The sequence below is a fragment of the Leptolyngbya sp. FACHB-541 genome, assembly GCF_014695875.1.
In the GTDB taxonomy this organism is placed as follows: Bacteria; Cyanobacteriota; Cyanobacteriia; order Elainellales; family Elainellaceae; genus JAAUTN01.
Genome location: NZ_JACJPC010000135.1, coordinates 1 through 230686, shown reverse-complemented (window position 1 = coordinate 230686; position 230686 = coordinate 1). Strand labels below are relative to the sequence as shown.

Below are 230686 nucleotides of genomic sequence, written 5' to 3'. Positions count from 1 at the left end.
ATCTAACGCCCCAACGGGTTTCGACAAAGCAGGTTTAGCAGGCGTGAGTTTCTCACCCGGTGAAGTTAACAATGCGGTTTCTGCCAACAATCCCTGACGATCTAGCTCCAGCGCCACCACCAAGTCTTCGTAGGGAGAAACGGTTTCGGCAGTGCGTTCCCCGTCTAGCCACTGCGACAGTTGGGGCAAGTTGACAAACGCTAGACCAATTTGACTATCGGGCAACCGTTGTAATGCCTGCTGGTAAGACTTGCTGTTGCTCAGACTCAATCCAGGAGCCTGAACATTATTAATTGCAGCTCGCAGCACTTTGGGATGGTTGGCGAAAAGGACGAAGCGATCGCCTACTACAGCCGTGGCAAGGGAGGGTTGGGGGTCAGGGGTTGGGGATTGAGGGTTAGGGGTTGGGGAAGGTTGGCTATAGATTAACTTGACTCCGGCGTATTGCTCGAAGACTAAATCCATTCCAGCGATCGCCCGTTTTTGCCAGAAAAGCTGAAGGAATTCTCGCGATCGCTCTGGGTCTTGAGTGGCGATTGCCACGAGATATCCAACTTGCGCTCCGTTTTCGTCGTCCCGGTCAAAGTCGGGCGTGGTGACAGCAAAAGTCACTTCGTCGCCGAGCCAAGGCTGAACGTCTTGCTCGTAGTCTAAGCCTGTGCTGGTAAGCAAGCTGTTTTTAAGCTGATTGATTTCTGTCCGCGCCCGTCTGCGCTCTGGCTGGGGGGCGATCGCCAGCCGAAAAGATTCCAGGCGATCGGGTTTGACCAGCAGCGACACCATTAGGGGCGACTGCTTGGGCACAAACATTGCCGCCGCCGGACTTGCTTGCCCTCCGCCCTGCAACAGCGACAGCGGACTGTGTGCCGCGATCCAAAAGAATCCGCCAACGGCGACCAGCAGCAGCACCAGCACACTACCAACCAGAGCATAGAAAAAAGTACGAAGCTTCATGAGGGCATTTAATGGACAGGGCGATTTGAGGCATTCTCCAGGTAAAACAACCTGTGTCAAACACCGAGATGCCAAGACTTAGTTTAGTACGGCAACCTGCCCCAAATCTAAAATGGCTGGCTCTAAGAAAACCTTTGTCTTACAACTGTCATGTGTCGCAAAATCAATCTCAACGGGCAAGGCAAAATTAAACCGCTAACTCCTACTTCTACTGCCGCCGCGAACCAGTGATTTCGCCATCAAAATATCGGGTTTCCCCAATCCGTTCGCGTCTGGCACCACTCCCATGATGACGAAACCGCACTTTTGGTAAAACTCATAGGGATGCCCCTTCAAATTTTGAATGCGGGCGATGTGATCTAACACGTTTGGGTAAAGGTTAACGCCTGCCAAAGTGGTCATGTCATCCTCATCGTCCGTGCCTACCCACAACGTTAACCCGCCTCGTTCTTTGGCGCGTTCTGCTAAGTCGGTGACGAGCGATCGTCCAATTCCTTGCCCTTGGTGCGCTGCATCAACCACTAAGGGATGCAGTTCCCACACCTTGCCGTCATACTGCTCAATTCCACCAATCCAGCCCAGCACCTTGCCTGACTGATCCACTGCAATTCGGTTAATTCGATCCTCCCCAAACGATTCCCTTACTTCTGTTAGAGCGCTATCTAGATCTGTCCAGGCAGTTTTCCAGTGCTGTCTAAATCCTTCAATCAGGAGCGTGGCGGTTTGGGCGATCGCCTCTTCCATGTCAGGCTGTAAATCAATAGTCTGCATAGTATTAAGTGCACCCAAAGACAAGGCATCTCATCTTTGTCTACTAGCCTTTTGAAATCGCATTCTTGAATGTTCGCATCGCTTCTAGCCAATCTGTTTCGCCAATTAAAACACAGCGAGAAAATAGCTCAATGTCCAAATTCGCCAGTTCAGGAATTTGGCTTCTGTCAATTTGCGTGTATCCGTTCTCCCCCAAACGATGCAGGGTCAGAAGTCCATCCTCCCAGAGCCAAACTTCAGGGACGCTTAACGCTCGATAACGCTCTAACTTCGTAGCAGAACCGCTTGTAAAAACGACCTCAATGGAAAGGTCTGGAATAGGTTTCGCCTCCGCAAAACAGTAGGATTCATCCGCCTGAACAGAAGCTACTCCTTTCTGCTCCTGAGTGACAGAGCCAGTTGGAATGATCCTGATGTTCCACTCAAAAAAGAAAGCTTCGAGGAGAGCCGCAATCACTTTTTTGAAAATTTCGTGCGGTTGACCTGGCATGAATACTTCAACGACTCCTTCATAAAAGCTTAGGCGCACACCTGGATGTCCTTCTAAGCCCTTTTGAATCCATTTGAACTGTTCCCAAGTGCGATCGTAGTAGACGGCTACCTTGTCTTCTGATGATCTTGGTTTTTCTAATGCTGGTGTCATGGTATTCCCTTCACTCCACGCGGTGCTTGCTCCAAATGCTCTCTGTGGAACTATCTGCCAGATCGCCAATGATTTCAAAGCCACTCTCCATACTCCAAGGGTAACAACGAGAGGGGGGGAGCAATTTTAAGCTACTTCTCAAACTGCTGGGCATAGAAACGGGCGTAGCGATCGCCCCTCTCCAACAACTCTCCATGCGTTCCCGACTCCACGACTCGCCCTTGTTCCATTACTAGAATGCGGTCAGCGCGACGGACGGTAGCGAGGCGGTGAGCAATGATGAAGACGGTGCGATCGCGCATCAGTCGTTCTAGAGCTTCTTGCACCAGTGCTTCTGATTCAGAATCTAGGGCAGAGGTAGCTTCGTCCAGGATCAGAATTTGGGGATCGAGTAAGACGGCACGGGCGATCGCTACTCGCTGCCGTTGCCCACCTGATAGGTTTACACCCCGTTCCCCAACCCAAGTTTGGTAGCCATCAGGAAATTGAGTAATGAACTGGTGGGCATTAGCAACTTTGGCGGCTTCCTGGACGGCTTTGAGGTCAAACTGGGGCTGACCAAAAGCAATGTTTTGGGCGATCGTGCCAGAAAAGAGAATGGTTTCTTGCGGCACAATGCCAATTTGACGACGCAGACTACGAAGCGTCACATCTCGAATATCGGTACCGTCGATCAGGATTTGTCCGACCTGGGGTTCGTAGAAGCGAGGTAGCAAATTCACCAACGTAGTTTTGCCTGCACCAGAAGTGCCAACTAGGGCGATCGCTTCTCCTGGAAATGCCAGTAGGCTCAATTGCTGCAACACGGGCTGATCAGGTTTGTAGCTGAAGCTGACGTTGCGGTATTCCACCTTGCCCGTGACGGGGGGAAGAGCGATCGCGCCGGGTTTCTCAACCACCGCAGGACGAAGGGCTAGCAGTTCAAAGATGCGATCGGAGGAAGCTTCCCCTTGCTTAAATTCGTTGTAGTTGTCGGTTAAGTGGGCGATCGGATCGATCAGCATGGCGACTGCAAATACGTAACTGCCAAATTCTTCGCCTGTGAGGTTGTTCTGGGAAATTTGCCAGCCGCCCAACAACAGCAGCAGCAGCACGCTAAGGGCATATAGGAAACCTACAACTGGGTACTGTACCGCTTTCAACCAGGCAGCAGCGTATTTTGCCCGACGATTTTTTTCAGCTTCCTGAGCAAAGCGCTCAATTTCATATTCCTCGGCGGCAAAAGCGCGAATTAACCGAATGCCGCTGAATACTTCAGTCAATTGGGAGGATAGATCTGAGATCAGGGTTTGGCTGCGGCGAGAGAAAACGAGCATCCGTTCGCCAAACCAACTGATCAAGACACCCATGAGCGGCACGACAACCAAACTGGCGAGGGTAAGCTGCCAGTTGAGGTAAATCATGTAGCCGAAGACGGCAATCAGTTGCAGGACGCAAGGTGTGAAGTCATGAAAAATTTTGTTGACGACTTCTCCAACGCGATCGATGTCTTCGGTGAGGCGGTAGGACAAATCTCCCGTTTGAGAAGTCTCAAAGTAGCTGAGGCTAAGGGTCTGCAGGTGGGCATAGACTCGCTTTCGCAGGTCAAGGGCGATCGCCAATGCCGCTTTTGCCATTTGAGAATCCTGCCCGTATTGAGCAATTTTCTGTACTAGAAAGATGCTTGCCAGGACTCCAGAAAGGCGCGCAAGGGAAGGGACATTTCCCTGCACTAGAAAGCCCAATGCCTCGCCTGCTAGCCATGCCAGAACAGGCCAGCAAGCAGTAAACACCAGAGTGCAAAGTAAGGCTTGAGCAATCGCCCGCCAGTGGGGACGCAGGTAAGGCAACAGTTGCCAATAGCTAGAGCGAGTCTTCAACCGAGTAACCCAAACAGAATTGCGAAAACAGGAATGGGTTTAGGCTATCAGCTTTTGGTTGAACCAACTGCACATTTTAATTTGAGCAAGTGACCCACTTCTGCGTCGGTTACTTGCGGGAAGCTTTCATACCAGAGTCCAACGCTGTAGAAAGGCTCTGGTGTCATTGCACAGACAAGCTGGTCAACTTCAGCTTCCATGTCGTGGCAGGTTTCAGCCGCAGCAACGGGTACGGCAACTACCAGACGAGCCGGCTCTTGCTGTCGAATAGCCATAATTGCTGCTCTCATGGTGGCTCCAGTTGCCAGTCCGTCGTCTACCACGATGACGGTAGCTCCATGCAAATTCAGAGGAGGGCGATCGCCCCGATACAGCTTTTCTCGCCGCTCTAATTCTCGCTGCTCACGTACGGTCGTCTTGTGGATTGCTGCCTCAAACAAACGGTGGTTTCGCACCACGTCAGGATTGAGGACTCGTACACCACCTGAGGCGATCGCGCCCATCGCCAACTCCTCTTGCCCAGGTACGCCCAACTTTCGGACTAGACACACATCCAGAGGAGCGTTTAGCGCTTTTGCAATCTCAAAGGCAACTGGCACTCCACCCCGTGGCAAGGCTAAAACCAGCACATCTGAGCGATCTACATACTCTTTAAGCTGCTCTGCTAACAGTTGTCCTGCCGCAGTGCGATCTTTGAATAGCATTGTCTTTATCCCAACACTGATTTCATCTTAGAAACCTGAAAGCATCCTCTCCTCTGGCTAACGACTGAACACAGAGACAGGAATATCAAGTAAGACAAACCGTTTTAGAGATTCCGCAACCTTAGGGGATCAAACGGGAATGTTAAATGGGATACTAGTCCTTTAGTCAGTTGCTTTAGGAGATCGCCTCACTCTGAACCTTCTGTAAATCAGAAATAGACTGCTTGTAATGAGCGAAAATAGCAGAATCCTACTTCATGCTCATCAAAGAATCTTATCTGCAAGAAATCTAATGAAGTCGTGTAAAGTTGGCTTTAGAGGTTGAAACATTTCTTTACAAGCCTTACAAATAGAGAGTGTGGTAATCCTGCCCAATCATTTTTAGTCAAAATGTGTAGCCTGGAGGCATGGGATCAAATACGGTGACTGGAGTTTCTGTACAAGCGCGGGCTATCTCAGCGCTCCCCTGATGAGGTGGAGTTTGTGAAGGCAGCAGCGTTATTTTCCCGAACAGCCAAAGGAGAGTGGGCTATCTGTGATCCAACGCTTCAAACAAGACCTGAAAAATGACCTGATTGCGGGTTTGCTGGTGGTAATTCCGCTGGCAACTACAATTTGGCTAACCATCACCGTTGCAACTTGGGTGATCAATTTTTTGACACAGATCCCCAAGCAGGTCAATCCCTTTAATGACCTCAACCCAATTTTAGGAAATCTGCTGAATCTGGTAGTTGGACTGGCTGTGCCGCTGCTTTGCATTCTGCTGATTGGCTTGATGGCGCGCAATATCGCTGGACGCTGGCTGCTCGATTTTGGGGAGCGGTTGTTGCAGGCGATTCCGCTGGCAGGTTCGGTTTACAAGACGCTAAAGCAACTGCTGGAAACGCTGCTCAAGGATACAAACGGCAAGTTTCGGCGGGTGATTTTGGTGGAATATCCTCGGCGTGGAATATGGGCGATTGCCTTCGTCACAGGCACTCTCAGTCCGCAAATTCAGCCTCAGTTTTCGGAGACAATGCTGAGCGTCTTTATTCCCACGACTCCAAACCCAACGACGGGTTGGTATGCGATCGTTCCAGAGCGAGACGCGGTTAATCTCTCGATGTCGATTGAAGATGCCTTCAAAGTCGTCATCTCAGGCGGAATTGTTGGACCTGGCTCATCTAGCACCGCGCTTCCCCCTGCAAACTTTGAAGAGCGAAAGCTGGAACCTGTGCTGGAGCCGTTACCTGAGATGAAGCAAGAGGCGAAACGGCAAACCTATTCCGTGCTTCCCTCTGAGGAAGACTAGGGATGAGTAGGTTGGGTGGAGCTTGGCGAAACCCAACACTACCAGGAATTTTGCCTTGTTGGGTTCCGCTGTGCTACACCCAACCTACGGTTTTTCTCGACGTGCTAGTGAGTTGGGTTTTATGCCTCAACCCAACCTACAATTTTTCTGATTAGACTTTTATTGAACCTTGCCAATTAATTTGCTATGCAAGCTCGCCGAATTGCCCGTGAACTGGCTCTCTTGAGCATTAGCCAACTTTCTGCCAAGCAGGAGCGCCTGCAAGCCCAGCAGTTGCAAAGTATTGTCTTAGCGGCGGTACGCACGCTGACCACAGAACTCCATGATTTGCTAGAAACCGCGTCAGCAGAGCTAAAGCGGAGTAGCGATCGCCTCCTCTCTAGTGAAACGCGGACGAGTGACTTGCAAAGTGCAAAGGCAATGGTGAATGAGTCCATTGATTTGACGCAGACTGCAATCAATCGTCTGGGTGCAGCAGTTGAGCTACCCGAATTTATTCAGCTTGCCAACCAGCAAGAAGTTAGAGCTTATGCGATGGAGCTGCTGAGCAACGTGCAAGCGCATCGTGAGGAGATTGACCAGCGGTTAGGAGAAGCGATGGTTTCGTGGCAGGTCAACCGTCTGCCTCGAATTGACCGGGATATTTTGCGAATCGCACTGACCGAAATGCTGTTTTTGGGCGTGCCCGATCGCGTTGCGATTAATGAGGCGGTTGAGTTGGCAAAGCGTTACAGCGGTGAAGAGGGTTATCGGTTTGTCAACGGCGTGTTGCGGCGAGTGAGTGAGCAGGCTAAGGATGAGCCGCTGGTTGAGACAGAGTAGCTCTTATAGGCTCAATATTCACCTCGATATTCATCTTGATATTCACAAGGCGCAGAGGCAAAAGGTATTGCGTCCCTGGGCTTTTGCTTGATACAGCGCTCCGTCGGAAACAGCAACCAGGGCATCCGGCAAGACCTGCTGTACAGGAACGGTGGTAGCAATTCCAATGCTGACGGTGAGGTAGGGGAAAACGGGCGATCGCCTATGTTCAAGCTGGAGTTGCTGAACTCTGGATTGAATGAATTCGGCGACCTGGATAGCTCCCTCAGCGGTGGTATTTGGCAAAATCACAGCAAATTCTTCACCTCCATAGCGAGATACTAGATCTCCAGGGCGTTTTAGGATTTCGGCGATCGCTTGGGCAATTTGGCGAAGGCACTGATCCCCGGCGATGTGTCCATAGGTGTCGTTGTAGAGCTTGAAGTAATCGATATCGCACAGTAAGAGTGACAGTGAAGCTTCTTCACGGGTCAGCCGATTCCACTCACGCTGGAGATGTTCGTCAAAGCCGCGACGATTGGCGATTTGGGTCAGTCCATCCAAGTTGGCAAGATGGTGTAGCTCTCGATTTGCCTCTTCTAGCGCCAGGATAATTTGTTTGCGATCGCTGATATCTTGTCCAATCCCGATGTTGCTGCCATCAGACAGCTTTACATTGGCCCAGGTTGTCTCAATCACTCTGCCCGATCGCGTGCGAATTCTAAAGTCTCTCCAGCTTCGGTCTGCTAGCTGAATAGAATCCATCACCTGCTGACGATATTCTGGGTCAGGATAAAATTCTGCCATTGGGTTATGACGTTCTCTTAATTCTTCAACGCTCCAGCCTAAGACCGTTTCAAACTCATGATTTGCCCAAATTAGCTGACCCTCAGCCGAGAAAAACGTCAGCATGACGGGTACATTATCGAAAATGGTGCGGAGCATTTCTTGCTGTTTCAGCAAAGTCTCTTCTATAGCTTTTTGCTCAGTTACATCTTCTGAGATGCCAACGTGCCGGAGGAGTTGACCCTGCTGATCAAAGATTGGAAAAGTCCGGGCAAAAATCCAATGAACAGAGCCATCCGGTTTGACGATTCGGTATTCCTTTGAGGTTCGCTGTCCTAGCTGCTGCTCAGAAAGGGTTGCCAAGACAAGCTCACGGTCATTTGGGTGAACCAAGTTTATCCAGCCTTGAGATTCGTCGTAGAGGCGCTCGCGACTACTACCATAAATCTCCTCAAAGGCAGAGCTAGTATAAAGGGTTTGAGTTGCATCAGCGGTTTCAACAAAGAAAACATCGTGGATATTCTCTGTGATTTCGCGAAACTGTTTTTCGCTTTCTTGAAGTGCCAGATCAAGCTGCTTGCGTTTAGTGATGTCGGTTGCAACGGTCGTCACAACCCAAGAATTTGTTGCCTCATCCCAACGAGAAGACAGATTGGATGAGATCCAGCGGAGTCTTCCATCTGGGTGGAGAAATCGATATTCTGCTGTAGCTACCCGTTCAGCAGTAATTTCTTCAAACAAAGGAACCAGGATATTTTCTTGATCCTCAGGGTCTACGTTTGCCGCCCACAGGTCAGGGTTTGCCATTAACTCCTGATTGCTGTAGCCAAAAATCGCTTCGCAGCCTAAAGAGATGTAATCGTATTTCCAGGTTTTGTCAGGAAATACGCGAAAACTGGTGATTGAGGCGATCGCACTATTAATCAGGTCGCTAAGTTTGGTTTGGGTTGCTTGTAGGGCAAGTTCAAGCTGCTTGCGATTGGTAATGTCGATCTCAATAGAAGTGACAATCCAGGAATCAGTCGTTTCATCGCGCTGTGAGGTAAAGCTCACCGCAATCCAGCGGAGGTTCCCGGCTTTGTCTCGAAAGCGATATTCTGCTTGAGAGGAACGTTCAGCAAAAATGTCTTCAAACAATGGTGCCAGTACAGTTTCCCAATCTTCTGGCACAACTTCTGAGTAGAAGAGGTCAGGGTTTGCCATAATTTCCTGCTGGGTGTAGCCATAGACTGCCTCACAGCTTGGGGAAATGTAATCGCATTGCCAGGTACGGTCGGCAAAGATGCGAAACTGCATGATTGAGGCGATCGCACACTTGAGAATATTGTTTACATTGGTTTCAGAAGCTTGCAGGGCGAGTTCAAGCTGTTTGCGCTCTGTGATATCGGTATCTACTGCCGTTACCCTCCAGTAATCTGCTTCATGGCGGGCAATAGCTGTGCTGCAAATCCAGCGCAATGAGCCATCTTTATGCTGAAAGCGATATTCTTTGTGAGCGATCTGTTTGGTAAATAAAGCGTCAAAAGCCGGAATGATTACCGTTTGCTGATCTTCTATCGGAACGCGGGAGATCCAGAGGGTGTGATCTGCCATCAGTTCTGCTGGAGTGTAGCCAAAGATCGTTTCACAGCCTGCGGAAAAGTAATCATACTGCCAGGTTCGGTCAGGAAATAGGCGAAAGCTGAGGATCGAGGCGATCGCACTATTGAGAATGCTATCTAGTTTTGCTTCAGAGGCTTGCAGCGCTAACTCAAGCTGTTTGCGTTCTGTAATATCTTCAATGACACAAATTGCATAAAGCGGGATTCCGGCTTCATCATGCACGAGGGATACGGATACGTTTGCCCAACAGGTGTGTTTGTCCTTGCAGACGTACCGCTTTTCAATTGAAGCAATTGAGACTTGACCCGTTAATAGTTGCTGGAAGTGTTCTAGCGTTTTGTCCAGGTCATCGGGATAGGTGATTTCGTGAAAAGTTCGCTCTAAAAGTTCTGCTTTGGAGTAGCCTAAAATCTCGCAGTATCGCGGGTTAGCGTTGAGATACCTTCCCGTTAACGAGATTTCACCAATTCCAACGGCTGCTTGCTCAAAGATCGCGCGAAAGCGAATTTCATTTTCTCGAATGATGGCTTCGGTCTGTTTGCGATCGGTAATATCTAAAACCGTACCAAACAGCTTAACCACATTTCCCCGGTCATTGAGGGTGACTTCTCCTCTGGCTTCAACATGGCGAATTGAGCCGTCGGGTCGAATGATTCGGTGATCGATTTGGTAGGGCGCTCCTTCGGCAAGGGTGCGATTGTCGGCTTGTTGAACTTTTTCTAAATCGTCTGGGTGAATAAACTGCTGGAGCATTTCAGCCCGTGTTGGTCTGGGTTGGTTGGGGTCAAGCCCAAAGATGCGAAACAGTTCTTCTGACCAACTGCCGCTGAAGTTTTCGATATCAACTTCCCAACTGCCGACGTGAACCACTCGCTGAGCCGCAAGTAGGGCCGTTTCACTCTGGCGCAGTTTTGTTTCTGCCAGTTTGCGATCGCTCACGTCCGCAATAAATCCAATTACCCTGACCAATTCTCCAGAGCTATCGGTAAAAAATCGGCTTTTGTCTTCAATCCAGATGTATGTTCCGTCTTGACGGCGAATTCGGTATTCTGCCAGGTAAGAATCGTCCTGGGCGATCGCATTCTCAATTTCAGACCGCAAAATTTCGGGATGTTCTGGGTCGAGCAGCTCCATCCAACCGTCCAGGGTTTGTGGCATCTCGGCAATAGTGTAGCCCAAAATTTCTTTTGTGTTGGGCCCCCAGGTAATGCGTTCAGCATTAATATCCCATTCATACAAGATTTGCTCGCTGGCTTGACCTGCCGCTTCGTAGCGGGTTCTCCATTCGGTTAACTCGGTGAGGTATTGCTGCTGAAGGGCAAATCGTTCTTGTAAGAGTCTTTCAACCAGCTTGCGATCGCTAATGTTGCGCCGAATTGCTAAAACGCAGGCTTGACCATCCAGGTCCATCACTTCGGCGGAAAGCAGGATAGTTTTCGTTTCTCCAGACGCAGTTTTGATGCTGAATTCGAGGTTGTCAACGGTGCCTGCTCGCTCAAGCTGTTCTTTGAAAAGCGATCGCTCTTCTGGAGATTGCCAAAAGTTGAGTTCTGTTGTGGTGCGTCCAACCGTTTCCTCATGGCTGAAGCCGTAAAAATCCAGGAAGCTATCGTTTACTTCTACAATCCGCCCTTCTGCCAGAGTCGTAATCGTCATCGGGTCAGGGCTATATTGAAAAACTTTGGTAAATTTGGTTTCTGACTCCTGAAGGGCAGCTTTAACCTCCTCAAAAGAGTTTTGCAACCGCTGCGCCATCTGGTTGAAAGCCTGAGCCATCGTCTCGAGTTCGCGGATTTGAAGACGGGTGGGAATCTGCTGGTCTTCGCCATCAGCGATCGCTTTTGACGCTTTGCTAAGCTGCACAATGGGTTTAACCACCAGGCAGGCAAAGACCAGACTGAGGGCGATCGCTCCTACTAAAGTAATCAAACCAAGCAGTAGAGCAGTAAAGAGGTCAATTTGCTGATTACTGCTCCAGGAGAGAAAATAAATTGTCCCCGTTGCCGTCATGATCCCCAGCACGAAGGGTGCTACTAAAACAAGCTGAAGGGGCACTTGGTAGTGACGTAGTTTAGATTGCCAACTCTGAGAACTGGCACGGAGACTAACGATTGGCATTGATGATTCCCCGGAATCAGGCAAGGTTACTATTTTGAGGTAGATAGCAATTGCACCTATTGCGATTCATTCATTTTCAGCTGACCGCGTTCCTCACCTGTATCTATCGCAATCCTAAACGGGTTGTAGAAGCACACTCTGGGTAATTGCTCTGGCTACTGAAAGAATTGCACCACGGAATTAGTCAATCGGTCGCTCAAGGTTGCTATGGTTATTATGCTTTGCCAACCCCTTCGACCAATGTTTGAATTATCTAGAATTTGTACACAGCTCAATTCATACTCACCCCATCATGCCATTGGGTCTTAAGTGTTAAGAAACTTCAGTTATATTTGGTAACACATCGTTTATGACTTGCAATAAAAATTAAGAGCAGATGTATAACCCAACACAAACTTTTTATTGATAGCCGTTCTACTCGATCGCAGATTTTATGAGTTAAAAGCTTCGTTTGGGTTATGCAAAAGTTGATCTGACTAAACCGTTACTAACAGTTTGCTCAACAAATAATGCTTCAGTATATACGAGGATGTTTGAGAAGTAGGTAATGCCTTGCGTGAGTCGAAGCATTCGTCCAGCAATATTTGGAATAACGAAAAATCGTTGCTCAAAGGATTTTCCCCTACGAATCTCTCGGACAGATTAAGGCTTTTCAAATACTCTCTAAAGCTCCGACAGGTGCAATCTGCTTACTTGCCGATCGCTTCCGCTTCGCTCCCAAGACTCTGAATAAAAGGGGCGATCGCTTCAACAAATTCTGTAGTTGATTCGTAAGGCAACACGTTACGACCTGCTAGCTGAATGCCTTGAGCATGAGGTAGCCGTTTCAGGTAGTCTGCCATGCGCTGCTCTGGTGTTTCTGCTTGTCCAGAGCGGCTGATGCTGGAGGCGGTGTTGCCAATGACGACCAGGGTGGGTTGAGTGAGGTGAGCGATCGCCTGCTCGTAATTTTTACGCCAAAAACCTGCCAAAAATGAAAAAACAGCGTGGCGGCTCTCCGGATCTTTTGCCCCAGCAATTAGCTCATCCAGCCATTCTGCATCGACTGCATCGGCAGTGGCAAAAAGTTGTTTGGTGGAAAAAGAACGCAAAAACTCGCGCCGTCGAGCATAGCGATAAAAAGCATTACCTAGCGGTGAGTCAAATAGATTCCAGCTTAATTTTTGCTGCCAGGGTGAGGTTGCCTGAGTCATCACTTTCCAGGCAGGTGGGCCAGCCAAAATCAGCCCCCGAACCAGGTTAGACGAATTGGACTGAGGTGAAGCCTGTAATTGGGTGAGGGCGATCGCCACTGGCAGCAGCGCCCCCTGGACTACCACTACCACGGGTTGCTGTACCACCGTTTGCAAAAAGTGCTGAAGCTGAGCCGCCCAATCTTCAGGTGTGTAGGTGACGTGGGGCAAAGCGCTTTCCCCGCAGCCCAGCAGGTCAGGCAAGTACAGCGAATTGGGCTGACCCTCAAACCAGCTTTGGCAGAACCGATCCCAAAAGCGTCGGGACAGACCCACCCCAATCGGATGAATTAGCAATAACGGAATTTGTCCAGCATCAACTCCCGCCCTACGAGTCTGAACTTCATAGGCACAGCGGAAGCCTTGCCAGTCATAATACTGAGTTGATGCTGGGGTAATTACCTTCATCCAAAAACCGGGTATAGCACCAGACACAACATTGCCAGGATGCCACCAATCGTGTAGAACCAGGCAACAATCTGTGTCTCTGACCAGCCCGTCAGTTCTAAATGGTGATGGAGTGGAGCCATTTTGAGCAGACGTTTGCCGATGCCGTTTGCATCTTTGGTGGCTTTGTAGTAGCTGACCTGAGCAATGACTGAAAGGGTTTCGACAAAGAAAATGCCGCTAAGAATGAGCAACCCTAGCAAATTGTTGCTGAGCAGAGCAACCGCTGCGAGTGCGCCCCCCAATGCCAGAGAGCCTGTGTCGCCCATAAACACACTGGCAGGATTGCGGTTGTAGGACAGAAAGCCGAGACAGCTGCCGCTCATGCAGGCACAAAACACCATCAGTGCGGGAGAAGTTGGAGCCGCTAATACGCCTAGCCCCAATAGAGCGATCGCCGCCGTGCCAGCCGCCAGTCCATCTAACCCATCGGTGAGGTTGGTGGCATTACTTTCGGCAACGAGCGCAAACCAGCCCAAGGGAAACAGCAAAAAGCCCAACGGCAAAGAAAATCCGAAGGGCAGCGCTAGGTTTGTGATGCTAAAGGGTTGGCTCCACAGCAGCCAGAGGCAAAACAGACCGCCAAAGCCGATTTGCAAAGCGAGCTTGAGCTTGGGAGAAATGCCTTTGTTGGAGCGGCGACGTAAAATTTGCCAATCGTCGAGCCAACCAATTGCCGCATAGGAGAGAGTGAGTGCAGAGACAGCGACGACTTCCGAGGCAAAGCCTGACCAGAGCAGGGCTATCGCCACCCCAACGGGGACAAAGAAGATGCCGCCCATCGTTGGCGTTCCCGCCTTTTTCAAGTGAGCTTGAGGTCCATCTTCACGAATGACCTGCCCTGCCTTTAGTTGTCGTAAGAGCGGAATCGCCCAGTATCCGAGGGCTGCGGTTGCTAGGGTACAGACCCAAAGTGGGGCTGTTAAAGAAGCTCCTAAACCGAGCGATCGCCCCGCCGACCAATCTAGCCAAAGAGATGCACCGCTGAGAGCAATGCTTAAACTCAAAAACAAACCCACGCCGGAAAACCCTACGGGCTTGTCAGAAAATAGCTTAGCGTCCACAACTGTCTCACTTCACTCCACACCAGGTATATCCAAAGACTTACAAATTGCCTCTGGTTCATCAGGATCAAACTTTGTGAGTTGATCCAGCTTAATCGTTCTTTACCACTGCCGGGATTATCCCTCAATCTGTGTTAATCGTCTAGCTCTACTACATCATCATCGTCATCATCATCAAAGCTGCTATCATCGCCTGCCATCAGTTCATTGATTTCTTCTTCTTCTTCGCGATAGTCCGGCTCTTGCACTTCACGGGCTAGGAGCCGACCTGTTCCCTCGAGCCAATCTAAAATTGAGGCATCCTGCTGAGGTGGAATTACAGGAGCGGGTTGACTACGAGGATATTGACGAAGCGCGGGATTGTACATACTACTTAGCAAATGTTGGTAATAGATTAAATCACTACACAATCGAACTCTTGGGCAACTCCCTCATTGGAATGAGGAAATTCAGATGGCAACTGCTAGATCTTAGAGTCAAGCTTCTAAGATGTGGGTGAAACCTCAGCATAGGTAAAACCTTAATGTAGGTAAAACCTTATATAGATGAAGTTTTAGTAAACGGTTGATCAACCGCCCTACCCCTGCTTAGTACGCCTGATAGTGCTAGCTCAAATTTCATCTTAGGTCAAGAAAGTTGTCAAGACATCTTTAGGTTGAAATTGGCGGGTTGTGTCTTACTCAAAGCGAAATGGTTTAAACAATCCATCGTTAAACAGTTAAGAACTCAACAAGCGGTATTGAAATAACTGGAATTTCTAGCGTTCAAATTTCTCACGGTTACATCTTATGTGGAGGTTAATTAAATGATTGCGAAAGCTAAGCTGCTGGAGGCGATCGCGGGTAAAAATCGGGGGTTGCTGACGACTGAATCAGACAAGCAAGCCATTTTATCTGTTATTGCTCAGGTAGAAGACCAGAACCCTAACTCGCGCCCCCTTCAAGTGCCCAACAAGCTTGACGGCAATTGGCGATTGCTTTACACCACCAGCCAGGATCTATTGAGAATCGATCAATTACCTTTGTTTAAGCTGGGACAAATTTATCAATATGTTCGGGCGAGAGAAGCGAAGATCTACAACATTGCTGAAGTCTACGGGGTGCCTTATCTGGAAGGTTTGGTGAGTGTTGCGGCTCGGTTTGAGGCGGTGAGCGATCGCCGCGTCCAGGTGAAATTCGAGCGATCGATTCTAGGGTTGCAACGCCTAATTGACTATCAGTCTCCCGTTCACTTTATTGAGGCGATCGAGGCAGGTCAGAAATTTGCGGCGATTGACTTCAATATCACCAACCGAGATCAGCAAGGCTGGCTAGACATTACCTACCTGGATGACGATCTGCGGATTGGGCGAGGGAATGAGGGCAGTGTATTTGTGCTGACCAAAAATTAATCCGTCTGAAATATTTGCTGGGAACGTTTGCCAGGAACATTTGCCGAACGCTATGCTCATCCGCCTGTCTCAAGCTCAGCTTAATTTGCTAGAAACTTGTCCTCGCAAGTTTCAGCAGGTTTACCTTGATCAGCTTGGCACTCCAATTGCCTCAGAACAGCAAGATCAGATGAACTGGGGCAGTCGATTTCACCTGCTGATGCAGCAGCGTGAATTGGGGCTACCCATGCTGACGGACACGACCGATCCATTGCTGCAAAATTCGGTAGATGCATTCATTCAGGCTGCACCAGAGCTGTTTCAACAGCAAGCGGTTTTTCGTCAGAGCGAACATCGCCGCACCTTGGAGTTCCAGGGCTATCTGCTAACGGTGGTGTATGACTTGCTGATTCTCAACCCGCAGCAGGCGCAGATTTTAGACTGGAAAACTTACCCTTTGCCTCAAAACCAGCGCTGGCTGGCAGAAAGTTGGCAAGCTCGGCTATACCCCTTTGTGCTGGCAGAGACCAGTGACTATTCACCCGAAGATATTTCGATTACCTACTGGTTTGTGCGGGCAACCCAATCTGCCTCAGGGATATCAGAAGAGACAAGTGAGATAAAACTTCAGCCACAAAGTCTGAGATTTAACTACAGCACCAGCAAACATCAGGCAATTCGCTCAAAGTTGGGGAGTTTACTGGATCAACTAACCGCATGGCTGAAGGACTACCAGGCAGGAACGCCATTTCCACAAGTAGAGGCGGCTGAAAGTCAGTGTGGGTTTTGCGCTTTCGATGTCCGCTGCCAACGCCATCAGCCTGAAACCTCCGTTTCTGAGGAATTGCCTACCCTTGCCGAGATCCAAGAAGTGGCGCTGTGAAATCTCAATACATAAAACCGCTTCTGAGTAAAGATTTGACCTATAAAAATTTGCAAACCTTAAGATTAGTTGTTACATTGCAAGCAACCCACCACCTCGCGGTAGCTCCTCATGAAATTCTTCGGTATTCTCCCAACTCCTCCGTCGCTCAAGTCTCGATCGCGTGTGCATGACCTCAAGGCTCGGTTGGATTGGGGAGAGCCTGCGCTGACGATTGTTGATGTGCGCGATCGCACTCAGTTCAACTCGCACCACATTATGGGGGCAGTTTGTATGCCCATCCATGAGTTGACTCATCGTGCCCTGACGAGTCTAGAGCTTGACCGCGATATCTACATTTATGGCGAAACAGATGATGAAACGGTTGAGGCTGCGGCACAGCTGCGGCAAGCGGGCTATAGAAACATTTCTGAACTGAGAGGCGGGGTCGCAGCCTGGAAGGCGGTTGGTTATCCAATCGAGTCTGCTGCACTGCTCTTGTCCGCTTAAACCTAATGTCTGCCTAAATCTAAATAGATTAATTGGGTTGAGGGGGCATACCCCTCACCCATTTAGAATTGGTATCGTAATCCCTGTTTCGGGGAGTGTAAGATGAGATGAAGTTTTAGCTAACTCGGTTGATGAGCCAGACTGTTTGGATCGCAAGGCACGGGAACCGTCAGGACTTTGTTGACTCTAGCTGGCATCGCACCGCCGAACGACCCTTTGATCCGGGGCTTGCTGCTGATGGAATTTTGCAGGCAAAAGAGCTAGGAAAGCGCCTTCAAGGAGAAAAGATTGCCCACATTTTTGCCTCCCCTTTCCTACGCACGGTAGAAACTGCTCACTATGTCGCAGAAGCGTTAGACCTCTCAATTAAGGTCGAGTCTGGGCTGAGTGAGTTTCTTAACCCTAACTGGTTTTTTTCAACACCTGAATGTTTAACGCTTGACTCTCTATTCCAACTGTTTCCGAGAGTCGATCGCAGCTATACTTCCCGCGTCATTGCTGAGTTTCCTGAAACAGAGCAGACGGCTTTGCGGCGGGCGGGAAAAGTTGCTCGACGCTTGGCGACCGAGTTTCCGCAAAACCTGCTGCTGGTAGGACACGGAGCTTCTGTCTTGGGGGCAACTAGAGGGTTGTTAGAAGACCCCGTGCATGTCAGTTGTCCACTTTGCGGACTGTTCAAGTTGGTCAAGCAGGGGGATGAATGGCTGATGGAGTTGAGTGGTGATATCTCTCACCTCAGCCGAACTGAGCAAAATATTCGCTATATCTAATTCAACGGCTGCAAGTTCCCTGCAAATTTGCTGAAGAACTGCCTCAGGAACGAGACTGGGAGGGACAGCGGAAATTAAACTGTTATTGACAACGGGTAAGTTCTGAAAACATGACACAACTACTGGCAGGGGATATCGGCGGCACTAAAACTATCCTGCGGTTGGTGGAGGCGCACTCCGATGCGACAGTGGCAACCGCAAAACTGCATACTCTTTATGAAGCCCGCTATTCCAGCCCAGAATTTCCTGATTTAGCACCGATGGTACGCAAGTTCTTGGGTACGGCGCAGCAGGAGTTGGGAGCGGAGCCTAACCCCGAAAAGGCTTGTTTTGCGATCGCCGGTCCCGTAGTTAACGATACGTCTGCCCTGACTAACCTGACTTGGTCACTCGATGCTAGACGGCTAGAGAAAGAGTTGGCGATCGCCAATATCACCTTAATTAATGACTTTGTTGCAGTTGGCTACGGCATTTTGGGCTTAGAGGAATCAGATTTGCATACGCTTCAGGAAGTTGAGCCTGTAGCAGATGCACCGATCGCCGTTTTAGGGGCGGGAACGGGTTTGGGAGAAGGCTTTTTGCTGAAGCAGCCAGATGGCTATCACGTCTACCCTTCCGAAGGCGGTCATGCAGATTTTGCTCCTCGCTCTGAACTGGAGTTTCAACTGTTGAAGTATCTGCTGGATAAGCACGATATCCGACGAATTTCGGTTGAGCGAGTGGTGTCTGGTCAGGGAATTGTTTCGATCTACCAGTTTTTGCGCGATCGCCACTACGCTGAAGAATCTCCAGAGGTTGGCGATGTGATTCGCAAATGGGAGGGCGAAAAAGGTCTGAGTGAAAAGACGGTCGATCCGGCAGCGGCGATTTCGATGGCAGCTCTGAAAGGAAGCGATCGCCTCTCCGTTCAAACGATGGAAATTTTTGTTGCTGCTTATGGGGCAGAGGCGGGCAATATGGCCCTAAAACTGTTGCCTAATGGTGGGCTCTATTTAGCAGGCGGAATTGCTGCTAAAAACCTGAGCTTGATGCAAGATGGCACCTTCCTTAAAGCCTTTTTGGATAAGGGGCGGGTCAGCCCATTGCTCAAAAAAGTGCCGATTCACATCATTCTCGATCCCCATGTGGGGTTGGTGGGTGCGGCTGTGCGAGCGGCTCAGCTTTAAGTGAGTGATCGGGGATTGAACCTCCTCCATTCAGGTGATGCAAGTGGAGGAGGTGCGATCGCCATTACAAAATGTAATTTATTTAACAGATCGCCGTTATTCAAATCCTTGGGATGTCATGTCAGAAGACACTAGGGATTGGCTTAACGGTGGGTGGTAGTGCATGGAAGGGGTGAATCAAAGAATGGCTATGGGTCGCAATGCACTCACCGTCTATTCAAAATCAAGGATTTTATCTGAACTTTGGGCCTGTTTGCTCCTGTCAGTGCCTCTCGCCGCAGCGCAGCTGTCTCAGGCGGGGACTGCCTTTATCGATACGGTGATGATGGGTTTGCTGGGCAGCCAAACTTTGGCCGCAGGCGGTTTGGGAGCAGTTGTTTTTTCTACTTTGCTGCTGATCTGTACTGGGGTTGTCTCGGCAGTAGGTCCACTGGTTGCAGAAGCTTACGGGGCGGGTAATACCAAGGCGATCGGACGAATTGCCCAACAAGGAATATGGCTATCGCTGGTGCTGTCGCTTCCCTGTATTCTGCTGATCTGGAATGGAGATTCGCTCTTGCTGATTCTAGGACAGGAGCCAGACAACGCAATTTTGGCGGGGTCTTACTTAAGAGCAGTAATGTGGGGATTCTTTCCGGCGATCGCCTTTGCTAGCCTCAAAAACTTTGTTGCTGCGCTTTCACGTCCCCGTTCTGTGATGGTGATCATGCTCTGTGGGCTAGTCTTCAACGGTATCGGCAACTATGTGCTGATGTTTGGCAAACTCGGCTTTCCAGCGTTAGGTTTAGCAGGAATTGGTTGGGCTAGCAGCATTTCTCTTTGGGGTATGTTCATCGCGCTGGTTAGCTTTATTTTGAGCCAGCGGTTTTTTGCGGTCTATCAAGTTTTCCACCGTGTCCGGTTTGAAGGCGCTGTTTTTTGGGAATTGGTGCAGACAGGTTGGCCAATTGGTGTGCTGTTTGGGGTTGAAACCGGGCTGTTTGCTATTACTGCTTTTTTGATGGGGCATCTGGGTACAACGACTCTGGCAGCACACCAAATTGCTCTGCAAACCGCCGCTTTAACGTTTATGATTCCGCTGGGAGTTTCCTATGCTACGACCGTACGAGTTGGACAACTGGTTGGGCAGGGTGACCCGCAAGGAGCAAGGCTGGCTGCTTACGTAGGTCTAGGATTGGGCGGTACGTTTATGAGTATGATGGCGATCGCCTTTTGGATTTTCCCGGAAGCGATTACCTCGGTTTACATTGACGTTCGCGACCCGGCAAACGCTGCTGTGGTGCAAGTAGCAAAAGCGCTGCTGGGCGTTGCGGCAATGTTTCAGCTTATAGACGGAATTCAGATCATTGCCGCAGGTGCGCTGCGCGGCTTAAAAGATACTCGCACGCCAATGCTAATTGGCATTTTCTCCTACTGGGTTGTAGGGTTAATCAGCGGCTACGTGCTAGGCTTTCAGCTCAATTTAGATGGTGTTGGATTGTGGTGGGGGTTAGCTCTGGGATTGCTTAGTGCCTCTGTGATTTTTACCTGGCGATTTAATGTTCTAATTGCTCAATTGATTCAGCGATTGCCCACTCCAAGTCCAGTTGCTCACTGTAGGTGATAACGCAAAACAAACGTAATAGCGCAGCAGGTCTAAGGCGTTGGTTCCGCTCTGCTCCACTCAACCTACGGTATCATCTGTCATTTGCGTAGGTTGGGTGAAGTGCAACGAAACCCAACACCTTGCTTGAAGTACCAGTAGGACGATCTAAAGAGTATTAACTTGTGCTCATTTGATGAGTAATAAGATAGGCAAAGCTTGCTCGTCTTAAGTCAGACCTTGCCTAACTTCAGGTGTATCACGCTTGCCTGCAAACATCCCTGTCCCTTTTAGCACATCCAGGAAGGTGAGTACAGCAGGCGAAAAAAGCACATTCGAGAGAACGGCTGCACCAATGATTCTGACTAGGGGAACGGGCAGCGACCTGACCTGAACGCCTTCTGGAATCGGCAAAGCTGCTAAACGAGGCAAAATTGCTGCGCCTAATCCCTGAGCTACCATGCTGACAATGGTGGAATCTTCCTTAATTTCGTAAGCAACTTTGAGCGACTGTCCCCACTCTAGCCAGTGATCGCGGACGGCTGAGGTGCATTCGGCATAGTTGTACAGGATGAAGGAGTGCGTTGATAACTCCTCCCAAGTTAGTGTTTTGGGCAGCGGTTCTGGGGATTGGGGTAACAGCACAACGTATTCGTCTCTGGCGATTTCCCAGGTATCAAACTCTTCGGAACGAGGAAGAGGGACGAGTCCGATATCGACCTGCCCTTCTCGCAATGCTTGCTCAACTCCGGTTGGATCGTCCTCTGTGAGTGTTACTTCCACCGATGGAAAGCGATGACTAAAGCGGGCAATTTTTGGCGGCAATAGGTGAGTGGCAGCGCTGCGAAAGGAGGCGATGCGAACTCGTCCGCCATGTAGCCCTTTTTCTAGATTAATTTCATGCTCGATGTCTTCTCGCGCCTGCACGATTTGACGGGCGTAGTGCAGGACGCGATCGCCAATCAGCGTCGGACGTGCGCCAAAGCGACCGCGTGAGAGCAGGGAAACGCCCAGTTCTTCTTCGAGGGAGGCGATCGCCCGACTCACTGCTGACTGCGAAATGTCCAGGTTCAAAGCTGCTGTAGAGAAATTACCGTATTCCACAACCGCCAGAAAAATTTGCAAATGGGCAATGTTCATCGAATTCATCTATGAATCCATCTATTCAGATTCTGCATAGACACGAACCGCTATCGGTTTTGATCCACAGCATGACTCAAAGTTAAGGTACGAAAAGCTGATGAATAGCTCATCCAACACGCTGGTTTTTCAAGACTGAACCTATGTTTGAATTGCTGCCTTACCAAAAGTTTCGAGATACTCCAAGCGTTCGTTTCTTTAACATTACGATCGCTAATTCTAATGCACGAGATCTAGTTTTTCATGAAGGGCCTGCCATTAGCCCAAACAACAGTGCCACTGGACACTGGCAGTTTTATCTCCATCCCCATCAGGAAGATAATTTGCTGGCGTTGACAGGCGGACGAACCTTTTACCTGGTCAACTTTGAGTGGAAACATCCCTTTCACATTGTCCGGTTAGAAGCAAATCGGGAGATTTTGCGAATTCCCCCCGGCACCTTCCATCGCTCTGAGTCTGACCCCAAGGGTTCACTTGTGTTGAATCAAGCTGTTCGCACCCAGAATGCAACCGTCGAGCGGGAATTCCGGGTTTACAACAGCAGTGAAATTCCGCGTTTGCGCTGGGTTACGTCTCAGTCTGCTCCGCCACCAATCCTGCATGGTTTTGAGGAATTTCATCAGAGAGTTGCCTGACGGTTATTGCCGATACGGTAATACAAATTCTCTAAAATAAGGCAACAGATCGGGTAGGGGCGTTTCGCAAAACGCCCCTACAGTTGTTTGCAGAATTTACTCTATGCGACTCAAATCAAATTGGGATAACAGTTTCAACTTAGCAGCAGTAGATAACCTTAAATTCACCACTGGCGGCTCTTATTTGCCTGCTGTGTGGAGGTTAGAGATGCGAAAGCTATAGGCTTTGTAGCAGGGTTGGTGTATCAATTACTGTTGCATATTCTTGATGCATGTTAGCTAAGGAAAGGGCATGAACCTGCTCGGCTAGGTGCAACTTCTGCTCTAGATCCATCTTGTCAAACGTCGCTGTGGCATCTGAAACAACGTATGTATCAAAGCCAAGATTGCCTGCTACTCAACTGTTGTCTCAACAGAGTTGTTTGTGATCACACCTGTCACAACTAAGGTTTGATAGCCACTGTTTCTTAACCAATGCTCTAAATCAGTGCCAATAAAAGCGCAATTCACCTGTTTGCTAACAATTTTTTCACCTGCATTGGGAAGCACAGCGTCTTTGAAGTCACATCCTTCCTGTTCTGGACAATAAGTTGAGTCTGGTTCGGTTGAAAGGTGACGAACATGAACCACTGGGCGCTGAGTTTCACGCCAAGCCATTAGCAACTGTGCAATATTTGCCTCAGCTTGCTCGTTGTTACGTCTTCCCCAGCTAGGATGATCGATCGCCTTTTGCACATCAATGATGATGAGGACTGCATTGGGTGGAATGTGCGTCAATTTAGCTTTCACCTACATGAGTATACTCATAGTTAATTCTGCAACAGCCAGACGCTCTCTTTCACATCATATTTTCCTTTCAATCCACCAACAACATCAGTACTTGAGATAAGAGACAAACTGTAGTTGTCACTGTAGTGTTTGTTTACTTCTTCTTGGCTGATTGAAAAGGGAGGTCCTTCCATTAGGCTTTGGTCGTACTCGCAAGTCACTAATAACTGTGGCGCTTTATCCGTAATCTCCATTAAGTGTGCGGTATATCGCTTGCGCACTTCTTCCGGTAAAGCAATCAAAGCTGCTCTGTCATAGATTGCATCTACTGGGCCTAAGGTTTTGCCAGATACATCAAAGATATCGCCCACAAAGATGTCGATGTCTTTAGCGCTATACAGACTTACTTCTCCGACTCTTGATATTTTTGGACTCACTTTGAGTTCTTCAAACAGTTGCTCGATGGCTAGTTCGACCAATTCAGCGCCAGCTACGCGATCGCCTTTGGAGAGCAACCAAGCAATGTCTAGAGTTTTGCCGCATAAAGGCACAAATACACGGCTACTGTTTGGTAAGGAAAGCTCTCCAAAGTGTTTTACCAGTGCTGGGTTAGCTTCACTTTTGTGGAAACCAATGTTGTTGTCTTGCCATTTCTGAAGCCAAAAATTTGAATCCATATTTATAACCTTTAAGACAGCTAGAGTAAATAAGGTTGCCCATCACCTGCCATCATAGATAATCTTTGAATTTCAACAGATAACTTCTTGGCGACCCTGTAAACATCTCTCCGATGTTTGCATTGTAATAAGAGAACAATTAACTCTTTATCGTCAATTTCATAACGAACGCGATAATCACCAATACGAATACGGTACTGATCGTTAGCACCTTTCATTTTGACCACTCCATCAGGACGTGGGTTTTCAGCAAGTTGTTGGAATCTTAATAGCAATGCGCTCGTAAATGTCGTTAGGCAAAGCATCTAGCTGTTTTTGCACAGCCTTAGGCGCGACTATGGTGTAAGTCATGCCGATTGATTTGCTCGCTGTGCTACGTATTGGTCAAATGTAGTGTAGTCACCAGATTTGTAGTCAGCTCGAGCAGCTTGAATTTCAGCGATATCTTCTGAAGAATCCTCATCATCAGGGAATAACTCAGCTTCTAAAAGTTCCCAGAGCTGATGCTTTTCAGCAATTTCAAGTGATGAAATTGCTTGCAGCAGTGATTCAAATGAAATATCTACTTTCACAGTATTCTTAGCCATTAGAATCCACCTACTTTTCCCTTCTTTAATTTTATCAGTGTCTACTAACTTCTCGGCGATCGCCCATGCACGAGTGTTCCTGAACCATGATTTGCTGCAAAAATTCATAAACAAGGTGCGTTCTTGGGAATTTATTGGTGGAGTAGTCGTCGTATTTGAGAACGCACCCTACAGTAATGCGATCGCACTAAAGCTTGGTGAGGCGAGAGGGGCGATCGCCCCTCTCATTATCCCTTTTTCTTACTCTCCTAGTCGGCGATCGCGGGTCAAGATACTCATTACCTCACCAGAGCCGGGAGCAGGTAACAATGGACTCCACAGTCCCACTTCGGCAAAGCCGCGTCGATGTAGGTCATAGATGGTTTCGGTTACGCCATCACGAGAGCCGATAACTAGAATTCGTAATCGTTCGCGCTCAGGGTTTTGAGGTGCAAAAGTTTCTCTCTCAACGGTGGGAGCGTTGGGATCTAGAAAACAGTGAGACATGAGTTGTGACTCCTTAGGGTTTTTTGAGGAAACCCAAAAACCTAGCCACCCCGCACCAGTTCACACGTTGCAGTGAGTGAGAGAACAAAAAGTGAGTTGAGGGTCACTTTCATGTTCTAAAGGATAGGCAACGCTTTCTTTGACATGACAAGTCGGGGTGGCTAAGGGAGTGTTAAAATTCACCATTAGCCGCCAGACTGCCTAGTACAGTTTGGGGGTCAGTCGCTCATTGCTGGTCGCAACAGCTTTGAGCGGCGCTAGGTCTTTGAGTGTAATGCGGTTGCCGTGAGTAAAAATAACAACCTTAGCGTGACAGCATACTGGAGTAAGCGGTATCTCGTCAAGGTAGGAGGCTGCGGATTGTTTGAAGGATGAAGAGGGGCGATCGCACTTATTAGTTCTATGCGATCGCTTACAGTACCTCAACAATTTACGCTCAAATTAAATCTTCTTCTGATAGCTGAGCTATTTTCATCAAAGCTCTCAAGGTTCCAATTTTCAAATCTTGATTGCGGTGAACGGGGATTGACAAAATTTGCTCTATTTCAGGGTTTTCGTAAATGTGATGACTGCCAGTAATTTTCCGCAAAACCCAGCCTTTTTGCTCCACAATCTTGCACAACCACTTGCCAGAAATGGACTTCATACAGCAATTTCAACAACCTGATCGGTTGACTCGATTGCATTACGACTGTTGGCAACATCGAGCCAGCCTTCAATAGCATCTTTCAAATTTGCTATCACCTCGTCCATTGTGTCACCTTCAGTCACACAACCGGGAAGTGCGGGAACTTCTGCCCAATAACCGCCTTCTTCTGCTGGATGAATAATCGCTTTGATTTTCATACACCTGTTGAGCTAGTTGCTAAGAATATGCTAACAACCACACCTGCTTATGCTCAACTGTGGTTGGTTGAATCAGTGCGATCGCACTAGCACTACAACCGTTGGAGCAACTCATCATACTCTGCATGTGCACCAATCCAAAACCAGTAAATGTGATCATCTTCCAATAAGCCAAGAACTCGATAATCTAAGCTGACACGAGCGGAGTAGATTGGCTGGCGCTGACTAACTCGTTTAAACTGAAGACTATTATGGTGAGGATCTGAACACCAGAGTTCATAAGCTTTAGCAGCTTGCTCCTGAACTGATGCAGGAAGTCCATTAAGTTTCTTGCGAAACGCCTTTGTTACACTTGACTTCATGACTCAGGCTGAGAGGAAAAAACTTCAGCCAGAGGTGTAATATCACCAGAAGCAATTTCCTGTTGTACCATCTCAGCCATTCGATCCCACTGACCATCTGTCGTAGATTCAAACTGAGCCTTCCATCTCTGCTCATCCTCCATCTCAGCAAGGAAGCGAGCGGCGATCGCATCCTGTTCGTCATCCGGTAAAGCTTTGAGTTGGGCAATCACTTGCTCAAGCAATTTAGTCATTGTTAAGCTGCTCCTGAAAAACTACCAAATTATTTTTTACTAATTGCCGGGTCTACTCTGCTGTGCCTTAACAATAAGGATTTTAGATTAATCCTGAATTGTAGTGCGATCGCCAACCTCGCAGGATGCGTTAGCGCAGCGTAACGCATGACTCAACCCCTTCACCTTACCGCTCCCAAACTTCACAATGACGGTATCCGTTCTTCCATTCTCCAATCGATTGGATTAACGTATCCCAAAAGGTTGGCGATCGCACTGCTTTGGCTACGCTGATTCTAAATGAGAAACCGGAATTTGTTCGGTTCTCTCAGGTGCTTTTGCGCCAGTTACAACGGCATGAACTGCATGAAGAATCGCGGCTGAATAATATCGATTGCCACAAGTATCACAAACACCAATCGTCACATCCTCAAGAATGACAAATCCGTCTCTATGTTTTAAATGCCTCGCGTTTGACAGTTCGGGGTTGAACCAAAATGAAGTCGTTAGATGAGGAGGGGTATTGATTTAACTAAGTGAGGCGCTACGCTGATACATCTTATAGGATTGGCGGTTCGTTGTTTTATGAGCAGGGTATGGGCATCTCAGAAGTTAATTAATAATTTCTCCTTTGTTATTGGCCAACTTTTCACGCCATTTTTGGAGTTCCTCAGGTGTTTGTCTTACCCAATCAGTTGCTTCGCCAACGATTTTTAATGGTGCTTGCGAGCGGTATGAGCGTGTCGGATTGCCCGGAAATTTTTTGTCTGTAACATTCGGATCATTTTCAAAACCCCCTGTCGGTTCAACGATATAAACACGTTCACTTCCATCGCCTTTTGCTAATGCAGCAGCTAGTCCTGCCCCATTAACAAGGGCTGTGAAATAAATGTGATTCATTTTGAGTTCAGGTTTGTAATTGGAACTGCCCCCTGCTGTCAGCAAATCGCCAACCTGCAAATCTGCTTTCGTCCCATGATAAAAAGGTCCTTTGTCAGAGGGTTTATCCTTAAACGAAGTTGCTAATTGATAATTCTTTTTTGCCTTGTCAGGTTTGCTTAAGTCCTCATAGCATTTAGCAATGTTTGAATATAGAGAAGGAAAAGCACTCTTAACAGTGTCGTTATTTACTTTTAATGCAAACTTCAAAGCCGTTTCGAGCCATTTTAATTTATCGGAAACATTTTTTTGATGTCGGGCTACATAATGAGCTGAAATAAATCTTTCAAGGTCGTTTGTCGCTTCGTTCCAGGCTTGAAGAAATAGCTTACTTGCTTCTTCAGGTTTGCCTTTTTCTTCCATGCCCATACCTTGAAGACAGAGTTTGATAACATTGTTGCTTGGATTGAATTCCATAATTATTTTGTCTCTTAACTATTGTGATATCAATTTAGCTGTTTTTCCTTAACAAAATTAGGGTGCGTTGCTGCTAAGTAAACGCACCAATTCATAATGTTTGAATGTTTAATGATTGATCTAGTTGTGGCTATACATAATTAAAGGTGCGTCATGACGCACCCTACAAGATGGCGATCGCACTACAGCTTGCCGATCAACTTGTTATACTCTGCGTGAGTTCCAATCCAGAACCAGGAGATTCTATTTTCGACTTCAACCCCCAAAGCTCGATAACTTAACCCTGCACGAACTGACCAATACTTCTTGTCCAACTTCTTGAAATGTAAGGAAGGACGGCTGGATCAACTTTGAGCAACTCATAGCACTCATCTGCTGTTCGTTGAACATTTTCAGGTAGGGCAGCGCAGCATTGCCAGAACCGTCGGGTTGTGTAGTGCATTAAATCTCACGATAGTGCCCAGCTTCAAACTCAGCGATCGCCTCCTGAGCAAACGCCTTTAATTTACCGTTTTCAATGTCTTGCTCTATCTATTCATCCCAACATTCGTAGTCTAAGTCAAGGAACCACAGCCTTAACTTCTCAAACTCATTTGATGACAATGAAAGAATTGCTGCTTCAATTTGCTCAAGGTTTGACATGATTCAGTTGTTCTTTGCCCTCGAAGAAATTATAGCTTCACTGCAAAGGGGAGTTTGATCGCCCCTCTTACATGAGTGTTAGCGCAGCGTAACGCATCCCTCAAAACCTTCGCCTATTTTCACGGACTTTAAGAAATGCCAAGTTTCAATCTTGCTTCTGCGGTGACTGGTGATTGAATCATGCGATTAGGGTTTGTTGATCAGTTTGCCTAACTTGCATGGATGACCCGTAGCCCAATATAAAGCCGTCAGATGGGTAAGGGTATTGATTTAACTAGGTGATGCGTTACGCTAACCGTTTTGTAAGATCGGCGATCAAACTAAGGGTAGATCTTTTCAGTCCACCTTGAACCATCGCTAAGATGTGAGTCTTCACGAATAAGACCTAACTGTTTAAGACGTTCTAGCATTGCCTCAGCATCGGGCTTTGAAAGTGACTCTATTGTTACGGCAAAGAAGTCATTTTTACTTTTATAAACAGTTACCTCATAACCTTTTTCTATTAGCTCATCAGCATCGGACTTGGCTTCCGCAAAAAACTGGGTGGATGTAACTACCAAAAATATGGGTTCGGTGTTTTGTCTAGATGAAGGCTCCAGTTGAGTAGTTGCAGTTTGAGTATCTATAGTATTGTCTTGAGAGATGGGCTTCAGGATACCAGAGTTATCCAGAAGTGCAAGTACGACAAAAAACACTCCAAGAACACCTGAAGCTACTCTTGTTCGAGGGTGGTCAGTACCAAATCGGATATCTTTAACGTCAAGCTTACCGACAAGTCCCAAAAGTACTAGCAAAGCACCAAAGAGCAAGAGAGTAACATTAAATGGGGGCATAGTGCTACTAGGGTAGATGTACAAACATTTCTACATCCAAAGCTAAATGAATTCCTAATTTGACTAATTACTTTTCGACTGATGTCTTAACGATAATCTTCAAATTGTTTCCTTCAGATAAGCTTGTGGTCTAATGTTGCCCATTGTCCGCTACAGATAATCTTTGAATTCCAACAGATAACTTCTTGCCAATCGCTGTGCATGGGCATGTTGTTAGACCATGGTTTGTTGCCAGAATTGATAAGTATGGTGCGTTCCTGAAATTTATCGGTGAAGTAGTTGCATTTGGGAACGTATCCTACAGCTAACTAGGTGATGCGTTACAGTGCTGCCAACGTATCCTACAAGATCGACAATTGAACCTGGTAAAGAGATGGTTTTGTTAGTTGTGTTAAGACACAGCACGCAACTCAACATTGATGAGATTTTGTCTATCTCATCAAAAGTGGATGAGTGGGGCCTTACCATTTTTGTGTAGCTACAAATAACTTTTGAATGTTCGTTGCCATGTAGTGTTAGGCGGCAGCATCAAACAGCTGAGAATTCGCTGTATTACGTAATATTCCAAAGTTCACAATATGCCTTCAAGGACATGGACTTTGTTCGCTCCTTGATTTCCTTTTCAGTCCATTGGCTTTTAAGCAAATCAGCATCAATGGGATATTTTTTACTTTGCAATATGCTAATTTTTTGCAAGAAATCAAAATCCCTTAGATCTACATTATTAGTTTCCTTGTCTACTAAAATCAAATTCCCTATGCTACCTACAATCTCCTCATCGCCTCTAGACTGCGGAAGCAGATGCTCAATACTTACAAATTTATAGTCAATAGGTAAACCATTGATATTTTTGCCCATAAAGCGGCTCAAAATGTATTGAATTATTTTCTTATGCCGAGTTTTATTTTTGGTGAAAATCAGGCTAGAGAAGCCCACTTCAAACTCGTCGAAACTGGGCAACTTTGACTTAAGCTTTCTGGTTAATGATGTGTTGATAGACTGGATCTTATCAGCGTTGTCAGCATTAGACAATTCTTGAGCATGTTTAGAATACAAAGAAGCAATAGAACCAGATGAACGTTGAGATGTTATTGCATTAAATATGAAGTGAAAAGATTCAATTTTTGATAGAATCTGACGCAACACTCTCAAAGAGAGCTTCTTATCCCTATAAGCCCTAACAAGCGATAGAAGCATCGGAGTTTGCTGTTTGACATTGAAAAGCTGGAATGCTTGCAAACATTCTTTTATTTCGCTCTCTTCTTTAGTCCATGGATAATTTTCTGGGCTTACAATGGACGTATAGTAATCCGAATTCTCCTGAAGGTCATATAGTAGAGAATGCGCTTTACTTGCAGAACTAACATAACCTTTCACTTCGCCAAACAGTTTCTGCTGAGTAACATCTCCATACTTTGAAAGCCAATAGTGATAAAGAAAAACCTCCATAATATCTTCTACACCATAATTATCAAATCTTTCCAGAATTGTATTCCATATAACTTTTGAGTGATCCAAGGATGCGTTGTTTGACTTTAACTTTTTCAGCAAGAGATTTTTAACTAGGTCAGAAGTAGTTAACTCCTTGCCACGAGTGTTTAAGGTTTCAAAAATCAAATATGCATCATCTTCATTATCCAATTGAATAAAGACAAGTTTTAGTGAAAGGATTTTATTTCTAATCTCTTTTAACTTTTCTATGATCCCAAGCTTCCGTTCACTTAGTAAATCAGCTTGAATAGATTCTCTATCATTTCTTGGAATAATAGAATAAAGATTTTTATTGATGATCTCAAATGCGATCTTTAAATTCAACTCTTCGTTTCCTACAATACAATTAATTTTTTCACTTTTAAAGCTTTGAATGTAGTTTTGAAAATATGGGAATGAGCTTTCTGCATTCAGAACAAACTCGTTGATATTATCTATGTTTGCTTTTTCAATGTAATTGTGAATTCCAAGCGCCAAATTTCTTTCGTCATATTCAACAAAAGCATTTCGTATGGCAGCAAGTATTAGTGTAATAGTTGTCAGTCTTTGCTGCCCATCTACAATTCCATAGTATGGTTTCTCCGTTTGATAAACAACCATTGAGCCAATGAAGTAATGTTCATATTCTCCAATTACAACGTCTTCCCAGAAGTTTTTGATTTCCTCTTCTGTCCAGGAATATGGTCTTTGAAATCTTGGTATTTTAAAGTAGCCCAACGAAAAAATATCTCGAACTTCTTTATCATTTGCTTCGATTTTCATGTTCTCTTGCTCGTGGTTTTTTGTAATTATGATCTGACAAAGGTGGGAATAATCGTTTTAGATTAAATTGATCTTAATAATCGTTTTTATGTTTTTCCAAAAAACTCGAGCGATTCTCCTGAACAATCTTTGAAGTATGCGCGTAATTATCTAGCCTAACAATATTATTAGAGTGATTTTTTCCAGCCTAATACACCCGTAATGCCAATTAGCAATATTGTCTCTGTTTAGTTAGAAAATATCGTAATTAGGTTAAAAACTTCAATCTAATTGGCAGATTTGAGAATTAGATTAATTGAAATTTTTCGCATGTTAGCCTCTGCTCAAAGGAACTGTCTAGGTTTTTCGGGATTTTTACTGATTGTTACGAGCTTTTTTGTACCAGTGTACTGAAGGCGATCGCTCCCCACCTCCCCACAGCAAACAAACACGAGCAAAACGAGGCAGAGCATTCTCAGCACTGCTCACCAGAGTCCAGCATCTTTTGTTGTCACTGCAAAAGTTTCTGTTGTCACCACGGAAGTTTGTGTCGTCACTGCAGAAGTTTCTGTCGTGGCTACAGAAGTTTGTGTTGTCACTACAGAAACTTCCGACATGACTTCAGAACTTTCTGACATCACTACAAAAGTTTTTGACTTGGTCTCAGAAGTTTCTGACATCAACACAGAAACTTCTGACATGGTTACAGAAACTTTTGACATCATGTCGCTATAGTTTTGGTTGACTTTTAGTGGGCTAGCTGAAGTTTGGGTGGGAGGGCGATCACTCTAGCTAAAGCGATCGCCTCTCCTATCTGGATCAGATGAGCGAGAAGCATTTATGCTCAAGCTAGAGACCTTCTTATTTCATAGCTACCCATGACTGACTCACTTGCCCCCTATGGCTCCTGGAAATCGCCTATCACCTCAGACCTGATTGTGCAAGGAACCATCCGACTAGGTGAAATCAGGCTAGATGGTGACGACATTTACTGGAGCGAAGGTCGCCCATTAGAGGGGGGGCGATCGGTTGTTGTGCGTCGCACTCCTGATGGCACCACAACAGACATTACCCCAACCGGGTTTAATGTTCGGACTCGCGTGCATGAATATGGTGGTGGGTCATACACTGTGGCAGACAAAACAGTGTATTTCTCCAACTTTGCCGACCAGCGGCTCTATCGCCAGTCCGTAGGCAGTGAACCGCAACCGCTTACCCCAGAAGCCAACTTGCGCTATGCCGATGCAGTCATCGATCGCCAGCGAAACCGCCTGATCTGCCTTCGAGAAGACCACACTGCCTCAGAGCGAGAAGCGGTTAATACTGTTGTGGCAGTGAGTTTATCCGCTGACTCACCAACAGCAGGAGAAGTGCTGGTTTCGGGCAACGACTTCTATTCGTCACCCCGCCTTAGCCCAGACGGAACACAACTTTCCTGGTTGACCTGGAACCATCCCAACATGCCCTGGGATGGCACCGAGCTATGGGTGGCTGAGGTGAAAGAGAATGGAGAATTGGGCGATCGCCACCTGATTGCAGGCGGACTCACCGAATCCGTTTTTCAACCCGAATGGTCACCCGATGGAGTGCTTTATTTTGTCAGCGATCGCACCAACTGGTGGAACCTGTATCGCTGGCAAAACGGACAAGTCGAGCCGCTGTGCCAAAAAGCCGCCGAATTTGGCTTACCCCAGTGGGTCTTTGGAATGTTCACCTACGGCTTTAACAGCGACAGCCTGATTTGCACCTACACCGAAGACGGCATTCAGCACCTCGCCCGCCTCAACCCCCAATCCTTAGAACTAAGCGAAATCGAAACCCCCTTCGCCAGCATCGGCGGCATTCGAGTTGCCCCCGGACATGCCGTCTTTGGCGCAGGCTCCCCAACCACCCCCGGCGTAATTGCCCGCCTTGACCTAAAAACAGGTCAAACCGAAGTACTGCGTCGCTCCAGCGAAACAAAAATTGATCCAGGCTACCTCTCCACTCCCGAAACCGTCGAGTTTCCCACCGAAAACGGACTGACGGCCCACGCCTTTTACTACGCACCCAAAAATCGAGACTACCAGGCTCCCACCGATGAACGTCCGCCCCTGCTCGTCAAAATTCACGGCGGTCCTACCGCTGCCACCTCCGCCACCTTCAACCTTGGCATTCAGTACTGGACAAGCCGCGGCATTGCCATTCTCGATGTCAACTATGGTGGCAGCACAGGCTACGGACGCGACTACCGAGAACGGCTCAAAGGTAACTGGGGCATCGTCGATGTCGATGATTGCGTCAACGGCGCAAAATATCTAGTCGAACGAGGAGAAGTTGATGGCGATCGCCTCACCATCGACGGCGGCAGCGCCGGAGGCTACACCACCCTTGCCGTCCTTGCCTTTCGCGATACCTTTAAAGCCGGAGCCAGCTACTACGGTGTCAGCGATGCCGCAGCTCTAGCAGAAGACACCCACAAATTTGAATCCCGCTACCTCGACGGATTGATCGGACCTTACCCCGAACGCCAAGACCTATATCGAGAGCGATCGCCCATCCACCACACCGACCAACTGTCCTGCCCCGTCATCTTCTTCCAGGGCGACGAAGACAAAATCGTGCCTCCTAATCAAGCAGAAATGATGGTCGAAGCCCTCAAAGCCAAAGGCATCCCCGTCGCCTACGTCCTCTTCGAGGGTGAACAACATGGTTTCAGAAAAGCCGAAAATATCAAGCGATCGCTCGACACCGAACTCTACTTCTACTCCAGAGTCTTCGGCTTCGAGCTAGCCGACCCCGTAGAACCCGTAGAAATCGCCAACCTACCTCATTAAACAAAGATGGGCGTTGTTGGTTTGGTGCATAAATCTCGTAAGGGCGTTTCGCAAAACGCCCCTACAGTGGGGTGAATGACCATAGATCGTAGCCACACCCAGCAACAATCCAAAAGTGTGAGCGGGGAACCCTCGCCACCTACCGATGCGAAGCGCTCCATGCCACTCACCCACAATTCCTTGCGGAGGGGGTCTGGGGGACGCGCTTCGTCCCCCAGTGGGGGTTCGGGGGCAAAGCCCCTGAAAGAGATCTCAATTGAGACACAGAATCCAAAAACACATTCAAGATAAGATTCAAACGATATCAATCAAGCTGATGTAAGTTTGAAATAGCCCGAAATTAGCATTGCTTTACATTCAACCCCTATGATCGCTGCGGTTTGTCTTCAGAGCGTTCACAAAGTTTACAACAACACCTCCGTTGTCAACGACCTCACCCTAACCATCCCATCAGGCGAAATATTTGGACTACTCGGCCCCAACGGAGCAGGCAAATCCACAACGATTCGAATGCTCACCACCCTCACCCAACCCACCCAGGGAGAGATCGTCGTTGCCGGATGTGACGTAGTACGACATCCCTTCGGCGTAAAAAAACAGATTGGCGTAGTCCTTCAGCAAACCAGCGTTGATGGTGACCTAACCGTTTGGGAAAACATGGAATTCCATGCCCGAATGCACCACATTCCCAACGCTCGACGGCAACACGAAATCAACCGCTGGCTAGAATACGTCGAGTTAATCGATCGCAGCAACGACCTGGTCAAAACCCTATCCGGCGGCATGAAACGACGACTTCAGATCGCCAGAGCCTTACTACACCAACCGCAAATCCTATTCCTAGACGAACCCACCGTCGGACTCGACCCCCAAACCCGCCGTCGCCTCTGGGAGATCATCAAAGGACTCAACCAACAGGGCATGACCATCCTGCTAACCACCCATTACATGGAAGAAGTTGAGTATTTGTGCGATCGCATCGGCATCATGGACAGCGGCAAACTGATTGAAGTCGGCACCTTACCAGAACTGCGCCAAAAACACGGTGAAGGACTACTGATGAAGCAGATTGGTGATCGCTGGGAATACAAATTTTTTCCTGACATGGATCAAGCCAACACCTACCTCGAACAGCAGCCCGACAAAACCGGCATGATGATCCGCCCCTCTAACTTAGAAGACATCTTCGTTGAACTAACCGGACGGAATCTAGATTAAACCTGTTAACGAAGCTGCACGAGCGTGTAGGGTAGTAAGAATTCAAAATTCAAAACTTTTCCCTCATGCCTCGTCTCGCCAGCAAAATCGAAGCGATTCTCTATCTCAAAGCTCAGCCCCTGCCGATCGCCAAACTTGTTGAATATGCAGGGTGCGATCGCAAAGAGATCGAAGAAGCCCTGATCGAGCTAATCACCGACTATGCTCATCGAGACAGCGCCCTGGAAGTCGTAGAAACCTCAGAAGGCTACTGTCTACAGCTACGTGATTCATTTCACGATCTAGTGCAAAGCCTGATTCCGCTGGACTTAGGAGTAGGAGCTTTGCGGACACTGGCGGCGATCGCCCTAAAAGGACCGATCAGCCAAACCGAACTGGTCGAACTGCGCGGCTCTGGAGTTTATCAGCACGTTCCAGAACTGGTGGGACTAGGCTTCGTTCGCAAACGAAGACAGGCTGACGGGCGATCCTACTGGCTACAGGTGACCGAAAAGTTTTACCAATACTTCCAGGTTGATAAATTACCCCAGCCCTTTGACTCACCTGCTTCACCGAGTTAACGTCGTGGAGCTACGTTGCTGAAAATCAAATTATGCTGTCGCGCTTCAATAAGAATCGACTGATTGCTTGGGTAAGTCTGTCGCTGAGCCTGGGGTTACTTCCTGCTTGTGCAAGCAAGGTTAAAAGCTTCTATATTCCGTCAGAGTCAATGGCTCCGACACTTGCTGTGGGCGATCGCATCTTCGCCGATCTATCCATTTACGAAACAGAGCAACCTCAACGGGGAGACGTCATCCTGTTTCGTCCTACCGATACTATGATTGCCGAAGGTGCCGCTGATCCAGATGTCCCCTTCATTGCACGAGCCGTTGGTTTACCTGGAGAAACCATCGAAGTGAGAGAGGGCAGCGTTTACATCAATAGCCAGCCAATTCAGGAAGACTATATTGCCGAGCCACCTGCTTACATCTGGGGTCCAGTTACAATTCCTGCCAATTCCTATGCCGTCCTGGGAGACAACCGCAACAACTCCTACGACAGTCAATTTTGGGGATTTGTCCCTCAAGACCATCTACTCGGAAAAATTACCAGTCGATATTGGCCGCCTGGAAAAATGGGGAATATCGAGTAAATAATACCGAACCCTCTATGGAGTAGCGCTATACCCCTCTTTCATCACTTTTGGAGAAGAAAATTCTCTCAATCCGTCTCGTTCCTGGCTTCTAGCTAGGAATGCAGTTTCTGGAGGCTCTGCCTCCGCTTCATTGTAAATGGAGGCAGAGCCTCCGAAGTGGCACTTCCGGGCAAAGCTTGGAAACGAGACGCTTATAGAATTTTTGTACTGGGAAAGTGATGGAAGAGGGATACACAAAGATAGTGTCTCTTTACCAAGCAGATTCCCTATGAAAACCCAGAGCAGTAGTTTTGGTGCAAAGACGGAAAAGAGGAGACAAACAAAGCTTGCCTCCTCTACCAATAACAAATTGAAAGCTGTACTAGCGATCGACCGATCCCATAATCACGTCGATGCTACCTAGAATTGCCACAATGTCAGCCACCTTCACGCCACGCAGCAGGTAGGGAAGAACTTGCAGATTGTTGAAATCTGCCGCCCGAATCTTCCAGCGCCAGGGAAACACACTATCGTCTCCGATGATGTAGATTCCTAGCTCGCCCTTGCCGCTTTCCACACGAACATAGTGTTCGCCTTTAGGAATCTTGAAGGTAGGAGCAATCTTCTTACCAATGAACTGGTAGTCAGGATTCTTAGCCCATTCAGACTTAGGTCCTTCCGCTACACGCTTCGCTTCCAGGTTCTCAAATGGGCCACCCGGTAACCCTTTGAGTGCCTGACGAACAATCTTGACCGACTCACGCATTTCGCGAATACGGACGAGATAGCGGGCAAAGCAGTCGCCTGCCGTTTCCCACTGTACTTCCCAGTCAAAATCGTCGTAGCACTCGTAGTGGTCAACCTTACGTAAATCCCACTTCACTCCAGACGCTCTTAGCATCGGGCCAGAAAGCCCCCAATTGATCGCATCTTCACGACCAATCGTGCCTACGCCTTCAACCCGCCGCCGGAAAATCGGGTTGTCAGTAATTAGACGCTCATATTCATCAACTTTGGGTAGGAAGTAATCACAAAAGTCTTCACACTTGTCTACCCAACCATAGGGCAAGTCAGCCGCGACCCCACCAATGCGGAAATAGTTGTTGTTGACCATGCGATAACCCGATACAGCTTCCCACAGGTCATAGATCATTTCCCGTTCCCGGAAAATGTAGAAGAAAGGCGTTTGGGCACCCACGTCTGCCATGAACGGGCCAAGCCACAGCAAGTGGTTGGCGATCCGGTTCAGTTCCAGCATGATTACGCGAATGTAGCTAGCGCGTCTGGGAACTGGAATGTCTGCTAGTTTTTCGGGAGCATTAACGGTAATTGCCTCGTTAAACATGCCCTCAGCGTAGTCCCATCGGCTGACGTAAGGGACATACATCGTATTGGTGCGGTTTTCGGCAATCTTTTCCATGCCCCGATGCAGATAGCCAATGACGGGTTCGCAATCGATTACGTCTTCACCGTCCAGGGTGACAATTAGGCGCAACACCCCGTGCATAGAAGGGTGATGCGGACCCATGTTTAGCACCATGGGTTCGGTTTTGGTTTCAATCATTGCCATAGACAAGCAATCTCCCGATTAAAAATCGTTAAGCAGCCACGCATCATGCCGCACCTTACGACGTTGACTTTTGTTGCACTGCCTTTTCATTATATTGGCCCAAGTCCCGTCTACCGGCGCAAACTACACTAAAAATCTAGAGAATTTTCTGATGCGATCGCCCTAATTATCCTTATGGGCAAAACGGACAGAACAGACAAATAGACCTATCTGCAATGTCATTAGACTTTTGTTAAGAAGTTAGACTATACTAAGCGTAGTCGTTATGAGTTTATCTAGATCTATGACAAACCCAGCGGTAGAAAACTTAGTCATTATCGGTTCTGGTCCGGCTGGATACACGGCTGCCATTTATGCTGCGAGAGCAAATCTAAAGCCGTTTGTATTTGAAGGATTCCAGGCAGGTGGGCTACCGGGCGGACAGCTCATGACCACTACTGAAGTTGAGAACTTCCCTGGTTTCCCTAGTGGCATCACCGGGCCCCAACTGATGGATCAAATGAAGGCGCAAGCCGTGCGCTGGGGCGCGGAGTTAGTAACAGAGGACGTTACTTCAGTTGATTTTAGTCAGCGTCCGTTTGTGATTCGCTCTGAAGAGCGAGAAGTTAGAGCACACAGCATTGTGATCGCTACTGGAGCAACCGCAAGGCGGTTAGGCTTGCCTTACGAAAACCAGTTTTGGAGCCGAGGAATTTCCGCCTGTGCGATTTGTGATGGCGCAACGCCGATTTTCCGCAGTGCCGAGTTAGCAGTTGTCGGTGGCGGTGACTCAGCTGCAGAAGAAGCAGTTTACCTGACAAAATACGGTTCTCATGTGCACTTGCTGGTGCGAGGCGAAAAGATGCGAGCTAGCAAAGCCATGCAAGACCGTGTTTTAAGTAATCCCAAAATCACCGTTCACTGGAATACCGAGACGCTCGACGTGTTTGGTGAAGAAGACCACATGAAGGGGGTCAGAATCAGAAATGCCCAAACCGGAGAGGAAGACGAACTTCACGTTAGAGGTTTGTTCTACGCGATCGGTCACACTCCAAATACATCCTTATTTAAAGGACAACTAGAACTGGATGACATAGGTTACGTTGTGACCAAACCTGGCTCAGTAGAAACCAGCATAGAGGGAGTTTACGCGGCTGGTGATGTGCAGGATCATGAATTCCGTCAGGCCATTACAGCAGCAGGTACGGGCTGTATGGCGGCAATGCTAGCTGAGCGCTGGCTCTCTGTAAACGGCTTAGTGCAGGAGTTTCATCAGACCGAAGCATCCGAAAAACCTGCGGCTGAAGCGGCTCACAAAAAAACTGAAGATGAGCAGGCAGCAGAGTTTGACGTTAATAGAACTCGTCATGAAGGGGGGTATGCCCTGCGTAAGCTATACCATGACAGCGATCGCCTAATCGTAGTCAAGTATGCTTCCCCCACTTGCGGACCTTGCCATACACTCAAGCCCATCCTGAGCAAAGTCGTGGATGAATTCGACGGTCAGATTCACTATGTAGAGATCGACATCGAAGCAGACCCAGATATTGCCGAGTCAGCCGGAGTGACTGGTACTCCAACCGTTCAATTCTTTAAGGACAAAGCTCTAGTTGAGCAGCTTAAAGGAATGAAGCAAAAGAGCCAGTACCGGGAAGTGATGCAGAAGTATGTTGCAGCTGCTGTTCCTGTTAGTTAGGCGATCGCTCTTACAAAACTCAGTTTGATTCATTAGTGGAAGTGCGGCTAAGCTGCGCTTCCGCTTTGCATAATCTGGGCTTTATTTGGGCTTTAATAGATCTGCGATCCTAAAAAACGGGTTTGGAATACTCTCATGCTTCAGATTCAGCGCAGTTCTCTTGGCATGATTTTGTTACTTCTGAGTAGTGTCAGCGTTGCACCAGCCCTGGCACTGCCACCTGCGGAAGATGTGCCTGAAGAGGTGTTGCGAACGGAGATTATTACAGAGGCGCGATCGCCCGTTGATGGCACTCCCCTTACGGCAGCTGAGTATGCTGAGCTACAGGCACAGCTTGAGGCAGGCCCCGATACTCGTCCCCAACTTTCGCCCCGAGTTGAGAACACGATTATATTGCTACGCGTCCGCAGAGCCATTCGCAGCGTTTTCCCATTCCTGCTTGAATAAAACACTGATCAAATCAGGTATACCTTCCTATCGGGTATACCTTTCTCAATTCTTAGGACAAGAAGAAGGGCACAGGGCGAAGCCCTGTGCCCTTCTTCTTGTCCTAACCTGTATGGCTATAGCTATAAAGCTGCTTTAGCTAATCGGGATCTCGTTTGTTCCACCGAGGATTTTTGCGGTTTAGAGCACTCGCTTGCTGCTGATACCAGCTTTGCCACACGCCCGAACTACGAATTGCTAACCAGAGCAACAGCAGCGCAATCAGCCCACCTTGTTCGGGTGCGTCAAACGCAAGCAGCACCAGCGCAATACACAAAAAGTCTTGCAAAAAAATTACCCAGGTCGGGAGTCCTCGCAAGCGGTAAAACCAGCCCACCTGCACCAATTGCAGCACAAAAGCAAATAGTCCACCCACCAGACCGAGCAACATTGCCATCGCTTCAGGTACCTCAGCAGAACGGGCAACCGTAATTCCGGCGATCGCCCCTACAAAAGGGCTAAACAGCAACTGCACGATTTGCAAAAAACGCTGTCCCAGACGTTCTTTAGAAATTAGTAGCTCAACCGAAGACCAACTTACCAACACTCCCAGCACAATCCGTGGGGGAATGTGGGACAAGACAGGTACATCTGCCCAGAGATTATCGCTATAAAGTAGCCCAATCATCAAAAGAGGTAGGGCAATTCTCATTCCCACTGCTGCAGATGCTGAGAGCGCGGCAAGGAGCTCAATCATAATGGCGGCTTTCTCTAAGCTTGCAGCCTGTATGGTCCCTCTTTCAGTTTGACATTTTCCCCACTATTCAATCTGAATTGAGAATTACAGGCGCTTTATACCAAACCGGCACAACCAAACTGACCCATCAGGAACGGATTACTCTACACGAATGATGTCCTTCATACCCAGCCAGTTATATCGCTGGATTCCCCAAGGCAGTCCCACAAACAAGATTAGGAACAAACTAGCCATAATTCCTAACATTGTTTTGTTTAGTGTGAAAGCTGCCCCTAAGTGCGTCAAAAAGAAGTTGCAGGGAAATGCCCCTAACAAGCTGGCACTGGCATAGATTGGCAAAGAGAGTTTAGCTAAACCTGCTCCATAACTCATGAAGTCAAATGGAAGCACTGGAAAAAGACGGGCAAAGAACATGATTAGCCCTAGATAAACCTCTCCTCGATGTTTAGAGAAATAGATAATTTTACCTGTTAAGACTTTAACTGCCGATCGCCCTAACGTTCTACCAATAAAGTAAGCAATTAGCCCTCCCACAAAGCTACCAATTGTTGCATAGATAGCAGCAGGAACCGGACCCCAAATTGCCCCAGCTGCAATAGTCAAAGGTGTTCCAGGAATAGGGCTAATAACAATAGCAATAATAATAGAGAGGATATAAATCAGAATTGCTGAAACCCCCATTTCTCGGGCAGCTTGAGCCAACCCTTCTGGGGTGAATATATTGATTTCTAGCGATGTAAAGAGCCACCAGCAACCCAGCAAACACAGCAGGAAAATGGATAAAGCAAGAATATTTTTTTTGCTGATGCGATCGCCAACCCGACTGAGTAAGATACGAAGCTTCCTTGAACGTCTTCTTGGTCTATTCATGAGGCGTTTCAGATCTTTAGCATTCCAATTTAGGACTTACAAGTTCAGTTTTTGAAAACTTACTCTCCTAATAGAAGATAACTTTTCAAAAATCAGACGGATTTCCAACAAGACAAGTCCATTAAACCTCGTTTTTCTCCGTTACGCTTCACCCTGGCGGGTCGAACACCTGTTCGCCACCCTGCTTGAGTCCACACAGGCTGCTGAGCGCAGCAGTCAAGAAACTCAACAACATGCTCCTAATGCTCTTAACACGGGCGTAGATCTTAAAAACGGGAAAACCAGGAACAGACTGTCTTATCCCTTAACTTCAGTGATTAAAACAACTGAGTGTCGGAAAACCAGAAAAACTGTAAAGTAATTGTAAACTTTATGTAAAGTTTCCGAAAACTATCCTGACTCCCCAAGCTCTTGGGAAAACTTCGATTCAAGCAAGTTGTCCTCGAAATACTGATATGAAGTTTGTGTAAAGTTGTAAGGGGTTTTTGCTCAACCCTGATCCCCAACCCAAAAAGTTCGTGTTACTCTGTTGCAGTTCCACAACCATAACGTGAACACGTAACGAGTACGAGTTAGGCGTTCGCAGGACCGCATCTACGTGGCCCCAATCAAGTCCTGGCTCTAGCTTTCAGTGACCTTCACAATGGACGTATGAATCAACAACTTTGGAGCGGTCTAACCGCTGCCTTGATTATTGCGAGTCTCGGTACAGCGTCTTCTAGCTACGCTGACCAGCCCCCGGGAGACCAACTTACGACAACAGACGAAAGCTTGGAAGCAGATGTTTCCGTCAACGAGCCTCAACCTCAGCAAACTGCCTCCGGTTTAGCTCCATCTGAGCCATCCGAACCAGTCAATCCGGTTGAAGCAGCATCGTCAGATTCTTCCCTTGAAGCAGTCAAAGTCGGAGAGCATCAATCTCAAGCAGAGGTTGACACGGTCGAGGAAACAGTCGCCAGCATTCATCCCCATGAGATGGATGGACGGCAAGCGGCTACGCTTTATGTTCGAGGCATTCCTGTTCTCACCTTCTTAGGTTCCGATGCAGCTGAACAACCTGCTCAATCCAGCAGTTCTACTGGTTCAGAGGTCAAGGTTGCAGCTACCCAAAGCAGCGACTCAGCTGAATCTTCGGCTAACCAGGCGACTGAGGCATCAGCAAATGCCGATTCTGATGACTACACCTCTGATCCAGTTTGGCGAGCTACCTCAGTTGCTGCTCGACTCAACCAAATGCATCGGGACAGCGTCAACGCTGAAGACATCACAGTTAGCTGGGATGCTGACCAAGAGCGCTACCTCATCAAGGTCAATGATGAAGAATTGGTCGAAATCAATCCTGAAACGCTTCTCCCTGGTTCCACGAACGATTTAGCGGAAGACGCCCTGCAAGTTACTAACCGCTTGCGCCGACAAATGGGCGATGCGCCTCCACTCCGTGAGGTCGCAGGTCGGCCCCGCCCGGCTCCTCAAGAAGCTTCCGTTGGACCTATCCAGTTCAGTATGCGAGGAATGGCATCCTGGTATGGCCCTGGTTTTCATGGCAATCGTAGTGCTAGCGGTGAAGTCTTCAACCAAAATGCACTCACTGCTGCCCATCGCAATCTGCCCTTCGGTACCCAGGTTCGGGTAACGAATTTAAACAACGGACAATCGGTTGTTGTGCGAATTAACGACCGAGGGCCCTACAGCGGCGGACGTGTTATCGATCTGTCTGCGGCGGCTGCCCGAGCAGTCGGATTAATTCAGGCAGGAGTGGCTCCGGTTAGCGTTGATGTATTGGGCGTTGCCCAAACTGCTGCCAGCCAAAACTAGCGAAAACTGACAACTAACGAAAACCAATAGAGCGTCAAAATGCTGTTTTCATAATTTGGGGTGAAGAGATGGAGGCACAATGCGTCTCCATCTCTTTGTGAGGATTGGGTATCAGGCTTTGAGGGTGAGGAAGCGCCTATTGCAACATTTCCTCACCCTCAAAAATTTGTTTTTATCTGATGGAGCTAAGGTATAAGCAGGTGGTTTGTGGAATTTTGTAAACTACTAGGCGGGAGTAGAGTCAAACCCGGGAGATGGTAGTGCGCCTGTTTACAACGGTTGCTGGATTACGCTGTTATTTGAACTTCAAACGGTCTGAGCAGGGGCTAGCTGAGCAAAAGCTGGCTGCTATGAAGCCCGTAGCAGTGGGGCCCGTAACAGGGGGGGGCGTAACAGTGGGACTAGTGCCAACAATGGGAGCGCTGCACCCAGGGCACCTAAGCCTGATTCATCGGGCCCGGCAAGATAACCATCTGGTTATTGTCAGTATTTTTGTTAACCCGCTGCAATTTGGACCCACTGAAGATTTTCAAAAATATCCTCGGACATTATTGCAAGACCAGCAGCAGTGTGAACAGGAAGGCGTTGATGTAATTTTTGCCCCGACTGCTGCCGAGCTATATGGTACAGTTCCCCCTATAAGTGAAGCTCTGACTCAGGTGCTGCCTCCTGCGACAGCGATCGCCCGTCTGTGTGGACGCTTTCGCCCTGGACATTTTGAGGGGGTAGCAACGGTAGTCGCCAAGCTACTCAATCTGGTACAACCTGATCGAGCTTACTTTGGGCAAAAAGATGCTCAACAGTTAGCAATTTTGCAGCAGATGGTAGCAGATTTGAATATTCCCGTAGAGATTGTGGGTTGTCCGATTGTGCGAGAAGCAAATGGACTGGCGTTGAGTTCACGCAATCAGTATTTGACAGATGCAGAGCGATCGCAGGCAACCGTTCTTTACCGCAGTTTGCAGAAGGCTGAACAACTGTTTCGGTCAGGCAATCTAGAGTCCGCTGCTTTGCTAGCAGCGGTTGAAGCAGAGCTAGCGACTGAGCCCGCCGTCAAACCTCAATATGCGGAGCTAGTTGACCCAGTCACCCTAGCGCCATTAGAACGGGTGGAGGAGTCAGGACTGCTGGCGATCGCTGCTTATCTTGGCTCAACCCGACTGATCGATAATCTTGTGCTGCGAAATCGTCAACCCATTTTGGCGATTGATGGTCCAGCCGGGGTCGGTAAATCTACTGTAGTCCGCCAAGTGGCTCAAAATTTGGGGCTACTTTATCTAGATACGGGAGCGATGTATCGAGCAGTAACCTGGCTCGTGCTGCAATCGGGTATTGCCTTAGGTGATCAGCCCGCAATCGCCGAGTTAGTTAGCCAGTGTCAGATTGAGTTAGAAAACCAAGTCAAAAATTTGCCATCTACACCTAGAGTTTGGGTGAACGGGCAGGATGTGACTCAGGAAATTCGCAGTGCAGAAGTGACCGCCCACGTCTCGACCGTTGCAGCTCAACCCGCTGTGCGCCGATCGCTGGTAAAGCAGCAGCAGCAGTATGGGCGCAAAGGTGGAATTGTGATGGATGGTCGCGACATCGGCACTCATGTGTTTCCCGATGCCGAGCTAAAAATCTTCTTAACTGCTTCAGTGCAGGAGCGGGCACGACGGCGACAGCTTGACCTAAAGAATCAGGGACAACCAGGAGCCAGCCTAGAAGAATTAGAACGCGCTATCTACGAGCGAGATCACAAAGACAGCACTCGTAGCATTGCCCCTTTACGGAAGGCAGAAGATGCGATCGAAATTCAAACTGACGAACTCACCATTGATGAGGTTGTTGCTAAGATCGTCAGCCTTTATCACCAGAAATTGGGGTAGCTTCCGAAGATTCACTGAGTACTAAATCAGGGATATCTCTGATGTGAATGAAAGGTTTTATAAATTACAACAAAATAGCTGCAACTACTGAAGAACTCTTTCGGCAGAGAAGAATCTAGCAAGACCAATCTCACAGTTGAAAGAGCATCGTCAAGCAAAATAGAGTGCATTTAACCTAGAGTAAATTTTGCTGCATAGTGCTGTGGCTATTTGATAGCGGCTTTGGAGAAGGAGCTTTTTTCGATGGCATTGTCCAAAAGATGGAATCTCAAAAATATCTTCGGGAACATTCTCCCTCCAAAGTAAGACTCAACTCATGAGGCGAAAATTACGCCTGGGGTGTTGAAGCCAGCAGCGTTAGATCAGGTCTGAGATCACGGCTGAGTCTAGACCCAACAAGCCAAGCATTTACCGATTCTTCTAAAGCGCTAGCTATTAGCATCGCTGCCAAACCCAGAGGTGATCTTGCCTCATGAGTTTGGAGAAAGTTTGTTGTGCGCTCATAGCCCTGATATCACCGACAAGTTTTGTCAAGACTGACTCACCTGCCTGCTTTTTCAAAGTGTTCAGGGTCATGCCTTTCGTAAATCTTTTGGCATTTAACATCCAACAAACTTGGAGGTATAACCTTGTTTTCTACGGAATCTGATACAGCTCAAACCCCTAATTTAGCTCAGATCCCCAATACGCTGACCCCTAAAAACGAGATTGCTTCCATCCTCAGCGTCAATGGTGCAGGCAACGCCATTACTCGCGCCGATTATGACAACATTGACAATTGGATCAAAGGTGGTTCGGGTAACGACACCCTCACTGGCAACGACAGTAGCAACTCCATTTTTGGAGACAAAGGCAACGATACCCTATCAGGTCGGGGTGGCAATGACCTAATAAAAGGTGGCGAAGGACACGATCGCCTCTATGGAGATGCTGGAAACGATCAGCTTATCGGTGACAGTGGCAATGATGCCTTGGTGGGCAGTGATGGTCGAGATATCTTGGAAGGCGGCAGCGGTCGAGAGCAGCTGGATGGCGGCAAAGACAAAGACGTTCTGACAGGCGGCGGTGACCGAGATAAATTTGTTTTTAGCTCGGCTGATAGTGCCTCAAGGTTAGAAGATGCTGACGTTGTCACCGACTTTGAAAACGGTCGCGACAAGATTAAAGTGACAGGTGGTGTTACGTTTGAGCAACTCAACATTGCTCAAGGAAGCGGTAGTTTTGCTGAAGACACCGTTATTCAAGAGAAGCGCTCCGGCAAATTTGTCGCAGTGCTGAAGGAAGTCAGCAGTAGTGTCATTAATCGAGATGATTTCACGGGTCTAGCTGCTTTCATGCCCAAGCCCACTCCTGCCCCTATTTCTAGCCCAACTCCCAGTCCAACCACAATTCAGCCTCGTAGCAGCGGTGACACGATTCGCATCGAAGCGGAAAGTATGAACTTAAGCACTTACCGCAAAGAGTCAAACTGGGCTGTTTCAAAAGACTCCCTCATTACTCTAAAGGGAGGAAGCAGCAGCGAGTCAGGTAAGGCGACTCGCAGCTTTAGTGGTCCTTCAGGTACTTACAAGGTTGTTGTCGGTTATGTTGACGAAACCGATGGAGTGAGCCAACTGCAAACTCGCGTTGCTGGGAAAACGCTCAATACCTGGAATCTGGATAAAAACTTGGGCAGCGACGCAATTAGCAGCAGAAACTTAGTGCGCCGCACGGTTGCTGAGAGGGTTTCTGTGAAGCAGGGCGACCTGATTGAGATTCTGGGTAAGGAAAATAAAGGCGAACATGCTCGCGTAGACTACATCGAGTTCATTCAGACTGAAAATAGCTCATCTCCCACGCCTACTCCAGCGCCCACACCTGCTCCGGTTCCAGGTCCCACTCCAGCGCCCGCGCCCACGCCTACTCCAGTTCCGACGCCCGCGCCCACTCCTGCCCCTTCGTTGAGCAAGGGAACTTTAGCCTTTAGCTCAACTAACTTCAGTGTGAACGAGGATGCCGGAACAGCAACCATCACCGTCAACCGTACAGGTGGTGACGATGGCGAAGTTCGCATCAACTACGCAACTGTAAGCGGTGGCACTGCTAAAGCGGGAGAAGACTATAGCGGCACTTCTGGCACTTTAGTCTTTGCCGATGGTCAGACTAGTAAGAGCTTCACCATTAGCATGAGGGATGATGATGGCGTTGAGGGCAATGAAACCGTCAAGCTGTCTCTTACCAATGTGATTGGGGCGAAGCTAGGTGATGCGAAGGAGGCGACGCTAACAATCGCAAATGATGACAAGCCTGCGGACAATGGCGGCTCAGGTGGCGGGCCTATCGGCGGCGGCCAATCTTCGGTAAACAACAAGACGGTCAAGTTTAGCGGTTCGGATGGTCAGGCGGCGATCGCCTCTAGCGGTGCAGCCAAAGTCACTATCGGTAGCCAAACTATCTATATTGGCTCTCAGCAAGTCACCAGCATCAACCAAAACCCGATCATCGCTAGCTTTGACAGTCAAAACCCCGGCAACAACTGGGTCAAAACCAACTACGAGACAACGGGCGCTGACGGTCGCGGTTATGGACTCTTCTGGGACGGCAGTTCGCTCTACGGCGTTTTTAGCGTAGACGGCACGCAAGGTTCATCTAGCCAAGATTTCCGCCGTGCTTCTTCTGATGCTACTCAACAGTGGCTGAGAAGCTATGGGCAGGGTGGTGGATCTAAAGTTGCCGTGCTAGCGCGGATCGATCCCAAGACAGGCGACATGGTGGATGCAGCTTATCTTTCGGCTGTGTTGAGCAGCGGCAAGAGTAACTCACTCGCCGTTACTGGCATCTCTACTAACTCGAAGGGCAATCTGGTTGTCAAAGCACAATCCTACTTTGCTCCTCGTCGTCCCGACGGAAAAGCCATGACTCAGACAGGTTCAGTTGGTTCACCGTTTGACTATACGGTTGAAATCACTCGCGACCTGAAGACTGTAGTTAACACTTCGGCTAACGGTTGGCGTTAGGAATTTGCTTTAGTCGCTCAGTGAAGTGAAATTGCCATCAGATTGCTAAAAGCCATCAGGTTGCTAAAAAAGGGCAAGGAGCTTAAGCTCCTTGCCCTTTCGCACTGGGTCTCGTTCACTTGTCCAAATCCTTACGAAGAAATGGTATGTCCAGCGGCAACAATTAACTGTTTAAATGTTTCCTCAGATGCTTGAGAGTTAATGGTAACGGTCTTGGTGTCCACGCTCACTTCAACATCAGCATCAGGTTCTGTGGTCAAAATTGTCTCCTTAAGCTGTTCCGCAGAATCAGGACTATCAATAGATGGAACGTGTAATTTCAGCGCCATAATATCTCTCGTAATTTTACTATGGCTATTTTTTACCGTTTGCCCTCGTCTAGGTAGTAGCTAGAGACAGATTTTTGTAGTGCGATCGCCCCTTCCCTAAGCCGTAGGAACCCCTAAGGCGTGGGAAAGTGAATCATCACATCATAGTTGTCCCAAAAAGATTTTAGATCCCAGCGAAAGTTGTATGCAGTAGGGGCGATCGCTTTCGTATCAGGAAATGCCAGTAGTTGGTCATCTAACCCGATCCTTCGCATTGTTAGGGCAAACAGATTTGTTTGTTTCGCAGAAATAATTAGCGCACTCTTCATTTGCTCTCGCGCCGTCAAAACACCTGCCAGGTGCAAGAAGAAAGGACGTGAATTGCCCAAACCCACGTCGTAGAGCGAACAGTGACTTCCACCAAACAATGCCACATGCCGCGAACCAGGGCGAAACTGTTGACGAATATTTTGGGCAATAAACCCATCGCGGCTGAGTCGCTGACGCTCGGCGTGAACTTCTTCCAGATTTTTCCAGGCGGTTTGCTGCGCTGTTTCGTCTACACCTAGAACCTGTACATTAGGATTTCTGGCTTGCACTGCACGGATCACAGCAGCAATATCGGCACCAAACAGGCTAATAGAGGGAATTCCTGCTTCTACTTGACTTAGGAATTGTTCAACCTGGGGTGGGTCTGCCTCCAGCATCAGCACATCCACATCAAGTTGCGAAAAGATATCCTGTGCCAAAAACTGGCGGAATGCCTGGTTATGGATTTCGCCTAGACAAAGAAATTCAAGATTTGATCGATTGATCGATTCAATCCATTCACTCAAAGCAACTTGGTGAGCATTGAGTTCTGCCTGCAGGTCAAGCGTATCGGCTAGCCAAAACCTGGGGTCGAGATTTTCTGCTGGAGAAACTGCCTCAGAGGAAGGTGAAGCCGGGACAGAATTTAATCCAAATCCTGGTCTAGCAAAAATCACAACCAGCGTCAGAACAAGCAGAAATAAAGCGTTCTGGACCGTCTTAGGCATGTGTCCTCTGGATAAGCCAGGTTTACCTCAAGGGCTTGTTTTCAGGACTGGACTTGGTCAGTCTAAGGTTGAAGCGTTTGAGTATTGCGCTGCTGTAGGTCGAGTTTAGCCCGCAATTCACCTTTGATGCGGCTTAAGATAGAAGCCTCATCCAGGGAAGCCAGAATTTTGGTGACGACTGCTTTAGGTCCGTCCGGTCCCCAAGAGGCTCCATTCGCTAAATAAGCTTTGGTAACTTGCCCAATGCCGTAGGAGGAAACTCCGGCAACTCCAGCTTGGGTCAACGCAACCGAGAGGTAGGGTAGCAGGGAAGCTCCTCCAGTTGCAGGCGCAGAAAGCCCTAATAGTCCCTTAAGCGAACTGAGTCCAAAGGTGGCGACGAGTTCACTGGCAGTGATGCCACCCATGCTGACAGCAATTTTTTGTAGCAAGCTGACTGCGCCCTGCTGAGTCATGACGATGCCATATAGTTTTGACAGGGTCAAAATCATTGCTACATCGATTACAGTGCCGCTGAGTAAGTCGAGTGCTGTAACTGGGTTGAGGGCGATCGCCACTGCCTTTGTCATCACCCCATTCCAGATAATTTGATTGGCACTGCGATCGCGAATTTCCATCTTGCGCTGCACCAGTTGCTCATTCACATCATCGGCGTAGAGCATCGTGTTCAACGCCACGAGTGCTTTACCTTCGCGGTGCAAAATCTCCAAAATTTTCAGTTTCAGTTCATCAACCTGGGGCATACCCTGACTGAGATTTGCTACTACTTTACCGTCAGGACGACGAACTGCCCTGGCAATCAGGGGGGAGGCTGCCGTCATCACAATTTCGTCGGGCGAAAGCAGTTCACGCACCCGCTCATCTCGAATTTTGTGGTAAATCGCCAATCGGTCAGCCTGAGGATACTGGTCGATTTTGTTTAATACCAGGAGAATTGGCTTGCTGGCTTGACGCAGTTCCGAGAGAGCCGTGTACTCAACCTGGGTCATGTCTCCAGCAATCACAAACAGAATAAGATCTGCCTGTTTTGCCACCTGACGTGCCAGCGCCTCCCGACTTTCGCCATGCACCTCATCAATGCCGGGGGTGTCAATTAGCTCAACTTGGGAATTGCCCAAACCCGGTAGTGAAACTCTGAGCAGGGGGCGATCGCTTCCCTCAACTGCTTCCCGGCGTAAGTTCCAACTGGCGCTCTGCATCTGCTGCGTTACGCCATGAGTAGGTCCAGTCGTAAATACAGGTTGACCTAGGAGCGCATTAAGCAGCGAAGACTTTCCCCGTCCTACCATGCCAAACACAGCAATGTGAACAACCTGGCGATCGAGCTTATCTAACATAGATTCCAGGCTGTAGATCTCTGTTTCCAGACCAGCCCGTTCTCTCGCTGTAAGATCCAGAGTAGTCACCAGTTCACGCAAAGCCTCTTGAGCCTGCCTGTAGTGCAACTCTGCCTGGATGTCTTCAAAACTGTGAATTGTTTCTTCTAGCTCAGTATCCAGTCTCGCCTTTTGCTCAGATGATTCTGCTGCATTCACCGCCGACAAACTGGGATCTGGGGTTGAATTAAAGTCAGGATTGGACGAAGAACCAGGCAAAACCGAACCTCCAGAAGCAAAAAGCCCTAACACTCCTCATACCGTCTTCAGCAGAGCGCTGGTTCAATCCTAGCTATTTCTCCAAAACTCTTGGAATAGACAACGGCTGATTTAGGAATAAGTTTAACCACTGAAGTGATAAAAGTGCTTTTAGTCAGATGTGAGAGCCACACTCAAATCAATGCAACTCTCACAACAAACCTGAAACGATAAGCCAGATTCAGACATTTCTAAGAATCAGAAGACAGCGATGCTGCAATCGCTCACTAAGAGACATCTCCTGAAGCACCAATGCCTGACAAAGAGCCTGAACCAATATTTAGCGGAAACGCCGCTTGCGACGGGCCATAACTGCCTTGCGCTTACGCTTCTCTAATGGGGTTTCAAAATGACGATGGCTCTTTACGTCTGCCAAGATTCCTGCTTTGGAAACCTGCCGCTTAAACCGTCTCAGAGCTGACTCGATACCTTCGTTCTCACCTAAGAGCACTTGGGTCATTACTTGCTTCTCCTTAAAGCTAATCTTCACTAATCATTTTACTCAACCAGGGCGATCGCTCGACCCTTCCCTACCTTGGATAAGCTCAGCTATTAGAAACAGAAGCTATACCACCTACACATTCTAAAGCTACAGCCAGTATCAGGTAAATATTAGCTCCAATGGTATCTCAAAATTTCATGTAGCTTGTCACAAGCCTTATACCAATTCTCGTTAAGGCAGCATGTTTGGAACATACCGCGTACACGCGTGCTTCAAAATATGTAGCCTCATGTAGAGCCAGTCTTAGCAAACAAAAGATAAGTCAACTGCACCAAAGTGGGTACTTAAGGCCACATTCAAATTCTCAAGCGCCTTCACCAGCCAAGCTACTGCATCACGAGTATAGGCTTCGTAGTGGCTAAATAAGATCGAAAAGCGCCGCTCTAAGGATGGCTTGACTTTACGGCATAGCAGCACAATCTTAAGCAGCAGCCCAGTCGTAAGAACTGGCCCCAAATTAGTGAGCAAATCCACAAAGACAAAATGCTGAGGACGCTGAGGACTTTCAACCACAAGGAAGTTGAGCAGTTGGCTGCAAGTCCGCACCACCAGAAAATCGTCTAGAGGTTTGGAGTTGCTGTCAGGCAACGTAGACTTGAGATGCTGATAAAGCTGATTGTTAAACTTCCGTCTTCCGTATTCTGGATCGACCGAGGAAGTCATGTATTGATAGAGATCGTCCTTAAACGTTTTGTACGTTACTGCCTGACCGCTATGTGCCAAGAAGCTATAAGCCAAATCGCGATAAGTACTCGATCCTTCAACCTTGCCAATGTAGTGTCGGATTGCTCTACCTAACTCCTGATCATTGAGCAGCGTCGGATTAGCGACGGGTTGAATGATTCGCTGGGCGGTGGGTGAAGATAAGCGAGACGCGATTTGCGATCGCCGCATTTGGTAAGTCACATACTGCGACAGATCAATCTCAAACTGCCGCTGTACTCTGAACTGGATCTGTTTGACAGTATGCTGATGCTCTTGAGTGCTATCTTCACTCAAAAGGCAATGTTCGTAGAGATAGGGGTAGCGTCTAATTAGCGTACCGAGAGGGCGATTTCCTGCATTGGCGTTGTTTTCGGCTTCCTGCACTACCTGAGCTAAGCGACGCAGTGTCAGGTATTGTTCAGTTTCAGTAAAAAGTTTGACGAGTTCTCGCAATCGGCGAACAGAGCGCGATCGCTTGATGCCGGTGACGGGCTCAGCCGGAATTGTTTCAAATAGCCCAACTAACTCAGGAATGGCCATTTGAAACTGCGAGCGTGCCTGCCAGCGGTTGATCAGAATGTGACAGCAGCGGTTTAGGACGTACCGAAATTCCTCAGAAGCCAACCCTGACGCTGTCACAGCATCAAGACTGGCTGCAATGTCAGCATCAGGATACCCTGTGCCATCAATAAATAGACAGCGAAAGCGTTTGATCAGTCGATCGGGAGGCTCCAGTTCGATCCAGTGGAGCAAATGATCGTAGATTTCCTGCTCGTGCCGCGTGATTTGTCTGTTATTGCAGCCTGTCCATGTAGTCACAACAGTTGGCGCTCCTCAGCCCAATCACCAACAGTAAATCCAACCCAATGTCTATCTAATAGAACCATTCTGTCAAGGTAGAAAACCCTAAACCAGAAAACCGACCAACAGAGATATGGATTTAACAGCTTCTTGTATATATGTCTCCAATACTACTTAAGCTGCGTCCTGGAAAATTGTGATTTCAATCACTTTTACTTTAAAACTTTGATGAACTTCCCAAAGAACAAGACTCGGCTGAAATCTAAAAGTAGACTTCTTACTGACGTTTGTACGCATATTTACTTGATCGCCTGTATAAAGATATGCATTCCGAAACTTGGTGAATAGATCCCTTTAAGAAAATATATTAGGTTGAGCGGTTTGAGCAGCGTTTCACTTTACTAAATCTTTAACTTGCCTCCCATTAATTTGACAAATTCTCAGGACAGTGTAAGGCATGGCGCGAGCAACATCATCCGACACCTTTCAGCCGCATTTCGGGTGATTGAATGGTGCTATCGAACCTCCATCAACTTAAATAACCATCTTTCCGGTGCTGCACTGTGGCTAGTCTTGAGAGATTCGAGCTTGCAAGCTTTCTAACTCTGCTTGCTGTGCTTGCGTTGTTGATTCTGTCATTGGCGGACAGGCTGTTGAGGATTCGGTTTAAAACTATAAGAAAATTAATTCAATCTGCTGACGCACTTTCAGACCAGTAGGAGGTCAATCTGCCAAATCAACCTGCTAGATTGCGTAGATTTAGCAGTTTATGAATCACATTTCCGGGCGAAGACAAGCATAAAGTTGTGGCATTCTGGATCATACGCCAACCACTACATATTCCTGGCAGACAACTCACACAGGTAGGGCAGATTGATGGACGATAAGTTGATGTTGATGATTCCTGGACCGACTCCTGTGCCGGAACAGGTTTTGCTGGCGCTGGCCAAGCATCCAATTGGGCATCGCAGCGGTGATTTCAATAAGGTGATGGCGGAGGTGACGCAAGGGTTGAAGTGGCTGCACCAAACCCAAAATGATGTTTTGGTCTTAGCGGCTAGTGGTACGGGGGCGATGGAAGCGGGAATGATCAATTTCCTGAGTCCGGGCGATCGCATTTTAGTAGGCTGCAACGGCAAGTTTGGCGAGCGTTGGGCAGAGGTAGGCAAGGCTTACGGACTGAATGTAGAGACAATTACATCTGAGTGGGGCAAACCGCTGAACCCGGATGAGTTTCGCGTCAAGTTAGAAGCTGATACCGACAAGCAAATCAAGGCTGTCGTTGTCACTCATAGCGAAACTTCAACAGGTGTGTTGAACGATTTAGAGACGATCAATCGCTATGTTAAAGGACACGGCGAAGCGCTGATCATTGTTGATGCCGTAACCAGTATTGGAGCTGTACACTTGCCCATAGATGAATGGGGCTTGGACGTGGTGGCTTCCGGTTCCCAAAAAGGTTTTATGATTCCACCAGGTTTGGGATTTGTTGCCGTTAGTCCAAAAGCCTGGGAGGCTTACGCTCACGCCAAGTTACCGCGTTTTTACCTTGATTTGGGCAAATATCGCAAGGATGCTGCCAAAAATAGCACTCCCTTTACACCGCCTGTAAACCTATTTTTTGCGCTTCAGACTGCGCTGAAAATGATGCAAGCAGAGGGTTTAGAGAATATTTTTGCTCGTCACCAGCGTCATATGCACGCTACTCGTGCTGCGATGAAGGCGCTGAGTCTACCGTTGTTTGCGGCTGATCAGGCAGCGAGTCCAGCGATTACGGCGATCGCTCCCGCCAACATCGATTCTGAACAGATTCGCGGCATACTCAGGAAACAGTTTGATATTGCGGTTGCAGGTGGGCAAGACCATCTCAAGGGCAAGATTTTCCGTATTGGGCATCTTGGCTTTGTCAGCGATCGCGACATTCTCACTGCCGTTGGTGCTTTAGAGTCGGCGCTCCAATCTTTGGGGTACGACAGCTTTACGCCTGGTGCAGGCATCGCAGCGGCAGCAGCAGTCTTTGCTCATTAGGTGACTACCGCTCATTAGGTGACTATGAGCTTCAGGCGTCCTAATCTCCTAATTAGTTCACTAATATAAAGAGCGGGTCGATAGTTGACCCGCTCTTTTGCGTTGAGATATTAAGCTGTAATCGCTCCAGGTTATTCGATTGTCTGTCCAACTGATGCCGCAGTGCCACAGATTTAAAGTCATGCATTCCTTGGAGTTGATTTAAGCTTGAGTCGTCTCCATCCAATCAAAAATGCGATCGAGTTGTTCTAGCGTCACCAGACCGTATTGCCACAAAATCATGGGCAATGGTCCAGGGTCTTGCTCACGATGTCGCAGAGCGATCGCAATAGAAGAAGCAGAGAGCGCTAAATCTTCTTGTAAAAAGTGAATAAATCGAGAGTGGGTTGTGGGTGTCATATTGTGAGTTCACCTCCTTGCTGTGACCTATTGTGAAATTTGTATTTGAATCTGTGAGCAGCCGATAGCCACTCTTTCGTCTGTCCTCTGCCCAATTTGACTGAGTTTCCTAACTAACCTAACTAGATTTAGCAAGTCAACAAACGACTTTTGGCAATTTGTTGTTTACTCTACTCGTTTTGCAGTCAACACCCGGTCAATCTGGATAATTCAGCTGAAAGTTTAACAATTTACCTCTTTAGGCTGGCTATCGCTGAATTAAGACAACTAAACCTTGAGTGCTACCTTATACCTTCCGCAAGAGTACTCTATTTTCCTAATACAGACGTAAAGAACACTCGTAGAAACCAGGAGATTTTGTAAACGTTATATAAGTATCCCTGCCGCTTTAAAGCTTCAGGGAAGAATAAACTATCAAATCCAGATGAGCTTGTACAGATGTATTCACCCTAGATTTAGCAATCAGGGCAATAAGTTTTGTGAAATCGCGGAACTTTAGTGAATGGGCTAATTTGCTTCGCTTTGCAGAAACTCGATCGCAACCTGATCGCCGACCTGTAATCCTAGCTCTGCTGCACGTCCGCCTCGCAACTCGAGCACTTGATTAACAGAACCTTCTGGTCCGTAGGTGGGGCAAGTCTGAGTGGTGCAGGGAGGGACGTTGGAGGCGATCGCCTGCACTTCCCCATTTAGCAAAAAAACCATGTCTAGCGGAATTAGCACATTCCGCATCCAGAAATTAACTGGGCGGGGAGGCTCAAATTCAAACAGCATTCCCCGGTCATCTGCCAGTTCGCTTCTAAACATCAGCCCGGTCGCCTGTTGCTGAGGAGTGCGAGCCACTTCGAGCTGGATCTGCTGATCGCCAACAGTAGCTTGAGCTGAGATAGGCAAAGATTGTCCTGAGTTAGACTGCGAGGTTTCAACGGGGGTGGGCGGCTGAGCTGATTCTGAGGGGCTGCTAGTCTCCGGTGAAGTGGAGGGATAAGTGCAGCTCATAAGCAGCACACTCAACCCAATGGTGAATGTGCTAACTAAACACAAACGATTCATAAAAAATTTGGCGATCGCCATCTAAACTTCTCTTAAAACGTAACCAACCCCGCGTACGGTCTGAATTAGGCGCTTTTCGCCTTCGTCTTCGATTTTTAAGCGCAGATAGCGAATGTAGACCTCAATCACGTTGGACTCGCCCATAAAGTCGTAGCCCCAAACGTTCTCTAAAATCTGTTCGCGGGTCAGCACCTCACGCGGATGCTCCATTAAATATTTTAGTAGCTCAAATTCTTTCATCGTCAGGTCAATTGCCCGTCCATACCGCAGCGCCCGACGAGTTGCCAGATCCAGCACCAGTTCGCCAAATCGCAGTTGCTCAGCACTCACGGTATCTGGCTGCAAGTAGAGCTGCACCAGCTTTAAAAATTCCTCAGTCCGGTAGGGCTTAAGAAAATAGTCATCTGCCCCAGCTTCCAGGCAAGCGACGCGGTCATCCACCGTGTCGCGCGCCATCAGCAACACTACAGGCATTCGCACTCCAGCCGCTCTCAAGTTGTTGCAGAGCCACAGCCCAGACTCGCCCGCTAGCATCCGGTCGATCACAATCAGCGACGGTTGAAACTCGTTCGCTTGATGCAAGCCACTTACTGCGTCGTAGGCGATCGCTGTTTCATAACCAGACTCTCTCAGATCCGCGCTGACGTGCTGAGCCAGAGATTCATCTGTCTCAACGAGCAGCACGCGAGGGCTGTGGTCAGGAGTTGCTGTGTTCATAAGATGCGATAAGCATTAATACCCTGTTTTAGCACGTTCAGGACAGAATGACTTCACCGCTTTGGGTAGTGCTTAAGGTAACTCAACAGAAGTGGGCTTAGCGATGTGTGGCAGCCCCCAGCCTAACTTTTCGCGCAGGACGTGGAAAAACTCGGTCGGCTGAAGGCGAATGAAACGGGCGGAATGGGGCGATCGCTGCACTTGCACCCGATCTTCAGGCGAAACGTAGCAGCCTGCATTCCCATCCACTACCATTACCAGGCGATCGGGATTGGCTGGGTAAATAGTCACAGGCTCGTTGTCCGCAAACACCAGCGCACGCGAGGCTAAAGAGTGCGGACAAATTGGCACAAGCTGTAGGGCTGGAACACCCGGTGCGACAACCGGCCCACCCGCCGACAGTGAATAAGCAGTGGAGCCTGTTGGCGTAGAAATCATCACCCCATCTGCGGCAATGTCAATTGGGGCGTGTTTGCCAATCTCAATCTCAAAATGGCACATGCTGGTCAGGGGTTCCCGGTGGATCACCATTTCGTTCAGACAAAGCGCTTCCCAGGTCAGTCCATCCCGGCCCTGGAACACCTGCACAGCAAGCATGGCTCGCTCTTCGACTTCGTAGTTTCCCTCGACCAAAGCTTCGATCGCCTGAGGCAATTGGCTGATGTAAACCTCAGTCAAAAAGCCCATGTGCCCCGTATTTACGGTTAGTAGGGGAATACGACTGGGAGCAACCTGACGAAAGGCCGACAAAACCGTGCCATCGCCTCCTAAAACGATCGCGAAAGCCATTTCCTGGTCAAACCCAGGCGGAACAAGCTGATCAATCGGGGTGTGGCAGATGGGACGATCAGGGCTAGAGTAGCCCAAGATGCCGCCAGCACCCGTTGTCAGGTAAACATCCCAGCCGCACGTTACCAGCTTGGCTCTTAACTCCTCGGCAACGCGACAGGCAACGGGCTTGATATCGTTGTAAATAATGCCAGCTTTGGGCACACTCAGCGTCCAGATTCAGGGTTCAAAATTGCAAAAGCTGCAACTGATGCAGAAGAGGGCGATCGCCAGGATTGCCCTTTTCATAGCTTAGTGTGTTGAGCAATTCTTGAACAGCAGCGAATGCAGATTGACCTGTGTTGAGCAGGATTTCTGCCGATTTTTTTGTTAGAGCCGACAACTTTTGCCTTATGAACACCCTATTTGCCTTTCCCAACTCCTTCACGTTCTCGATGGGACAAGCCGCAGCAATGCAGTGATCAACAGTAATGCAGTGATAAAGTGGAAGACTAACGTTCCTTCGATCTACCTACTCAAGTCAGAGAGGAAAACTGTCAGCATGGGCAAAACGATTCGAGGTTTGATTTTTGTTGTAGATGACAACATCGATACCGACCAAATCATTCCAGCGGAATATCTGACCCTGGTCCCCTCAAAGCCCGATGAGTATGAAAAGCTGGGCAGCTATGCGCTGATTGGCTTGCCCGATCGCTACGGCAAATTTATTGCCGAGGGCGAGATGAAAACTATATACCCGATCATCATCGCTGGGGAAAACTTTGGCTGTGGCTCTTCTCGTGAACATGCACCGATCGCCTTAGGAGCAGCAGGGGTAGAGGCAGTCGTGGCTCAGTCCTACGCCCGCATCTTTTTCCGCAACTGTACGGCGACGGGTGAACTGTATCCCTGGGAAGTGGGCGATCGCCTCTGCGACCAATTTGAAACAGGGCAAGAAGTCACAATCGACTTTGAGCAGAATCGGCTGATCAACCACACGCTCAACCAGGAATATAGTCTTCAACCGTTAGGAGATGTCGGTCCTGTCATTGATGCAGGTGGAATTTTTGCCTATGCCCGTCAGACTGGAATGATTGCAACTAAAGCCTAGAAATAGCAAAGTTCAAATGCCTTCTGAAGCGGCAAAACGCTTGTCTCATCAAGGATTGAGAGATTACGCCTTGCATGAATAACCTTGTAGCTTTTCGAACATATAGGATTTTCATAAGCAAGGAATAAGTGCAACTAATCGTCATAAAAGTTATACAACGGTTGTCGAGTTCTTTATATTCTGTTACAAAGGATGAGAACTCTCGTGAACGCGCATTCGCATGTTTGGTGGTTTTACTGGTTTGACTAATCGTCCTGGCACAGACATGGGTGAGCGCATGCTCAATACTGTCGCCAGTCAGTCTATCCGCCACTTGTTCACCCAAAGTGAGTCGGTTGAAGTCGATATTCGCTGCTATCCCTCTAGCAAGCTGCTGCAAGGCAGTATTGACAGCTTTAAGATGAGCGGTCGAGGATTGACAATCCGCAGACAGTTTCAGGTCGAGGAAATGTCCTTTGAGACTGATGCTGTTTCAATTGACGTTGGCTCGATCATGGGGGGGAAGATCCGTCTGAAGCAGCCGACGCAAGCCGTTGCACAGGTCACTCTTTCGGAAGAAGCAATAAATCGGGCATTTGAGGCTGATCTGGTAGAAAAGCGTCTCAAAAACGTTGAATCAGAAACTTTAACTAACCTTTCGGGCGGGGAAGCCATTTCTTTTAGAGCAGTAAAGGTGCAACTGTTGCCTGACAACCGGGTACAAATTGCAGCGAAGACCGACCTGCCAAACAGGAGCGACGTGCCCATCAGCATGACCGCGACGCTGACAGTTGAAAAACGCCGCCGAATTTCTTTTGCCAACCCTCAATTTGAGCCAGAAGCAGTACCTGAGGACGTGCGCGGGCTGTCTGAGGTTCTGACTATGGCATTCGCCGAGATTTTGGATAGTATGGTCGATCTAGATCGATTTGACTTGGATGGCGTAATGCTCCGAGTTAATCGTCTAGAAACTCATGGAAAAAAGTTGGTCTTTAGCGGTTACGCTCAGATTGACCACTTTCCAGGAACTTGATCAGACCGAAAAAAGGCATGTCAATTAGCAACTTATTTGTCCTAGGTGGGGTCGTCATGTGGCCCCTACTAGGACTATCAATTTTAGCAACAGCGCTAATTCTAGAGCGTGTTGTCTTCTGGTTCCAGGTGGCTCGCCGCCAAGATCGGGTAATTCGCGAAATTTTAGCGCTTTATCGTCGTAGTGCTCGTACAGCCTTCCAGAAGTTAGAACAAAATGCCGATTTACCCATGGCCCGAATCTTTATAGCGGCTATGGAGCTAGAGCAAGCGACTCCAGAGGAGTTTAGGCTGGCATTGGAAAGTGCTGCACAGGCAGAACTGCCGCTGCTAAAGCGCTTTAACACAATCTTTGAAACGGTAATTAGTGTGTCCCCCCTGCTGGGGTTGCTGGGCACCATTTTAGGTTTAATCAACTCATTCGCGTCTTTGCGCGTGGGAGACCTGAGCAGCGCCCAAACAACCGGAGTCACAGCAGGGATCAGCGAAGCGCTAATTTCAACCGCTTCAGGCTTGGTTGTGGCGATATTTACGCTGCTGTTTGCCAATATGTTTCGCGGACTATATCTAAGGCAAATGGCTTTAATTCAGGAGTATGGTGGTCAGTTAGAGCTACTTTACCGTCGCCGTTACGAGCGAGGAGGTTTGCCTTATGCGCCTACCCAGTGAGCCAGACATACCGCCGCAGATTAACATCGTGCCGATGATCGATGTGATCTTTGCGATCTTGACTTTTTTTATTATGTCTACGCTATTTCTGACCCGCTCTGAAGGACTACCTGTGAATGTACCTGGAGCCGCTACTAGTGAAGCTCAGCCGCAGAATCAGATTGTAGTAACCATTAACCAGGAGGGGGAGCTTTTTCTCGATCGCCAACCTGTTGTGCTGGATGACCTAGCAACGCAAACACAGACGTTAGTAGCATCGGGACAACCCCCTCTCGTGGTGATCAACGCCGATGCAGCGGTCGATCATGGGCAGGTCGTAGCGGTAATGGATCGGCTACGGGCGATTGAGGGAGTGAGGCTGGCGATCGCGACTCAGCGTCCCTGATAGCAGGGGGAATAGGTTAAAAAACTCGTCGCTCTTATATCGGTTCATACATTGCCAGCAGTTCCGAAAGCTTGATAGGAGGTTGTCCAATTCCTTCAAGGTATACCTGCCGGTCAGAGGTTTCTGCACCGGTTAGACGAATTTGCAAATAATCTGACGGTCGCTGTTCTAGACGTTCTGCCCATTCGATCGCGACGATGCCCAATGGGTTTTCTATCCCATCCCAATAGGATTCCAGATAAAGCGCCGCAACTTCTGAGGGTTGCAACCGATAGAGGTCGAGGTGGTAGAGCGGAATTCGCCCTTCTAAATATTCATTCACCAAGGTAAAGGTGGGACTGGCGATCGCCTCTACAATTCCCAGTCCCTCACCGATCCCCTGAACTAGAGTTGTTTTGCCGCTGCCCAAATTTCCTTCTAGCAGAAGCACAGTGCCTGCTGGTAGCGATCGCCCCAGCACATTTCCCAACTTACGGGTCGCATTGGCATCAGGTAGAGAAAGTGCGATCGATGTCATCACATCCCAATAGTCACAATTCGAGCCACAACTCACTAGCAGTTATAAAAAGCAAGGGGATGCAGTAGCCTGCACCCCCATCTAAGTAATCTAAGAAACAGTACGGCTAAAGACTTGATTTCAAGACAGATCTTGAAACTAGGCTCAACCTCAGGTGTCGTATACACGACATTCGTCTGCATCAGGGTTAGCGTCGCAGTACTGCTCCAGGGAGTTTTTCTGAGAACCCTTTTGGCGCTGGTGAGACGCCTCAGCCTGTAGCTCTTCGACTGCATCCCAGGCAGCAGCACATTCTTGAGAATTACCACCACTTATTTCACAAGCAGCACGAGCTTGTTCACGCTCTTTTTCGATCTGGCTTTGAATATCGCTCATAGACTTTCCGGTTTCAATCAGTTTTATCGTTGAACTTTGAGTTTTCCTAACACAGATTAGCTTAACAAACTGTTTTGTTAAACTTTCCAGAGAAACATGACTTAGAACATAACTTCTACCTTCAGTAATGCACGAGGTCAGCAGAACGAAACCAAATTAAGCCCTATTTTTTAAGGTTTGGCTCGTTGCTCCCTTGCATAAGCTATCTTTAGTCAGAATTTCCTGTGTCGCATCTCTTAAGACTGGCATAGCCATCTAATGCAGATGCTTATAGGAAAACATACTCACTCGTCTACCTTCAGTTTAGCAAGATAGTTGAGATTGCCATAGCGCATCCTAGAACAAGGGATATGTGTACTTCTTTCGGAAGGGGCTTCCAAGGCTCTCAATCCCACAAATGATTTAGGATTGCTGTGTAGCATTGATGTATGTTGGGTAACAGTAGCGCTACCAAAAGGGTAGAACTCATGACTGACCAGATGAAATGGGCTAGTGCTTTGTCAACCCGCCCGTCCTTGGAGGCAGCAGTCGGAGAAGTAGTCGAGCAGGCGCAGCGATCGCTGCAAGCTCCGGCAGATTTGGGGTTAGTATTCATCTCCTCAGCGTTTGCCAGTGAATATTCCCGGCTGTTGCCCTTACTGCAAGAACGGCTCTCTTTATCGGTTCTAATTGGCTGTAGCGGCGGCGGCGTGATTGGCATGAATCAGTCAGGTGAAGCTCAAGAAGTTGAACAAGACGCTGGCTTGAGTCTCAGTCTGGCTCATTTACCTGGCGTAAAGGTACAGCCATTTTATATTCCCTCAGATGAATTGCCTGATCTGGACAGCCCTCCGTCTGCCTGGGTCGATCTGACTGGCATTTCGCCTGAGGATGAACCTCAGTTTGTCTTGCTATCTGACCCTTTCTCTTCGGGGATCAACGATTTGCTGCAAGGGTTGGACTATGCCTATCCGGGTTCTGCGAAGGTAGGTGGCTTAGCCAGCGTTAGCTCAATTACCAACAGCAGCACGCTGTTTTTCAATGACCAAGTACTTTACGAGGGAACGGTCGGTGTAGCCTTGAGTGGCGACATTGTGATGGAAACGATTGTGGCTCAGGGCTGCCGTCCAATTGGGCAGACTTACCGTGTCGCTGAGGGTGAGCGAAATATTGTCCTGAGTATTGAGGAACAGGTTGATGCGGATGCTTTAGCTTGCGGCATGGCAAAGACTCCGCTAGAGGTGCTTCAGTCGCTATTTCAAGATTTAAGTGATGAAGATAGGGCGTTGGCGCAACATTCCTTGTTTGTGGGAATTGCTCGCAACGAATTTAAGCAGCGTCTGGAACAGGGAGATTTTTTGATTCGCAATTTGCTGGGCGTTGACCCGAAGGTGGGGGCGATCGCGATTGGCGATCGCGTCCGTCCAGGGCAGCGCATTCAGTTTCACCTGCGTGATGCCCAAGCCTCTGCCGAAGACCTGGAGATGATGCTAGAACGCTATCAGCAAAATACTCAGGCAAACTCTGAAGCAGCAGGTGCGCTGCTCTTCTCGTGCGTTGGACGAGGACAAGGACTCTATGGACAGCCCAACTTTGACTCTCACTTGTTTGGTCGCTATATCCGTAATATTCCGGTCAGTGGCTTCTTTTGCGGTGGCGAAATTGGTCCGGTTGGGGACGCGACTTTCCTACACGGGTATACTTCTGTCTTTGGTATTTGCCGTCAGCCCTAGTCCTTCCCTCCCAACACCAATGTCGTGCAGTTATCGATCAAAGCTGGACTGCCTAAGGGATCTCTGGCGCTAAACCGCTCAAAATATTGACGAGCCACACTTGGGAACTGAGGAAGGTTAAATAGCGCATCCCCGTCGGCAATGTCAGCCCAGAAGTAGCGCAAACCTGGAACTAAGGCTTCTGCTTCGGCAAGGGAAAGGCTGAGCGGTGGCTGAGTGAGGAGTTTGAGCATGAAAGAACGAGAGCGATCGCCCATCCACTCCCGTGATGAGCTCTGCAAATCTTCCCATCCAGATACAGCAGCAACGCGATCGGACTCAATCTGAAGTTGCTGTTTACCCTGTTCATCTTGTCGGAAATGCAGCACTCGGTAAGGGTGAGGATAACTAACTAAAGAGCCAGTGGTGATGTCATAGATTCCTTCATGGCAAGCAATATCCTGCACATGGAGGTGCCCTGTGAAAATTAACTGCACGCCAGCAGACCGGAGTAATTTCAGTAGCCTGGGCGCATTCTTCAACATGTAGCGGCGACCCAGCGCATCGCTAGACTGTCCTGGTAAATGTTCTACGACGTTGTGGTGAATCATCACGATGACTAATTCACCTTTGGTTCCTATCAAAGTTTGCTGAAGCCAGTCAAACTGTTCATCGTCCAGGTAGCCCGTACCAATTTGCTTTCCTTCAGAGTCAAAAAAGTTGGAGTTTAGCCCAATCAACCGAACTCCTGGCAGAATTTCATGGCTGTAGTAAACCCGCGTCGGGTCATCGTAGCCAAATTTTGGGTAATACAAAGGAAAGTCAGCTAGCCCAATTGATTGCTCCGTGGCGAACCGTTCTGGCACATCATGATTTCCTGGAATCACATAGACTGGGTAGGGCAGTTTCGCCAACCGCTCAGCTAGCCAGCTATGATTTTCTGGTTCTCCATGTTGAGTCAGATCTCCCGGCAATAGCAAAAAGTCTAGCTTTAGCTGCTCCAACCGCTCCAGCACTACCTCCAGGGCAGGAATGCTCACCTCAACCAGATGAAAGCGAGTGGGATGATCCCAAATCGTGTGGGGAAGGGCGATGTGAAGGTCGCTGGCGATCGCAAACCGAAAATCTAAACTCATAAGCTGCCTCAATCTGATTGAAGGATGAGGGATGAAGGATGAAGACAGCCCCATCCCGCAAAACTGCTAGGAAAAAAGTTTTAAGCTGGTTTCTCAACTAAACGCTCCTGCCCTGCTGAATATAGCGTTTACAGGGTCAGGTATGAATCAGGCATAAACATGCTTGCTTGGGATAAGGATCTTTGCCTCAGGGCTATGATCTATAACGATCAGAATTTGTCTGATGCTCAAATAAAGCTAAACCTATTGGAATCAGTCAGACTTTTACAGCATAGGAGTATTTGCCTTGCCCCTCGTTCGTGTGCGACAACATGTTAACCCGCTAAGCGATAAGTATCAGCAACCCGTTACCCCGCCTAACTGGGAGAAAATTTATGCTGACCTGACGCAGCCTTTGCATCTAGATATTGGCTGTGGCAAGGGTTATTTTGTGCAAGACATGGCGCAGCAGCAGCCCGACTGGAATTTTTTGGGGCTAGAAATTCGGCAACCGCTGGTCGAATATGCCAATTCGCGGCGAGAGGAACTAGGTCTTACGAACCTGCACTATTTGTTCTGCAACGTGAATACTTCCTTGCATCTGCTACTCAGTTCGCTGCCGCCGAACACGTTGAAGGGGGTAACGATTCAGTTTCCCGATCCCTGGTTTAAGAAGCGGCACCAGAAGCGTCGCATGGTGCAGCCAGAGGTAGTAGAAGAATTGGCAAAAAATTTGGTCAGCGGTGGCTTAGTGCTGCTCCAGTCAGACATTGAGGCAGTTGCAATCGAAATGCGCGATCGCTTCTTAGAACATCCTGCCTTTACTCCACAGAATGACGAGTGGCTTCCTACCAACCCGCTCCCCGTCATGACTGAGCGTGAGCAGTCTACCCTATCGCGAGGAGAGCCAGTCTACCGCGTCCTGTTTCAACGCCAATAGTCTTCAATCCCTTAAATCCAAGAATCAAGCCAGCGACGTAATTCCAATCCTTCCATCGAAAGCGGTAACCCCAGATAAAGTGGTAACCAGAACACAAACGCCAGCGCAATTAAGAAAATTGCTGTAATGCCTGCGGCTCTAAAAACTGCTTGGGGATGCCAGAGCCAGCGATCGCTGAGATAGGCGATCGCCAGCAGCCCAAACACCGACGCTCCCATGTAGTGGTAGATAAACACACAGCGAGTCACCTTCGCCCAAGGGAGCCAATTCGCACTATAGTTGAGCAGCAAATAAAGGGCAATGAGGTAAGGCGCAGGGGAGGGGTGAGAGCGAAGGAAGGATGGGAGGGGTGGAGGAGTAGAAGGATTGCTGGGGTGAAGCTTTAAATTAAGAGCAGTGAGCCATTTCCAGGCTTGATAAACTAGTACGCCGATCAGAAAAACTAGTGCGGCTGTCGAAAGCCACCAGAGAATCGGATTTCCAAGGGCGTGGACATCGTAAATCACGGTTCCCGTCCCGTCCGGGAGGGGCGGACCTACAACCAGAACGGGTTCACTGGCAGTTTGAGCAGCTTTGTAAAAATAGGCGACCGGACGTAGCATGAGCGGCCAGGTATACCAGGGCGAACAGTACGGATGGGCATCCATGCCGCCAACCCGCCCGTGATATTCCAGAATGGTAGACTGCCACTGCCAGAAGTTGGTGCTGGGATCAAGCCGGATAAAGGGAATCCAACTGACGTAATAAATCAGGAAGGGAATCAGCGTTAGGTTCGGCAAAATGTGCCAAAGTTTTAGCTGTGTTAAATGTTCTAAAGCAGTCTGGTAGGTAGCTTTAGGCGAAAAGGCTTTTGGAAACAACTGGTTGATCCACTGAAGCACCCAGGCTGCACTCCAGGTCAGGTAAGCACCAAGCAAAAAGCCCAACCCATTCCACTTAACGGCAACCGAGGCTCCAAAAAATGCGCCTGCGATCGCCAACCTCAGCCAGCGTCGGTAAGACTGGACCTTCAGCGCCATGAGCAAAAATAGCTGCCCCAGTAGCCCAAAAATTACCAGGTAAACGTTGATCAGGGCGTAGCGGGACTCGACTAGAAACAAACCGTCTAGCGCTGCAAACAGACCCGCGACCAGAGCAAAACTGCGGCGATCGCTTAGTTGATAGGCGATCGCTGCCACCACCAGCGGGATTAGCGACCCTATCAGCGCATTGAACCAACGGTAGCTCACAGGCGATAGCACTAGCCCCGTTAGCCCATTTCTCAGATTGCCATCCCCGATTGGCGTGTGACTCGCAATCCAGATGCCCAGCGCAATCAAGTAGGTACTCAGGGGTGGATGTCCTTCAAATAGCGGAATTCCCCTCAAGTAACCGCTGGCAAACTTAGCAAAATAAACCTCATCAAACACTAGCGTGTTGAACCGACCCAAGCCCCAAAAGCGCAGCAAGACTGAAAGTAAAAACACCCCAGCCAAACTAAACCAAAACCAGGGGAAACGGTCGATGGGTTTACGGTGCAGAATCATACGCCATTCGAACCTGCAACAGGCACACAAATTGCTATAGCTTAAACGCCCAAGCCAGAAAAATGTAGCCGCAAAAGGATTTTGGGTTTCTCCCGTTACTTTCTCTCGTTACAGGGCTCTGCCTTGTAATGCCAGATCAGAGGCTCTGCCCCCTGTACCGTCCACGAGGCTAAAGAAGAGTACCCTGCAACGAGAAAAGCTTTAAACCGTCTACCCTATGGGACCTAAACCGACTGCACCTGCATACAGCGCTTGTTCTCCCAATTCATCCTCAATTCGCAACAAGCGGTTGTATTTGGCAACTCGTTCGCTACGACAGAGGGAACCCGTTTTGATCTGTCCGGCACGAGTCGCAACTGCAAGATCGGCGATCGTGGTGTCTTCCGTTTCGCCAGAACGGTGGCTGATCACAGAAGTGAATGCATTGCGTGTTGCCAAATCAATGGTTTCCAGCGTTTCTGTTAAAGAGCCAATCTGATTCAGCTTGATCAGAATGGAGTTAGCTGAAATTTGCTCAATCCCCTTCTTCAAGCGTTCGGGATTCGTGACAAACAAGTCATCCCCGACCAGTTGAACGGTATTTCCCAATCTCTCAGTCAGCAGTTGCCAATGTTCCCAGTCGTCTTCGTGTAGCCCGTCTTCAATGGAGACAATAGGATATTGGCTAACCAAGTTTTCCAGGTAATCAATCATTTCGGTCGGAGAATGGACAGAACCGTCGTAAGTATACTGTCCATCCTTGTAAAGCTCAGTTGCAGCAACATCCAGCGCCAAAGCAACCTCTTCTCCTGGCTTGTAACCTGCCTGTTCGATCGCCGCAATCAGCAAATCAAGGGCAGCCTGGTTAGACTCCAGGTTAGGCGCAAATCCACCTTCGTCTCCTACGCCCGTCAATAGTTTTTTGCCCTTCAAGACTTTGCTCAAGCAGGCAAACACTTCTGCCCCCCAGCGCAGTGCCTCCCGAAACGATGAGGCTCCCACTGGCACAATCATGAATTCCTGGATATCCACGTTGTTGTCAGCGTGGGCACCGCCATTGATCACGTTCATTAAAGGGACGGGCAACAGGTTAGATAGTGGTCCGCCCAGATATCGATATAGCGGAAGTTCTAGCGCATTCGCGGCTGCTTTTGCTGTCGCCAGAGAAACTGCGAGGATTGCGTTTGCGCCTAAGTTGGACTTATTAGCAGAGCCATCCAGAGCAATCATGGTGCGATCAATTAGGGACTGATTAAGGGCATCTAATCCCAATAGCTCAGAGGAGATCTTTTCTTCGACGTTTTCTACTGCTTTGAGTACGCCTTTGCCGTCGTAGCGATCGCCATCTCCATCTCGCAGTTCATGTGCCTCAAAGCTGCCCGTAGAAGCACCACTCGGCACTTGAGCCAGGCCCATTGCGCCACTCGCTAAATAGACTTCAGCCTCAACCGTTGGACGACCTCTCGAATCCAGAATTTCCCTTGCCCGAATTTCTTCAATCGTCGTATCCGAGATGTCAATCATCCCTTTCTCCCCTACTTGGAATTACTCACAGGCTTAATCCTATAGCAGTTCCTTGTTCCCTGAAGCGCAGTTCGGGGATTTTTCTGATGGGTTGCTGGTCATTGGTTGTGAACTGCTGACGAAGGGCAAATGGCGAATGACGGATTACAAAAGTCTGCTTCAAAATAAAGGGGACAATGAGAAACAAATGGGAGAACACAATGCGATTACTCCACACGATGTTGCGGGTTGGCAATCTGGAAGAGTCCCTCAAGTTCTACTGCGATGTTCTGGGAATGAAGCTACTGCGGCAGAAGGACTATCCGGGCGGCAAATTTACGCTGGCATTTGTAGGCTACGGTGAGGAATCAGATCACACGGTTTTGGAACTGACCTATAACTGGGACACTGACCGCTACGATTTAGGGGATGCTTACGGGCATATTGCGATCGGCGTGGATGATATCTATGCCACCTGTGACCATATTAAGCAGTTGGGCGGTAAGGTGGTACGCGAACCCGGACCGATGAAGCACGGCTCTACTGTAATCGCCTTTGTGGAAGACCCGAATGGCTACAAGGTTGAGCTAATTCAACTGGGAACGCAAGGAACACCTGCCCCTCAGCAGGAATCAACGCCTCAAGTGGCTTCTCGTTGACGTTAGCAGGGGCGCGATCGCTCCTAAAAATAGCCGCAAACAAAGACTGAGATTCAACTTTGGCAATTCATTTGCCAGAAACAAAATCAATTAAGTCAAAGCCTCCAGCAAGTTCAAATTGCTGGAGGCTTTAATTCTCGCTGTGGCTAACCATGCCTCAGACGCAGACATGACGATTTTGCGGGTTCGTTGAACTGACCGTCTAATTCATCTGTCGAGGATAACGAGGACGGCAGGGTGTCCCCAAGCAAACCTGCTGAGTCGGAATGTTGCTAAAGACGCTGCTGCGGGCACCAATCACAGCATTTGCACCAATTTTCACACCAGGAGCAACAAAGCAGTCAGACGCAACCCAGGCTCCGTTTCCGATCGCAATCGGTGCAGTTTTTAGCTTAAAGGACGGGTCGCTGATGTCATGACTACCTGTGCAAAGGTAAGTTTTTTGGGAAATTACACAGTGTTGACCAATCTCAATCTGGTCTAGGCTATACAGCACCACATCGTCTCCGATCCAGCTATAGTCGCCGATGCTGACCTTCCAGGGGTAGGTAAAGCGGGCGGTAGGGCGAATCAAAACGCCTTTGCCAATTTGAGCGCCAAATCGTCGCAGTAGCCAAACCCGGATACCGCTAAAAGGGTGAGGGCTAAGCGGGAAGGCGATCGCCTGCACCAGCCACCACAGCAAAATAAACCAGCCTGATCGCCCCCGGTCAAACCACGATTGGTCATACAAGCGCAGGTCTGCTAGAGGCGCAGCATCGAGAATTGGATTTTCGGCGTTGGAGGTTGATGCGGACGTTGCAGGAAGGCGATCGCCCGCATCAGTGTTGAGTTGTGGAGCAGTCATAGCCTGGGAAGAATCCTGGGAAGAGTTTAAGAATCGCCAGGGTTGAAGGAAATCAGGAATGGGTAAGAATTCAGGCATCAGGTTGAGGAACAGGTTCAGGGGCACTGGTTGGTGCAGGGGTGGTGTTTAACCGTCCCCCAAACTGCCGTAGTTCAAACAGTTTGACCCCGATTTGATACTCATACTGGCTCAGCAGACGGCCGTAGATATATCCTGCTTTGCCATCTAAGAAGCCCAAGCGGATGAAATAGAACAACACAAAGCGCAGCAAAGGCTTGAATGGCAGGCGTACCCACACTTTCTTGAGGAATCGCTTGCGCTGCACCGAGTCCCCAAACAGGTTTGCGCCAATTGTGCCGCTTTCACCCATGCCAGTCAGTAGGTTGTAGTAAACTCTAGCTTCCCAGTTGGAGTAGCGGTTGTGGCGCTCTAGCCAGTGGAACAGGTCACGGAAGTCGATGTGCAGCATATCTTCCTTGAGATAGCCGACCTTGCCTTCTAACACGACATGTTCGTGGACTTCGTTGTCGCCCGTATTGCGAATTTCCTCAGTGCCCAGGTTTTCGTAGCGACCTTTTTGATGGCGGAACAGGCGCAGGTTCCAGTCAGGATATTTGCCGCCATGCCGAATCCATTTGCCCAGGAAGAAGACGCGACGGTTGAGGTAGTAGCCGTTAAAGTCTGGATTTTCGATGGCTTCCGCAATCTCGTCCCACAGTTCAGGCGTAATCCGTTCATCGCAATCGACGATCAGTACCCACTCGTTGCGGAAGGGCAAATTTTCTAGTGACCAGTTTTTCTTTTTAGGCCAGCGACCGTTGAAGTGAAACTGAACGACGTTAGCCCCCAAGTTTTCGGAAATCTCGACGGAGCGATCGCTACTTTGGGAATCGACTACAAACACCTCATCCGCACGGGCAACGCTAGCAAGGCAAGCGGGCAAATTTTCTTGCTCATTCTTAGCGGGAATGAGAACCGACACGGGAAGTTTAGAGGTCATAGTCATCTCGAGTCAAAGCGGGTTAACAACTGAAACAGAGGGAAAAAGGAAAGTTAAACGGGCCAAACGAATAACCAGACGGAATTTTTATCTGAAAGTTACAAAAGCTTGAATGACAATCGAGCTAGGAACTTGTACAGGCTGTCATCAGCGGGTCAGGAGGATTGCTGCGATCGCTTAGACCATTCAGGGGCAGACACCATTCCTTGAATCGCAGATTTGAGATAGCCAATTTGCCCATAAGCATAAACGAAGTTGTCAAACCGCTGCGCCGGATCGCCAATGTATTTTACAGAGCGAACAAGTCCGCGCAGGAAACGTTCACCACCGCGATTTAGCTGCCCCAATCCAGCTCGTCCGGCTAGCTGTTCTCGGTAGCATTCGCTGATCCCCTGCCACCAACCCCGATTTAGGAACCAGGAGCGCTGTAGCCTCTCTGGAGCGACATTGTGAGCCACCAGTGCATCGGGTAGGTAAGCAACCTGCCAGCCTGTTGACAGGGCCAGTTCCGTCACGTGCAGTTCTTCGTTAGATAGCAGGTTCTTGCCGACTCGCCCCAAATTCACATCAAATCCGCCAATCTGGTCTAAGAACGAGCGGCGAATGGAATAGTTTAAGCCCCGGGGAGTCAGTCCGGGTTTGTCGATGTAAACAACCTCATCTCCCAAGTCATAGGCTCCTAAATTACCTGCCAAACCGGGAGAAAGCCAGCGGGGAGGTTCCACTCCGGGTGGCCACAGCAGCGTCACTTTGCCGCCTGAAATGGCTAGTTTTTCGTTGGCTTCGTAAGCGTTGTACAGCACTTGCAGCCAACCTTTGCTGGCAACAGCATCGTCATCTAGATAGGTGAGAATGGCGCCGCGAGCAGCTTTGGCTCCCGTGTTGCGGGCAACCGACAAGCCCGTAACAGATTCGTAAATGTAGTGCAGGCGAGGGTGAGGCAGACGGGCTTCGACGACTTCACGGGTGCGATCGCTCGATGCATTATCGACCACGATCACCTCAAAGTCGCCTGCAAACTCTTGCTCCAGCAAACTATCGATCGCGGCACCGAGGTAAGCATCGCGGTTGTGGGTGCAGATAATAGCAGAAATCTGCGGCTCAGACATAGGTTTGAGTTCTGATAAATCAGCGGCTCAGGCTGCTGTGGACTAGCTCAACCAAGCTACTCTTTATTTAGCCCATAAACCTATAGAGCCTCATCAATTTTCTATGAAGAAGCCGAGAATGAAAATAAATTTCTCGGTATTCTTACGTCCGTAACCTAGTAGCTTTGCTGGAGTTATACCAATTCCAAAAATTAGGGCTACAGAAATTAGGGCACCCCGCGGAGCGGGGTGCCCTAATTTCTGAGATTGGGATTTAAGTATGTTTTGGAGCGCAACTCTTTGATTTCATATTCCAAAACTTGTCTAACTTCACTCTTTGAGAGCAGGGTCGTGTAGGTGTCCGTGCAGCGCAATTAGCGTTTTGGCAAGTTGACTCAGACGTGCTTCTAGGTATTGTTTGCGTGCCAGTAATTGCCGCAGTTTTTGGTAACGGGCGATCGCCAAGCTAACCTGGGCAATTTGATCGGGTGGGCAAGGACGTGACCAAGACTGCCCATCTTCCCCCAGCCCACACAGCCGATAGCCTGTGCGTGGAGATTCACAGGTGACAGTCTGTTCGGTTCCAGGCTGCACGTTACAAATTTCCTGCACATAATCCATCAAGCGGTCAACTTCGGCATGACGAATAACGGCTGAAGTGTCTGTAGCTAAGGGATTCGATTGAGGCTCATGGGGATGGGATTCTAGCCATCCATCTACAATCGGACCTTCCAGGTAAAGTGCCTGAATTTGCAGCAAAATTTGCTGGAGCTCTGTTTGCCAGCCTTCTACGGTGCCCTCTAGTTCTTTGAGCAATCCCATTGCCAGCGCAGGATTGGCGACATGACGGTGGCTGCTAAAGCTCGGCAACTTGAACTTTGGCAGATTAGGGATTTCAGCACTGCTTTTCTGAGCGGGGAAGGGGCGCACCTGCTTAGCCGTCATCCCTGAACGGCTGGATGGCGTTGCAGCGGAAAGCTTGAAGGAGAATGCGCGATCGCCAGCCTGGTCAGTGGTAGCAACACGCTGGGTTTGAAGTTGTTCCAGGGTTGACTCGATCCGTTGCAGACCTGGTTTTCTCATCGGCTACTTCCCTCTAGGAGATTAAAAAACTATAAGCAATCAGACTACAAGCGATCAAATGTAGAGATACAAAATTAGTGCAACCTGAAATTTTTACTGGCTTTCTAACCGAGGTATTTCTAAGTAGTACTCGTGAAACTACCACCAGTGATAATACCCCGATAGATACCCTGTTTCAACAGGTTAAAATACTTTCGTAAAGTGCAATCTTATCAGTTGCAAACTGTGTCATCTAACCTAAGGCAGTTGATTTTGGTGACTGGACCTGCTCGTTCAGGCAAAAGTGAATGGGCTGAGCATTTAGCGGAGAAATCGGACAAATCAGTTGTGTATGTTGCTACAGCCCAAGAGCTTGCAGATGATGCAGAGTGGCGAGCCCGAATCGAGCGACATCAGCAACGCCGTCCTGCCTCCTGGCAGACCCGACTCGTTCCCATAGAGTTAAGCAAAGCAATTTGCGCTGCTGCCCCAACAGAATGTTTGCTAATTGATTCTTTAGGTACCTGGTTAGCAAATTTGTTAGAGCAAGATGAAATTCTCTGGGAGCAAACTTTAAAGGAACTGTTGACGAGTTTAATCAACACAACAAGTGACGTAATTCTTGTCTCTGAAGAAACAGGCTGGGGAGTTGTACCTGCCTATCCAATCGGGCGAACTTTTCGCGATCGCCTGGGCAAATTGACCCGCGAAATTGGGGCGATCGCCACCTCAACCTACCTGGTAACAGCAGGACACGTGCTAAACCTGAGCCAGTTAGGTTCGCCCTTGCCTAGATTCCACCCTGTTGGAGATGAAACTGACTCCGCAAAACCTTAACAATAGATGCAGATTCTAAATTGATAGTGCTCCTTGCTGCCCTGTAGCATTGATTGTAGAGGGGTGGGTTAATTGCGTTAGGTAACGGGTTCGACTAAAAGCTATGGCATCCCAAGATCAAGTCAGACAATATCTCGCCTATTGGTTTCAGTTGGGCAAAAAGGTGTTAATTAAGAATGGGCAAACAGCACTTTTGCCTCAGCCAGTGATTCGGGGCGATCGCTACAGCGCCGAATTTGAGGAGTGCTGGCAGCAAATTGTGTCGCCCGACTCAAAGGACTGCTATTTGGAAGGAACGCATCAAACCATTGCTGAACTGCTCAGCCCATCTTGGGAGATCGACCCCTGTGCCCGTTGTGCCATGCCTGTCCCGGTGCCGAACATGGGAATGCCTGCGCTAACTTGCCCTTGCGTCGATCTGCCAACTTGGCCGGATACTGCAATGCCTCAGCCGCGAGCGCCCATCAGCACTCAGAGCCAACTCATTCAAATACGCGATCGCCTGATGCAGGCTGGTAAGCGAGCCAATACCAAAGCCGAGGAATAACCGAAGAATTAATGGCGGGGATGATACAGCCTACCGTTGCGAATTTGCACAACCGGATGGTTAGATAGCCGCACAAGATGCTCGTCGTGAGTCGTCACAACCACCGTAATCCCGATTCCATTCAGCTTTCTGAGAATCTTGATTACCTGCCAGGAATTGTCAGGATCAAGGTTTCCAGTTGGCTCATCAGCTAGCAAAATTGGCGGAGTGCTGACAATTGCTCTAGCAATGCTGACGCGCTGCTGTTCGCCGCCCGAAAGCTCGTCTGGGAAACAGTTTGCCTTATCCTGCAAGCCAACCATCTTCAGCGTGGGCAGCAGGCGACGATGAATTTCCTTGCGGGTAAAGCCCTGCGCCCAAAGGACAAAGGCAACATTCTCAGAAACAGTGCGACGTGGGATCAGCTTGTAGTCTTGAAAAACAACTCCGATGCGTCTTCTGAGCATCGACAGATCGTTTCCTTTGAGCTGCGACAGGTTACAGTCATTGACCATAACCTCGCCCTGGTTCACCTTTTCCTCGCCATACAAAAGCTTGAGCAGCGTTGATTTACCAGAACCAGACGGACCCGTAATGAATAAAAAATCTCCCTGCCGGATTTGCAAACTCACGTCTACCAGCGCTCGGCTGCCATTTCGATAGACCTTGTTGACTCGTTGTAGGCTAACGATGACTTTAGCAGTGTTATTTGAGTGAGACGGAGATGCAGCCGTGACGGGATCACTAGGAGAGTCAGAGGAGCCAAAGCCCGAATTCAAAGGTGGTTCGGTAGTGACGTGAGCCATAGAGCAGGTCTATAGAAATGAGTAGATTATTGGGATAGAGCGGGAAGCTGAACCAAAATGCTCTGATGGTTGACTGGAAGCCAGGACTGCTCCACGAGGGCTAATTGTAATAGCTGTTGCGACTAGAGTCACTACTTTGCCAGACATTCGTCAGAAATACAAGTCAGTAGCGCTCCAAGCACCTGTCTGACTCAACTGGGCGAGAAGGTGGCAATGCTAGTGGGGGGAGGAGTAATTTTGGAGAGATCGGCGGAGGGGCAAAGGTCAGCCAGTGAGCAGCGATCGCAAGCCGGGTTTCGTGCCATGCACACCGCTCGCCCGTGATAAATTAACCGAATTGACCAATTTTCCCAATCGGGCTGGGGCAGCAGCTTCATTAGATCCCGCTCAATTTTGACGGGATCAGTTTCGGTCGTTAAGCCTAGCCGTCCACTCAGCCGCTTGACGTGAGTATCTACTGTAACGCCAGCGTTGATGCCATAGGCATGAGCCAGCACAACGTTAGCCGTTTTGCGGGCCACTCCCGGCAGTTTCAGCAACTCTGCCATCATCTTTGGCACCTGTCCCTCAAAGTCCGAAACAATCATGCGGCAAGCTGCCTGAATATTTTTTGCTTTGTTGCGGTAAAAGCCGGTTGAGCGAATCAGGGTTTCGATATCATCGAGTTCGGCTGAGGCTAGAGCAACTGCATCGGGAAAGCGGCGAAATAGCTCTGGCGTAACCTTATTCACCCGCTCGTCGGTGCATTGCGCTGAAAGAATCGTAGCAACTAGGAGCTGTACAGGAGTTGCGTAGTCAAGCGAACAGGTTGCGTCAGGATAGAGACGTTTCAGACGCACCAAAATTTCTAAAGTCAGCTTTCGTTTAGCTGCAATTTTGCGAGGTGTACTCACAGAAGCAAGTGAGAAGGGGTAGAGGGAATTGAATTGTAAGAGGTTTGTTTTTTCCTGCCTGGACGGGCAAGATGCCCATCCCACAGGAATCCATAGCCTATGTACGCTACTGAAACAGCTTTTGAAACACCTCTAGCTGGGTTGTATCCCGGACAATCAGAAAAATGCCTAAGCCTAGCAGCAGTACTAATCCGGTCTGCATCACGTTTTCCTGGAGACGGTTGGGTAGGGGTTTGCCCCGCAGCCCTTCGATCAGTAGGAAGGTCAACTGTCCACCGTCCAGTGCAGGCAGCGGCAGGATGTTGATGATGGCCAGGTTGATGCTGATGATGGCGGTGAAGGGGAAGAGGCTAGCACTATCGGAAGCGGCAAGTCCTGCACCCTGCTCAACGATTTTGACGGGACCGGCAACCTGTCCTGCAACTTCAGAGAAGTTGGTGATGAGCATAACGAATCCTTCAACAATTCTGACGAAGGTTCTCTGAAACTCTTGAGCAGCAAGACTAAAGACCTCAAGTATTCCTCTTGGACGGCGGTATTCGGGAGTGCCGTTTGGATAAAGCTGTACGCCAATTTTGGCTTTGCCGTCGGCTCCTGGCTCTGGAACAACGGTGAGGTCAAGCTGGCGATCGCCCCGCTGCACGGTCAAATCTATTGCTTCATCAGGGCTATCTTGAATGGTTCGCATCAGTGTGGTGAGCGCTGCTTCAGAAGAGCCGAGCGGTTCACCATCTACAGCTAAAACAATATCGCCTGAGCGAATTCCAGCTTGGGCAGCGGGTGAACTTTGAGAAATTACCTGGGGCACCAGTACACCAGGCTGAAAATTGATGCCGTCTGGAATCCCTACTGTCGTAAACTGAGTCAGAAACACCAGGTAGGCAAACACCAAGTTGGCAATCACCCCAGCACTGATCACAATGGCACGGTCAAGAATGGGGCGATTGTGCAGCAGGTTGGGGTCATCTTCGGGAATGTCACTTTCGGGGTCGTCATCCGGGAAACCTACAAAACCGCCCAGGGGAATTGCCCGAATCGCGTACTCGGTCTGGCTGCCCTGATATTTCCAAAGAATGGGGCCAAAGCCAATCGAGAAGCGATTAGCGTAAATTCCTTGAAGACGGGCTGCCATGAAGTGCCCCGTTTCGTGTACCACAATCAAAATCGCCAAAACTGCGATCGCCGCCAAAACTGACATAGGTAAATTCTGCTGAAGTTTAGCTAGGTATCTTCTCTATTCTAGGCGTTTGTATCCGTCGTAGAAACGCAATCACTGGTGTCTTATCGCGCCCACAGGACTTTACGCTTCTGTAGGGGAGTGTCCTAGCAGATCGGCGATGGTCTGAAGCAGTCTTTCGGGCTCAATGGGTTTAGAGAAATGGCTTTGAAAGCCTTCAGCAAGGATGCGATCGCTGCTCTCTTGTCTGGCGTAACTGGTCAGGGCGATCGCCGGAATCTGCCCCCCTTGAGCCGCCGGTAAATCTCGTACATAGCGAATCAATGCATAGTCTGCTTCGCCCGGCATCATCATATTACTGATCAACACTTCTGGATCAAACTGTCCGAACAGCTCGATCGCTTCAGACAGGGAGGTCGTCGTTCTAATTTCTAATTCACACTGCCCCAAGACCAGGGCCAGCAATTCGCAGGTATCTGGCTCGTCATCCACGACTAGGACACGCGCTCCGCTGAGCGTGCGAGAGCCTGGTAGATCAGGACAGATGCCGGTATCGAGGTTCTGAGCGATCGGACTGCTGACTGTATCCTCCCGCACTCGGGGCAGGCTAACTGTAAAAGTGCTGCCCTGTCCAGTTCCGGCGCTTTCTACCTGCACTGTGCCGCCATGTAGCTCGACCAGGTGACGCACAATCGCTAGCCCCAATCCTAGTCCGCTCTGCCGTCGAGTGATAGAACTGTCGGCTTGTCGAAAGCGGTCAAACACATAAGGAATGAAGTCGGGACTAATGCCCTGCCCGGTGTCACGCACAACCACATTCATCATGGTTTCGGTTCGCGTCAAATTCACTTCGACTCGCCCTCCTTCGGGCGTAAATTTGACCGCATTAGAAAGCAAGTTCCACATGATTTGCTGAAGCCGCATTGAATCGCCAACAACGGGTTCAGCTTGGGGATCAAGCCACAACTGTAGGGCGATCGCCTTTGCCGCTGCCGCTGGACGAATGCTGTTCATCGCGGCTCTAATTACGGTAGCCAAATCGGTTGGCTGCATGAGCAGTTGCAGCTTACCTGTGATGATGCGCGAAACATCTAGTAAGTCTTCGATGAGCCGTGTCAGGGCTTGAGTGTTGCGCTCAATCGTCTTCACCGCACGCGCATGATTAACTTCATCAATGTTGCCCATTCGCAAAAGCTGCACCCAGCCCAACATTGCATTTAGCGGCGTTCTTAACTCATGGGACAGGGTTGCTAGAAACTCATCTTTGAGACGATTGGCAGTTTCAGCCTCAGTACGGGCAGTCCGTTCTTGCTCTAGAAGCTGCGATCGCTCTGCCTCAAGCCGAATTTTGGCACGACGAGATTCAGCCCGTTCTAGAGCAATGTTCACTGCAACAGGGACTCGCATATAGCGGTTTGGTGCTTTCACAATGTAGTCATCTAACCCCGACTTCATCGCCTCTACCGCGATTTCTTCATTGCCGGTGTTGGTAAACATCACCACTGGGCAATCTGGAAATCGGCTTTTAACAGCGTGCAGTAACTCAATTCCGGTACTCCAACCCAACTGGTAGTCGGTAATCACCAGGTCAAATTCCCACTGATTCAATGCTTCTTCAAAACCTTTGGCATCTAGAATTTCTCTGACTTCAAGGTCAGAAAACTTGCGCCTCAGCTCACGCAGGGTTAAAAAGCGATCGTCTTGATTATCGTCAATTAAGAGAATATGTAGTGGTTGACTCACAAGCTATTTCTGAAATGAGGTTTAAAAGGATTCGGGGTTAGAGATTGAGGATTGGAGAAGGGTTAGAGGTTGAAAGTTTTGAAATTTGTGCGACGCAGTTCCATCGGCGCTCGTCTCTTCAACGAACCTTGGGGGACAACCACCCTTTATCGTTGCTCTACAGCCGCTTCAGCCGTTCTCAACATTTGGCTTTTCATTCAGCGTTAGCCAATAGAGGTCAAGCATTTTCACCATTTCGAGCAGTGCATCTGGGGCAACAGGTTTAACCAGATAGGAGTTAGCGTTCAAGTCGTAAGCGCGGTTAATGTCGATGTTTTCTCTGGAAGAAGTCAGAACGACAACCGGTAAGCGACGCAGTTCGGGTTGCTGTTTGAGCCATTCCAGTACTTCTAAGCCTGAGCGCCGAGGTAGTTTGAGGTCGAGCAAGATTAGTGCAGGCAGGGGATGGCGATCGCGATCGCCATATTGGTCCACACCCGCAAGGTAATCTATTGCGCTGTCTCCGTCGTTCACGATGTGCAGTGGGTTGAGCAGCTTTGCCCGACTAAATGCGCGCCGAATCAACAGAACGTCATTCGGATCATCCTCGACTAACAAAACGTCGGATTGCGCCAGGTTGATCATCAAGTTCCTCTCCGTAATTCAATCCAAAATTGGCTGCCTTCCCCGATTTGGGACTCTAGTCCCACCTGTCCGTCCATTCGTTCTACACCTTTGCACACAATAGCTAAGCCGATGCCCGTACCAGGATAGACTTCTACTCCATGCAGCCGTTCGAAGATTTGAAAGATGCGGTTTTGGTGCTGGGGTGCGATGCCAATGCCGTTATCTGCAACCCAAAGGCGCACCTGATCCTCTCGCAATTCTGTCCAGATTCTGATTTGAGGAGTTCTTTCAGGTGGAACGAACTTGGCTGCATTGCTGATGAGGTTGCTGACAATTTGCACCAGGGTGGAACGATGACCCAGGACGGACAGCAAAGGCTTTTCGACGATGACCTGAGCCTGCTGCTCTTGCAAGCTAGCTCCTAGCTGCGTCAGGACATCTTCTACAACAGCAGTTAAGTTGATCGGTTGAAGCTGTAAGTCGGTGCGACTAACGCGACTGTAGTTCAACAAGTCTTGGATCAGGGTGTCGAGTCGGGCTGCAGCTGTAACGATACGTTGGGCATATTCCTGTCCCAAATTGTCCAGGCGATCGCCATAGTCTTCTAAAAAAGCCTGAGCAAAGCCTTGAATGGCCCGCAGAGGTGCCCGCAAATCGTGGGAAATGGAATAGGCAAAAGATTCCAACTCCTGGTTAGCTGCTTGCAATTTAAGCGTGCGCTCAATCACACGCTGTTCCAGTTCATCAGCTTTTTGCTGAATCTGATTCCTGAGTTGAGACTGACGGAGGGCGATCGCCAGTTGGTTTGCCACTTCAGCCACGATGTCCTGATATTCGTCGCTCCACTCTGTAGTCGCAGTCACAAACAGCGTTAGCTCACCCATCAGAATTCCGTCAGACACTAAGGGAACTCGAATACAGCTTCCTTGCGCTGACAGCGATCGGATGAGGGAAACTGGACAGGTTTGAGCAGCCGTTATGTATTCAACTTTTTGCTGTAGGTCTTGTTGGAAAACCCGCTCGGGCAGGAAGAAGTCCAGGGGTACAACTTCAGAGTTAGCGCCTTCACTCCTAGCTTCCTGGAGAATCTGAGCGGTGTTTGTCTCAAAGTCGAATAGGGTAGCGATCGCCCGCTCACAAGGCACTAGTTGACTCACCCGGTCCAGGGCAGTACCAATCGGTTCTCCACCAAACTCAGTAGCTAAAATAGCACGGTCAATTTCATGCAGTGCCTCCAGACGGTGAGCAGAACGAATCAAAGACTCTTCTGCCTGTTTGCGCTCAGTGATGTCACGCGTGATCCTGGAGAATCCACGCAGATTTCTGGTTTCATCTCGCAAACCCGTTGTCACAATGCTCGCCCAAAACAAAGAACCATCTTTGCGCTGCTGCCAGTCTTCACTGACGAAACGCCCTTCGGTGGTGGCAATTTGCAGTTCTTGCTGAGGCTTTAAGTGATCAGCCGCTTCTGAAGCCTGAGCGGACAAGGGATAGAGAATTATCAGGTGCCGCCCTAAAATTTCACCCGCTCCATAACCTGTGATTCGCTGAGCTCCGTCATTCCAGGTGACAATGCGTCCATCTAAATCAAGCATGAAGATGGCATAATCTTGCACACCTTCAATAATTAAACGAGACTGCTCTTCACTCCGCTTAAGCGACAGAGCAGTTGCCTCAGATCGCTGCTTACTGCGCCTCAAAGACTCATTCAAGGCGCTAATCGAGATCCCTTCGACCAAAAATATGCTGCATCGAATCGCGTCTGCTAAGTCGGTAGGGACAAAGCTGAATATGGGTGGAATAAAAAAGTAGCTCCCTACCAGGGCACTCAAAATAGTTGCCAATATTCCAGGCTTAAAACCTCCGTACCAGGCACTCACCATGACTGGCAAGATAAAAAGCAACAGCGGTGCTTCACCCTGTAGGATTGGCTCTAGCAGTAGGCGAAACAGTAGTGCCAGTAAGCTGGCTAGTACAGCTACGCCATAGTGAATTAGCGGTAAACGGTTTACCCTCAGCATGTTTAGTTTTGCCAAGAAGGTGATTGCTAGCTTTGATTAGAAAGGTAGCGATCGCCCATCAACAACCTCAGTAAACTGCGACATCACTGCTACAGGCTAGGTTAGGCCTGTCGAAAAGACGACCAACAGCCCCTCTGTTGGCTTACTCCTAATTGATTAACTATGTCGAGTTTAAGCTTTGCTCTACTTGCCTCTTATATATAGGTGGACATAGTCAGAAGGGTAGATATCTGTTTCGCGTCAAGGGTCAGGTTGAGGCTTCGCAGCTCAAAAAATGGAAATTGTCCCTATTGTCTAGAGCAATTCCCTAACTAAGAGTAGAGGTGAAATGTACCAATCACCTCTCTACTTCTGTTTAATTCAAACTATGAGAATTGCAGCTTTAGAGCAGTCAAGTTCCTACAGGTTGGGCTTCGCGCTCGGTAGACTCGGCAAATTGAATCACATCTTGCCGGGGGTCCGCATAAGTTACTTTCACGTCCAGGCGATCGCCCGGTTCAATCGGACGGTTAAACCGCATCGCTAGCTCTAAGCCCAATTCTTCAAGCAAGACTAGCCCAAGGTTTTCATGTTCCCGTAGCCAGCGCAGCATCAACGCCTGCCAGATTTCGTTGGGATGGCGGCGTAAATACTCTAGTCCCCAATAGCGATTGGTCTGACGTTCAACCAGCGTTGCCTCATAAGCAGCCGTACTCACGGATAGCATCAGCTCTTTCATCGTCTCTGCTGAGAAGGGCAGCGCATCTCCACGCAAATGCGCTTTGATTTGAAAGTGCGCCAGCAGATCGGTGTAGCGCCGAATGGGAGAGGTTACTTGAGTATAGGTATCTAAACCCAGACTGGCGTGACGCAGCGGCGTAATGCTCATTTCGCTGCGCGGCATACAGCGTCGTATCGCACAATATCGAACGGGTCCCGCTGGCAACAGCAGGAGCTCTTCTTCAGAAGGCAATTCTGGCTGAGCTTGTCCCCGGTAGGGCAGAGGTAGCCCGTGTTCGCGTCCATAACGACCTGCAACCTCACCCGCCAAAATCATCATCTCTGCGACAAGCTGACGGGAGATCGAGTTGTCCAGGACATCGATGGTGATCTCATCGTCCTGCACTTTAATCGACGATTCGGGCATGAGAATTGTGATTGCCCCCTGGGACTGCCGCCAAATTTGACGACGTTTTGCAGATCGGGCAAGTGCCTCTAGTTCTGGCTCTGCTTGCACGCCCAGTTCTAAAATTTCATCTACATCTTCGTAGGTGAGGCGATAGGTCGGCTTCACCTGACTGGCATGAATGCTGTAGTCCTCGATCGCCCCCTCTGAGTCAAGCACCACTCCAAAACTCAGTGCCGTACAAATTCGTCCCTGGGTGAGGCTCATTGGCCCAGTTGCTAGCTCCTGCGGAAACATTGGAATCATTCCAGTCGGCAGGTAGAGCGTTGTGCAACGCCGACGAGCTTCTAAGTCAAGCTCATCTTCTGGGGTAATCCAGCGAGTTGGGTCAGCAATATGGATCCACAAGCGCTGCTTGCCAAGCTCCAAAAACTCAACGCTCAGCCCATCGTCAATTTCACGAGTACTCTCATCGTCAATGGTGTAGACCTTGAGATGGGTCAAGTCCAGACGCTCGGGATCAAGGTCAAGTGGAGGATCGGCTAAGCGGCATTGAGCCATTTCTAGTACCCTGCTGGAGAACTGTGTAGGAATTTGACTCCGCCGCAGAAATAGGTTTTCGTGAGGACTCCAGAGTCCAAGGTCTACCAATAGCTGAAAGGCGGCTTGGGTCGTCTCAGCTCGTCCAAAAGCGGTTAAAACTTCCAGGGCAGGAGTCCGATTTTTGGCTTCTTCCCCAAAGGCAGCAAACCTTTCCAAGGCTTCAAGACGAGGGCGATCGCTATTCTGCCATTCTACCTGTTCTCCCTGGAGAGCCTGGTTGACTCGCTGCAAGAAGCCTTGCCATTCTTGAATTCGCTGACCCTCTACAGTTAGCTGGTGTTTCAGCTCTGCAACCTGAGCTTTTGAGCGAGGTTCATAAGAATCAGACTTCTGTTTGAAATAAATCTTATCTTCCGAGAGCAAGCAGTGCGCTGCGTAACACAGCGCTGGGCTTTGGTCAGAAAATAGCAGTAACGCCATGCCAGAGGGGTCAGCTAATTCGCTGTCCTCCACAAGCAGTTCCCAGGCAACTTCCAGACTAGAAGGATCAAGATACGGCTGAATTTCTGCTCGAAAGCTAGAGATGTCTCCTGACTTAAAGGCTTGCCCCGTGACGACGTAGGTAACCTGGCGAGGATGTAGCGTGTAAGGCTGCCCCCGCTCATCAACCACAACCCAGTGTTTTTTTCCCTCTGGGCGGTCTACTACTGCCAGACGGCGATCGCCATTCAGCCGAAATTCAACAAGTGTTCCCTTCTCCATTGAGGCCTGGGGGTAATGTTATGGGTCAGAGGTTGAGAGGTGCGGCTACAGGTGAAACTAAGTTTCCATGCACTGCCCCAGCACCCCAGCCTCTTAACCTTCTTGGTTGACAAAAGGAAGCAAAGCCAAAATTCGTGCCCGCTTAATGGCTTGCGTCAAATCGCGCTGCTGCTTTGCGGTTAAGCCGGTAATGCGACGGGGCAAAATCTTACCACGCTCGGTAATAAACTTGCGCAGCAGGTCAACGTCTTTGTAGTCAATGGGGTCTTCCGGTTTGATCGGTGAAACACGACGACGATAGTAGGTCATAGTTCGAGAGTTAAATCTTTGAAACTTTGCAAGTCAGATTGGAAATCAAGTCAGGCTGAACCTACTTGATTTCTTTGTGGGAAGTATGTTTGTTGCAATGGGTACAGAACTTGTTGAGCTCTATCCTTGCGGTCGTGTTGCGACGGTTTTTGGTGGTCGTATAGCGAGAAACCCCTGGCGATCGCTTGTCAGGGTTGGTACGACATTCCGTACACTCTAGCGTGATGATAATCCGAACGCCCTTAGCCATAATTCTACAAAATCAAATTTGCGGTAAAGAGTTAAGCACAAACCCTAATTATTTCACACGACGCTTCGCTTCAGCAACCAACCGTTTAATTTTTAGGTCTAAAGAATAGCCCCGTCGCGTCTGCACGACTAAAGTTCGGCTAATTTGGTCGTGAAAGGCTTGACGCTTTACCCGATCTGAAAAAGCGAGGCTACAGTCGGCTGGCAGCGGAAGAAACAGTATCAGTGCCCAAGCTGCCCCAGAACCCAACGTGAGCAAACTGACTAACCCTACATAAAACAGCATTGCACCCGCTCCAACCAGGGCTTCTCGCTTCACAAGTTCCTGCAAACCAGGGGTGCCGCCCACTCGCGCATCCACCACTTTCATATCCAGCGCCCATCTGCCCAGGCTTTGCCCATGATTTTTAGACACCCAAATGACGCGCATTCCCAGCCAAGCCACGATAAATACAAAAGCCACTGCGGTGATGCTGCCTCCAATCAAGGAGCTAACAATGCCGACAGCAAACAAGTCAATTAATAGAGCGGCTCCTCTTCGTTCGATTGGAACTTTAGGATAAGGAGGTGGAGAAGGATCTGGGCGCATGGGAGGATTGAGATTGGGGTTTGGGAGCTAGGGGCTAGGGTTTGGGGACTAGGGGCTAGGGGCAAATCCTATTTCAATACTAGGGTTTTAGGTTTAATCAGACTTTTGCAACGCGATGGATCATGCGTTGCCAAAGATGTTGCCAGGGAAAAGCGCATCTTTGCGGGATATTGCAGAATGCAGGCTGGTAATCTTACACGGTGGTAGTCCTACAATTTGAATCAGCCTTTCAGTCACTTGTTTCAGGACTACTCATTAAATCAGGACCATCCATTAAACATTATGCTGCCCGCGCAACAAGCAGAAGACCTTATTTTGAGCTTGGTGAAACCGCTAGATGCCCAGCAGGATAGCGAAATGGTGAATTTGCTGGCAGCTTCGGGACGAATTTTGGCAGAGGCAGTTACAAGTCAGCTTGATTTTCCGCACTGGGACAATTCCGCGATGGATGGCTATGCGGTGCGGTTTGCTGATGTGAAAACCTGTAGCGCTGAGTCGCCTGCTGAGTTGCAGGTGATTGAAGAAATTCCGGCAGGCTATATGCCTCAGAAAACGGTGCAGGCAGGGCAGGCAGCCCGGATCTTGACGGGATCGATGATGCCAACGGGAGCGGATACAGTGGTGATTCAGGAGGTGACGAAACGGGAAGGCGATCGCCTCTCCATCTTTTCTGCACCTCAACCCCAGGAATTTGTTCGGCATCGAGCAGCTTTCTACAAGGCGGGAACTCCGCTGATGCCTACTGGCTTAACATTATCTGCTCCAGAAATTGCGGTTTTGGCAGCGGCTCAATGTACGCAGGTGAAAGTTTATCGCCGTCCACGGGTGGCAATCTTATCAACTGGAAGTGAGCTGGTTGAACCCGATCAGCCCTTGCAGCCCGGACAAATCGTGGACTCCAATCAGTATGCGCTAGCGGCACTGGTTGCTCAGTCTGGTGCAGAGCCGATTTTGCTGGGAATTGTGCCCGACCAGCCGGAGGAGTTGAAAGGGGCGATCGCCCATGCCATCTCTACCGCAGATCTAGTGTTGTCTTCGGGCGGTGTTTCTGTAGGTGACTATGACTATGTCGATCGCATTCTTGCTGACTTGGGGGCACAGATTCATATTCGTGCGGTTGCGGTCAGACCTGGTAAACCTTTGACGGTGGCAACTTTCCAGAGAAACGAAAACTCTGCACCCGACGTATTCCCAATTCTCTACTTTGGTTTACCTGGAAATCCGGTTTCAGCTCTGGTTAGCTTTTGGCGTTTTGTGCAGCCTGCATTGCGAAAGCTATCTGGACACCCCAATGGATGGCAACCTCTATTTGTAGAGGGGCGATCGCTCCACCCACTCAAATCTGACGGCAAGCGTGAAAGTTACATTTGGGGGCAACTGCATCTGGTGAATGGCACTTACGAATTTCACCTGGCAGGTGGCAGTCATAGCTCTGGCAACCTCATCAATCTGGCTCAAACCAATGCTCTTGCTGTTGTGCCTGTAGGTCAAAAACTGATTTCAGTCGGAGAACCCATTCAAATCATGCAGGTTGCTCCCCTACGCTAATTCTTCACGCAAATTTTTCTGAGGAAAGAATTAGGGAACTAATTCTAACCAGCGGTGGTCTTTTTATCCTGATTAAGCTTCGGAATTTAAGTAGGCTTTGCTCATGGAATTGCTAGTAAGTTCATGCAATTCCAAAGACCTCAATAAAGAGCAAGGATGCAATGGTAAGATACCCGAAGGTTAAGCCCATCACATTTTTTGTAACATTTCAAAGTCGCTTCATGGTATTCCCTGGAACTGCCCGCTCTTCATCCTTTGTTTGTCTGCTGGCGCTGTCCACTATGGCGGCTTTGACATTGCTGCCTGTTTCAGCACAGGCACAATCCACCTCTTCGCCAGACGAAGTTGAGCAACCCATTGATGCAATTGAGGAGGGAGTAACTCCTGAATCAGACCCCAGTTCACCTGATGATCTGGAAGAATTGCGTCCTCTTTCTCAAGACGGTAGCTTGCTCAGCATTGCTGGAGGGCAGCGCTTGATGACCGAGGCAAATGATGCGATCGCCTCTCAAGACTATGCTCTCGCTACTCGCAAGCTTCAAGAAGCCCGTCAGGTTTTCAATCAGCTTTCTAATTTTTATCAAGAGTTAGCCGCTAGCTTTTCCGGCATCGACAATCGCATTGCTGATAGCCAGCGTACTCAGGCATTAGAAACTGCTCAAATGCGCGACCAGGCGACCTATCAGCTTGCCCTGGTTCATCGCGCTCAAAATCAGCCTGAGCTAGCAGTTCCGCTGCTCGTACAAATCATCCGCAGCCAGCAGCCAACACGTGAGCTAGGTCAAAGAGCTTACCGACAACTGTTTGAACTTGGGTTCGTGGATTCTCCCTATCCCAGAAACTCAGACGAGCCAACTTCCGCTACTCCTACTCCCAACGTCAACAACTAAACGCTAGATTGAACTTAGGGATTCTCCATTTTCCTGTTTAAGACTGGTTTTTAACGCGTTGGTAAGGAGGGTGAATGATTAGCCCAAGTCAAGTTGAAGCAATGATCAAAGCTGGGCTGCCCGATGCTCAGGTACAGGTTCAAGACCTCACGGGTGGCGGCGATCACTATCAGGTTACGGTAATTTCATCCCAATTTGAGGGAAAAGGGCTGGTTCAACAGCATCAGCTTGTGTATGGCGCTGTGCGGCAAGCGATGTCTTCTGAGGCGATTCATGCGTTGTCCCTGAAAACCTACACTCCTCAAACTTGGGAGTCTTCGCGGCAAGTAGTGTAAATTCGCGGCAGATAAGAATTAAGTTCCCGCTAGTATAGAACCAAGTAGTTATCCCTCCAAAGCAATATGACTCCAGAACTGCAAGAGCGCATTGACAATCTGGTAAACCAGAACAAGATCATGGTTTTCATGAAAGGCAGCAAACTGATGCCTCAGTGCGGCTTTTCTAACAACGTGGTACAAATCCTAAATATGCTGGCTGTTCCCTATGAAACGGTCGATGTATTGGCAGACCACGACATTCGCAATGGCATCAAGGAATATTCAAGCTGGCCCACCATTCCCCAGGTTTACGTTAATGGTCAGTTCGTTGGTGGCTCGGACATCTTGATTGAGCTATATCAAAAAGGCGAACTTCAGCAAATGGTTGAGGTAGCGTTAGCTTCCTAGCCTGTGAGCAGTTGCTTCAGGAAAAGACGTTAATCGTAGAGCTAGAGCTAGTCGTTTTAAGTCCCAGCAATCCACCTTGCGAAAGTGTTTGAGATAGACACGAGCCTCAACAATGGGAGGGGCGATCGCAAGGAATTTAAAAATGGGACGAAAACTTCTGCTCTGGCTAATATGGCTTAGCTTCATCGTTTATGTTTTGGTGTTTGCCCCACCGCTACAGTCGGACACTTTTCAACCCATTCAGACCCTACTTGCAGGGCAAATCCCTACCATCAATCCGGTCATCGTGTCGCTGTTCAGCCTGATTGGTATTTGGCTGTTGATTTACAGTTGTCTGGTTTTTGCAGATGGTAGGGTGCAAAATCTGCTAGCCTGGGTTTTCATGCTGGCATCCGTGGGAACGGGAGTCATTGCCTTGATTCCCTATCTTGCTCTGCGCGAACCCAATCAAAGCTTTTCAGGTGAAAAGGATGCCTGGTTGAAGCTTTTGGATGCTAAATCAACCGGAATCATTCTGTTGTTTAGCACTCTTGTTCTGCTCATTTATGCTCTGGTATTCGGGGATTGGTCTGCCTTCGTGCAGGAGTTTCTCACTAATCGGTTTATTCACGGCATGTCTTTGGCGTTTTGTTTGCTGTGCTTACTGTTTCCATATCCGACCTTGCTGAGTGATGATATGGCACGACATGGTTTGACTAGCGACTCTCAACTGTTTTGGTTCGTTGCATTGGTACCGCTGTTTGGTCCACTCGCGTACCTTTGCTTGCGTCCCCCGCTATTGTCATTTAGAAGTACTAACTCGTAGACCTTCTGCGTGAATGGTAGCGCGACTCAGCCGCGCTACCATTCACGCTTTAAGCTACCATTCACGCTTTAAAAAGTGATCCATTTCCCCGAACAAGAGGTATTGGGTTAGTTTGGATATTGGAAATTACTTAAGGAACACCTCCTATGCCAACCTACACCGGGATCTCCAGTGAAGCCTTTCGCCACCCGTTGGACTATCAGGCAGAGCAGGCATTGCGAAGCGTTCCCGGATTTGACATTGTTGCCCGTAAGTTTGTGGAATTCATCTACGAACGTCCTCGTTACGTTTACTTGATGGGCAACAGCATTGAAGTAGGGCCGCGCCAATATTCTACTGTTTACGGCATTTTTCGAGAATGCGTGCGCGATCTTGACGTGCATCCAGAGCCAGTGCTGTTTGTTTCGCAGGCTCCGATGATTAATGCTTATGCACTGGGGCAGGAACGTCCGTGCATCGTGTTGAACACTGCTCTGCTGGATTTGTTGAATGAGGCAGAACTGAGATCGGTGATTGCCCACGAGTTAGGACATATTAAATGTGGGCATACAATTCTGACTCAGATGGCACTTTGGGCAATCAATTTAGTATTTGGTTTGGCAGGAGCAACCTTTGGGTTGAGTAGTTTGGTCACAACGGGTTTGCTACTTGCGTTTTATGAATGGCTCCGCAAAGCAGAACTGTCTGCCGATCGCGCTGCTCTATTGGTCATGGATAATCTGACTCCGGTGATGCAAAACATGATGCAGCTTGCAGGCGGCAGCACTCGGTACTCCAATGAGTTGAGCCTAGACGAATTTATCCGTCAGTCGGAGCGCTATCAGGAACTTGATCAGGACAGTCTCAACCAGGTCTATAAATTCCTGCTCTATAACAACCTGTCTCAGGGAATTTTTCTAACTCATCCCTTCACTGTTGAGCGGGTTCACTATTTGCGGGAGTGGTCTACTTCTGAGGAATATCGCCAGATTCGGGGTGGAAACTATCGCCGCACAGGGCAGGGAGCTGTTAATGTCCCGGCAGACGCTCCACCTAGCGAAGTGGAAAGACTACGTCGAGAAATTGAAGATTTGCAGCAGGAGATCGATCGCATTCGGCGATCGCAATCTGACGATTAATACTGAATCAAGCTGGTTTCCAGGTGCCGTGGAAACTAAGCGGAATAACGCTTGGTAGCGCCAAACGGCAGACAGGCTCGTCATCAAGGCGATCGCCATCAAACACCCATACTTCGCTGCAACCCTGATTGCCATCAAATACGACGGTCAGTACCCAGCCTTTTGTGGGGTCTTCTGCATCGGGTGCGTAAATGGGTTCAGAGGGATAACAGTTTTCCTTCAAATGAGTTGTGGTGAAAGTGCCTGTTTGGTGGTCAAAGCGGGCGATCGCCCCAAAAAATTCCTGACTGATATCAACTCCTGGGTGATGCACGTTCAAGTAGGTGAAGCGTGACGGTTGCCCCACCTGCTGCGGATGAACGACCGGAAACTCACAGCCTCGATCCAGCAGTTCAACTGTTTCTAGCAATTGCCCAGATTGAGGATTGAGCCGTAGCCGCCACAGGGTTCCTTTTGCTGCGGTGTGCGTCTTTCCGGTGGTGACTTCTTGAAGGTATCGATTAGTCTGAAAATCGCGATAACGCACCAGATCTACTACTACAGCGCCGTCAGCATCGACGTAGCCATTGCCAAAATGCCACTGATACCAGGATTCAACCTCGCTGCGGCTGACAACCTCCAGGCTTTCCCGGTCAAGCACCAAAACCTGAGTGCCTTTTTCGGGTTGCCAGGTGAGTGATTCGCTATAGGTTTTGAATCTGAGCAACACCGGAAACGGATTAAGGTGAACCGGAGGTGCAAAAAAGACTAGATAGCGACCTGCCAGGACAAAATCGTGAATCATCGGCAGACCTTCAAGGGCGATCGCATTTTGCTTCACAATCTGCCCTGAAGCATTGCTGCGATAGACGTTCAGCACACCTGTCTTGCCGTAGGAGATGCCAAAGTTATAAATTTCCCCTGTATGCGGATCGCGTTTAGGGTGAGCGGAGTAGCGCAGATCTCGGTGCAGTTCGCCCAGGTCATCTTCTCCAAAGGTATCCAGGGTTTGCAAATCTAGCGCGTGAGGTTTGCCGCCTTCCCATAGCGCCAGCAGTTTGTCGGGGAGAGCCAACACAGACGTGTTTCCAGCATTTTTTGCGTCACGGAGAAACCGTTGCCAAAAGCCACCCGATGGCATACTGCCGTAGCCTCCAAACAGCCACTTGCCAGCCTTTTCTTCTGCCTTGTAAGCTTCGGTCTGGACAAAGCGATAAGTTCCGGTTGCGCCTGCGGGGGTAAAGTGAATACCCAGAATTGCACCATCTCCGTCAAACCAGTGTCCTGCCTGGTATTCCCCTCTTGCTAGGCGACCTGGGCCGTTGCGGTAAAGGGAACCGTGTAACCCTGGAGGAAGTTTGCCTGATAACACTTCCAAAGGAGTGAGTGGAAATTCTGAAATGGGAGAGGCGATCGCATTTTCAGCCGTTTGAGGAATTGCCTTAGCCCAGGCGCGAGTCTGTGTTCGGGGAGCAGTGCTAACCATGCCAGTTCCAATCATTACGATGTAACCAAAGCTTTTTTAACCAAAGCTTTCTACAGTGGCAGTCTGACCCTAAAGGTCGTGCCTACATTTAGTGTACTCTCTACTTCAATTTGACCGTTGTGTAGAGCAACGCAGCGCTTGGCGATCGCCAAACCCAGCCCTGTACCTTGAATGTTGATTACATTTTTGGCGCGATGAAACGACTCAAATAGACGCGGCTGGTCTTCTGGTGGAATGCCAATGCCCCAATCTTGCACTTCCAGCACAACTTGCGTCTCCTGATAAGTTAGCCTGACTTGAACTGTGCTGTCTGACGAGGAGTACTTGAGCGCATTGGATAGCAGGTTGCTTAAGACTGAGCGAAACAGCTTTTTGTCTAACCCGATAGAGGCAGACAAACCTTGGCAGGTAAACTCAATAGCTCGCCCAGCACCAATGCTGCCCTGAACTTCTTCGATCAGGTCGCGACAAAACTCCTCTAAATGAATCAGCTCTAAACTTAGCTTGGCTTTTCCACCCTCGACTTGTCCTAATAGGGACACATCATCTAATAGGTAAACAATGTGAGCGATCGCCGTTTTGAGGCGACGAAAGTGCTTTTGCTTCTTTTCTTCAGTTAAGAATTGGCTGTAATTTTCTAACATCTCAGCAGACAGCAAAATCGTACTCATTGGAGTGCGAAACTCATGAGATGTCATGGAAATGAAGCGAGATTTGAGTTCGTTGAGTTCCCGTTCTCTGGTTAGCGCCTTGCGAATTTCTTGCTCTACCTGCTTGCGGGCAGTGATATCTCGGCTAATTCCCCGATAGCCCTGTAACTTTCCCTGCGCGTTAAAGATCGGCGAACCGCTGGTTTCTAACACAACGGATTGTCCAGCTCTGTGTAAGAGCCTCTCCTCCAGGTTGGTAAACGGCTCCTGCCTGGTAACGTAAAAGTTGATCAGAGTGGCAAATCGTTTCGCTTCATCTGGTTGCATCAGATCAAAGGCTGTTTTGCCGAGCAGTTCTTCTGGCTCGTAGCCCAACACCTGGTTGACTTTAGGGTTGATATAAACAAAGCACTGGTTGAGGTCAACTTCCCATACCCAATCGCTGGTTTGCTCGACCAGATTCCGAAACTTTTCCTCGCTTTGTTGCAGAGCGGCGATCGCCTGTCTGCGTTCGGCGATCGCTGCCGGATATTGAACTAAATCGTGTTGCTGTTGCTGAATTTGTTGGGTGTAGATTGAGAAAAAATCACCTAAACCTGGAGCTTCTGTTAACAAAACATCGAGATGGTCCTGCGCTCGCTTATCCATTTCGTAACTAACTTCAGGATGTGCCTCCATCCAGAGGTGACATGTTTTTACATACGCAATGAATGTAATTAAGTTTTGGTAGTCCCCTGCTCTCAAAAGGTGACGCAATGTGCTGTAACAAAGGGCTGCTTGGTCCCGTTTTAAGAAAATTGTGACCGAACACCAGAGCACACCCTTCTCCAAAGCAGAATTAGATTCTGGAAAGTTTGACAGTTTCGGCTGGGCTAACAAGAACTCTAAATGCTGGTTGATTTCAGCCTCAGTTGGAATTGGAGAGGCTAGCAGTTCTAGAATCTGCTGCGCTTGCCAGCCCAAGAGTCGCAAGGCGCAACTGTGACAGACCATGCAGTAGGGCACGATGCAGTAGCGCGACAGGTAAGCAAACAATTTTTCCTTGAACAAAACAGGCAGGGGATTGTCCAGGTAGAACACTAAGGTTTGCTGCCAAAGAGTTGACAAAACCTGGGAATCGTTTTGAGCAGGGAAAAAAAAAGGCGGGACAAATCCTAGCTTTTCGGCAATCTCAATCTGGATTGCTTCAATAGTGGAACTGTGATCAACTGATTCGGATGAATCTAGACACAACCTTTCAGACAATCGGGCTGGCGGCTCCTCAGAGACTCGAAAAATGCACAACCTTTCTGCATCTGTGGTAGAGCTAATGTGAATCTCAACGGTGTTGTTGTCCTGTTGTCTAACGGTTAAAACGACTTCAGAAGTTGCTTGCACAGCTTGCTCAAACTGCTGGCAGTCTTCTAAAGACCAGTTTCCCTGAACCGCTAGCTCAGAGAGAAGCTGTTGACACTGGGGCTGAGTTTGCAACCAGCTATCGGAAATTTTCCAAAGCTGGGTCAGCTTTGAGTTAAATAGCGTTAGCGTGCTAGATGAATCAAATAAAGCGATCGCATTGTCTACCTGCTCTAAAATCAGGTTGAAACTGGGGGAAAGGGGCGATCGCATAACGTTACCTGAAGTTCAAATTTTAATGGCAAGTGAAGCTGCCCGCTTTATGAATCACTTTCAAGACACGAGGTCCTGAAAATGGCTTTTTATAGGAAGATAGCCTGTAGAAGAGGGAATAATAGACCGCCAAAATACTCAAGTTTTACCAGCGATATGTGTAGACTCAGTTAAGAGTCAGTGCTTCTGCGGAGGGAAATCCAAGCGGTTCTAGCCAATAGCAGATCGCCTCAACTTCTAAGGGTAACGGGCAAATCTCTAGTTGGCTTTGCTGTGACTGTCATAGGACAATGAGCAAAACAATCGTGGCAGGCTTTCATCCATTGACGATTGGAGATTGGCTGAAGCGAATAATTGCACTCGATCGCCCTATTGCTGGACTACTGTTACCCGTTCGCTTTCACCGCTAGTGGAGCAATTCCTGCCAGATCTAGAATTTGTGGAATCAAATCTTCGCGTTTGACGGACATCATGTGAACGCCTTGACAAAGCTGACGAGCAAGCTTTACTTGCTCTGCGGCGATCGCCACACCTTCTTGCAGCGGATCAGCCGCTTGCTCCAACCGATCAATAACTGCGTCGGGAATCTGTACGCCCGGTACGTTGCGGTTGATAAATCGAGCATTCTTGGCTGATTTCAGCAGGAAAATACCCGCCAAAACTGGCTTGTTGCAGCTCACTGCAACCTGATCCATAAACTTTTCCAGGCGATCGAAATCTGAAATCAACTGGCTCTGGAAAAACTGCGCTCCTGACTCTAGCTTGCGCTCAAACCGCCGCTGTAGCCCTGACCAACTGCCACACTGAGGGTCGATCGCCGCTCCTGCAAATAGCTCCGTCGCGCCATCAGGTAGCGGTTTCTCATTAAAATCCAATCCCTGGTTGAGCTTATCAATCAGCTTCAACAAACGCACCGATTCCAGGTCAAACACGCCCTTTGCAGTGGGATGATCGCCCGCTTTGATCGGGTCGCCCGTTAGCGCTAAAACGTTGCGAATACCGAGGGCCTGTGCGCCCATCAGGTCTGCTTGCAGGGCAATGCAGTTGCGATCGCGGCAGGCCATCTGACAAACTGGCTCAATCCCCTGCTGGAGTAAAACCACCGACGAAGCCAGCGACGACATTCGCAAAACTGCCCGACTACCATCGGTGATATTGACAGCATGAACGCGATCGCGTAGTAACTTTGCCATCTCAATCATGTGCGCCGGATTTCCACCCTTGGGCGGCATCACCTCAGCCGTAATCAGAAATTCTTTGGCTTGAGCAGCAGCGCGAAGTCGGGAGCTAGGGGTTGGGGATTGAGGGTTAGGGTATGGGCGATCGGACATTGCAGCAGTCAGAGGGGTAGGGAGCAGGGGAGAGAGGCGAAGAGTTGTAGTTTTACGCTAAAGTCGGTCGCCTACAAGGGGGTAGAGTAGCCCAGAGCAGACTTGACTTTTGCCAGGGTGACATTGGCGATCGCCTCTGCCTGTTCTCGCCCCTGACGCAATACCGACTCCAGATACCCCTTATCTGCCATGATTGCATGATATTTGTCCTGAATTGGCTTTAGGGCGGCGATCGCTGTCTCGGTCAACAGCGGTTTGAACTGTCCCCAACCCATTTCCCGGCACTCTTCTGCGACGGCTTCCTTGGTTTGGTTGGAAAGAATCGTGTAAAGCGTCAGTAGATTGTTGCACTCGGGACGCTCTGGATCATCGAAGGTCAGCCCGCGAATGGGGTCAGTTTTGCAGCGCTTAATTTTGTGCTGAATTTCCTCTGGCGAATCTAGCAGGTTAATCCGGCTTAGCTCCGACGGGTCAGACTTTGACATCTTCCGGGTGCCGTCTGTCAGACTCATTACCCGTGCCCCTTCCTTACGAATCATCGGGTCAGGCAATTTTAGAATCGGCTGGTTTTCCTTGCCAAACTGATAGTTGAGTCGCGCCGCAATGTCTCGCGTTAGTTCTAGGTGTTGCTTTTGGTCTTCACCGACGGGCACCTTGTCTGGCTCGTAGAGCAAAATGTCTGCCGCTTGCAGTACCGGGTAGCACAGCAGCCCTGCCCCGACATTTTCGCCTTGTTTAATCGCTTTCTCACGATACTGCACCATGTCATAGAGCCAGTTTAGCGGCGTGATGCAGGTCAGCAGCCACGACAAGTCGGTGTGAGCAGGGACGTGTGACTGCACAAAAATCGTGGCGCAGTCCAAGTCAATCCCACAGGCTAAGTAGGTTGCTGCCACTTTGTAGGTGCTTTCAGCTAAAGCTGCCGGATCGTGAGGGACGGTCATGGCGTGCAGATCAGCCATGAACAAAAAACTGTCGTAGTCGCGCTGGATTTCTACCCAGTTGCGAATTGCGCCAAGGTAATTCCCCAAATGGAGATCGCCAGTGGGTTGAATTCCAGAAAGAACGCGCTGTTTGCCCATAGGTATAAAGTGAATCCGGCTGAGGAGCCTGCTAATTGATCAAGCCCTTACTTTTCTATCACTACCCACGCTGCAAACTCAACTGGATATGTAGCAATTCTAAATGGGTTGTGAGAGACACACCCCTCTGAGATGCGCCTCTCACAATCTGCTCGTCTGACAACTAATTTCTGATACCAATTCTCTTTAAGTTCTCTTTAAGGCTGCATATTTTGGAGCATGCCCCGCTCCAAAATATGCAGCTTCATGTAGAAACGGTATGACAACTAAATTGTAGGACTGATATCTAATTGATATCTACTGATATCTATGGTGTTCTAAAAATACCAATTTAATAATAGGTTGCTTCACCAGCATTGACAGCAGGTTGACTGCGAGTTGTCACAAAAAATTCAATCTTCAGGCTACCAATTTGAATTAGGTCACCGTCTTGAAGCGATCGCCGCTCCATCACCGGAATGCGCCGTCGATTGACCAAGGTGCCGTTGCTGCTGCCAATGTCAGTAATGCTAAATCCTTCATTGCGGTGGTGGCTAATCACGGCATGACAGCGAGACGCAGAAGGGTCTTGAACTGTAATCGCGCAGGTTAAACTTCTGCCGATTAGCCAGCTAGAAGCGATCGCCGTGTTGTGGCTAATTTCAGACTGCATCAAGTTGGTGATCAGAAAAGACGTTCGCCCGATGGCAACTGCCTGAATGTAGCAAGATGATAGCTGACAGCGTTGTTGAGCCTGTAAAACGGGTCTAATCAGCGTCGCAACTTGGTCAATATTGAAGTCGCAGTCTGCACAAAGAGAGTCGGACAGCGACGGATTTTGCTCTAAAAAAAGGAGAGGACAAGGATTAGACACGACAGAAGATTGCAAAGGTGACATGTTTGCTAGCCAATTCTGCTCAATTTGAGTTGAAGAGAATCATCGAATTTCACGACTTATCTGTAAATCTCTTACAAACTAAATTGCCCCCTATCTAGTGTGATCAACTATGCAAGAAATTCTCCCCTGAAATAAAAGATGCAGTTTGATTGGTTAAAAGTATTTATTTGATATTTTAAGTATGAATTAGTTGATAGGTAGACCTTAAAACACACCTTTTATCAAGTAATTGCTCAGGATAATCAGATAGTTGCATAGTCCAGAACAAAGCTTTAGCTCCTAAGCTTCAGGACAATTTGCGATCGCCATAATATGAGCAATTTCTACTTCATGCCTGAACCGTTAATTGAGTAATTTAGTCTTCTCTGTAGTTGTACTGATGCACAGGCTATGGAGCATTAAATGCCAGAATCACGGGATTTGGCAATCCTAACTTGTAGCAAGTTCATCGAAACTTTACAGATATTCTGTATCTTTGGATTTTCTTAAAGCTGCTTTGAATAAAATCTCTTGAGGATAAAACGAGAGAATACGTATTAGTAAATAGCTCAATCTTGTATAACAATTCTAAAAAGTTTTGAGAAAGGATCTCAACTTCAACTGTAATTCTTCCATTGCTCTTTAATAGCTCTACGGATCAAATTTTCAATGCCTTCTAAGCTTTGAGGATTTCTTGATATTTAAGCAGCCACTATGCTCTCTAAAGTAGTTTCTGTAAAAGCTTTTTTAGGTTTTAAGAGAATTTTATCTCTGTCGATCGCCAACAATTCCTGCCCTGCTTCCCACCGATGAGCTTCTCGTCAAGCTTGAGGGATAATCACTTGACCTGCATGGGTTAGCTTAGGTGTTTCTATTTTTTATGCGATCAAGATTGACTAAATACCCGGAGATAAGATTTAATTCTGCAATGCGACTTTGACAGAGTGAGTTCTTGTCAGTTGCAGACCCAAAAATTTAGTCGCGCTACCGAAAGTTGCGTCAACAACTCTCGATAGCTAACCCTTTCGACTGTTCACGGCAGTCTGGGGGCTGAAGGTATTTTATCCCTATTTTCAGCCGCCCCAGCTTGCAATGGAAACGCATCGGGGCGGCTTAATTTTTGGGTTTTCCTGCCGTTGTTTAGTTCAAGGAAAACCCCATGCATTCCAACTTAATCACCCAGCCAGTAGCGTTCACTGGGACGCTACAGCCCATTCCCTTATCTGTTGCGCCACGACTGCAACCTACTGCAAATGGGCAGCCCTGCCGCGAACCAATTCGACATTTGCTAATTGGCTCACCTACGCTGGTGCAACACACGATTCACCAGCTCCACAATTTGCACTACGCCGAAGCAGGGCTATGGAGTCCGGCGATCGCCCTCCCCAATGCCGAAACCACGATCACGCTTAACCCCGGTGAGGTGTTGAGGATTTTGCTGCGCTATGTGGCGATCGGGGATGTGGTGGAATAGAGCTTAACCCTCTTTGGTGAAGCAGGGGATGCTTGAGCAATAGCCAATGTCCTCTGTAGGGGCGTGGCATTCGGGCAAAAGCCCTCGGTTGTTTTCAGGGTTTACCTGCCGAATGCTATGCCCTTACGCAGTCCTGCGGAGAGGCAACGAATTGCGTTTTCACATTGCCCAATACTTTCCACAGCTTATTGTGGAAGGAGCGATCGCCCTGCCCATCGCACCAATCTGACTGCTATCAAACATTCACAAGTGATGGTTCGTATACAAGCACCATTAAGCTGTCTGAAGGAACTGTTTCCATCGCATATGTTTTGCCTTCAGCGTCGGAAAAATCAATTAAATAAGCCTGATCTTTGAAGCTTGTAAGCACAGTGCCAACTTGTCCACGTTTAAGTAGAATTGATTGCTTTGTTTCTTTGTGAATGGCTTGAATTTCGTCCGTTAAGGCAACTACGTCGTATCCTTTAATCATTATTACTTGTATTGCTGTAATGCTTTCCTGAGGTCTGGCTTGAGAATATCCCGATCCAGTTGGTCTAGCAGCTTGCCGCCTCTAGATTTAATCACGTCGGTGATGATGCCTGTTAAGCCTGCGGTCGCTGCTATTACAAAGGGTTCAAATCCAGTCATGGAAGGATGGGGATGGGGAGAAATTGTTTACTCGAATCGTAGTCACAAAAGCAGCAATCTGCCTACCCGCTCGTTAAATTCCTATACTCATACATCGAATTCACGAACCTGTTTATTGAATTTGCGAACCCATTTCTTGAATTCGTGTACCCGCTTGTTGAATTTCTATACCCACTCGTTGAATTTGCGAACCCGTTTATTGAATTCACTAACCCATTTCTTGAATTTGCAAACCCATTTATTGAATTTGAATAGGCTACGTCCTTGATCAAGAGAAGTGACGACCGCAGTTTTACGGTTATTTTCTACGAGAGACAAAATTAGCAGAAGTTTTCGGGTAAATCACCAGTGACAAAGGGCGATCGCCTCTCTTACCTTGGCAATGTCAACCAACTATTCGGGGTGTTAATTGTGCCACGCTTAAAGCGCAGTTCCATTGTTTTAAATAAAGCCGAGCGCCGAGCCGCCGCACTGAAATCAATTAGTTTCTCTCTCGATTTGGGTAACGGGTTAACGCTTGAAACCTTCAGCGAGTTGATTCAGGATATGCAAGACAAGCTAGAAGCTTACAATATGGCTCTTTCTGCGGTCGACGCAGCCCACAGCAAAGTGGAAGAAGTAGAGCGATCGCTACGAGATTTGTGTGAGCTATGCTATTGGGCGTTGCGGTTAAATATGGTAAAAACAGCGTTGAGTATGAGATGGCAGGCGGCACCCGCAGGGGCGAGCGCAAGCGCCCTGTGCGGAAAGCAAAAGTAGTGGCGATCGGTTCTGACGCCGTTTAGGAAGTCGCGGTCTTTCAAAATCAAACGCAAATAACCCGTAATCGTTTTTGAGAGAAGCGCGGAAACCATCTTTCTCTCGAAAACGATTTTGTTTTTCAAAATACAGAATGATCTGTTTGAGTACTCGTAATATTGCTGCTACTCAAGGATATATGTTCAAAAGCTCATATTTTTCTTGATAGCAAATCTTGCATGGATTGGGTTTGTAAAAGGGTTAACAATCCGATAGCTTGAATCTTCAAAAAGCTGGGCTTTAGCTCATCAATTGATGTTCAAGCTATCTATCTTTGAACCGTATTTCATCCTCATCCAAAAACCATTTATTTAAGGGAATGTTTGGAAAGATTGATTCGTAGCCTAAAGGCTTGTAGGGGCGTGGCATTCGGGCAAAAAAATTGGGTTTCTACCGAAGTTTATCTACGAATGCTACGCTCTCACAGGGAATCCGCTATACCCCTACAAAGAATATTTACTGCTTTCCAAACTTTCCTCAAAAGAATCTAATCCAAACAGCATTGCTGTCTGCTTTAGGGTGCTAACCCTGGCATTTCGTCAGGCTTTGTGTGTTTATTTTCCTGTGTATCCCTGTAAAGGACTTTGCGATGAAAGTGCACCGAAAAGGAACTCGCCAGAAATGGTGGAATCGTTCTAAACAAATAGGATTTGCTTGCCTGAGTGCGTTGTTGATTGTAGGAATCTGGGGACTCAAATCCCTGGCTCAAGGTCCAGTTCCCACCAATGGCAGCGGCGAATCGTCTTATGTGTTGTTGGCAACGCCAGAAACGACCCATTTAGGATTTTTTAGCGTCGATTTGCCGCCTGTGCTGCGGGTGAAATCGGGCGACACGGTGACTTTCTCCACCTTTCCCAACGTCGGAGAAGAAGCACGACCGGGGCGATCGATTGAGGAATTGGTGGCATCAGCCGATGCATTGGCAAACGAACGCAAGCTGATCGGACCCCACTCCCTCACTGGTCCGGTTTACGTCGAAGGGGCTGAACCGGGTGATGCGCTGGAGATCAAAGTTAAAGAGGTCGTGCCTTCAATTTATGCGGGGCAGATCGTGTTTCCGGGCGATCGCAGCCTGGGGCTTTTGCCCGAAGAATTTCCGCAGGGCACCATCAGTCACCTGTATGTAGATTTGGCGAACGAGACAACCAGTTTTGCTGAGAATGTAACCCTTCCCGTTAAACCTTTCATGGGAATCATGGGCATTGCGCCGCCTCCAGATTTTTCTGCCAGCAATCCAGAAGCAGGCGATGCCTGGGAAATTCGCCCCGAACGGATTGACACATTAGATGGATTGCGCCGCGTCTCCAGCGTTCCGCCTGACCTGTGGGGCGGCAACATGGACAATAAAGAGTTGACGGCTGGCACTTCTCTGTTTGTCCCGGTGTTTAATTCGGGGGCGCTGTTCTCAACCGGAGATGGTCACGTCAATCAAGGCAATGGTGAAGTCGGCTTGACTGCATCCGAAACGGCAATGCGAAGTGTGACGGTGCAGTTTGTCGTCCACAAAAACCTGGATTTAATTCGCCCGATCGCTGAAACGCCAACTCACTTCATGACAATGGGCTTTGACCCAGATGTAGATAAGGCGATGAAGATTGCGACTCGTGACATGGTGGATTTGTTGGTCAAGAGTACGGGTTTGACTCGCTTGCAGTCCTATTCTTTGTCCAGCCTGGCAATGGATTTGAACATCACGCAGGTAGTGGACATCAACCGGGGCGTTCACGCGCTGGTGCCCAAGTCGATTTTTACCAACTACACCCCGATTGCTGAGCTACAGGGAATGGTTCAAACGGAGCAGCCATAGAGCAACTTTGAACTGTGAAATAAAGGAATACGTAGGATGGGTGGAGCAAAGCGAAACCCATGCGGGCATTGGGCTTTGCGCTAATTCATTTAACCTATGAGCTAGGCAGAATCAGGCTCAAGATGGGGTGGCGTAATGGAATCGATGTGGGTGTTGGGTTCCGCTTTGCTTCACCCAACCTACTTTTAAGTCGGTGTTAGTTGATGTGTAGGAGAGATCTTCATGAAAATGGCTTTTTCGTCGTTTACCGTTCCCGCTCTGGAGTCCCCGATCGCCGGAATTAAATCGGCATTATTCAAAGCAGGGACAGTAGCAACTGCGGTGATGGTTGTGGTCACGCTGATTTGTGTTGGAATCTGGGTTACGCCTCTGCAAATTCCGTCACTGGCGCAGCTCCATCTGCCTGTTGGAAATGGATTGCCAGCAACCTATCATCAGGCAATGCAATTGCGGCAGCAGGGGGACTTAATCGGAGCATTGAATTACCTGGAGCAGGCAGCGATCGCCTCTCCCCAATCGGTTCCTGTCCTCTATGAATTGGGACGAGCTGAGTTTCAACTGAGTCAGGTAGAAGATGCGATCGCCCACTATCGCGAAGCGCTTGCCCAAGATCCAGACCATGCCGCTTCTGCTTATCGGCTAGGCAGCATCTTAGTCACGCTAGGCAGCGTTGATGAGGGAATTGAATATCTCCAGCATTCTGTTGCCATTGCACCAACTGCGCTGACCTACTACGACTTAGGAATTTCGCTAGGGCGACGGGGCGATCGCCAGGGAGAGATTGAGAATTTGAAACAGGCGATCGCCCTTCAGCCTGACTACGCAGATGCTCATTTGAACTTGGGCATCACCTACGCTCGTTTGAATGACGTTCCCCATGCCAAGCAATCTCTTCAAATAGCACGAGATCTCTATCAGGCAGAGATCGAGAAACTTGAACACGCCCATTTAGGACAAAACAGCCTGGATGCGCGTATTATCGATCAGATGATTGCGGCGCTTGATTCAGGCTGCGATGTTCAATGCTGGCAACAAGGCGTTCATGGTGCATAATTTTGGAGAGATGGGGTGAATCACGTCTTTCCAGAGGAAGACGCACAATCCTGCAAAGACGCGATCAATCAAGTCTTTCAAGGAAATATGAACAAAGACGCAATTCATCGCGTCTGGACGATCGGGATCAGGATCATTAATGGTTTGGTGCTATGCAGTGGTGTGAATGTACAACGTGTGATCCGCTTCAGGGGAAGTTGCCTGACCCTACTCCCCAACCGCCATCTAGCAAGCTGCGGCTGTTGGGGCTTGGGCTGTTGCTAACAGGTGGCTTTGCCCTGGCAGAATACGGCATGAGCTGGTTGAGCCACAGTTTGGCGTTGGTGGTTGACTCGGGGCATATGTTCTCAGACTGTTTGGCGATGGCGCTGTCTCTGGGTGCAACCTGGTTAGCCCGGTTTGCTGCCAGTCGGCAAATGACGCTTGGCTCCCAACGAGCAGAACTACTGGCTGCATTGGCAAACGGAATTGGGCTGGTGGTGTTGGCAGTCTGGGTTGCCTGGGAAGCGATCATTCGGTTTCAGAGTGAGCATCCCGCAATTATTAGTGAAATGATGCTGCTGACGGCGATCGTCGGGTTGGGCTTCAATCTGGTCACGGCTTCGCTGTTGCACAACCACAGCCACGCTGATTTAAATATCCGAGGTGCGTTTCTGCACGTATTGGCAGATACCGTTAGCTCGGTAGGCGTGATTTTAGCAGCGCTGTTAATCTGGCTGCTGCACTGGGATTGGGCAGATGAAGTGATCAGTCTGATTACGGCTGGGCTGATTGCACTTGGAGCATTGCCGCTGATTCGGGAAAGCCTGCGATCGCTGCGCCAGCCTTCTCTTTAAGGGGATCCAAAGGCGAAGTTGAATGTGAATGCATAACCTCTAACCTCGCCCCTAGGTAGAACCTGGGAATGTCTTTAGTAAGGTTCTGCCTTTGCAAGCTAAAAGGCAGAGCCTCGCAACGAGGAGAAGTTACACCGAATCCGTCTGTAGAGTAGCGGTATTGGTAGGGGCGAAGCATTCGGTTACAATCCCTGCCGCTGGAGCACAATTCCTTTGCCGAATGCTTCGCCCGTACACCAAACAGCGCTTCTTTACGAATAGTGCTTCTTTACGAAACGAATTCCGTATTAGTTCTTAGTTTGAAACTAACTCCGAAATCGTAGCCCACGATCCTCGCGTGTCGAGGTAGCTGGATGCATAGTTTTGGCAGAGCAGTTCTTCACTTAAAAACGGATCGTATTTCTCGCTGATCTTGTTTCTCACCGTTGCAGCTAGCGCAACAGGATTAACGGGAGGTTTAGCGGCGATCGCCCTCAATTCCTTCAACACCTTCGCAGGCGTTGTCTCTTCAATAGTGAGGGCGATCGCATCCCTTCCCACCCGCAACCCCTTTGACTGGAGCTGCACCAGGATTGTATTCATCACCAGGTCGCCTTTCCAGCAAAACAATAGTGTTTGCTGCCCGTTGGATAACAAAGGTGTATTCGCAAGGTGAAAGCGATGGAAGTTAGTTCTAGCTTCGCTGAGCAGATCGTGGGCGATTGCATCTAAAAAGATAGGCGCTTCTTTGGAAACATAGAGCCTGTACATCTCCTCTCGAATGCGATTGTGAATCCAGCCGCGATTGCCACTAAAACTGGGAACCCGCCCAGCGGCAGCGCGTTCTACATCGACAATGCGACGTTCCTGATCGACTGCCAAAACGCGCCAGCGATGTCCAGCAAAAATGAGGTAGAGTCCCTCAGTTAAAGGATATTCAACGGGCAAGGTGCCTAATGTTTTGCCGTGAGTCACGATGCGGTATTCTTCGGGCGTTTGAAAGGCAGTGAAAAAACTGTAGTGATTCACTAGTTTTTCCCCTTTCAAACCCAAAAGAAGTAACCCTTCCTGAGTTTGCTGAATCAGATCTTGCGCCCCCAAACAGCGCAACAGTTGAATAAATAAAGCCTGATCAACAGCGGTAAAAGCTCCCTTCTGGCAAAGTGTTTCCCATGCCTGTTTTGCTCTCACACCTCCTCTTTCGGCAATGAGTGATAAAACTTGTTGAATGAGGGTTGAGAGATGCAATTTACTCACAACAGGCGGTTCACACCAGCGCTCTAGCAGCAGATTGACAATGGCGATCGCCTGCATCAGTTCGGGGTGCAGTGAGTCTTGAGGAGAAGTGTAAGGAGTCACTTCGGGCTCTGAAATGTAGAAACGCATGATTGCCGCATCACCTTCTCGCCGTCCCGATCGCCCTAACCGCTGACGAGTACTGGTGACAGAAAAAGGCGCACCCACTTGAGCAATCGAGGTCATGGAACCGATGTCAATTCCCATCTCTAATGTGGTGGTGCAAACAACAGTAGTAGGGCGATCGCCCTTCAACGCTTGCTCTGCTTCTTCCCGCAAATCTTTAGAGAGACTGCCGTGATGAGGTAAAAACTCATTGGGGAGTTTTTGCTGTTCACATAATCGACGCAGGCGATCGGCGTATGCTTCCACATCAGCCCGACGATTAATAAAAATGAGATTGTTTGTACCGCGCAACACCTTAAACAAATGGGCTGCAATATCTGACTTATCTTTGGATTCAGCAGTTTGAGTTGCTTCTGTATCGACTTCAGTTTCTTCCTCATCCTCCAAGTCGAAGAGATCGGGTGCAAGTTCGCGATAGCCGCGCACCTGAATCTTGAGTTCCTGCCCCTCATCGTCCTTCGGTTGAATCAGCAAGACCTTCTCACCTTCACCGGAACGGATAAACTCTGCTGCCAGTCCCATATCGCCTAGCGTCGCACTCAAGCCAATGCGGGGAACGGCATGTCCTGCAACTTGTTCCACTCGATGCATCAGGCTTTGCAGTTGTTTGCCTCGCTCTACACCAATAAAGGAGTGCAATTCATCAATTACGAGATAGCGCAATGCCTGAAAGATTCCTGCCAATTCGTATCCCCGTCTCACAAACAGTGCTTCTAAAGACTCTGGGGTAATTAGCACCACGCCAGACGGATGCTTGAGCGCCCGCAGCTTTCGCCCTGCATCAATATCTCCGTGCCAGGGGTGAATCGGAATCTCTAACAGTTCTCCCATTGCAGAAAGGCGACGATATTGGTCGTTGATCAGGGCTTTTAGCGGACTAATGTAGAGAAGCTGAATTCCGCTGCCAGTCTTATCCATTAACTTGGAAAAGATGGGCAGAAATGCCGCTTCTGTTTTGCCGCCTGCGGTTGCAGCCGAGATAATTACATCGCGTTGGGCGGAAAGAATGGGGGCGATCGCCTGTTCCTGAATATCGCGCAACTCCATCCACTGTTGCTGCCAAATCCAGCGCTGCACCCGTTCATGCAGTTGGTCAAATCCAGAGGAAATGGGGTGATCGGAGGAAGACATTTGCAGCTATCTCATTAGTGATGCATCGAGCAGTACGATAGAGCATGTTAACTAGCCAGCACTTTAGTCAAAGTTTAATTTTGACTGGTTTTCGTCAATATGATTTCTTCATGGTGGATGAAATATTGGTCGATTATGACCCTCATGATATGAGCGGCAAGCCAAATAATATTCGTTTATTCTGTGCAAAAGAAAACCAAGCAAATTACTTCAATCAAGTGAAGAATGCTTTTTGGATTAATTTATGGATCTTCTAAAATACCAAATCCAGTTAGTTCTGTCCTGGTTTCCCTAACTGAACTGTTTCTGAATTGTAGTAGCGCTGCAAGGTTAAAGCGTTGGGTTTCGCTCTGCTCCACCCAACCTACAGTTAACTGAATGTCTCTAAGTTGTAGGTTGGGGCAGAGGTATGAAACCCAACACCCGAAGAGATCCTTTTCAAAGGCGTAGTATTTCTTAGAAATGTCTCACCAGCTATTAGTCAATCTTGCGTTTTTGCTGTCTCGTCCTACAGGTACGAGTACTTATGCGTTAAACCTTTTGTCTCACTTAAAGTTACTCAATCCTTTACTCCTTACGGCTCAAACGGTCGAAGGGCAAGAGTGCTATCCAATTCCAGCAGGGCAAACTGCAGAGCAAGGGTTTCGAGGGCATCTCAAGCGACTAATTTGGACTCAGCAGCAGTTGCCCAAGATTTATCAGGAGTGGCGATCGCCCCTGATCTTCTCCCCTATTCCAGAAGCTCCTTTATTTACAAACTGCCGCTTCGTCGTCACAGTTCACGATTTGATTCCGATTCGATTTCCTAAACGATTTTCTCCCCTGATCCCCTATTACCGTTATTACGTGCCCCAGGTTTTGCAGCAGGCACAGCATTTGATCTGTGATTCTGTTGCGACGGCTGAGGATTTGACTCACTTTTTTCAAATTCCAGCCAAAAAAATTACGCCCATCCTCCTTGCCCACAATGCTGAACACTTTCGGTTTTTAGATTTACCTACCCGCAATTATTTTCTTTACTTGGGTCGGAGCGATTCTTATAAAAACCTTCAGCGCTTAATTGCTGCATTTGCTGCCTTGCCAACTTGTAAGGACTACGAACTGTGGCTAGCAGGACCAACCGATAAGCGCTACACACCTCAACTCATTGCTCAAATCGACCAATTAAATCTCTCTGCTCAGGTCAAGTTTTTGAACTACGTTGACTATGCAGAATTACCCAAGGTGATTAATCAGGCGATCGCCCTCGTCTTTCCCAGCCTGTGGGAAGGATTTGGGCTACCCGTCTTAGAGGCAATGGCTTGCGGAACACCTGTGATTACTTCCAATGTGTCTTCTTTACCAGAGGTGGCAGGCGATGCAGCTATTCTGGTGAATCCTTATGAAGTGGCTGAAATCACAGAAGCAATGCAAACGGTTGCTTCGGATGCGGGAGTGCGATCGCAACTTCGTTCGGCGGGTTTAGCTAGAGCTAGTCAATTTAGCTGGGAAAAAACTGGGCAACGGACTGCTGAGGTGCTTCAGCAATTTTGTTGATTTTGGCGCAACTTATACCAATTTGATTTGAAAAGGATGCAGATGCCCGCAGGGGCGAATGGTCATTCGCCCTTACAAGGAGTTGATATGTCGTGAAATCTATTTAAATCGGTATTAGACCTGCTGCGCTTCAAAAAGTGGTTTATGCAGAAACCCTTTTGATTTGAGAAGATGATTGTTGATTTGTTGCTTAAGGAAGAAGAATGCTAGCCAAGCGAATTTTGCCCTGTTTGGATGTCAAAGCCGGACGGGTAGTTAAAGGCGTTAATTTTGTCGATTTGCGCGATGCAGGCGATCCAGTGGAGCTAGCTCAGGCGTACAACCAGGCAGGGGCAGATGAACTAGTGTTTCTCGACATCACTGCAACCCACGAGGATCGCGACATCATCTATGACGTGGTTTACCGGACTGCGGAACAGGTTTTTATTCCGCTGACGGTGGGAGGTGGCATTCAATCCTTAGAAACAATTAAAAAATTGTTAAGAGCCGGAGCCGATAAAGTCAGCATTAATTCGGCGGCAGTGCGTGACCCAGAGCTCATCGACCGAGCCAGCGATCGCTTTGGCGACCAGTGCATTGTGGTGGCGATCGATGCCCGTCGTCGCACTGATCCTGCTAATCCGGGTTGGGATGTGTTTGTCCGGGGTGGGCGAGAAAATACAGGATTGGATGCGATCGCTTGGGCTGCTGAGGTCGCGCGCCGGGGTGCTGGAGAACTGCTGGTAACCAGCATGGACGCAGACGGAACGCAGGCTGGCTATGATTTGGAGTTGACCAAGGCGATCGCCAACCAGGTTCAAATTCCCGTAATCGCGTCAGGGGGAGCGGGCAACTGCGAACACATTCACGCCGCCCTCACCGAAGGAAAAGCTGAAGCCGCTTTGCTAGCCTCACTGTTGCACTATGGACAGCTTACCGTCGCTGAGATCAAGCATCATCTGCAAGCTAATCAAGTTCCTGTCCGCCTAACATAGGTTCTGCATTTTCAGAACCGGCTTCTTAACAAGTCTTCCGTCAAAAGGAGGACACTTCCATGAGAAGCTGTTACAATACGTAAAGTATTACATTTCGTTACACTTTACGTTCTTTAGATGTTCTTTATTCTGATTGTTGTCATTGGTCTAGTCGCCTGGGCCTTGCATCTAATGCAAGAGGCAGTCGAAAGCCGCGAGTTTTCTTTGATGCTTGCTGGCTTTCTGGTCTCTGCTGCTGCTGCTGCGATGATGGCTGTCTATTTCTTGATGGGTCACTACGTGGGTTATATGTCCCAGATGGCTCAGCATGCCTACTTGCACGATCAGTTTCTAGAATCTCAGGCACAATTTGATGATTCAATTTGGACGGTCGATTTGAGTGCTGTTCTCAATGATGGCTATCCTGAGCTCCGTCCCCGTTCCTGATGTACTAGAGGGATGGAGTACGGACAACCGAGTTTTTTAGATTCAACCAAGCTTTTACGTCAATGTGGAGCAGACAAGAGGTCTGCTCCACATGAATGTTTAGAGGTGTTTTTCTTTCCTGAAGGTTGAGCTTTCAAACCAGCGTTTCAACCTTCGGACTTGAGAGTTGTAGATTAGAGAGTTTCTATTCTCCCTTCGGGCCCGTCACCATTTGCAGAATGAATGGGTGTCCACCAGCCTGGTGATAGCGGTCTGCCCAGGCTCGAATCACTTCATCTAATTCTTCGAGTGCCTGGTCGATGCGCTCAGGCGGAATGTCTAATTCCTCTAAAATTCGCACGACTTTGGGCTGTCGATCTGCCCAGTCCTTCATCAGGCGGAAATAACGGGCTGTGTCTTCCACCATGATGTAGGTGCGTTCTTCTTCATCTGCTGGAGAGTAAGAGGAACGGGTCAGCGCGTAGAAGGGCATTCCCCAGGGTGAGTCAATCCGAGTGACGGTACCAGAGTAAATTAGCCGTCGCTTGATGTGCTCTGCCAACGCTTCACTCAAGGGCATCGCGCGGTCTGCTGGCACATCTTCTTGCGATCGCGTGTGCAGAAACTCAATGATGTCCATGAACTGGAAAGAGTTAATCAACTGTGCGTCAGGCAGATTGTCTGGCAGCTTCTCTTCAATCTGACGTTTTTCGTCCGAGGTGAGGCTAGTTCCTGGGATTCTGGCCCGTCCGGGCTGCCAGGGGTATTGCTCCAGCCAAACGTAAGGCAGTTGAATCAAGTAGCGTGGCTCTTGGGAGCCAAGCATTTTTAGTAATTTGCCCTCGGTCAATGCCTGCCGCACTTCTTCAACAATCACCTTGACCCGTTTTGGCTCAATGTGATGAAGATGACCGGTCATCCGCAGGTTTTGCCCCTGCTCGAGATAGGTCATGTAGATAGCGCACTTAGCGGCAGTTGCGGCTGCGTCCAGGAAGGCACCATGTCGATGTCCACTGGTTCGCATGGCACTAAATGCCAGGTAAAGCATGATCTGATCCATGGCGCTAGGGCTGAGGCGTTTGATCAGATCTATGTCGTTGCTCATCTTAAAGGCGATCGCGCAGTGTGTGGACAATGAATTGATTGACTTAAGCTAACTTCTGCCTCTGTAGCTAGGCAGATTAACCGTCAAAGCATCCTTAGCTTAAATCATCCCGATAACGTTAGGCACTGATCTTACTCACTTAAATTGGCTTTTTTTGCTCAGAAATGGGCAGAAAACCAATTCGCATTTAAGGCAAGATGGATCTACAGCAGATCAGTTGCTCTGGCACCCCTAGCATAAATGAAAGGCAGTTTAAGGTCGCTCTCTAACAGGATAGAATTTTTGACCCTGACCTGGCAGACATTGATGTATCCCTTTTCACGGTATTTCAACTGAGTTGTTTTGGCAGAGACAAATATCTCACAGAGAGAAATTAATTGCGTCAATAAATTCCGCATCTCTGACAAAACTTATTCCTAGATTAAGGGAGAACGACGAACTATTTAGGAAGTTTTTGGACAAATGCTAGGCTGACTGACAATTGGTTAGCATGTGTTAAGCGCATTGAGCTGTGTCTCTGCGTCCGCTGCCCCGATGAAAGAGTTGGACTTGAGGACGCTCAGATGTAACAGATTGATTCTCTAGAGCAGCCAAAGATGGCATAATGTGGGAGGAGTCGCAGTTATCTTCTTTAGAACTGGCAGCCACTACAGCTAGCAGAAGACTTGCTGAAATAACAGAGGCGAGGATGGACATGGGAAGTTTCCGTCTCAGAGTTTCTAGTTCTTGATACGGAAGTTTCTAGAGTGAATCAGGAAAAGTCGCTGAGGTTACCTCTAGGGGCTACCTTTAGTGATCGCCTCACTTTCTTCTACTAAAATCCAATTGCCTGCTGGATTCACTTTTCCTCTAATCCGAACAAATTGTCCAGTCGTATAAGCAGCTAGTTGTTGATTGACTTGCGGCTCCAGTGTGACCAGTGAGAAGGTTTGATTCGCGAGAGAAAGAGGGGCGATCGCAACAAACGCATAGTTTTGCTCATCCTTCCGCTCAAACTGTCCAGACAAATTCTGGGAAGAGTTACTTAGTCCAGACAGACTCGCTGCATGGGTTGAAGCCTCTGCCAGAGGACAGTCACCATCAGCCGGATAAGTATCTGGATGCTCAAGGTAATGCTGCTGCCAGGTGCGCCATTCAGGATGGCTGGGCGGCAGATTAAACAGTGGGATCACTGCAGCAGGAGCAGTTGGGTCATCTAGCAACGCCTCCTGCAAAGCCTTGACAGACAAATCTCTGGGCTGACAGTTTTGCTCAACGCAAAGCGCAGCTGCCATGCCTGCGGCTTGCCCGATCCCCAAGACAACGGGTTGCAGTCGGGTTGCTCCATTGGCGATGTGAGACACAGAAATATTTTTTTCGCAGACTAGCAGTCCATCCGCCGTTGCCGGAATTAGACAGCGATAAGGAATGGTAAAAGGCGTACCTGTCCAGCGTCCACCCCAGCGGATTGATTTGGGTTTCAGCGGAAATTCAACACCGGGATAATGGTGGTCGTTGGCGTAGTTGCCGAGGGCGATCGCCTCCACTTCCCCCTGCTCATTAATTGGCAGAGGTGCAACCTGTCCCTTTGGCAGCGGCAAAATGTCTTGCTCTATAACGGTTGCTAAGCCCTGTAGCCGACGGCTCTCCCGATAGTAAGGATGCAGCGCAAAGGCACCACCTGCTAGATCTTTGTCATCTTTTGGAAAAATATCGTCTGCCAGTCCATAGCGCCTACCCAATTTTGTTTGAATGAATCGAGCAAAGCGTTGAGTGTGCCAGCGAGCTTCCCACAAAAAGGCTTGTTTGCTCAGGGCAGATTGCACCAATCGTCCAACGCCTTCTGCATAATCATTGCCGTTTTGCGGCCAGTTGATCATGAAGCGGTTTCCCGGTAAGCGCCCGTAATTCAAAAATTTGTCTGCGCCGTAATTTGTCCAGGCATCTTCAAATTGTTCAGCCCGACGGATAGGCGGAGCCGAAATCAGCGGTACGTCTGCGCCTTCACCAAAGTCCTGCATAACCACAATCCAGGTAGGAGCCTGGACTGGATACCGCTGGGTTAAGTCATTAGGCTCGATGGGCGCACTGGGCTCTCCCCACTCTGACTGATATTCCCATCCCCAGCGATGGGGCACTTCTGCCAGGGGCAACAGGTCGCCTAGCTCCGTTCCATCTAAGGTTATTTGTGCCTGAACCGTCAGATCGCTAAATCGAACGCCTGTGACGCTCTCGCCTTGCTTGAGGACTTCTAGGGGCGATCGTCCCGTAATCCATTGCAGGTTGGGCAACTCCTGCACCCAGTCTGCAAAGATCTCGGCACCCACACGCGGATCGTAGGTGAAAAAGCTGACCCAGGCATGGTCTAATCCTTCCGGTTGCCGCCGCTGCAATTCCTGCAGAAAAGCACCCCAAATTCCGGTTTGAAATGCCGCCAGCTCATTTCCATCTGGAGCCGACACGCCTGCTGAAGTTAGCATCCCACCTAGCCAGGGAAACTCACTCACGAGAATCGTTCGCGCCCCTCGCCTTGCCGCCTGAATTGCTGCTGCTGTTCCACCCGTGCCGCCGCCGACTACGAGAATATCTGTGGTGAGGGTTTGCATAAGGGGGGAGGGACTGTCAACAATGCTAAAGTCTATCCCAGAACCAGAGGGCACTAACGATGAAGGCGCAAGTTTTTAGAGGGGTTAATCAACTGAGTTATGAAGAGGTGCCTACGCCAGAAATTGCCTCGGATGAGGTGTTGGTGCAGGTGCGAGTGGTGGGGCTTTGTCAGTCCGATATTAAGAAGATTCGCTATCCGCTGTATGAGCCGCCTCGAATTTTTGGGCATGAAACGGCAGGGATCATTGCTGCGGTTGGCTCGGAGGTAAAAGAGTGGCAGGTTGGGCAGCGGGTTGTGGTGATGCACCATATTCCCTGTATGCACTGTGGCTATTGCCTCAATGACAATTTTTCGATGTGTGACGTTTATAAGAATGTGACGACGACTGCGGGGTTCACGCCCAGTGGAGGTGGCTTTGCAGAATACGTTAAAGTGCCGGGGCACATTGTGCAGCATGGTGGACTGATCCCCATTCCCGATGACATCAGTTTTGAGCAGGCTAGCTTTGTGGAACCGACGAACTGCTGTCTGAAAGCGGTGAAAAAGGCACAGATTGCACCTGGACAAACGGTTTTGGTGACGGGAGCCGGACCGATTGGGCTGATGTTTATCATGCTGGTGAAATATTTTGGGGCAAAGGCGATTGCTACCGATCTGATCCCCAGTCGCATTGAGAAAGCCTTGAGCGTAGGCGCTGAAGCTGCCTTTGATGCGCGTGATCCCGACCTTGCCGCCAAAATCAAATCGCAAACTCAGGGAATGGGCGTTGACACCGCCCTGCTAGCAGTTCCTAGTGAAAAAGCTTTCTTTCAGGCATTAGACTGCACTCGCAAAGGCGGCAAGATTCTATTTTTTGCCGAGTTTCCTGATGAGCTGGAGATTCCGCTGAATCCCAACACGCTTTATCGGCGGGAGATTGACCTGATGGGCAGCTACAGTTCCTCGTATCGGGTGCAGGCGTTAGCGGCTGATATTGTGTTTAACCGTCGGATTGATGTGGATGCGCTAGTAAGCGATCGCTATCCACTCAAAGATCTGGCTGCTGCTGTAGAACGGGCTGTTGCCCCAACCCCAGAGACGCTGAAGATTTTGTTGTATCCCTAATAGTAAGGAGTGACATCTTCGCCACAGTCATCTGCCAGGTAGGACAATGCCCGAAAGCGGAGTCCGACAAGCTGTTCGTAGAGCGGGTTGAGCTTGCACAGTGGTGGAATATGAACGACTTTGTGCCCAAATACATTCACGTCTCGCTCAAACGGGCACTGAGATGGGATCATCTTGCACAGGAAGCGGGCCACTCTGGGGTCAGCAATTTCGAGCTGATCGAGCCATTCCCGTACTGGGCGCAAGGGAGTGATTGCCTGCTCACTGCCTCCTGGTGCAGTTGTGGCTTTGGCAGCGTTAGCCTGTGCTTCTATCTGACGTTCGGGCAGCGTCAGGCAGAGGGTTTCTAAAACGGCGGTGGGTTGCCCTAAAGCTTGGCAGAACTGCCTCAAGGTTTGGTCTTCAGGGCTGGAATAGGTGCCATCGGCGATCGCGACCATCACTGCTGTTCGGAGGAAATTTTCTGCTGTTTTAGCGTCATTCCCTAAAATGGCAGCCAGTTCATTAGCGGCGATCGGTTCTAACGCTCCTAGATCCGTTTTGGGATCTAGTTCATCCTGAGTCAGGCTAGCAATCAGGTCTTTTTCTTCCTGGTCAAAGTGTCCGTCTGCCCAGGCGATCGTCAATAGCCCTCGTAACCAAACTGAAATCTGTTCGCTTGTGTAAAGATGAGCAGCACTAGCCATAAAACCCTTGAGTAGTAAGCTTCTTGAGCGTGGTCAGATTCTAACGTTCATCGCCCACACTGCTTCATACACTAGCTGTAAACTTAAAGGCTAAAAGCAAGCCCGTTGTAAATTTAAGGATTTTTTCGAGTGCTCCGCAAGAGTTCATCCTACTTGTTGTCGCCTTAAGCTATGTCTTCTCAGTGCTGATTGGAGTGCTTTTCTTCAAAGAGGTATTGCCGCTCAGCCGCATGGTTGGAGTTGGGTTGATTATGAGCGGTGTCGTTTTAGTAGTTTGGAAGCATTAGGGAAAGGGCTAGACACTGATACACTGATTCATGGTTTTACCCGTTGGAGTGGCGATGGAAATAGGTCAGAAAGTGCGTGTGTTTCGGTTGCGCGATCGCGCCCCGCAAGTGGTGATCGCTCGGCTCGGTCAAACTGGGGCGATCGAAGGCTACAAAATGGTGGATGGTAGCGGCGTTGGCTTAATAGTCCGATTTGATGACAAGTTTGCTACCTGGTTTTTTGAGGACGAGATTAAACCTGTTCAATAATGCCAGGATTCAAACAGCCTGGGCGATTTTTAGCGTGGCTCTGTTCACCTGAAGTCGCCCAGATATGCGATATGCCTAGACTAATCTCAACTTAAACTGATCTCAACTTAATTAGATATGCATCCTACCTGACCCGGTCGGTACGATAGAACACAGGTAACAACTATTAGGTATCTGGGATAGGAATTTGGGATGGCTTTGATTTTGACGTTTCTCGGTAAAGGCGGAACGGGTCGCACGACGATGGCGATCGCCGCTGCTAAACGATTTGCCCAGCAAGGCAAGCGAGTTTTGTTAGCAGGGCAAGATTCTAGCCCTGCATTTAGTCTTTTGGTAGGTAAACCGCTAACCGCTGATCCCCAAGAAGTGTCCAGCAATTTGCAGGCGGTTCAGTTTCGTGCTACGGCTATGCTAGAGCGCAGTTGGGAGGAGCTAAAGCAGCAGGAAGCGCAGTATTTGAGAACGCCCTTCTTCAAGGCTGTGTTTGGGCAAGAGTTAGGCGTGTTGCCGGGAATGGACAGTGCTCTCGCCCTTAACGCCATTCGCGAATATGACGCAAGCGGTAAGTACGATGTGATTGTCTATGACGGCACGGGCGATCAGGCAACTCTGAGAATGCTAGGAATGCCAGAAATCGCAAGCTGGTATATTCGTCGCTTTCGTCAAGTCTTTGCCGATTCAGATTTGGGCAAAACTGTATCGCCTTTCTTGCAACCGCTCGCCAGTGCCGTTCTAAATGTGAATTGGTCAGCCGGAGGAGATGCCTTTGCTCAACCCGCTGGGCAGGTCAACAACTTGCTCGATCAGGGTAAAGAAGCGGTGGCAAATCCAAACCGCGTAGCGGCGTATCTAGTGACCTCTGGAGATGAGGGGGCGATCGCCACTGCCCGCTATCTTTGGGGCAGCGCCCAGCAGGTGGGGTTGACGGTTGGAGGCGTTCTGCTTAACCAATCCACTCCATCTGAGCGGATTCGCCAAGAATTTACGCCACTGCCTGTATCTACCATTCCGACTCGGACAGGCGACAACTGGCAACCGCTAATGGATGCTCTGCCCAATTTTGCTGACGCGACCCAAGCACCTAAACCGATTGCTGTTAACGTCGCTGATCGCAAAGTTGCCCTCTTCTTACCTGGATTTGACAAAAAGCAGGTGAAATTGACCCAATACGGCCCAGAAGTCACCATAGAAGCCGGAGATCAACGCCGTAACGTTTCTCTGCCTCCAGAATTGCGCGGTAAGCAGGTGACGGGAGCCAAATTTCAGGATGGCTATCTGATTATTTCCTTTTGAATTTGAGTCCGGTAAACAGGAATTGGAGGGCGATCGCTTTTAAGTGGGGGCGATCGCCTTTTAGTTTAGCCGTTCTGCTGGCGCTGTGCTTTGATTTGGGTAATTGCATCCTGGAGGCTGAGTTCTGATAATTGCTGTTGGCGATCGCGGGTGTAATCTCGTCTGCCCGTATCAAACTGTTGAAGAAAACGTACCATTCCAACTGGGCCAAGTGCTAGTGCTAGTGCTTCTAACCCACGATGTCTGATTTCAGTTGAGCTAGCGTTACGAATATCCATCACAGTAACCAAATAACTGAATTTTTGATTTGCATTTGGAAATTACATAATTAATTGTTAGATAGCACATTTAGCTTAGGGAAGTTATTCAAAACATTTAAAGTTCATGGAGTTTCAAGTTGGGGATATTTTGTCGGTTGAGCTATTTGCTCATACTCGTCATTTCTTCGTTTACGTTGGCAAGGGGGAGATTATTGAGTGGGGACCTTGGGACGGAATATCTTGGATAGGTGGAAAAGGCCATGTTGCTAGAAAAGAACTCTTCAACGTTGGCTCAGAGTATAAATGGATAGGGGGTAATGGAGAACTGCAAGAGATAACTCTAGAACAGCGCACTGAAGCAAGTGAAAAATTAATAGTTGAGCGGATTAATCAGATAACTAAAGGAATTGATTACCATTTGAGTCATCGCAATTGCGAACATTTTGCACACTATGTTACTGGACGCACACCACACTCTAAGCAGAGTATTTGGCATCTGTTTACAGATCATGATCCATTTACTAGTCAGCCTATGATTTACGATTTAAGCCAACTACGTGATGCATTGCTTAGGTGCAAATTCTGTGGTTCAGCTAGTTTATCAAGAGAAGATTTTGATAGAGCTGTCTTTGTTTGCGAGTTAAAAGATAGTTACTATGCATATCATTTGAACCACCCCTTAGGGGGACAGCACTTGTACGTAACCTCTGTTTCAAAGGCGGAAGATCTTGAGTCTAGCTACAACTCAGTTGTTTTGGCATACTTCGGTGCATTCTTTGGAAGAGGCGAAATTTTGAGCATTGTTCGTCAGTTGCGGGGGTGTTAATTTTCTAATCTACTTATCTCAATTTATTGAGTCAGATGATGTAGATGAAAGCGATTGCCCCTTACTCTTCCAACACTTCAACTAACTCTTCGACTGTTACATCAAAAGCGCGGGCTATTTTTAGGACTGTGGTTAAGTCAACAGTATTTAATGCGTCACGCTGGACGTAGCTTTTAAGCGTGTTGTAGTTCACTCCAGAACGGTCAGCAACATTCTTCAGCGTCCAACCTTTTGCTTGAGCCAGTTCTCGAATTCGTAGCCTAAAGTAGCCCATTGTTTGGGTTGACACAGGTGCATACGCACCCGATAATATCTGTGTACATCAAAAGCGATCGCCCTTCTAGCCTGGAAAACTTGGGAGCGATCGCCATCCAACGTATCCCACAGACGTGGGAAAGGATTTGCATATGATACCAATGTCAGAGCCTGGGTTAAAGGGTTCGGGGCGAAGATTGGCGATCGATCCGTGGTGTGTGGTGCGGATGTTGCCCAATTCCCAGCGATTTGTGGCGGCTCGGTTTCATCGGCGCAGTGATGCGGATGGCTATTTGCAGGTGTTGCGGCGACTGTTGCCGACGGCTCAGTATGAGATTGTGTTTGAAGCGATCGCACCTGAAGAGGTTGAATTGGAGTTATCTCGGCTAGAGCAAATAGTTTGAGTGGGGGCGATCGCTTCTAAGACTAAGCTAGAGATATTGAGCCCAAAAGCATGTAGGGGCTTAGCATTCGGCAGACAGACCTTGTAACAGACAAGAGTTCTTGCCCGAATGCTAAGCCCTTCCGGGAATCTGCCGTTACACAAAGATCCTCTAAAGAATTTGCCTTCCAAATTTGGGATAGAATACTGAATCGCTGACGACAGCACCTAAATTACTTCACCTTCAGAGCGATTCATGGCACACTACCGCGTTACGTTGCTTCCTGGCGATGGCATTGGTCCCGAAATTATGGCAGTCGCGGTAGACGTGCTAAAGCGAGTGGGGCAGCAGCTTGAGATTCAGTTTGAGTTTCATGAAGCGCTAATGGGCGGAGCGTCGATCGACGCAACGGGTAACCCTCTGCCTGCCGAGACGCTAGAAACTTGTCGCGACAGTGATGCCGTTCTGCTAGCGGCGATCGGCGGCACCAAATGGGATTCCTTACCCAACGATCAGCGACCCGAACGTGGACTGTTGGGTTTACGGGCGGGACTAGGACTGTTTGCAAATTTGCGTCCGGCCCAAATTTTGCCGCAGTTGGTTGATGCCTCGACTCTAAAGCGCGAAGTGGTCGAAGGCGTGGACATCATGGTTGTGCGAGAGCTAACGGGTGGAATTTACTTTGGGCAACCGAGGGGAATTTTTGCCACCGAAACGGGCGAAAAGCGCGGCGTGAATACGATGGTCTATTCTGAATCGGAGATTGACCGAATTGGACGGGTGGCATTTGAAACGGCCCGCAAGCGCAGCAAAAGGCTTTGCTCTGTCGACAAGTCAAATGTGCTGGAAGTGTCTCAACTGTGGCGCGATCGCATTACTCAACTTTCCCAGGAATACCCCGACGTAGAGCTATCTCATTTATATGTAGACAATGCCGCCATGCAGCTTTTGCGCTACCCCAAACAGTTCGACACGATTGTCACAGGCAATCTGTTTGGCGATATTCTCTCAGATGCGGCGGCAATGCTAACTGGAAGTATCGGGATGCTACCGTCAGCCAGTTTGGGAGCGTCTGGTCCCGGAGTATTTGAGCCTGTTCACGGTTCCGCGCCGGATATTGCTGGACAGGATAAGGCCAACCCGATCGCCCAGGTGCTCAGTGCTGCAATGATGTTGCGCTATGGCTTGAATGAGCCAGAAGCCGCGAATCGAATCGAGCAGGCAGTGTTGAAAGTATTAGATCAGGGCGATCGCACGGGCGATATCATGTCAGCGGGAATGAACCTGCTTGGCTGTCGAGCAATGGGAGAAGCGATCGTCAAGGCATTGGATTAAATCCTAATCGAATACCTTTACAGGGCAGAGTTTACAGAACTCTTGCTGTAAAGGTGCAAATCAACTAGAGTCTAGCTAACGAAAGTGAGGGTAGGTGGGTGGTGTACACATCACAGCAAAGTTTTGTCACGCAAAGTGTGGTTAAGCAAGGTGCAGGCACTCAAGCACCAAATCAAATTGAACCGATGGATTTTTCAGCGCTGCTTGATCCGTCGCTGTTGCAAGCAGCCCGACAGATTTATTGCACCTTTTACGAAGTTCACCCAGAGCAAGAGCGTCCGCTGGGAGTGGCGATCGACCGTTTTACCCATCGCGGCAAGCTGATTTTTACCGGAAAGCCCGTTTTACTGCCACAGGAATGCTTTGTGCCGCTCAATCAAATTGAGTCAGAGATGCGCTGATCGCAGAGTCATAAGCTGAATAGAGTTTTAAGCTGCTAAAGCGCGTTGTTTCAGAGCTTGAAATGGTAATGCGTTTCTCTAAAGTCGATTTTCTTCTGGTTACAACTCTCCTGGCTGTTAGCTTTCCCCAAGTAATTTTCCCAACGCTAGATGCTCCGGCTTTGGCTCAGGCAATTGATCCGCTTGAGGCAGAAGATGAGCGTGCGACAGAAGCCGATGGGCTGTTGCAGCTAGGTCGAGGACAGGCTGAATCACAGCCCGAAGCGGCAATTCAACTTCTGCAACAGGCGATCGCCCTCTATCAACAAATTGGCGATCGCTCCCGCCAAGCAGAGGCTCTGAGTTCGCTGAGTCAGGCTTATTACTATTCAAGCCAGGATGAGCAGGCGATCGCCGCTGCCCAAGAAGCCATATCGGTTGCCCAAGCATTGGGCGATCCTGCTCTGGAGCGATATCACTTAAGCTTCTTGAGTCAGCTTTACAACGTTTTGGAACAGCCTGAGCAGGCGATCGCAGTGGAGCAACAAACCCTGACCCTTGCGCGAGAAGAAGGCAATCGCCATCAAGAAGCAGGGACGTTGAATGCATTAGCATCGCTTTACTCACAGCTAGAACGCGATGAGGAAGCTATTGAGTTTTATCGTCAGAGCCTAACTCTCTCTCAATCAATTCATGACCGATATGAGGAGACAAAGGCGCTACAGGGGTTAATCAATGTGTACAACAGGTTGGAACAGCCTCAGCAGGTAAGGCAATTGACTCAGCAGTATGCTGGGCTTGTCCAGGGTAATGCTCTGCTGGAAAGCATCTCGGATTTTCCTCCTCAAGCTGCTCTGCTGCTCGCTCAAGAAGCGGTCAGTCTTTATCAAGAACTGGGCAATCGTTACGGAGAAGCTGAAAGCCTGAGCCGCTTGGGGTATATCCACGCAGGTTCAGGAGAATATGCTCAAGCCATTGAGATAGTCCAGCAGGCTTTAGCGTTAGCTGAAGAAATTGGCGATCGCCTCACTGAAGCAAATGCTCTAGCTACCTTAGGAGAGTCTTATACGGCACTGGGGCGATATGAAGAGGCGATCGCTGCCTATCAAAAGCGGGGAGTTTTGCTTCAGGAGAGGGGCGACCAGGCTGGATACGGATTTGTTCTGGACGACTTGATCCGAATCTATACCACTTTAGGGCAGACCGAACAAGCCCAAGCATTAGCCCAAGAACGCGGTACTCTTCCCTTTTTTCCTACATTACCTCTACCTACACCAGTGCCACCCTTCCTTTACCCGCGAATTTCTCCTGATTCACTGGCAATCCCTCCTGATTCACTGGCAATTCCTCAACCTATTCGCCTCCCTTATCCCTAACCTCAACCCCCTTCATGGAATGGCTATTCTCAGGGTTAACCAGCCTCGTTGTATTCATTTTGGGAGCCTGCATCGGTAGCTTCCTGAATGTTGTAATCTACCGAATTCCGGCTGGGCTATCGCTACTGTTTCCACCGTCTCGCTGCCCAAGCTGTCTACGTCGATTGAAAAACTACGATAATGTCCCAGTTTTGGGCTGGCTATGGCTACAGGGACGCTGCCGCTATTGCAAAACGCGCATTTCGGTTCGCTATCCGCTCGTCGAAGCGGCAACTGGACTGCTTTTTGTCTGGGTATTCTGGACATTTAATCTGCCCCTGCCTGCTCTTGGTTATTGGGCATTTTTAAGCTGGCTGCTGGCGCTATCTCTGATTGACCTGGACACAATGACGCTGCCCAACTCACTGACGCAATCTGGCTTAATTGTCGGGCTAATGTTTCAGGTGGGAGCCGGTTGGATGAATGATCCCACGCTGTCGGGCATCTCTCGCCAACTGATGACCGGAATTTTGGGAGCAGTGATTGGGTTATGGCTATTTGACCTGATCACAATTGTGGGCTCAATGGTGTTTGGTCAGACGGCGATGGGCGGCGGCGATGCCAAACTAGCTGCCATGATGGGAGCCTGGTTAGGCTGGAAACTTCTTTTACTGGCAAGCTTTTTAGCTTGTGCGGTGGGGGCATTCGTAGGGGGAGGGGCGATCGCCCTGGGCTTGCTCAGCCGCCGTCAACCCATGCCCTTCGGTCCATTCCTGGCACTCGGTGCCCTGATTGCCATCTTTTTGGGAGAAACCATTCTATCCACCTACCGCCAAATCTTCTTCCCTGTCGTCTAAATCCCCAACCCCCAATTCCCGACGACTCTGATAAAATCATCCAATGTCTTGGATTACCCTAAAAACGACAGCAACCCGCTGGGAAGCCGATCTGATGCAGCAAATGTTAGAAGCGCATCAGATCCCGGCTCGTGTGCTAAACCAGGGAGTCGCTCCTCACTTTGGCTGTGGTACTCCGGCCGTCCTTCAAGTCCTCGCCCAAGACCGGTGGACAGCCCTGCTTTTGCTCAGCCCCGTCGAAGAAAATGCGGCTACGTCAAGCGAAGTTTTAGAATAAAGTTCGCCTTATTACGCTTCAATTGCTATTAGCAGCTAAATTAAATTGGTTTTAAGAAATGTCTTTGTTCGACTGGTTCGCAAATCGTCGTAAATCAAGCCCGATCAGCAAAGAACGGCAAGAACGGGAAATTGCTGATGGACTTTGGAGTAAGTGCCCTGCCTGTGGCGTGCTCACCTACACCAAAGACCTGCGGGCAAATCAGATGGTCTGCCCCGAATGCGATCACCATATCCGCATTTTCAGTGACCAGCGGGTGCAGCAGTTAATCGATGCCAACACCTGGAAACCGCTGGATGAGAATGTAGCTCCGGTCGATCCGCTGAAGTTTCGCGATCGCAAGCCTTATGGCGATCGCCTTCGTGAAACCCAGGAAAAAACTGGATTAACCGATGCCGTCCAGACTGGATTAGGGCAGCTTGAAGGCTTACCCGTCGGGCTAGGCGTAATGGATTTTCGCTTTATGGGCGGCAGTATGGGATCGGTTGTAGGCGAGAAACTCACCCGCTTGATCGAACGAGCCACTTGGGAGCGTATTCCAGTTGTAATTGTTTGCGCTTCGGGCGGAGCGCGAATGCAAGAAGGGCTTTTGAGCCTGATGCAAATGGCTAAGATTTCAGCCGCTCTAGAACGTCACCGGGAAGCTAGTCTGCTTTATGTTCCGGTGTTGTCTCATCCGACAACGGGTGGGGTGACAGCCAGTTTTGCGATGCTGGGCGACATTATCTTGGCAGAACCTCAAGCAACGATTGGCTTTGCAGGCAGGCGAGTGATCGAGCAAACGCTACGCGAGAAGCTGCCCGATGACTTCCAAACGGCCGAATACCTGCTTGCTCACGGCTTTGTCGATGCGATCGTGCCTCGGACTCAGCTTAAGAGAACCTTGGCGCAGCTCATTCAACTGCACCAACCTGTAGATGCGACCCCTCCGCTGAGCCATATTCCTAACTCAATTCCCGACTCGCTGCCCGTCAGAACGCACATTCCTGAGTAATGGGCCTGAGTAGTGGATGGAGCGGGCGATCGCTAGCGCTAACTCATCCTACTCGTAGCATTGTACGAGGGGCGAAGCATTCGGGCAACATCTTTTGTTATTCCAGACGATTGTTTGCCGAATGCTTCGCCCCTACGTGAAACATGGGTTAGTTCTCAGGCATCCTCTCAGCAATCCTGGTTGAAGACTTTTCCATCAGGCAGGGTCGTGTGACAAAATCTGGCGCTACCAAATCTCACTCCCTTAATGTTTGCCTGACGCAGATTAGCGTTGAACAAATTCACCCCAAACACGGTGGAATTGCTCAAGTTAGCCTTGCTTAGATTTGCCTGCTGCAAATTCGCCGCCATCAGGTTTGCGCCACTTAAATTTGCGCCGCTCAGGTCGGCTCCCTTGAGGTTGACTGCCCTCAAATCTGCGTCTTGTAAATCGGCATTTTTCAGGTCACAGCCCAGACAACTCCGACTTTCTAGCAGATGACTCAGCGCATCAGAATTTGCTGCTTGCGCCGGTAGAGCAAAACAAAAAAGAGTCAAAAGAAAAGCGGCTACTCCAATGCCGAGTCTCATTATTTTCCTCCGTTGACAACTTCTGTTTGATTGTGGTGGGTGACTTTTCAGTTTTGGTGTTCGCAGTTTGACTTTTGTCTCAACTGTCTCAACCCATTGACAGTTTTAGAAAAACAGCATTTCTGGATAAAATGATATTGCAATTTTGTTAGGTTGCCAAAGCTACAAGACCCGTGCGAAAAAAATTTGAACCAAAGGCTAACCCCAATTTAGAGACCTACTCCGACCCTGGATTAGAGCAGGTTGTGAATCGGCTTTCTCAGCGGCTAGAGCGAGATACTTTGATTCAGCAAACAACCAATCAATTGCGGAATTTGCTTCAGGTCGATCGCGTAGTTTTGTATTACTTCTATCGCCAATGGAAAGGGCAAGTAACCTTTGAGTCGCTTAGCTCCAGCAAGTTTTCGATTTTTGGCTCGACGGGTCCAGATGAGTGCTTTAACGATGAATATGCTGCGATGTATGAGGCAGGCAGGGTAAGGGCGATCGCCGACATTGAGGTAGAGCCGATTCACCCCTGCCACCGAGAATTTCTGCGCAGCATGAGAGTTCGCGCCAATCTCGTCGTTCCAATTCTTAATTCTTCTGGGCTGTGGGGGCTACTGGTTGCTCATCACTGTCAGACGGCCCGTTCCTGGCTACCGTCAGAGATTGAGGCGATGCAGGGGAGTGCCGAGAAGCTTGCTACAGCTCCATCAATTCAGAGTGGTACACTCTAGCTTCCCAATCTCTTCAACTTCCAATTTTGTAGAAACTGTCCTGATTCACTAAAATAGTACGCATATAATCTTTTCCAGTTCTTACTTTTGCAGCGCTCTTGTAGCCATGCTGCTTGGAACTGCGATCTAGCCCCATTTTTAGTCAATCAACCAATGACCCACTTGGGTGAAGTTTTTTAAAAGCTTTTTATTGGATAGTTCTTCACAGGTTGAGTCGCAGATTGGAGCAGAAGTATGGTACCCCCCGAACCGCATGACCCTTCAGATTTAGGGCAACCTGCGACCGCCGACCGCCAAGTAGATGATTTTTCTGTCTCGCGTGAGCCTTCCCCTTCCCCTCGCAAGGGTCGCCCCTGGTTGACAGTGCTCAGTGTCCTGATTGTGTTGCTAGGGCTCGGCTTTGGCTGGCGCTGGTGGCAGTCTCGCAATGCGGCTGCTCCTGCTGGCCCCGGTGCGGCTCAGGCTCAAGCTGCCCCAGTGCAGCTACAAACTGTAGAAACCTCAACCGTTTCAGAATCCTCTGAGTTTGTCGGAACTCTGACCTCCCGCCGTTCAGTCGATTTGCGTCCCGAAATTGATGGACGGGTGACTGAGATTTTGGTGCAACCGGGTGACACCGTAGAAGTGGGTCAACCGCTGGTGCTGCTAAGTCCCGATCAGAGAGCTGCAGAATACGCTAGCGTGCTGGCTGCTGTCAACTCAGCCCGTGCCACTCGCGCCAGCAGTGCTTCAGAACTTCAGGCACTTCAAGCAGAACGGATTGCAGCGGTAGCTGAAGTTGACCTGCAAAATGAAAACTTCCGTCGCACCTCTCAGTTGGTGCAGGAGGGAGCTTTAGCCCAAGATCAGCTAGATCAGGTTGAACGCGATCGCCGCAGTGCGATCGCCACCCTCAATGCCACCGACCAGCGGATTCAGGCTTCCCGCGCCGACCTGGCTGAGTCCGAATCCGCTCTGCAGCAAGCGCAAGCCAACGCTGCCGCCTCTAACGCCCAGCTTCAAGACACCGTCATCGAAGCGCCCTTCGCGGGCACAATTGGTGACATTCCTGCCAAGGTTGGCGATTTTGTGAATGCCGGAGATATTGTTACCAGTGTTACCCAAGACCAAGCCCTGGAGTTAGAGATCTCCATTCCCTTGGAACGGGGACCCGACTTGCGAACCGGACAGCGAGTTGAACTGATCGATGCTCAGGGAAACCCTCTCACCGTTGGTCGAATTAACTTTACTGCACCCCAGGTTAATACAGCCGCCCAAAGCATTCTCGTCAAAGCCAACTTTGACAACCCGGATGGACGTTTGCGAGCAGGGCAGTTTGTTCGCGCCCGTGTAATTTGGGATGAAAGCCCTGGAGTTTTAATTCCAACCGCAGCCATCTCTCGTCTGGGTGGAGAAACCTTTGTCTTTGTCGCTGAAACACCTTCTGCTGAAGAAGGACAGCCCGAAGCAGGACAAGCCCCACCCCAACAAGGACAAGCACCTGCAGAAGCACCCTCACTCATTGCCCGACAGAAACCGGTGGAGCTAGGCAACATTCAAGGCAACAACTATCACGTCATTGAAGGCTTAGAGCCTGGAGAACAAGTCGTCGTTTCCGGAGTACTGAACCTTGCTGATGGCATCCCTATTGCACCTCAACCCCAGCAGGGTGCAGGCGGACAAGAGCAAGGTTGAAAACTAGCCCAGATCAAAGCTACCCTACGCCACCTTCACCTGATCTGCCTCCTACCCCTCATCCCCTACTCCCATGTTTGTCGATTTTTTCATCAAGCGGCCTGTCTTTGCTACGGTCTGCGCTATCATCATTCTGCTAGCGGGAGCGATCAGCATTCCGACCTTACCAATCGCTCAATATCCAGAAATCGCGCCTCCCCAGGTGACTGTTACCTCAATCTACACAGGTGCTGACGCTGAAACAGTAGAAAGTAGTGTCACCAGCATCCTAGAACGTGAAATTAACGGGGTGCAGGGCTTGAGATACATGTCCTCAAGCAGCAGCAACACTGGCACCAGCACAATTACTGTCACCTTTGACAGTTCGCGAGACATCGACATTGCTGCGGTTGACGTGCAGAACCGGGTATCTGTTGCCCAGCCCCAGTTACCCGAATCGGTTCAGCGTACAGGCGTTGTAGTGAACAAAGAGTCTAGTAACTTTTTGCTAGCGATTGGAGTCTTTACCGAAGATGACCGATACGACCCACTTTTTCTAAGTAACTACACTGACCTTTATCTGGTTGATGCAATTAAGCGCATCCGAGGCGTTGGCAACGTTCAAATCTTTGGTGAACGCCAATACGCCATGCGTCTGTGGCTTGATCCCACTCGATTAGCCAGCCGCAACCTGACTCCCCAGGATGTAGTTGATGCAATCAATTCTCAAAACTTGCAGGTCGGTATTGGACGCATTGGACAGCAGCCTGCTCCCGATGAGCAGCTTTATCAACTTGACCTGCGAACCCAGAGCCGTCTCACTGACCCTGCTCAATTCGAGGAATTGGTGCTGAGAACAGAGGACGATGGGACGTTAATCAAGTTTAGAGATGTGGGGCGAGTTGAGCTAGGTGCCGAAGACTATAACTCATTTCTCAGGTATCGGGGCAGAGAGGCAATTGGTTTAGGGGTTACTCAGCTTCCAGGCAGTAATGCGATCGAGGTTGCCACCGCTGTTAAAGCAGAAATGGCAAGACTAGCAGAAACTTTTCCACCAGGGTTAGAATACCGGGTTGCCTTCGACACGACCTCGTTTGTGGAAGCTTCTCTAGAGGAAGTACTGGTTACACTCTTTATTGCAGTTGGGCTAGTTATCCTGATCATTTTTATCTTCCTGCAAGATTGGCGCACTACCCTGATTCCAAGTATTACGATTCCAGTTGCGTTGATCGGTACTTTTATCTTTGTTAAAGCCTTTGGCTTCTCAATCAATACGCTAACGTTGTTTGGGCTGACGTTAGCATCGGGGATGGTGGTAGACGACGCGATTGTCGTAGTTGAGGACATTAGCCGCCTGATTCAGCAGGAGGGCATGAGTCCCCGGCAAGCAGCTTCGGCTTCTATGCATGAGCTAACGGGGGCAGTCATTGCAACCTCGTTGGTGTTGATGGCGGTGTTTGTACCAGTAGCATTTTTTCCCGGTACAACGGGAGCGCTTTATCGCCAGTTTGCGTTGACGATCGCTTTTTCCATCCTAGTTTCTACCTTCCTGGCACTCACGCTCACTCCTTCTCTTTCAGCACTGTTGTTGCGACGGGGGCAGAGCCCATCAGGTTGGTTGGGCTGGGGGTTTGAACGGTTCAATCGATTCCTCGATTGGACTCGACGAGGCTATGAGCGATCGCTTAACAAGCTCGTGCAGTTGAAGGCGATCATCGTGATCGTATTTGTTGCTCTCATTGGACTGACTGCCTTTGTATACACTCTCGTCCCCACCGGATTTCTGCCTGAGGAAGACCAGGGCTACTTTATTACCGTAGTTCAGGCTCCAGAAGGGGTGTCATTAAGCTACACCGATGAAGTCATGCAGGGGATTGAAGAGGAGCTGATTGCGCTCCCTGAAGGCCTAGGTGTGTTTTCAGTTGGCGGATTCAGTCTTGGCAGTGGCAACACTGCCAATAGCGGAGTTATCTTCACCACACTTCAGCCTTGGGAAGATCGGCGAGAATTGAGTCAAACTGTACAGGGCATCATTGGCGGTCTGTTTGGCAAGTTCTCGCAAATTGCAGAAGCCAGAGCTTTTCCAATCAACCCACCTCCGATTCAGGGTTTGGGTACTTATGGCGGCTTTACCTTTCAGCTTCAAGATCGTGGCAGTAACAATGACTTGAACGCTTTGCTGCAAAGCTTTGGGCAACTCCTGGGTGCTGCTAACCAAGACCCAGGCTTGCAAAATGTCTTTAGCACCTATGCTGCCGCTACCCCCCAACTTCTAGTTGAGGTCAACCGGGACGCTACAGAAGCTTTGGGGATTTCGGTGGAAGATGTTTATAACACCATGCAAACGGCGATCGGCTCTCAGTACGTGAATGACTTTGTGCTGGGACGCAGAAATTATCGTGTCTATGTGCAGGCAGACGAGCAGTTTCGCTCTAAACCAGAGGATATTGGTCAACTCTATGTTCGCTCGGCACGAGATGAGATGATTCCGCTAAGCAATTTGGTGACTCTCACTCCACAAACAGGCGCACAGACAATTAATCACTACAACCTGTACCGCTCGATTGAAATTACAGGGAGTCCGGCTCCTGGCTACAGTTCTGGAGATGCGATCGAGCACATGGAGCAGGTTGCGGCTCAAGTTCTTCCTCCTAACCTGTCTTATGAATGGTCAGGCACGTCGCTGGAGGAGATTCAGTCAGGCGGACAGGCCCCGCTGATTTTTGGATTAGGTTTGCTGCTTGTGTTTCTGGTGCTGTCTGCCCAGTACGAAAACTACATTGATCCGCTGATTATCATGCTGGCAGTGCCTCTAGCGATTTTGGGTGCGCTCTCGGCCCAACTCCTTCGGGGTTTAGAGAACGACGTTTATTGTCAGGTTGGTCTGGTGATGCTAATTGGTCTAGCAAGTAAAAACTCAATTCTGATTGTGGAGTTTGCCAACCAATTGCGTGAAACTGGGCTTTCAGTCACTAAAGCTGCCGTTGAAGCATCGCAGCAGCGACTCCGCCCCATTCTCATGACCGCTATTTCAACACTGGTCGGCATCTTTCCACTTGCGATCGCCACTGGTGCGGGTGCAGGTAGCCGTCAATCTCTTGGAACAGCGGTGTTTGGTGGAATGCTGGTTGCCACTTTCCTGAGCCTGTTTATCGTTCCAATCCTGTATATTGTCGTGACTTCTCTGCGTATGCGAGTTCAAAAGCGCATTCGCAGCAGCGTTACCAGTGATTAACGTTACGTTGTCACTTAGGTTAAAGACAAAAAATGAGCGAGGATTCATCCTCGCTCATTTTTTGTCTTAGTGCCAATTGGGTAGGGCCGCTAGCATTCCTCAGAAGCCGTTTAGCGACTTGGCAATAGTGGGCGCACAACCATAAAGCCTGCGCCAAAAGCTGTGATTACAATAAAGCCGATGATTACCGTGAGCCAGATTCCGTTTAGGTCTTTTGCAGCTTCAGGCGGAGCAGGACGGCGCGATCGCGGTTCTTCCTGCTCCGTAAACAGTTCATTTGACAAAATCATTGGCTCAGGCGACTGCGGCCTATTCGTAGGCTTGGCGGTGCGAAGCAGTTCCCCCTTTGGGGCGATCGCTCCCATTTCGATCATCTGCACTGGAGTTGGCGCTGGTTTGGTACGAACCGGGCGCGGTGCTGCAACGGGTTGGGGTGCTACCTGACGAATGGGCGTAACCATTTCCAGTGGAATCTCAAATGGCTCAATTGGGGGAGGCTGGGGCAAATCGGGGAACGAGTTTGCCATCTGCTGAAGCTGAGAAGCCACTTGCACAACGCGGTCAATTTCTTCCCGCAGCTGCTGGTTTTGGCGAGTCAACTGCTGATTTTGGTTGCTTAACAACTCTGCCGTCGCTTTTGCCGATTGCAGTTCGGCTGCCAGTTGCCGATAAACCGAAATGGGCACCGAAGGGGCGTAGGCATTTCCTGATGGGGTTTGTCCGGGAACAGGTGAAGTTCTCATGGAAGGCTCAAGGTTGAGGTTGTTCATCGACTTGGCGAATTGAGAGCAAGAGATTCAGAGCAAGAATTGAGAAAACTGTGTGGAAACGACGGCAGGTTTTTAGGCATTTATTTTATTAGACTTCTATGAAATACTCCTGATTGGCTCTTGAGAGCCAAACTTAGTGTCCATAGAACAGTTGCTCCGAATATATGCCCCAGAATAGTGGAATTTTGAGCAATCTGACCGCTAATCGTCAACAAATTTGCCATAAATTGATTGATCATGAATCACCCATCCGTCCAATCCAGCCCACTTAGCGGGTCTGAAAATTTTGCTGAGTCACTAACTGAAGCTTCGGCAGAGACGAAGTATGGCGAACGCCACATTGCCGAAGGTCAGTTAATCACATTTCCCAATCCGCGTCTGGGACGGCGATACACCATTCAAATTACGCTGCCAGAATTTACCTGCAAGTGTCCGTTTTCTGGTTATCCTGACTTCGCCACGATCGCCATCAACTATGTCCCGAATGAGCGGGTTGTGGAGCTAAAAGCAATCAAACTTTATATCAATAGCTATCGCGATCGCTACATTTCACACGAAGAATCAGTTAACCAAATCCTGGATGACTTTGTTGCTGCCTGCGATCCGCTGGAGTCCACGATCAAAGGCGACTTTGCCCCACGGGGTAACGTCCATACGGTGATTGAAGTTCATCATCAGAAGCCAGCCATGCCGTGAATCAGGTCACACAGTAATTCTCAATCACAGCAAAGCGTGAGGGATGGAGGAAAGGGCATCCTCCCCATCCTTCACGCTTTGCTGTGAAGAGCTGTTATTACATTTTTTGTATGCAGGTTTACAAAATTACGTGAAGATGAATCCTCCCCCTCGGATAGGGAAACTAATTCCTTTGTCAAGTTAAATTCGTTAATTAGACAGATTGAGAAAATACGGTTTGAAATTTGAGGCTGGTGCAGCCCAGCCCAATCTGGCTTCTCATTTAACCAGTGTTCTCTTCTTCGCCTTTCTACCCAACGAATCGTGGATTGGATGGATGTCTTTGTTTCAATTTGCCATAAAGGAATAGCAATGAATTTTAGAAACGACAAAAATTTAGGTGTGAAGCTTGCTAGCTTCGCTGGTATTGTGACTGCCAGCGCTTTGTTTAGCCTTCCGGCTCTGGCTTTCATCCAAGCTAGCTCCATGGACTCCAACCAGCCTACTTCGACATCTGGGCAGCTAGTATCCCAAAGCGGTGGTGGTAGCAGCGGCGGTGGCAGCGGTGGTAGCAGTGGTGGCAGCGGCGGCGGTAGCGGCGGCAGCACAGGTGGCAGCGGCGGTAGTGACGGTGGTAGTAGCAGCGGCGGCAGCGGCAGCGGTACTGATAGTGGCGGCACCAGTGTTCCAGGTAGTGGTACTGGCGGTGCTGGTGGTACTGGTGGCGGCACAGGTGGCAGTGGCACGGGTGGTACTGGTGGCGGCACGGGTGGTACTGGTGGTACTGGTGGTGGCACGGGCACGGGCGGTGGCACAGGCACGGGTGGTACGGGTACTGGTGGTACTGGCACGGTTGCTCCAGGCGGTGGCACGGGTGGCGGCACGGGCGGCACAGGTTCAGGTAGCGGCACAGGTGGCACAGGCGGTGGTACTGGTGGCACGGGTGGCAGCGGCACGGGTGGTACTGGTGGCGGTGCGGGTAGCGGCACAACTGTTCCAGGCACAGGTGGTACGGGCGGTACGGGCGGTACTGGAACTGGTGGCACTGGTCGTGGCACAGTTCCAGGCGCTGGAACTGGTGGTGCGGGTGGTGCAACTCCAGGTAATAGCACTGGCGGGACAGGTGGCACAACTCAGCAAAACTTCAACACCAATGGAACTAGCTCGGGTGGTGGTGCTGGTACCGATGGTGGAATTAGGGCGCTTTGGTAAACGTTTGAGTCCCTATCTAAGCAGATGAGCTTGGCTCATTCTGCTGATGGGATTTAAGTAATGAATTGGGGTGGTGTGGACGTTGCTCCCACCACCCCAATTTATTTTTGAGATATTTAAGGAGCTATTTCACCAGGTCGGTGTTGGTACACCTGTTACTGTATTGGAATAACAGATGAAGTAGCAGTAAGAGCGAGTTGTTAATATGACCAGAATCAGTAACCTCAAGCAGTTTACAGGTTCCTGGTTCCACAGGTTTTTAACAGTAATGCTAGTTGGGGTAATGGCGATCGCCCTGACCGCTTGTGATCTAGCGCATTTTAGAACCGAAGCAGCCCAGGTTCCCCAACTCCTGATTAGCCTGCTGAGCGAACCTAAAACCTTCAATTACCTGATCAGCACTGAATCTCCCAGCGTTTTTGGCTTTATTTACGAAGGACTAATCACCGAAAACGGTTTAACGGGTGAAATTGAGCCTGCATTGGCAGAAAGCTGGGAAGTGTCTGAAGACGCTCAGCGCATTGTCTTCACCTTACGCGAAGGGCTGCAATGGTCAGATGGAGCACCGCTCACCGCTGACGACGTAGTATTCACCTACAACGAACTTTACTTCAACGAAGACATTCCTACCTCGATTCGAGATGTGTTGAGAATTGGACAAGCAGGAGTCTTGCCAACCGTGCGGAAGCTTGACCAGCGGCGCGTTGAAGTCACATCCCCCGAACCTTTTGCGCCGCTGCTACGCAGTATGAGTTTGTATATCTTGCCTGCCCACTCGCTACGGGAACTGGTGACCACTAAAAACTCTGAAGGGGAGCCGCTGTTTATCTCTGCTTTGGGCACGGATACCGAGCTGGCTGAGCTTGTGGGCAGTGGTCCTTATCAAATTGCCAGCTACATCACCAGCCAGCGCATCATCTTTCGACGCAACCCAAACTATTGGCGACGAGACAGCCAGAGCAATCCGCAACCTTACATCGAGCGTATCGTCTGGCAGATTGTTGAATCAACCGACAATTCGCTTGTCCAGTTTCGTTCTGGCGGGCTGGATCTGCTGAGTCTTCAACCTGACTACTTCTCTTTGCTCAAGCGAGAAGAACAGCGAGGCGACTTCACGATTTATGAAGGTGGCCCTGCCCCTGGAACGAGTTTCTTTGCCTTTAACCTCAACCAGGGAAAACGCAATGGAGTTCCGCTGGTTGACCCGATCAAATCTCGTTGGTTTAACACCGTTGAGTTTCGGCAGGCGATCGCCCACGCGATCGATCGCCAAAAGATGATTAACAACACCTTTCAAGGCTTGGGTCAGCTTCAAGACTCACCGATCTCTGTTCAAAGCCCCTACTTTATCTCGTCTGAGGAAGGGCTACCTGTCTATGATTACAACCTGGACAAATCTAGAGAACTGTTGCTCAACGCTGGATTTCAATACAACGCTGAGGGACAGTTACTCGATGCTGAGGGAAATCGCGTTCGCTTCACGATGATTACTAATTCTGGCAATAAAGTGCGGGAAGCAATGGGAGCACAGATTAAGCAAGACCTCAGCCGCATTGGAATTCAGGTAGACTTTGCTCCGCTTGCCTTTAACACTCTGCTAAATAAACTCAACAGCGACCTCAACTGGGAATGTTACTTGCTAGGTTTGACAGGTGGCGTAGAGCCAAACGGCGGTGCAAATGTTTGGTTAACAGAAGGGCGATCGCACCGTTTTAATCAGGCTGCCCAATCCGGACAACTCCCGATTGAAGGGCGAGTCGTAGCCGATTGGGAGAAGCAAATCGAGCAGCTTTATATTCGCGGAGCGCAAACCGTTGATGAAGCAGAGCGTCGAGCCATTTATGCAGAGAGCCAGATTATCACTCAGCAATATCTGCCGTTTATCTATTTGGTGAATCCTTTAACGCTGACAGCAGTGCGCGATCGCATCCAAAACGTTAAATTCTCTGCTCTCGGTGGCGCATTATGGAACATTCACGAGCTGGAGATTGCCGAGAATTGATTAGTCCGGCAGCCAATCTTCTAGGACTAGCTCTATAGAATCAGTTTGCAGCCGCTCAAGCGCACTGTTAGGCTGCTGTGTCTTGATCAGAAGAATAGTCTAGAGGATTAAAACTTTGATACCTCTATTTAGAACCAGAAGCTGCATGAAAGAACACAAAACCTTGACGTTTTCTCTCTATGACTATTCTTGTGAGTTGATTGATAAAGAACAGAATTATTATTTAAATCTTGAAGACATGAAAAATCTCGGTTTATCTGAGGAGCTTATACAGAAAGTTGCAAACCTTGGTATTTGGTACTCTTCATACCTTAATCCTGTGTATCAGATGCTCCCTTCTCTTTGGCAGCAACAGGTATGCAATGCTTTCAACCGTGAGGCTAACGCTGTCCTCGAAGCTGTTGTTGCTGCACTTCCAAACATCAAAATTATTAAGGGTTTTACAGACATTAACGAAGATCCGGAGTTATATGAATACTTACTGCATCCAGTACAGTTTCGTAAGAAAAGGGGCATCTCAGGGTATGACCAAATGTAGCTTGGTGAATTGTCGCACCCTAACCCTTCATTGCACCGGACCGTTGAGATCGGTCGGATAGGATTAAGAGAATCTTGGCAGCCAGTGAATGTCGCCGTTAGTGCGATCGCCGATCTTGTAGGGTGCGTTCCTTAATACAACTCCTGCTACTCCACCGATAGATTTCTGGAAACGCACCATGCTCATGCTTGAAGTAAGCGATCGCAGTCTAACAACGCCCATGCACGCCGACCATTGAGGAGTTATTTGTTGAAATTCAAAGGTCATCTGCGGCGGTTGATAGGTAAAGTTAGCTCTAAATGCTTGTAGTCACCAGACAGGTTGGCTTGAGTACACAAAATCTATATTTACAGGGTTTTGGCTTGATTTTTTGGACTGTCTCCCTTTGTAGGGAAATACTATTGAATTACTGTTTTTCTAGCTGACAGTAAAGGTTGCCACCAATCTGGATGGTCTAAGTACCATTGGGCCGTTTGTCGCAGCCCTGCTGTAAAAGTTATGGTGGGTATCCAGCCCAACTCACTTTTGATTTTGTGGATATCAAGGGCATAGCGCTGATCGTGTCCGGGTCGATCTTTCACAAAGGTGATGAGTCGGCGAGCCGGACGAACGGGCAGTTCAGGAGCCAATTCATCCATCACATCACAAAGGGTTTGCACCAAGTCAATGTTGCTCACTTGATTATCCCCTCCGATGTTGTAGGTTTCGCCAACACGTCCTTGATGAAGGACGAGATCTAATGCCTGACAGTGATCCTCTACATGCAGCCAGTCTCGAATGTTGCTGCCATCACCATAGACGGGGAGAGGTTTACCCAGCAGGATGTGGATACACATCAACGGGATTAACTTTTCGGGAAAGTGATAAGGGCCGTAGTTGTTTGAACAGTGAGTGGTCAGGGTAGGTAAGCCATAGGTGCGATAGTAGGCTCTGACCAGATGATCGCTGCCTGCTTTAGAAGCGGAGTAGGGGCTATTAGGAGCGTAGGCAGTAGTTTCAGTAAAGGACGGATCATTGGCACCAAGACTGCCATACACTTCGTCGGTTGAAACTTGGAGGAAGCGATGCGAAGCAGTTACCCCCTCGGGGTAATCGCCCTCCCGTTTCCCCCTCGTTTCCCAATGCTGTCGAAAGGCTTCGAGTAAGGTGAATGTGCCTACCAGGTTAGTTTGAATGAAGTTTGCGGGTGCGAGAATGGAGCGATCGACATGAGATTCAGCAGCAAAGTGAGTAATGGTATCGATCGCCTCTTCCTGAAGCAATCGATCGACCAGGGCGCGATCGCAAATATTACCCTGGACAAATCGCAGGTTTGCCACCCCTTCCAAATCAGCCAGGTTTTGGCGATTACCTGCATAGGTGAGCGCATCAAGGACGAGGAGGCGATCGCCTGGATACTTTTTGCACCAATAATGCACAAAATTAGACCCAATAAACCCAGCCCCTCCAGTAACCAAAATTCGCCGAGGTTGCCGCATGACTAGTAACTAGTGACGAATGACCTGTATCCCATGACCAATATATATCTGTAGCCATACAGGTTAGGAGAAGAAAAGGGGTAGGGCTCAGCCTTACCCCTTTTCTTCTCCCAACTTGAGGAACCTGCGCCATATGTTGCACTCGATAAAGAACTGCCTCATCACAATTCCCATCCGTCATACTGTTGACAAGGGCGATAAGAGGAGGGGCAATGTCAAAAACGACCACCAATGATGGATTTTCTACTGGGCTAAAAGTCTGGATGCTGTTTTTGCTGACCTTTGCTCTGTTGGGCTATTCAGTCATACTCAGCATTTTTTTAGGTGCGCTGGCGGGGTTAGCCGCAGGCATTATTGCCTGGGGTTTGCAATCCAAGGAAACACCTGAAAGGAAATCGGGTGAACAACCTAAAGGTTCGGAAAGCGTGTCTGCTCGATTGATTAGAGAGCGGTTTAGTCAGTTCCGTCTGGGTGTTGGCAACCAACAAAATCAGGATCAGCGTCAAAATGGCTTTAGACCCCGTTTATTTGGGCGCAAACGCCGTTCCCCTCGGACTCGACGCTAAGTAGTGTTTCAAGGGTTGTCTTTTTGGCAGGACGTATAGAAACAACCTGAGAGCAAAGGCTAGGGCCAAATTGGTAGTTGGTTCACCGCTTCTATCGTTGCATCAAGGGGAGTCGTGCCGTCAGACTGAGGCGCTAAGCCAAAATAGCCCTCGTTGCCGTCATGGGCTTGAGAGCCGATGACTTGAGCAGCATAATCGCCTTCTCGTTTGGCTTGATTAAAAGGAGAACCGACTGTTGAGGGCCAGCGAGAGGCAAAGAGAATTGCGCCCAAATCTTCAATCCAGTCGCGCTGACCGTACAAGTGATACATTTGATCGACGGATTTGAAGCCATCTGTCCCAGAAAAAACGCCTCCGATTGAAACCATTGAAATTTCCGCGTTTAACCATTGGTCTAAATACTGTGATGCTCCCAGAGCAACCTGTGCGCCTCCACTTGTGCCGATTAGGATAACGGTGATTGGCTCTGAGGATGCAGGAAGTGGGCTTTCGGCTGACATTCGCTCTACGATGGCCGATGCGATTCCCTGGTTGTAGGCGATACCGTAGCGATCATCTACAGAGATGGCAAACCGCCAGAGGTTGCGAATTTTGATCAGAATGTTCAGGTTTTCCAGCCAGCCGTCTGCTTCCTGGGCAAATTTCCAGAGGGGTGCAAGCAATCGGTTGCCGCCCAAGCTTTCGTTAGCCGCTGAGTAGGGAAAAACATCTCGCACGGCGACGCAATTAGGGTGCGCTTGAACTAGCTGATCAAGAAATAGCTCTTCACCCAGAGTAAGCTGGTTTGCCGAAAAGTCTCCTACCCCCGTAAGAAAGACGATGTAGCAGTTGGTTGAAGCGGCAGACGGTTCAGGAGTTGGGCGATCGCCTTCTGGCAAAGCAGGGGCATCTTTCCCAAGCCCTGCAAACTTGGCTCCCTGCTGCACCCACCAAATCAATGTGCCAACTGGGGCAAACACGCCCCACACCAGCAGAATTATTCCAGCAATGACCAACAGTTTTAGACTTCCGCCTCGCAACCAGAGCAAAATTTGCCCAACTAGCTTAAGCATGTTCAGTCTTTTCAGCCTTTAATGAAATACAGGAAATTAGGGCGATCGCCCACCACACCGAAATTCGGTCAGCCATAGCAGTAGCTATTTAATTACAGCACTGCATCAATAACATCTATCTCGTGCCATAAGAACAGATTGTGAGTAAGCAAACCACCAAAACAGGGTTAGGCAGAACGCTTTGGAGAGCTTTGACGTTAAGGGCTGGGTTCTACGACAACGCTCACCACATTCCTCATGCCCATCGGCTAGCCCTTACCGTTGTGCTGCTTGCTGCGCTATCTCAACTGCTAGGCAGTTTGGTCATTTTGCTAATTAGCCGCACGACGCTACCGCTGATGGCACTGATTTTGCTGCTTCAGGGTGCTGCAATTTTGGTGGGCTACTATTTCTGGACATTCACAATCTGGAAATTAGGGCGTTGGTTTTACCGCAATACACCGGGCTATAGAGAATTGCTAAGCCCGATTGGCTTTGCTTACGCACCTCAAGTCTTAAACTTTTTGACGCTGATTCCCCTGTTAGGGCGACCCATTGAATTGGTTTTATCAGTTTGGAGTCTGTTAGCTGTGATTGTTGCTGTGCGTGAAGGATTGAACCTTAAGACTCGTAGCGCAACGCTGATTTGTCTGGTCGGTTGGCCATTAATTCAATTGGCGATCGGATTTATTCAAGTATTTAGGTTAAATGGTGGAAATTAAAAAGCTTGAGGATGTTTGAAAATCCAGTCGGCTTAATTCCTACTATCTCTATCAAGATTGAGGAAGATAACAAGAAATAGCCTAATTCCCATTATCTCTATCAAGATTGAGGGGGATAACAAGAGATAGAGGGACATAAAGAGAGCATGAGAAATCTCTATCTAAATAAGAGTCTCTATCCAAAGAAAGGGGCTTTAAGCAAAGGGCTGTCTCATTCTGGACGAAGCTGTTCATTTCCATGAAAAATAGCACATGCAGATAGGACTCTTGAAAGAACGCCCTGTTTTCATCTTTGGAATGGGGCGCTCTGGAACGACGCTTTTGCGTCTGATGTTGACTGCTCATCCTCAATTTTGTGTTCCATCTGAATGTCTTTTTTTCGTTAGATTAGAGCCGAAATACGGTCATTTAGAGGATATTAGCGATCGCCTCGACTCGTTTCTCGCTGACCTTTATAAGGTTGAATCCTTCGCTGATTGGAAGCTAGATCCAGAGTTGCTGCGCCAAAACTTAAGCCAGTTTCCTGCATTAAATTACGCAACTGCTATTGCCACCGTTTATCGCACTTATCTTGAGCAAATCGGTTCTGATGCTCGCTTTTGGGGAGACAAAAACCCAGTTCACGTCTATTACACCGAGCAAATTCAAAAATACTTTCCAAACGCAAAACTGCTTCTGATCATTAGAGATGTTCGAGGAACTTATGGTTCACTCAAACGAACTGAAAAATCTTTCGACAACTGGCAAGGGTCTTGTCAAGCAAACGTTCTCTCAGTCACAAAGCAGTGGCGTAAAGTGGTTGATCTATCTGAGAAGCATAAGAATGACCCAAGTTTTCACACCGTGCTATATGAGCGGTTAATTGAGAACCCAGAGCAGGAACTTAGGGCAGTTTGTTCGTGGCTTGGAGTAGATTTTGACGAATCTATGCTGCGATATTACGAGAAAAACGCGAAGGAAAAGTTGGTGCCAACGGGTGAAAACGGTTGGAATGCCAAAACATTTCAACCTATCAGTAAAGGGCGCTTGAATAGCTGGCAAAATGAGCTAAGCCTAACGGAATTGGAAGCTCTAGAAAGCTTGAATCAGGGCAATCTGCAACGGTTGGGATATCAATGTGTGACGCAACCTTTTCGCTATCGCAGCCTGTTGAAAGTTCTGCCAGATTATGTAGACCATGCCTTTTGGCGGCTAGCTCAAATTGCAAAACTGCGCTCAAAAAGACAGAAGTTATACAGTGCTAGTCCCTCAAGTTAGAACAGAAATAGAATTTCTAACACCAATCTAGACAGGTTTCGCAACCTATCAATTTCTGTAGGGGCGCACTGCGGTGCGCCCCTATTGCGATGCGTCCTTACCCATATCTGCAACATCTGCAAATCAAATTCGTGAGAATTGCAGGAGACAGAGCTTCCTCATTTGCATTACAAAGCAGAGCTCAGTAACGAGAGTAAACGAGACTGCTCTAACGCTTCAGTAATTGATCGATGTGCTTTTGGGTGCGCTTTCGCAGCAGTTCACGTACACTAATTCCTTTTAATCCGGCTTCTTGATGTAGATGAACCAGCAAGGAGTAGTCACGCCGGACATGGTGGGTCGTGGAACGGGAAAGCGGACGAGCGATCGCCATCGCTAAAGGTGAAGAAGCTGCTTGGGATGTCTGAGGCTACTCTCGGCAGTACAGACCCTGACAGGCAGCGATCGCCCCGATTCCATGTTCCGTTCAAATCCTCCAAATTCTGCACTTAAGCGGTACGCCATTTTGGACTTTAGATTTTGGATTTGGGTTCGGGAATGGGGAGGGGCGATCGCACGATATACTGCAACTCAATCTAACTGAACGCAGTCTAAGACTTCAGATTAATCCGATAAACCATGAAAACGGCGATCGTTCACGAGTGGCTAGTCACTTACGCTGGGTCAGAGCGAGTCGTCGAACAAATGCTGGCTCTCTACCCGGAAGCAGATCTATTTAGCCTGGTCGAGTTTTTGCCGCCTGAGTTGCGATCGTTCATCCACCACAAACCTGTGCAAACGTCTTTCCTGCAACGTTTGCCTTTTGCCAAGACGAAATTTCGCCGTTATTTACCGTTCATGCCGTTAGCGATCGAGCAGTTTGATCTGTCAGACTATGATTTAGTGCTGTCGAGCAGTCATGCTGTCGCTAAAGGCGTGATGACCCGCGCCGACCAACTTCACATCAGCTACGTGCATACCCCCATCCGCTACGCATGGGATTTGCAGCAGCAGTACCTTAAAGGCAGCAAGCTAGAGCGCGGAGCAGGTGCATTTTTTACCCATTTGGTGCTGCACTACCTGCGGCTATGGGATCTGGCGACCGCTAACCGGGTTGACTATTTCCTGGCAAACTCCCGCTACGTTGCCCGTCGCGTTTGGAAGACTTACCGTCGTCCGGCTGAGGTGATCTATCCGCCTGTTGCGGTTGATCGGTTTCAGCCCAAGTATCAGCGCGATGACTTCTACCTAATTTTGTCCCGATTTGTTCCTTACAAACGAGTGGATCTAGTTGTAGAGGCGTTTGCTCGATTAGGACTGCCGCTGGTAGTAATTGGGGATGGGGGCGATCGCCCCAAAATTGAACGCCTCGTCACCCCTAACATTCAGCTTTTAGGACACCAGCCGGATACTGTCGTCGCTGACCACATGTCCCGCTGCAAAGCCTTTGTTTTTGCCGCTGCTGAAGACTTTGGCATCGCCCCCGTCGAGGCACAAGCCGCAGGAGCACCCGTCATTGCCTATGGCAAGGGAGGAGTGACTGAAAGCGTGATTGCAGGCAAAACTGGCATCTTTTTCCCTGACCAGACGGTGGACAGCTTGGTTGAAGCCGTTCAGAAATTTGAATCAGGAATCTACTGCTTTAGCCCGGATGAACTGCGCCAAAATGCAGCGCGATTTTCTCCAGAACGCTTTCGCCAACAGCTCATTCAATTTATTGACCAGAAATGGACGAAATTTAGACGGAGGGATGCCATAGAGTATTAGCGTGAGGAGAAAAATCGAAATGCAGCTTAACCGTACCTTACAGCCTACTATTTCGGCTTTAAGTATATCCACGCGCTCGTTGCCTACCATTCTATTCATGATTAGTTCAGATCTGATGGCGCTAGGCGCTGCAGGTCTGCTCAGTATCTACTTGCGGCTATTTTTTGACGGCAGATTTCACCCCACCCTCTACCTTCAGCTTTACCCCGTCCTGGGTTTATTTATTTTTGCTTACGCCACCGTTGGGCTTTATCCTGGCGTTGCTATCAGTCCAGTAGACGAACTGCGCTGGACCAGCATGACGACTACCCTAATCTATTTGGCTCTGGGGGCAGCTATCTTCCTGTTTCGCGAAGGAGAAGTTTACTCTAGAGGCGTTTTTCTGATGGCCTGGGCGCTTTCTCTAGTGCTGGTGCAGTTAAATCGCGCGCTTGTCCGCCACTGTTTTGCAGGCAAAAAATGGTGGGGCTATCCTGTTCTCGTGTTGGGGGCAGGTAAAACCGGAGATCTGGTCATTCGTACGCTCAAGCGTCGTCCTGGGATTGGGCTAAAGCCTGTTTTGGTACTGGACGACGACCCTAACAAGCAAGGATCGCTGCACGATGTGCCTGTTGTAGGTGGCTTGGAGTTAGCCCCCATTTTGGCTAAGTCGCGTCAAATTCCCTATGCGATCGTGGCCATGCCTGGAGTTCCACGCGGCAGGCTGTTGAACCTGCTAGAACGCTACGGACATACCTTCGCCCATCTGCTGATCATTCCCGACCTGTTTGGCTTTTCTAGTCTCTGGGTTGCCGCCAAAGATCTGGGCGGCGTCTTGGGGCTAGAGGTCCGTCAGCAATTGCTCTTGCCTGGTCCTCGCTTTGCCAAGTTTTTGATGGACCTGATTTCTACTCTGATTGGCGGTTTGTTAATTCTGCCGTTCATTGGTCTAATTGCTCTGCTGATTCGACTTGATTCGCCTGGGCCGATCTTCTATGGGCAGGTTCGCATTGGGCAAGGAGGGCGTTATTTCAAAGCCTGGAAGTTTCGCTCGATGGTACAAAATGCTGACAAAGTGCTGCAAGAGCATTTAGAACAGCATCCTGAGCTAAAAGAATCGTGGGAAAAAAATCACAAGCTGATGGATGATCCCAGAGTTACGCGAGTCGGTCGCTTTTTGCGGCGCACTAGCCTGGATGAACTGCCCCAACTCTGGAACATCTTGCGCGGTGAAATGAGTCTGGTCGGGCCACGCCCCATTGTAGATGAAGAGATCTGGCGGTATGGAGACAAGTTTGCTCTTTACACCAAGGTTTCGCCTGGGCTGACTGGACTCTGGCAAGTCTCCGGGCGCAACAACATCACCTATGAAGAACGAGTCAATCTAGATGCCTATTACGTGCGAAACTGGTCGGTCTGGCTAGACGTTTATATTTTAGTTCGCACAATTTGGGTCGTCGCATTTGGGGAAGGAGCCTACTGAGGGGTCAATGGTCGAGAGTCAAGCCTTTCGGTTTTATCAAAAAGTTGCGCGATTCAGTTTTATTGGTTTGCCCTATCTCAGTTACCTGAGTTTTTTGGGATTGTTCTTCGTTCTTGTTTTTCTGATTAGAAATTTCTACAAGACCGTTTTGAGATCCCCAATTTGTATTAGTTTGCTGGCTGTTAGCGGGCTGATGATTTTAAGTTCTGCATTTGCTTTTAGTAGAGAGGAAGCTTTTCTACAACTGACTAACTTTTTGCCTTTTTTTGTCTTTTTTGCTTTTCTTCCCTTTCTATTCAAGGGTTCAGGAAAGTTAGAGCAGCTTGCAATAGATTTAGTAATTACTTCTATTCCAGTTAATATTGTTGCTTTTGTTGAATATCTGATCAAATCGCCCTATATTCCAGGTTCTATTCAGCGATGGCAATTTATTGATTGGCTTCGTTCTGCACCACATAAAGGCAGAGCGATGGTTATGTTTGAGCATCCCAATGCTTTAGCGAGCTACTTAGTTTTAATTTTAGGGCTGGGTTTAGGATTGATTTTGCTGCAATCGGTGCAACAGAGAGGAGTTGCCGATCGCTCCAGAAAATTGCAGCGGCTTTATCCACCTGGTTGGCTCGTCTATGCGGCAGTTTATCTGAATCTATTAGGTATTTTTAGTTCCGGTTCACGCAACGGAATGCTGATTGCAATTTCTCAGCTTGTGGTCTTCAGCCTTTTTGTCAAAACGAATCGAACGGTTTTAATCAGCGGACTTTTGAGCCTGTTGGCAGTGGTGGTTGCTGCTGCGCTTGTGGGAATTGGCGGTCGGGCTGTTTCCCTGGAAGGGCTAACGGATGATCCAAGAGTCGGAGTTTGGCAAATTGCGCTGGAATTGATTAGGGAACGTCCGCTGTTGGGATGGGGCTTAGGAAATTACAAATTCCTTTATCCCGCTCGCATTATTGATCCGGTCTTTGACAAAATCTTTCATCCACACAACTTTTGGTTATTGCTAGCTTCTGAAGCTGGATTGTTGGTGATGGTTGGTTTAACGGTTGTAGTTGGCTACGTTTGTTTTCGGGCAGTGCACCTGTTGGTGACAAAGCAACTAGCGGCTAGCGATCGCCCCCTGATGCTCGGCTATCTATTCGCATTTTGGGGCTGCGTTGCCTTTGCCCTGTTTGACGTGACGTTTTACGATGCCCGAATTAATGTACTGAACTGGATTATTCTTGCGGGCATTTACTCGCTAACAGAATCATCCGTCGCCAAGCCGATCGCCCCTTCCATGCTCTGCTGAATGACCTGACGCTGCTCAGCATCGTAGCCCCAGCGATCCAAAAAGGCTTTGTATTCGCCCAACCCAGTAGAGGCGCTTTCGTGCAGCTTTTGCGCTTTCTCGATGATGGCTGCCAACTGAAGTTTCTCGATCAGGTAAGCAGTGCGCGATCGCACCCGATCCGACCCCTGCGCCATCTCCTCATTGCCGTTACGCCGATGAGTAATCGCCATTGCGGACGACATTGCCAAATTTTTCACCAGCAGGTCTGCCACGATCTCTGGCGACGTTTGCAATGCCTGCATCACCGCTTCTGCAGGGTGGTCAGCGATCGCCCGTTCATCTGACAAATAGGTGACAAAGAATCCGCGTGCCCCATTCATGCTGCCCACTAGGGCGGCGATCGCCTCTCCAGTTTCTGCTTCTGACAGTTTGCCCTGCTCCATTTGCGTTAGAAGGGATTGAGTAAGGGCGATCGCCTGCTCGAAGGTTAACTCTTCGGTGGACACGTCTTCTGGAGTCAGATTAGGTTCAGCCATATTCGATCCAACGTACTCTTAATGCCGATGGTAGCTCAGGACATTCTGGGACGACACCATAAGATGCACTTTTGGTAACGAAAGCATCAACCTGCCCATACCCAGGTAACAGCTAACAAAAGAAGCGGCGATCGCCGCTGCAATCCTAATGCGATCGCCTACAGAAGCAATGTGATGACTTACAGAAGCAATGTAAAGCTCGCAGAAGCAATGTGATGACTTACAGAAGCAAGGCGATGTTACACAGAAGCAGTGTGATGCCATACAGACGTAGTGTAATAGGTGCAAAAGCAATGTGATGGCTTGCAGAAGGAATGCAGCCTTTTACATTGCTTCAACTTGCCGATTTGCTTTACCTTCAAGTGTCATTTACTCGGTTGTATGCGTTTTCCCCACTCTTTCCTTCCCCACTTCACGATCACTGCACGACGTTGGCTGGGGCGATCGCTTCCCCTCGTCCTGCTCATTGCCCTGCTGCTGAGTGGCTGCCGCAGTCTGATTGCCGAAACTAAAGCCAGCAACCTTTCTCAGATTGTGCTGACTTCGCTGCAAGACCCAGCTACCTTTAACCCAATGCTAAACCAGGAATTTCCCAGTATTTTTCTGTTTAGCTTTCGCGGGCTGACTACAGAAGATGGAGAAACAGGGGAAGTAAAGCCAGATCTGGCAGAGTCCTGGGAAATTTTTGAAGACGGACGGCGAGTCGTATTCACGCTGCGGGAAGGGCTGCGGTGGTCAGACGGTGAACCGCTCACGGCAGACGATGTGGTGTTTACCATTCAGGATGTGATCTTGAATGAGAAAATTCCAACCGACAACAAAGACGACCTGAGAATTGGGGCAAACGGTGAATTTCCTCAGGTGCAAAAGCTAAGCGATCGCCAGGTTGAATTCTTGCTGCCAGAACCGTATGCACCATTGCTGCGGGCATTGAACGGACCGCCAACGGGGGTTGTAATTCTGCCAAAGCACATCCTGCAAGAATCGGTCGAAACCTTAGATTCGCAGGGTAATTCTTTGTTTACCTCAACCTGGGCGACTAATACTGACCCTACTAAGGTGGTGGTGAATGGCCCTTACAAGATGGAGCGCTACACGCCTGGAGAACGCCTGACTTTTGAACGTAATCCCTACTACTGGGAAAAAGATGCAGCGGGGCAGCAGTTGCCCTACATCGATCGGATTGTCTGGCAGTTTATGGAGTCTACCGACACGCAACTGCTTAGCTTTCGCTCTGGCGATCTGGATGCGATTGGGGATGTGCGACCGCTGCGACCTGAGTATTTTGAGTTGCTCAAACGAGAAGAAGAGCGAGGCAAGTTCACGGTTTATACGGGAGGCGAATGGTCAGGCACAACGTTCATCACGTTTAACTTAAATCGCGGTAAGAATTCTCAGGGGCAGCCTTTGGTTGACCCAATTAAGTCACGCTGGTTTAATACGCTGGAGTTTCGGCAGGCGATCGCCCACGCCATCAATCGCCCGCGCATGATCAACAACATCTTTCGCGGCATCAGCAAACCGCAAGACTCGCCTATTTCCGTTCAAAGTCCCTATTACCTGTCGCCAGAGCAAGGGCTGAAAGTTTACGACTATGACCTGGACAAAGCCAGACAACTGCTTCAATCCGTTGGCTTCAGCTTTAACGCTGAGGGACAGCTCTTTGATGCAGACGGCAATCGTGTTCGCTTTTCATTTCTGACCAATTCAGGTAACGAAATTCGAGAGGCGATCGGTTCTCAAATCCGTGCAGATTTGGCTCAGATCGGCATTCAGGTTGATTTTCGCCCCATCAGTTTCAACACGCTGATTACCAGAGTCACTACAACCCGCGATTGGGAATGTTTCATGATTGGCTTTACAGGCGGAATTGACCCCCACAGCGGCGCAAACCTGTGGACGAGCAAAGGGGGATCGCACATGTTTAATCTTGGGCCACAGCCGGGTGAACCCCAAATTACAGGTTGGCAACCCAACGACTGGGAACTGGAAATCGATCGCCTCTTTACTGCTGGAGCACGAGAACTAGACGAATCCAAGCGCCAGGAAATTTACGGCAACTTCCAGCGCATCGTTCAAGAACAGCTACCCGTAATTCACCTGATACACGAAATTGCGCTCGTGGCAGTGCGCGATCGCATTCAGGGACTAAAGTACACAGGTCTACCGAGCTGGGGACTGTGGAATATCCAAGAGCTTAAAGTAGTAGATGAAAGGGATGAGAGATGAAGGAATGAGGGATGAAAGGGTAGAATCTATCCCGTAGGGGCGAACGGCCATTCGCCTTTTAACTCGTTCCCAAGCTCTGCCTGGGAATGCAGATTTGGAGGCTCCGCCTCCCCTCCTTCACGAGGCAGAGCCTTGCTGTAGGCATCTCCAGGTGGAACCCGGAGACGAAGATTTCCTTTCATCCCTCATCCCTCCCTCCCCGTGTCTCAACCCGAAGCTCTCCAAAATCTGCTCAACGCCGTCGCTCTGGGTGAAATCAGCCCAGAAAACGCGCTCGACAAACTCAAGCATTTCGACTTTGAACCGGTTGCCGACTTTGCCAAGATTGATCACCATCGATCGCTCAGAACTGGCTTTCCAGAAGTAATTTGGGGTCCAGGCAAAACGCCGGAGCAGATTGCTCACATCATGACCGCAATGCGGCAGCGCAACCCCGTTGTGATGGCGACTCGAATTACGCCCGAAGTTTACGAAAAGCTTCAGCCGCAGGTTCCTGGGCTACGTTACTTTGAGCTCGCCAGAATTTGCGCTTTGGTGCAGTCTTCTTCAGCAGATGGTGAAATGCCAGAAGTTCAGCATGAGGGGGCAATCAGCCTTCTCTCTGCCGGAACTGCCGACCTTGCCGTCGCCGAAGAAGCAGCCGTCACCGCTGAGCTATCTGGATTTCGGGTAAATCGACTGTGGGATGTTGGCGTTGCCGGAATTCATCGTCTCCTGAGCAATCGCCAAGTCATCCAGGAAGCGGATGTTCTCATCGTTGTAGCAGGCATGGAAGGCGCACTTCCTAGCGTCGTGGCAGGGCTAGCAGATTGTCCCGTCATTGCCGTACCAACCAGCATCGGCTACGGAGCCAACTTTGGTGGGCTTGCCCCTCTCCTAACCATGCTCAACTCCTGCGCCGCTGGAATTGGAGTCGTCAACATCGACAACGGCTTTGGCGCAGCCATTCTCGCCGGGCAAATTCTCCGCACCGCTCAGCGTCTCAAGGATCGTTAAGCGCAACGCTATATTTGAAACAGAGCAGCTTTTTAGGTCGTTTGCGTATGACATTATCTGAATCGTCAACGGCTAAACATCTTTCTGCTCTGTATGACCAGGATTATTACCTGTGGCTCACCACAACGGCTGAGCTGTTGCGGGAAAATCAGCTCTCTGCCCTTGATATCACAAATTTGCTAGAAGAAGTTGAGGACATGGGCAGGAGTGAGAAACGGGCGTTATACAGTAACCTCAAAGTGCTGTTGATGCATCTTCTCAAATATCGGTATCAACCAGAAAAACGCTCAAATAGTTGGGTTGCCAGTATTGTTGAGCATCAACAGCGCCTTAGACAAGCGTTGAAGGAAAGCCCTAGTCTGCGATCGCACCTTACGCAGGTATTCAATGACTGTTATCAAGACGCTAGAGAATTGGCTGCTGCTGAAACTGGACTTTCGATTGATCAGTTTCCACCTGCGTCTCCCTTCTCTGTCGAAAACATTCTCAAGACATTCCCTGATTTAGAGATCAATCAGCAGAAAGAATCAGGAACATCAGATTAAGCAACTCGGCTAAACTTCATTAGGATCAATTCCCAGAGCGTAGCTGCTCGGCAAGGTGTTCTGCCCACTGTTGGGTCGATGCTAATTGTCTTTTAGTTAGTTTAGGGGCGATCGCCTAATGTTGTTATTCAGGTGGAAGGTCAAACAGTACCGTTGTCAGGTAGCGCTCTGCCCATTCATCACCAAAAGCCTTCTCTAAAACGCGGCGAGTTTTATCATTTTTCTGCTGTTTAGTGCAGTAATAGTGCTGTCCAGCAAAGATTTCAGACCGTTGCTCTGGCGTAGAAGGAGTAGCGATCGCCACCTGACAATGAACTTCTAAAAATGCTGCTACCCGTTCCAAAAATAGCGTTTCTTCTTCAGGATTACCTGGACGAATAAATAGACAAAATTCAGAAAAAATATCACCCCAATCTGGCAAATCACGCGGTTGGGAAAAAGAGATGTGGGGTAAAGCTTGTAATCTGGACTGATAGCTTTCGGGTAATGTGCGATCGCTACTTGTTGGAGAGAGATCAACGATTGCCGCGCTAATTTGTCCTCGTCCACCTACCAAATCTGTGCCAAACATCGGCAGAGCGTAGTCAGGACGCGGAAACATTACACAATGCAGAATGTCTAGCGTTGTCCCCACTCGCGCCAGCTCCAAATGCATCTTGCGGAACTGGGGTGACTGATAGCAGCGATTCTCAATCGTCAGCCTTTCCCCTTCCAATCGTCCTTCCACGTAGCCCAAATCTTCAGGAAGTTGGTAAGGAGACAGATCCAGATGCTCTTGCCAGATTGCTTCAATGCGATCGGCAAGCCGCTGAATTAAAGGATGCTGTTGGGCGCGAATGGAGGTTTTAGTAATTTCTGACATGTGAAACAGGAGTTTTATAAGAAATTAAGTGCTTGATCCAGCTTAGAGGAATCTGGGATCAAGGGCAGCAGAGTCACCCTATCAGGTGATTCTGCTCACCTAAAAAAATGAGCTATAAATGACACACAACAATAGGGGAGCAGCTACGTATGACGCAATCCCGGCAAAACGCTCCCGGTGAAGTATTACACGATCGCTACCAAATTCAGCGGCAGCTTGGGAAGAATGCTGGACGGCGAACGCTGCTAGCGCGTGACCTGCAAACCCAAGAGTTAGTCGTTGTTAAACTTTTGTCCTTTGACAACGATTTTGAGTGGGATGATCTGAAGCTATTTCAGCGGGAAGCCGAAATGCTGAAAGCACTTTCCCATCCGGCAATTCCTCAATATCTCGACTGTTTTGAACTGGAATTAACCTACGGTAAGGGGTTTGCCTTTGTTCAGAACTACGTAGAGGGGCGATCGCTTGAAGAACATGTCCAGTCAGGACGCACCTTTAGCGAATCAGAAGCAAAACAGATTGCCCAATCCCTTTTAGAAATTCTCACCTACTTGCACGGACGACAACCGCCTGTCATTCATCGAGACATCAAGCCCAGCAACATTTTGCTCACTGACCGATCGGGCAACAGTCCGGGACAGGTTTATCTCGTAGATTTTGGCTCCGTCCAAACGCTAGCTGCAAGTCAGGGAAGCACCATCACCGTTGTTGGTACCTATGGTTACATGCCGCCTGAACAGTTTGGCGGATACGCTGCGCCTGCTTCAGATTTGTACAGTTTGGCGGCTACTTTAATTTATGTATCGACAGGCAAACATCCCGCCGATTTACCTCAAAAAGATCTCTGTATTCAATTTGAGTCAGAAGCTCAGCTTAGCTCCGCGTTTACCAGTTGGCTCACTTGGCTCACAGCACCAAATTTGAGCGATCGCCCCTCCTCTGCTGAGCAAGCCCTAGAAGCATTGCAGCAACCTGCTCAAATTAGCCCCTATGTATTATGCCCCAAGGAAGTCGTGCCGATGGGGGAACTGTTGTGGAACAGCCTTTGGCGCAGTTGCAGTGTGGGATTTGTGGTTGGAGGAGTGATTTCTGTAGTCGATATTCTGTCCATAGTAATCCTGATCGGGTTAACTTCTGACGCAAGTGTTTTCAACATTCTCAGTATTTTCTCTTACGCTGCTTTGGGGGGCTTATTAGGTGCAGTATTGTATGGCTTACTTGCAGGAATTCCGGTTGGTTTTATAATTAGCATCTGGACGCGTCGGCAATACTACCCCCTTCACCACCCACGCAAATACAGACAAACGATCAAAGCAGTTGGTACTCTGACTGGCATCGCTGCGGCAGTGATAATTTTTTGGGGTTTCATCATTGCCGGGCTAGCACTTACAAATTCTGATGCTGATATGGCTTCCTATAATGTAATAACCTTGGTTTTGGTTACGGTAAGAGCCTTTTCGTCAGTTGTCTTGTGGGGATTGGTGGGAGGAGCGATTGGACAAAGTGTTGCTCAGTGGTATGAGCGGCGATCGCGCATTGGAGATCCCGAAGAAGAAAAGCCTCGTCGAGCTTTACCCAATTACAAACTTTTCTTCATCAATCGGAGCTAATTCTGCTTTGCAGTCTCATTCAGGCAAAGACTGGTCGCTACGGGTTTACGGTCCCAATTGTCAGACATTAACCAACATGACAGATTTTGCCAGGGAAACCTTACCCAGTTCTTCTCATGCAGCCTCCATTAACCTTCTCAATCAGGTACTGCATGGACGCTATCAGATCCAGCAGCAGTTGGGCAGGCGAGCCGGACGGCGCACCTTTTTAGGCCTCGATTTAAACACTCAAACACAGGTTGTACTGAAGTTACTATCATTTGGTAATGACTTTGAATGGCACGATCTGAAGCTATTTCAGCGACAAGCCGAAGTTCTTAAGGCACTGTCTCATCCAGCCATTCCCCAATATTTGGATTATTTTGAGCTAGATTTACCTGGCTTGAGAGGTTTTGTGCTGGTGCAGACCTATGTAGCAGGCAAAACGCTAGAGGAACATCTGAAGGCGGGGCGATCGCTCAGTGAAGCGGAAGTCAAACAAATCGCCAAAGATCTGCTGGAAATCCTGGTTTATTTGCACGGACAGCAGCCTGCGGTCGTACATCGAGATATTAAGCCGAGTAATGTGCTGCTAGGCGATCGCTCTGGCAACAGTCCCGGTCAGGTTTACCTGATAGACTTTGGCTCCGTTCAAAATTTGGCAGCAAGAGAAGGAGGAACCATCACCGTAGTAGGCACCTATGGCTACATGCCGCCTGAACAATTTGGCGGACGGGCAGTGCCAGCCTCAGATCTCTACGGCTTGGGAGCAACCCTAATTTACCTGGTGACAGGTAAGCATCCCTCAGATTTACCTCAGCAAGATTTTCGGATTCGGTTTGAATTTGCTACCAATGTTTCTCCAGACTCCGCAAGCTGGCTCAGACATTTAACAGAGCCAGGTTTAGAAAAGCGGTTTGCCTCTGCCCAAAAAGCACTGGACGCGCTTGGGCAATCTAGCTCCATTCAGCAAATGGGATTGGGAGGGGTTGCTCAACCTGTTGGAAGCCAAATTTCGCTGACCCAGCAACCCGACTTTCTAGAAGTTCTGATTCCGGGAAAGTTTAGCCTCAGTCAAGTTGCACTGATTGCGCTATGTACCTTGCTTCCCGCTCAGATTCTTACTCGAGTTGCGTTGATAACGCCAGCTTTGGCTCCTCTTGGATTCTTACTGCTACTGCCTTTACCCAAAGTTTTGTTCTCCGTATTTGGGCGAATTCGGCTGCGGATTGATCAACAGCATATTTCCACAATGCACGAGCTATTTGGCTTTGAGTTCAGGAGCAAATCTAGTCCCAGACAAAATATTCGGGCAGTCCACCTGATTCAACCCAAGCGATTTGGAGCTAGACCAAAGTTAGTCATCTGGACTGAAAATGCAGATTCAAAGCCTCAAAAACCTGAAAAATACGAGCTTCGCAAAGGTGATTTGCTAGACCAATGGGAATTGAAATGGTTAGCGCATGGGATAAGCGACTGGCTAGGCTTGCCGCTGACCCGAAAGTAAGGAGAACCGGAAGGCTTGCTCTTTCCTTTCCGAATCGCCCTATAGTAAATGGGATAAAGGGCTTAACGATAGGAGATTCTGTATGGCATTAGGTTTAGGCTGGGCAGAAGTGAGCGTCATTGGAGTCGTAGCACTGCTAATTTTTGGCCCCAAAAAGATCCCAGAGCTGGGTAGCGCTTTGGGCAAAACCTTGAAAGGCTTTAAGGAAGAAATGAACCAGCCCTCAGAAGATGAGGAACAGGATTTGGATGAGGACAAATACTAAATGAATGATTAAAGGTAGTAAACATTTGCTACCTTTAACCGTTCACCCTTTTATCCTCGATTAACGCCCAAGTTCAGTGTCGCTTCCTCTGCCTGCACTTCAACAGTTTGGAAGCCGTTTTGAGTGTTGGCAGCAGTTTCGACTGTCACGGTATAGTCACCGTTGGAGTTACTGATGCTGGCAGTTTGGTAGGGAGTTGGCTGTTGTAAAGGATGTCGAGCTTTGATCAGGCTAATGGCGCGACTGACAGTTTCCGGCAAAATGACAACTAGACCGCCTGAAGGCGCACTATCTAGAGCGGTATTCACTGCTTCGGTTTCATTCAGAATGACTTCGTAGGGGCGATCGCTTCCTCCTTTCTGAATGCCCTGAACGATGAGTGCGGCTGCATCACCTCGTGGACGACCTCTCGTGTCGTCGTCTTCTTTAACGATGATTCGGTCAAAGATATCGGCAGCGAGTTTGCCTAGCGTGATAAAGTCTTCGTCGCGGCGATCGCCTGGCCCACCCACAACACCGATGCATTCTCCGGGCCAGTTGTTGACAAAGCTGCCTAACGCCTCATAGCTGGCGGGGTTGTGGGCATAGTCAATCAGGGCATGGAACTCTCCCAGGTCAAATAGGTTCATTCTGCCGGGAGTTTGATCTACCGATGCCTGGAAGGTCATCAGCGCTGCCCGAATACTTTCGATGCTGACACCCTGAGCAAAGGCCGTAAGGCTGGCTGCTAGGGCATTGGCAATCATGAAGGGGGCACGTCCACCCATCGTTAGCGGCACATGCACTGCTTGCTCGATTCGCAATGTCCAGTCGCCTTTGAGAATGGACAGGTAGCCATTCTCGTAGACTGCTGCTAGGCCGCCCCTTTGGGTGTGCGATCGCACCAATTCGTTGTCTGGATTCATCGAGAAATAGGCAATCTGTGCTTTTACCCGTTGTGCCATTGCTGCAACGAGGGGATCATCAGCATTCAGAACAGCGTAGCCATTGGATCGAGCTGTTTCTACGACAACGCTCTTGAGGTGTGCCAGGTCTTCTACCGTTTCAATGTCACCGATTCCCAGGTGGTCAGCCGCGACGTTCAACACAACGCCTACATCACAGTAGTTAAAGCCCAGACCCGATCGCAAAATTCCACCTCGGGCTGTCTCCAATACGGCAACTTCTACGGTGGGGTCTTGCAAAATTACCTGAGCGCTTTGCGGGCCAGTCGTATCGCCCTTTTCTACCAAATAATCTTGAATGTAAATGCCGTCGGTGGTGGTGTAGCCCACGACCTGTTGAGTTTGCTTAAAGATGTGGGCAATTAGCCGTGTAGTGGTGGTTTTGCCGTTGGTACCCGTGATCGCAATGATGGGGACGCGGGTCGGGGTTCCGGGCGGAAACAGCATGTTGATTACAGGTTCTGCCACGTTGCGAGGAATGCCCTCACTGGGGCAGACGTGCATCCGGAAGCCGGGGGCCGCATTGACTTCAACAATTACGCCATCGGTTTCACGCAGGGGACGAGAAATATCTGCCGTGACGATGTCGATCCCAGCAATGTCTAGCCCAATAATTCTAGAAACTCGCTGCGCCAGCCAAATGTTTTCGGGGTGAATGTCATCCGTGCGATCGACTGCAATTCCACCTGTACTAAGGTTTGCGGTGGCTCTGAGATAGCAAATTTCTCCAGCGGGTAATACGGTATCGAGGTCATAACCCTGGCGATCGAGCAGTTGCCAGGTGGTGCGATCGATCTCAATTCGGGTGAGAATGTTGTCGTGCCCTTCGCCCCGCCTTGAATCGCGATTGGTCTCGTCTAACAGTTCAGAAATAGTCGATTTGCCATCTCCGATGACGTGAGCAGGAACCCGTTCTGCAACCGCAACAACTTTGTGGTTAATCACCAACACGCGATGATCCCGTCCGGAGTAGTAACGTTCGACAATTACCGCTTTGGAGACTTCTTTGGCAGCATCATAGGCTTCTTCTGCCAATTCCCAGGAGTCAATGTTGATCGTGATCCCGCGTCCGTGATTGCCGTCCAGCGGCTTGATCACGATGGGGTAGCCACCGACATCGGCGATCGCCTGTTCCAGTTCGTCCAGGTAATAAATCACTGCTCCACGCGGCACAGGAACGCCTGCATCTTGCAGAATCTTTTTCGTACCCTCTTTATCAGAAGCCAGTTCAACGCCCAAAATGCTGGTGAAATTGCTCAGCGTTGCCTGTACTCGCTTTTGGTAAGCTCCGTGCCCTAGCTGAATCATGGCGCGAGAGCCTAGCTGTATCCAGGGAATATCACGGGCTTCGGCTTCTTTAACAATGCTTTCAGTACTTGGTCCCAGAGCTGCTTGGGCACCGAGATCCTGCAGATCGCGCAGGTCTTGCTCCAGTTCTTCAAGTGGGTAATGTCCTGTTTCAACAATGCTCTGGCAGAGGCGGAAGGCAGCTCTAGTGGCATAGCGTCCGGCTTGCTCGTCTATGTATTCCACCACCACCTGATACACGCCAGGGGTTGCGGTTTCGCGGGTACGACCAAACCCAACGGGCATTCCTGCTAGAGTTTGCAGCTCCAAGGCGATATGCTCCATGATGTGTCCCATCATGGTGCCTTCTCGTACCCGACTGAGGAATCCCCCTCGGCAGCCTGGAGAGCAGAAATGTTCAAGTAAGCTGGGAAGCGCTTCGGTTAGTCCTTCGTAGAAGCCGGGAATTTCATTGGAGGGGCGTTCTGCCAGGTCTTCTAAGTCCAGGCGCACTATCACCAGCTTTTGGTGTCGAATGCTCCAGTAATTTGGACCACGTAAGGTTTGGGTTTTTAGAATTCTCATAACAATGTTGGCGGCTCGCTTGGGGCGAAAAGGACGCTATTCAATACTGTCTAGTCTCAAGCTTGGGAAAACTGTTAGACCGTTCACGGTGAACAGTTTTGAGCTCAGGTGAGTTGAATTAGACTAAAATTTGGCTCACTCCTTAAGCCCTGGTCGCAAGAGCTAGCCGTTTGTTCATGTCGTAGCGATCGCCAGGACTGAGAATGTGAACTCTCAAATTGTGGATGCTGAGCGGATCGGTAGTGCCCACGTCAGATTGATTGGTGTGAGAAACGCTGCTGGGATCAATCACCGTAACCGTGCCTTTGCCGATCACCTGAAAGATGCCACTGTCTTCAAATAGCGCACAGGTATCCTCATCGATGCCGATCCCCAGTTTGTCGGGATAGATAGAGATCGCGCTCATCAGGCGCGCCATACGATTTCTGTTGTGAAAGTGCTGATCCACAATCACATCAGGAATGATGTTTAACCCAGTCGCTAAATCTACTAGAGATCGATTCGGTGATTCGCCGCTGCCACCGCCAGCAATCATGTGTTCTCCCATGACGGCAGCCCCTGCACTCGTACCAGCCAGAGTAATTTCACCTAACTGTGCCCGAACGCGGACTCTTTCCATAATAGGGGTATCTGCCAGCAACCCGCAGAGCCGAAGCTGGTCGCCACCCGTCATGAAAACGCCCGTACACTGCTCTAGGTAATCTTTCCAGTCAGGATTTTCGCTTTGTTCGCGATCGCGAATATCTAAAATTTCGATCGCTTTTGCCCCCATTTCCTCAAAAATGGTGCGATAGCGATTGCCAATCACGCTAGGTTCACGCGAGGCACAGGGAATAATAGCAATTCGAGCGTCAGTTGCCCCCGCTCGATTAAAAAAAGCATTGAGAATTTGCCGTCCGTGAACTTTGTCTTCAGCACCGCCAATCACCAACACGGCAGCTTTTGTCAAATAAGGCATCCTCTGCTCATGGAATTGGGGTTCTAATTGCAGCATGAGATCGCTCCTGGGCATGAAGTTCATCAATCGCTCCAGCAGCTTACTAATTGAGATATTACCTCTATTCATCCTCTTGCTCCACCCTTGAGGTTTTGCACGATTCAGGATGCTTTTAAGCTGAGAAACACAGAACCGTTGATCATTCTACCCACTGCCTCCGCTATCTGAATTTAAGCAGAATACTAAGGGAACAGGTTTTCACCTGGTTGTCTTAGCCTGAACTAGAACTAGACCGACTCAAGCCGCTTCTGTTTCTGGAGCGTTACCAATACACACTATGACAAATATTTAAGCATAACTTAAGAGTTTCTTGAGTTTTTCTTATAGAAGGTAAGGGATTGGGGATTGGAGATCAACCTCGTTCTCAACCCCAATCCCCAATCCCTAATCCCTAATCTCCGCTCAACACTGCTTCAACCTGATGAACCACGGGTGCTTCGGAGCGGAAAAGTGGAATGGCAGCGATCGCCAGTAAAAGCTGCATTACCCCAAAAATTGCCAAAGTGGAACCAAAGCCAAAGCGCAAAATTTCTCCAAATAAGTAGCTGCCAATGCCGAATCCAGTGAATAAGGCAAAAACTTTGAATCCCATAATCTGCCCTAGCGTGCTTCTACCACTCAAATCGGTGACAATTCCAGCAAATAGAGGTTGAGTCAGGTCATAGCCTAATGACAAAACCAGGATGGCAGCTGTTGTACCAGCGACCGGAATCTGAAAAATCATGGCAAAGGCAGCGAGGGCAGCGATCGCTAACCCAGGTGGAATCAGCCATCTACGCCCCCAGCGATCAGCAGCTCTACCAATAAACGGGCTAAAAATTAAACCCGGAACGCCATAGCCAAAAATCGCCAGTCCAATTCCAATTTCATTCAGGTCATACCGCTGCGATAAATAGAATCCAAGCCAGGTGTAAACGCCCGAATGAAAGATACCGTTGAGCAAAACGTAAGCGTAGGTGCGCTTTCCCCGTGCAGAAGCTAGAACCGTGCGATATCCAGCAAAAACCTGTCGAATTGAAGGAAGCGAGGTCAGCGCAGGTGAATCAAACAGCGCACCATAACGATGTAAGCGCCAGAGGACCAAAGTTGTGGCGATCGCCGTCCCCACAAACAACATTCGCCAGCCAATCAACGGATCAAGCAACGCTCCACCTGCCGAACCCAACGCCATGCCACCCTCCATCATGGCGAAAACCAAACCCAGCATTGCTCCCCGCTGGTTAAACGGAAACAAGTCTCCAATCAGGGCAAAGGTTAGCGGAATTACGCCACTCGCACCCAGCCCAGCCAGTAGCCGTAAGGCAACCATTTGAAACGCAGATTGGGCAGTGGCAGTGAGAAATGTAAACAGAATAAAGATGATTAGCGAGGCTCGTATTACGGGCCAGCGACCAAACCGATCAGAGATGAGTCCATAGAAAAGAGCAGCGATCGCATAAGCCAGCATATAAGCAGGCACAATCAGCCCGATCTCCTGCTCTGGCACCTGAAACACCTCCGCCAAACGTGGGATCAATGGCGCAATCATGTAGCCCTGGAAAAAGATTAAGCCTGCAGCACTGGAGAGCAGCCAGAATAGACGTTTGTGCTGCTTCATCCGATGTTTTAGGTCAGCCTCCTCGATATGCTTAGAGGTAATGAGATGCTCAGACATGATGATATTTAGATATAAACTGCTGAGGCGGGCTGAACTGGAGAACTCTGTTACTTGACAGGCTTCTCCCAAGCCGCTTCTGGTTTGCCTGGTGACATTCAAATGCGATCGCATTCATAAAGCGCTCGCTCGCAAAAAGCTCTTACTTCCTACTGACTAACGGCAGCATGGGAAGCTCGATGCAAAACCTACATTTAGAAATGCATTTTTTACATTCCTTCACATCTTACAGGCTGTTCAGGAATAAAGCTTCAAAATGTTCATCAAGAACTTTTTTGCCCCACATCAGGACAACTAATCCCTCTCCTCTAAGCCGTGCTTCAACACAGAGCCTGATCCCCGACCCCTAATCTCCAATCCCTAATCTCCAATCCCTAATCTCTAATCCCTAATCTCTAATCCCTAATCTCCAATACCTGTGCGCTTCGACATCATCACCCTATTCCCAGATTTCTTCGCCTCCCCTCTGCAATCCGGCTTGTTGGGCAAAGCTCTAGCAAAACAGATTGCAGAAGTACATTTGACGAACCCTCGCGACTTCACCACTGACAAGCATCGACGAGTCGATGACGAACCCTATGGTGGTGGCGTAGGAATGTTGATGAAACCAGAACCAATTTTTGCGGCGGCTGAGTCGCTTCCGGTTTTGCCTCAACGAGAAGTGATTTTGATGACTCCTCAAGGCAAGACGATGAACCAGCCCATGTTTCAGGAGTTGGCGGCAGGCTACGACCAGCTCGTGATTATTTGCGGCCACTATGAGGGCGTAGATGAGCGCGTTTTGCACCTGGTTACGCGTGAGGTTTCGCTGGGGGATTTTGTCCTCACCTGCGGTGAAATTCCCGCTTTGGCATTGCTGAATGGCGTAATTCGCCTCCTACCTGGCACGGTTGGCAAGGTAGAATCGCTCAAGGTAGAAAGCTTTGAAGCCGGACTGTTAGATTATCCGCAATATACTCGCCCGCCCGAGTTTCGGGGTTGGCAGGTGCCAGAAGTGCTGCTATCTGGCAATCATGCGGGGATCGATCGCTGGCGAAAAGAGCAGCAAATTCAACGCACCCGCGATCGCCGCCCTGACCTCTACGAAACCTGGCTTAACCAATCCTCCCCTGATCCGCGTGGACTAGAGTGACTCCATGGCAGCAATCAAGCTTTTTATTCTGGCTGGGCAAAGCAACATGGTGGGGCGGGGAGAACTTACGGAACTGCCCCAAGAGCTAAAACAGCCAAACTTTCAGGTATTGTGGTACGGCTCTGATGGATGGCGACCGCTCAGCCCACCCACAGAACCTTTACCCTGGAGCAGCAAATATCTGGAGCTTCGATTTGGCATGGAGGCTTCGCTGGGGCGATCGCTCTCCGAGTCGCTCTATCAATCCGTCGCCATCGTCAAATATGCAGTTGATGGTACTGATCTAGGGGAACAGTGGCAGCCTCAAAACTGTACGCTCTACTGTGCCATGCGCGATCGGGCGAATATGGCGATCGCTGACCTGAAAGACCAGGGCTATGAGGTAGAGGTCGCAGGTTTTTTCTGGATGCAAGGGGAGAGTGATGCCCTTTATCGTTCCTGGGCAGTTCGCTACGACAGAAATTTGGCTCGGCTATTTGCCCAAACTCGGCGCGACTTTGGAGCTGATCTGCCAATTGTTTATGGCATGGTGTCAGGTGATCCTGAGCGGCTGCCGTATCTGCAAACTATTAGAACAGCCCAACAGCAGCTTGACCAGCGCGACCATCGGGCGATCGCCGTTGAGACTGAAAGCTACACCAAGTCCGATACAATTCACTGGAACACAGCCAGTACACTCAAAGCTGGAGAAGAATTTGCCTCTGCCTGGTTGAAATTGGGCGAACCTCAAACGCCTTTGCCCTTCACCCCTCAACCCCAGTTTGTAATGGGCTTAGCTGCGTTTGTTCTTTTGCTTATAGGGGCAGCTGTCTTCTCCTGGTCTGCTCGAAAAGCTAAGGCTTGATTTTAGGAGTGTTTCAGTGTCAGTTAATCTTCGGATTGGAAATGGTTACGACATTCATCAGTTGGTTCGCGATCGCCCCCTGATCTTAGGTGGCATCAAAATTTCTCATGAATTAGGACTGCTAGGTCACAGCGACGCAGATGTGCTGACTCACGCGATCATGGATGCGATGCTGGGAGCACTAAGCCTGGGTGATATTGGGCATTATTTTCCCCCAACTGATCCTCAATGGGCGGGTGCCGATAGCTTATTGCTACTGGCGCAGGTCAACCAGTTGATCCAGGAGCGGGGGTGGCAGGTGAGCAATCTAGATTCGGTGATTGTTGCAGAGCGCCCAAAACTCAAGCCGCACATTCAGGCAATGCGCGATCGCCTTGCCGAAGTCCTAAAACTTGCCCCCGACCAGATTGGGATCAAGGCTACAACGAATGAAAAGTTAGGACCCGTTGGGCGAGAGGAAGGAATTGCTGCTTACACGGTCGCCCTGCTAGAGAGGCAGGGCAGTTAAAGAGTCTGTTTGGGTATAGTAGAAGACGAGTGTAAATTTTTAAGACCTATATGGCTGCCAATCTTGCTCAGGCTTCCGCTCAGATAGCAGCGCAGGATGCACCAGCACTAAAGCGCGTCTTTGACACGATCACCCTAGAGAGCTGCCCACGCTTATACAACTTCCACATGCACACTGTCTGCTCAGATGGCAGGTTGCAGCCTGAGCGGTTGATGGAACAGGCGATCGCTCTCGGTCTAAAAGGACTAGCAATCACCGATCACCACACGGTTAAGGGCTACTATGCTGCGCAAGAGTGGCTACAGTGGTACACGCCCGAATTAGCTCAGGTCGGTTCTGTGCCCCGCCTCTGGACGGGCGTAGAAATTAACGCTGGACTATTAGAAACCGAGGTACACATTCTTGGTTATGCCTTTGATCCGACTCATCTAGCACTCCAGCCTTATCTAAAACGAGAGTCTAGTACCGGGGATCACTACCAGGCGGAGCAAGTCATCCACGCCATTCAAGCGGCAGGTGGTCTGGCAGTGTTGGCACATCCGGCTCGCTATCGGCGATCGCACCACCAACTGATACCTGAAGCAGCCCGACTGGGGATTGATGGGGTGGAGACATACTACGCTTACAACAACCCTCAACCCTGGAAACCTAGTCCAAAGCAAACGCAAGAAATAGAGCTATTAAGCAAGACCCACAGTCTATTCAGCACTTGTGGCACAGATACCCACGGTCTGAGCTTATTACAACGGCTTTAAGATCAGGTTAAACTTTCAGCCGTTTTCGTAACATGGTTGGCAAAGTGTAACCCAAGGCTGCTAGAGGTTTTTAAGTATTGAAAGTAAGCCTAGAAAGTCGTGTCAATTTGATTTTTGTTTGTGGCACAGGCTGAACGTGCCAGGAGTTTATTAGCGAGAAATTGCTTGAATCCTCTTTTCTGTTAAGTAATTTTAAGCGATTCTTATTTCCCTGTGTTATCAGACGGTCGCAGTCGTGGCAGATCGAAGGCATCTACTGCAGAATCTTGGCGAAATTAGCGTCAGCAAAAAGGCACTTCCTGAGAAGTGCCTTCAAATTGGATTGAGTAAAGCTGATTTAATAAATCTAATGATAAACACACAGCTTTTTTAGAACAGCTCTTTTCTAGGGTAAAGCGCCACTCTGCATGGTGATAATGCCAATTACTCCTACGCTGGCTAGAGCGAATAGAAGAACCATGGAGATGGATTGTCCCAAATGTTTTGAAGTTTTCATAAGTTTCTTACCTCTTCCTTAATTTTTTAAGAATGTTCCTCAGAATACCAAAGAACTTCTTGGGGCGAAATGAAACAGGTAGAAACTTAAATCAACTTAATCTTTCTTAAGATTTGCGATCGCTCTAACTCACAATTTTTAAGCCAAAACTTTGCTTTGCGATCGCTCCATTCGCCCCATGCTCTAAATGAATTCGCTATAGTGCTGCAAACAGTTTGAGTGGGCGAATGTTGGGGCAGTCGTGAAAAAAGTTGGATTTATTGTTTTTGCAATTCTCTTAGGAGTTGGTTTGGGAGCGCTTGCAGCAATTTCCCTCTCTTGGCAGCAAGCAACACAGCTACCGGAGTGGTATGACAGTCAGAAACAAGCAACTAATCTAGACGCAACGGAAAGCACGATCGCCAGAGATAGAATCATTCGAGGAATAACCACAACTAGTAGCAGTGGAATCACCCGCATTGATGGTGAACTCAATGCAACAGATATTAATCAGTTAGTTGTGGGAGCGATCGCCACCAATCCCAACTACCGTCCTGTCTTGGAAGGAACCAGAGACATTAATACGACCATTCAAAACGGTCAGGTGCAAAGTGGAGCCGTGGTTAATCTGTCTGAGATTCCAACGGAGCAACTCAACCCCACAGAACGAGCTTTATTGGAGCGGCTTTCCCAAACCTTTCCTGCTCTAGCAGACCGAGAGATTTACCTTGGCATTGAAGGACAACCCAGCTTTGAGCAGGGGCGCTTGTTGTTGAGTGAGGATACGGTTATTCGCGTGGGCGATCTGAGGCTAACGCTCGACCAACTCCAAAGCCTGTTTGGAGTCTCAAGAGAACAGATCGAGCAGCAAATTAACCAGAAGCTTCAGCAAGAAGGACTGGATCTAAGCACAGTCGAGTTTCAGGGTGATAGCGCTGTGGTCAGAGGAGAAGTGCGATCGCCCTGAGTTACTCGTAAACTTCAATCACTCATGCACTACAACTGGGGTGCCCATCTCTGCCCAACTAAACAACCACTCCGCATGATCGACTGCAACATTGACACAACCGTGGCTCATCGGCACGCCAAACTGATTGTGCCAGTAGGCACCATGAATTCCATAGTTACCGGAGTAGTACATCACAAAGGGCACATCGGGAATGTTGTAGTCATCTCCCTGCATTCGTGCAACGCGATGCATCGACTGGATTTCAAATGTGCCGGTCAGAGTAGGGGTTGCGTCTCTGCCCGTTGAGACAATCACCGCCCGCACCGGATTGCCGCCCTCCCAAGCAATCAAGCGCTGTGTAGACAAGTCAACCTGAATCCAACGTTGGCTCGACTGCTGTAAGTCGTACATGCGAGTAGCGATCGCCTCTGCATTGTCAGGCGGCTCGACCGCCAATACTGACCCAGATTTTGCTCCAGCAATGGAGAGTGCTAGCGCCAATGCCGTAGTTAGGGAAACCTGAACCCCAAATTTTCTCAAAGATAAGAGTAAGCCAGGACAGGTGAAGCGTTTCATATCAGGATTTGCAACCAATGCTATGAATAGCGACCTGTTTCAAAACCTAAAATGTTCCTACAATTGCGTTTCTGCTAGAAACCTTTACTTACAGCCATCCTTCAATGGGTAAGTTATAGCGTAGGGGCAGTTCGCGAACTGCCCTTACAAGGATTCGTAGTTTATCCAAGTGGAAATTGCTGTAAGCCGTATCCAACAGATTCTCTAATACCACTTCTAAACATTAGAACTACAAATGGAGGGGCACCCCGCGTCACTGCCCTTCCATCTGTAGCTTATTTTTGTAGAAACGCTGTAAAAACACTGAGCAGGATTCATGGTCTTGACGTAAAGGGGATGTTCTGGGGAAGTAGGGTAAGTAAAAATACTAAAGAAAATCTGAAGAATACTTCGTTGGTAGGAGGCAAAAAGCGGGTCGGGATGAGAAGATCTTCAAAAAAGCTCTTGACAGTCGTTCTTTCTATATATCGTGACTAAGTAATTATTTTCATGGACTACTCGCCGCTATTTGGTAGATCTTCCAAAGTTGATCGCGTTCTCGTTGTAGACGATTCGCCCGACAACACGTTTTTAATTCAAGCAATTTTGGAGGAAGAGGGATATAAGATCGACGTTCTCAACAATGGCAGCGATGCTCTCGCCTACATTAATGCGTCTCCACCCGATCTGCTGCTGCTAGACGTGATGATGCCAGGCATGGATGGCTTTGAGGTAACACAGCGGATCCGTAAAAACGCTAAGCTGCCGTTTATTCCAATTTTACTGATTACGGCTCATGACCAACCCCGTGTGTCGCAAGGGTTGGATATTGGTGCGGATGATTTTATTCGTAAGCCCGTTGAGTTTGATGAACTGTTAGCCCGGGTACGATCGCTGCTGCGACTCAAGCACAGTGTTGATGAGCGAGACCAAATTGCCCGTCAGCGTGAAGATTTTGTCTCGCGTCTTACTCATGATCTGCGGACTCCACTTGTAGCAGCAGACCGGATGATGTCGTTGCTGCAGCAGGGGGCGTTGGGCGAGTTGTCTCCTGAGGTCATAGAGGCCCTGGCGACCATGGAGCGCAGCAATCAAAATCTGCTCGATATGGTCAATACCTTGCTTCAGGTTTATTGCTATGAGGCAGGACGGAAGACGCTTAGCCTGACCCCAATCGATGTTCGCCAACTGCTTAAGGAGGTTGTGCAAGGGCTGATGCCGATTGCCCTCGATAAGGGACTGGCTCTGCAAACGAATCTTGCCAACGATGATAAGCTGATTGAGCTGCGGGGCGATCGCCTGGAACTACACCGTGTTTTTACCAATTTAGTCGGCAACGCGGTCAAGTTTACGGACACTGGCTCAGTCACCGTTCGACTCAGCACTACCGTTCACGCACAGGCAGACCAATCTGCTGAATCTTGGGTCAAGGTAGAAGTCGAAGATACTGGCCCAGGAATTTCGCCAGAGTATCACAGCTCTTTGTTTGAGCCGTTCCGCCACGGCAACCACAAGCGATCGGGTAGTGGACTGGGGCTACATCTTTCCTGCCAAATTATCAAAGCGCACCGGGGCACCATTGAGGTTGAATCTCAGTTGGGCAAGGGTAGTCTGTTTACGGTGGAGTTGCCGACTCATCTCTAGAACGGATCCGCTTTGTCTACCTACCAAAATTTTGGTGGAACCTGTCACAATTAAGGCGATTCCCCTTTTTGAAGTAGGTTGAGACAGCATGGTGCAGTTAGCGACCAGTCAGGTTCACGAACTTGTGCAGCAGCAGCGACAGTTTTTTAACAGCGGCAAGACAAAATCCGTTGACTTTCGCATCGCTCAACTTCAAGCCCTGAAGCAAGCAGTCATCGCTCACCAGGCTGCCATTTTGAGCGCACTTGCAGAAGATTTGGGAAAACCGGAGTTTGAAACGTTTGCCACTGAAATTGGCGTAACGCAAGAAATTGATTATGCCTTGAAGCATATTCGCACTTGGGTTAAGCCCAAGAGAGTAGCCGCACCGTTGACGCAGTTTCCTGCGGTGGCAAAGATTTTGCCAGAACCTTTGGGGGTTGTACTGATTCTTGGACCCTGGAACTATCCGTTTCAACTGATGATTTCACCGCTGGTGGGTGCGATCGCCGCTGGCAACTGTGCTCTGTTGAAACCATCTGAGATTGCCCCAAGCACCTCTCGGCTAGTCGCAGAAATCATCCAAAAAACCTTTGACCCTGCCTATGTCAGTGTTGTAGAAGGCGGGGTAGAGGTCAGCAAAGCTGTTTTAGCAGAAAAGTTTGACCACATCTTTTTCACAGGCGGTACGGCGATCGGCAAAATTGTCATGGCTGCGGCGGCTCAACATCTGACTCCTGTAACACTAGAGCTAGGCGGCAAAAGTCCTTGTATTGTCGATCGCAACATTTCCCTAGAGGATGCTGCCAGACGGATTGCTTGGGGCAAGTTTATCAATGCGGGTCAAACTTGCGTTGCACCCGATTATCTGCTGGTTGATCGTCAGGTTAAACCTGCCCTGCTGACCGCGATTCAAACTTGCATTCAGGAATTTTATGGAGAAGATCCGGCTACAAGTCCAGACTATGCCAGAATTGTAAGCCCCAAGCAGTTTTCGCGATTAGCAAACCTTCTGCAGAGTGGCAAGATTCTGATAGGGGGTAAAACAAATGAGCAGGAGCGTTACATTGCGCCAACTTTGATAGATCAGATCTCACCCGATGATCCGGTGATGCAAGAGGAAATTTTTGGGCCAATTCTGCCAGTGATTGAGTATGAAGATATCGGCGAGGCGATCGCCCTGATCAACAGCAAATCCAAACCTCTGGCGCTCTATCTCTTTTCGCGCGACAAACAGCTACAGCAGCGAGTGCTTCAAGAAACCTCCTCTGGTGGTGTTTGCATCAATGACACGATCATGCATATTGGCGTTCCAGAACTTCCCTTTGGCGGCGTTGGCGATAGCGGAATTGGCAGCTATCATGGCAAGTCCAGTTTCGATACCTTTTCCCATCACAAAAGCATTCTGCAAAAATCCTTTTGGTTTGGGCTCAAAATTTTATATCCACCCTATGCAGGCAAACTCGACCTGCTGAAAAAAGTCTTCAGTTAATCGAGAAAAACTAATATGGCTCAAGAACTGACGCTGATTGTTGAGATGGTTACGGTTCTTGGAACTGCAACGCTGGGAGGATACTTAGCCAACCGACTTCATCAGCCTGTACTGTTGGGCTATCTGCTGAGTGGAATTGTCGTTGGACCAGCAGGTTTTGGGCTGGTCAGGTTAGAAGGCGACATCGCAGTTTTATCTGAGGTCGGAGTCGCACTGCTGCTTTTTACTCTGGGAGTAGAATTTTCTCTGGCAGACTTGCTGCAGTTTCGACGCATTGCCTTGGGGGGCGGCTCAATTCAAATTTTACTGACCACGTTGTTGGGAGGTGGATTAGCCTATGCGACAGGTTGGGTAGATACCGTTCCGACTGCCATCTTTCTGGGAGCCGTGCTTTCTCTCTCCTCAACGGCAGTCGTGCTAAAAAGCTTGATTGAGCGAAACGAGGTGCAGACAGCCTACGGGCAGGTCATGCTGGCAATGCTGATTGCCCAGGATTTAGGTTTAGGGCTTATGCTGGCCGTTTTGCCTGCCTTGACTCAACCGCCAGAGGCGATCGGCGGTGCACTGATCAGCGCCTTGGTGAAATCCTTGTTTTTCATAGCCATAGCACTGGTTGTGGGAATATGGCTGATTCCGCTGATTATGCGGCGGGTGGTCAGAACGGGCTCCCAGGAAGTGTTCATTCTGACGATTTTTACTCTTTGTCTGGGCGTAGCGCTGCTAACTTCAGTGTTGGGTTTGGGGATCGCAATGGGCGCTTTCGTAGCAGGGCTGATGATTTCATCTGTTGACTCCGCAGATCAGGCGCTAGATAAAGTTTTGCCGATGCGCGATGTGTTTTCGACGCTATTTTTTGCCTCGATTGGCTTGCTGATTGATCCCCTGTTTTTACTGGAAAATATTTGGGTGCTGCTGGGGTTGGTGGCGATCGCCATGATTGGCAAAGCCTTGATTGTGACTGGTGTTGTCCGGCTGTTCGGCTATTCTCTTAAAACATCACTCACGGTAGGACTAGGGATTAACCAAATTGGAGAATTTTCCTTTGTTCTGGCAGGAGTTGCCCAAAGTCTAGATTTGTTTTCGCCCCGACTCTATGGACTGACTGTTGGCACAACCGCTGTAACACTCCTGGTTACGCCATTTTTTCTCAAAGCATCTCCTTATCTTTTCAGCACTCTAGAAAGATTGCCGCTGGTTGGCTCAATGCTGCGCGACAGTCAAGCTCCTCGTGCCATTGCGGTTGACGCAGGCATCTCTAACCACATCGTGGTGGCAGGTTATGGCAGGGTTGGGCAAACACTCGTGCGGCTCCTGCATTCTCAAGGGCATCATGTTTTGGTGATTGACAACAATGAGGCGACTGCTCAAGCTTTGCGAGATCAGGATATTCCTTACCTTTACGGAGATGCATCCAGTGAGCTGGTGTTGCAAAAGGCGTATCTACCTAAGGCAAAGGCATTAGCGATCGCCCTACCCGATCCCCTAGCCACCCGGCTGACACTCAAGCGGGTGCTAAGCTTGGCTCCCGATCTGGACACGATTGTGAGAGCGCACGTTAACCAAGAGATTGACGTACTCTACCAACTCGGAGCGCAAGAGGTCGTTCAGCCTGAGTTCGAGGCGGCTTTAGAAATGGGAGCGCATCTGTTGCTTAATTTAGGCAGTCAGCCTAACCAGGTTCTGAAAGTAATTAATACCTATCGCTCTAGGCGCTATCGCGACATTGTGCCCGAACGAACGGAACTGGTCGTAACTGACTTAGAAACTGCAATGGAAGGGCTTCAAGGGGAATGGCATACATTAATGCCAAGTTCTCCCTTGAATGGGTTAACGCTAGCAGAAGCTGACATTCGGCACAAGACTGGTGTGACGATCATGGCAATTCGGCGTGGCAGGGAGGTAAACCGTTATCCTGGTGCAGACACGCTGCTGTTGGAGGGCGATCGCCTGCTTGGAGTCGGCAGCATAGAAGAACGAACCGCTTTTAAAGCATTAATCAGCGGCAAAGGTTAACTCATCCCTCATCATTCGCCAATGTCTCTAACGACTCTTGCTGCTCTTCTTCAACGGAATAAATGCTTTCTGTCACATAGGGCAGACTAGCACCACGCAGACCGCGTCTGATGCGGTCTGGAGTTTCTGGGAACGTAACAAACAGCGGATGCGTTTCATCAGCTCCCTCACTCAGAATGTGTCGATGGCGGGGAGGCATCATCCACTCATATCCTTTGTCGAGCCAAATTTGAGTTTGTCTCCAACGACCCAGTAGCTCTGAAAAATCTTCTTGAGGGCGATGGATAAAAACAAAAATTTCTACGCCCGTCTTGATCTTCCACTCTGGATCGCACATCAAAATACCAACGTCACAGGGCAGCCGAACCATTTGTCCGGCTGCAATGCTGACTTCTGTTGCACTGATTGCAGGTGCTGCATCCCGAATCCGAACGATGGGAAGCGGAATCGTAATAACGCTCTCGCTGGGGCGGCGCATACTGGGGATCATTTCCAGATAGGGGCGAAATCGCTTGAGTAGGGCGATCGCCCCTAAGTGGTCACTATAGTCCGCCAGAGACTCTTCGTAGTGAGATTGTCGAGTCATGGTTTGATGAATTATTGGATTGCATCCATCACCTTAAACATTGGCAAGTACATCGCAACCAGAATCGAACCCACCATGCCACCCAAGATGACGATCATGATCGGTTCCATAATGCTAGTTAACGCTTTGACGGCTTGCTCAACTTCATCTTCATAGAAGTCTGCAACCTTCATCAGCATCGTATCGATTTCTCCAGTTTCTTCACCAATACTGATCATCTGAATTGCCATTACTGGAAAGACCTGCTCTTTCTGCAATGCCAAACTGATCATGCCGCCAGACTGCACCTCTCGCTTTGCCTCATCAACTGCGTTCGCAATCACCTGGTTTCCGGCAGTATCTCGCACAATTTCCAGAGCCGTCAGAATGGGAACTCCAGATCGAGATAAAGCACCAAAGGTACGACAGAAACGAGCAGTGGCAGTCTTCTGGATCAAATCACCAAACAGAGGCATCTTCAGGAAGAAACGATCCATCGTTTCCCGTCCAACTCGGGTGCTGTAGTACTGTCGATAGGCAAATGCTAAAACGATCAGAATAATGATCAGACCAATTACATAAGTAGGTGTTCTTAGGAATGCACTGATCTGAAGCATCACCTGAGTAAATACAGGCAGCTCTGCGTCTAGCTCATCAAAAATGCCCGCAAAAATTGGTAACAGGAAGACAGTCATCCCAATAAAGACGGAGATCGCAATCACTCCTACGGCGATCGGATAGGTCAGTGCTGACTTAATCTGGTTTTGCAGCCGAGAAACGTCCTCTAGCAACTTTGCCAGACGATTCATGACTTCATCCAACACCCCCCCAACTTCTCCAGCCTGCACCATACTGACATAGAGATTATCAAAACATTTAGGGTGCTTTCGCATCGAGTCTGAAAGGTTAGTACCCTGCTGCACGTCTGAACTGATTTCTTGCAGCGCTTTCTTAAGTTTTGGATTAGGGCACTGGTCAGATAATACGCCTAGCCCTCTCACCATTGCCACGCCAGCATTAATCAACACTGCAAACTGACGAGAAAAAATTGCTTTGTCCTTGATTGAAACGTTGGTCAAGGCAGTTTGGAGCTGACTCAAATCAACGTTCATGTTCAAGCCCTGATCTTCAGTCAGTTCTTGAACAAACAATCCCTGCTCCCGCAGCGTAGAACGCGCTTCAGCAGGAGTGTCTGCCATAATTTTTTGCCGTCTTGGGTTTCCTTTAGCGTCTCGTGCGCGAACAACGTAGGTAGGCATGTCTCACCGTCTGAGTAAGTAAGGGGGTGTGAAGAGAAGAGGACAAAAAGGGAATAATGGGGAGTTTACCTGGATTCAAGCCAATTTTGTCACCCTAGTAAAGATTGATTTCAGGTGCCAGGATTGTCTCTGAGGTGCAGGCTCAATCCCTGGACAGGTTTAACAATCCTGGCACGTTGGCAGATTATCTGGGGTTAGCACCCGCATAGTTATTTGGCTTAGTTGGAATTGGCGCACCAGTACCGCCAATCAAGCGTTGCAACTCGTCCGGTCGAGAGGTTCTAGACATAGCGGATTCAAAGGAAATCAGCCCCGCTTTATATTGATCTGCCAAAACTCTTTCAAGCGTTTGCATTCCCAACTTACCGCCTGTTTGAATTGCCGAGTAGATTTGAGCGGTTTTACCCTCTCGAATCAAGTTGGCGATCGCCGGAGTCACAATCATGATTTCCTGGGCCATGACCCGCCCAAACTCGTTTGGCTTGGGATTTTTTCTCGACACCAAAGTCTGGCTAAACACCGCTACCAAGGAGTTAGAAAGCTGAACCCTGACCTGCTGCTGTCGCTCCGAAGGAAACACGTCGACCATGCGGTCAACGGTTTGGGACGCCGAACTGGTGTGCAGAGTCGCAAAGACGAGGTGTCCAGTTTCAGCAGCGGAGATAGCCAGAGAAATGGTTTCCAGGTCACGCATCTCTCCAACCAAGACGATGTCCGGGTCTTCCCGCAAAGCAGCTCTTAGCGCGTTAGAAAAACTCTTGGTGTCTTCGCCCAACTGCCGCTGGTGGATCAGACTCTTGATCGGTTCGTAGACAAATTCAATGGGGTCTTCAATCGTTAGAATGTGTTCTGCGCGAGTCCGATTGATCAGGTCGATCATCGCTGCCAGCGTTGTTGTCTTACCAGAGCCAGTAGGACCAGTCACCAGAATCAAGCCTCTTGGCTTTTCTGCCATTTCACGCACTACATCTGGCAACCCAAGCTTCTCAAAGCTAGGAATTTTGGAGCTGAGCGCCCGCAAACAGGCGGCGTAGGTTCCTCGATCTTTGTAAACGTTTACGCGAAAACGAGCCAATCCCTTTACCCCGTAGGAACAGTCGAGTTCCCAGTTTTGCTCTAAATTTTTCCGCTGAGTATTGTTGAGCATACTGAAGATCAGTCGCTGGCACTGTTCAGAGGTCAGTGGTTCATCTCCAATCGGAGTTAGATGACCACTGATGCGGAAGTATGGCGGCAACCCAGCAGAGAGGTGAAGGTCCGATCCACCCATCTCAATCAACTGCTCCATCAAATCTTCGATCATTAACTCCATTTGTTTTTCTCCTTTAAATTTGGTGATGCAGGGTTAGCGGCTTTCATCGCTGACGATGCTTCAAGCTGAACAATGATTTGGATGATACATACTCCAGGAAAAACTTCTAATCCTGGAAACGGGGAGTCGTACAGTAGGGACAGTCTAACCATTCTGGACGATGCTCAGCACCGCAGACTCGACAGGTCAATGAACTCTTACGCTTAGCTTTTAGCTCTGCTTCTAAGCCTGTATCGGTGAATGTAACCCGCTCAACCTCATCTAGCGTCGTAGACCCTTGACGTACCAGGTTCAAACTGTAGGACAGCAGCGTTTTCATGCCTTCTTCGACCGCTACTTCCTTGATGCGTTCGGTGGGCGCACCCTCGGTAATCATGGTTTGTAGTCGCTCGGTAACGCGCATCACCTCATAAACCCCACAGCGACCTTTGTAGCCAATGCCGCCGCAGGCTGAGCAAAGTTCTCCTGCTTCTCTTGCAAGCAGAATTTCTTCTGCTTGCAAAAAGTTGGCTTTATAAAACGTAATTTCAGCGTCGTGGCTGACAGAAAGTCCAAACCGAGCCAGTTCTTCGTGGGATGGGTTGTATGGAATGCGGCATTCGCTACATACTCGACGAACTAGACGCTGGGCCAGTACCCCAATCAGAGAACTGGAGACCATGAAGGGTTCAATACCCATCTCGTCTAGACGGGCGATCGCACTGGCTGCATCGTTCGTATGTAGCGTTGTTAAGACAAGGTGTCCTGTTAAAGCAGCTTCGATCGCCGTCTTCGCCGTCTCCTTGTCTCGCGTCTCACCTACCAGAATCACATCTGGGTCTTGTCGCAAAAATGCCCGCAGCACTGAAGCAAAATCTACGCCCTTCTCCCGCAAGACCTGAACCTGAGTCAGTCCTGGCAGTGTATATTCAATTGGGTCTTCAACTGTACTGATATTGACGCCGGGGTCATTTCGCTCTGCCAGCGCTGAATATAGCGTCGTGGTTTTACCTGATCCGGTTGGGCCAGTGACCAGAATCAACCCAAATGGACGAGCAACCATCTCCTGCATAATCTGCAAGGTATCTGGGTCAGTAATCAGTTTGTCTAGACCAAGCTGAGTCGCAGAGTTGTCTAGAATTCGCAGAACGACTTTCTCTCCGTAGCGGCTAGGCAGTGTGCTAACCCGAAAATCAATTTTGCGATTATCAAAAATCCGCCGAATTCTACCATCTTGGGGCAGGCGACGCTCAGCGATATCTAGCTCAGCGATGACTTTGAAACGGGCTGTCACCGCAGCCACAATTTTTTTGGGTAGGGGATCAAACGCTTGTCGCAGTACACCATCCTTACGAAAGCGTACCCGCAAAGACTCTTCCTGAGGCTCGATATGAATATCAGAAACCCCCTCCTGCAGAGCTTTGACCATGATTTTGTTGACCAGAGCAATGACTGGAGCCGCCTCTGCATCTTGCAGAGCCTCATCTAGGTTTGCATCTAGATCGCCTGGTGCTTCTTGTAGGTCTAAGTAGTCTAGAACCTCCAGGTCTGCTTTAACATCTACCTTCGATTCCTGTTCACGCTGCTTTTCCCGCTCTTGTTGCTCGTCAAGATAATGATTGATGATGCGCTGATAATCTTCTGCGGTAATCACCATCCGCCGAAGCCCCAACCCTTTGGGTCTCAACAGTCGATTCAAGTCGTCCTGTGCATCTAGATTGTCTGGATCAACCATTGCCACGAGGACATAGGGCAAATCTCCCTCCTGCTTAGACACGGGCACCAACCGATGGCGACGGCAAAAATCAACTGGAATCAGCGTGTCAATCAGCAGGCTTACTTGATTTGAGGAAATCTGGTTGATTTCCGGGTCGAGAGACTCAACGCCGTAGAGAATTTTAAGTTCAAATAGCTGCTGCTTCTTGTATTGGCGTAACAAGTCCGGCGGAAGCTGCTGCCCTGTAATCATCTCCAGCACTTCGGTCAGGGGTCTGCCTGACTTACGGCTTTCAACTAGAGCTTGCTGCATCTGCTCGTTGTTGATGTAGCCCGACTGAATCAGTTTGTTACTAAAGGGCGAAAAATTATGCTGGACGATTAGGGCACGGCGCTGTGACGGGGAATTAGCCATAGCTGATGCAGAAAGTCTCCTTACAAGAGGGTCTCAGGATTGTTACCAGAGCGTTTATGAGGATAATCGACTCGCAGCTAAAGTTAATTAAGGCTGCGTGAGAAATTTGCTAGGCCTTGGAAGCGTCGCACTTTTCAAAGAACTCCATGAAAGAATCATAGTGCGATGAAACCTGAAGAGGCTAGTCGGAAACTACCAGAGATTTGTCCGTATCGGGTTGCGATAGAGTAGTACTCGGTTGGATGGGGTTAAATAGCTAAACTTTGTGTTCACGATAATAGCCTGTACGACCAAATTTGGCTCTCTACCCAAACGCTCTGGGTTAAAAAGCATTGTCCAATTCGCTTAATCGTTAGAATCATCCATAGATGAACTCGTATCCATTGAAGACCTTTCCCAAATCAAGACAACAAATTAGCAAAGTTTTGACAACGGATTCGGTTTAATTGGAAATAGCCCACGAGAAATTCAGTTCTAGGTTCTGGATATAGTAGACAATGATTGAGGAAGAAAAGCAGCTAGAGAACGTTCAAGGGTCAGAGGCTGATACCTCAGAGGATGTACAGCAAGTGGAGAGTGAAACAATGCCCGATGAGGCAACGGTACAAAATAGTCAAGAGGTCGCTTCAGAGTATTCAACTGCGGACCCGGAGTCTGTGGGGCAAGTGATCGAAGCTGAAGCTGAACCTGTAGAAGCTGAGCCAGAGGTTCAGCCTGTAGAAGCTGAGGTAGACAGTCGAGCGATCGCCGAGCTAACTCAACAAGTCGAGTCTTTAAAGGCTCAGGTTGAAGAACGCACGGGGCAGTACATGCGGATTGCCGCTGATTTTGACAACTTCCGCAAGCGGACTCAAAAAGAGAAGGAAGACTTGGAGCAGCAGGTCAAATGCTCCACGATCGTCGAGTTGCTGCCAGTGGTCGATAACTTTGAGCGGGCGCGATCGCAGATCAAGCCGCAAACTGATCAGGAGATGAATATCCACAAGAGCTACCAGAGCGTTTACAAGCAGCTGGTTGATTGTCTCAAGCGGGTTGGCGTAGCGCCTATGCGTTCTGAAGGCAAAGAATTTGACCCCAATCTGCATGAAGCTGTCATGCGAGAAGCAACAGACGAACATGCTGAGGGCACTGTGATCGAGGAGTTAGTACGAGGCTACCTCCTGGGTGAGCGAGTTTTACGCCATGCGATGGTTAAAGTTGCTACCGCCCCAGAACCCGTGATAACTTCGGATGAAGCATATCAGGGCGAGACTGACGGTTAAGGGAATCTCAGTAGACGCGTACTTTATTTACAAGTTCTTGATGAGGTGCGTGTTGTTTCTACGGTTATAGCTGTCGCTTTGCTAAGGGGTTGCCCATAAAATTTAGGCTAAGCTGATCAGATTCCCGAAAAATTGCGGAATACTCTGTTAGAAATGAGTTCAATTCATCTACATTTTGTACTCATTCACTTGAACACGTTCACAGCCGCTAATTATGGGAAAAGTCATTGGTATTGACCTGGGCACGACAAATAGCTGTGTTGCTGTCTTGGAGGGCGGTCAACCGATCGTCATCTCCAACTCCGAAGGAGGGCGGACAACTCCCAGCATTGTTGGCTTTGCCAAAACGGGTGAGCGGCTGGTGGGGCAGCTAGCAAAGCGACAAGCTGTAACGAATGCCGAAAATACTGTTTTCAGCATCAAGCGATTTATTGGTCGGCGTTGGGATGATACCGAAACTGAGCGAACTCGAGTTTCCTACACCTGTATCAAAGGTAAGGATGACACGGTAGACGTGCAGATTCGGGGTCGCACCTACACTCCCCAAGAGATCTCAGCCATGATCCTGCAAAAGCTCAAGCAGGATGCTGAAAATTATCTGGGTGAACCTCCCACTCAAGCTGTGATTACGGTTCCTGCATACTTTACGGATGCTCAGCGACAAGCCACTAAAGATGCTGGAACGATCGCAGGGCTAGAAGTATTACGAATTATTAATGAGCCGACGGCCGCTGCATTATCTTACGGTCTCGATAAGCAAGACCAGGATCAAACCGTACTGGTTTTTGACCTCGGAGGCGGCACCTTTGACGTTTCAGTCTTACAGCTAGGGGATGGTGTGTTTGAGGTCAAGGCGACTTCAGGCAACAATCACTTAGGCGGTGATGATTTTGATAATGCCTTGGTGCGCTGGATGATCGATAGCTTTAGAGAAAATGAAGGCATCGATCTGTCGATTGATAAAATGGCGCTTCAGCGTCTGAGAGAAGCGGCTGAGAAAGCCAAAATTGAGCTTTCTAACATGCTGACGACCTCAATCAATTTGCCGTTCATCACAGCGGATGAAACGGGTCCCAAGCATCTAGAAATGGAGCTAACTCGCGCTAAGTTTGAGGAATTAGTCAATCACCTGGTACTCAGCACGATCGAGCCAGTCAATCAAGCACTCAAGGATGCTGACCTGACCGGTGAGGATATCGATCGGATTATTCTGGTTGGAGGTTCTACCCGAATTCCGGCGGTTCAGGACGCAATTCGCCAGTATTTTAATGGCAAAACTCCTGATCGCTCAGTTAACCCCGATGAGGCTGTGGCGTTAGGTGCAGCAGTGCAAGCAGGTGTCTTGGCTGGCGAAGTCAAGGATTTGCTTCTGCTTGACGTAACACCGTTGTCTCTAGGCATTGAAACGCTAGGTGAAGTATTTACCCGAATCATTGAACGAAACACGACTATTCCTACAAGCAAGACGCAGACATTCTCGACCGCGACCGATGGTCAAACTTCGGTCGAAATCCATGTTCTGCAAGGAGAACGAGCTTTAGCAAAAGACAATAAAAGTCTGGGTAAATTTCAGCTAGCGGGCATTCCGCCTGCACCTAGAGGAGTGCCTCAGATTGAGGTGTCGTTTGAAATTGACGCAAATGGCATTCTTCAGGTGGCAGCTAGAGATAAGGGCACCGGGCGAGAGCAAAGCGTGCGAATTACCAACACAGGTGGACTAACCCCATCTGAGATCGAGCAAATGAAGCTAGATGCGGAGATTAACGCAGAGGATGATCTGCGCCGCAAGCAACTGGTGGAATTGCGGAATCAGGCAGATGGGCTGTTCTATAGCTGGGAGACAACGCTCAGGGATAATGCTCAGTTTATTACTGATGGTCTTAAAGCAGAGGCAAATGAGCGAGTGGCTGAACTGCGGGCGGCGATCGCTGACCGCTCCATTTCCGTTGAAGCGATGAAGCAACGGCTAGATGCTCTCCAGCAAGCCCTGTTTGCAATTGGCGCGTCAGTGTATCAGCAGATCAACCAGGATAATCCAGATTATGACTATTCAGACGAGACTTCCATCGCAGAAGATAACGGCAACGTTAGCTCAACGCTAGAGGAAGAGTTTGGATACGGTTTTGAAAACGATGACACGGTAACTGCTGATTACGAGGCAGTCGATTAGCCTAGAGTGCTAGGGTATTAAATAGGGGGTGTAGGGTGTAAGCTATCCTAGCCCTAGTGAGTTTCCTAATTTTCAAACCTAAAGCCCTTCTATCTAAGCAAGCAGTCTCCTATGGCTCGTGATTATTATGAAATGCTCGGTGTCTCCCGTGATTCAGACAAAGAGGAGATCAAGCGTGCTTACCGACGTTTAGCGCGCAAGTATCACCCTGATGTCAACAAGGAAGATGGTGCCGAGGAGCGCTTCAAGGAAATCAACCGAGCCTATGAAGTGCTTTCTGAACCTGAAACTCGTGCCCGTTACGATCGCTTCGGTGAAGCAGGAGTTGGCTCTGCAGCGGGAGCCGGCTTTCAGGACTTCGGCGATTTGGGCGGTTTTGCCGACATTTTCGAAAGCTTCTTTAGTGGCTTCTCTGGCGGCATGGGCGGGCAACCAGGCGGCGGTGGCGGTCGTCGTCGCGGCGGCCCGGTCAGAGGGGATGATTTGCGGCTCGACCTAAAGCTTGATTTTCGTGAAGCTGTTTTTGGCGGCGAAAAAGAAATTCGCATTAGCCATCTGGAAACCTGCACGAACTGTAGCGGCTCAGGGGCAAAGCCGGGTACTCGTCCTAGAGCTTGTCCGACCTGCACCGGCTCAGGACAAGTGCGTCGTGCCACCAGAACGCCTTTTGGCAGCTTTACTCAAGTCTCAGTTTGCCCGACCTGCAATGGTGCGGGGCAGGTGATTGAGGAGAAGTGCGAGATTTGCGGCGGCAGTGGGCAAAAGCAGGAAGCCAAAAAGCTAAAAATTACGATTCCGGCTGGGGTTGATAATGGCACGCGGCTGCGCGTTTCTTCGGAAGGGGATGCGGGGCAGCGAGGTGGACCACCGGGCGATCTGTATGTTTACCTGTTCGTGAATGAAGATGCCGAGTTTCAGCGCGATGGCATTAACATTCTCTCGGAGATCAAGATTAGCTATTTACAGGCAATTCTAGGCTGTCAGATAGAGGTGAATACGGTAGATGGACCTACTGAGCTGACCATTGCCTCTGGCACCCAACCTGGAACAGTGCTCACCCAGGAAAATCAAGGTGTACCCCGCTTAGGCAATCCGGTTAGCCGTGGGGATCATCTAATCACTATCCAGATTGATATCCCAACGCGGTTGACTACTGAAGAGCGTGAGCTATTAGAGAAGCTAGCTAAGATTCGGGGCGATCGCCTGGGCAAAGGAGGCGGCATTGAAGGCTTTCTAGGGGGGCTGTTTCGAGGATGAGTAGTGCAGCATCTACTGCTGAGCATCTGCCCGATGCCCAACTGGATTTGAGGGGAACTCCCTGTCCGATTAACTTTGTCAAGACAAAACTTCGGCTGGAAAAGATGGCTCCAGGCGCTTTGCTGGAGGTTTGGCTAGACCCAGGAGAGCCGATGGAGCAGGTTCCTGATAGCCTGACGATGGAGGGCTATGGAATTGAACAAGTCGAAGAACGGACAGGTTTTTTCGCAATTCGAGTGCGACGACCCAGCGAGAAGAGTTCTGAGTGATGAGTGCTGAGTTAGACCAGCAGCCTAATGCTCAGACATCCGAGAACGACTCGGTGATTGCAAGTTCTGAAGATCTGGTAGGCACGGTCCTGGCAGTTCAGGCCAATTACTATTGGGTGCAGTTGGGCGACAAATCGCTGCTTTGTACGCGGCGATCGCGCTTAAAAAAAATTGGGCAGCAGGTTTGGGTGGGCGATCGCGTCCAGGTCGAGGAACCTGATTGGGCTGGGGGAAGAGGGGCGATCGCCCAGGTATTTCCCCGCGACAGTGAACTCGATCGTCCACCGATCGCCAATGCAGATCAAATTCTGCTGGTATTTGCCCTGGCAGACCCTAACCCAGAGCCGCTTCAGCTTAGTCGCTTCTTGATTAAAGCTGAGTCAACTGGGCTAGAAGTTTGTCTGGGTTTGAATAAGAGTGACTTGGTGAGTGCTGAAATGCAAGCAGAGTGGCGCGATCGCCTTCAGCAATGGGGCTATCAGTCTCAGATGCTCAGCACCCAGCATCAAATGGGGTTGGACAACCTGCAAACTCAGCTTAAACAAAAAATTACGGTCATCTCCGGTCCCTCTGGAGTAGGTAAATCGAGTTTGATCAACCAGCTAATTCCAGACGTAGATTTGCGAGTGGGCTCAGTTTCCGGGAAGTTGGGACGCGGTCGTCATACAACGCGGCACGTCGAGCTATTTGAATTGCCAGGTGGCGGTCTGTTAGCTGATACGCCCGGCTTCAACCAGCCAGATTTGGACTGTGCGCCTGTGGAATTGGCAGACTTTTTCCCAGAAGCGCGACAACGACTGGCAGAGGCGAACTGCCAGTTTAGTAACTGTCTGCACCGAGATGAGCCAAACTGCGCTGTGCGGGGTGACTGGGAACGCTACGAGCATTATTTGGTGTTTTTGGAAGAGGCAATCGCCCGTCAAACTCAGCTTCAGCAAAAAACTGATCAGGACTCTAGCATGAAGCTGAAAATCAACCAGAAAGGCGAGAGCTATTACGAACCTCGCCTGGAAAGCAAAAAATATCGTCGCCAGTCACGGCGTACCCAGCATCAAACTTTGGATGCAATGATATGGGACGCTGAGCCTGAAGAAGACTGAAATTGCTCTTCAGGTCAAATTCAATCCACCAGTGAAATGACCGGGCGGGGGAGGTCAAATTTCCCTGGGATCAAGTCAACTGGTTTAAGAAAGTTTTGCTGAAACTGCTGTCGGGCTATGGTTCATTTTCCTTCCCTGCTTCCAGCATTGGGTCGCTACGCTGCTCATGCGGTCGTTTTTGGTATGGTTTCAGCTTGTACGGCTTGTGGTTTTTCGCAGGCAGAACAGCCTCCCGCTGAGACTACAGCTGAGGTTGCACCGATCGCTACAGTTGTCGCGTTAGGTCGTTTGGCTCCCAAAGGGGAAGTGATCAAACTCTCTGTGCCTAATGCTCAAGATAGCCGGGTGAATCAAATCCTGGTGGAAGAGGGCGATCGCGTTGAAGCAAATCAGGTAATCGCCATTTTGCAAGGGCAGGAGCGACGGCAGCGGGACTTAGAGGAAGCCCAGAAAAACGTCGAATATTACCAGGCATTGCTAGCTCAAACGCAGTCTGGAGATGCCAAAAATGCAGAAATTGCGGCGCAGCGAGCAAACATTGCGCGACTGGAGGCGCAGCTTCGTACCGAGGCAGATGAGCGGCGGGCGGCGATCGCCAGTGCCGAAGCCGAACTGCGGCGGGCAGAATTGAACTATCGGCGCAACCAATCGCTTCAGCAGGAAGGGGCGGCTAGCATTGAGGAATTGGAACTGGCGCGTGAGGAATTTGAAACGAGGCAGGCGGCACTGTCTCAAAGACGGGCTGAACTAGACACCACCTTGGCGACCCTGCGGGAACAGATTCGGCAGGAGCAGGAAAATCTGGCGATGCTGCAAGAGGTGCGCCCGGTGGATGTGCAGGTGGCTCAAGCTGAACTGGATAAGGCTTTAATTGCAGTCGAGCAAAGGCAGGCTGACCTGGAAGATACGCAGGTCAGAGTGCCAGTAGCGGGTCAGATTTTGCGAATTAACACACGGGTAGGAGAACAGGTCAACACAGAGCAGGGCATCGTGGAATTGGGGCAAACGGATGAGATGTATGCGATCGCCGAAGTTTACGAAACTGAGATTACCAAGGTCCAACTCGGGCAAAGTGCCACTATCACGAGTGAATATGGAGGCTTTGAGGGAGGAATTCAGGGCACTGTTGATCACATTGGTTTGCAAATTGGGGCGCGTACTCTTTCAAGCAATTCCTCTGACCCTACGACAGATGAGACAACCCGTGTTGTGGAAGTGAAAATTCGGATCAGTCCAGAGGATAGCGTCAGGGTTGCTGACTTAACGAATATGCAGGTTCGGGTTGAGATCAATGTTGAAAGCTGATGTTAAGAGTTGATATTGAGGCTTGACGCAAACAGAAATGACTGAAATTAAACCGATTCAACCGCATCAAATTGAGGATGTTAAGCAAGTCATTTTGGCGGTATGTCAGGAGATTTTTCAGGTCCCTGAGGAAGTGATTCGGCGGCATGACAATCTCTCGGATATCGATCAGGTGCGATCGCACTACTTCGACAATCGAGGAATTTTCCTGGTTCTACTTGATGGTGAAACGGTTGTTGGCTGCGGGGCGATTCGTTATTTAAGTAGCGACACCAGTGGCGATATTTGTGAACTCAAACGTATGTGGTTCCTTAACCCCTACCGAGGACAGGGATGGGGAACCAAGATGAGTTACATGCTGCTGAATTTTGCTAAACGGAATGATTACACAAAAGTTAGGTTAGATACTGTTGATGAGTACAAACAAGCCCCAGCCATCAAGCTTTATCAGCGTCTCGGCTTTTATCCAATCGAGCGATACAACGATAGTGCTTGCACAGTTTTTTTAGAGAAGCTGCTCTAGTCAATGAGTCATAAGTGATTGTTCTATGAAACGTTTTCTTAAATCTTCTCTTGAATGGCTTCAGATCAACAAACCCTTAGGGTGGGCACAGTTATCTCATCAAAAGGCGCGATTGCTCGTTGCGATGACAGGAGTGGCGTTCTCTAACATTCTCATCTTTACCCAGTTGGGATTGCGGGCACTGTTGTTTGATGGAGTCACGCTGGTACCAGAGAATCTAGCAGGTGATTTGTTTTTGGTGTCTGCTTATACGCCAACTATTAGCTTTGGTAGCTTTTCGCGCGTTTATCTCTATCAAGCAGATGCAGTGACTGGCGTTGCGGCTGCCAATCCGCTTTATATCAGTTCTGCAGAATGGGTAAATCCCGAAGATCTACAGAATCCTTCAGTGGACAGAACGGAAGAGGCGGGTTCAGAGATCGACTTCTTCCCCAGTACCGTTAGAATTCTGGCGTTTAATCCGGCTCGTCCGGTATTTGATATGCCTGAGGTAAACCAGCAGCTTGATTTGCTGAATGCGCCCGGTAGTGTTTTGTTTGACCGCCTTTCACAGGACCAGCTTGGCCCTGTACCAGACCTATTGAGCCAGCAAGGTGTAGTGAGTACGGTGATGAGTAAACGCCGAACTCATGTGGTGGGGCTATTTAGCCTGGGCAGCACTATGTTTGATAAGGGGCATGTGATCATGAGTGACTGGAATCTTGCTCAGCGCAATGGTCAGGATAGTCTCCAGCAGGTGAATGTAGGCAGTTTGTTTTTAGAGGCGGGAGCCGATCTGGAGACGGTACGAACTCGCCTACAAAGTACATTGCCGCCAGCAGTAAAGGTGATGACGCGTGAGGAGTTAATGCAGTCAGAGCAGGCATTCCGGGCTTCTTTCCCAGAAGGAAAAATTCTCAACTTTGGAGCGGCGATCGGGTTTGTGGTCGGCGTGGTGATTGTATATCAGGTACTCTACACCGATGTGAGTGATCATTTGCCTGAGTATGCAACGCTCAAAGCGATGGGCTATTCGGATGCTTCGCTGCTGGCTGTAGTGCTTCAGGAGGCGGTGATTCTGGCAGTTTTGGGGTTTGTTCCGGGTTACATTACCTCTTATTGGATGTATGGGTTACTCACTTATTTGACTAAGATTCCGCTAACGATGCGGGCAGGTATTGCATTGCAGGTGTTTATCCTGACGCTGGTGATGTGTGTGATTTCGGGGGCGATCGCCATGAACAAGCTCCGTTCTGCTGACCCTGCGGACGTATTTTAGTCATGGAACCTGTTGTAGCGGTTCGTAACTTGAATCATGCGTTTGGGCAGGGGGCACTGCGGAAACCAGTGCTGATGGAGGTTGACCTGGATTTATATCCGGGCGAAGTGGTGATTTTGGAAGGACCATCGGGTGGTGGCAAAACCACTTTGCTGACCTTAATTGGCGCATTACGAGCGGTGCAGGAGGGCAGCCTAAAAATTTTGGGTCAGGAGTTGCAGGGCGCAAAAAAAAGGCAACTGATTCAAACGCGCAACCAGATCGGTTTTATCTTTCAGTCTCACAATCTGCTGGAGTGCTTGACTGCTTGGGAGAACGTGAGTACATCTTTGAGGTTGCACAAACATATTCCACCGCGTGAATACCGCAAGCGATCGCTAGAAATTCTCACTGCTGTAGGGCTAGGCGATCGCGCCGATTACTATCCCGAAAAGCTGTCAGGCGGGCAAAAGCAGCGAGTGGCGATCGCCCGTGCCTTGGTTAGCTATCCTAAACTGCTGCTGGCGGACGAACCCACTTCGGCACTCGACAGCAAATCGGGACGAGATGTCGTGGAAATTATGCAGCGACTTGCTAAAGAAGAAGGCTGCACCGTCTTACTAGTGACTCACGACAATCGCATTCTGGACGTAGCTGATCGAACTATTCACATGGAAGATGGACGACTGACGCAGAATACAAGCCGTTGAATTAAAGCGCGCCCTGGAGGACTCGAACCCCCGACATCAGGTTTTGGAGACCTGCGTTCTACCAACTGAACTAAGAGCGCATTTGGGGTTTACCGGAGCATACCCCAGTTTAACAGCTTGTGTCGCTGTATAGTACCTAGCAGTTTAAAGTGCCCGGTCAAACCGCTGCTTGAGGCGAGTTGCCTTACCAACGCGATCGCGCAGATAGTAAAGCTTAGCGCGACGCGCTTTGCCTCGACGAATAATCTTGATGTTGGCAACGCGAGGAGAATGAAGCAAAAATACTCGCTCTACGCCAACGCCTTGGAAGATGCGGCGAACGGTGATGGTTTCATTGATGCCACCATTTCGCATGGCAATAACGGTGCCTTCATAGGGCTGTACCCGCTCTTTGCCGCCTTCTTGAATCCGTACACCCACACGAATCGTGTCGCCAACGTGGATGATAGGCAAGTCACTCTTTAACTGCTCCGCCTCAATCGAGCGGATGATTTCCTGCGCTTTCATAGCTTTTTCAATACTCACAATTTCTCAGTATAGTCCTAGGTTGGGGAGAAAGTCTATTAGCAGCATTCTGATTTTGCCAGAAAATCCGCTGTTTTCAGTCCTGTCCTTTTTCCCCAGGATCAGGATTTTGGGCAAATTCGGGTGGAATTCGGTTTATTTGTATCCCCCCTTGGCGGATTGAATTTCTTAGAAGAACGAGGTTCACTGAACTGTTGTATTCCCCAATGCATGAGCATTCTTGCAACTCAGAGCATTAGAAGAACGGAATTTAGCACCAAAACTTCTGTTGATTAAATAATCAGGACGAACCTTCTGCATGAAAAAGCAATTTCTAACACTGGCAGGTTTAGCCCTCATCCTGCTAGGCTTACTCCAGGCTTGCGCTGGTGGTGAAACCCCTGAAGCTGAAGCCCCTGAAACCGAATCAACTGCTGAGGCTCCTGAGACTCAAGCTTCAGGAGAAACGGGCACGCTGCAAATTCGGGCTAACGGAGAAGATTTTGTTCGTCAGGGATTTGTGTCTAAAGACGGATGGGAAATTAGCTTTGATCACCTCTACGTAAATCTGGCTGACCTGACGGCGTATCAAACCGAGCCGCCTTACGAGCCTGAAGCAGGCGATGAATTGCAAGCTAGTCAGGAAGTCAAGGTTGAAGAGGTGAAGACGATTGATTTGGCAGAGGGAGACGAAAATGCAGAGCCAGTTTTGGTAGAAGAGGTAGAAGCCCCTGCTGGTCGCTATAATGCCCTTTCTTGGCAGATGGTGAATGCAGATGAAGGCCCGGCTAGTGGCTATGCGATGGTAATTCAGGGTGTTGCCACGAAGGATGGTGAAACCGTTAACTTTACGCTGAACGTAGATGAGGAGTTGGCGTTTAGCTGCGGAGATTTTGTCGGTGATGAGCGCAAAGGCGTTTTAGAACCGGGTGGCACGGCCGACGTAGAAGCAACTTTTCACTTTGACCACCTATTTGGGGATGGGGAAGCTGCGCCCGATGATGAACTGAATGTTGGTGCTTTGGGTTTTCAACCTCTAGCTGATTTGGCTGAGGGTGGAGAACTGACGGCTGATACGGCTGACCTGGAGCAAGATCTTTCTGAGGAAGATTACAACAAGCTGCTTGAGCTTTTGCCGAGCCTGGGTCATGTTGGGGAAGGTCATTGTGAGGAGACACAGTTAACGACATGAGACGAACGTTTGCTATTCCTCTGGTGCTGATCTCGGTTGTGAGTTGGCAGGTGAAAGCGATCGCCCACGGAGTGGGGATCACCTACCAGGCAACCGAAGCAATAGAGCTTCAAGCTAACTATGACAGCGGTGAGCCGATGGCAGAGGCTCAGGTGTCGGTCTATTCGCCTGAAGATCCATCTACGCCCTGGCTAACCGGCACTGCGGATGAAACTGGGCGCTTTGTGTTTGCCCCAGACCCCTCCATTCCTGGTACGTGGGAGGTGCAGGTGAGACAGGCTGGACATGGCGAAATTCTCAACATTCCTGTAGGTGGAGAAGCAGGCGTGTTAGGGGCAAATGCAGGAGCATCTGAGACAGACGGTGAGTCAAATAGCCAGATTGCTTCTGGCATTGGTGACAACCTTTCGATTCCTCAGAAAGGGCTGATGGCTGTTTCAGTGATTTGGGGATTTGTGGGTACTGCTTTGTTCTTTCTCGCTAGGAAGAAATAGCGATGCACATTCCTGATGGCATTCTTCCGGCTTCAGTGTGCATTGCAGGCTATGCGATCGCCGTTCCTGTAACCTGGTATTCCCTGCGCCAAATCAATCGGCTCAAAGATCCGACTGAGGAGTTACCCAAAGCCTCGTTGCTAACAGCCGCCTTTTTCATTGCCTCCTCGATCAACATTCCCGTGCCGCCCTCCAGCGTTCACCTGGTGCTAAACGGACTGTTGGGATGTGTTTTGGGCTACTTTGCCTTTCCTGCCATTTTGGTGGGTCTGTTTTTTCAAGCCATTATGTTTGGGCATGGAGGGCTAACAACATTGGGCGTAGATGCAGTGATGATGGGCATTCCAGCACTGGTAGCGTCTCACATTTTTCAGTTGCGTCATGTCTTCAGACAGAAGCTAGGCGAGAAGCTAGCGACTAATGTATTTGCATTTCTTGCTGGAGCTTTGGGTTTGGGACTTGCAGCCGTGATCTTCTTCTTTCTGGTGATTACCAACATTCCGTCTGGGTTTGATGCTCAGACGGAACGAGCGGCCGTTTATGGGCTGTCGCTGGCCCACCTGCCGCTGATGCTAATTGAGGGTACTTTTACGCTGTTGTTGGTCATGTTTTTGCAGCGGGTGAAGCCAGAACTAATTGAGCGGCGAGGGTAGTGCATGAGGTTTGAGTTAGACGAATATGCCTATCTTGATTCGCCGCTACACCGCTGGGAGCCTCGGTTTAAGCTGATTGGCTTGCTGGTTCTGATTTTTGCTTTTGCTTTCATTAAAGATCTGCGGCTGGTGCCTGTGGTGTTGGCGATCGCCGCCACACTCTATCTCCTCTCCCGGATGCCGCTCTCCTTTTTGATCAGTCGGTTACGCTATCCGGGTTTCTTTTTGCTGGGCGTAATTTTGCTGCTGCCGTTTTTCTCTGGCGAAACGGTGCTCTGGCAGTGGGGAGTGCTGACCCTACGGCAAGAAGGCATTTTAGCCATGCTGCTCGTGGTCGGTCGGTTTCTCGCGATTATTACAACGGCACTCATTCTGATGGGCACAACTCCCTTTTTAACGACCGTGAAAACGATGCGATCGCTAGGGTTGCCGAGTCTGATTGCTGATATGACGCTGCTTACCTATCGCTACCTGTACGATATTGCGGCAAATTTAAGCACCATGCAGCAAGCCATGCGGCTGAGAGGGTTTGGCAGATCCCCGCAAAAAAAGTACCTGCCCTTCATGCCTGACCTGCGGGAATTAAAACTTTTGGCTTCGCTCGCTGGGACGCTGTTAGTCCGTAGCTACGAGCAATCCGAAAGAATTTACAAAGCAATGCGGCTACGGGGCTATGGTAGCGAAAAATTTAAAGTTCACCCAGTTTATGCTGGGCCGACCTCATCACCCGCAACATTAAGAACCTGGAGCGGCTTTGGTTTGGTCTGTACACTTCTGATTGCGACAGGTTTAGTCGTGGCAGAGATTCTTTAGGTTTAGTTTGTCTATGAGTTCCACCGAGCGGCTATCCCAGACCAGCAACACACTTCAGCAGATCCAATTGGCACTGGAGATCAAAAAACTGTGCTTTTGCTACCCCGATGAGCCCAATGTTTTGCATGAAATTAGTTTGCTTGTCAAAGCTGGAGAAAGGATTGGCGTAATTGGTCACAATGGCTGCGGTAAGACTACTTTTTTTCGATTAATCTGCGGCGTTCTCAAACCAAACGCTGGAGAAATTGTTATCTTTGGCGAACCCATTTTGCCGGGAGATTTTCGTCCTGAGATCGGTTTACTGTTTCAAAACCCAGACGACCAGCTTTTCTCAGCCTCTGTGCGAGAAGATGTCGCGTTTGGTCCGCAAAATATGGGGTTGCCGCCCGAAGAAGTCGATCTGCGGGTTCAGGAGGCGATCGCCCTCACCGGGCTACAAACGCTCTCTCACCGCCCGCCTCATCACCTATCGGGTGGTGAAAAACAAATGGTGGCGATCGCCGGAGTCCTTGCCATGCGTCCCCGCGTGATGCTTTATGACGAGCCTTCCGCAAACTTGGATTTACGCGCCCGTCGTCGGCTGATTCAATTTTTGCAGCGATCGCAAGAAACCCTACTGATCTCCGCTCATGATCTAGAGCTAATTTTAGAAGTGTGCGATCGCGTTATTTTGATGGACGAAGGTCGCATCGTTGCAGATGGCGATCCCCATCAAATCATGGGTAACCAGGAACTGATGGAGCGCCACGGATTAGAAAAACCGCATTCCCTCATGCCTCACGTTGATCTCCATCATGGGTGAAGAGGATTCTGTCTTGTAACCAGAAATTCTTCACCTGATAATTAGGGCAAGCAACGTCAAACGGATGGAGGGTAGTCAATGTTTACTCTGTGGCGAGGATTACGGTTTAGTTTCCATTGGCTTTTAGGGCTGGCAATCAGCTTGAGTATTGTGATTGGGGTGGGAGCACTACCGCAGTTCAGTGGAAGGGCGATCGCCGCTGTCCTCTCCCATTCAGAACCGCTAATAGAGATCAGCGTTCACCTGGGCAACTCCACCGAAGAACTAAAATTCGTCCCCGACCATCTAGAGTTCATTGCAGGCAGACGCTACAAGCTAGTACTAGATAACCCCAGTTCTCAAAAACATTACTTCACCGCTAAAGATTTTGCCGATGCCATCTGGACGCAAAAAGTAGAAGCAGGCAACGTTGAAGTCAAAGGCGCAATTCACGAACTCGAACTTAAGCCGGGGGCGATCGCCGAATGGGTCTTTGTGCCACTCAAATCAGGCACCTACGAACTGCACTGCTCCATTGCTGGACATAGCGAAGCCGGAATGCGGGGCGTATTGACCGTAGCAGAACAGCAACCCGTCTGATTAAAATTCGCAAAGAGCGGACGAACCGTGCATCCCACCGATGCGAAGCGCGTCATGCTGCCTATCCTAGACCCTTGCGGAGGGGGACTGGGGGACGCGCTTCGTCCCCCAGTGGGGGTTTGGGGGCAAAGCCCTCAAAAAAGTCTGAAATCGAGAGACAATAGATAAAATTAAGACTTTGCTTGTATTATTTCCCGCAAATCCTAACTCTCCCGCTCCCACCTTACTGAGTCTTCCATGAATTTCCTCACCAACCTTTTGCCTCAACCTGCGCCCGGACCTCGCATCAAAAAACAGCGTCGCGGCGTAGAAACCAAATCGGCAGCCGAAATTGAAACCATGCGTCAGGCGGCAAAAATCGTCGCCACCGTTCTCAAAGAAATCTCAGAACTCGTCGAACCTGGCATGACCACTGCTGACCTGGATGCCCACGCCGAAAAACGCATCCGAGAAATGGGCGCAACACCTAGCTTCAAAGGCTATCACGGGTTTCCTGGCTCCATTTGCTCCAGCATCAACAACGAAGTCGTTCATGGCATCCCCAGCCACAAAAAAGTAATTCGCCGAGGCGACGTACTAAAAGTAGACACAGGTGCCTACTACGAAGGCTTCCACGGCGACTCCTGCATCACGATCGCCGTTGGAGAAGTCACCCCCGCTGCCGCAAAACTTATCCAAATTGCCGAAGAAGCCCTCTACAAAGGCATCAAGCAAGTCAAAGCCGGAAGTTATTTACTGGACATTGCTGGAGCGATTCAAGATCACGTCGAGGCAAATGGCTTCAAAGTTGTTGAAGACTTCACCGGACATGGAGTTGGGCGCAACCTGCACGAAGAACCATCTGTGTTTAACTTCCGGACTCACGAAATGCCCAACGTCAAGCTTAAAGCAGGCATGACCCTGGCGATCGAACCGATTCTCAATGCTGGCTCGAAGCATACTCGGACATTGAGCGATCGCTGGACAGTCGTCACCGTCGATCGCTCCCTCTCAGCCCAGTTTGAACATACTGTCCTGGTTACTGCGGATGGATATGAGATTTTGACCGATCGCAGCCAACTTTAATCTTTACGTAAAGCTGAAATATCCCAGGCGCGATCGACTTCCTGAGTCAACTCGCGATCGTCGGACTGCAACAATTGCCCCAAATCCTTGGCAAGCTGACGCGATCGCGCCAACACCATCGTCTCATCTCCCTCAGCCGCTGCCATGTCGCGCAACGCCTCAACATCGTGAAACTTAAACGTGCGGGCCGCTCGATGCGCCTTATACGATCGAACCCCCAACAGCTTTAACGCCTCCACACCCATATCCAGCGCCGAGCTAAAGGTTTCTCGCTCAACCACCTCCACACCCCGACGAATTAGCTCATAGGCATGGCGACGGTCGATCGCCCGTGCCAGAATTTTTAGATGGGGAAAATGCTTGTGCGTCAGATCAACAATCTCCAAGGCTTTCTCAGGATCATCGATCGCCACCACCAGCAGCCGAGCCTGCTCTGCCCCTGCTGCATGGAGCAGATCAATCCGAGAGGCATCTCCATAAAACACCTTCCAGCCAAACCGCCGCAGCAAATCGATTTGGCTAGGGTCATGTTCGAGTAACGTTGGACGGCAGCCATTAGCAATCAGCAACCGTCCGACAATCTGCCCAAAACGACCAAATCCAAGAATGATCACTGGATTTTCGTTGTCGTCAATTTCGTCAGCTTCCCGTTCCACTTCCGCCGTAACAAACCTGGGCTGTACCAGTTTCTCATTGATGATCATGAGTAGCGGAGTAATCACCATTGATAGCGCCACAACTGCAACCAGCGGTTCTGAAACGTCTGGAGGCAGAACTCGGTTTTGTGTCGCAAATGAGAATAGGACAAAGGCAAACTCACCACCCTGTGCCAGAGCAAAGGCAAACAGCAGATTTTGGCTGATTTCAAGGCGAAAGATACGACCCAGCGCAAAGAGAACGGCGAACTTGGCGATCGCCAACCCCAGCACCATTCCCAGAATCAATAGCGGCTGCCGAAGGAGCAGATTAAAATCGATGCTGGCTCCGACCGAGATAAAAAATAGCCCTAACAGTAAGCCCTTAAACGGCTCAATGTCGGACTCCAGTTCATGACGGTACTCATTATCTGCCAGCACCACACCCGCCACAAACGTGCCCAGCGCTGGAGAAAGCCCGACCTGCTGCATTGCTAGGGCAATTCCAATCACCAGCAACAGAGCCATTGCAGTAAACATCTCTCGCAGCCGCGTATCAGCAATAAAGCGAAAGATTGGACGCATCAAAAATCGCCCGCCGAGAATAATTCCAACTACTGTGCCAATGACTAGTAGCGCTTGCTGCCAAGCAGGTAAACCCGTTCCCTCTGCTGCTTCTGCTACGAAAATGACTTCATTTTGCGCGGTCGCAGCACCTTCCAAAGCCAGCAGCGGCATCAAAGCCAGCATGGGAATCACGGCAATGTCTTGAAATAGCAGCACCGAGAAGGAGGACTGCCCCCCATCCGTCTTGGCTAACCCTTTTTCGTTCAGGGTTTGCAGCACGATCGCCGTTGACGAAAGCGCAAGAGTCATGCCGATCGCCAGCGCTATCTGCCAGGGCAGTCCAAACAGTAGGCTGATGCCTGCAAACACTATTGTTGTTACCAACACCTGCAAGCCGCCCAATCCCACAATCGGCACTCGCAAACGCCATAACAACTCAGGCTGTAGCTCCAAGCCGATTAGAAACAGCATCATCACCACGCCAAATTCGGCGAAGTGCATCACATCTTCGCCTTCATTGCCGACAAAGCCCAGCACAAATGGGCCGATGATCACTCCTGCCAGTAAATAGCCCAGTACAGATCCTAAGCCCAGTCGCTTGGCGATCGGCACTGACAGCACTGCTGCCACCAGGTAAATAAACGCCTGATAGAAGAGACTTTCATTAGACATGGTGAGACACCTCCTGGGACTTGAGAATTTGGTCGAGCCCGTGATTGATGTGCTTAAACTGGGGCAACTTCTCCCAACTCACCCGATCATCCCGCAATGCCGTAATCACCTGGTGATAGTCTTCAGTGTGTTTGACGAGTTGACCCTGTTCCTGAATCTGATGAGTTCCTTGAACCACAAAGGGCGGCAAATAGTCCATGCCACACAGGTGAGCCGTTTGCTCAAATGGCACCAGCAATTCTCGTACCGAAAAGCGATTGTATCCCTGACGGCAATAAGCCTGCTCTCCGCCCCCAGTGGTGATTGCTGAGAGAAACTTTTTGCCGCGCAGTGCCGTTCCTCCTTTGCCATAGGCAAAACCATGCTCTAGTACCAAATCCTGCCATTCTTTTAAGATGGCTGGGCTGCTGTACCAGTAAAAGGGATGGTGAAAAACAATAATGTCGTGAGCTAGAAGTAAGTCTTGCTCAACTTTTACGTTGATATGAAAGTCAGGATATTGCTCGTAAAGGTCATGAACAGTGACGGCATCTAACCCTCGAATCGCTTGAATTAAACGCCGATTTACTCGTGACTTTTCTAAGGCTGGGTGAGCAAACAAAATCAAAATCTGGTTAGGATTGCTCATGTTTTTGGGGAGGGATGAGGAGTGAAGGATGAAGGCTTATGACTTATATGGCATAGAGGATAAGCTAAATTATGCAGTTTTGCCTAGCTTACGGGTTAGAGAAAGCTTTAGAACTGATCGAATAGTGGTTTTTTGGGTAAGTTTCGGGTGCAGGAAAATCCTACTCTTGAACTGAGATCCTGCACATTGGCTGACAAATTTTCTGATGTTAGGTTGGGTGGAGCAAAGCAGAACCCAACTCCTGTCTCGATTCTGTTGGGTTCCGCGATGCTTCACCCAACCTACGATATATCAATGGTTTTAGGAGTTTTGTCAGTCAACCAGGGCTCTAGTGCAACCTCTTCTGTCGCTAGCGCAAGATCTCAATTAAGCAAGATTTGAGGAATTTAGCCATTTTCTAATCCTTTGACCGAAGTTTGACGGGGCATGAGTAGAAAAATTAAAACTGCGCCGATCGCCAGTCCGACTGCGTGCATCCAGTAAGCAAAGCTGCCTGAGTTGATGCCTGTCTCAATATTGAAGGTGCTAACGCCATAAAAGATTTGTTGCACAAACCACCAGAACAGGTAAAACAGAGCAGGTAATTCAATGGGGATGAAGAGAATGATCAGTGGCACAATGGTCTCGATTTTTGCTTTGGGATAGCTCAAAAGATAGGCACCTAGAATGCCTGCGATCGCCCCATTTGCCCCGACCAGTGGCGCATTCAGCGTTGGCTCACTCCACACCTGAATCGCACTCGTTATCATGCCGCAGACAAAGTAAAACAAGAGGAATTGCCCGTGCCCCAGACGCTCCTCTATGCGGCGACCAAAAACAAATAAAAACAGCAGATTTCCGATCAGGTGAGCAAAACCGCTGTGCAGAAATAGCCCCAGCACAACGGAGATGCAAATGAGAATGGCGGCAATCCAGCTTCCGTCCAGCATATCGGTCGCCATTTTGACAATCCGCGTTGGGACAACCGCCCAGGTATTGAGGAAATCTGCCAGTTCACCCGTATTTGCTAGATTTAGCTCGATCGCAAACAACGCCACATTCACCGCAACCAGCAGATAGGTGACTACCGGGGTTTTGCGGTTGGGCAGGTTGTCTGCAATCGGAATCATAGTGACTGCACAAAGGTCGCTAACCGTTCCATACCTTTTTTGATGCTGTCCATGTCGGTGGCGTAGGAGAGGCGAATGTGATCATCTGCGCCAAAGGCAACGCCGGGAATGGCGGCAACTTGGTGAGACTCTAGCAGGGTACTGCAAAAGTCAAGAGATTTCATTCCCGTTTTGCTGATATTGATAAAGACGTAAAAGGCTCCGTCTGGTTTCGGGCAGCTTAAGCCGGGAATCGTGTTGACCGCATTCAGGATAAACTGTCGCCGCTGGGCAAAGGCGGACACCATTTGCTGAACGCAGTCTTGGGAACCTTCGTAGGCAGCGATCGCCCCATACTGAGCGAAGGTACACACATTTGAGGTGCTGTGTCCTTGAATTGTAGTGACTGCCTGAATGATTGGCGGTGGTCCAGCCAGATAGCCAATTCGCCAGCCCGTCATCGCGTAGGTTTTGGCAAAGCCGCTGCTGGTAATGGTGCGCTCGTAAATTTCTGGGCCAGCCGCACCGATGCTGAGATGTGTGGCTCCGTCGTAGAGGATTTTTTCGTAAATCTCATCGGCGACGACCCAGAGATTTTTTTCAACCACGACATCGGCGATCGCCTGAATTTCATCAGGCGTGTATACCATTCCGGTCGGGTTGGATGGTGAGTTTAAAATCAGCAGTTTGGTTTTCGGCGTAACGGCTTGCCGAATTTGGTCAGCTGTAGCCCTCAAACCCGTTTCGGCGGTAGTCGGCAAAATCACCGGAGTGCCTTCTGCTAGCTTCACCATTTCGGGATAGCTGAGCCAGTAGGGAGCCGGGATCAACACCTCATCACCAGGGTCGATCAGCGCCAGCATCAGGTTAAACAAAGACTGTTTGCCGCCATTGGTGACAATGATATTTTCTGCTCCGTAGCAGAGGCTATTGTCATTTTGTAGCTTTTGGGCAATCGCCTCTCGCAGCCTTGGCTCCCCTGCTGCCGGACCGTAGCGCGTCTTGCCTGCATCCAGGGCTGCCTTTGCTGCTGCCTTAATATGGTCTGGGGTATCAAAGTCGGGTTCGCCAGCACTAAAACTGCACACATCAATGCCATCCGCTTTCATTGCCTTTGCTTTAGCAGAAATTGCCAATGTCAAAGAAGGAGTGACCTGACTTACACGTGCGGCTAGTTTCATGGCAGTTTTAACCCGTGTGGATGAGATGCCCTGATCATTCACAAGGTTGGGCTTTTCACGCGGAAAATCAGCTTTGTGAATAGATTTTGGCTTAGTTCCAAGCTATCTTATCCCAATTTGAAAATAACGGATTATCAAAAAGTATTTTCTCAATCAACTCCATCAATAAATGTGAGATTTAACCAGCGTAGGATGGGCAAAGAGTGCGAATAGCGGCATCATTAGGGGCGAAGCATTCGGGCACAAGCTCTGGTTAATCCCAATCTCCCTGCCGAATGCTTCGCCCGTACACAAGGACGATGTCTCTGGGAAAGGATTCGGGAGGCGACTGGAAAGTTATCCATCATCCAGATGACGAATGACTTTACCTAAGTAAAGCAAAATTGCAATTCCCAGTAGAACACTCAAGGCAGAGACTATCCAGAAGGTTTGGGCAATCGAGCGAGTTTGATCCATTGCCCAGCCGCCTACTGTTGGTCCAATAAAGTATCCAACGGCCCAACACAATGAATTGATTGAGAGGTAAACGCCACGCAAAGATTCTGGCGCGAGATCGACGACAAGGGCTGAAGCAGATGGATTGTAAGCAGCGGTGGCGATCGCCATTACACTCAAGCCCAAAATTGCCCAGATTAAGTGAGCGGTTGAGGCAGTTCCGGTTATCCCAATGAGTAGGAAGCCAATTCCCCAAAGCAATGCAGAACAGGTTAACGCTTGCACACGACTAAACCGATTGAGGTAACGGGCAATCGGAAGTTGAGTCAGTGCCGCTAAGATGATATGCCAGGAAAATAAGGTGCTAATGGTGGACGTGGAAAAGCCGGATGCATCACTTCTCACGGGTACAAAGTTAGTGAAATAGAGCGGCATGGCACTGTTGATCTGAGCCAAGTAAGTAGTGAATAGGATATTCACCAGAGCAAAGATGAGTAAAGTGCGATCGCGCAATGCTACTGCCCAACCTTTAAATAAGGAGCGATTGACTTGTTCAGTATCGACAGTTTCAGCGATCGCCCAATAAACAACACCAAAAAACACTAAAAATGAGATGCCATCAATTACAAAGAGGGAGCGATAGGCTCCCGTGAGTGCAATCAACGCGCCACCTAATACAACGCCCAAACCCAGCCCTACTGTATCCCCTAACCGCGTTAGGGCAAAGGCTTCATTCCGTTGATCAACACTCGTTAAATCTGCAACAACGGCTTCTGTTGCGGGCCAATATAACCCGATGCCTAACCCCATCAGTAAGTTGCCGATGAGAAATGTTGGAAAGTCGTAGGTGAGTGTCAGAAATATATCTGCCAAAGCTGAAACCGCTGCCGATAATAACAGGGTTTTTCTGCGTCCCCAGCTAGGTGAGTCGGCAAAGGAGCCACCCAAAATTCGCCCTAACACGCCTGAAATCGAGCCGCTGCCAATGCCGATGCCTACAATGGTTGCTGATAGCCCAACCTGGTTAACAAAGAAAATCGGCGCATAGAATAAAGTGAAACCATTTCCAATCTGAGAGAGGAGACGACCTGCAATCAAAATCCAAACGCGATGATCGAGTTGAGGCAGCCAGGCAAGCAGCTTTTGGCGAAAGGAGTTCATGGGCAGGCGATCTAGAAAACAGCAAAGAAGCACCCTTGCAGTGTATTGTGATCTCGTCAGCCTGGGCAGATTTTTGAGGCAACGTGAACAGTAGGGGGTTACTGTGGCAAAATTTTTGTTTGTGACGGATTTAGACAACACTTTGGTCGGCGATGATGACGCTCTAGAGCAGCTCAATCAGCAGCTTCTTCAGCATCGTGAAGAACATGGCACCGTGATTGTCTACGCAACGGGGCGATCGCTCCCTCTATTCGAGGAACTGCGTTCTGAAAAGCCATTAATTGAACCCGATCTGCGAGTGCTGGCAGTGGGTACTGAAATTTATCGTCAGGATGGTGATACTCCAGATCCCACCTGGGCGAGTCAGCTTAATCACCGCTGGGATCGAGAAAAAGTCAGAGCGATCGCTGCTCAATTTAATGACCTGACCCCCCAGTCGCAATCGGAACAAGGCCCATTTAAGGCAAGCTATTTCCTGGAAGAAGCTGCGTCTAAGGAGGTGTTAGCCTGCCTGGAAGCTGAACTCAAAGATCAGGGATTAGACGCTCAGCTTGTCTATAGCAGCGGACATGATCTAGATATTCTGCCAAAACGGGCAAACAAAGGTGCAGCCGTTGCCTTCCTTCAGCAAAGCTTACAGATCCCGAAGGAAAGAACTGTTGTTTGCGGCGATTCGGGTAACGATCTGTCGATGTTTCAGGCAAACCACTCGCGCGGCATCATCGTTGGCAACGCTCAGCCAGAATTGCTCAACTGGCATCACGAAAACCCATCGGGCGATCGCTATCTGGCACAGTCTCACTGTGCAGGTGGTATTCTAGAGGGCTTGAAGCATTTTGGTTTCATTAGCTAAATGTTTTGGCTAAAACCTGCCCCGTCTTCTGCTCCTTGAATGATCAGCTACCTCAAAGGCACCCTCGCCGCAATTCAGAAAATTGGCAACAATCGGGTTATCCTCACGCTCGAAGTCAACCAGATTGGCTACGAGCTACAGGTACTCCCGCGCATGACCCAGGAACTTCCGGCTGGCGAAGTGGTGCAGGTCTTCACTCACTTACAGGTGCGAGAAGACCAGATGGTGCTGTTTGGCTTTGCGTCAATGGCAGAACGCGACCTGTTTCGCCAACTGGTCAGCGTCAGCGGCGTAGGGCCTCAATTAGCAGTTGCTCTGTTAGACACTCTGGGACTGCAAGATCTGGTGCAGGCGATCGTCAGCAGCAATACTCGCTTGCTGTCTCGCACTCCCGGAGTCGGCACGAAAACCGCTGAGCGAATTGCCCTGGAACTTAAAGCAAAGCTGTCAGACTGGCGGCTTCAGTCGGGCTTAACCACTCTGCCCGATGCCACTCCCGCAACCACCATTCAAGAAGATGTGGAAATGACACTGCTAGCCCTGGGCTACACCACCAGCGAAATCACGCAGGCATTGCGGGCAGTTGGACAAAAGACCGCATTATCTAAGAATGCTGATGCAGAAGATTGGATTCGAGAAGCGATCGCCTGGTTAAGTCGTTAATTATCCTTCCATACAGGAAACAAAATACCTGTAAGGGCAGGTTTAGCACTAGAACTGTGGGTCAACTGCAAAGATTCTGGCAAAACCTGCCCCTACCCAGGGGTAAATTTTTTAGAAATCTCCTACTAGATTTACGGAGAAGCCCAATTCAACGCAGGTTTTGAGTTTGTGAATCAGGCTTCTGAACTCAGAATCAGGTTTTTGATTTGTAAACCTATTTTCAAACTCAAAAATCAGGTTTTAAACTCGTAAACCTATTTTTAAACTCGTAAACTTGATTTTGAACTTTAAAACTTGATTTTTAAACTCGTAAATCAGGTTTTAAATTCGTAAACCTTGTTTTGAATTTAAAGATCAGGTTTTAAACTCTTAAACCTGTTTTTGTTTACATTTTCTAGAAAAAATACTGTGTAGAGGGCGATCGCCTTCCTCGTTCCCTCAAAAACTCTGTAGCTTATCACCTTGACGAAATACCGTCTGCTCAGATATGCTCTCACGTTAAGGTTGTCTTTTTTACTTGCGGCAACCCAGACTAAACCCAAAGATCTAGCGCCGCTCAAAGCTGTTCCCGCAGCAGTGAGCGACTAACCCCCAAACTGGTACAAGCAGTCTGGCGGCTAATGGTGAATTTTAACACTCCCTTAGCCACCCCGACTTGTCGTGTCAGAAAAAGCGGGGTGGCTAGGTTTTTGGGGTTTCCTCAAAAACCCTAAAGGAGTCACAACTCATGTCTCAATGTTTCTTGGAATCTCCCAACGCTCCTACTGTTGAGAGAGAAGTTTCTGCACTTCAGAATAGTGAGCGCGATCGCCTGCGAGTTCTCATCATCGGCTCTCGCGACGGTGTAATTGAAACAATTCACGACTTATATGGTCGTGGCTTTGCTGAAGTGAGTGCCTGGAGTCCGCTTTTACCCGCTCCCAGTTCTGGTGAAGTGATGAGTATTTTGACTCGCGATCGTAGAAGAGGAGAGTAAGAGAAATATAGAGGGGAGGGGCGATCGCTTCCTCCCCCTTTATCCATCCAACAAACTTCTTACTCCACGCTCACTCCGATTAAGCTTGAGCAGATCTACAGCAGCCTTGCTGTAGATCTACCTCATGTTGGCAAATCTACAGCAAAGTAGTCGAAGTTCCGATAAGACAAACAGCTTCTGTATCATTTCTCAGTAAATAAGTGTTCTATCTCCTACAAGTGCAATTAGTCGAAAACCGTACATCAACCAAATGATATTAAAATGAAAAGTAATATGCGTGTACTATAATAAATTGTGATAATGCGCCGATAGACTTAGGAGCAGAGGATTCTAGATTGGACATGTTTAAAATGTTTAACGAGTTCCTGAGTAATTTAGCAATAGATAACGCTGACAAAATAAGTGATCGGTATGGAGAAGTTACAGCTTCTTTGAATAAAAAATTTAGAGATACGGAGTCGAAAACAGCAAATTCATTACAGGTTGGTTCGATTGGACGTAAAACAGCCATTAAGGGCATCTCAGATCTAGATATGCTCTACATCATGCCTAAAGGGATGTGGTCTGATTACAAGGATGGAAAGCAGTACAAGCTTTTATCTGATGCAAAAGACGCGATTAAGGTTAGATACCCTAATACAAAAGTGTTCGTGGACCGCCTTGTGGTATGCGTTCAATACACAAACTTTCATATTGAAGTGCAGCCGGTTTTTGAACAGGATGATGGCAGCTTTAAGTATCCTGATACTTACGGTGATGGCAGTTGGAAAATAACTAAACCTCGAGAAGAGATTGAGGCAATGTCAGAATTTGACGTTCAGAAAAATAGCAATCTTCAACAGCTCTGTAAAATGGCTAGAGCATGGAAGAACAAGCATGGCGTAGGTATGGGAGGATTGCTTATCGACACACTAGCTTACAATTTTCTAAAATCGACAACTGATTACGATAACAAGAGCCATGGCTACTATGACGTGATGAGCCGAGACTTCTTTACATATCTCATGGATCAGCCAAATCAAGATTATTACGCGGCTCTTGGAAGCAACCAGAGGGTTAGAGTTAAAAAAAAGTTTCAGCGAAAAGCGAAAAAAACTTACAAACTATGTGTAGAAGCAATAGAAGCTGGTGAGCAGGATATCGCTCATGACAAGTGGAAGAAGGTTTATGGCAGACCCTTTCCGAATAGACCCGTTACTAATAATGATGTAGCGGCGGCTTCTCAACCGATTTGGAGGAATACGGAGCAATTTATAGAAGATAAGTTTGCGATTGACATTCGATACAACATAACAATTGATTGTGATATCTCGCAGAATGGATTCAGAGAATCTTCTTTATCTGAGTTTCTTCGTAAACAGTTTCGCCTTGCACGGCAGAAAAACCTCAAATTCTACATAAAAGACCACGACATAGAAGGAAACCACTCCATCTATTGGAAGGTTCTTAATCGCGGTCAGGCAGCAAGGAAAAGGGATATGATTCGAGGACAGATCTTTCCTGATTCAGGCTCCAGAAAAAATTTCGAAAGTACAGATTTCAGAGGTCATCATATAGTTGAGTGCTATGCCGTTAAGAATGGCATTGTGGTTGCTGAGGATAGAATTGACGTGCCGATTGAGTGATTTTATGAATAGGGACAACCTGTTGAAGTTGATCGCAGAGACAGCCTACAATGTTGGCTTTGGAGCCAAGAAACATTTGGCAACATTTGATATCGTTGTCAAAGTTCCGGGATTAATAAGGCTCTTTTCCATAACTGTTGGCATTTATTCTCTTGCTTTTAATGGTCTTTCAAGTCGTTTTTTATCTGCATCACTCATAATTCTTGGTATCATCAGCTTGTATATATCGTTTTACGATTCACAAAAAGACAAATATGAAGAGGTAGGTGTATCACTTATTCAGCTTTTTAACGAACTTAAGAAGCTATATTTTCACGTCAAAGAAGCAGATGATGATGCTTTACCTGAGAGTATAGAAAAGCTCACGCAAATTGAGAGTGAATATTACCAGCTAAGCATTAGCAAACAGATTCTATTTAGTGACTGGTATACGCATTACAAATTTTTCTGGCAGTATCAAATTGATTGGCTAGACGAGCAGAAGCATTTTAGACTATTTAGAGACAAAATCCCTCTCTCCTTTTTAATGATGGTTTTGTTTTTATCGATTGCTTTAGCAGGGTGGATATTTACTTCTGGAGCCATACCTTTAGAACAGGTCATTCTTCGTCTGCGGAGTGAGTTTTTCTTTGAAAAATAGCTGCATCTGCTTATCTAGCGTCTATTATCGCTTCTAACTCAGTGCGATCGCAGATTTTGTAGAGTGCGTTTCCCACGTTACAACCATTAATTACTCCACCGATAAATTCCTGGGAACGCACCAAGTTTATGGATTTGAGTAAGCGATCGCAGCCGAATACGCCATGCACGGCGATCGCCGAGAAGTTACCTATCGAAATTCAAAGGGTATCTGCGGCGGGTGATGGACAGCGTTAGGTGTCTTTTTGCAAGGAGAATGCGCTGAATAGGTTATTTGTCCCTATAAGATCTTTACTGTAGGAAAGTCGGAGAAATGCCAATAACGTTTCTAGAGGGAGCTTTCTAAAAAGAACTCGGGTCTAAAGTGAACGAAGAGTATGACTTTTCCTGAAAAGGCAGAATGAGATGGCAGATTCAACAGATGTTTTATTGAAGCTTTGCGAGCAGAGATGGGCTGAGGTAAAGCAAGCAGAGGATCAGAGATCAGCTTTAAGCAACATTATTCTTCTTATTGCTTCAGCCATAGTAGGAATTTTTACTCAGAAAGGTCTTGATAGGAATAATCTTCCACTATCTCTGCTGCTTATTTTTCTGGGAGTTTACGGAGCGATCGGTGTTCGCAAATACCGAGAACGCATTCATTACAGTCTATCAATCATAAAACTTTATCGTGACAAGTTAGATAAGTTATATCCTGACGCACAGATTGAAGCACTGAGGATTCAAGCAAAAGAATTTCATGAAAAGCGTCACCCGTTTATGACAAAAATCTATCCCAATCAGCTTTGGGTGGCGCTTCATACATCAATTGCGATCGCTGGCTGCATTCTTACAATTTTCCTCTTAAGTTTGTGATGAAAAAGCGTAGGAATAATGCTGAAGATTGTTTAAACACCTAATAACCATGTTGCACTGGAATGTATTCAACGTAATCAGTTAGGGTGTAAAGGTTATCTACATCCAGTAACCGCGAACGCTCGACCGCTAAATTATTAGTGATGTGCCTTTCAGGGGATATTTATGGAATGCGATCGCAAGAAGTTGATAGACAATCGTGAACATTTCTCCTAGCTTACTCACAAACAGTTGTAACTAGGAGCGAGCAGCATGGGTCTTGGGCTAAGTGGGAAGGTCGCGATCGTCACAGGTGGAAGCTCTGGAATCGGTCGAGCTACTGCGATTGAGTTGGCTAGACAAGGGGCGAAGGTCGTTGTTGCGGCTCGTAGAGAGTCAGAAGGCGAAGAAACAGTTCAGCAGGTCAAAGCGGCTGGCAGTGATGGTTTTTTTATCAAGACTGACGTGACAAAGGCAGCAGATATTGATGCACTCATTAATCGAACTTTAGAGTCCTACAGTCGTCTCGACTGTGTTTTCAACAACGCTGGATTTGGCAAAGCTACACCACTCGTTGAACTGTCAGAGCCAGAGTGGGACTTAGAATTAAACGTCAACCTGAAAGCAGTGTGGCTATCGATGAAGTATGAGATTCCGGCGATGCTCAAAAGTGGGGGTGGGGCGATCGTCAATATGGCATCTCAAGGAGGTGGTGTAATTGGTGTGCCTAATTTTGGCAGCTACACTGCTGCCAAAGGAGGGGTAGTGGCTCTAACCCGAACTGCTGCAATGGAATACGGGAGACAAGGGATTCGGATCAACTGCGTCAGTCCAGGTTTAATTTTGACTGATTTATTGGCTGAGGTTCCTCAGGATACCTTGCAGCAAATGGAGGCAAGCGTCCCGCTCAAGCGAGGTGGAACGCCAGAGGAGGTTGCTAAAGCAGTTGTTTGGCTATGTTCTGACGATGCTTCTTACATCACTGGGCACAACTTAGTGATTGATGGCGGCTACACGGTACAGTAGGTTGCAGTCAAACATTCGCTTGGAGCGGACTGACGAAAGATTTAGGTGTATCGCAAAGGTTGTCTGCGTCCGCTCAAGTGCACCGTTAGCTAGTACCCATTTATATATTTAAGAAACACGTTTTTTAGGTTCTTATGTTGATTAGCAGTTCGTCCTTCTACTTTAAAAACATACTCTTAGCAAATGCTGGAATTCCACTATTCTCTCAGAGCCTTTTCTATCAGGTTCTCCTGCTAATCCCAATTATTGTGATTGAAGCCTACATTCATAGGAAACTGCTTAAAACTGGTGTTTTCAAAGCAGTTTGGGTTGCTTTTAGCACCAATGTTATATCAACTGTTGTCGGAGGGCTGCTTGTTATATTACCGATTGGAGCATTGACCGGAACCATACTTTTTGGATCGACTGTACCGGTGCAGCCGGGTTCCTTTCCGTTTCTACCACTGGAAATCATCTTCACACTCCTTCCTATGTTTTGGTTTTCTGTGGTTGTGGAATCATTTATAGGTTCTCTTAGCCTTAGAAAAGTTGATTACAGAAAGGTGAAGCAATCATTCTTGGTTGCCAATGTGTATACATACTTAATGCTTGAGATATTGGCTATTACCCAACTTATCAAGGGATACGTTGAAAGGCGCGGCTAATATAACCACCGTATTTTGAAACGTTTACAACAGGACGGGTAAGGATTTAACCCCATGCACTCCAGTCGAGGGAATAAACTCCAATGTGGCGTTTGGATCAATCCGTAAGTTGGACAGGCGTTCTAGCACCGCACTTAGTACAATTTTGCCTTCTAGACGAGCCAGGGGCGCACCCAGACAAAAGTGAATGCCATTGCCAAAGGCTAAGTGTGGATTGGGATCACGATCGACAATGAACTCATCTGGGCGATCGAACTTTGTCTCATCCCGGTTGGCTGACCCCATCCAAACGATGACCATTTGTCCTGCTGGAATGGTCTGTTCCCCCACCTGTACGTCAACTTTGGTAAACCGTTCTATTCCCTGCACCGAGGAGCGATAGCGCAAGACTTCCTCGACTGCCAGCGGCACCAGATCTGGCTCCCGCTTCAGCCGCTCGAAGGCTTCTGGATGTTCCTTGAAACAGAGAACAGCATTTCCCAGTAAGTTTGTTGTGGTTTCATTACCAGCGATTAACAGGATCATGCAGAAATCTACTAGCTCCTGAGCAGTCAGGGTTTCGGCTGCTTCGTGGGCGGCAAGTAAATCACTAATTAAGTCTTTGCCAGGATGCTGTCGCCGCTGTTCTAGCAAATGTCGAAAATAGTCAGCCATTGCTGTTATTGCCGTTGAGTCATACACCACAATTCCATCTGACCACCGCTTAAAGTCTTCGCGATCTGCAATGGGAATACCTAAAATTTCAGCAATCACAATGATAGGTAGGGGAATTGCCAGGTCATGCATAAAGTCAATCCGTTCCTGTCCCTGGACTTGATCAATCAGTTCATGGGTAATTTGAGTAATGCGCGGTGCTAATTCTTCTATCCGACGAGCCGTAAACACCTTTGCAACCAGCGATCGCAGTGATTGATGTTTGGGTGGGTCAGTATAGTTCAAGCTTTGAGTCAAATCAGTTTGCTCAGGTGGATGAGGAATTTTGGATGAAAATATTTGCCAATCCGAAAATATCCGTTTTACATCCTCATAGCAAAACACCATCCAGACTTGCTGATTTGCGTCATACCACACAGGTGATTCACGGCGCATCTGAGCATACCAAGGATAAGGATTGCCAAATAGTTCAGAATTGGGTGTTGCCATTGATGGTTGATTGGCTTCCATGATAAATCTCGTATGTGAGTAATTGTATGTGAGCAAAAATGTGCATTGGCAGGACAAACTAGCTGAATGAACTAGAGTCATCAGCATTCAAACAACAGATTGAGAAATATTAGCTAGCTGATTCGGGCGATCGCGTCATCGCCAGCAGTGTTTCCACCACTTGAATGAGCTGAGGCTCCTCTAAAGTGCCAACTTGAAACACTTCTGAAAGCCACAAACCATCAGCCGCCAACAGAATAATTGTTGCCTTTATGGGATCAATTCCACTGGTTTCAATTCGCTGTCGTGACTGCTGTTCATAGACTTTGGCAGATTCAAACAAGTCGGGCGAGTTAGCCGCAATCGAAGAAAGACGGGCAACTAGTGCCAGTGATTGTTTGCTAAACCGTAGCGTCGCTCGAATATATGCGCGTACCCACTGTCCGGGTGTTCCCGGTGCATCGTCCTGGTCAAACTCAGTTTGCAATACCACTTCAAAATCTTGAATCAGTTGCTCCACCATGCTCGTCATCAGTGCGTCTTTGTTAGGAAAGTGATAAAGCAACCCTCCTTTACTGACTCCTGCTTGTTGAGCTACAGCATCCAGTGTTAACGCTTCAACTCCTTTATCAATGACAACTTGACTAGCAGCCCGGAGCAGGGCTGCACGCGTGGCTGATCGAGATTTTGACCGTTTTGTATCAGCCATAGATATCAGACACAGAAATGACCAGGAAACTATCACGAAATCTGGAGGTATTCTGCGTTTTAGCATCAAGCTTCAGCAGGCAAAAGCTCGATCGCCAAACACTTGTAAGTAACTATAAATTTACTGTACCGTCTGGACGGTTTCAATGTCAACGCCTGCCCTATTTCTATTTTTTGTTCTAATCTTTGAGGTTATAGCCTTTAAGGTTATAGCCACACCACAATCTTTGGCGATCGCTGCAGAGTCAGAGATATGGGGCAGCTACTTTATAAGTTTTGCGAAAAATAACGTTCTTTGACATTTTCGATGTCAACGCAACAATATTGTTCAATCAGAGGCATTAACGCAGTAATAATATGGCACGGACGATTACGGTTGATTGAGGAAAAAAATAACATGACTTCCAACGATTCACGTCAAACCCTTGGTCGTGGCCGTCTATACGAAAGCATTGTAGATACCATTGGAGATACGCCCTGCATTCGGATCAATACCCTAGCCCCTGGTCATGTTCGTCTGTATGTCAAAGCAGAGTTTTTTAATCCTGCTGCTTCGGTTAAAGACCGTCTAGCTATCAGCATTATTGAAGAAGCCGAGCGTCGTGGGGATCTCAAACCGGGTCAAACCGTTGTGGAAGCCACCAGCGGCAACACGGGCATTGGTCTAGCTATGGTTTGTGCAGCGAAGGGTTATCCTTTAGTGGTTACGATGGCGGATAGTTTCTCGATTGAACGACGCAAGCTGATGCGATTTCTGGGGGCTAAGGTGGTGCTCACCCCCCGGGCCGAAAAAGGCTACGGCATGTACCAAAAGGCAAAAGAATTAGCCGACGCGAACGGTTGGTTTCTAGCTCATCAGTTTGAGACAGATGACAACGCAAAAATCCACGAAAACACGACTGCCCGCGAGATTCTAGCTGATTTTGCAGGAGAAAAGCTTGACTACTGGGTTACAGGCTATGGCACAGGTGGAACTGTATCGGGTGTAGCTCGGGTACTGCGTAAAGAACGACCTGAGACAAAAATCATTCTCACCGAGCCCAGTAATGCTCCAGTGGTTGGGTCTAACATTCCTCAGGAACGCAACGCAGACCGCTCTCCTGCCGTGAGCCATCCAGCATTCCAACCCCATCCTATTCAGGGCTGGACTCCTGATTTTGTCCCCTATGTTTTACAAGAAGCCATTGATCATCACTACTTTGATGAGTTTGTTCCAATCTCCGGAGCAGAGGGTATTGAGTGGTCTAATCAATTAGCTCGTCAGGAAGGAATTATCACCGGAATTTCCGGAGGTGCAACCTTTGCCGTTGCAATGCAGGTCGCTGAGAAGTCCGCTGCTGGCTCTGTCATTCTCTGTATGCTGCCCGATACGGGTGAGCGATATCTATCATCCCCTCTATTCGAGAAGATTGAGGAGTTCATGTCACCAGAAGAACTTGCTTTATCCCATTCGACCCCTCAATTTCAAATGTCCGCTACTTAATGGCATGAATTCATCGAAATTTCTGCGTGAAGGGTTAGCGCTACCCTTCACGCTTCAAAAGTGATTCATGCAAAAGTTTTATTGATTGAAGGTTCGGAATCGGTGAGGTGAAGCAGGTGAGCCATGCGTTACGCTGCGCTAAGGCATCCTGCATGAGCCAAGTTCTAGGTTTCTGCCGCTACGTATAGTCTAAAGGTTAACGAACGGTAGGTTCTTCCACTCGTCTTACCTCAACCATTTGTCCCGAATTGAGACGGGTCAGGTAATCTTCCAATGCTTCTGCTACTTTGCCTGATAGGAGAAAACAGCCGAGTAAGTTGGGAAATGCCATTGCCAGAATCATCATGTCACCAAAGTTGAGAACAGACTGCAGGTTTACCACTGCTCCAACAAATACAAAGATGACGTAGATGATCTGGTAGACCCTTAGCGATCGCTCCCCAAACAAAAATGTCCAGCTTCGTTCGCCATAATAGCCCCAGGAAATAATGGTGGAGAAGGCAAACAAAAAGACTGCAATCCCCAAAATTACAGGAAACCAGGGGATTGAGGTAGAAAAAGCCTCAAAGGTCATCTGAATGCCATCGGGTTCTCCTCCTGTCTGGTTGGCATAAACTCCGGTGATTACAATAACCAGAGCGGTCATATTGCTGACTACAACGGTGTCAATAAACGGTTCCAGTAGAGCAACAATGCCTTCGCGCACAGGTTCATCAGTCCGGGCAGCAGAGTGAGCGATGGGGGCTGAGCCGACTCCAGCTTCGTTGTCAAAAGCAGCCCGTCTCACACCTTGAACTAAGACTGCAACGAGTCCTCCTGTAATCGCTGCTTGAGGTGAAAAGGCTTCACGCACAATGGTGGCAGCGGCAGCTGGAATTTCGGTCAAGTTAGTGACGAGAATCCAAAGTGCTGCGACAAAGTAAGTGAGACACATCGCGGGGACCAGAAACCCGGCTACTGCCCCAATTCGCCGAATCCCACCAATGATGACTAAGCCTACCAACGCCATGAGAACCAGACCATAGAGCCAGTTGAAGCCCTCCAAGGCAGGAATAGCGGCAGTTAAGCCAGCAAAAGACTGGTTAACCTGAAACATGTTGCCGCCGCCAAATGCGCCACCGATGCAAAATACACAGAAGACCCCTGCCAAAACTTTACCGAGAGGACGCAACCCTTTTTCCGCTAAGCCACGGGAGAGATAATACATTGGCCCGCCAGAAACAGTGCCATCGGGACGAATGATGCGATACATCAAGCCCAAGGTACACTCAGCAAACTTGCTAGACATGCCTAGCAGCCCGACGATAGTCATCCAAAAGACGGCTCCGGGTCCGCCAAGCTGAATAGCGATCGCCACTCCTGCAATGTTACCTAGCCCAACCGTGGCAGAGAGCGCAGCAGAAAGTGCTTGAAAGTGAGAGACTTCTCCAGGTTCATCGGGGTTATCATAATTGCCTCTAACCACATCAATCGCATGACGAAACGCCCGAATATTAACAAACTTCATCCGAAACGTGAAGAAGATTGCTCCCGCCAGTAGCCACAGGACAACCAGTGGCATACCGCCAATACTGAGAAAGATCACTTTTTCTAGAGCTGCTACAACTGCACCGAAAACAGCGTCAATGCTAGCTAAAAACCCATTTGTATTTGCTGTATCAGAGGTTTGAGCGAATGCAGGCGCAGCTAAAACAAGCAAAACCAAAAATGTTAGAGCAATGTTTTTTATAGCTCTCATAGAATCTTATTGCGGGAAATTAGTTGGTATTAAGAAATTACAATTTTTCCAGACTATTTTTGTTGTAAAGAAACACTTTCCCCCGGAGAAGCACACTACACAAGTTTTCTGTAGAAACCCGGTTTTCAAGTCCAGTCAAAAGTTTCAGGGTTTGCTCCACTTTAAGGAGTAGAAGAAAAATCTGTCTAATGAAGTAGACGACTTACTAGAAGTTGCAGTCAAGAATGAGTGCTTCTCCATCATCAATGAATTTCAGCTTTTACTCACTATGACTAAAATTTGCACTACCAGCAAAACCTGTAGAGCGATTCTGAATAATTTGTGGAAGTAGAGCGTTGGGCGATCGCCCCGACTCATCTGTAATCCTAGTTTTTGGAATTGGTATGACTTATTTCTCTTTACGTTAAATTATTAGGGTTGACGGCGTAGGTTCTTTGCTATGACTTCTGTAAATGGGCTACCGCTGGTTGATTTAACTAAACAGGCTCGTCCTGCGTTGTCCGAGTCGCCGGTCATTTCAAGTCAGCGATCGCAATGGCAAGGGATATTTTTTAATCACTACGATCATCCGGCGCACGAAAGTCCAGAATTTCAATACATGCAGCACGTTATTGGAATCACGGGCAGTGGACATCCCATTTCATCAGAGCATCGATTTGAGGGACAGGTGCAAACCTGTTATTGTCAGCCCGGTGAGGTGTTGTTTATTCCTGCTAAGGTCAGGTACTCATCGATTTGGCAGCAACCTGGTGAGTTTTCCTTGATTGGCTTTCTTCCAGCCTTCTTTGAGAAGATCGTTAACGAGTCGATTCAGCCCGATCGGATTGAACTGATTCCCAAAATTGGTTTGGTTGATCCATTCATTCAGCAAGTTGGGCTTGCTCTTAAAGCGGATGTAGAAGCAGACCATCCAGCAGGGCGAATGTTTGGGGAATCGTTAGCGACAGGATTAGCAATCCATTTGATTAAGCATTATTCAACGTGGCAGATGAAACTGCCGCTGAGAGCATCAGGGTATTTGTCAAAGTCTCAACTGCAAAAGGTAACGGACTACATCCAAACTCATCTGGATCAGGATATCTCTCTGGCTGATATGGCAGGGATATTAGGACTGAGCCAGTATCATTTCTGTCGGTTATTCAAGCAGTCAACGGGTAGGACTCCCCATCAATATCTCACCCAATGCCGAATTGATAGAGCAAAGCAATTCTTGTCAAAACCAGAATTGACGATTACCGAAATTGCCTTTGAAGTTGGCTTCACAAACCACAGTTCTTTTACTCGCCTCTTTCGTCAATGTGTGGGTGTAACGCCAAAGATGTTTAGAGAATCTCGTTAAACATTGCAGCAAGATCTGCACAGGCTCAGCAGATATCAAACATCTTTGCTTAAAAAGTTTTGGATCTGCTCTGCGAAAATATGAGCATTTTCAAAGTGAATGTTATGCCCGCACCGCTCCACAATTCTGAGCTGCATGAGTTTTCCTAGCTGAGACATTTCATGATTGATCTGGACAAATTTAGGGTCTAATTCACCTGTTAGGAGACTGATTGGAACTGTGTTTTGTTGAATGTGTTGCCACCGTGAAGGTTGACAGCCTGTACTCAGATAGCAGAGAGACTTAGCAAGCTGTGCGGGACGATTTTTTAGACGTTGCTTTAGCAATTTCTCAAAGTCTGAGTGGTGTTGAAGTGAGTTAAATAGCGGCTGTTCGTACCATTTTGTTAAGAAGGAAGGAAAATTTGCTTCTAGTTTTTTGGCTAAAGTGAGATCCTGTTGAATTCGCTCCTCCCTCTCGGCTGAAGTCTTTAGCCCTGGAGAAGCAGACTCTAATACTGTTTTTAAGAACCTATGTGGAAAGTGAAGCGTCAGGTATAGGGCAAGTCGTCCTCCCATTGAATAGCCGACGAGGGAGCAGGATTGAATCTTGAGAACCTCCAAAAATTGGATTAAACCGTGTGCGGTGTTGTTGATGGTATACGCTTGATCACCAGTTGTGACTTGAGTTTTTCCATGTCCTGGTAGATCGATAGAGAGACAATAGTAGTGATTGGATAGAAGGGCGATCGTCTGGTCAAACTCATGACAATCCCCCATAAACCCGTGCAAAAACAGAATTACGGGATGAGCGGGATGTCCCACCGTCCGATAGTTGAAACGATACTGATCAACGTTGACAAGCTGCTCCATCGTGAACTGTCTGAACTAAGTTCCTCAAAACTCTGCTCAAGTCCAGATTTCGCTGGAACCAGGGCTAAGCAACCATCGTTACTGTTCCTGTGTCCAGGTCGTATCGACCGCCGACGATCTTGAGTTTGCCTGACTGTAATCGCTCTGTTAGGAGGGGCGATCGCTTCAACTGTTCGATCTGGTACTGCACATTCGCAGTTACAGCATTATCGACCGTATCACCTGCCTTGTCTTTAACCCGCTCAACCGCTGGCAAAATCGCTTTGACGAAGCTGCCAATCTCACCGGGTAGAGTCTCATTCTGCACCGCAGCCGTGACCGCACCACAGCGCTCGTGCCCCAGCACCATTAGCACCGGCGTATCTAGTAGAACAACGGCATATTCAATGCTACCAAGCGCCTCTGGCGTAGCAATATTTCCGGCGATTCGCACGTCAAAAATGTCACCGATGCCCTGGTCAAAAAGGATTTCGGCTGGCACTCGTGAGTCTGCACAACTCAGTACAGTGGCAAAGGGATGCTGCACCTGAGCCACTTCCTGTAACCGTGCTGCTGACTGGTCTGGATATTGCGGCTGATGCTGGACAAACCGTTGATTGCCTTCCATCAGTTTTTGTAGAGCATCATCAGGACTGAGGGAAGGGGCGATCGCAGAGAGTTCAGTAGCTTCAGCCTGCTTTACGCGCCCTAAGAAAGTGCCAGCTGCTAAACCCAATGTTGTGATTGAAGCTCGTTTTAGCAGGTCACGCCGACCAATGAAACTATGGGTATGATTCATAGTGACTCACAGTGATGCAATACATTTAACAGAGCGGATTTCCATTACATCTGAGACGTAACAGGTGCCACCAAACTTGTTGAGCAAAGGGCGGACATTTTCGACAACTGTTTTAATTTGCTCAGGCATACAGAAAGCAAGAATGTAAACATTATCTAGCATGGTCATATCTAGATCTTCAGTGCCGTCTCGCAACCCTGTACCTGCAACATTACGAATTACAGCGTGACCGTGTATACCCGACTTATTTAAGCTATCCAAAATCTTGCCAAGCTCAAATGAATTGGCAATAATTTCTATTTTTTTAACAAGATGCATGAGATTATCTCCACAACAGGTCAATTCCGTACAGATAGAGTGGAATTCCTACAATGATGTTGAATGGGAATGTCACCGCTAGAGCAGTCGAAACATACAGGCTGGGGTTTGCTTCGGGCACCGTTATTCGCATCGCTGCTGGGACAGCAATATAAGAAGCACTTGCACACAAAACGGAGAACAAAAGTGCATCTCCTTGAGGCATGTTAATGAATCTGGCAATAAGCAGCCCAATGCCTGCATTGAGTATAGGAATCAGTATGGCAAACGAGATTAGAAAAAGGCCAGTTTTTTGTAAGTCTTTAAGTCTTCTAGCAGCAACGAGTCCCATGTCTAGCAAGAAGAAGGTCAAAACGCCGTAAAACATTCCCTGAGTAAAGGGTTCTAGGGCGTGCCAACCCCGCTCTCCCGTCAATACGCCGATCAGTAAGCTACCTACCAGCAAGAAAACTGAACTGTTAAGAAATGCTTCTTTCAGCACTTCCGACCAGGCAAATTCTCGTGTCTCATCCACGGTAAATAAGTTGACTAAAATCAGACCTACAATAATTGCTGGGGACTCCATTAGGGCAAGAGCCGCAACCATATAGCCATCAAAATCGATGCCAAGTCCAGTCAAAAAAGTACTTGCAGTAATAAAGGTGACAGCGCTAATCGAGCCGTAGGTGGCCGCGATCGCAGCTGAGTCATAGGCATCCAGCTTTATCCTTAGAATAAAAAAGGTATAAAACGGCACAATACATGCCATCAGCATTGCCGCAAGAAGCGTCAACATGACTTCCTGAGTAATGCCACTTTTAACTAGCTCTACCCCTCCCTTAAAGCCGATCGCAAATAGCAGGTAGAGCGAAAAGAGTTTTGGAATAGGAGCAGGAATTTCCAAGTCAGATTTGACTAGAACAGCAGTTATGCCCAAGAAAAAGAACAGAATGGGTGGGTTCAGGATGTTGGATACGATTAAGCTGACATCCATGTCCGTCCCCCTTGCTGCTGATAAAACCGAAAGTTTAGAAAATGTTGCATTGTCAAAAAAGGATGTAACGGTTGAATCATGATTATCGCGTCCTGTCACCCCGTGTCAATGGAATCCTGCAGGACAAAGTCATTTGTACCTGCTAGAAACCGCAAAGATTCCTAAATTTGCTGAATAAACAAGATTCCATTCTTGTGAAACGGAAATTAGCGATCGCCTTAATTCCCTTATTCCCAGTCCTTCTCCTAGAAAGCGCAAGGGATTGTTGCTACCGCTTACTCGTGCTGGTTGAGGGCTGCTCATCGCTTGGACTTTAACCCTGAACCTACATTTTGCTCGGGTTGACACATAACGAGCTCGGCAAATCAAGTTGATTCAGGAACTCGACCTGCGAATTTTAGAACAGCAGCGTACTGAAGAAAATTTGCGAGGGAGTGAAGAGTGCTGGCAGCTAGCCCTACGCGGCAACAATTGCGCGGCAACAATGTTAGCTCAATCTTGGTCTCGTAGAGCGTGTAGAACCTGCCGCTTGATGTCTACAAATTCGGGAGTGAGTTTTATTTCCAGGTCGCGTTGAGCAGGTAGGGTAATAGGTACTTCGAGCTTCAGTTGTCCTGGACAGCGGCTCATGACATATACTCGCTGCGACAGGAAGATTGCTTCTTCAACATCGTGGGTAATCATCAGGATAGTAGTATGGGTTTGATCCCATAGTCTGAGCAAAAATTGCTGCATTTGCTCCTTGGTTTGGGCATCGAGCGCGCCAAAGGGTTCGTCCATCAGCAAGACTTCGGGTTCGTTGGCAAGGGCACGGGCGATCGCCACTCGCTGTTTCATGCCGCCAGAGAGCTGCTTAGGATAAGCTTTGGCAAACTGAGTTAGCCCCACTACGTCCAGATAATAATTCACCCGCTCTTGCTGTTGTGCCCGTGATAGGCGGCGCAGCTTTAGCCCAAAGGCAATATTTCCACTGACTGTCAGCCAGGGATAAAGGGTATAGCCCTGAAATACCATGCCCCGGTCAGAGCCAGGACCAGCGACCATTTCTCCATCAACTAAAACTTGCCCTGCGGTTGGCGAATCCAGTCCAGCAACAATGTTGAGCAGCGTCGATTTGCCGCAACCGGATGCCCCAACCAAGCAGACAAACTCTCTCGCATGAAGCTGAAAGTTGATATTTTGCAGCACCATCAGCGGTTTGCCCTGAACCTGGAAGGTCTTGAACAGACCGCGAACTTCCATCTTGGGCTGTGCGGTGGAGGAGGGGCTCACATCGAGTCCGGCTTCTTGTCCTCGCACATCGCTGGATGGGCGGGTGTTCAGCATGATCAAAATTCCTGAGTAGGGGTGGGCATCACTTTGATATAGGTTTTCTCAGTTAAACCGATGATTGCGAGATGAAAAGTTAACTGAGATACAGTTCATCGCTATCAATCAAAACAGTCCCGTCAGTCAAGATAGCTATGAGCGGTAAAATCAAGAGATTGGAAATCAATTGTTCACAACTATTCTCCGTATCTCTGGATACAAAAAGTCAACCGGGAATCTATAGACTGTCTGGAATAAAGCCTTCCACACTCCTCAATTCCAAACAGTACTTCAGCCGTGGTTAACCTGATTGGGACAGAACTAGATCAGAAGTCGAAGCAGCCTGCCTGGTTGCAGTCGTGGCAGCCGCGATCGCTCTCCAGTGAAGCGGTTACGCTTCCGGCTGAGATGTACAGTTCACCAGAGATCTATCGTCTGGAACAAGAGCGCATCTTTGGCAAATATTGGTATTACGTTGGGCATGTTAGTCAACTCGATGGTCCAAACTCTTACTTCACTGTTGAGATTGCTGAGCAGCCTCTAGTCATTCTACGGAACAAGGCAGGTGAGTTACGCGCCTTTTTCAACATTTGTACCCATCGGGCTGGACCAGTGGCAGTAGACAGCGGCAAGTGTAACCGTCTTACCTGTCTTTACCATGCCTGGAGCTTTGACCTGGAGGGCAACCTGCGCGGCATTCCTGATATGGAGGAGGCAGAGAATTTTGACCTGGTGGCTTACGGCTTGACAGCGGTGAAGGTGGATACCTGGGGCCCATTCATCTTTGTTAACCTGGACCCTAAATCAGATGCTTTGGCAGTTCAGTTAGGCGAATTGCCGGAGATGTTTAAGCGATACAAGCTGGAAACCTGGGCAAGGGCTCACTATATCGACTATTGGACAGATAGTAACTGGAAACTATACGTCGAAAATAATGTAGAAAACTATCACGAGCCAACGGTTCACCCGATTCTGGCAAAGTATTATCAGCACATAAAGGCTGAGGCGAAATATCACTATTACCTGCAATACACCCCTTTTGTAGGTCGAGACGAGTTGCCGTCTGAGAAAGACCCAGCCCTTTACATGGATGGGCTGAATGAGTACGAGATGGCAGGTATTTCGACAATGAGTTTTTTCCCGAACTTTGCCTGGATTGTGGCACCCAACTGCGCCATCATTTACCTGATTGATCCGCAAGGTCCATGCCGTACCAGAGTTCGGTGGGATTGGCTGGTGCCGAATACGGATGCTGCTAAGTCACCAGCAAATCTGGAGCCGCTGATCGAGTTTTATGACGGCATTCAGCAAGAAGATTTACAGCTCTTGCCTGAAGTTCAAAAGCGAACTCAGTCCTTGGGGTATCGTCAAGGGCGCTTATCCCCAACGCGTGAAATGGGTACCCACCTGTTTCAAGAGTTGATCATGAGGGCGATCGCCACTCCCGCCAAATAGAAACCATCTTTTTCTCATACCACTACACTCTTCCCTCCATGCCTCTGCCTGCTTCCCTCCCTTCTCAATCTCCTATCCTCTGGGAAGAACTCACCTGGGAGGAAATTACTCACTTGCGCGATCGCGGCATGAATTTGGTAATTCTTCCTGTTGGCGCAACTGAGCAACATGCCCTGCATCTACCCGTTGGAGTTGATACTTTCTCAGCGACTGCAGTGGCTCATGGCGTTTCTGCCCAAACGGGAATTCCTGTTTTGCCGACTTTGCCCTATGGCTGTTCTCTAGGACATTCTAAAAAGTGGGCAGGCACGATTTCGCTGCGTCCCGAAACGCTAGCAACACTGGTGCTAGAAATTGCAGAATGGGTCTGTAGTGCAGGTTTTAGTCGCATTTTGCTGCTCAATGGACATGTCACAAACTGGGCACCCTTGCGCTGTGGTTTAGAAAATGTGCGTCACCAATATCCAGATTTAAGAATTGCGCTGCGCTCAATTTGGGAAATTTCGCCCAAGATCCATGAGTTTTATCACCATGATGCAGCTAATTTTCACGCCAACTGTGCTGAAACATCGGTGATGTTAGCGCTACGTCCAGATCTGGTGCAGCTTGAGAAAGCCGTAGATGAACCCGATCGCTCCGTCGGTTGTTTTTTTGCCTACACGGTGAACAAAGAGAGTGTTCATGGCGCAGTCGGTTCGCCCAGTAAGGCAGATGAAGCGTTTGGCAAACAAATTTTGGAGGTAGCAGTGAGTGAGTTGAGTGAGCAGTTGAAGAGGGCGATCGCCGAAGGAAATCCCCTAGAAGAAATGCCACCTCCTACGGTTCCATAACTCCTTAACTTGAAAGCCAGAAACACCGTAGGTTGGGTGAAGCAAAGCGTAACCCAACAACCAAAATATTATCGAATGTTGGGTTTCGCGATGCTCCACCCAACCTACATTTTTAACTCATACCCTTTCTTAAAATGGCTGAAACTCTTACGCCTGAGCTGCAATCCCTCAAAACCTCGCTGCAAGATAAAGGGGTTAAATATGCCCTTGCTAGTTTTGTCGATATTCACGGAATGTGTAAGGCAAAGGCAGTTCCCTTGTCTCACTTTGGGCAAATGATGGCAGGCTCAGAGCTGTTTACTGGAGCGGCTTTGGATGGTGTGCCGCAGGCTGTGAGTGATGAGGAAGTTTCTGCTCGTCCTGATCCCGATTCGGCAACTATTTTGCCCTGGAATTCTGAGATTGCTTGGTTTGCTAGTGATTTATATCTGCAAGGAAAACCCTTTGATGCCTGCTGTCGAAGCATTCTCAAGAAGGTGTTGGCAGAAGCGGCTGAAATGGGTTTCACCTTCAATATGGGGATTGAAACTGAGTTTTTTATCCTGAAGGAAACGGCAGATGGACGGGGGGCACCTGTCAGCGATCGCGACACGCTAGCAAAACCCTGCTACGACCTACCCGGACTGCTCGATAACTTTACCTGGGTGCAAGAGATTGTCGAAGCAATGAATCAGCTTGGTTGGGATGTTTACTCCTTCGACCATGAGGATGGCAACGGGCAGTTTGAGACGGATTTTACTTACTGTGATGCGCTCAAAATGTCCGATCGCCTCACCTTCTTCAAACTTATGGTGAAAGAAATTGCCAAAAAACACGGTTATTTCGCTACCTTCATGCCCAAACCCTTTGCCGATCGCACAGGTAGCGGCGCACACTACAACATGTCGCTGGCAGATATTAAAACGGGTGAAAACTTGTTTGTTGATGTTGATGATCCGCGTCGCTGTGGCTTGTCAAAGCTAGGCTATCAGTTCATTTCAGGCGTTCTCAGACATGCTCAGGCAATCTGTGCAGTGATTGCGCCCACCGTTAATAGCTATAAGCGCTTGGTGCCAAAGGGCAGTATGTCAGGCTTTACCTGGGCACCTGTGTACATTTGCTATGGCAATAATAATCGCACTAACATGTTGCGGATTCCGCTGGGTGGCGGGCGGGTGGAATGTCGGGCATCTGACATTTCTAGCAACCTATATTTAGGCGCGGCAATGATTCTGGCGGCAGGACTGGAGGGAATTCGGGAGGGTCTTGATCCGGGTGAACCGCATACCGAAAACATGTACGAATATTCGCTCAAAGAATTGGAGGAGAAGGGAATTAAGTTTTTGCCACGCACCTTGGGAGGGGCGATCGCCGCCTTTGCCGCCGATCCGCTCAGCAAATCGGTAATGGGTGATCTAATGTATCAAACCTATGTTGACTTCAAAACTCAGGAATGGGAGGAATACCACAGTCACGTTTCTGATTGGGAAATTCAGCGTTACCTGAAATTTTTCTAGAGGAAAAATTGAATGCAGTCTGCTATCTATCCTCAACCCCGTGAAGCAGTTCCCAATCCCCATTTGTCGTCCTTCACTGCATTCATCGCGCAGAAAAACGGACAGTTACAGACGTGGTTTAGTTCAATTCCACCTAGCAGTTTGGTCTTACTCACCAGTTTTGCAGCACAAGCAGGAACGGCGACCTCTAAGCAGCTTTTTGATGTACTCAGTCCGATTGGAGCGGCATTTATCTGTAAGGCGATCGCAGCCATATTAATGCTGCTCATCTGGCGACCTCGGCTGCAAAATCGAGGATGGGGAGATTATGTTTTAGTTGCAGGGTTGGGAGTGGCGATCGCTGGACTCAGTTTGGCATTTTATGGAGCGATCGCCCGCATTCCTCTAGGCATTGCCTCAGCTTTGGATTTTGTAGGTCCGCTGAGTGTGGCTGTCCTGGGTTCACGCCGCTTGCTCGATCTAGTGTGGGTGATTCTAGCAGCAGCGGGAGTACTGTTGCTCACGCCGATCAGTGGTGCTTCTCTCGACCCGTTGGGCGTTACTTTTGGCTTACTCTCAGCCAGTTCTTGGGCTGGTTTTATTCTGCTCTCTGCCCCAGTTGGACGCGCTTTCTCGGGTGGGTCAGGGCTATCGCTGGCAATGGCGATCGCCACTCTACTCATGTTGCCCCTCGGCATTCATGCTGGCGGTAGCGCTCTGCTGAAACCTAGCATTCTCCTGTTGGGTCTTGGCATTGCTATTCTCGGTGTTATATTGCCCTATTCTTTAGAATACAAAGCGCTCAAATGCTTACCGCCAAGAGTCTACGGCGTTTTGATCAGCATAGAACCTGCCATCGCTGCGTTGGTCGGACTGTTGTTTTTGGGGGAACAGTTGGAGCTTCGGAGTTTGGTGGCGATCGCAATGGTTACAACCGCAGCAATCGGTGTAACGCTGTTTGGCAGAAGTCCCAGGAATTCATAGCTTCCAATCATGGCGAAAGTTGCACTCATTACAGGCGGAAATTCGGGAATCGGCAAAGCAACAGCACTGTTGTTTGCTCAAAAAGGATATGCAGTGGCGATCGCCGCTCGTCGAATTGATTTGTCGGAAAAAGTGCAGCAAGAGATTGAGCTAGATGGGGGAATGGCGAAGGCGATCGCGGCTGATGTCGCCGTTTCCCAGGATGTGAAACAAATGGTAGAAACCGTTCTAGCAGAATGGGGACAAATTGATGTCCTGATACACGCTGCTGGCATCGCCCCCGCTGGTACGATTCTAGAAACCGACGAAGAAACCTGGGATCAGGTGATCAACACCAATCTGAAAGGAACCTTCCTCGTAAATCGACAGGTATTGCAGCACATGAGCGATCGCAGCACAGGTTCAATCGTAAATGTTGCTTCTGATGCCGGAATTTTGGGCTGCCGTGGACTAGCAGCCTACAGCGCCTCTAAAGGCGGAGTCATTCTATTGACCAAATCAATGGCAATGGATCATGCCCGTCAGGGTGTGCGGATTAATGCCCTCTGCCCTGGACCAGTCGATACGCCCTTAACAGCAGACCTTCCCGCAGAAGAAGTTGCACACTGGCAACAGGTGCTACCGATTCCCCGTATGGCAACCGCGCTCGAAGTCGCAGAAGCCGCTTACTTTTTAGCCCATGCCGAGTACGCAATGGGCAGTTGTTTAGTTCTCGATGGAGGAAACACAGCCGGTGGCGCAATCTAGTCTTAGTACCCCCAACATTCAACCCTCTGCTGCACCTAGACGGTATCTTAAACCGTCTGTGTTTTGGAGCATTCGCCAGGGTTTTCCGCGTTGGTTAGCAATCTTACTTTCCGCTATTGCTTTAGCAATCCCACTGACTGCTTGGACGGTAATTAGCTATGCGGGATGGGTCACTCCGATCTTTTTGCCAACGCCTACGGCGGTCATTCAATCTGGGATTGCATTGTTCCAGGACGAACTCACTGTTGATGTTTTGGCAAGCTGCGGTCGGGTTGCGGCAGGCTTTCTGGCAGCGGCTGTGATTGGCGTACCGGTTGGAATTGCAATGGGTACTTTCTACAGCATGGAAAGTTTGTTTGCCCCCATTGTTGGCACTGTCCGCTACATGCCCGTCTTAGCATTTGTTCCATTAGTGATTATCTGGTTTGGCCTAGGCGAAACCTCCAAAACAGTCATCATCTTTATGGGAGTAGTGTTTTACAACGCCATCATGGTTGCAGATGCAGTCAAATTCATTCCCAACGAGATGATTAATGTAGCTTACACGTTGGGTGCAAATCGGTTAGATGTGTTGTTTAGAGTGATTGTTCCAGCCGCTTTCCCAAGTGTTTTAGACACGTTACGAGTCAATATTTCTGGGGCCTGGAACTTCTTAGTATATGCAGAATTGGTAGCGGCACAGAACGGTTTAGGCTTCAAAATTCTGCAGGCACAACGGTTTTTGCAAACTGAGAAAGTATTGTTTTGTATTGCCGTTATTGGCTTGATTGGTCTAATCACAGACTATCTGCTCAAGTGGCTCTCAAAGCTTTTAACTCCGTGGGCGGATGCAACTCGGCATTGAGAATTTAGTGAGATTTTTCTTGTGAGATCAATTCATTGTGTCTGTAGAAGTGGGTTGACAGGTTGAATTTTTAGAGGGCGATCGCTTTATGACTTTAAACTTGAATTTGAACAGCACTGCCTTAATCCTGGTAGACATGCAGGGGGGATCTGTTTTTGGCGACGGTACACTTCCCCATACAAGCACAAAAGAAACTTTGCCCAATGCAAAACAGGTACTAGCAGCGGCTCGTGCAGCCAAACTGCCAATCATTCACTTTAAAGAAGTGCATCGAAAAGAAATGGTGGACTTTGGACGAGAATTAGATGGTGCTGAACCTGTTCACTGCCTGGAAACCTGGGAAAGCACCAATTACTATTGGGAATTAGCACCGATTGACGGTGAGTTTGCCATCTCTAAACGTCGCTATAGTTGCTTCTTTGGCACTGACCTAGAAATTTTGCTGCGTGGCTTAAAGGTCGATACGGTGGTTTTAATGGGCGGCATGACGAATGTATGTGTGCATTACACCGCAGCAGATGCCCATCAGCGTGACTATCACTTTCATGTAATTGAAGACTGCTGCTCTGGCTCCGACTGGGATGCCCACTGGGCTGCCCTCACCGCAATGGAGTACTTGCAAACAGGTGCCCGTATTTTTCACACTGACTTTGTTGAAGCAGTAACGGGAGAGCGATCGCCAGCTTTACAAGAATCTCTCTAACTTTGAAAGTATCTGAAAGGTGATGCGTATTTCCTGTAAGGGCGTAGCATTCGGGCAAGGATTTTTGGTTTATTCCAAGGTTTATTTGCCGAATGCTGCGTCCCTACGTGTGTTTGGCTGAAGTTGGCTTTTTAGGCTTTTTGGGTGCGATCGCTCCCTTCATCCCATTACCCAAATACCTACCACCAGCGCAGTTGCAGATATCCTCGCTCTGGACGACTCAGTTCCTCTTCAGTCATCCAGTCCACCAGTTTGTAGGTGCCGAAAACATGATCCCACCAATCGACCGCTAAGCCAAAGTTGTGATGCCACATGCCGTACTTGTGGTGGACATAGTGAACGGGCATTTTCATCCAAAAGCACTTTGTAGGGTTTTCGTGCTGGAGTTGGTGAGCATAGGCAGAAAATGCCGCATAAGCCAACGCGCCCAAAAGCCAGCCCATTCCCGCTTCAAACGAGAAGAAGAAGAGCAGCAACATAGCGATCGCACTGCCCTTTATATAGTCCAAAAATTCCCATGCCACGCCCTGCCCCTCATTGCGCTTGTGGTGATCGAGGTGACGCGCCCCAATTTTTTGAGGTGAAAGATGCATGATCCGATGCATCCAGTATTCGACAAAGCTAGCGAAGACAAACGCCGCGACGAAAAAAGCGATCGCAACCATAAAATTCATTTCCTGGCACACCAATTCATAATTTGACACAACCTACAGATAAATTGTGCCATCTTTGCCCGAATTGCCGCATCCGAGCCAAGCAACATCCTCGCTACTCACCGATGCGAAGCGCGTTATGCCACACATCCACAGTTCCTTGCGGAGGGGGCTTGGGGGACGCGCTTCGTCCCCCAATCGGGGTCTGGGGAAACCCCCAGGACAGACTGGAATTGAGAGACATAAAAATTGAGGATTAGAGATTGGCATCAGCCAAGGAGCAGAATTAAAGATCTACTCCTTGGCTGACTTATTCAGAGCAAAAGATTTCGCCTCGGAAACACAGCAAATTTTTAATGAACAAGCTCAAAGCCTTAAAAATCAAGAGTTTTCTTATACCCGACCTTTTTTGTCGGGTATGTTTGACGGGTTTTGTGGCCCATGTTACTATCAGACCAACATCAGGTGAGGAAAGCCTCTAGCCCTCGCCAGGACCGATTTCTACCGATGTCGAAAACTTGCTGTCGAGGACGCTAACTCATGACCCAGGCAATTCAAACCCAAACTGCTCTATCTTCTGCCGCTACCTTTACCGCTCTGAAGTGTAAAGAATGCGGCGAAGAGTACGAACTTAAGGCTACTCACGTTTGTGAGTTCTGTTTTGGCCCACTCGAAGTCACCTATGACTACAGCAAACTGAGCCAAACTGTTACTCGTGAAACCATTCAGGCGGGGCCAAACTCCATTTGGCGCTATCGTCCCTTCCTCCCGGTTGAAACCGACACCCCCATTGATGTGGGAACCGGGATGACTCCTTTGGTGCAGGCAAACCGCTTAGCCCGTCGCCTCGGTCTAAAGAAACTGTTCATCAAAAACGATGCGGTGAACATGCCCACCCTCAGCTTTAAGGATCGGGTGGTTTCAGTAGCGCTGACCCGTGCCCGCGAACTGGGTTTCTCAACGGTGTCCTGCGCCAGCACTGGAAACTTGGCAAATTCTACAGCGGCGATCGCTGCCCACGCAGGACTAGACTGCTGCGTCTTCATTCCCGCTGACCTGGAAGCCGGTAAAATTCTCGGCACCCTGATTTACGGACCCACTGTGATGGCGGTTCAGGGCAACTACGACCAGGTCAATCGCCTGTGCTGTGAAGTGGCTAACTCTCACGGTTGGGGCTTTGTCAACATCAATTTGCGCCCCTACTACTCTGAAGGTTCCAAGACCTTGGGTTACGAAGTTGCAGAGCAGTTAGGCTGGCAGTTGCCCGACCACATCGTCGCGCCCCTTGCTTCCGGTTCTCTGTTTAGCAAGATCTACAAAGGCTTCCAGGAATTCATCAAAGTCGGTCTGGTAGAAGAAAAAGCCGTTCGCTTTAGTGGTGCACAAGCTGAAGGCTGTTCCCCCATTGCTCAGGCATTCCGGGAAGGTCGGGATTTTGTCACGCCCGTGAAGCCCAACACGATCGCTAAGTCGATTGCGATTGGTAACCCTGCTGATGGCGTTTACGCAGTCGATATTGCTCGCAAAACCAACGGCAACATTGAGTCCGTCAACGACGCTGAAATCATCGAGGGAATTAAGCTACTAGCCGAAACCGAAGGTATCTTCACCGAAACCGCAGGCGGCACCACCATTGCTGTACTGAAGAAGCTGGTCGAAGCAGGCAAAATTGACCCTGAAGAAACTACCGTTACCTACATCACTGGCAACGGACTGAAAACCCAGGAAGCAGTACAGGGTTATATCGGTGAACCGCTCACGATTGAACCTAAGCTGGACAGCTTTGAGCGTGCTCTAGAGCGTTCTCACACGCTAGGTCGGTTGGAATGGCAACAGGTCTTGGTTTAAGCTAATTCCAAGCAAGGAAACTACTTCGTATTAGGGCAAAGCACTCAGCAGGTAGGCTGTTGAATTGAATGCGGAAATTTTCGCCTAATGCTTTGCCCCTATCACTCAATACTCATCATTCAAATCTCCAAATCTCATCATGGCTGTCAAAGTTCTCATCCCTACTCCATTGCAGAAGTTCACTAAAGATCAGGCAGCGATTGAATGCGATGGTGGCACAATCACGGAATTGCTCGATTCTTTAGAACAAAATTTCCCTGGCATCAAAGCACGACTGTGTGACGATCAGGGTGAACTGCGCCGTTTTGTTAATTTCTACGTCAACAGCGAAGACATTCGCTTTTTGGATGGCAAGCAAACTTCCCTAAGCGAAGGGGATGAAGTTAGTATCGTTCCAGCGGTGGCTGGCGGCTGAGACGTTTAGAAGGCAGAAGGGCTGTTCTCCAGTGGACTGAGAAACGGGGTAAAACCCTTTTCAGGTGTCCACTGGATCGCGCCATCATGCCCCGTCCAATAGGTGGCGATCGCCTGTTCGCGTAGTCGCAGTGCCGTATCGGGGTCGATGGAATAAGCAGAGGCGATCGCCACCCGATTATCAATTGCAGACAAAAGGTCAGGGCGCAGAAACTCACCTGACCACCACAAGACTTGCGCTGGAGTCAAAATCTTTTCAGTTAGCAGTCGTTGCTGTTCGGCAGATGGCTCTAGATTTTGCAGCAATAGCCACTGCTGCTCCCCAATATTTAACTGAAGTGCAACGGGGTCGGCATTGAGCAGCATTGCAGAAACGGAACCCAGTGACACAGCCTGATCAATGGGTAGAGGCAATTTTGGTTGCGAGGTGACAAGACTGGGGGGAGTTTGACCTGCTAACGTTGTGTCTGCGGTTGCAGAGGGCACGCTAGCTGTTGTCTCCGGGCTTTGGTAGAAGTTTTGAATGGGTAGATCAGCTAAAATCCGATCCCACCCTGCTTCACCGGGATTGGGATCAGTTGAGATTGCCCAGTTAATCTGATTAACTCCCTGTTTTCTCAGGAAAGGCAAGACTGTGAAGTTGACGTTCTCCTCATCACCACTATTGATTAGTCCGACCGATCCCCGCTCTTGAACTACTAAGACGGGTGTTCCAGAGGTGGACAAAACAGTGACCTGAAACAGATTGGTATAGCGAAACCAGAGGGGAATCGCGACCAGGCTGAGTCCAAGGAGAAAGGCGATCCACCAAAACTTTTGTCCTCGTCTCCACGCCCAAACTACGACGATCAGGCTGTAAAGAGCGATCGCCTGAATGACTGAAATCGTCCCGGTTGCAAAAGAGTTTCCAGGGAGCTGATTGCAAAATTCTGCCAGAGTAACCAGTGCATGCAGCGGGTAGTAAAGCACTGCACCCAAAGCGCTTCCGGCAGTTGACCAGAATAGAGCAGCTACAGCACTGATCATGCCGCCAATGCTAATCAAGGTAATCAACGGCGTAGCCAGGACGTTCAGCAGAATGCTGTAAGGGGAAACTACGCCAAAAGCATAAAGCTGTAAGGGCAATGTCCAAAGATAGGCAGCAAGTGGAACGACAATCAGAGTGGCGATCGCAGGTGGCAACCAATCCAGCCTTTGCGTCAGCGGTGGAACGGTAACAATCAGTCCTAGCGTTGCCAAAAAACTCAACTGAAAACCCAAATCCCAAATCCACAGCGGGTTTACTAGCAGCAAAATGGCAGCGGCAAGCAAAATGGAACTCAGCGGTCTGACCTTGCGCTCTGTAGTCAGAGCAATCAAGGCGGCCGTTCCCATTACAGCTGCTCGCAGGACAGAAGGCTGCATTCCGGTGAGTCCGGTATAGAGAATCAGAACTCCGAGTCCAAAGATCAGCCGCGCCCGGTTAGGCAGCTTTTGCGTCAGAGTTAGCATCACTCCGACCAACAGCGACACCTGAAAGCCAGAGGCCGCCAGCGCATGAGCTAGCCCCGCGCGAGAAAACTGATCTTGAACGCTGTAGGGCAAATCTACCCCATTGCGCCCCATTACCATTGCGCTGAGCAGTGGACCTTCGGGTACACCCAGCCATCGCACCTGTGACTGTACAATTCTTTCGCGGATCAGCCACCATCCCCAGGGCGATCGCCCCTCTCCTGCGGGAAAGTCAATCTGTGTACCAGTCAGTCCAGCAAAGCCGCCCTGTCGTGCCAAATATTGCTCAAAGTTAAAGCCGCCAGGGTTCTCAGCAGGTTTGGGTTTGTACGGAGTGCCTGTAACAGCGACTACCTGCCCCGTCGTTAACCCAGTCCCTTGGAGCAGCGGTACAGTAACGTAGAGTTTTCCCGTAACGGGCTTTCCCGCGTTTGCACTGGTCTCATCGCTGGTAATTTCGCTCACCTGAGTGACGTTTAGCCAAAACCGTACCTTTTGCTTGCGAGTAAGTTGAGGTGGCGTATCAATCTTTCCTTGAACGGTGAGAAGTTGGGCAGGAGCCGTAGGGTCAAAGTTGCTGATCTGGTTGCTGATGTCTGACTCTTTCACATCTGGCAAGCGTAACTGAAAGTAAAACGTTGCCAGCAGTCCAACCAATCCCGCCGCTAGCCAGAGCCGCGATCGCGGGCCAGTCTTCCAAAAGCGGGGCAATGTGAATGAGGCGATCGCACCCGTTAAGAGAAGAGCGATCGCCCCTAAAGGAATTCCCCCAAACTGACCCGGTAGTGCAGTTAACAGCAATCCCAGAATGTACGCCAGACTAAGAACAGCACCATTTACAGCAGCCATAGATGCTGACCCCCACAACTCTTCCGCTAGTTAACCCAAAACCATTTGGGAATCTAGCTCAAATGGACAAACCCAACTTTAAGCCAAAAACGGCATGGAGAAACAGCACACAGAGAGCCGCACTGCCCAAGTAGGCATGGAGGGTGCGAAGGGAAGTTTTCTTGGCAAACCCAGTGGCAGCGATCGCCCCATTCAACCCCAACAACAGTACGGCGGCCGAACCAGTCCAAAAATGTGGGCTTTCAAAGATTGGTTGATTCTGCATCACTAAGGACAAAACACCACCTGTATAACCTGCGGCAATGAAGGCAAACATCAGCGGAGCTAGCTTACGGTGGTCAGAACGGCTCTTCACAGCGACGGCTTCATCGGTGGCAGCCCTACCACGCCAACCTGCCAAACCGACAAAGCTGCCCATTACAAATACAACAATCCCCATCATTAAGGGATGCCCCCAATGCACAATCGGCTCAGGCATTCCAAAGTCGCGAAACCAGGCGGCGATCGGCTCTAACAGATCTCTGATACCTGACATCCAGTTCTCCTCTATTGCTCAAACTACGGCTTTAACGAGCATTGCCTTAATATTTCTTAAAGACATTCTATGGGATCTATCTTGTCAGAAGGAAGCTAATTGATAGAGCAATCCAACCTGTAGGAACGTGAAATTTCGCCTGGAAACTCAATAATCCTTACCTTTGTAAAAACTGTGATTTTTGGGTCTTGGGATGCATCTCGTTTTTAGAGCGATCGCCTGTTCAACAGGAGTTCACATCTCCAATCGTGATTCCCAGTTAAAGCCGATGGAGTTCGCTTGTATCATCAAGAAATAGCACTTTTGCAGCAGAGAATTTCTAGCTCTACTACCACGCCTACTTCTAATCGAATAGAAAACAGCGATGACAGAAAGTAACTTACCTGACCGTGTGACTCGCTTAGAAACAATAGCTGAAGTGACCCTGCTAGCCGTTCAGCAGCTAGGCATACAGCAGCGTGAAATGCAAAAAGCCTTAACAGATAGCATTCAAGATTTACTTGGCATGATGAATGAGCAGCGAGGAGACATCGCTGAAATGCAGTCGAAGATACGAGGTCTACAGCGAGAAAATCGCCACATTCTGGACATTCTGCTAAACCGACAAAATCTTAATGTGTAGTTAGCGATCGCCACAAAATAAATGTCTTCTGTAGGGGCTTAGCATTCGGGCAATAACTTCCGACGCATCCAGCTGACATTTGCCGAATGCTAAGCCCACGAGGAACCGAGCTACAAATCAGACTTCATCAAATCTTCCCTAACACCCTTCATCCAGATTCTCAGTCTCACTCTTTATCGAGCCGTAAACAGGAAAGGTGTTGCACAATAGAAGTCAGCTTCCTCGTTTAATTCATTTAAAGGCTCCTATGTCTACTGCGCTGACTGATGCTCAAAACCTGCTGTCTGATCTGATTGGGCGCTATCGCTCTCAGGTCGATTACTTGTCAGTTCGGTTAGAAGAGGCAGAAGGGACAGATATTCTCCTACGCGGCGACAAGGTAGAAACGTTGAGCGAAGGAATTTCGGTGGGCGGGCAAGTTCGAGCTTGCTTCAAAGGGGGTTGGGGTTTTGCTAGCTTCAATCAGCTTTCGACTTTGGCAGAGCGCATTGAAGAGGCGATCGCCGCTGCCCGTCTAGTTGGAGATGAAGAAACGCTGCTAGCGCCAATTGAAGCAATTCAAGACACTCGCCAACTGCCGCTCACGGGAACCGATCCTCGTCACATTTCATTGGCTCAAAAGAAAGCACTGTGCAATCACTACGCTGAAATTCTCAGAAGCTTTGACAGCCGCATCGCTACCACTTCAGTACGGTATGGAGATAGCGCTCAGCGGGTGATTTTAGCAACCTCAGAAGGTACCCTGATCGAGCAATCTTGGGTTGATTTAGAAATGCGCTTTGCTGCAACTGCCCGGAACGGTGAAACGGTGCAAACGGGGCGTGAAACCACAGGCTCTCGTAAAGCCTACGAAGATTTGGAAAATCTGGACGAGCAGGTTACAAGTGCTGCACAGCGGGCGGTAGATGCGCTGGTATTGCCTGCGGTGAAAGGCAATACTTACACCGTGGTAATTGACCCGATTCTGTCAGGGCTGTTTGTGCATGAAGCCTTTGGACATTTGTCAGAAGCCGATATGGCTTATGAAAATCCTGATCTGCTGGAAGTAATGACGTTGGGACGGCGGTTTGGTCCAGCAGGGCTACAAATTTTTGATGGGGCAGCACCAGGTGGTCATCGGGGCAGCTATTTTTATGATGATGAGGGTGTTCCAGCGACCACAACTCAATTGATTGAGGATGGCGTGTTAGTCGGTCGGCTGCACTCACGAGAAACAGCGGGCAAGCTGGATGAGGCTCCAACAGGTAACGCACGCTGTTTGAGCTATCACTATCCACCCATTGTGCGAATGACGAATACTTGGATTGAGCGAGGTGATACGCCCGTCGCCGATCTATTTAACGGCATTCAAGAAGGCGTGTACGCCCGCAACTGGTTGGGCGGTATGACCAATGGTGAGATGTTTACCTTCACCGCCGGGGAAGCCTGGATGATTCGGAATGGGGCGATCGCCGAACCCGTTCGAGATGTCACGCTTTCTGGCAATGTGTTTAGCACTCTGAGCGATATCGAGGCGATCGGTGACGACTTTTACTGGGATGAGTCGGGTGGCTGCGGCAAAGGTGGACAAAGCGGGCTTGCGGTGGGCTGTGGTGGTCCCAGCCTGCGAATTCGTGATGTTGTGGTAGGTGGCGAAGCAGAATAGCTGGCTACTGCTCTTATTGATAAGTTCTTAAGCTCTACACTTACAGCCATTCTCCGATAGGTGAGCCATAGCGTAGGGGCAGTTCGCGAACTGCCCCTGCAGGGATTTGTGGTTTATCCAAGTGGAAATTGCTGCAAGGTTCAAACTCTTATTTCTAATATTTCTAAACTCTCAGTACTTATACCAATTCTTCAAAGTAAGGCTACAGATGGTATAAAGCTTTTGATGGGTTCAAAGACGAAGGATGGCAGGGGTATACAAGCTAGAGATTAGTGAGAGTGAGGAAGACCTCAAAGGGTTACTGAGAGAGCAGAAAACTGCATCAGGCAAAGAACGGATACAACTGCTGTATCTGCTCAAAAGTAGGCAAGCGGCAACGATACAGCAAGCAGCGCAATTGCTTGGACGCAACCGGGTCAGCGTTCAGAAGTGGTTACGGCGCTATCGAGCAGGAGGACTCAGCGAGATGCTGGAGAAAAAGGAACCCTGCGGTCGCCCCCGTGCGATTCCAGC

The 230686-nt window shown here is 48.9% G+C and carries 226 protein-coding genes, 1 tRNA gene and 4 pseudogenes (1 of these 231 cut by a window edge); 123 read left to right on the top strand and 108 right to left on the bottom strand.

Annotation, left to right across the window (positions count from 1 at the left end; all coding sequences use genetic code 11):
* The 5 genes from H6G00_RS30160 to H6G00_RS30140 all read right to left on the bottom strand — a co-directional run.
* Window positions 1-954: the 5' portion of a DUF3352 domain-containing protein gene (locus H6G00_RS30160; protein WP_190799526.1), read on the bottom strand. It extends 768 nt beyond the left edge of the window; the window shows 954 of its 1722 coding nt (coding positions 1-954); the start codon lies at window positions 952-954; its stop codon lies beyond the left edge, outside the window.
* Window positions 955-1149: 195 nt separating this feature from the next.
* A complete protein-coding gene (locus H6G00_RS30155) occupies window positions 1150-1725 on the bottom strand; it encodes a GNAT family N-acetyltransferase (protein ID WP_190799525.1) in 576 nt (191 codons plus the stop codon).
* Window positions 1726-1768: 43 nt separating this feature from the next.
* Complete coding sequence (locus tag H6G00_RS30150) at window positions 1769-2368, bottom strand: Uma2 family endonuclease (RefSeq protein WP_190643128.1); 600 nt, start codon at window positions 2366-2368, stop codon at window positions 1769-1771.
* Between the two features lie 131 nt (window positions 2369-2499).
* The gene (locus H6G00_RS30145; protein ID WP_190799524.1) at window positions 2500-4227 is read right to left on the bottom strand and encodes an ABC transporter ATP-binding protein; all 1728 of its coding nucleotides are present in this window, start codon (window positions 4225-4227) and stop codon (window positions 2500-2502) included.
* Between the two features lie 47 nt (window positions 4228-4274).
* Window positions 4275-4931: a phosphoribosyltransferase gene (locus H6G00_RS30140; protein ID WP_190799523.1), complete on the bottom strand. Its 657-nt coding sequence runs from the start codon at window positions 4929-4931 to the stop codon at window positions 4275-4277.
* Between the two features lie 535 nt (window positions 4932-5466).
* Between H6G00_RS30140 and H6G00_RS30135 the strand changes: the two genes are divergently transcribed.
* Window positions 5467-6222 carry a DUF502 domain-containing protein gene (locus H6G00_RS30135; RefSeq protein WP_190643125.1) on the top strand — a complete coding sequence of 252 codons (756 nt, stop codon included), beginning with the start codon at window positions 5467-5469 and terminating at the stop codon, window positions 6220-6222.
* 186 nt (window positions 6223-6408) lie between these two features.
* Complete coding sequence (gene nusB / locus H6G00_RS30130; RefSeq protein ID WP_190643124.1) at window positions 6409-7044, top strand: transcription antitermination factor NusB; 636 nt, start codon at window positions 6409-6411, stop codon at window positions 7042-7044.
* 42 nt (window positions 7045-7086) lie between these two features.
* On the opposite strand, the gene H6G00_RS30125 is transcribed toward nusB, so the two are convergent.
* The 4 genes from H6G00_RS30125 to H6G00_RS30110 all read right to left on the bottom strand — a co-directional run bounded on the left by H6G00_RS30125 (window position 7087) and on the right by H6G00_RS30110 (window position 14640).
* Window positions 7087-11529 carry a PAS domain S-box protein gene (locus tag H6G00_RS30125; protein WP_190799522.1) on the bottom strand — a complete coding sequence of 1481 codons (4443 nt, stop codon included), beginning with the start codon at window positions 11527-11529 and terminating at the stop codon, window positions 7087-7089.
* Window positions 11530-12218: 689 nt separating this feature from the next.
* On the bottom strand, window positions 12219-13169 hold the full coding sequence (locus H6G00_RS30120; RefSeq protein ID WP_190799521.1) for an alpha/beta hydrolase: 951 nt from the start codon (window positions 13167-13169) through the stop codon (window positions 12219-12221).
* Window positions 13166-14272, bottom strand: coding sequence for a phospho-N-acetylmuramoyl-pentapeptide-transferase (gene mraY, locus H6G00_RS30115; RefSeq protein ID WP_190799520.1), 1107 nt, complete (start codon window positions 14270-14272; stop codon window positions 13166-13168). The genes H6G00_RS30120 and mraY overlap by 4 nt, the downstream gene beginning before the upstream one ends.
* A 134-nt stretch (window positions 14273-14406) precedes the next feature.
* Window positions 14407-14640 (bottom strand): DUF3134 domain-containing protein, encoded by a 234-nt coding sequence (locus H6G00_RS30110; RefSeq protein ID WP_190643121.1) that lies wholly within the window; start codon window positions 14638-14640, stop codon window positions 14407-14409.
* A 437-nt stretch (window positions 14641-15077) separates the two neighbouring features.
* Between H6G00_RS30110 and H6G00_RS30105 the strand changes: the two genes are divergently transcribed.
* The 6 genes from H6G00_RS30105 to H6G00_RS30080 all read left to right on the top strand — a co-directional run bounded on the left by H6G00_RS30105 (window position 15078) and on the right by H6G00_RS30080 (window position 20552).
* Complete coding sequence (locus H6G00_RS30105; protein WP_190799519.1) at window positions 15078-15662, top strand: PAP/fibrillin family protein; 585 nt, start codon at window positions 15078-15080, stop codon at window positions 15660-15662.
* Window positions 15663-15714: 52 nt separating this feature from the next.
* On the top strand, window positions 15715-16524 hold the full coding sequence (locus H6G00_RS30100) for a PD-(D/E)XK nuclease family protein (RefSeq protein ID WP_190799518.1): 810 nt from the start codon (window positions 15715-15717) through the stop codon (window positions 16522-16524).
* A 111-nt stretch (window positions 16525-16635) separates the two neighbouring features.
* Entirely contained in the window at window positions 16636-17013 is a 378-nt protein-coding gene (locus tag H6G00_RS30095) for a rhodanese-like domain-containing protein (protein WP_190799517.1), read from the top strand.
* A 131-nt stretch (window positions 17014-17144) separates the two neighbouring features.
* The gene (locus tag H6G00_RS30090; RefSeq protein ID WP_190799516.1) at window positions 17145-17783 is read left to right on the top strand and encodes a histidine phosphatase family protein; all 639 of its coding nucleotides are present in this window, start codon (window positions 17145-17147) and stop codon (window positions 17781-17783) included.
* Window positions 17784-17893: 110 nt separating this feature from the next.
* The gene (locus tag H6G00_RS30085; protein ID WP_190799515.1) at window positions 17894-18949 is read left to right on the top strand and encodes a glucokinase; all 1056 of its coding nucleotides are present in this window, start codon (window positions 17894-17896) and stop codon (window positions 18947-18949) included.
* Window positions 18950-19133: 184 nt separating this feature from the next.
* Window positions 19134-20552, top strand: coding sequence for an MATE family efflux transporter (locus tag H6G00_RS30080; RefSeq protein ID WP_199318794.1), 1419 nt, complete (start codon window positions 19134-19136; stop codon window positions 20550-20552).
* 207 nt (window positions 20553-20759) lie between these two features.
* Here the strand turns inward: H6G00_RS30080 and H6G00_RS30075 are convergent, their stop codons facing one another.
* A complete protein-coding gene (locus H6G00_RS30075; RefSeq protein ID WP_190799548.1) occupies window positions 20760-21671 on the bottom strand; it encodes a LysR family transcriptional regulator in 912 nt (303 codons plus the stop codon).
* Window positions 21672-21814: 143 nt separating this feature from the next.
* Here H6G00_RS30075 and H6G00_RS30070 point away from each other — a divergent pair, with 143 nt between their 5' ends.
* Window positions 21815-22306 carry a redox protein gene (locus tag H6G00_RS30070; RefSeq protein ID WP_190799514.1) on the top strand — a complete coding sequence of 164 codons (492 nt, stop codon included), beginning with the start codon at window positions 21815-21817 and terminating at the stop codon, window positions 22304-22306.
* 217 nt (window positions 22307-22523) lie between these two features.
* Here H6G00_RS30070 and H6G00_RS30065 read toward each other — a convergent pair.
* The 10 genes and pseudogenes from H6G00_RS30065 to H6G00_RS30020 form a co-directional block, all read right to left on the bottom strand.
* Window positions 22524-23083, bottom strand: a pseudogene (locus H6G00_RS30065) (cysteine hydrolase family protein).
* A gap of 32 nt (window positions 23084-23115) precedes the next feature.
* Window positions 23116-23751, bottom strand: coding sequence for a thiopurine S-methyltransferase (gene tmpT / locus H6G00_RS30060; RefSeq protein ID WP_190799513.1), 636 nt, complete (start codon window positions 23749-23751; stop codon window positions 23116-23118).
* Window positions 23752-23846: 95 nt separating this feature from the next.
* Window positions 23847-24102 (bottom strand): annotated as a pseudogene (locus H6G00_RS30055) (type II toxin-antitoxin system RelE/ParE family toxin); the annotation flags it as partial.
* On the bottom strand, window positions 24099-24338 hold the full coding sequence (locus H6G00_RS30050) for a hypothetical protein (RefSeq protein WP_190799512.1): 240 nt from the start codon (window positions 24336-24338) through the stop codon (window positions 24099-24101). The pseudogene H6G00_RS30055 and the gene H6G00_RS30050, both read right to left, overlap by 4 nt.
* 240 nt (window positions 24339-24578) lie before the next feature.
* Window positions 24579-24824, bottom strand: a complete 246-nt coding sequence (locus tag H6G00_RS30045; RefSeq protein ID WP_190799511.1) for a hypothetical protein — start codon at window positions 24822-24824, stop codon at window positions 24579-24581.
* 201 nt (window positions 24825-25025) lie between these two features.
* Complete coding sequence (locus H6G00_RS30040) at window positions 25026-25250, bottom strand: hypothetical protein (protein ID WP_190799510.1); 225 nt, start codon at window positions 25248-25250, stop codon at window positions 25026-25028.
* A 10-nt stretch (window positions 25251-25260) separates the two neighbouring features.
* The gene (locus H6G00_RS30035) at window positions 25261-25470 is read right to left on the bottom strand and encodes a type II toxin-antitoxin system HicA family toxin (protein ID WP_190799509.1); all 210 of its coding nucleotides are present in this window, start codon (window positions 25468-25470) and stop codon (window positions 25261-25263) included.
* The gene (locus H6G00_RS30030) at window positions 25467-25670 is read right to left on the bottom strand and encodes a type II toxin-antitoxin system HicB family antitoxin (RefSeq protein WP_190799508.1); all 204 of its coding nucleotides are present in this window, start codon (window positions 25668-25670) and stop codon (window positions 25467-25469) included. The genes H6G00_RS30035 and H6G00_RS30030 overlap by 4 nt, the downstream gene beginning before the upstream one ends.
* Window positions 25671-25762: 92 nt before the next feature.
* A complete protein-coding gene (locus tag H6G00_RS30025; RefSeq protein WP_190799507.1) occupies window positions 25763-26032 on the bottom strand; it encodes a hypothetical protein in 270 nt (89 codons plus the stop codon).
* Window positions 26029-26265, bottom strand: coding sequence for a hypothetical protein (locus H6G00_RS30020; RefSeq protein WP_190799506.1), 237 nt, complete (start codon window positions 26263-26265; stop codon window positions 26029-26031). The genes H6G00_RS30025 and H6G00_RS30020 overlap by 4 nt, the downstream gene beginning before the upstream one ends.
* A 147-nt stretch (window positions 26266-26412) precedes the next feature.
* On the opposite strand from H6G00_RS30020, the gene H6G00_RS36350 reads away from it, so the two are divergent.
* On the top strand, window positions 26413-26538 hold the full coding sequence (locus H6G00_RS36350) for a hypothetical protein (protein WP_277882004.1): 126 nt from the start codon (window positions 26413-26415) through the stop codon (window positions 26536-26538).
* On the opposite strand, the gene H6G00_RS36885 is transcribed toward H6G00_RS36350, so the two are convergent.
* The 6 genes and pseudogenes from H6G00_RS36885 to H6G00_RS30000 all read right to left on the bottom strand — a co-directional run bounded on the left by H6G00_RS36885 (window position 26530) and on the right by H6G00_RS30000 (window position 31328).
* Complete coding sequence (locus tag H6G00_RS36885; protein WP_199318791.1) at window positions 26530-26670, bottom strand: hypothetical protein; 141 nt, start codon at window positions 26668-26670, stop codon at window positions 26530-26532. The two genes, H6G00_RS36350 and H6G00_RS36885, sit on opposite strands and share 9 nt — an antisense overlap.
* Window positions 26671-26856: 186 nt before the next feature.
* Complete coding sequence (gene arr, locus H6G00_RS30010; RefSeq protein ID WP_190799505.1) at window positions 26857-27600, bottom strand: NAD(+)--rifampin ADP-ribosyltransferase; 744 nt, start codon at window positions 27598-27600, stop codon at window positions 26857-26859.
* 182 nt (window positions 27601-27782) lie between these two features.
* Window positions 27783-28042, bottom strand: a pseudogene (locus H6G00_RS36880) (hypothetical protein).
* Window positions 28042-28242, bottom strand: a pseudogene (locus H6G00_RS36875) (hypothetical protein). The pseudogenes H6G00_RS36880 and H6G00_RS36875 overlap by 1 nt, the downstream one beginning before the upstream one ends.
* A gap of 320 nt (window positions 28243-28562) precedes the next feature.
* A complete protein-coding gene (locus H6G00_RS30005) occupies window positions 28563-29075 on the bottom strand; it encodes a hypothetical protein (protein ID WP_190799504.1) in 513 nt (170 codons plus the stop codon).
* Between the two features lie 552 nt (window positions 29076-29627).
* Window positions 29628-31328 carry a DUF262 domain-containing protein gene (locus tag H6G00_RS30000; protein WP_190799503.1) on the bottom strand — a complete coding sequence of 567 codons (1701 nt, stop codon included), beginning with the start codon at window positions 31326-31328 and terminating at the stop codon, window positions 29628-29630.
* A 552-nt stretch (window positions 31329-31880) separates the two neighbouring features.
* Between H6G00_RS30000 and H6G00_RS29995 the strand changes: the two genes are divergently transcribed.
* From H6G00_RS29995 to lepB, 5 genes are all read left to right on the top strand, one after another.
* Window positions 31881-32042 carry a hypothetical protein gene (locus H6G00_RS29995; RefSeq protein ID WP_190799502.1) on the top strand — a complete coding sequence of 54 codons (162 nt, stop codon included), beginning with the start codon at window positions 31881-31883 and terminating at the stop codon, window positions 32040-32042.
* Window positions 32043-32185: 143 nt separating this feature from the next.
* A complete protein-coding gene (locus H6G00_RS29990) occupies window positions 32186-34123 on the top strand; it encodes a S9 family peptidase (RefSeq protein ID WP_190799501.1) in 1938 nt (645 codons plus the stop codon).
* A 366-nt stretch (window positions 34124-34489) separates the two neighbouring features.
* On the top strand, window positions 34490-35341 hold the full coding sequence (locus H6G00_RS29985; protein WP_190799500.1) for an ABC transporter ATP-binding protein: 852 nt from the start codon (window positions 34490-34492) through the stop codon (window positions 35339-35341).
* Between the two features lie 65 nt (window positions 35342-35406).
* Window positions 35407-35901, top strand: a complete 495-nt coding sequence (gene scpB / locus H6G00_RS29980; protein ID WP_190643100.1) for an SMC-Scp complex subunit ScpB — start codon at window positions 35407-35409, stop codon at window positions 35899-35901.
* Between the two features lie 32 nt (window positions 35902-35933).
* Window positions 35934-36473, top strand: a complete 540-nt coding sequence (gene lepB, locus H6G00_RS29975) for a signal peptidase I (protein WP_277882003.1) — start codon at window positions 35934-35936, stop codon at window positions 36471-36473.
* 364 nt (window positions 36474-36837) lie between these two features.
* Here lepB and H6G00_RS29970 read toward each other — a convergent pair whose 3' ends face one another.
* Window positions 36838-38025: an NAD(P)H-quinone oxidoreductase subunit H gene (locus H6G00_RS29970; RefSeq protein ID WP_190643098.1), complete on the bottom strand. Its 1188-nt coding sequence runs from the start codon at window positions 38023-38025 to the stop codon at window positions 36838-36840.
* 283 nt (window positions 38026-38308) lie between these two features.
* Here H6G00_RS29970 and trxB point away from each other — a divergent pair, with 283 nt between their 5' ends.
* Both trxB and H6G00_RS29960 read left to right on the top strand, forming a co-directional pair.
* Window positions 38309-39700: a thioredoxin-disulfide reductase gene (trxB, locus tag H6G00_RS29965; RefSeq protein ID WP_190799547.1), complete on the top strand. Its 1392-nt coding sequence runs from the start codon at window positions 38309-38311 to the stop codon at window positions 39698-39700.
* A 135-nt stretch (window positions 39701-39835) separates the two neighbouring features.
* Window positions 39836-40147, top strand: a complete 312-nt coding sequence (locus tag H6G00_RS29960; RefSeq protein ID WP_242042574.1) for a hypothetical protein — start codon at window positions 39836-39838, stop codon at window positions 40145-40147.
* Between the two features lie 139 nt (window positions 40148-40286).
* Here the strand turns inward: H6G00_RS29960 and H6G00_RS29955 are convergent, their stop codons facing one another.
* Window positions 40287-40883: a DUF4126 domain-containing protein gene (locus tag H6G00_RS29955; protein WP_190799498.1), complete on the bottom strand. Its 597-nt coding sequence runs from the start codon at window positions 40881-40883 to the stop codon at window positions 40287-40289.
* 138 nt (window positions 40884-41021) lie between these two features.
* Window positions 41022-41753, bottom strand: a complete 732-nt coding sequence (locus tag H6G00_RS29950) for a VTT domain-containing protein (protein ID WP_190799497.1) — start codon at window positions 41751-41753, stop codon at window positions 41022-41024.
* Between the two features lie 651 nt (window positions 41754-42404).
* Between H6G00_RS29950 and H6G00_RS35040 the strand changes: the two genes are divergently transcribed.
* The 3 genes from H6G00_RS35040 (at window position 42405) to H6G00_RS29935 (ending at window position 48435) form a co-directional block, all read left to right on the top strand.
* Window positions 42405-43568: a septal ring lytic transglycosylase RlpA family protein gene (locus tag H6G00_RS35040; RefSeq protein ID WP_190799496.1), complete on the top strand. Its 1164-nt coding sequence runs from the start codon at window positions 42405-42407 to the stop codon at window positions 43566-43568.
* A gap of 260 nt (window positions 43569-43828) precedes the next feature.
* A complete protein-coding gene (locus H6G00_RS29940; RefSeq protein WP_190799545.1) occupies window positions 43829-45439 on the top strand; it encodes a bifunctional pantoate--beta-alanine ligase/(d)CMP kinase in 1611 nt (536 codons plus the stop codon).
* A 629-nt stretch (window positions 45440-46068) separates the two neighbouring features.
* Entirely contained in the window at window positions 46069-48435 is a 2367-nt protein-coding gene (locus H6G00_RS29935) for a Calx-beta domain-containing protein (RefSeq protein WP_190799495.1), read from the top strand.
* Window positions 48436-48566: 131 nt separating this feature from the next.
* Here the strand turns inward: H6G00_RS29935 and H6G00_RS29930 are convergent, their stop codons facing one another.
* The 5 genes from H6G00_RS29930 to H6G00_RS29910 form a co-directional block, all read right to left on the bottom strand.
* Complete coding sequence (locus H6G00_RS29930; RefSeq protein ID WP_190643092.1) at window positions 48567-48764, bottom strand: heavy metal transport/detoxification protein; 198 nt, start codon at window positions 48762-48764, stop codon at window positions 48567-48569.
* Between the two features lie 113 nt (window positions 48765-48877).
* Complete coding sequence (locus tag H6G00_RS29925; protein ID WP_190799494.1) at window positions 48878-49780, bottom strand: hypothetical protein; 903 nt, start codon at window positions 49778-49780, stop codon at window positions 48878-48880.
* Between the two features lie 62 nt (window positions 49781-49842).
* Complete coding sequence (locus tag H6G00_RS29920; protein WP_347277286.1) at window positions 49843-51315, bottom strand: DUF697 domain-containing protein; 1473 nt, start codon at window positions 51313-51315, stop codon at window positions 49843-49845.
* A gap of 379 nt (window positions 51316-51694) precedes the next feature.
* Complete coding sequence (gene rpsU / locus H6G00_RS29915; protein ID WP_190643090.1) at window positions 51695-51874, bottom strand: 30S ribosomal protein S21; 180 nt, start codon at window positions 51872-51874, stop codon at window positions 51695-51697.
* Window positions 51875-52159: 285 nt separating this feature from the next.
* Complete coding sequence (locus tag H6G00_RS29910) at window positions 52160-53440, bottom strand: hypothetical protein (protein WP_190799493.1); 1281 nt, start codon at window positions 53438-53440, stop codon at window positions 52160-52162.
* 858 nt (window positions 53441-54298) lie between these two features.
* On the opposite strand from H6G00_RS29910, the gene H6G00_RS29905 reads away from it, so the two are divergent.
* On the top strand, window positions 54299-55450 hold the full coding sequence (locus H6G00_RS29905; protein ID WP_190643088.1) for an alanine--glyoxylate aminotransferase family protein: 1152 nt from the start codon (window positions 54299-54301) through the stop codon (window positions 55448-55450).
* Between the two features lie 201 nt (window positions 55451-55651).
* Here H6G00_RS29905 and H6G00_RS29900 read toward each other — a convergent pair whose 3' ends face one another.
* The 5 genes from H6G00_RS29900 to H6G00_RS29880 form a co-directional block, all read right to left on the bottom strand.
* A complete protein-coding gene (locus H6G00_RS29900; protein WP_190643087.1) occupies window positions 55652-55849 on the bottom strand; it encodes a DUF2949 domain-containing protein in 198 nt (65 codons plus the stop codon).
* A gap of 507 nt (window positions 55850-56356) precedes the next feature.
* The gene (locus H6G00_RS29895) at window positions 56357-56923 is read right to left on the bottom strand and encodes a DUF192 domain-containing protein (protein ID WP_242042573.1); all 567 of its coding nucleotides are present in this window, start codon (window positions 56921-56923) and stop codon (window positions 56357-56359) included.
* Window positions 56924-57619 carry a response regulator transcription factor NblR gene (nblR, locus tag H6G00_RS29890; RefSeq protein ID WP_190643086.1) on the bottom strand — a complete coding sequence of 232 codons (696 nt, stop codon included), beginning with the start codon at window positions 57617-57619 and terminating at the stop codon, window positions 56924-56926. It abuts the gene before it with no gap.
* 72 nt (window positions 57620-57691) lie between these two features.
* Entirely contained in the window at window positions 57692-58612 is a 921-nt protein-coding gene (locus H6G00_RS29885; RefSeq protein ID WP_190799492.1) for an NAD(+) kinase, read from the bottom strand.
* A 22-nt stretch (window positions 58613-58634) separates the two neighbouring features.
* Window positions 58635-58790 carry a hypothetical protein gene (locus H6G00_RS29880; protein ID WP_190643084.1) on the bottom strand — a complete coding sequence of 52 codons (156 nt, stop codon included), beginning with the start codon at window positions 58788-58790 and terminating at the stop codon, window positions 58635-58637.
* Between the two features lie 159 nt (window positions 58791-58949).
* Between H6G00_RS29880 and H6G00_RS29875 the strand changes: the two genes are divergently transcribed.
* The 4 genes from H6G00_RS29875 (at window position 58950) to H6G00_RS29860 (ending at window position 61563) form a co-directional block, all read left to right on the top strand.
* Entirely contained in the window at window positions 58950-59498 is a 549-nt protein-coding gene (locus H6G00_RS29875; RefSeq protein WP_190643083.1) for a 3-isopropylmalate dehydratase, read from the top strand.
* A gap of 220 nt (window positions 59499-59718) precedes the next feature.
* Entirely contained in the window at window positions 59719-60510 is a 792-nt protein-coding gene (locus H6G00_RS29870) for a DUF2993 domain-containing protein (protein WP_190681116.1), read from the top strand.
* Window positions 60511-60527: 17 nt separating this feature from the next.
* Complete coding sequence (locus H6G00_RS29865) at window positions 60528-61178, top strand: MotA/TolQ/ExbB proton channel family protein (RefSeq protein ID WP_190643081.1); 651 nt, start codon at window positions 60528-60530, stop codon at window positions 61176-61178.
* Window positions 61162-61563 carry a biopolymer transporter ExbD gene (locus H6G00_RS29860; protein ID WP_190643080.1) on the top strand — a complete coding sequence of 134 codons (402 nt, stop codon included), beginning with the start codon at window positions 61162-61164 and terminating at the stop codon, window positions 61561-61563. Before H6G00_RS29865 ends, H6G00_RS29860 begins: the two co-directional genes overlap by 17 nt.
* A 34-nt stretch (window positions 61564-61597) precedes the next feature.
* Here the strand turns inward: H6G00_RS29860 and tsaE are convergent, their stop codons facing one another.
* Together tsaE and H6G00_RS29850 are read right to left on the bottom strand one after the other, a co-directional pair.
* The gene (gene tsaE / locus H6G00_RS29855) at window positions 61598-62080 is read right to left on the bottom strand and encodes a tRNA (adenosine(37)-N6)-threonylcarbamoyltransferase complex ATPase subunit type 1 TsaE (protein WP_190799491.1); all 483 of its coding nucleotides are present in this window, start codon (window positions 62078-62080) and stop codon (window positions 61598-61600) included.
* 150 nt (window positions 62081-62230) lie between these two features.
* Window positions 62231-62455 (bottom strand): Calvin cycle protein CP12, encoded by a 225-nt coding sequence (locus tag H6G00_RS29850; protein WP_190643078.1) that lies wholly within the window; start codon window positions 62453-62455, stop codon window positions 62231-62233.
* 467 nt (window positions 62456-62922) lie between these two features.
* On the opposite strand from H6G00_RS29850, the gene H6G00_RS29845 reads away from it, so the two are divergent.
* Complete coding sequence (locus H6G00_RS29845; RefSeq protein ID WP_190799490.1) at window positions 62923-64167, top strand: FIST N-terminal domain-containing protein; 1245 nt, start codon at window positions 62923-62925, stop codon at window positions 64165-64167.
* On the opposite strand, the gene H6G00_RS29840 is transcribed toward H6G00_RS29845, so the two are convergent.
* Window positions 64164-65282: a metallophosphoesterase gene (locus tag H6G00_RS29840; RefSeq protein WP_190799489.1), complete on the bottom strand. Its 1119-nt coding sequence runs from the start codon at window positions 65280-65282 to the stop codon at window positions 64164-64166. The genes H6G00_RS29845 and H6G00_RS29840 overlap by 4 nt on opposite strands.
* Before the next feature lie 286 nt (window positions 65283-65568).
* Here H6G00_RS29840 and trmB point away from each other — a divergent pair, with 286 nt between their 5' ends.
* The gene (gene trmB, locus H6G00_RS29835) at window positions 65569-66201 is read left to right on the top strand and encodes a tRNA (guanosine(46)-N7)-methyltransferase TrmB (RefSeq protein WP_190799488.1); all 633 of its coding nucleotides are present in this window, start codon (window positions 65569-65571) and stop codon (window positions 66199-66201) included.
* Between the two features lie 11 nt (window positions 66202-66212).
* Here trmB and H6G00_RS29830 read toward each other — a convergent pair whose 3' ends face one another.
* Both H6G00_RS29830 and eno read right to left on the bottom strand, forming a co-directional pair.
* Complete coding sequence (locus H6G00_RS29830; RefSeq protein ID WP_190799487.1) at window positions 66213-67727, bottom strand: phospholipid carrier-dependent glycosyltransferase; 1515 nt, start codon at window positions 67725-67727, stop codon at window positions 66213-66215.
* A gap of 210 nt (window positions 67728-67937) precedes the next feature.
* Window positions 67938-69230, bottom strand: coding sequence for a phosphopyruvate hydratase (gene eno, locus H6G00_RS29825; RefSeq protein ID WP_190799486.1), 1293 nt, complete (start codon window positions 69228-69230; stop codon window positions 67938-67940).
* Window positions 69231-69430: 200 nt separating this feature from the next.
* Here eno and gloA point away from each other — a divergent pair, with 200 nt between their 5' ends.
* Window positions 69431-69868, top strand: a complete 438-nt coding sequence (gene gloA, locus H6G00_RS29820) for a lactoylglutathione lyase (protein WP_242042572.1) — start codon at window positions 69431-69433, stop codon at window positions 69866-69868.
* 202 nt (window positions 69869-70070) lie between these two features.
* Here the strand turns inward: gloA and hpsU are convergent, their stop codons facing one another.
* The 4 genes from hpsU to H6G00_RS29800 all read right to left on the bottom strand — a co-directional run bounded on the left by hpsU (window position 70071) and on the right by H6G00_RS29800 (window position 73886).
* Window positions 70071-70634, bottom strand: a complete 564-nt coding sequence (hpsU, locus tag H6G00_RS29815; RefSeq protein ID WP_347278243.1) for a hormogonium polysaccharide biosynthesis acetyltransferase HpsU — start codon at window positions 70632-70634, stop codon at window positions 70071-70073.
* 151 nt (window positions 70635-70785) lie between these two features.
* The gene (locus H6G00_RS29810; protein ID WP_190643071.1) at window positions 70786-71715 is read right to left on the bottom strand and encodes a glycosyltransferase family 2 protein; all 930 of its coding nucleotides are present in this window, start codon (window positions 71713-71715) and stop codon (window positions 70786-70788) included.
* A gap of 155 nt (window positions 71716-71870) precedes the next feature.
* Entirely contained in the window at window positions 71871-72824 is a 954-nt protein-coding gene (locus H6G00_RS29805) for a glycosyltransferase family 2 protein (RefSeq protein ID WP_190799484.1), read from the bottom strand.
* 309 nt (window positions 72825-73133) lie between these two features.
* Window positions 73134-73886: a hypothetical protein gene (locus H6G00_RS29800; protein WP_190799483.1), complete on the bottom strand. Its 753-nt coding sequence runs from the start codon at window positions 73884-73886 to the stop codon at window positions 73134-73136.
* Window positions 73887-74111: 225 nt separating this feature from the next.
* Between H6G00_RS29800 and cobU the strand changes: the two genes are divergently transcribed.
* Both cobU and H6G00_RS29790 read left to right on the top strand, forming a co-directional pair.
* Entirely contained in the window at window positions 74112-74702 is a 591-nt protein-coding gene (gene cobU / locus H6G00_RS29795) for a bifunctional adenosylcobinamide kinase/adenosylcobinamide-phosphate guanylyltransferase (protein WP_190799482.1), read from the top strand.
* A 103-nt stretch (window positions 74703-74805) separates the two neighbouring features.
* Entirely contained in the window at window positions 74806-75249 is a 444-nt protein-coding gene (locus tag H6G00_RS29790; protein ID WP_190799481.1) for a hypothetical protein, read from the top strand.
* A gap of 8 nt (window positions 75250-75257) precedes the next feature.
* Here H6G00_RS29790 and ftsE read toward each other — a convergent pair whose 3' ends face one another.
* The 10 genes from ftsE to H6G00_RS29740 form a co-directional block, all read right to left on the bottom strand.
* Window positions 75258-76034 (bottom strand): cell division ATP-binding protein FtsE, encoded by a 777-nt coding sequence (gene ftsE, locus H6G00_RS29785; protein ID WP_190643066.1) that lies wholly within the window; start codon window positions 76032-76034, stop codon window positions 75258-75260.
* 191 nt (window positions 76035-76225) lie between these two features.
* Window positions 76226-76927: an endonuclease III gene (nth, locus tag H6G00_RS29780; RefSeq protein WP_190643065.1), complete on the bottom strand. Its 702-nt coding sequence runs from the start codon at window positions 76925-76927 to the stop codon at window positions 76226-76228.
* A 106-nt stretch (window positions 76928-77033) separates the two neighbouring features.
* On the bottom strand, window positions 77034-78125 hold the full coding sequence (gene rseP, locus H6G00_RS29775; protein WP_190799480.1) for an RIP metalloprotease RseP: 1092 nt from the start codon (window positions 78123-78125) through the stop codon (window positions 77034-77036).
* Window positions 78126-78227: 102 nt separating this feature from the next.
* Window positions 78228-79847, bottom strand: coding sequence for a response regulator (locus tag H6G00_RS36870; protein WP_190799479.1), 1620 nt, complete (start codon window positions 79845-79847; stop codon window positions 78228-78230).
* Window positions 79848-80015: 168 nt separating this feature from the next.
* Window positions 80016-80471 carry a response regulator gene (locus H6G00_RS29765; protein ID WP_190643062.1) on the bottom strand — a complete coding sequence of 152 codons (456 nt, stop codon included), beginning with the start codon at window positions 80469-80471 and terminating at the stop codon, window positions 80016-80018.
* Window positions 80471-82474, bottom strand: coding sequence for a DUF4118 domain-containing protein (locus H6G00_RS29760; protein ID WP_190799478.1), 2004 nt, complete (start codon window positions 82472-82474; stop codon window positions 80471-80473). The genes H6G00_RS29765 and H6G00_RS29760 overlap by 1 nt, the downstream gene beginning before the upstream one ends.
* A 391-nt stretch (window positions 82475-82865) precedes the next feature.
* Window positions 82866-84884, bottom strand: coding sequence for a ribonuclease R family protein (locus H6G00_RS29755; RefSeq protein ID WP_190799477.1), 2019 nt, complete (start codon window positions 84882-84884; stop codon window positions 82866-82868).
* Window positions 84885-84977: 93 nt separating this feature from the next.
* Window positions 84978-85193, bottom strand: a complete 216-nt coding sequence (gene rpsR / locus H6G00_RS29750; protein ID WP_190643059.1) for a 30S ribosomal protein S18 — start codon at window positions 85191-85193, stop codon at window positions 84978-84980.
* Between the two features lie 61 nt (window positions 85194-85254).
* On the bottom strand, window positions 85255-85443 hold the full coding sequence (gene rpmG / locus H6G00_RS29745) for a 50S ribosomal protein L33 (protein WP_190643058.1): 189 nt from the start codon (window positions 85441-85443) through the stop codon (window positions 85255-85257).
* A 48-nt stretch (window positions 85444-85491) separates the two neighbouring features.
* Window positions 85492-86031, bottom strand: coding sequence for an RDD family protein (locus H6G00_RS29740; protein ID WP_190799476.1), 540 nt, complete (start codon window positions 86029-86031; stop codon window positions 85492-85494).
* Between the two features lie 282 nt (window positions 86032-86313).
* On the opposite strand from H6G00_RS29740, the gene glp reads away from it, so the two are divergent.
* The 6 genes from glp (at window position 86314) to H6G00_RS29710 (ending at window position 91117) form a co-directional block, all read left to right on the top strand.
* Entirely contained in the window at window positions 86314-87579 is a 1266-nt protein-coding gene (gene glp / locus H6G00_RS29735) for a gephyrin-like molybdotransferase Glp (RefSeq protein WP_190799475.1), read from the top strand.
* A gap of 221 nt (window positions 87580-87800) precedes the next feature.
* Window positions 87801-88469, top strand: coding sequence for a hypothetical protein (locus H6G00_RS29730; protein WP_190643055.1), 669 nt, complete (start codon window positions 87801-87803; stop codon window positions 88467-88469).
* Window positions 88470-88543: 74 nt separating this feature from the next.
* A complete protein-coding gene (locus H6G00_RS29725) occupies window positions 88544-88804 on the top strand; it encodes a BolA/IbaG family iron-sulfur metabolism protein (RefSeq protein WP_190799474.1) in 261 nt (86 codons plus the stop codon).
* A gap of 66 nt (window positions 88805-88870) precedes the next feature.
* Window positions 88871-89194, top strand: a complete 324-nt coding sequence (grxD, locus tag H6G00_RS29720) for a Grx4 family monothiol glutaredoxin (protein WP_190643053.1) — start codon at window positions 88871-88873, stop codon at window positions 89192-89194.
* A 142-nt stretch (window positions 89195-89336) separates the two neighbouring features.
* Window positions 89337-89999 carry a hypothetical protein gene (locus H6G00_RS29715; protein ID WP_190799473.1) on the top strand — a complete coding sequence of 221 codons (663 nt, stop codon included), beginning with the start codon at window positions 89337-89339 and terminating at the stop codon, window positions 89997-89999.
* A 146-nt stretch (window positions 90000-90145) separates the two neighbouring features.
* Window positions 90146-91117 (top strand): M48 family metallopeptidase, encoded by a 972-nt coding sequence (locus tag H6G00_RS29710; protein WP_190799472.1) that lies wholly within the window; start codon window positions 90146-90148, stop codon window positions 91115-91117.
* A gap of 7 nt (window positions 91118-91124) precedes the next feature.
* On the opposite strand, the gene H6G00_RS29705 is transcribed toward H6G00_RS29710, so the two are convergent.
* The 5 genes from H6G00_RS29705 to H6G00_RS29685 all read right to left on the bottom strand — a co-directional run bounded on the left by H6G00_RS29705 (window position 91125) and on the right by H6G00_RS29685 (window position 98130).
* Window positions 91125-92582, bottom strand: a complete 1458-nt coding sequence (locus H6G00_RS29705) for a carotenoid oxygenase family protein (RefSeq protein WP_190799471.1) — start codon at window positions 92580-92582, stop codon at window positions 91125-91127.
* A 50-nt stretch (window positions 92583-92632) separates the two neighbouring features.
* Window positions 92633-94840 carry an ATP-binding protein gene (locus H6G00_RS29700; protein WP_190799470.1) on the bottom strand — a complete coding sequence of 736 codons (2208 nt, stop codon included), beginning with the start codon at window positions 94838-94840 and terminating at the stop codon, window positions 92633-92635.
* 386 nt (window positions 94841-95226) lie between these two features.
* Window positions 95227-96171, bottom strand: coding sequence for a methylenetetrahydrofolate reductase (locus H6G00_RS29695; RefSeq protein ID WP_190799469.1), 945 nt, complete (start codon window positions 96169-96171; stop codon window positions 95227-95229).
* Window positions 96172-96242: 71 nt separating this feature from the next.
* Complete coding sequence (gene trpS, locus H6G00_RS29690; RefSeq protein WP_190799468.1) at window positions 96243-97253, bottom strand: tryptophan--tRNA ligase; 1011 nt, start codon at window positions 97251-97253, stop codon at window positions 96243-96245.
* 331 nt (window positions 97254-97584) lie between these two features.
* A complete protein-coding gene (locus tag H6G00_RS29685; protein ID WP_190643046.1) occupies window positions 97585-98130 on the bottom strand; it encodes an FHA domain-containing protein in 546 nt (181 codons plus the stop codon).
* A gap of 1138 nt (window positions 98131-99268) precedes the next feature.
* Here H6G00_RS29685 and H6G00_RS29680 point away from each other — a divergent pair.
* A complete protein-coding gene (locus H6G00_RS29680) occupies window positions 99269-99583 on the top strand; it encodes a hypothetical protein (RefSeq protein WP_199318788.1) in 315 nt (104 codons plus the stop codon).
* A gap of 46 nt (window positions 99584-99629) precedes the next feature.
* The gene (locus H6G00_RS29675) at window positions 99630-99812 is read left to right on the top strand and encodes a hypothetical protein (protein WP_190799467.1); all 183 of its coding nucleotides are present in this window, start codon (window positions 99630-99632) and stop codon (window positions 99810-99812) included.
* A 6-nt stretch (window positions 99813-99818) separates the two neighbouring features.
* Here the strand turns inward: H6G00_RS29675 and H6G00_RS29670 are convergent, their stop codons facing one another.
* Entirely contained in the window at window positions 99819-100055 is a 237-nt protein-coding gene (locus tag H6G00_RS29670; protein ID WP_190799466.1) for a DUF4926 domain-containing protein, read from the bottom strand.
* A gap of 2 nt (window positions 100056-100057) precedes the next feature.
* Entirely contained in the window at window positions 100058-100213 is a 156-nt protein-coding gene (locus tag H6G00_RS29665; RefSeq protein WP_190799465.1) for a hypothetical protein, read from the bottom strand.
* A gap of 348 nt (window positions 100214-100561) precedes the next feature.
* Between H6G00_RS29665 and H6G00_RS29660 the strand changes: the two genes are divergently transcribed.
* The 4 genes from H6G00_RS29660 to H6G00_RS29645 all read left to right on the top strand — a co-directional run bounded on the left by H6G00_RS29660 (window position 100562) and on the right by H6G00_RS29645 (window position 104707).
* Window positions 100562-100972, top strand: coding sequence for a hypothetical protein (locus tag H6G00_RS29660; RefSeq protein WP_199318787.1), 411 nt, complete (start codon window positions 100562-100564; stop codon window positions 100970-100972).
* A 628-nt stretch (window positions 100973-101600) separates the two neighbouring features.
* Entirely contained in the window at window positions 101601-102818 is a 1218-nt protein-coding gene (locus H6G00_RS29655) for an acetamidase/formamidase family protein (protein WP_190799464.1), read from the top strand.
* A 222-nt stretch (window positions 102819-103040) separates the two neighbouring features.
* Window positions 103041-103871, top strand: a complete 831-nt coding sequence (locus H6G00_RS29650; RefSeq protein WP_190799463.1) for a tetratricopeptide repeat protein — start codon at window positions 103041-103043, stop codon at window positions 103869-103871.
* Between the two features lie 152 nt (window positions 103872-104023).
* Window positions 104024-104707 (top strand): cation diffusion facilitator family transporter, encoded by a 684-nt coding sequence (locus H6G00_RS29645; protein ID WP_190799462.1) that lies wholly within the window; start codon window positions 104024-104026, stop codon window positions 104705-104707.
* A gap of 294 nt (window positions 104708-105001) precedes the next feature.
* Here the strand turns inward: H6G00_RS29645 and H6G00_RS29640 are convergent, their stop codons facing one another.
* A complete protein-coding gene (locus H6G00_RS29640; protein ID WP_190799461.1) occupies window positions 105002-107239 on the bottom strand; it encodes a DEAD/DEAH box helicase in 2238 nt (745 codons plus the stop codon).
* A gap of 44 nt (window positions 107240-107283) precedes the next feature.
* Here H6G00_RS29640 and H6G00_RS29635 point away from each other — a divergent pair, with 44 nt between their 5' ends.
* The 4 genes from H6G00_RS29635 (at window position 107284) to H6G00_RS35800 (ending at window position 110175) form a co-directional block, all read left to right on the top strand.
* Window positions 107284-107496 (top strand): hypothetical protein, encoded by a 213-nt coding sequence (locus tag H6G00_RS29635; protein WP_190799460.1) that lies wholly within the window; start codon window positions 107284-107286, stop codon window positions 107494-107496.
* Between the two features lie 205 nt (window positions 107497-107701).
* On the top strand, window positions 107702-108775 hold the full coding sequence (locus H6G00_RS29630; RefSeq protein WP_190799459.1) for a glycosyltransferase family 1 protein: 1074 nt from the start codon (window positions 107702-107704) through the stop codon (window positions 108773-108775).
* 203 nt (window positions 108776-108978) lie between these two features.
* Complete coding sequence (hisF, locus tag H6G00_RS29625; RefSeq protein ID WP_190679599.1) at window positions 108979-109749, top strand: imidazole glycerol phosphate synthase subunit HisF; 771 nt, start codon at window positions 108979-108981, stop codon at window positions 109747-109749.
* 117 nt (window positions 109750-109866) lie between these two features.
* Window positions 109867-110175: a hypothetical protein gene (locus H6G00_RS35800; RefSeq protein ID WP_242042571.1), complete on the top strand. Its 309-nt coding sequence runs from the start codon at window positions 109867-109869 to the stop codon at window positions 110173-110175.
* A gap of 184 nt (window positions 110176-110359) precedes the next feature.
* On the opposite strand, the gene hetR is transcribed toward H6G00_RS35800, so the two are convergent.
* The 3 genes from hetR to H6G00_RS29605 form a co-directional block, all read right to left on the bottom strand.
* Complete coding sequence (gene hetR / locus H6G00_RS29615; RefSeq protein ID WP_190643148.1) at window positions 110360-111259, bottom strand: heterocyst differentiation master regulator HetR; 900 nt, start codon at window positions 111257-111259, stop codon at window positions 110360-110362.
* 495 nt (window positions 111260-111754) lie between these two features.
* Window positions 111755-111955, bottom strand: coding sequence for a hypothetical protein (locus tag H6G00_RS29610; protein ID WP_190643037.1), 201 nt, complete (start codon window positions 111953-111955; stop codon window positions 111755-111757).
* A gap of 80 nt (window positions 111956-112035) precedes the next feature.
* Complete coding sequence (locus H6G00_RS29605; RefSeq protein ID WP_190799458.1) at window positions 112036-113844, bottom strand: FAD-dependent oxidoreductase; 1809 nt, start codon at window positions 113842-113844, stop codon at window positions 112036-112038.
* Between the two features lie 59 nt (window positions 113845-113903).
* On the opposite strand from H6G00_RS29605, the gene H6G00_RS29600 reads away from it, so the two are divergent.
* Window positions 113904-114950, top strand: a complete 1047-nt coding sequence (locus H6G00_RS29600) for a zinc-dependent dehydrogenase (protein WP_190799457.1) — start codon at window positions 113904-113906, stop codon at window positions 114948-114950.
* Here H6G00_RS29600 and H6G00_RS29595 read toward each other — a convergent pair.
* Window positions 114947-115636 carry a Mo-dependent nitrogenase C-terminal domain-containing protein gene (locus H6G00_RS29595; protein ID WP_190643034.1) on the bottom strand — a complete coding sequence of 230 codons (690 nt, stop codon included), beginning with the start codon at window positions 115634-115636 and terminating at the stop codon, window positions 114947-114949. The genes H6G00_RS29600 and H6G00_RS29595 overlap by 4 nt on opposite strands.
* A 341-nt stretch (window positions 115637-115977) precedes the next feature.
* Here H6G00_RS29595 and H6G00_RS29590 point away from each other — a divergent pair, with 341 nt between their 5' ends.
* Complete coding sequence (locus H6G00_RS29590) at window positions 115978-116172, top strand: DUF2862 domain-containing protein (RefSeq protein WP_190799541.1); 195 nt, start codon at window positions 115978-115980, stop codon at window positions 116170-116172.
* 192 nt (window positions 116173-116364) lie between these two features.
* On the top strand, window positions 116365-117465 hold the full coding sequence (locus H6G00_RS29585) for an ArsA family ATPase (protein ID WP_190799456.1): 1101 nt from the start codon (window positions 116365-116367) through the stop codon (window positions 117463-117465).
* A gap of 65 nt (window positions 117466-117530) precedes the next feature.
* On the opposite strand, the gene H6G00_RS29580 is transcribed toward H6G00_RS29585, so the two are convergent.
* Window positions 117531-117743 (bottom strand): hypothetical protein, encoded by a 213-nt coding sequence (locus H6G00_RS29580; RefSeq protein ID WP_190799455.1) that lies wholly within the window; start codon window positions 117741-117743, stop codon window positions 117531-117533.
* Window positions 117744-117849: 106 nt separating this feature from the next.
* Here H6G00_RS29580 and H6G00_RS29575 point away from each other — a divergent pair, with 106 nt between their 5' ends.
* Window positions 117850-118551: a lecithin retinol acyltransferase family protein gene (locus H6G00_RS29575; RefSeq protein WP_190799454.1), complete on the top strand. Its 702-nt coding sequence runs from the start codon at window positions 117850-117852 to the stop codon at window positions 118549-118551.
* Window positions 118552-118612: 61 nt separating this feature from the next.
* Here the strand turns inward: H6G00_RS29575 and H6G00_RS29570 are convergent, their stop codons facing one another.
* Window positions 118613-118825, bottom strand: a complete 213-nt coding sequence (locus H6G00_RS29570; protein WP_190799540.1) for a helix-turn-helix transcriptional regulator — start codon at window positions 118823-118825, stop codon at window positions 118613-118615.
* A 133-nt stretch (window positions 118826-118958) separates the two neighbouring features.
* Between H6G00_RS29570 and H6G00_RS29565 the strand changes: the two genes are divergently transcribed.
* The 7 genes from H6G00_RS29565 (at window position 118959) to accD (ending at window position 124387) form a co-directional block, all read left to right on the top strand.
* Window positions 118959-119210 carry a hypothetical protein gene (locus H6G00_RS29565; RefSeq protein WP_199318786.1) on the top strand — a complete coding sequence of 84 codons (252 nt, stop codon included), beginning with the start codon at window positions 118959-118961 and terminating at the stop codon, window positions 119208-119210.
* A gap of 234 nt (window positions 119211-119444) precedes the next feature.
* Window positions 119445-120524: a 3-isopropylmalate dehydrogenase gene (gene leuB / locus H6G00_RS29560; protein ID WP_190799453.1), complete on the top strand. Its 1080-nt coding sequence runs from the start codon at window positions 119445-119447 to the stop codon at window positions 120522-120524.
* 185 nt (window positions 120525-120709) lie between these two features.
* On the top strand, window positions 120710-120925 hold the full coding sequence (locus H6G00_RS29555) for a hypothetical protein (RefSeq protein WP_190643144.1): 216 nt from the start codon (window positions 120710-120712) through the stop codon (window positions 120923-120925).
* A gap of 68 nt (window positions 120926-120993) precedes the next feature.
* On the top strand, window positions 120994-122280 hold the full coding sequence (locus tag H6G00_RS29550; protein WP_190799452.1) for a tetratricopeptide repeat protein: 1287 nt from the start codon (window positions 120994-120996) through the stop codon (window positions 122278-122280).
* Window positions 122281-122294: 14 nt separating this feature from the next.
* Window positions 122295-123116 carry an A24 family peptidase gene (locus H6G00_RS29545; RefSeq protein WP_190799451.1) on the top strand — a complete coding sequence of 274 codons (822 nt, stop codon included), beginning with the start codon at window positions 122295-122297 and terminating at the stop codon, window positions 123114-123116.
* 43 nt (window positions 123117-123159) lie between these two features.
* Entirely contained in the window at window positions 123160-123393 is a 234-nt protein-coding gene (locus tag H6G00_RS29540) for a hypothetical protein (RefSeq protein ID WP_190643027.1), read from the top strand.
* 58 nt (window positions 123394-123451) lie between these two features.
* Window positions 123452-124387: an acetyl-CoA carboxylase, carboxyltransferase subunit beta gene (gene accD, locus H6G00_RS29535; RefSeq protein ID WP_190799450.1), complete on the top strand. Its 936-nt coding sequence runs from the start codon at window positions 123452-123454 to the stop codon at window positions 124385-124387.
* A 167-nt stretch (window positions 124388-124554) separates the two neighbouring features.
* Here the strand turns inward: accD and H6G00_RS29530 are convergent, their stop codons facing one another.
* Window positions 124555-124956, bottom strand: a complete 402-nt coding sequence (locus H6G00_RS29530) for a pentapeptide repeat-containing protein (protein ID WP_190799449.1) — start codon at window positions 124954-124956, stop codon at window positions 124555-124557.
* Window positions 124957-125129: 173 nt separating this feature from the next.
* On the opposite strand from H6G00_RS29530, the gene H6G00_RS29525 reads away from it, so the two are divergent.
* The 3 genes from H6G00_RS29525 to H6G00_RS29515 all read left to right on the top strand — a co-directional run bounded on the left by H6G00_RS29525 (window position 125130) and on the right by H6G00_RS29515 (window position 130563).
* Window positions 125130-125675: a GAF domain-containing protein gene (locus H6G00_RS29525; RefSeq protein ID WP_190799448.1), complete on the top strand. Its 546-nt coding sequence runs from the start codon at window positions 125130-125132 to the stop codon at window positions 125673-125675.
* A gap of 234 nt (window positions 125676-125909) precedes the next feature.
* Window positions 125910-127349 (top strand): efflux RND transporter periplasmic adaptor subunit, encoded by a 1440-nt coding sequence (locus H6G00_RS29520; protein WP_190799447.1) that lies wholly within the window; start codon window positions 125910-125912, stop codon window positions 127347-127349.
* A 73-nt stretch (window positions 127350-127422) separates the two neighbouring features.
* On the top strand, window positions 127423-130563 hold the full coding sequence (locus H6G00_RS29515) for an efflux RND transporter permease subunit (RefSeq protein WP_190799446.1): 3141 nt from the start codon (window positions 127423-127425) through the stop codon (window positions 130561-130563).
* Between the two features lie 110 nt (window positions 130564-130673).
* Here H6G00_RS29515 and H6G00_RS29510 read toward each other — a convergent pair whose 3' ends face one another.
* Complete coding sequence (locus tag H6G00_RS29510; protein ID WP_190799445.1) at window positions 130674-131306, bottom strand: cell division protein ZapB; 633 nt, start codon at window positions 131304-131306, stop codon at window positions 130674-130676.
* A gap of 264 nt (window positions 131307-131570) precedes the next feature.
* On the opposite strand from H6G00_RS29510, the gene queF reads away from it, so the two are divergent.
* The 4 genes from queF (at window position 131571) to H6G00_RS29490 (ending at window position 135760) form a co-directional block, all read left to right on the top strand.
* Complete coding sequence (gene queF, locus H6G00_RS29505; RefSeq protein WP_190643020.1) at window positions 131571-132029, top strand: preQ(1) synthase; 459 nt, start codon at window positions 131571-131573, stop codon at window positions 132027-132029.
* 351 nt (window positions 132030-132380) lie between these two features.
* Window positions 132381-133220 carry a hypothetical protein gene (locus tag H6G00_RS29500; protein ID WP_190799444.1) on the top strand — a complete coding sequence of 280 codons (840 nt, stop codon included), beginning with the start codon at window positions 132381-132383 and terminating at the stop codon, window positions 133218-133220.
* 205 nt (window positions 133221-133425) lie between these two features.
* The gene (locus H6G00_RS29495; protein WP_190799443.1) at window positions 133426-135222 is read left to right on the top strand and encodes an ABC transporter substrate-binding protein; all 1797 of its coding nucleotides are present in this window, start codon (window positions 133426-133428) and stop codon (window positions 135220-135222) included.
* A 145-nt stretch (window positions 135223-135367) separates the two neighbouring features.
* Entirely contained in the window at window positions 135368-135760 is a 393-nt protein-coding gene (locus H6G00_RS29490; protein ID WP_190643017.1) for a hypothetical protein, read from the top strand.
* A gap of 63 nt (window positions 135761-135823) precedes the next feature.
* Here H6G00_RS29490 and H6G00_RS29485 read toward each other — a convergent pair whose 3' ends face one another.
* The gene (locus tag H6G00_RS29485; RefSeq protein ID WP_190643164.1) at window positions 135824-136027 is read right to left on the bottom strand and encodes a hypothetical protein; all 204 of its coding nucleotides are present in this window, start codon (window positions 136025-136027) and stop codon (window positions 135824-135826) included.
* Between the two features lie 131 nt (window positions 136028-136158).
* Window positions 136159-137238: a dTDP-glucose 4,6-dehydratase gene (rfbB, locus tag H6G00_RS29480; protein ID WP_190643016.1), complete on the bottom strand. Its 1080-nt coding sequence runs from the start codon at window positions 137236-137238 to the stop codon at window positions 136159-136161.
* A gap of 212 nt (window positions 137239-137450) precedes the next feature.
* Between rfbB and H6G00_RS29475 the strand changes: the two genes are divergently transcribed.
* Complete coding sequence (locus H6G00_RS29475; RefSeq protein ID WP_190686043.1) at window positions 137451-137804, top strand: hypothetical protein; 354 nt, start codon at window positions 137451-137453, stop codon at window positions 137802-137804.
* Between the two features lie 59 nt (window positions 137805-137863).
* Here the strand turns inward: H6G00_RS29475 and H6G00_RS29470 are convergent, their stop codons facing one another.
* Window positions 137864-138856 carry a hypothetical protein gene (locus H6G00_RS29470; RefSeq protein WP_190799442.1) on the bottom strand — a complete coding sequence of 331 codons (993 nt, stop codon included), beginning with the start codon at window positions 138854-138856 and terminating at the stop codon, window positions 137864-137866.
* 137 nt (window positions 138857-138993) lie between these two features.
* On the opposite strand from H6G00_RS29470, the gene H6G00_RS29465 reads away from it, so the two are divergent.
* Window positions 138994-139557, top strand: a complete 564-nt coding sequence (locus H6G00_RS29465; protein ID WP_190686179.1) for a YIP1 family protein — start codon at window positions 138994-138996, stop codon at window positions 139555-139557.
* A 267-nt stretch (window positions 139558-139824) separates the two neighbouring features.
* A complete protein-coding gene (locus H6G00_RS29460; RefSeq protein ID WP_190799441.1) occupies window positions 139825-140814 on the top strand; it encodes a sulfotransferase in 990 nt (329 codons plus the stop codon).
* Window positions 140815-141022: 208 nt separating this feature from the next.
* Here the strand turns inward: H6G00_RS29460 and H6G00_RS29455 are convergent, their stop codons facing one another.
* Complete coding sequence (locus tag H6G00_RS29455; protein ID WP_190799440.1) at window positions 141023-141187, bottom strand: hypothetical protein; 165 nt, start codon at window positions 141185-141187, stop codon at window positions 141023-141025.
* Between the two features lie 21 nt (window positions 141188-141208).
* Here H6G00_RS29455 and H6G00_RS29450 point away from each other — a divergent pair, with 21 nt between their 5' ends.
* Genes H6G00_RS29450 through wbaP form a run of 3 tightly spaced genes read left to right on the top strand, consistent with a single transcriptional unit; the run spans window position 141209 to window position 144022 of the window.
* Window positions 141209-141397 (top strand): hypothetical protein, encoded by a 189-nt coding sequence (locus tag H6G00_RS29450; protein ID WP_190799439.1) that lies wholly within the window; start codon window positions 141209-141211, stop codon window positions 141395-141397.
* A gap of 35 nt (window positions 141398-141432) precedes the next feature.
* Window positions 141433-142560 carry a glycosyltransferase family 4 protein gene (locus tag H6G00_RS29445; RefSeq protein ID WP_190799438.1) on the top strand — a complete coding sequence of 376 codons (1128 nt, stop codon included), beginning with the start codon at window positions 141433-141435 and terminating at the stop codon, window positions 142558-142560.
* 19 nt (window positions 142561-142579) lie between these two features.
* Complete coding sequence (gene wbaP / locus H6G00_RS29440) at window positions 142580-144022, top strand: undecaprenyl-phosphate galactose phosphotransferase WbaP (protein ID WP_190686060.1); 1443 nt, start codon at window positions 142580-142582, stop codon at window positions 144020-144022.
* Between the two features lie 135 nt (window positions 144023-144157).
* Here wbaP and H6G00_RS29435 read toward each other — a convergent pair whose 3' ends face one another.
* Window positions 144158-144412 carry a hypothetical protein gene (locus H6G00_RS29435; protein ID WP_190799437.1) on the bottom strand — a complete coding sequence of 85 codons (255 nt, stop codon included), beginning with the start codon at window positions 144410-144412 and terminating at the stop codon, window positions 144158-144160.
* 79 nt (window positions 144413-144491) lie between these two features.
* Between H6G00_RS29435 and H6G00_RS29430 the strand changes: the two genes are divergently transcribed.
* Window positions 144492-145307: an O-antigen ligase family protein gene (locus H6G00_RS29430; protein ID WP_190799436.1), complete on the top strand. Its 816-nt coding sequence runs from the start codon at window positions 144492-144494 to the stop codon at window positions 145305-145307.
* On the opposite strand, the gene H6G00_RS29425 is transcribed toward H6G00_RS29430, so the two are convergent.
* Window positions 145250-145825 (bottom strand): hypothetical protein, encoded by a 576-nt coding sequence (locus tag H6G00_RS29425; protein ID WP_190686067.1) that lies wholly within the window; start codon window positions 145823-145825, stop codon window positions 145250-145252. The genes H6G00_RS29430 and H6G00_RS29425 overlap by 58 nt on opposite strands.
* A 381-nt stretch (window positions 145826-146206) precedes the next feature.
* Here H6G00_RS29425 and H6G00_RS29420 point away from each other — a divergent pair, with 381 nt between their 5' ends.
* Window positions 146207-148054, top strand: coding sequence for an ABC transporter substrate-binding protein (locus H6G00_RS29420; RefSeq protein WP_190799435.1), 1848 nt, complete (start codon window positions 146207-146209; stop codon window positions 148052-148054).
* Window positions 148055-148080: 26 nt separating this feature from the next.
* Here the strand turns inward: H6G00_RS29420 and H6G00_RS29415 are convergent, their stop codons facing one another.
* Window positions 148081-148236, bottom strand: coding sequence for a hypothetical protein (locus H6G00_RS29415; RefSeq protein WP_190799434.1), 156 nt, complete (start codon window positions 148234-148236; stop codon window positions 148081-148083).
* 19 nt (window positions 148237-148255) lie between these two features.
* Between H6G00_RS29415 and larB the strand changes: the two genes are divergently transcribed.
* Together larB and H6G00_RS29405 are read left to right on the top strand one after the other, a co-directional pair.
* Window positions 148256-149050 carry a nickel pincer cofactor biosynthesis protein LarB gene (gene larB / locus H6G00_RS29410; protein WP_190686077.1) on the top strand — a complete coding sequence of 265 codons (795 nt, stop codon included), beginning with the start codon at window positions 148256-148258 and terminating at the stop codon, window positions 149048-149050.
* A 47-nt stretch (window positions 149051-149097) separates the two neighbouring features.
* Window positions 149098-149595 (top strand): DUF29 domain-containing protein, encoded by a 498-nt coding sequence (locus H6G00_RS29405; protein WP_190799433.1) that lies wholly within the window; start codon window positions 149098-149100, stop codon window positions 149593-149595.
* Window positions 149596-149719: 124 nt separating this feature from the next.
* Here H6G00_RS29405 and H6G00_RS29400 read toward each other — a convergent pair whose 3' ends face one another.
* Window positions 149720-150457, bottom strand: coding sequence for a phycocyanobilin:ferredoxin oxidoreductase (locus H6G00_RS29400; protein WP_190799432.1), 738 nt, complete (start codon window positions 150455-150457; stop codon window positions 149720-149722).
* Between the two features lie 149 nt (window positions 150458-150606).
* Here H6G00_RS29400 and H6G00_RS29395 point away from each other — a divergent pair, with 149 nt between their 5' ends.
* From H6G00_RS29395 to tatA, 3 genes are all read left to right on the top strand, one after another.
* Window positions 150607-152067, top strand: a complete 1461-nt coding sequence (locus H6G00_RS29395) for a protein kinase (RefSeq protein ID WP_190799431.1) — start codon at window positions 150607-150609, stop codon at window positions 152065-152067.
* The gene (locus H6G00_RS29390) at window positions 151961-153553 is read left to right on the top strand and encodes a serine/threonine-protein kinase (RefSeq protein WP_347278242.1); all 1593 of its coding nucleotides are present in this window, start codon (window positions 151961-151963) and stop codon (window positions 153551-153553) included. Before H6G00_RS29395 ends, H6G00_RS29390 begins: the two co-directional genes overlap by 107 nt.
* Window positions 153554-153635: 82 nt before the next feature.
* On the top strand, window positions 153636-153818 hold the full coding sequence (gene tatA, locus H6G00_RS29385; RefSeq protein WP_190642754.1) for a twin-arginine translocase TatA/TatE family subunit: 183 nt from the start codon (window positions 153636-153638) through the stop codon (window positions 153816-153818).
* Window positions 153819-153868: 50 nt separating this feature from the next.
* Here the strand turns inward: tatA and cphA are convergent, their stop codons facing one another.
* From cphA to H6G00_RS29370, 3 genes are all read right to left on the bottom strand, one after another.
* The gene (gene cphA, locus H6G00_RS29380) at window positions 153869-156634 is read right to left on the bottom strand and encodes a cyanophycin synthetase (protein ID WP_190799430.1); all 2766 of its coding nucleotides are present in this window, start codon (window positions 156632-156634) and stop codon (window positions 153869-153871) included.
* Window positions 156635-156776: 142 nt separating this feature from the next.
* Window positions 156777-157628 (bottom strand): cyanophycinase, encoded by an 852-nt coding sequence (locus H6G00_RS29375; RefSeq protein WP_190642759.1) that lies wholly within the window; start codon window positions 157626-157628, stop codon window positions 156777-156779.
* Window positions 157629-158022: 394 nt separating this feature from the next.
* Entirely contained in the window at window positions 158023-159285 is a 1263-nt protein-coding gene (locus H6G00_RS29370) for an MFS transporter (protein ID WP_190799429.1), read from the bottom strand.
* A 418-nt stretch (window positions 159286-159703) separates the two neighbouring features.
* Here H6G00_RS29370 and trmD point away from each other — a divergent pair, with 418 nt between their 5' ends.
* The 5 genes from trmD to H6G00_RS29345 all read left to right on the top strand — a co-directional run bounded on the left by trmD (window position 159704) and on the right by H6G00_RS29345 (window position 163966).
* Window positions 159704-160417, top strand: coding sequence for a tRNA (guanosine(37)-N1)-methyltransferase TrmD (trmD, locus tag H6G00_RS29365; RefSeq protein WP_190799428.1), 714 nt, complete (start codon window positions 159704-159706; stop codon window positions 160415-160417).
* Between the two features lie 4 nt (window positions 160418-160421).
* Window positions 160422-161261: a sialate O-acetylesterase gene (locus tag H6G00_RS29360; protein WP_190799427.1), complete on the top strand. Its 840-nt coding sequence runs from the start codon at window positions 160422-160424 to the stop codon at window positions 161259-161261.
* 16 nt (window positions 161262-161277) lie between these two features.
* Entirely contained in the window at window positions 161278-161769 is a 492-nt protein-coding gene (gene ispF / locus H6G00_RS29355) for a 2-C-methyl-D-erythritol 2,4-cyclodiphosphate synthase (protein WP_190799426.1), read from the top strand.
* Between the two features lie 50 nt (window positions 161770-161819).
* The gene (locus tag H6G00_RS29350) at window positions 161820-162524 is read left to right on the top strand and encodes a PHP domain-containing protein (protein WP_190686098.1); all 705 of its coding nucleotides are present in this window, start codon (window positions 161820-161822) and stop codon (window positions 162522-162524) included.
* Between the two features lie 737 nt (window positions 162525-163261).
* On the top strand, window positions 163262-163966 hold the full coding sequence (locus H6G00_RS29345) for a hypothetical protein (RefSeq protein WP_190642748.1): 705 nt from the start codon (window positions 163262-163264) through the stop codon (window positions 163964-163966).
* An 18-nt stretch (window positions 163967-163984) separates the two neighbouring features.
* Here the strand turns inward: H6G00_RS29345 and H6G00_RS29340 are convergent, their stop codons facing one another.
* Entirely contained in the window at window positions 163985-164524 is a 540-nt protein-coding gene (locus H6G00_RS29340; RefSeq protein ID WP_190799425.1) for a L,D-transpeptidase, read from the bottom strand.
* Window positions 164525-165013: 489 nt separating this feature from the next.
* On the opposite strand from H6G00_RS29340, the gene H6G00_RS29335 reads away from it, so the two are divergent.
* From H6G00_RS29335 to H6G00_RS29325, 3 genes are all read left to right on the top strand, one after another.
* Window positions 165014-166147 (top strand): hybrid sensor histidine kinase/response regulator, encoded by a 1134-nt coding sequence (locus tag H6G00_RS29335; protein ID WP_190799424.1) that lies wholly within the window; start codon window positions 165014-165016, stop codon window positions 166145-166147.
* Window positions 166148-166235: 88 nt separating this feature from the next.
* Entirely contained in the window at window positions 166236-167618 is a 1383-nt protein-coding gene (locus H6G00_RS29330) for an aldehyde dehydrogenase (RefSeq protein ID WP_190799423.1), read from the top strand.
* Between the two features lie 15 nt (window positions 167619-167633).
* Window positions 167634-169631 (top strand): cation:proton antiporter, encoded by a 1998-nt coding sequence (locus tag H6G00_RS29325; RefSeq protein WP_190799422.1) that lies wholly within the window; start codon window positions 167634-167636, stop codon window positions 169629-169631.
* Window position 169632: 1 nt separating this feature from the next.
* Here the strand turns inward: H6G00_RS29325 and H6G00_RS29320 are convergent, their stop codons facing one another.
* From H6G00_RS29320 to H6G00_RS29305, 4 genes are all read right to left on the bottom strand, one after another.
* Window positions 169633-170217: a hypothetical protein gene (locus H6G00_RS29320; RefSeq protein WP_190642743.1), complete on the bottom strand. Its 585-nt coding sequence runs from the start codon at window positions 170215-170217 to the stop codon at window positions 169633-169635.
* Between the two features lie 11 nt (window positions 170218-170228).
* Entirely contained in the window at window positions 170229-171455 is a 1227-nt protein-coding gene (locus tag H6G00_RS29315; RefSeq protein WP_190799421.1) for a type II secretion system F family protein, read from the bottom strand.
* 184 nt (window positions 171456-171639) lie between these two features.
* Window positions 171640-172767 carry a type IV pilus twitching motility protein PilT gene (locus tag H6G00_RS29310; RefSeq protein ID WP_190642741.1) on the bottom strand — a complete coding sequence of 376 codons (1128 nt, stop codon included), beginning with the start codon at window positions 172765-172767 and terminating at the stop codon, window positions 171640-171642.
* A 106-nt stretch (window positions 172768-172873) separates the two neighbouring features.
* The gene (locus H6G00_RS29305) at window positions 172874-174877 is read right to left on the bottom strand and encodes a GspE/PulE family protein (protein WP_190642740.1); all 2004 of its coding nucleotides are present in this window, start codon (window positions 174875-174877) and stop codon (window positions 172874-172876) included.
* A gap of 497 nt (window positions 174878-175374) precedes the next feature.
* Here H6G00_RS29305 and grpE point away from each other — a divergent pair, with 497 nt between their 5' ends.
* The 9 genes from grpE (at window position 175375) to H6G00_RS29260 (ending at window position 184710) form a co-directional block, all read left to right on the top strand.
* Window positions 175375-176139 carry a nucleotide exchange factor GrpE gene (grpE, locus tag H6G00_RS29300; RefSeq protein ID WP_190642739.1) on the top strand — a complete coding sequence of 255 codons (765 nt, stop codon included), beginning with the start codon at window positions 175375-175377 and terminating at the stop codon, window positions 176137-176139.
* 214 nt (window positions 176140-176353) lie between these two features.
* Window positions 176354-178309 (top strand): molecular chaperone DnaK, encoded by a 1956-nt coding sequence (dnaK, locus tag H6G00_RS29295; RefSeq protein WP_190799420.1) that lies wholly within the window; start codon window positions 176354-176356, stop codon window positions 178307-178309.
* Window positions 178310-178420: 111 nt separating this feature from the next.
* Complete coding sequence (gene dnaJ, locus H6G00_RS29290) at window positions 178421-179566, top strand: molecular chaperone DnaJ (protein WP_190799419.1); 1146 nt, start codon at window positions 178421-178423, stop codon at window positions 179564-179566.
* On the top strand, window positions 179563-179835 hold the full coding sequence (locus tag H6G00_RS29285; protein WP_190799418.1) for a sulfurtransferase TusA family protein: 273 nt from the start codon (window positions 179563-179565) through the stop codon (window positions 179833-179835). The genes dnaJ and H6G00_RS29285 overlap by 4 nt, the downstream gene beginning before the upstream one ends.
* Window positions 179835-180935, top strand: a complete 1101-nt coding sequence (gene rsgA, locus H6G00_RS29280) for a small ribosomal subunit biogenesis GTPase RsgA (RefSeq protein WP_190799417.1) — start codon at window positions 179835-179837, stop codon at window positions 180933-180935. The genes H6G00_RS29285 and rsgA overlap by 1 nt, the downstream gene beginning before the upstream one ends.
* 117 nt (window positions 180936-181052) lie before the next feature.
* Window positions 181053-182240 carry an HlyD family efflux transporter periplasmic adaptor subunit gene (locus H6G00_RS29275; protein WP_190799416.1) on the top strand — a complete coding sequence of 396 codons (1188 nt, stop codon included), beginning with the start codon at window positions 181053-181055 and terminating at the stop codon, window positions 182238-182240.
* Between the two features lie 37 nt (window positions 182241-182277).
* Window positions 182278-182763, top strand: a complete 486-nt coding sequence (locus tag H6G00_RS29270) for a GNAT family N-acetyltransferase (RefSeq protein ID WP_190799415.1) — start codon at window positions 182278-182280, stop codon at window positions 182761-182763.
* A 25-nt stretch (window positions 182764-182788) separates the two neighbouring features.
* Complete coding sequence (devC, locus tag H6G00_RS29265) at window positions 182789-184021, top strand: ABC transporter permease DevC (RefSeq protein WP_190799414.1); 1233 nt, start codon at window positions 182789-182791, stop codon at window positions 184019-184021.
* A 2-nt stretch (window positions 184022-184023) separates the two neighbouring features.
* Window positions 184024-184710, top strand: coding sequence for a DevA family ABC transporter ATP-binding protein (locus H6G00_RS29260; RefSeq protein ID WP_190799413.1), 687 nt, complete (start codon window positions 184024-184026; stop codon window positions 184708-184710).
* Between the two features lie 7 nt (window positions 184711-184717).
* Here the strand turns inward: H6G00_RS29260 and H6G00_RS29255 are convergent.
* Together H6G00_RS29255 and rplS are read right to left on the bottom strand one after the other, a co-directional pair.
* Window positions 184718-184790: transfer RNA gene (locus tag H6G00_RS29255), tRNA-Trp, on the bottom strand.
* 64 nt (window positions 184791-184854) lie between these two features.
* Window positions 184855-185217, bottom strand: a complete 363-nt coding sequence (gene rplS / locus H6G00_RS29250; protein ID WP_190642730.1) for a 50S ribosomal protein L19 — start codon at window positions 185215-185217, stop codon at window positions 184855-184857.
* Window positions 185218-185533: 316 nt separating this feature from the next.
* On the opposite strand from rplS, the gene H6G00_RS29245 reads away from it, so the two are divergent.
* The 7 genes from H6G00_RS29245 (at window position 185534) to map (ending at window position 190812) form a co-directional block, all read left to right on the top strand.
* Window positions 185534-186406, top strand: a complete 873-nt coding sequence (locus tag H6G00_RS29245; protein WP_190799412.1) for a DUF4382 domain-containing protein — start codon at window positions 185534-185536, stop codon at window positions 186404-186406.
* Window positions 186403-186900, top strand: coding sequence for a carboxypeptidase-like regulatory domain-containing protein (locus H6G00_RS29240; protein WP_199318785.1), 498 nt, complete (start codon window positions 186403-186405; stop codon window positions 186898-186900). The genes H6G00_RS29245 and H6G00_RS29240 overlap by 4 nt, the downstream gene beginning before the upstream one ends.
* Window positions 186901-186902: 2 nt before the next feature.
* The gene (gene cbiM / locus H6G00_RS29235; RefSeq protein WP_190642727.1) at window positions 186903-187553 is read left to right on the top strand and encodes a cobalt transporter CbiM; all 651 of its coding nucleotides are present in this window, start codon (window positions 186903-186905) and stop codon (window positions 187551-187553) included.
* 3 nt (window positions 187554-187556) lie between these two features.
* Window positions 187557-188366: a cobalt ECF transporter T component CbiQ gene (gene cbiQ / locus H6G00_RS29230; protein ID WP_190642726.1), complete on the top strand. Its 810-nt coding sequence runs from the start codon at window positions 187557-187559 to the stop codon at window positions 188364-188366.
* A gap of 13 nt (window positions 188367-188379) precedes the next feature.
* Window positions 188380-189168: an ABC transporter ATP-binding protein gene (locus H6G00_RS29225; protein WP_190799411.1), complete on the top strand. Its 789-nt coding sequence runs from the start codon at window positions 188380-188382 to the stop codon at window positions 189166-189168.
* Between the two features lie 78 nt (window positions 189169-189246).
* On the top strand, window positions 189247-189747 hold the full coding sequence (locus H6G00_RS29220) for a cupredoxin domain-containing protein (RefSeq protein ID WP_190799410.1): 501 nt from the start codon (window positions 189247-189249) through the stop codon (window positions 189745-189747).
* A 237-nt stretch (window positions 189748-189984) separates the two neighbouring features.
* Complete coding sequence (gene map, locus H6G00_RS29215) at window positions 189985-190812, top strand: type I methionyl aminopeptidase (RefSeq protein WP_190799409.1); 828 nt, start codon at window positions 189985-189987, stop codon at window positions 190810-190812.
* Here map and kefC read toward each other — a convergent pair.
* The 5 genes from kefC to H6G00_RS29190 all read right to left on the bottom strand — a co-directional run bounded on the left by kefC (window position 190809) and on the right by H6G00_RS29190 (window position 197179).
* Entirely contained in the window at window positions 190809-192686 is a 1878-nt protein-coding gene (gene kefC / locus H6G00_RS29210) for a glutathione-regulated potassium-efflux system protein KefC (protein ID WP_190799408.1), read from the bottom strand. The genes map and kefC overlap by 4 nt on opposite strands.
* Window positions 192679-193314 (bottom strand): NAD(P)H-dependent oxidoreductase, encoded by a 636-nt coding sequence (locus H6G00_RS29205; protein ID WP_190799407.1) that lies wholly within the window; start codon window positions 193312-193314, stop codon window positions 192679-192681. The genes kefC and H6G00_RS29205 overlap by 8 nt, the downstream gene beginning before the upstream one ends.
* 386 nt (window positions 193315-193700) lie before the next feature.
* Window positions 193701-194423 (bottom strand): rhomboid family intramembrane serine protease, encoded by a 723-nt coding sequence (locus H6G00_RS29200; RefSeq protein ID WP_190799406.1) that lies wholly within the window; start codon window positions 194421-194423, stop codon window positions 193701-193703.
* Window positions 194420-195583 carry a pyridoxal phosphate-dependent aminotransferase gene (locus tag H6G00_RS29195; RefSeq protein ID WP_190799405.1) on the bottom strand — a complete coding sequence of 388 codons (1164 nt, stop codon included), beginning with the start codon at window positions 195581-195583 and terminating at the stop codon, window positions 194420-194422. Before H6G00_RS29195 ends, H6G00_RS29200 begins: the two co-directional genes overlap by 4 nt.
* Window positions 195584-195919: 336 nt before the next feature.
* Complete coding sequence (locus tag H6G00_RS29190; protein ID WP_190799404.1) at window positions 195920-197179, bottom strand: MFS transporter; 1260 nt, start codon at window positions 197177-197179, stop codon at window positions 195920-195922.
* Between the two features lie 103 nt (window positions 197180-197282).
* On the opposite strand from H6G00_RS29190, the gene H6G00_RS29185 reads away from it, so the two are divergent.
* From H6G00_RS29185 to H6G00_RS29150, 8 genes are all read left to right on the top strand, one after another.
* On the top strand, window positions 197283-198032 hold the full coding sequence (locus tag H6G00_RS29185) for a sucrose-phosphate phosphatase (protein WP_190799403.1): 750 nt from the start codon (window positions 197283-197285) through the stop codon (window positions 198030-198032).
* A gap of 39 nt (window positions 198033-198071) precedes the next feature.
* Window positions 198072-198695, top strand: a complete 624-nt coding sequence (gene ruvA, locus H6G00_RS29180) for a Holliday junction branch migration protein RuvA (protein ID WP_190799402.1) — start codon at window positions 198072-198074, stop codon at window positions 198693-198695.
* 727 nt (window positions 198696-199422) lie between these two features.
* A complete protein-coding gene (locus H6G00_RS29175) occupies window positions 199423-199671 on the top strand; it encodes a hypothetical protein (protein WP_190799401.1) in 249 nt (82 codons plus the stop codon).
* Between the two features lie 350 nt (window positions 199672-200021).
* A complete protein-coding gene (locus H6G00_RS29170) occupies window positions 200022-201296 on the top strand; it encodes a nucleotidyltransferase (protein ID WP_190799536.1) in 1275 nt (424 codons plus the stop codon).
* A 4-nt stretch (window positions 201297-201300) separates the two neighbouring features.
* Entirely contained in the window at window positions 201301-201936 is a 636-nt protein-coding gene (locus H6G00_RS29165; RefSeq protein WP_190799400.1) for an SLATT domain-containing protein, read from the top strand.
* A gap of 404 nt (window positions 201937-202340) precedes the next feature.
* The gene (locus H6G00_RS29160) at window positions 202341-202790 is read left to right on the top strand and encodes a hypothetical protein (protein WP_190799399.1); all 450 of its coding nucleotides are present in this window, start codon (window positions 202341-202343) and stop codon (window positions 202788-202790) included.
* Between the two features lie 252 nt (window positions 202791-203042).
* Entirely contained in the window at window positions 203043-203795 is a 753-nt protein-coding gene (locus tag H6G00_RS29155; protein ID WP_190799398.1) for a glucose 1-dehydrogenase, read from the top strand.
* Between the two features lie 134 nt (window positions 203796-203929).
* Window positions 203930-204439 carry a hypothetical protein gene (locus tag H6G00_RS29150; RefSeq protein ID WP_190686192.1) on the top strand — a complete coding sequence of 170 codons (510 nt, stop codon included), beginning with the start codon at window positions 203930-203932 and terminating at the stop codon, window positions 204437-204439.
* 24 nt (window positions 204440-204463) lie between these two features.
* Here the strand turns inward: H6G00_RS29150 and H6G00_RS29145 are convergent, their stop codons facing one another.
* Entirely contained in the window at window positions 204464-205603 is a 1140-nt protein-coding gene (locus H6G00_RS29145) for a cytochrome P450 (protein WP_199318783.1), read from the bottom strand.
* Window positions 205604-205712: 109 nt separating this feature from the next.
* On the bottom strand, window positions 205713-206291 hold the full coding sequence (locus H6G00_RS29140) for a TetR/AcrR family transcriptional regulator (RefSeq protein WP_190799397.1): 579 nt from the start codon (window positions 206289-206291) through the stop codon (window positions 205713-205715).
* 396 nt (window positions 206292-206687) lie between these two features.
* Here H6G00_RS29140 and H6G00_RS29135 point away from each other — a divergent pair, with 396 nt between their 5' ends.
* The gene (locus tag H6G00_RS29135; RefSeq protein ID WP_190799396.1) at window positions 206688-207773 is read left to right on the top strand and encodes a pyridoxal-phosphate dependent enzyme; all 1086 of its coding nucleotides are present in this window, start codon (window positions 206688-206690) and stop codon (window positions 207771-207773) included.
* A 196-nt stretch (window positions 207774-207969) separates the two neighbouring features.
* Here the strand turns inward: H6G00_RS29135 and H6G00_RS29130 are convergent, their stop codons facing one another.
* The gene (locus tag H6G00_RS29130) at window positions 207970-209511 is read right to left on the bottom strand and encodes an alanine/glycine:cation symporter family protein (protein WP_190799395.1); all 1542 of its coding nucleotides are present in this window, start codon (window positions 209509-209511) and stop codon (window positions 207970-207972) included.
* A gap of 439 nt (window positions 209512-209950) precedes the next feature.
* Between H6G00_RS29130 and H6G00_RS29125 the strand changes: the two genes are divergently transcribed.
* Window positions 209951-210850: an AraC family transcriptional regulator gene (locus H6G00_RS29125; protein WP_190799394.1), complete on the top strand. Its 900-nt coding sequence runs from the start codon at window positions 209951-209953 to the stop codon at window positions 210848-210850.
* A 35-nt stretch (window positions 210851-210885) separates the two neighbouring features.
* Here the strand turns inward: H6G00_RS29125 and menH are convergent, their stop codons facing one another.
* The 5 genes from menH to H6G00_RS29100 form a co-directional block, all read right to left on the bottom strand.
* The gene (gene menH, locus H6G00_RS29120; RefSeq protein ID WP_190799393.1) at window positions 210886-211701 is read right to left on the bottom strand and encodes a 2-succinyl-6-hydroxy-2,4-cyclohexadiene-1-carboxylate synthase; all 816 of its coding nucleotides are present in this window, start codon (window positions 211699-211701) and stop codon (window positions 210886-210888) included.
* A 64-nt stretch (window positions 211702-211765) separates the two neighbouring features.
* Complete coding sequence (locus H6G00_RS29115; RefSeq protein ID WP_190799392.1) at window positions 211766-212479, bottom strand: carbonic anhydrase; 714 nt, start codon at window positions 212477-212479, stop codon at window positions 211766-211768.
* Window positions 212480-212485: 6 nt separating this feature from the next.
* The gene (locus H6G00_RS29110) at window positions 212486-212797 is read right to left on the bottom strand and encodes a P-II family nitrogen regulator (protein WP_190643670.1); all 312 of its coding nucleotides are present in this window, start codon (window positions 212795-212797) and stop codon (window positions 212486-212488) included.
* 4 nt (window positions 212798-212801) lie between these two features.
* Window positions 212802-213770, bottom strand: coding sequence for a sodium-dependent bicarbonate transport family permease (locus H6G00_RS29105; protein ID WP_190643671.1), 969 nt, complete (start codon window positions 213768-213770; stop codon window positions 212802-212804).
* Window positions 213771-214262: 492 nt separating this feature from the next.
* Window positions 214263-215096, bottom strand: coding sequence for an ABC transporter ATP-binding protein (locus H6G00_RS29100; protein WP_190643672.1), 834 nt, complete (start codon window positions 215094-215096; stop codon window positions 214263-214265).
* A gap of 279 nt (window positions 215097-215375) precedes the next feature.
* Here H6G00_RS29100 and H6G00_RS29095 point away from each other — a divergent pair, with 279 nt between their 5' ends.
* The 7 genes from H6G00_RS29095 (at window position 215376) to H6G00_RS29065 (ending at window position 222116) form a co-directional block, all read left to right on the top strand.
* On the top strand, window positions 215376-216533 hold the full coding sequence (locus H6G00_RS29095) for an aromatic ring-hydroxylating dioxygenase subunit alpha (RefSeq protein WP_190799391.1): 1158 nt from the start codon (window positions 215376-215378) through the stop codon (window positions 216531-216533).
* A gap of 38 nt (window positions 216534-216571) precedes the next feature.
* Window positions 216572-217363 (top strand): creatininase family protein, encoded by a 792-nt coding sequence (locus tag H6G00_RS29090; RefSeq protein WP_190799390.1) that lies wholly within the window; start codon window positions 216572-216574, stop codon window positions 217361-217363.
* Between the two features lie 134 nt (window positions 217364-217497).
* Window positions 217498-218859 carry a type III glutamate--ammonia ligase gene (gene glnT, locus H6G00_RS29085; RefSeq protein ID WP_190799389.1) on the top strand — a complete coding sequence of 454 codons (1362 nt, stop codon included), beginning with the start codon at window positions 217498-217500 and terminating at the stop codon, window positions 218857-218859.
* A 12-nt stretch (window positions 218860-218871) separates the two neighbouring features.
* Complete coding sequence (locus tag H6G00_RS29080; RefSeq protein ID WP_190799388.1) at window positions 218872-219822, top strand: EamA family transporter; 951 nt, start codon at window positions 218872-218874, stop codon at window positions 219820-219822.
* 9 nt (window positions 219823-219831) lie between these two features.
* On the top strand, window positions 219832-220569 hold the full coding sequence (locus tag H6G00_RS29075; RefSeq protein ID WP_190799387.1) for an SDR family oxidoreductase: 738 nt from the start codon (window positions 219832-219834) through the stop codon (window positions 220567-220569).
* Complete coding sequence (locus H6G00_RS36335) at window positions 220556-221413, top strand: ABC transporter permease (RefSeq protein ID WP_347277351.1); 858 nt, start codon at window positions 220556-220558, stop codon at window positions 221411-221413. Before H6G00_RS29075 ends, H6G00_RS36335 begins: the two co-directional genes overlap by 14 nt.
* Before the next feature lie 88 nt (window positions 221414-221501).
* Entirely contained in the window at window positions 221502-222116 is a 615-nt protein-coding gene (locus tag H6G00_RS29065) for an isochorismatase family cysteine hydrolase (RefSeq protein ID WP_190799386.1), read from the top strand.
* Window positions 222117-222295: 179 nt separating this feature from the next.
* Here the strand turns inward: H6G00_RS29065 and H6G00_RS29060 are convergent, their stop codons facing one another.
* The gene (locus H6G00_RS29060) at window positions 222296-222781 is read right to left on the bottom strand and encodes a sterol desaturase family protein (protein ID WP_190643717.1); all 486 of its coding nucleotides are present in this window, start codon (window positions 222779-222781) and stop codon (window positions 222296-222298) included.
* A 528-nt stretch (window positions 222782-223309) separates the two neighbouring features.
* Here H6G00_RS29060 and thrC point away from each other — a divergent pair.
* Both thrC and H6G00_RS29050 read left to right on the top strand, forming a co-directional pair.
* Window positions 223310-224617: a threonine synthase gene (gene thrC, locus H6G00_RS29055; RefSeq protein ID WP_190643680.1), complete on the top strand. Its 1308-nt coding sequence runs from the start codon at window positions 223310-223312 to the stop codon at window positions 224615-224617.
* A gap of 139 nt (window positions 224618-224756) precedes the next feature.
* A complete protein-coding gene (locus H6G00_RS29050) occupies window positions 224757-225032 on the top strand; it encodes a MoaD/ThiS family protein (protein ID WP_190643681.1) in 276 nt (91 codons plus the stop codon).
* 5 nt (window positions 225033-225037) lie between these two features.
* On the opposite strand, the gene H6G00_RS29045 is transcribed toward H6G00_RS29050, so the two are convergent.
* Together H6G00_RS29045 and H6G00_RS29040 are read right to left on the bottom strand one after the other, a co-directional pair.
* Entirely contained in the window at window positions 225038-227371 is a 2334-nt protein-coding gene (locus H6G00_RS29045; protein WP_190799385.1) for a ComEC/Rec2 family competence protein, read from the bottom strand.
* Between the two features lie 58 nt (window positions 227372-227429).
* Complete coding sequence (locus H6G00_RS29040) at window positions 227430-227906, bottom strand: DUF4079 domain-containing protein (RefSeq protein WP_190799384.1); 477 nt, start codon at window positions 227904-227906, stop codon at window positions 227430-227432.
* A gap of 364 nt (window positions 227907-228270) precedes the next feature.
* Here H6G00_RS29040 and H6G00_RS29035 point away from each other — a divergent pair, with 364 nt between their 5' ends.
* The 3 genes from H6G00_RS29035 to H6G00_RS29025 form a co-directional block, all read left to right on the top strand.
* Window positions 228271-228528 carry a hypothetical protein gene (locus tag H6G00_RS29035; RefSeq protein WP_190799383.1) on the top strand — a complete coding sequence of 86 codons (258 nt, stop codon included), beginning with the start codon at window positions 228271-228273 and terminating at the stop codon, window positions 228526-228528.
* 247 nt (window positions 228529-228775) lie between these two features.
* Window positions 228776-230173, top strand: coding sequence for a TldD/PmbA family protein (locus H6G00_RS29030; protein ID WP_190686256.1), 1398 nt, complete (start codon window positions 228776-228778; stop codon window positions 230171-230173).
* Between the two features lie 244 nt (window positions 230174-230417).
* A partial coding sequence (locus tag H6G00_RS29025; RefSeq protein WP_190796376.1) for a helix-turn-helix domain-containing protein occupies window positions 230418-230686 on the top strand: 269 nt, incomplete at its 3' end.

Bases quoted from the DNA above. Each gene is read 5' to 3' on its own strand.
- H6G00_RS29270 (WP_190799415.1), top strand. From the start codon at position 182,278: ATGACTGAAATTAAACCGATTCAACCGCATCAAATTGAGGATGTTAAG.
- H6G00_RS29860 (WP_190643080.1), top strand. From the start codon at position 61,162: ATGCGCCTACCCAGTGAGCCAGACATACCGCCGCAGATTAACATCGTG.
- H6G00_RS29165 (WP_190799400.1), top strand. From the start codon at position 201,301: ATGAATAGGGACAACCTGTTGAAGTTGATCGCAGAGACAGCCTACAAT.
- H6G00_RS29375 (WP_190642759.1), bottom strand. From the start codon at position 157,628: ATGCTGCAATTAGAACCCCAATTCCATGAGCAGAGGATGCCTTATTTG.
- H6G00_RS36350 (WP_277882004.1), top strand. From the start codon at position 26,413: ATGACTCAACCCCTTCACCTTACCGCTCCCAAACTTCACAATGACGGT.
- H6G00_RS29850 (WP_190643078.1), bottom strand. From the start codon at position 62,455: ATGAGCGATATTCAAAGCCAGATCGAAAAAGAGCGTGAACAAGCTCGT.
- H6G00_RS30155 (WP_190799525.1), bottom strand. From the start codon at position 1,725: ATGCAGACTATTGATTTACAGCCTGACATGGAAGAGGCGATCGCCCAA.
- H6G00_RS29415 (WP_190799434.1), bottom strand. From the start codon at position 148,236: ATGAAAGGAAATCTTCGTCTCCGGGTTCCACCTGGAGATGCCTACAGC.
- H6G00_RS29590 (WP_190799541.1), top strand. From the start codon at position 115,978: ATGGAAATAGGTCAGAAAGTGCGTGTGTTTCGGTTGCGCGATCGCGCC.
- H6G00_RS30110 (WP_190643121.1), bottom strand. From the start codon at position 14,640: ATGTACAATCCCGCGCTTCGTCAATATCCTCGTAGTCAACCCGCTCCT.
- H6G00_RS29330 (WP_190799423.1), top strand. From the start codon at position 166,236: ATGGTGCAGTTAGCGACCAGTCAGGTTCACGAACTTGTGCAGCAGCAG.
- nblR (WP_190643086.1), bottom strand. From the start codon at position 57,619: ATGAACACAGCAACTCCTGACCACAGCCCTCGCGTGCTGCTCGTTGAG.
- H6G00_RS29900 (WP_190643087.1), bottom strand. From the start codon at position 55,849: ATGACACCCACAACCCACTCTCGATTTATTCACTTTTTACAAGAAGAT.
- arr (WP_190799505.1), bottom strand. From the start codon at position 27,600: ATGGAATTCAATCCAAGCAACAATGTTATCAAACTCTGTCTTCAAGGT.
- H6G00_RS29570 (WP_190799540.1), bottom strand. From the start codon at position 118,825: ATGGGCTACTTTAGGCTACGAATTCGAGAACTGGCTCAAGCAAAAGGT.
- H6G00_RS29195 (WP_190799405.1), bottom strand. From the start codon at position 195,583: ATGAAACTAGCCGCACGTGTAAGTCAGGTCACTCCTTCTTTGACATTG.
- H6G00_RS29475 (WP_190686043.1), top strand. From the start codon at position 137,451: ATGTCAAAAACGACCACCAATGATGGATTTTCTACTGGGCTAAAAGTC.
- glnT (WP_190799389.1), top strand. From the start codon at position 217,498: ATGGCTGAAACTCTTACGCCTGAGCTGCAATCCCTCAAAACCTCGCTG.
- wbaP (WP_190686060.1), top strand. From the start codon at position 142,580: ATGCAGCTTAACCGTACCTTACAGCCTACTATTTCGGCTTTAAGTATA.
- H6G00_RS29080 (WP_190799388.1), top strand. From the start codon at position 218,872: ATGCAGTCTGCTATCTATCCTCAACCCCGTGAAGCAGTTCCCAATCCC.
- H6G00_RS29340 (WP_190799425.1), bottom strand. From the start codon at position 164,524: ATGAAACGCTTCACCTGTCCTGGCTTACTCTTATCTTTGAGAAAATTT.
- H6G00_RS29350 (WP_190686098.1), top strand. From the start codon at position 161,820: ATGGCTGCCAATCTTGCTCAGGCTTCCGCTCAGATAGCAGCGCAGGAT.
- H6G00_RS29845 (WP_190799490.1), top strand. From the start codon at position 62,923: ATGACTGACCAGATGAAATGGGCTAGTGCTTTGTCAACCCGCCCGTCC.
- H6G00_RS30085 (WP_190799515.1), top strand. From the start codon at position 17,894: ATGACACAACTACTGGCAGGGGATATCGGCGGCACTAAAACTATCCTG.
- H6G00_RS29870 (WP_190681116.1), top strand. From the start codon at position 59,719: ATGTTTGGTGGTTTTACTGGTTTGACTAATCGTCCTGGCACAGACATG.
- hetR (WP_190643148.1), bottom strand. From the start codon at position 111,259: ATGAGCAACGACATAGATCTGATCAAACGCCTCAGCCCTAGCGCCATG.
- H6G00_RS29955 (WP_190799498.1), bottom strand. From the start codon at position 40,883: ATGATTGAGCTCCTTGCCGCGCTCTCAGCATCTGCAGCAGTGGGAATG.
- trxB (WP_190799547.1), top strand. From the start codon at position 38,309: ATGACAAACCCAGCGGTAGAAAACTTAGTCATTATCGGTTCTGGTCCG.
- H6G00_RS29510 (WP_190799445.1), bottom strand. From the start codon at position 131,306: ATGAGAACTTCACCTGTTCCCGGACAAACCCCATCAGGAAATGCCTAC.
- ruvA (WP_190799402.1), top strand. From the start codon at position 198,072: ATGATCAGCTACCTCAAAGGCACCCTCGCCGCAATTCAGAAAATTGGC.
- H6G00_RS29500 (WP_190799444.1), top strand. From the start codon at position 132,381: ATGAATTTTAGAAACGACAAAAATTTAGGTGTGAAGCTTGCTAGCTTC.
- H6G00_RS29205 (WP_190799407.1), bottom strand. From the start codon at position 193,314: ATGAGCAATCCTAACCAGATTTTGATTTTGTTTGCTCACCCAGCCTTA.
- H6G00_RS29550 (WP_190799452.1), top strand. From the start codon at position 120,994: ATGCGTTTCTCTAAAGTCGATTTTCTTCTGGTTACAACTCTCCTGGCT.
- H6G00_RS29695 (WP_190799469.1), bottom strand. From the start codon at position 96,171: ATGTCCGATCGCCCATACCCTAACCCTCAATCCCCAACCCCTAGCTCC.
- H6G00_RS29970 (WP_190643098.1), bottom strand. From the start codon at position 38,025: ATGGCAATGATTGAAACCAAAACCGAACCCATGGTGCTAAACATGGGT.
- H6G00_RS29405 (WP_190799433.1), top strand. From the start codon at position 149,098: ATGACATTATCTGAATCGTCAACGGCTAAACATCTTTCTGCTCTGTAT.
- H6G00_RS29315 (WP_190799421.1), bottom strand. From the start codon at position 171,455: ATGCCTACCTACGTTGTTCGCGCACGAGACGCTAAAGGAAACCCAAGA.
- H6G00_RS30005 (WP_190799504.1), bottom strand. From the start codon at position 29,075: ATGCCCCCATTTAATGTTACTCTCTTGCTCTTTGGTGCTTTGCTAGTA.
- H6G00_RS29830 (WP_190799487.1), bottom strand. From the start codon at position 67,727: ATGATTCTGCACCGTAAACCCATCGACCGTTTCCCCTGGTTTTGGTTT.
- H6G00_RS29110 (WP_190643670.1), bottom strand. From the start codon at position 212,797: ATGCATCTTGTTAAAAAAATAGAAATTATTGCCAATTCATTTGAGCTT.
- H6G00_RS29140 (WP_190799397.1), bottom strand. From the start codon at position 206,291: ATGGCTGATACAAAACGGTCAAAATCTCGATCAGCCACGCGTGCAGCC.
- H6G00_RS35040 (WP_190799496.1), top strand. From the start codon at position 42,405: ATGAATCAACAACTTTGGAGCGGTCTAACCGCTGCCTTGATTATTGCG.
- H6G00_RS29495 (WP_190799443.1), top strand. From the start codon at position 133,426: ATGACCAGAATCAGTAACCTCAAGCAGTTTACAGGTTCCTGGTTCCAC.
- H6G00_RS29755 (WP_190799477.1), bottom strand. From the start codon at position 84,884: ATGGAGAAGGGAACACTTGTTGAATTTCGGCTGAATGGCGATCGCCGT.
- H6G00_RS29260 (WP_190799413.1), top strand. From the start codon at position 184,024: ATGGAACCTGTTGTAGCGGTTCGTAACTTGAATCATGCGTTTGGGCAG.
- H6G00_RS29680 (WP_199318788.1), top strand. From the start codon at position 99,269: ATGCATTCCAACTTAATCACCCAGCCAGTAGCGTTCACTGGGACGCTA.
- H6G00_RS29065 (WP_190799386.1), top strand. From the start codon at position 221,502: ATGACTTTAAACTTGAATTTGAACAGCACTGCCTTAATCCTGGTAGAC.
- H6G00_RS29395 (WP_190799431.1), top strand. From the start codon at position 150,607: ATGACGCAATCCCGGCAAAACGCTCCCGGTGAAGTATTACACGATCGC.
- H6G00_RS29640 (WP_190799461.1), bottom strand. From the start codon at position 107,239: ATGTCTTCCTCCGATCACCCCATTTCCTCTGGATTTGACCAACTGCAT.
- H6G00_RS30045 (WP_190799511.1), bottom strand. From the start codon at position 24,824: ATGTCTCACTGTTTTCTAGATCCCAACGCTCCCACCGTTGAGAGAGAA.
- H6G00_RS35800 (WP_242042571.1), top strand. From the start codon at position 109,867: ATGTTCTTTATTCTGATTGTTGTCATTGGTCTAGTCGCCTGGGCCTTG.
- H6G00_RS29360 (WP_190799427.1), top strand. From the start codon at position 160,422: ATGGCAGCAATCAAGCTTTTTATTCTGGCTGGGCAAAGCAACATGGTG.
- rsgA (WP_190799417.1), top strand. From the start codon at position 179,835: ATGAGTGCTGAGTTAGACCAGCAGCCTAATGCTCAGACATCCGAGAAC.
- H6G00_RS30035 (WP_190799509.1), bottom strand. From the start codon at position 25,470: ATGAAGTCCATTTCTGGCAAGTGGTTGTGCAAGATTGTGGAGCAAAAA.
- hisF (WP_190679599.1), top strand. From the start codon at position 108,979: ATGCTAGCCAAGCGAATTTTGCCCTGTTTGGATGTCAAAGCCGGACGG.
- H6G00_RS30080 (WP_199318794.1), top strand. From the start codon at position 19,134: ATGGCTATGGGTCGCAATGCACTCACCGTCTATTCAAAATCAAGGATT.
- H6G00_RS29175 (WP_190799401.1), top strand. From the start codon at position 199,423: ATGTCTCAATGTTTCTTGGAATCTCCCAACGCTCCTACTGTTGAGAGA.
- H6G00_RS29990 (WP_190799501.1), top strand. From the start codon at position 32,186: ATGACTGACTCACTTGCCCCCTATGGCTCCTGGAAATCGCCTATCACC.
- H6G00_RS30120 (WP_190799521.1), bottom strand. From the start codon at position 13,169: ATGAAGGTAATTACCCCAGCATCAACTCAGTATTATGACTGGCAAGGC.
- H6G00_RS30075 (WP_190799548.1), bottom strand. From the start codon at position 21,671: ATGAACATTGCCCATTTGCAAATTTTTCTGGCGGTTGTGGAATACGGT.
- H6G00_RS30070 (WP_190799514.1), top strand. From the start codon at position 21,815: ATGTTTGAATTGCTGCCTTACCAAAAGTTTCGAGATACTCCAAGCGTT.
- H6G00_RS29145 (WP_199318783.1), bottom strand. From the start codon at position 205,603: ATGGAAGCCAATCAACCATCAATGGCAACACCCAATTCTGAACTATTT.
- H6G00_RS29575 (WP_190799454.1), top strand. From the start codon at position 117,850: ATGGAGTTTCAAGTTGGGGATATTTTGTCGGTTGAGCTATTTGCTCAT.
- H6G00_RS29805 (WP_190799484.1), bottom strand. From the start codon at position 72,824: ATGTCTGAGCCGCAGATTTCTGCTATTATCTGCACCCACAACCGCGAT.
- H6G00_RS29925 (WP_190799494.1), bottom strand. From the start codon at position 49,780: ATGCCTAAGACGGTCCAGAACGCTTTATTTCTGCTTGTTCTGACGCTG.
- H6G00_RS29950 (WP_190799497.1), bottom strand. From the start codon at position 41,753: ATGAATAGACCAAGAAGACGTTCAAGGAAGCTTCGTATCTTACTCAGT.
- cbiM (WP_190642727.1), top strand. From the start codon at position 186,903: ATGCACATTCCTGATGGCATTCTTCCGGCTTCAGTGTGCATTGCAGGC.
- H6G00_RS29605 (WP_190799458.1), bottom strand. From the start codon at position 113,844: ATGCAAACCCTCACCACAGATATTCTCGTAGTCGGCGGCGGCACGGGT.
- H6G00_RS29865 (WP_190643081.1), top strand. From the start codon at position 60,528: ATGTCAATTAGCAACTTATTTGTCCTAGGTGGGGTCGTCATGTGGCCC.
- H6G00_RS29075 (WP_190799387.1), top strand. From the start codon at position 219,832: ATGGCGAAAGTTGCACTCATTACAGGCGGAAATTCGGGAATCGGCAAA.
- H6G00_RS29305 (WP_190642740.1), bottom strand. From the start codon at position 174,877: ATGGCTAATTCCCCGTCACAGCGCCGTGCCCTAATCGTCCAGCATAAT.
- H6G00_RS30125 (WP_190799522.1), bottom strand. From the start codon at position 11,529: ATGCCAATCGTTAGTCTCCGTGCCAGTTCTCAGAGTTGGCAATCTAAA.
- H6G00_RS29030 (WP_190686256.1), top strand. From the start codon at position 228,776: ATGTCTACTGCGCTGACTGATGCTCAAAACCTGCTGTCTGATCTGATT.
- rpmG (WP_190643058.1), bottom strand. From the start codon at position 85,443: ATGGCTAAGGGCGTTCGGATTATCATCACGCTAGAGTGTACGGAATGT.
- H6G00_RS29665 (WP_190799465.1), bottom strand. From the start codon at position 100,213: ATGACTGGATTTGAACCCTTTGTAATAGCAGCGACCGCAGGCTTAACA.
- H6G00_RS30090 (WP_190799516.1), top strand. From the start codon at position 17,145: ATGAGCCAGACTGTTTGGATCGCAAGGCACGGGAACCGTCAGGACTTT.
- H6G00_RS29130 (WP_190799395.1), bottom strand. From the start codon at position 209,511: ATGAGAGCTATAAAAAACATTGCTCTAACATTTTTGGTTTTGCTTGTT.
- H6G00_RS29530 (WP_190799449.1), bottom strand. From the start codon at position 124,956: ATGAGACTCGGCATTGGAGTAGCCGCTTTTCTTTTGACTCTTTTTTGT.
- H6G00_RS29840 (WP_190799489.1), bottom strand. From the start codon at position 65,282: ATGAGTTTAGATTTTCGGTTTGCGATCGCCAGCGACCTTCACATCGCC.
- H6G00_RS29470 (WP_190799442.1), bottom strand. From the start codon at position 138,856: ATGCTTAAGCTAGTTGGGCAAATTTTGCTCTGGTTGCGAGGCGGAAGT.
- H6G00_RS29105 (WP_190643671.1), bottom strand. From the start codon at position 213,770: ATGGATGTCAGCTTAATCGTATCCAACATCCTGAACCCACCCATTCTG.
- H6G00_RS29115 (WP_190799392.1), bottom strand. From the start codon at position 212,479: ATGAATCATACCCATAGTTTCATTGGTCGGCGTGACCTGCTAAAACGA.
- H6G00_RS30050 (WP_190799512.1), bottom strand. From the start codon at position 24,338: ATGGCTAAGAATACTGTGAAAGTAGATATTTCATTTGAATCACTGCTG.
- H6G00_RS29325 (WP_190799422.1), top strand. From the start codon at position 167,634: ATGGCTCAAGAACTGACGCTGATTGTTGAGATGGTTACGGTTCTTGGA.
- H6G00_RS30000 (WP_190799503.1), bottom strand. From the start codon at position 31,328: ATGAAAATCGAAGCAAATGATAAAGAAGTTCGAGATATTTTTTCGTTG.
- H6G00_RS29630 (WP_190799459.1), top strand. From the start codon at position 107,702: ATGTCTCACCAGCTATTAGTCAATCTTGCGTTTTTGCTGTCTCGTCCT.
- H6G00_RS29150 (WP_190686192.1), top strand. From the start codon at position 203,930: ATGTTGATTAGCAGTTCGTCCTTCTACTTTAAAAACATACTCTTAGCA.
- H6G00_RS29985 (WP_190799500.1), top strand. From the start codon at position 34,490: ATGATCGCTGCGGTTTGTCTTCAGAGCGTTCACAAAGTTTACAACAAC.
- tatA (WP_190642754.1), top strand. From the start codon at position 153,636: ATGGCATTAGGTTTAGGCTGGGCAGAAGTGAGCGTCATTGGAGTCGTA.
- H6G00_RS29045 (WP_190799385.1), bottom strand. From the start codon at position 227,371: ATGGCTGCTGTAAATGGTGCTGTTCTTAGTCTGGCGTACATTCTGGGA.
- rseP (WP_190799480.1), bottom strand. From the start codon at position 78,125: ATGTCAGTTTTGGCGGCGATCGCAGTTTTGGCGATTTTGATTGTGGTA.
- H6G00_RS29875 (WP_190643083.1), top strand. From the start codon at position 58,950: ATGGGCAAAACGATTCGAGGTTTGATTTTTGTTGTAGATGACAACATC.
- H6G00_RS29655 (WP_190799464.1), top strand. From the start codon at position 101,601: ATGAAAGTGCACCGAAAAGGAACTCGCCAGAAATGGTGGAATCGTTCT.
- map (WP_190799409.1), top strand. From the start codon at position 189,985: ATGAATTTCCTCACCAACCTTTTGCCTCAACCTGCGCCCGGACCTCGC.
- H6G00_RS29160 (WP_190799399.1), top strand. From the start codon at position 202,341: ATGGCAGATTCAACAGATGTTTTATTGAAGCTTTGCGAGCAGAGATGG.
- kefC (WP_190799408.1), bottom strand. From the start codon at position 192,686: ATGTCTAATGAAAGTCTCTTCTATCAGGCGTTTATTTACCTGGTGGCA.
- H6G00_RS29895 (WP_242042573.1), bottom strand. From the start codon at position 56,923: ATGGCGATCGCCAAATTTTTTATGAATCGTTTGTGTTTAGTTAGCACA.
- trpS (WP_190799468.1), bottom strand. From the start codon at position 97,253: ATGGGCAAACAGCGCGTTCTTTCTGGAATTCAACCCACTGGCGATCTC.
- H6G00_RS29310 (WP_190642741.1), bottom strand. From the start codon at position 172,767: ATGGAGTTAATGATCGAAGATTTGATGGAGCAGTTGATTGAGATGGGT.
- H6G00_RS29035 (WP_190799383.1), top strand. From the start codon at position 228,271: ATGACAGAAAGTAACTTACCTGACCGTGTGACTCGCTTAGAAACAATA.
- H6G00_RS29125 (WP_190799394.1), top strand. From the start codon at position 209,951: ATGACTTCTGTAAATGGGCTACCGCTGGTTGATTTAACTAAACAGGCT.
- H6G00_RS29790 (WP_190799481.1), top strand. From the start codon at position 74,806: ATGGCATCCCAAGATCAAGTCAGACAATATCTCGCCTATTGGTTTCAG.
- H6G00_RS29040 (WP_190799384.1), bottom strand. From the start codon at position 227,906: ATGTCAGGTATCAGAGATCTGTTAGAGCCGATCGCCGCCTGGTTTCGC.
- H6G00_RS29565 (WP_199318786.1), top strand. From the start codon at position 118,959: ATGATACCAATGTCAGAGCCTGGGTTAAAGGGTTCGGGGCGAAGATTG.
- H6G00_RS29740 (WP_190799476.1), bottom strand. From the start codon at position 86,031: ATGCGCCCAGATCCTTCTCCACCTCCTTATCCTAAAGTTCCAATCGAA.
- H6G00_RS29100 (WP_190643672.1), bottom strand. From the start codon at position 215,096: ATGCTGAACACCCGCCCATCCAGCGATGTGCGAGGACAAGAAGCCGGA.
- tmpT (WP_190799513.1), bottom strand. From the start codon at position 23,751: ATGGATTCAAATTTTTGGCTTCAGAAATGGCAAGACAACAACATTGGT.
- H6G00_RS29600 (WP_190799457.1), top strand. From the start codon at position 113,904: ATGAAGGCGCAAGTTTTTAGAGGGGTTAATCAACTGAGTTATGAAGAG.
- H6G00_RS29610 (WP_190643037.1), bottom strand. From the start codon at position 111,955: ATGTCCATCCTCGCCTCTGTTATTTCAGCAAGTCTTCTGCTAGCTGTA.
- H6G00_RS29710 (WP_190799472.1), top strand. From the start codon at position 90,146: ATGCCAACCTACACCGGGATCTCCAGTGAAGCCTTTCGCCACCCGTTG.
- queF (WP_190643020.1), top strand. From the start codon at position 131,571: ATGAATCACCCATCCGTCCAATCCAGCCCACTTAGCGGGTCTGAAAAT.
- tsaE (WP_190799491.1), bottom strand. From the start codon at position 62,080: ATGACATCGATCGCACTTTCTCTACCTGATGCCAATGCGACCCGTAAG.
- nusB (WP_190643124.1), top strand. From the start codon at position 6,409: ATGCAAGCTCGCCGAATTGCCCGTGAACTGGCTCTCTTGAGCATTAGC.
- H6G00_RS29240 (WP_199318785.1), top strand. From the start codon at position 186,403: ATGAGACGAACGTTTGCTATTCCTCTGGTGCTGATCTCGGTTGTGAGT.
- H6G00_RS29170 (WP_190799536.1), top strand. From the start codon at position 200,022: ATGTTTAACGAGTTCCTGAGTAATTTAGCAATAGATAACGCTGACAAA.
- H6G00_RS29515 (WP_190799446.1), top strand. From the start codon at position 127,423: ATGTTTGTCGATTTTTTCATCAAGCGGCCTGTCTTTGCTACGGTCTGC.
- H6G00_RS29400 (WP_190799432.1), bottom strand. From the start codon at position 150,457: ATGTCAGAAATTACTAAAACCTCCATTCGCGCCCAACAGCATCCTTTA.
- H6G00_RS29700 (WP_190799470.1), bottom strand. From the start codon at position 94,840: ATGCGATCGCCCCTTTCCCCCAGTTTCAACCTGATTTTAGAGCAGGTA.
- H6G00_RS29275 (WP_190799416.1), top strand. From the start codon at position 181,053: ATGGTTCATTTTCCTTCCCTGCTTCCAGCATTGGGTCGCTACGCTGCT.
- H6G00_RS30150 (WP_190643128.1), bottom strand. From the start codon at position 2,368: ATGACACCAGCATTAGAAAAACCAAGATCATCAGAAGACAAGGTAGCC.
- H6G00_RS29685 (WP_190643046.1), bottom strand. From the start codon at position 98,130: ATGTCACCTTTGCAATCTTCTGTCGTGTCTAATCCTTGTCCTCTCCTT.
- rpsU (WP_190643090.1), bottom strand. From the start codon at position 51,874: ATGACCCAAGTGCTCTTAGGTGAGAACGAAGGTATCGAGTCAGCTCTG.
- H6G00_RS29320 (WP_190642743.1), bottom strand. From the start codon at position 170,217: ATGACTCGACAATCTCACTACGAAGAGTCTCTGGCGGACTATAGTGAC.
- H6G00_RS29645 (WP_190799462.1), top strand. From the start codon at position 104,024: ATGCAGTGGTGTGAATGTACAACGTGTGATCCGCTTCAGGGGAAGTTG.
- H6G00_RS29370 (WP_190799429.1), bottom strand. From the start codon at position 159,285: ATGTCTGAGCATCTCATTACCTCTAAGCATATCGAGGAGGCTGACCTA.
- H6G00_RS30025 (WP_190799507.1), bottom strand. From the start codon at position 26,032: ATGAAGTCAAGTGTAACAAAGGCGTTTCGCAAGAAACTTAATGGACTT.
- H6G00_RS29555 (WP_190643144.1), top strand. From the start codon at position 120,710: ATGGATTTTTCAGCGCTGCTTGATCCGTCGCTGTTGCAAGCAGCCCGA.
- H6G00_RS29670 (WP_190799466.1), bottom strand. From the start codon at position 100,055: ATGATTAAAGGATACGACGTAGTTGCCTTAACGGACGAAATTCAAGCC.
- H6G00_RS29810 (WP_190643071.1), bottom strand. From the start codon at position 71,715: ATGACCTCTAAACTTCCCGTGTCGGTTCTCATTCCCGCTAAGAATGAG.
- dnaK (WP_190799420.1), top strand. From the start codon at position 176,354: ATGGGAAAAGTCATTGGTATTGACCTGGGCACGACAAATAGCTGTGTT.
- H6G00_RS29930 (WP_190643092.1), bottom strand. From the start codon at position 48,764: ATGGCGCTGAAATTACACGTTCCATCTATTGATAGTCCTGATTCTGCG.
- H6G00_RS29730 (WP_190643055.1), top strand. From the start codon at position 87,801: ATGGTATTCCCTGGAACTGCCCGCTCTTCATCCTTTGTTTGTCTGCTG.
- leuB (WP_190799453.1), top strand. From the start codon at position 119,445: ATGGCACACTACCGCGTTACGTTGCTTCCTGGCGATGGCATTGGTCCC.
- H6G00_RS29200 (WP_190799406.1), bottom strand. From the start codon at position 194,423: ATGATTCCGATTGCAGACAACCTGCCCAACCGCAAAACCCCGGTAGTC.
- H6G00_RS29485 (WP_190643164.1), bottom strand. From the start codon at position 136,027: ATGACCTTTGAATTTCAACAAATAACTCCTCAATGGTCGGCGTGCATG.
- eno (WP_190799486.1), bottom strand. From the start codon at position 69,230: ATGATTGACATCTCGGATACGACGATTGAAGAAATTCGGGCAAGGGAA.
- H6G00_RS29540 (WP_190643027.1), top strand. From the start codon at position 123,160: ATGTCTTGGATTACCCTAAAAACGACAGCAACCCGCTGGGAAGCCGAT.
- H6G00_RS30100 (WP_190799518.1), top strand. From the start codon at position 15,715: ATGCTCATCCGCCTGTCTCAAGCTCAGCTTAATTTGCTAGAAACTTGT.
- scpB (WP_190643100.1), top strand. From the start codon at position 35,407: ATGCCTCGTCTCGCCAGCAAAATCGAAGCGATTCTCTATCTCAAAGCT.
- H6G00_RS29060 (WP_190643717.1), bottom strand. From the start codon at position 222,781: ATGGTTGCGATCGCTTTTTTCGTCGCGGCGTTTGTCTTCGCTAGCTTT.
- H6G00_RS30105 (WP_190799519.1), top strand. From the start codon at position 15,078: ATGATTGCGAAAGCTAAGCTGCTGGAGGCGATCGCGGGTAAAAATCGG.
- H6G00_RS29905 (WP_190643088.1), top strand. From the start codon at position 54,299: ATGGACGATAAGTTGATGTTGATGATTCCTGGACCGACTCCTGTGCCG.
- H6G00_RS29800 (WP_190799483.1), bottom strand. From the start codon at position 73,886: ATGAGAAAACCAGGTCTGCAACGGATCGAGTCAACCCTGGAACAACTT.
- H6G00_RS29765 (WP_190643062.1), bottom strand. From the start codon at position 80,471: ATGATCAACCTGGCGCAATCCGACGTTTTGTTAGTCGAGGATGATCCG.
- cphA (WP_190799430.1), bottom strand. From the start codon at position 156,634: ATGAGAATTCTAAAAACCCAAACCTTACGTGGTCCAAATTACTGGAGC.
- ftsE (WP_190643066.1), bottom strand. From the start codon at position 76,034: ATGGCTCACGTCACTACCGAACCACCTTTGAATTCGGGCTTTGGCTCC.
- rplS (WP_190642730.1), bottom strand. From the start codon at position 185,217: ATGAAAGCGCAGGAAATCATCCGCTCGATTGAGGCGGAGCAGTTAAAG.
- H6G00_RS29420 (WP_190799435.1), top strand. From the start codon at position 146,207: ATGCGTTTTCCCCACTCTTTCCTTCCCCACTTCACGATCACTGCACGA.
- H6G00_RS29650 (WP_190799463.1), top strand. From the start codon at position 103,041: ATGAAAATGGCTTTTTCGTCGTTTACCGTTCCCGCTCTGGAGTCCCCG.
- H6G00_RS29635 (WP_190799460.1), top strand. From the start codon at position 107,284: ATGTTAACTAGCCAGCACTTTAGTCAAAGTTTAATTTTGACTGGTTTT.
- H6G00_RS29960 (WP_242042574.1), top strand. From the start codon at position 39,836: ATGCTTCAGATTCAGCGCAGTTCTCTTGGCATGATTTTGTTACTTCTG.
- rpsR (WP_190643059.1), bottom strand. From the start codon at position 85,193: ATGACCTACTATCGTCGTCGTGTTTCACCGATCAAACCGGAAGACCCC.
- H6G00_RS30140 (WP_190799523.1), bottom strand. From the start codon at position 4,931: ATGCTATTCAAAGATCGCACTGCGGCAGGACAACTGTTAGCAGAGCAG.
- H6G00_RS29445 (WP_190799438.1), top strand. From the start codon at position 141,433: ATGAAAACGGCGATCGTTCACGAGTGGCTAGTCACTTACGCTGGGTCA.
- H6G00_RS29455 (WP_190799440.1), bottom strand. From the start codon at position 141,187: ATGGCGATCGCTCGTCCGCTTTCCCGTTCCACGACCCACCATGTCCGG.
- grxD (WP_190643053.1), top strand. From the start codon at position 88,871: ATGACTCCAGAACTGCAAGAGCGCATTGACAATCTGGTAAACCAGAAC.
- H6G00_RS29135 (WP_190799396.1), top strand. From the start codon at position 206,688: ATGACTTCCAACGATTCACGTCAAACCCTTGGTCGTGGCCGTCTATAC.
- H6G00_RS29425 (WP_190686067.1), bottom strand. From the start codon at position 145,825: ATGGCTGAACCTAATCTGACTCCAGAAGACGTGTCCACCGAAGAGTTA.
- H6G00_RS30095 (WP_190799517.1), top strand. From the start codon at position 16,636: ATGAAATTCTTCGGTATTCTCCCAACTCCTCCGTCGCTCAAGTCTCGA.
- glp (WP_190799475.1), top strand. From the start codon at position 86,314: ATGCTGCCCGCGCAACAAGCAGAAGACCTTATTTTGAGCTTGGTGAAA.
- H6G00_RS29595 (WP_190643034.1), bottom strand. From the start codon at position 115,636: ATGGCTAGTGCTGCTCATCTTTACACAAGCGAACAGATTTCAGTTTGG.
- grpE (WP_190642739.1), top strand. From the start codon at position 175,375: ATGATTGAGGAAGAAAAGCAGCTAGAGAACGTTCAAGGGTCAGAGGCT.
- menH (WP_190799393.1), bottom strand. From the start codon at position 211,701: ATGGAGCAGCTTGTCAACGTTGATCAGTATCGTTTCAACTATCGGACG.
- H6G00_RS29520 (WP_190799447.1), top strand. From the start codon at position 125,910: ATGGTACCCCCCGAACCGCATGACCCTTCAGATTTAGGGCAACCTGCG.
- H6G00_RS29050 (WP_190643681.1), top strand. From the start codon at position 224,757: ATGGCTGTCAAAGTTCTCATCCCTACTCCATTGCAGAAGTTCACTAAA.
- H6G00_RS29705 (WP_190799471.1), bottom strand. From the start codon at position 92,582: ATGGTTAGCACTGCTCCCCGAACACAGACTCGCGCCTGGGCTAAGGCA.
- cbiQ (WP_190642726.1), top strand. From the start codon at position 187,557: ATGAGGTTTGAGTTAGACGAATATGCCTATCTTGATTCGCCGCTACAC.
- H6G00_RS30030 (WP_190799508.1), bottom strand. From the start codon at position 25,670: ATGAAAATCAAAGCGATTATTCATCCAGCAGAAGAAGGCGGTTATTGG.
- H6G00_RS29580 (WP_190799455.1), bottom strand. From the start codon at position 117,743: ATGGATATTCGTAACGCTAGCTCAACTGAAATCAGACATCGTGGGTTA.
- H6G00_RS29090 (WP_190799390.1), top strand. From the start codon at position 216,572: ATGCCTCTGCCTGCTTCCCTCCCTTCTCAATCTCCTATCCTCTGGGAA.
- H6G00_RS29725 (WP_190799474.1), top strand. From the start codon at position 88,544: ATGATTAGCCCAAGTCAAGTTGAAGCAATGATCAAAGCTGGGCTGCCC.
- H6G00_RS29490 (WP_190643017.1), top strand. From the start codon at position 135,368: ATGAAAGAACACAAAACCTTGACGTTTTCTCTCTATGACTATTCTTGT.
- accD (WP_190799450.1), top strand. From the start codon at position 123,452: ATGTCTTTGTTCGACTGGTTCGCAAATCGTCGTAAATCAAGCCCGATC.
- H6G00_RS29155 (WP_190799398.1), top strand. From the start codon at position 203,043: ATGGGTCTTGGGCTAAGTGGGAAGGTCGCGATCGTCACAGGTGGAAGC.
- H6G00_RS29245 (WP_190799412.1), top strand. From the start codon at position 185,534: ATGAAAAAGCAATTTCTAACACTGGCAGGTTTAGCCCTCATCCTGCTA.
- H6G00_RS29220 (WP_190799410.1), top strand. From the start codon at position 189,247: ATGTTTACTCTGTGGCGAGGATTACGGTTTAGTTTCCATTGGCTTTTA.
- H6G00_RS29715 (WP_190799473.1), top strand. From the start codon at position 89,337: ATGGGACGAAAACTTCTGCTCTGGCTAATATGGCTTAGCTTCATCGTT.
- H6G00_RS29675 (WP_190799467.1), top strand. From the start codon at position 99,630: ATGTCCTCTGTAGGGGCGTGGCATTCGGGCAAAAGCCCTCGGTTGTTT.
- H6G00_RS29285 (WP_190799418.1), top strand. From the start codon at position 179,563: ATGAGTAGTGCAGCATCTACTGCTGAGCATCTGCCCGATGCCCAACTG.
- H6G00_RS29335 (WP_190799424.1), top strand. From the start codon at position 165,014: ATGGACTACTCGCCGCTATTTGGTAGATCTTCCAAAGTTGATCGCGTT.
- dnaJ (WP_190799419.1), top strand. From the start codon at position 178,421: ATGGCTCGTGATTATTATGAAATGCTCGGTGTCTCCCGTGATTCAGAC.
- H6G00_RS29545 (WP_190799451.1), top strand. From the start codon at position 122,295: ATGGAATGGCTATTCTCAGGGTTAACCAGCCTCGTTGTATTCATTTTG.
- gloA (WP_242042572.1), top strand. From the start codon at position 69,431: ATGCGATTACTCCACACGATGTTGCGGGTTGGCAATCTGGAAGAGTCC.
- H6G00_RS30020 (WP_190799506.1), bottom strand. From the start codon at position 26,265: ATGACTAAATTGCTTGAGCAAGTGATTGCCCAACTCAAAGCTTTACCG.
- H6G00_RS29225 (WP_190799411.1), top strand. From the start codon at position 188,380: ATGAGTTCCACCGAGCGGCTATCCCAGACCAGCAACACACTTCAGCAG.
- lepB (WP_277882003.1), top strand. From the start codon at position 35,934: ATGCTGTCGCGCTTCAATAAGAATCGACTGATTGCTTGGGTAAGTCTG.
- H6G00_RS29760 (WP_190799478.1), bottom strand. From the start codon at position 82,474: ATGCTGAGGGTAAACCGTTTACCGCTAATTCACTATGGCGTAGCTGTA.
- H6G00_RS29190 (WP_190799404.1), bottom strand. From the start codon at position 197,179: ATGAACTCCTTTCGCCAAAAGCTGCTTGCCTGGCTGCCTCAACTCGAT.
- rfbB (WP_190643016.1), bottom strand. From the start codon at position 137,238: ATGCGGCAACCTCGGCGAATTTTGGTTACTGGAGGGGCTGGGTTTATT.
- H6G00_RS29585 (WP_190799456.1), top strand. From the start codon at position 116,365: ATGGCTTTGATTTTGACGTTTCTCGGTAAAGGCGGAACGGGTCGCACG.
- devC (WP_190799414.1), top strand. From the start codon at position 182,789: ATGAAACGTTTTCTTAAATCTTCTCTTGAATGGCTTCAGATCAACAAA.
- H6G00_RS29430 (WP_190799436.1), top strand. From the start codon at position 144,492: ATGGTTATGTTTGAGCATCCCAATGCTTTAGCGAGCTACTTAGTTTTA.
- thrC (WP_190643680.1), top strand. From the start codon at position 223,310: ATGACCCAGGCAATTCAAACCCAAACTGCTCTATCTTCTGCCGCTACC.